This window comes from Streptococcus oralis subsp. tigurinus (assembly GCF_002356415.1).
Classification (GTDB): domain Bacteria; phylum Bacillota; class Bacilli; order Lactobacillales; family Streptococcaceae; genus Streptococcus; species Streptococcus oralis_F.
Window position 1 is genome coordinate 1,209,053 of the sequence record NZ_AP018338.1, and the last position, 230,686, is coordinate 1,439,738.

Annotated in this window: 221 protein-coding genes, 2 tRNA genes, 1 other RNA gene and 2 pseudogenes; 38 read left to right on the forward strand and 188 right to left on the reverse strand. The window is 41.9% G+C overall.

Going from position 1 to position 230,686, the window contains the following annotated elements:
• Positions 1-82: 82 nt before the first annotated feature.
• Positions 83-325 (forward strand): type B 50S ribosomal protein L31, encoded by a 243-nt coding sequence (locus STO1_RS06165; protein WP_000710762.1) that lies wholly within the window; start codon positions 83-85, stop codon positions 323-325.
• 115 nt (positions 326-440) lie between these two features.
• On the opposite strand, the gene STO1_RS06170 is transcribed toward STO1_RS06165, so the two are convergent.
• The 7 genes from STO1_RS06170 to STO1_RS06200 form a co-directional block, all read right to left on the reverse strand.
• Positions 441-1,775, reverse strand: a complete 1,335-nt coding sequence (locus tag STO1_RS06170) for an Nramp family divalent metal transporter (protein WP_096422428.1) — start codon at positions 1,773-1,775, stop codon at positions 441-443.
• Between the two features lie 220 nt (positions 1,776-1,995).
• Positions 1,996-5,172 (reverse strand): carbamoyl-phosphate synthase large subunit, encoded by a 3,177-nt coding sequence (gene carB, locus STO1_RS06175; protein ID WP_096422430.1) that lies wholly within the window; start codon positions 5,170-5,172, stop codon positions 1,996-1,998.
• A gap of 448 nt (positions 5,173-5,620) precedes the next feature.
• Entirely contained in the window at positions 5,621-6,700 is a 1,080-nt protein-coding gene (locus tag STO1_RS06180; RefSeq protein ID WP_000166844.1) for a carbamoyl phosphate synthase small subunit, read from the reverse strand.
• A gap of 49 nt (positions 6,701-6,749) precedes the next feature.
• Positions 6,750-7,673 carry an aspartate carbamoyltransferase catalytic subunit gene (locus tag STO1_RS06185; protein WP_007521513.1) on the reverse strand — a complete coding sequence of 308 codons (924 nt, stop codon included), beginning with the start codon at positions 7,671-7,673 and terminating at the stop codon, positions 6,750-6,752.
• Between the two features lie 18 nt (positions 7,674-7,691).
• Positions 7,692-8,213, reverse strand: coding sequence for a bifunctional pyr operon transcriptional regulator/uracil phosphoribosyltransferase PyrR (gene pyrR / locus STO1_RS06190; protein WP_000850018.1), 522 nt, complete (start codon positions 8,211-8,213; stop codon positions 7,692-7,694).
• Positions 8,214-8,423: 210 nt separating this feature from the next.
• On the reverse strand, positions 8,424-9,053 hold the full coding sequence (gene nth / locus STO1_RS06195) for an endonuclease III (protein ID WP_096422432.1): 630 nt from the start codon (positions 9,051-9,053) through the stop codon (positions 8,424-8,426).
• On the reverse strand, positions 9,054-9,596 hold the full coding sequence (locus STO1_RS06200) for a YceD family protein (protein ID WP_096422434.1): 543 nt from the start codon (positions 9,594-9,596) through the stop codon (positions 9,054-9,056).
• A 168-nt stretch (positions 9,597-9,764) separates the two neighbouring features.
• On the opposite strand from STO1_RS06200, the gene STO1_RS06205 reads away from it, so the two are divergent.
• Positions 9,765-10,094 carry a hypothetical protein gene (locus STO1_RS06205; RefSeq protein WP_007521509.1) on the forward strand — a complete coding sequence of 110 codons (330 nt, stop codon included), beginning with the start codon at positions 9,765-9,767 and terminating at the stop codon, positions 10,092-10,094.
• Positions 10,095-10,585: 491 nt separating this feature from the next.
• Positions 10,586-12,145 carry an ATP-binding cassette domain-containing protein gene (locus tag STO1_RS06210; RefSeq protein ID WP_096422436.1) on the forward strand — a complete coding sequence of 520 codons (1,560 nt, stop codon included), beginning with the start codon at positions 10,586-10,588 and terminating at the stop codon, positions 12,143-12,145.
• Between the two features lie 43 nt (positions 12,146-12,188).
• On the opposite strand, the gene htpX is transcribed toward STO1_RS06210, so the two are convergent.
• Both htpX and STO1_RS06220 read right to left on the reverse strand, forming a co-directional pair.
• The gene (gene htpX, locus STO1_RS06215; RefSeq protein ID WP_096422438.1) at positions 12,189-13,088 is read right to left on the reverse strand and encodes a zinc metalloprotease HtpX; all 900 of its coding nucleotides are present in this window, start codon (positions 13,086-13,088) and stop codon (positions 12,189-12,191) included.
• Position 13,089: 1 nt separating this feature from the next.
• Positions 13,090-13,650, reverse strand: coding sequence for a LemA family protein (locus tag STO1_RS06220; protein WP_000219838.1), 561 nt, complete (start codon positions 13,648-13,650; stop codon positions 13,090-13,092).
• A 93-nt stretch (positions 13,651-13,743) separates the two neighbouring features.
• On the opposite strand from STO1_RS06220, the gene rsmG reads away from it, so the two are divergent.
• Positions 13,744-14,457, forward strand: coding sequence for a 16S rRNA (guanine(527)-N(7))-methyltransferase RsmG (rsmG, locus tag STO1_RS06225; RefSeq protein WP_045616915.1), 714 nt, complete (start codon positions 13,744-13,746; stop codon positions 14,455-14,457).
• A gap of 272 nt (positions 14,458-14,729) precedes the next feature.
• A complete protein-coding gene (locus STO1_RS06230; protein ID WP_172843645.1) occupies positions 14,730-16,013 on the forward strand; it encodes a uracil-xanthine permease family protein in 1,284 nt (427 codons plus the stop codon).
• A 44-nt stretch (positions 16,014-16,057) separates the two neighbouring features.
• Here STO1_RS06230 and STO1_RS06235 read toward each other — a convergent pair whose 3' ends face one another.
• The 9 genes from STO1_RS06235 to STO1_RS06275 form a co-directional block, all read right to left on the reverse strand.
• Positions 16,058-16,963, reverse strand: a complete 906-nt coding sequence (locus tag STO1_RS06235; RefSeq protein ID WP_096422442.1) for a DMT family transporter — start codon at positions 16,961-16,963, stop codon at positions 16,058-16,060.
• A 9-nt stretch (positions 16,964-16,972) separates the two neighbouring features.
• Positions 16,973-17,908 carry a serine hydrolase domain-containing protein gene (locus STO1_RS06240; RefSeq protein WP_061588087.1) on the reverse strand — a complete coding sequence of 312 codons (936 nt, stop codon included), beginning with the start codon at positions 17,906-17,908 and terminating at the stop codon, positions 16,973-16,975.
• A complete protein-coding gene (locus STO1_RS06245; protein ID WP_045616911.1) occupies positions 17,905-18,630 on the reverse strand; it encodes a CppA N-terminal domain-containing protein in 726 nt (241 codons plus the stop codon). The genes STO1_RS06240 and STO1_RS06245 overlap by 4 nt, the downstream gene beginning before the upstream one ends.
• Positions 18,631-18,739: 109 nt before the next feature.
• Positions 18,740-19,609, reverse strand: coding sequence for an aquaglyceroporin Gla (gla, locus tag STO1_RS06250; RefSeq protein ID WP_057488548.1), 870 nt, complete (start codon positions 19,607-19,609; stop codon positions 18,740-18,742).
• 157 nt (positions 19,610-19,766) lie between these two features.
• The gene (locus STO1_RS06255) at positions 19,767-20,933 is read right to left on the reverse strand and encodes an ATP-grasp domain-containing protein (protein ID WP_061588085.1); all 1,167 of its coding nucleotides are present in this window, start codon (positions 20,931-20,933) and stop codon (positions 19,767-19,769) included.
• Positions 20,934-20,945: 12 nt separating this feature from the next.
• Positions 20,946-21,686, reverse strand: coding sequence for an esterase family protein (locus tag STO1_RS06260; protein ID WP_096422444.1), 741 nt, complete (start codon positions 21,684-21,686; stop codon positions 20,946-20,948).
• 20 nt (positions 21,687-21,706) lie between these two features.
• A complete protein-coding gene (locus STO1_RS06265) occupies positions 21,707-22,531 on the reverse strand; it encodes an alpha/beta hydrolase (protein ID WP_042767727.1) in 825 nt (274 codons plus the stop codon).
• 136 nt (positions 22,532-22,667) lie between these two features.
• Positions 22,668-23,882: a tRNA uracil 4-sulfurtransferase ThiI gene (thiI, locus tag STO1_RS06270; protein ID WP_096422446.1), complete on the reverse strand. Its 1,215-nt coding sequence runs from the start codon at positions 23,880-23,882 to the stop codon at positions 22,668-22,670.
• Positions 23,883-23,890: 8 nt separating this feature from the next.
• Entirely contained in the window at positions 23,891-25,033 is a 1,143-nt protein-coding gene (locus STO1_RS06275; protein ID WP_061588081.1) for a cysteine desulfurase family protein, read from the reverse strand.
• Between the two features lie 137 nt (positions 25,034-25,170).
• Between STO1_RS06275 and STO1_RS06280 the strand changes: the two genes are divergently transcribed.
• On the forward strand, positions 25,171-25,596 hold the full coding sequence (locus STO1_RS06280) for a DUF6556 family protein (RefSeq protein ID WP_061588080.1): 426 nt from the start codon (positions 25,171-25,173) through the stop codon (positions 25,594-25,596).
• Positions 25,597-25,639: 43 nt separating this feature from the next.
• Here the strand turns inward: STO1_RS06280 and STO1_RS06285 are convergent, their stop codons facing one another.
• From STO1_RS06285 to STO1_RS06305, 5 genes are all read right to left on the reverse strand, one after another.
• Positions 25,640-27,946 (reverse strand): DNA translocase FtsK, encoded by a 2,307-nt coding sequence (locus STO1_RS06285; protein WP_096422448.1) that lies wholly within the window; start codon positions 27,944-27,946, stop codon positions 25,640-25,642.
• A gap of 131 nt (positions 27,947-28,077) precedes the next feature.
• A complete protein-coding gene (locus STO1_RS06290) occupies positions 28,078-28,866 on the reverse strand; it encodes a HEAT repeat domain-containing protein (protein ID WP_096422449.1) in 789 nt (262 codons plus the stop codon).
• Between the two features lie 160 nt (positions 28,867-29,026).
• On the reverse strand, positions 29,027-30,982 hold the full coding sequence (locus tag STO1_RS06295; protein ID WP_096422451.1) for a PTS fructose transporter subunit IIABC: 1,956 nt from the start codon (positions 30,980-30,982) through the stop codon (positions 29,027-29,029).
• Positions 30,979-31,890 carry a 1-phosphofructokinase gene (pfkB, locus tag STO1_RS06300; RefSeq protein ID WP_000640801.1) on the reverse strand — a complete coding sequence of 304 codons (912 nt, stop codon included), beginning with the start codon at positions 31,888-31,890 and terminating at the stop codon, positions 30,979-30,981. The genes STO1_RS06295 and pfkB overlap by 4 nt, the downstream gene beginning before the upstream one ends.
• A complete protein-coding gene (locus STO1_RS06305) occupies positions 31,887-32,627 on the reverse strand; it encodes a DeoR/GlpR family DNA-binding transcription regulator (RefSeq protein ID WP_061588075.1) in 741 nt (246 codons plus the stop codon). The genes pfkB and STO1_RS06305 overlap by 4 nt, the downstream gene beginning before the upstream one ends.
• Positions 32,628-32,788: 161 nt before the next feature.
• On the opposite strand from STO1_RS06305, the gene STO1_RS06310 reads away from it, so the two are divergent.
• Positions 32,789-32,876, forward strand: a tRNA-Ser gene (locus STO1_RS06310).
• Positions 32,877-33,096: 220 nt separating this feature from the next.
• On the opposite strand, the gene ssrA is transcribed toward STO1_RS06310, so the two are convergent.
• From ssrA to STO1_RS06330, 4 genes are all read right to left on the reverse strand, one after another.
• Positions 33,097-33,444: a transfer-messenger RNA gene (gene ssrA, locus STO1_RS06315) on the reverse strand.
• Between the two features lie 58 nt (positions 33,445-33,502).
• Positions 33,503-34,138 carry an SGNH/GDSL hydrolase family protein gene (locus tag STO1_RS06320; RefSeq protein ID WP_084851652.1) on the reverse strand — a complete coding sequence of 212 codons (636 nt, stop codon included), beginning with the start codon at positions 34,136-34,138 and terminating at the stop codon, positions 33,503-33,505.
• A gap of 1 nt (position 34,139) precedes the next feature.
• Positions 34,140-34,967, reverse strand: coding sequence for a Cof-type HAD-IIB family hydrolase (locus STO1_RS06325; protein ID WP_084851650.1), 828 nt, complete (start codon positions 34,965-34,967; stop codon positions 34,140-34,142).
• A 23-nt stretch (positions 34,968-34,990) separates the two neighbouring features.
• Complete coding sequence (locus STO1_RS06330; protein WP_096422453.1) at positions 34,991-36,310, reverse strand: CapA family protein; 1,320 nt, start codon at positions 36,308-36,310, stop codon at positions 34,991-34,993.
• Between the two features lie 155 nt (positions 36,311-36,465).
• Here STO1_RS06330 and def point away from each other — a divergent pair, with 155 nt between their 5' ends.
• Entirely contained in the window at positions 36,466-37,077 is a 612-nt protein-coding gene (gene def / locus STO1_RS06335; protein WP_001272963.1) for a peptide deformylase, read from the forward strand.
• A 44-nt stretch (positions 37,078-37,121) separates the two neighbouring features.
• Positions 37,122-37,850: a 23S rRNA (guanosine(2251)-2'-O)-methyltransferase RlmB gene (gene rlmB, locus STO1_RS06340; RefSeq protein ID WP_007521462.1), complete on the forward strand. Its 729-nt coding sequence runs from the start codon at positions 37,122-37,124 to the stop codon at positions 37,848-37,850.
• A gap of 182 nt (positions 37,851-38,032) precedes the next feature.
• Here rlmB and trxB read toward each other — a convergent pair whose 3' ends face one another.
• The 7 genes from trxB to STO1_RS06380 form a co-directional block, all read right to left on the reverse strand.
• Complete coding sequence (trxB, locus tag STO1_RS06350) at positions 38,033-38,944, reverse strand: thioredoxin-disulfide reductase (protein WP_007521459.1); 912 nt, start codon at positions 38,942-38,944, stop codon at positions 38,033-38,035.
• A 65-nt stretch (positions 38,945-39,009) separates the two neighbouring features.
• Entirely contained in the window at positions 39,010-39,234 is a 225-nt protein-coding gene (locus STO1_RS06355) for a DUF4059 family protein (RefSeq protein ID WP_007521457.1), read from the reverse strand.
• A gap of 77 nt (positions 39,235-39,311) precedes the next feature.
• Positions 39,312-40,055, reverse strand: a complete 744-nt coding sequence (locus STO1_RS06360; RefSeq protein WP_000590976.1) for an amino acid ABC transporter ATP-binding protein — start codon at positions 40,053-40,055, stop codon at positions 39,312-39,314.
• Positions 40,055-40,855: an amino acid ABC transporter permease gene (locus tag STO1_RS06365; protein ID WP_000219161.1), complete on the reverse strand. Its 801-nt coding sequence runs from the start codon at positions 40,853-40,855 to the stop codon at positions 40,055-40,057. Before STO1_RS06365 ends, STO1_RS06360 begins: the two co-directional genes overlap by 1 nt.
• A 156-nt stretch (positions 40,856-41,011) precedes the next feature.
• A complete protein-coding gene (locus tag STO1_RS06370) occupies positions 41,012-41,368 on the reverse strand; it encodes an arsenate reductase family protein (RefSeq protein ID WP_007521452.1) in 357 nt (118 codons plus the stop codon).
• A gap of 12 nt (positions 41,369-41,380) precedes the next feature.
• The gene (locus tag STO1_RS06375; protein ID WP_096422455.1) at positions 41,381-41,896 is read right to left on the reverse strand and encodes a methylated-DNA--[protein]-cysteine S-methyltransferase; all 516 of its coding nucleotides are present in this window, start codon (positions 41,894-41,896) and stop codon (positions 41,381-41,383) included.
• A complete protein-coding gene (locus STO1_RS06380; RefSeq protein WP_061588074.1) occupies positions 41,893-42,387 on the reverse strand; it encodes a GNAT family N-acetyltransferase in 495 nt (164 codons plus the stop codon). Before STO1_RS06380 ends, STO1_RS06375 begins: the two co-directional genes overlap by 4 nt.
• 134 nt (positions 42,388-42,521) lie before the next feature.
• Between STO1_RS06380 and STO1_RS06385 the strand changes: the two genes are divergently transcribed.
• Both STO1_RS06385 and trhA read left to right on the forward strand, forming a co-directional pair.
• Complete coding sequence (locus tag STO1_RS06385) at positions 42,522-42,968, forward strand: DUF1836 domain-containing protein (protein WP_007521446.1); 447 nt, start codon at positions 42,522-42,524, stop codon at positions 42,966-42,968.
• Positions 42,965-43,612: a PAQR family membrane homeostasis protein TrhA gene (gene trhA, locus STO1_RS06390; RefSeq protein WP_001097972.1), complete on the forward strand. Its 648-nt coding sequence runs from the start codon at positions 42,965-42,967 to the stop codon at positions 43,610-43,612. The genes STO1_RS06385 and trhA overlap by 4 nt, the downstream gene beginning before the upstream one ends.
• A gap of 19 nt (positions 43,613-43,631) precedes the next feature.
• Here the strand turns inward: trhA and pdxT are convergent, their stop codons facing one another.
• From pdxT to nox, 3 genes are all read right to left on the reverse strand, one after another.
• Positions 43,632-44,213, reverse strand: coding sequence for a pyridoxal 5'-phosphate synthase glutaminase subunit PdxT (gene pdxT / locus STO1_RS06395; RefSeq protein ID WP_096422457.1), 582 nt, complete (start codon positions 44,211-44,213; stop codon positions 43,632-43,634).
• Complete coding sequence (gene pdxS / locus STO1_RS06400) at positions 44,214-45,089, reverse strand: pyridoxal 5'-phosphate synthase lyase subunit PdxS (RefSeq protein WP_096422459.1); 876 nt, start codon at positions 45,087-45,089, stop codon at positions 44,214-44,216.
• Between the two features lie 152 nt (positions 45,090-45,241).
• Entirely contained in the window at positions 45,242-46,621 is a 1,380-nt protein-coding gene (gene nox / locus STO1_RS06405) for a H2O-forming NADH oxidase (RefSeq protein WP_000036768.1), read from the reverse strand.
• A 308-nt stretch (positions 46,622-46,929) separates the two neighbouring features.
• Here nox and STO1_RS06410 point away from each other — a divergent pair, with 308 nt between their 5' ends.
• The 3 genes from STO1_RS06410 to STO1_RS06420 are packed head-to-tail and all read left to right on the forward strand — an operon-like array spanning position 46,930 to position 49,745.
• Positions 46,930-47,859, forward strand: coding sequence for an FAD:protein FMN transferase (locus STO1_RS06410; RefSeq protein ID WP_007521439.1), 930 nt, complete (start codon positions 46,930-46,932; stop codon positions 47,857-47,859).
• 18 nt (positions 47,860-47,877) lie between these two features.
• On the forward strand, positions 47,878-48,483 hold the full coding sequence (locus tag STO1_RS06415) for an NADPH-dependent FMN reductase (RefSeq protein ID WP_000915933.1): 606 nt from the start codon (positions 47,878-47,880) through the stop codon (positions 48,481-48,483).
• 17 nt (positions 48,484-48,500) lie between these two features.
• Positions 48,501-49,745, forward strand: a complete 1,245-nt coding sequence (locus STO1_RS06420) for an NAD(P)H-dependent oxidoreductase (RefSeq protein ID WP_007521437.1) — start codon at positions 48,501-48,503, stop codon at positions 49,743-49,745.
• 83 nt (positions 49,746-49,828) lie between these two features.
• Here STO1_RS06420 and STO1_RS06425 read toward each other — a convergent pair whose 3' ends face one another.
• The 13 genes and pseudogenes from STO1_RS06425 to miaA form a co-directional block, all read right to left on the reverse strand.
• Positions 49,829-50,086: a DUF896 family protein gene (locus STO1_RS06425; RefSeq protein ID WP_000377481.1), complete on the reverse strand. Its 258-nt coding sequence runs from the start codon at positions 50,084-50,086 to the stop codon at positions 49,829-49,831.
• A 44-nt stretch (positions 50,087-50,130) separates the two neighbouring features.
• A complete protein-coding gene (gene glyS, locus STO1_RS06430; RefSeq protein WP_061588073.1) occupies positions 50,131-52,167 on the reverse strand; it encodes a glycine--tRNA ligase subunit beta in 2,037 nt (678 codons plus the stop codon).
• Positions 52,168-52,427: 260 nt separating this feature from the next.
• Positions 52,428-53,345: a glycine--tRNA ligase subunit alpha gene (glyQ, locus tag STO1_RS06435; RefSeq protein WP_007521433.1), complete on the reverse strand. Its 918-nt coding sequence runs from the start codon at positions 53,343-53,345 to the stop codon at positions 52,428-52,430.
• Positions 53,346-53,843: 498 nt separating this feature from the next.
• Positions 53,844-58,355, reverse strand: coding sequence for a S8 family serine peptidase (locus tag STO1_RS06445; RefSeq protein ID WP_096422461.1), 4,512 nt, complete (start codon positions 58,353-58,355; stop codon positions 53,844-53,846).
• Positions 58,356-58,644: 289 nt separating this feature from the next.
• The gene (locus STO1_RS06450) at positions 58,645-59,487 is read right to left on the reverse strand and encodes an aldo/keto reductase (protein WP_096422463.1); all 843 of its coding nucleotides are present in this window, start codon (positions 59,485-59,487) and stop codon (positions 58,645-58,647) included.
• 81 nt (positions 59,488-59,568) lie between these two features.
• Positions 59,569-60,957 carry a peptidoglycan-N-acetylglucosamine deacetylase PgdA gene (gene pgdA / locus STO1_RS06455; RefSeq protein ID WP_096422465.1) on the reverse strand — a complete coding sequence of 463 codons (1,389 nt, stop codon included), beginning with the start codon at positions 60,955-60,957 and terminating at the stop codon, positions 59,569-59,571.
• Between the two features lie 245 nt (positions 60,958-61,202).
• Positions 61,203-66,437 (reverse strand): annotated as a pseudogene (locus tag STO1_RS06460) (Ig-like domain-containing protein); the annotation flags it as partial.
• A gap of 249 nt (positions 66,438-66,686) precedes the next feature.
• Complete coding sequence (locus STO1_RS06465) at positions 66,687-67,442, reverse strand: SDR family NAD(P)-dependent oxidoreductase (protein ID WP_096422467.1); 756 nt, start codon at positions 67,440-67,442, stop codon at positions 66,687-66,689.
• Positions 67,443-67,470: 28 nt separating this feature from the next.
• Positions 67,471-67,962: a DUF7832 domain-containing protein gene (locus STO1_RS06470; protein ID WP_096422469.1), complete on the reverse strand. Its 492-nt coding sequence runs from the start codon at positions 67,960-67,962 to the stop codon at positions 67,471-67,473.
• 28 nt (positions 67,963-67,990) lie between these two features.
• Positions 67,991-68,920, reverse strand: a complete 930-nt coding sequence (rnz, locus tag STO1_RS06475) for a ribonuclease Z (RefSeq protein WP_096422471.1) — start codon at positions 68,918-68,920, stop codon at positions 67,991-67,993.
• 14 nt (positions 68,921-68,934) lie between these two features.
• The gene (locus STO1_RS06480; protein ID WP_096422473.1) at positions 68,935-69,558 is read right to left on the reverse strand and encodes a cystathionine beta-lyase; all 624 of its coding nucleotides are present in this window, start codon (positions 69,556-69,558) and stop codon (positions 68,935-68,937) included.
• Complete coding sequence (gene hflX, locus STO1_RS06485; RefSeq protein ID WP_096422475.1) at positions 69,551-70,789, reverse strand: GTPase HflX; 1,239 nt, start codon at positions 70,787-70,789, stop codon at positions 69,551-69,553. The genes STO1_RS06480 and hflX overlap by 8 nt, the downstream gene beginning before the upstream one ends.
• Positions 70,782-71,666 (reverse strand): tRNA (adenosine(37)-N6)-dimethylallyltransferase MiaA, encoded by an 885-nt coding sequence (gene miaA / locus STO1_RS06490; protein ID WP_061588068.1) that lies wholly within the window; start codon positions 71,664-71,666, stop codon positions 70,782-70,784. The genes hflX and miaA overlap by 8 nt, the downstream gene beginning before the upstream one ends.
• Positions 71,667-71,786: 120 nt before the next feature.
• On the opposite strand from miaA, the gene STO1_RS06495 reads away from it, so the two are divergent.
• Positions 71,787-71,957: a DUF3042 family protein gene (locus STO1_RS06495; RefSeq protein ID WP_001051782.1), complete on the forward strand. Its 171-nt coding sequence runs from the start codon at positions 71,787-71,789 to the stop codon at positions 71,955-71,957.
• Between the two features lie 149 nt (positions 71,958-72,106).
• Here the strand turns inward: STO1_RS06495 and STO1_RS06500 are convergent, their stop codons facing one another.
• The 31 genes from STO1_RS06500 to STO1_RS06650 form a co-directional block, all read right to left on the reverse strand.
• A complete protein-coding gene (locus STO1_RS06500) occupies positions 72,107-72,946 on the reverse strand; it encodes a thymidylate synthase (RefSeq protein WP_061588067.1) in 840 nt (279 codons plus the stop codon).
• A gap of 98 nt (positions 72,947-73,044) precedes the next feature.
• Entirely contained in the window at positions 73,045-74,004 is a 960-nt protein-coding gene (locus tag STO1_RS06505) for an ROK family glucokinase (protein WP_061588066.1), read from the reverse strand.
• A gap of 111 nt (positions 74,005-74,115) precedes the next feature.
• Positions 74,116-74,916 carry an excalibur calcium-binding domain-containing protein gene (locus STO1_RS06510; RefSeq protein ID WP_084939028.1) on the reverse strand — a complete coding sequence of 267 codons (801 nt, stop codon included), beginning with the start codon at positions 74,914-74,916 and terminating at the stop codon, positions 74,116-74,118.
• Positions 74,917-75,020: 104 nt separating this feature from the next.
• Positions 75,021-76,742, reverse strand: a complete 1,722-nt coding sequence (gene pabB / locus STO1_RS06515) for an aminodeoxychorismate synthase component I (RefSeq protein ID WP_096422479.1) — start codon at positions 76,740-76,742, stop codon at positions 75,021-75,023.
• A 74-nt stretch (positions 76,743-76,816) separates the two neighbouring features.
• A complete protein-coding gene (locus STO1_RS06520; protein ID WP_096422481.1) occupies positions 76,817-82,675 on the reverse strand; it encodes a ZmpA/ZmpB/ZmpC family metallo-endopeptidase in 5,859 nt (1,952 codons plus the stop codon).
• Between the two features lie 2 nt (positions 82,676-82,677).
• Positions 82,678-83,241, reverse strand: a complete 564-nt coding sequence (locus STO1_RS06525; protein ID WP_049536990.1) for a TIGR01440 family protein — start codon at positions 83,239-83,241, stop codon at positions 82,678-82,680.
• Between the two features lie 109 nt (positions 83,242-83,350).
• The gene (locus STO1_RS06530; protein ID WP_096422483.1) at positions 83,351-85,042 is read right to left on the reverse strand and encodes a cache domain-containing sensor histidine kinase; all 1,692 of its coding nucleotides are present in this window, start codon (positions 85,040-85,042) and stop codon (positions 83,351-83,353) included.
• Positions 85,039-85,776 carry a response regulator transcription factor gene (locus STO1_RS06535; RefSeq protein WP_096422485.1) on the reverse strand — a complete coding sequence of 246 codons (738 nt, stop codon included), beginning with the start codon at positions 85,774-85,776 and terminating at the stop codon, positions 85,039-85,041. Before STO1_RS06535 ends, STO1_RS06530 begins: the two co-directional genes overlap by 4 nt.
• Before the next feature lie 221 nt (positions 85,777-85,997).
• The gene (gene msrB, locus STO1_RS06540) at positions 85,998-87,110 is read right to left on the reverse strand and encodes a peptide-methionine (R)-S-oxide reductase MsrB (protein ID WP_096422487.1); all 1,113 of its coding nucleotides are present in this window, start codon (positions 87,108-87,110) and stop codon (positions 85,998-86,000) included.
• A 9-nt stretch (positions 87,111-87,119) separates the two neighbouring features.
• On the reverse strand, positions 87,120-87,683 hold the full coding sequence (locus STO1_RS06545; protein ID WP_096422489.1) for a redoxin family protein: 564 nt from the start codon (positions 87,681-87,683) through the stop codon (positions 87,120-87,122).
• A gap of 13 nt (positions 87,684-87,696) precedes the next feature.
• Positions 87,697-88,407, reverse strand: coding sequence for a thiol-disulfide oxidoreductase-associated membrane protein CcdA2 (gene ccdA2, locus STO1_RS06550; protein ID WP_096422491.1), 711 nt, complete (start codon positions 88,405-88,407; stop codon positions 87,697-87,699).
• Positions 88,408-88,570: 163 nt separating this feature from the next.
• Positions 88,571-89,122, reverse strand: coding sequence for a GNAT family N-acetyltransferase (locus STO1_RS06555; protein WP_096422493.1), 552 nt, complete (start codon positions 89,120-89,122; stop codon positions 88,571-88,573).
• 155 nt (positions 89,123-89,277) lie between these two features.
• On the reverse strand, positions 89,278-90,102 hold the full coding sequence (nadE, locus tag STO1_RS06560) for an NAD(+) synthase (RefSeq protein WP_096422495.1): 825 nt from the start codon (positions 90,100-90,102) through the stop codon (positions 89,278-89,280).
• Entirely contained in the window at positions 90,099-91,559 is a 1,461-nt protein-coding gene (locus STO1_RS06565) for a nicotinate phosphoribosyltransferase (protein WP_096422497.1), read from the reverse strand. The genes nadE and STO1_RS06565 overlap by 4 nt, the downstream gene beginning before the upstream one ends.
• 117 nt (positions 91,560-91,676) lie before the next feature.
• A complete protein-coding gene (locus STO1_RS06570) occupies positions 91,677-92,165 on the reverse strand; it encodes a DUF6773 family protein (protein ID WP_096422499.1) in 489 nt (162 codons plus the stop codon).
• Entirely contained in the window at positions 92,155-92,628 is a 474-nt protein-coding gene (locus STO1_RS06575; protein ID WP_096422501.1) for a DUF6773 family protein, read from the reverse strand. The genes STO1_RS06570 and STO1_RS06575 overlap by 11 nt, the downstream gene beginning before the upstream one ends.
• Positions 92,618-92,827 (reverse strand): helix-turn-helix transcriptional regulator, encoded by a 210-nt coding sequence (locus STO1_RS06580; protein WP_001107502.1) that lies wholly within the window; start codon positions 92,825-92,827, stop codon positions 92,618-92,620. Before STO1_RS06580 ends, STO1_RS06575 begins: the two co-directional genes overlap by 11 nt.
• A gap of 147 nt (positions 92,828-92,974) precedes the next feature.
• Positions 92,975-93,571 carry an HAD family hydrolase gene (locus STO1_RS06585; protein ID WP_096422503.1) on the reverse strand — a complete coding sequence of 199 codons (597 nt, stop codon included), beginning with the start codon at positions 93,569-93,571 and terminating at the stop codon, positions 92,975-92,977.
• Between the two features lie 59 nt (positions 93,572-93,630).
• Entirely contained in the window at positions 93,631-94,041 is a 411-nt protein-coding gene (locus STO1_RS06590) for a GNAT family N-acetyltransferase (protein WP_096422505.1), read from the reverse strand.
• A gap of 101 nt (positions 94,042-94,142) precedes the next feature.
• The gene (locus STO1_RS06595) at positions 94,143-95,507 is read right to left on the reverse strand and encodes an amino acid permease (protein WP_172843646.1); all 1,365 of its coding nucleotides are present in this window, start codon (positions 95,505-95,507) and stop codon (positions 94,143-94,145) included.
• 76 nt (positions 95,508-95,583) lie between these two features.
• Positions 95,584-96,066, reverse strand: a complete 483-nt coding sequence (gene greA / locus STO1_RS06600; protein WP_007521354.1) for a transcription elongation factor GreA — start codon at positions 96,064-96,066, stop codon at positions 95,584-95,586.
• Between the two features lie 62 nt (positions 96,067-96,128).
• A complete protein-coding gene (gene mltG, locus STO1_RS06605; RefSeq protein ID WP_096422507.1) occupies positions 96,129-97,880 on the reverse strand; it encodes an endolytic transglycosylase MltG in 1,752 nt (583 codons plus the stop codon).
• A gap of 90 nt (positions 97,881-97,970) precedes the next feature.
• Entirely contained in the window at positions 97,971-98,459 is a 489-nt protein-coding gene (locus STO1_RS06610) for a GNAT family N-acetyltransferase (RefSeq protein WP_096422509.1), read from the reverse strand.
• Positions 98,456-98,923, reverse strand: a complete 468-nt coding sequence (locus tag STO1_RS06615) for a GNAT family N-acetyltransferase (protein ID WP_096422511.1) — start codon at positions 98,921-98,923, stop codon at positions 98,456-98,458. The genes STO1_RS06610 and STO1_RS06615 overlap by 4 nt, the downstream gene beginning before the upstream one ends.
• Positions 98,924-98,932: 9 nt before the next feature.
• Entirely contained in the window at positions 98,933-100,267 is a 1,335-nt protein-coding gene (gene murC, locus STO1_RS06620; RefSeq protein WP_000048097.1) for a UDP-N-acetylmuramate--L-alanine ligase, read from the reverse strand.
• 11 nt (positions 100,268-100,278) lie between these two features.
• Positions 100,279-100,890 (reverse strand): divisome accessory protein ZapJ, encoded by a 612-nt coding sequence (locus STO1_RS06625; RefSeq protein WP_096422513.1) that lies wholly within the window; start codon positions 100,888-100,890, stop codon positions 100,279-100,281.
• A gap of 47 nt (positions 100,891-100,937) precedes the next feature.
• Complete coding sequence (locus STO1_RS06630) at positions 100,938-104,033, reverse strand: pilus expression-regulating Snf2 family helicase (RefSeq protein ID WP_096422515.1); 3,096 nt, start codon at positions 104,031-104,033, stop codon at positions 100,938-100,940.
• A gap of 91 nt (positions 104,034-104,124) precedes the next feature.
• Positions 104,125-105,291: a MalY/PatB family protein gene (locus STO1_RS06635; protein WP_096422517.1), complete on the reverse strand. Its 1,167-nt coding sequence runs from the start codon at positions 105,289-105,291 to the stop codon at positions 104,125-104,127.
• A 7-nt stretch (positions 105,292-105,298) separates the two neighbouring features.
• The gene (locus STO1_RS06640) at positions 105,299-106,393 is read right to left on the reverse strand and encodes a cystathionine gamma-synthase (protein WP_061588054.1); all 1,095 of its coding nucleotides are present in this window, start codon (positions 106,391-106,393) and stop codon (positions 105,299-105,301) included.
• A gap of 145 nt (positions 106,394-106,538) precedes the next feature.
• Positions 106,539-108,497: a peptide ABC transporter substrate-binding protein gene (locus tag STO1_RS06645; RefSeq protein WP_033584499.1), complete on the reverse strand. Its 1,959-nt coding sequence runs from the start codon at positions 108,495-108,497 to the stop codon at positions 106,539-106,541.
• Positions 108,498-108,698: 201 nt separating this feature from the next.
• The gene (locus STO1_RS06650) at positions 108,699-110,321 is read right to left on the reverse strand and encodes a putative polysaccharide biosynthesis protein (protein WP_061588053.1); all 1,623 of its coding nucleotides are present in this window, start codon (positions 110,319-110,321) and stop codon (positions 108,699-108,701) included.
• 105 nt (positions 110,322-110,426) lie between these two features.
• Between STO1_RS06650 and STO1_RS06655 the strand changes: the two genes are divergently transcribed.
• On the forward strand, positions 110,427-111,872 hold the full coding sequence (locus STO1_RS06655; RefSeq protein WP_096422519.1) for a UDP-N-acetylmuramoyl-L-alanyl-D-glutamate--L-lysine ligase: 1,446 nt from the start codon (positions 110,427-110,429) through the stop codon (positions 111,870-111,872).
• Between the two features lie 31 nt (positions 111,873-111,903).
• Here the strand turns inward: STO1_RS06655 and STO1_RS06660 are convergent, their stop codons facing one another.
• The 19 genes from STO1_RS06660 to STO1_RS06755 all read right to left on the reverse strand — a co-directional run bounded on the left by STO1_RS06660 (position 111,904) and on the right by STO1_RS06755 (position 127,538).
• Entirely contained in the window at positions 111,904-112,104 is a 201-nt protein-coding gene (locus STO1_RS06660; RefSeq protein ID WP_000051178.1) for a CsbD family protein, read from the reverse strand.
• Positions 112,105-112,205: 101 nt separating this feature from the next.
• Positions 112,206-112,856, reverse strand: coding sequence for a DUF1803 domain-containing protein (locus tag STO1_RS06665; protein WP_096422521.1), 651 nt, complete (start codon positions 112,854-112,856; stop codon positions 112,206-112,208).
• The gene (locus tag STO1_RS06670) at positions 112,840-113,352 is read right to left on the reverse strand and encodes a YiiX/YebB-like N1pC/P60 family cysteine hydrolase (protein WP_096422523.1); all 513 of its coding nucleotides are present in this window, start codon (positions 113,350-113,352) and stop codon (positions 112,840-112,842) included. The genes STO1_RS06665 and STO1_RS06670 overlap by 17 nt, the downstream gene beginning before the upstream one ends.
• Before the next feature lie 85 nt (positions 113,353-113,437).
• Positions 113,438-114,373, reverse strand: a complete 936-nt coding sequence (locus tag STO1_RS06675) for a manganese-dependent inorganic pyrophosphatase (RefSeq protein ID WP_049519060.1) — start codon at positions 114,371-114,373, stop codon at positions 113,438-113,440.
• Positions 114,374-114,458: 85 nt separating this feature from the next.
• Positions 114,459-114,743 (reverse strand): GIY-YIG nuclease family protein, encoded by a 285-nt coding sequence (locus STO1_RS06680; RefSeq protein WP_096422525.1) that lies wholly within the window; start codon positions 114,741-114,743, stop codon positions 114,459-114,461.
• Positions 114,733-115,482 (reverse strand): tRNA1(Val) (adenine(37)-N6)-methyltransferase, encoded by a 750-nt coding sequence (locus STO1_RS06685; RefSeq protein ID WP_096422527.1) that lies wholly within the window; start codon positions 115,480-115,482, stop codon positions 114,733-114,735. Before STO1_RS06685 ends, STO1_RS06680 begins: the two co-directional genes overlap by 11 nt.
• Positions 115,483-115,535: 53 nt before the next feature.
• Positions 115,536-115,895: a S1 RNA-binding domain-containing protein gene (locus STO1_RS06690; protein WP_096422529.1), complete on the reverse strand. Its 360-nt coding sequence runs from the start codon at positions 115,893-115,895 to the stop codon at positions 115,536-115,538.
• 1 nt (position 115,896) lies between these two features.
• Complete coding sequence (locus STO1_RS06695) at positions 115,897-117,297, reverse strand: bifunctional Cof-type HAD-IIB family hydrolase/peptidylprolyl isomerase (RefSeq protein WP_096422531.1); 1,401 nt, start codon at positions 117,295-117,297, stop codon at positions 115,897-115,899.
• 122 nt (positions 117,298-117,419) lie between these two features.
• Entirely contained in the window at positions 117,420-118,523 is a 1,104-nt protein-coding gene (locus STO1_RS06700; RefSeq protein WP_096422533.1) for a family 8 glycosyl hydrolase, read from the reverse strand.
• Between the two features lie 8 nt (positions 118,524-118,531).
• Positions 118,532-119,842, reverse strand: coding sequence for a glycosyltransferase family 2 protein (locus STO1_RS06705; RefSeq protein WP_096422535.1), 1,311 nt, complete (start codon positions 119,840-119,842; stop codon positions 118,532-118,534).
• 142 nt (positions 119,843-119,984) lie between these two features.
• Entirely contained in the window at positions 119,985-120,764 is a 780-nt protein-coding gene (locus STO1_RS06715) for a hypothetical protein (protein WP_084911357.1), read from the reverse strand.
• A gap of 6 nt (positions 120,765-120,770) precedes the next feature.
• Positions 120,771-121,919, reverse strand: coding sequence for a non-hydrolyzing UDP-N-acetylglucosamine 2-epimerase (wecB, locus tag STO1_RS06720; RefSeq protein WP_096422539.1), 1,149 nt, complete (start codon positions 121,917-121,919; stop codon positions 120,771-120,773).
• Between the two features lie 431 nt (positions 121,920-122,350).
• Positions 122,351-122,860 (reverse strand): GNAT family N-acetyltransferase, encoded by a 510-nt coding sequence (locus STO1_RS06725; RefSeq protein WP_096422541.1) that lies wholly within the window; start codon positions 122,858-122,860, stop codon positions 122,351-122,353.
• 329 nt (positions 122,861-123,189) lie between these two features.
• Complete coding sequence (rpsR, locus tag STO1_RS06730; RefSeq protein WP_000068664.1) at positions 123,190-123,429, reverse strand: 30S ribosomal protein S18; 240 nt, start codon at positions 123,427-123,429, stop codon at positions 123,190-123,192.
• A gap of 31 nt (positions 123,430-123,460) precedes the next feature.
• Entirely contained in the window at positions 123,461-123,931 is a 471-nt protein-coding gene (gene ssbA, locus STO1_RS06735) for a single-stranded DNA-binding protein SsbA (protein WP_000609596.1), read from the reverse strand.
• Between the two features lie 11 nt (positions 123,932-123,942).
• On the reverse strand, positions 123,943-124,233 hold the full coding sequence (gene rpsF / locus STO1_RS06740; RefSeq protein ID WP_049505311.1) for a 30S ribosomal protein S6: 291 nt from the start codon (positions 124,231-124,233) through the stop codon (positions 123,943-123,945).
• A gap of 148 nt (positions 124,234-124,381) precedes the next feature.
• Positions 124,382-125,725 (reverse strand): asparagine--tRNA ligase, encoded by a 1,344-nt coding sequence (asnS, locus tag STO1_RS06745; protein ID WP_096422543.1) that lies wholly within the window; start codon positions 125,723-125,725, stop codon positions 124,382-124,384.
• Between the two features lie 148 nt (positions 125,726-125,873).
• Positions 125,874-127,052 carry a pyridoxal phosphate-dependent aminotransferase gene (locus tag STO1_RS06750; RefSeq protein ID WP_096422545.1) on the reverse strand — a complete coding sequence of 393 codons (1,179 nt, stop codon included), beginning with the start codon at positions 127,050-127,052 and terminating at the stop codon, positions 125,874-125,876.
• A gap of 9 nt (positions 127,053-127,061) precedes the next feature.
• Positions 127,062-127,538, reverse strand: coding sequence for a cell wall elongation regulator TseB-like domain-containing protein (locus tag STO1_RS06755; RefSeq protein WP_096422547.1), 477 nt, complete (start codon positions 127,536-127,538; stop codon positions 127,062-127,064).
• A 119-nt stretch (positions 127,539-127,657) separates the two neighbouring features.
• On the opposite strand from STO1_RS06755, the gene STO1_RS06760 reads away from it, so the two are divergent.
• Both STO1_RS06760 and STO1_RS06765 read left to right on the forward strand, forming a co-directional pair.
• The gene (locus tag STO1_RS06760) at positions 127,658-128,104 is read left to right on the forward strand and encodes a MarR family winged helix-turn-helix transcriptional regulator (protein WP_083321209.1); all 447 of its coding nucleotides are present in this window, start codon (positions 127,658-127,660) and stop codon (positions 128,102-128,104) included.
• A gap of 90 nt (positions 128,105-128,194) precedes the next feature.
• Positions 128,195-128,743 (forward strand): NADPH-dependent FMN reductase, encoded by a 549-nt coding sequence (locus tag STO1_RS06765; RefSeq protein ID WP_096422549.1) that lies wholly within the window; start codon positions 128,195-128,197, stop codon positions 128,741-128,743.
• Between the two features lie 31 nt (positions 128,744-128,774).
• On the opposite strand, the gene yaaA is transcribed toward STO1_RS06765, so the two are convergent.
• The 4 genes from yaaA to STO1_RS06785 form a co-directional block, all read right to left on the reverse strand.
• Positions 128,775-129,503: a peroxide stress protein YaaA gene (gene yaaA / locus STO1_RS06770; protein ID WP_096422551.1), complete on the reverse strand. Its 729-nt coding sequence runs from the start codon at positions 129,501-129,503 to the stop codon at positions 128,775-128,777.
• 79 nt (positions 129,504-129,582) lie between these two features.
• Positions 129,583-131,178 (reverse strand): hypothetical protein, encoded by a 1,596-nt coding sequence (locus STO1_RS06775; protein WP_096422553.1) that lies wholly within the window; start codon positions 131,176-131,178, stop codon positions 129,583-129,585.
• A gap of 11 nt (positions 131,179-131,189) precedes the next feature.
• Positions 131,190-131,600 (reverse strand): peptide deformylase, encoded by a 411-nt coding sequence (locus tag STO1_RS06780; protein WP_096422555.1) that lies wholly within the window; start codon positions 131,598-131,600, stop codon positions 131,190-131,192.
• Positions 131,601-131,704: 104 nt separating this feature from the next.
• Positions 131,705-134,401: a cation-translocating P-type ATPase gene (locus tag STO1_RS06785; protein ID WP_096422557.1), complete on the reverse strand. Its 2,697-nt coding sequence runs from the start codon at positions 134,399-134,401 to the stop codon at positions 131,705-131,707.
• Between the two features lie 306 nt (positions 134,402-134,707).
• On the opposite strand from STO1_RS06785, the gene mntE reads away from it, so the two are divergent.
• Positions 134,708-135,892 (forward strand): CDF family manganese efflux transporter MntE, encoded by a 1,185-nt coding sequence (mntE, locus tag STO1_RS06790; protein WP_096422559.1) that lies wholly within the window; start codon positions 134,708-134,710, stop codon positions 135,890-135,892.
• A 36-nt stretch (positions 135,893-135,928) separates the two neighbouring features.
• Here mntE and STO1_RS06795 read toward each other — a convergent pair whose 3' ends face one another.
• From STO1_RS06795 to cdaA, 8 genes are all read right to left on the reverse strand, one after another.
• On the reverse strand, positions 135,929-137,800 hold the full coding sequence (locus STO1_RS06795) for an ABC-F family ATP-binding cassette domain-containing protein (RefSeq protein ID WP_001279089.1): 1,872 nt from the start codon (positions 137,798-137,800) through the stop codon (positions 135,929-135,931).
• On the reverse strand, positions 137,797-138,996 hold the full coding sequence (locus STO1_RS06800) for a CCA tRNA nucleotidyltransferase (protein WP_080566816.1): 1,200 nt from the start codon (positions 138,994-138,996) through the stop codon (positions 137,797-137,799). The genes STO1_RS06795 and STO1_RS06800 overlap by 4 nt, the downstream gene beginning before the upstream one ends.
• Complete coding sequence (dapB, locus tag STO1_RS06805) at positions 138,993-139,760, reverse strand: 4-hydroxy-tetrahydrodipicolinate reductase (protein WP_002875901.1); 768 nt, start codon at positions 139,758-139,760, stop codon at positions 138,993-138,995. Before dapB ends, STO1_RS06800 begins: the two co-directional genes overlap by 4 nt.
• 262 nt (positions 139,761-140,022) lie before the next feature.
• A complete protein-coding gene (locus STO1_RS06810; protein WP_000762154.1) occupies positions 140,023-140,871 on the reverse strand; it encodes a DegV family protein in 849 nt (282 codons plus the stop codon).
• A 2-nt stretch (positions 140,872-140,873) separates the two neighbouring features.
• Positions 140,874-141,248, reverse strand: a complete 375-nt coding sequence (locus STO1_RS06815; RefSeq protein ID WP_001050095.1) for a DUF1149 family protein — start codon at positions 141,246-141,248, stop codon at positions 140,874-140,876.
• A gap of 73 nt (positions 141,249-141,321) precedes the next feature.
• A complete protein-coding gene (gene glmM / locus STO1_RS06820) occupies positions 141,322-142,674 on the reverse strand; it encodes a phosphoglucosamine mutase (protein ID WP_000521438.1) in 1,353 nt (450 codons plus the stop codon).
• Between the two features lie 28 nt (positions 142,675-142,702).
• A complete protein-coding gene (locus tag STO1_RS06825) occupies positions 142,703-143,485 on the reverse strand; it encodes a CdaR family protein (protein WP_001230923.1) in 783 nt (260 codons plus the stop codon).
• Positions 143,472-144,329 carry a diadenylate cyclase CdaA gene (cdaA, locus tag STO1_RS06830; RefSeq protein WP_001011078.1) on the reverse strand — a complete coding sequence of 286 codons (858 nt, stop codon included), beginning with the start codon at positions 144,327-144,329 and terminating at the stop codon, positions 143,472-143,474. The genes STO1_RS06825 and cdaA overlap by 14 nt, the downstream gene beginning before the upstream one ends.
• 136 nt (positions 144,330-144,465) lie before the next feature.
• Here cdaA and STO1_RS06840 point away from each other — a divergent pair, with 136 nt between their 5' ends.
• Positions 144,466-145,434, forward strand: coding sequence for an NAD(P)/FAD-dependent oxidoreductase (locus tag STO1_RS06840; RefSeq protein WP_000081025.1), 969 nt, complete (start codon positions 144,466-144,468; stop codon positions 145,432-145,434).
• A gap of 32 nt (positions 145,435-145,466) precedes the next feature.
• Here the strand turns inward: STO1_RS06840 and whiA are convergent, their stop codons facing one another.
• The 9 genes from whiA to STO1_RS06890 all read right to left on the reverse strand — a co-directional run bounded on the left by whiA (position 145,467) and on the right by STO1_RS06890 (position 152,526).
• Entirely contained in the window at positions 145,467-146,378 is a 912-nt protein-coding gene (gene whiA, locus STO1_RS06845; RefSeq protein ID WP_000011267.1) for a DNA-binding protein WhiA, read from the reverse strand.
• Positions 146,375-147,352 carry a YvcK family protein gene (locus STO1_RS06850; protein WP_001231134.1) on the reverse strand — a complete coding sequence of 326 codons (978 nt, stop codon included), beginning with the start codon at positions 147,350-147,352 and terminating at the stop codon, positions 146,375-146,377. Before STO1_RS06850 ends, whiA begins: the two co-directional genes overlap by 4 nt.
• On the reverse strand, positions 147,349-148,239 hold the full coding sequence (gene rapZ, locus STO1_RS06855; RefSeq protein ID WP_000163047.1) for an RNase adapter RapZ: 891 nt from the start codon (positions 148,237-148,239) through the stop codon (positions 147,349-147,351). Before rapZ ends, STO1_RS06850 begins: the two co-directional genes overlap by 4 nt.
• A 51-nt stretch (positions 148,240-148,290) precedes the next feature.
• Complete coding sequence (locus STO1_RS06860) at positions 148,291-148,671, reverse strand: RidA family protein (protein ID WP_001140421.1); 381 nt, start codon at positions 148,669-148,671, stop codon at positions 148,291-148,293.
• A gap of 9 nt (positions 148,672-148,680) precedes the next feature.
• Positions 148,681-149,268 carry a ribosome biogenesis GTP-binding protein YihA/YsxC gene (gene yihA / locus STO1_RS06865; protein ID WP_000405197.1) on the reverse strand — a complete coding sequence of 196 codons (588 nt, stop codon included), beginning with the start codon at positions 149,266-149,268 and terminating at the stop codon, positions 148,681-148,683.
• Positions 149,269-149,276: 8 nt separating this feature from the next.
• Positions 149,277-150,509, reverse strand: a complete 1,233-nt coding sequence (gene clpX / locus STO1_RS06870; RefSeq protein WP_096422561.1) for an ATP-dependent Clp protease ATP-binding subunit ClpX — start codon at positions 150,507-150,509, stop codon at positions 149,277-149,279.
• 201 nt (positions 150,510-150,710) lie between these two features.
• A complete protein-coding gene (locus STO1_RS06880) occupies positions 150,711-151,217 on the reverse strand; it encodes a dihydrofolate reductase (protein ID WP_000162313.1) in 507 nt (168 codons plus the stop codon).
• A gap of 118 nt (positions 151,218-151,335) precedes the next feature.
• Positions 151,336-152,010 (reverse strand): (d)CMP kinase, encoded by a 675-nt coding sequence (cmk, locus tag STO1_RS06885; protein ID WP_000849409.1) that lies wholly within the window; start codon positions 152,008-152,010, stop codon positions 151,336-151,338.
• A gap of 9 nt (positions 152,011-152,019) precedes the next feature.
• A complete protein-coding gene (locus STO1_RS06890; protein ID WP_001040923.1) occupies positions 152,020-152,526 on the reverse strand; it encodes an SAG1386/EF1546 family surface-associated protein in 507 nt (168 codons plus the stop codon).
• Between the two features lie 45 nt (positions 152,527-152,571).
• Between STO1_RS06890 and STO1_RS06895 the strand changes: the two genes are divergently transcribed.
• Positions 152,572-152,775, forward strand: a complete 204-nt coding sequence (locus STO1_RS06895) for a ferredoxin (protein ID WP_162278922.1) — start codon at positions 152,572-152,574, stop codon at positions 152,773-152,775.
• An 82-nt stretch (positions 152,776-152,857) separates the two neighbouring features.
• On the opposite strand, the gene STO1_RS06900 is transcribed toward STO1_RS06895, so the two are convergent.
• The 5 genes from STO1_RS06900 to STO1_RS06930 form a co-directional block, all read right to left on the reverse strand.
• The gene (locus STO1_RS06900) at positions 152,858-153,820 is read right to left on the reverse strand and encodes a glycosyltransferase family 2 protein (RefSeq protein WP_172843647.1); all 963 of its coding nucleotides are present in this window, start codon (positions 153,818-153,820) and stop codon (positions 152,858-152,860) included.
• A 4-nt stretch (positions 153,821-153,824) separates the two neighbouring features.
• Entirely contained in the window at positions 153,825-154,844 is a 1,020-nt protein-coding gene (gene galE, locus STO1_RS06905) for a UDP-glucose 4-epimerase GalE (protein ID WP_096422563.1), read from the reverse strand.
• Between the two features lie 303 nt (positions 154,845-155,147).
• On the reverse strand, positions 155,148-156,251 hold the full coding sequence (locus STO1_RS06920) for an NAD(P)/FAD-dependent oxidoreductase (protein WP_172843648.1): 1,104 nt from the start codon (positions 156,249-156,251) through the stop codon (positions 155,148-155,150).
• 16 nt (positions 156,252-156,267) lie between these two features.
• Positions 156,268-157,065, reverse strand: coding sequence for a Nif3-like dinuclear metal center hexameric protein (locus tag STO1_RS06925; protein WP_096422571.1), 798 nt, complete (start codon positions 157,063-157,065; stop codon positions 156,268-156,270).
• Entirely contained in the window at positions 157,052-157,729 is a 678-nt protein-coding gene (locus STO1_RS06930) for a tRNA (adenine(22)-N(1))-methyltransferase (protein ID WP_096422573.1), read from the reverse strand. Before STO1_RS06930 ends, STO1_RS06925 begins: the two co-directional genes overlap by 14 nt.
• A gap of 253 nt (positions 157,730-157,982) precedes the next feature.
• Between STO1_RS06930 and tnpA the strand changes: the two genes are divergently transcribed.
• Complete coding sequence (gene tnpA, locus STO1_RS06935) at positions 157,983-158,447, forward strand: IS200/IS605 family transposase (RefSeq protein ID WP_000057440.1); 465 nt, start codon at positions 157,983-157,985, stop codon at positions 158,445-158,447.
• Between the two features lie 135 nt (positions 158,448-158,582).
• On the opposite strand, the gene STO1_RS06940 is transcribed toward tnpA, so the two are convergent.
• Positions 158,583-160,922: a cation-translocating P-type ATPase gene (locus STO1_RS06940; RefSeq protein ID WP_096422575.1), complete on the reverse strand. Its 2,340-nt coding sequence runs from the start codon at positions 160,920-160,922 to the stop codon at positions 158,583-158,585.
• 132 nt (positions 160,923-161,054) lie between these two features.
• On the opposite strand from STO1_RS06940, the gene STO1_RS06945 reads away from it, so the two are divergent.
• Positions 161,055-161,804 (forward strand): lysophospholipid acyltransferase family protein, encoded by a 750-nt coding sequence (locus tag STO1_RS06945; protein ID WP_096422577.1) that lies wholly within the window; start codon positions 161,055-161,057, stop codon positions 161,802-161,804.
• A gap of 42 nt (positions 161,805-161,846) precedes the next feature.
• Here STO1_RS06945 and STO1_RS06950 read toward each other — a convergent pair whose 3' ends face one another.
• The 22 genes from STO1_RS06950 to pbp2b form a co-directional block, all read right to left on the reverse strand.
• A complete protein-coding gene (locus tag STO1_RS06950) occupies positions 161,847-162,539 on the reverse strand; it encodes an alpha/beta hydrolase-fold protein (protein WP_096422579.1) in 693 nt (230 codons plus the stop codon).
• Positions 162,520-163,530: an ABC transporter substrate-binding protein gene (locus STO1_RS06955; protein WP_096422581.1), complete on the reverse strand. Its 1,011-nt coding sequence runs from the start codon at positions 163,528-163,530 to the stop codon at positions 162,520-162,522. Before STO1_RS06955 ends, STO1_RS06950 begins: the two co-directional genes overlap by 20 nt.
• A 19-nt stretch (positions 163,531-163,549) precedes the next feature.
• A complete protein-coding gene (locus STO1_RS06960) occupies positions 163,550-164,305 on the reverse strand; it encodes an ABC transporter ATP-binding protein (RefSeq protein WP_084938985.1) in 756 nt (251 codons plus the stop codon).
• Between the two features lies 1 nt (position 164,306).
• Entirely contained in the window at positions 164,307-165,353 is a 1,047-nt protein-coding gene (locus tag STO1_RS06965; RefSeq protein WP_096422583.1) for a FecCD family ABC transporter permease, read from the reverse strand.
• Between the two features lie 233 nt (positions 165,354-165,586).
• A complete protein-coding gene (locus STO1_RS06970) occupies positions 165,587-166,198 on the reverse strand; it encodes a CadD family cadmium resistance transporter (protein ID WP_096422585.1) in 612 nt (203 codons plus the stop codon).
• A 639-nt stretch (positions 166,199-166,837) separates the two neighbouring features.
• Positions 166,838-167,107, reverse strand: a complete 270-nt coding sequence (gene rpsO, locus STO1_RS06975) for a 30S ribosomal protein S15 (protein ID WP_001018251.1) — start codon at positions 167,105-167,107, stop codon at positions 166,838-166,840.
• Between the two features lie 292 nt (positions 167,108-167,399).
• Positions 167,400-168,092, reverse strand: coding sequence for a phosphoglycerate mutase (locus tag STO1_RS06980; protein ID WP_000240120.1), 693 nt, complete (start codon positions 168,090-168,092; stop codon positions 167,400-167,402).
• A gap of 322 nt (positions 168,093-168,414) precedes the next feature.
• Positions 168,415-171,207 carry an isoleucine--tRNA ligase gene (gene ileS, locus STO1_RS06985; RefSeq protein WP_096422587.1) on the reverse strand — a complete coding sequence of 931 codons (2,793 nt, stop codon included), beginning with the start codon at positions 171,205-171,207 and terminating at the stop codon, positions 168,415-168,417.
• Positions 171,208-171,460: 253 nt separating this feature from the next.
• A complete protein-coding gene (locus tag STO1_RS06990; RefSeq protein ID WP_096422589.1) occupies positions 171,461-172,255 on the reverse strand; it encodes a DivIVA domain-containing protein in 795 nt (264 codons plus the stop codon).
• A 16-nt stretch (positions 172,256-172,271) separates the two neighbouring features.
• A complete protein-coding gene (locus tag STO1_RS06995) occupies positions 172,272-172,526 on the reverse strand; it encodes a DivIVA domain-containing protein (protein ID WP_000028988.1) in 255 nt (84 codons plus the stop codon).
• An 8-nt stretch (positions 172,527-172,534) separates the two neighbouring features.
• Positions 172,535-173,326 (reverse strand): YlmH family RNA-binding protein, encoded by a 792-nt coding sequence (locus tag STO1_RS07000; RefSeq protein WP_096422591.1) that lies wholly within the window; start codon positions 173,324-173,326, stop codon positions 172,535-172,537.
• On the reverse strand, positions 173,323-173,583 hold the full coding sequence (locus STO1_RS07005; protein WP_000576501.1) for a YggT family protein: 261 nt from the start codon (positions 173,581-173,583) through the stop codon (positions 173,323-173,325). Before STO1_RS07005 ends, STO1_RS07000 begins: the two co-directional genes overlap by 4 nt.
• The gene (locus STO1_RS07010) at positions 173,583-174,113 is read right to left on the reverse strand and encodes a cell division protein SepF (RefSeq protein WP_096422593.1); all 531 of its coding nucleotides are present in this window, start codon (positions 174,111-174,113) and stop codon (positions 173,583-173,585) included. The genes STO1_RS07005 and STO1_RS07010 overlap by 1 nt, the downstream gene beginning before the upstream one ends.
• 9 nt (positions 174,114-174,122) lie before the next feature.
• Positions 174,123-174,794 carry a YggS family pyridoxal phosphate-dependent enzyme gene (locus tag STO1_RS07015; RefSeq protein WP_084938981.1) on the reverse strand — a complete coding sequence of 224 codons (672 nt, stop codon included), beginning with the start codon at positions 174,792-174,794 and terminating at the stop codon, positions 174,123-174,125.
• 3 nt (positions 174,795-174,797) lie between these two features.
• The gene (gene ftsZ / locus STO1_RS07020) at positions 174,798-176,054 is read right to left on the reverse strand and encodes a cell division protein FtsZ (RefSeq protein WP_096422595.1); all 1,257 of its coding nucleotides are present in this window, start codon (positions 176,052-176,054) and stop codon (positions 174,798-174,800) included.
• 16 nt (positions 176,055-176,070) lie between these two features.
• Positions 176,071-177,441 carry a cell division protein FtsA gene (gene ftsA, locus STO1_RS07025; RefSeq protein WP_096422598.1) on the reverse strand — a complete coding sequence of 457 codons (1,371 nt, stop codon included), beginning with the start codon at positions 177,439-177,441 and terminating at the stop codon, positions 176,071-176,073.
• Positions 177,442-177,674: 233 nt separating this feature from the next.
• Positions 177,675-178,379 carry a YwaF family protein gene (locus STO1_RS07030; protein ID WP_096422600.1) on the reverse strand — a complete coding sequence of 235 codons (705 nt, stop codon included), beginning with the start codon at positions 178,377-178,379 and terminating at the stop codon, positions 177,675-177,677.
• A gap of 204 nt (positions 178,380-178,583) precedes the next feature.
• Positions 178,584-179,195: an NUDIX hydrolase N-terminal domain-containing protein gene (locus STO1_RS07035; protein WP_096422602.1), complete on the reverse strand. Its 612-nt coding sequence runs from the start codon at positions 179,193-179,195 to the stop codon at positions 178,584-178,586.
• Entirely contained in the window at positions 179,182-180,555 is a 1,374-nt protein-coding gene (locus STO1_RS07040) for a UDP-N-acetylmuramoyl-tripeptide--D-alanyl-D-alanine ligase (protein ID WP_061588646.1), read from the reverse strand. The genes STO1_RS07035 and STO1_RS07040 overlap by 14 nt, the downstream gene beginning before the upstream one ends.
• An 82-nt stretch (positions 180,556-180,637) precedes the next feature.
• Positions 180,638-181,681 carry a D-alanine--D-alanine ligase gene (locus STO1_RS07045; protein WP_061588647.1) on the reverse strand — a complete coding sequence of 348 codons (1,044 nt, stop codon included), beginning with the start codon at positions 181,679-181,681 and terminating at the stop codon, positions 180,638-180,640.
• 173 nt (positions 181,682-181,854) lie between these two features.
• A complete protein-coding gene (gene recR / locus STO1_RS07050; protein WP_000966754.1) occupies positions 181,855-182,451 on the reverse strand; it encodes a recombination mediator RecR in 597 nt (198 codons plus the stop codon).
• Positions 182,452-182,461: 10 nt separating this feature from the next.
• Positions 182,462-184,504, reverse strand: coding sequence for a penicillin-binding protein PBP2B (pbp2b, locus tag STO1_RS07055; protein ID WP_061588648.1), 2,043 nt, complete (start codon positions 184,502-184,504; stop codon positions 182,462-182,464).
• A 256-nt stretch (positions 184,505-184,760) separates the two neighbouring features.
• Here pbp2b and STO1_RS07060 point away from each other — a divergent pair, with 256 nt between their 5' ends.
• The gene (locus tag STO1_RS07060) at positions 184,761-185,612 is read left to right on the forward strand and encodes a MurR/RpiR family transcriptional regulator (protein WP_096422604.1); all 852 of its coding nucleotides are present in this window, start codon (positions 184,761-184,763) and stop codon (positions 185,610-185,612) included.
• A 15-nt stretch (positions 185,613-185,627) separates the two neighbouring features.
• On the opposite strand, the gene STO1_RS07065 is transcribed toward STO1_RS07060, so the two are convergent.
• The 24 genes from STO1_RS07065 to nrdR form a co-directional block, all read right to left on the reverse strand.
• Positions 185,628-186,512 (reverse strand): ROK family protein, encoded by an 885-nt coding sequence (locus tag STO1_RS07065; RefSeq protein WP_061588650.1) that lies wholly within the window; start codon positions 186,510-186,512, stop codon positions 185,628-185,630.
• 17 nt (positions 186,513-186,529) lie between these two features.
• The gene (locus tag STO1_RS07070) at positions 186,530-187,447 is read right to left on the reverse strand and encodes a dihydrodipicolinate synthase family protein (RefSeq protein WP_070568360.1); all 918 of its coding nucleotides are present in this window, start codon (positions 187,445-187,447) and stop codon (positions 186,530-186,532) included.
• Between the two features lie 170 nt (positions 187,448-187,617).
• Complete coding sequence (locus STO1_RS07075; protein ID WP_000057481.1) at positions 187,618-188,262, reverse strand: YesL family protein; 645 nt, start codon at positions 188,260-188,262, stop codon at positions 187,618-187,620.
• Between the two features lie 20 nt (positions 188,263-188,282).
• On the reverse strand, positions 188,283-188,735 hold the full coding sequence (locus tag STO1_RS07080) for a NanQ anomerase/TabA/YiaL family protein (protein WP_096422606.1): 453 nt from the start codon (positions 188,733-188,735) through the stop codon (positions 188,283-188,285).
• Positions 188,736-189,008: 273 nt separating this feature from the next.
• Complete coding sequence (locus tag STO1_RS07085; RefSeq protein ID WP_001183243.1) at positions 189,009-189,848, reverse strand: carbohydrate ABC transporter permease; 840 nt, start codon at positions 189,846-189,848, stop codon at positions 189,009-189,011.
• A gap of 15 nt (positions 189,849-189,863) precedes the next feature.
• Positions 189,864-190,730, reverse strand: coding sequence for a carbohydrate ABC transporter permease (locus STO1_RS07090; RefSeq protein ID WP_161801140.1), 867 nt, complete (start codon positions 190,728-190,730; stop codon positions 189,864-189,866).
• Positions 190,731-190,949: 219 nt separating this feature from the next.
• On the reverse strand, positions 190,950-192,278 hold the full coding sequence (locus tag STO1_RS07095; protein WP_096422608.1) for an ABC transporter substrate-binding protein: 1,329 nt from the start codon (positions 192,276-192,278) through the stop codon (positions 190,950-190,952).
• A 113-nt stretch (positions 192,279-192,391) separates the two neighbouring features.
• On the reverse strand, positions 192,392-193,090 hold the full coding sequence (locus STO1_RS07100; protein WP_061588654.1) for an N-acetylmannosamine-6-phosphate 2-epimerase: 699 nt from the start codon (positions 193,088-193,090) through the stop codon (positions 192,392-192,394).
• A gap of 200 nt (positions 193,091-193,290) precedes the next feature.
• A complete protein-coding gene (locus tag STO1_RS07105; RefSeq protein WP_007521182.1) occupies positions 193,291-194,271 on the reverse strand; it encodes an acetylxylan esterase in 981 nt (326 codons plus the stop codon).
• Between the two features lie 158 nt (positions 194,272-194,429).
• Positions 194,430-194,912 (reverse strand): acyl-CoA thioesterase, encoded by a 483-nt coding sequence (locus STO1_RS07110; RefSeq protein WP_000894828.1) that lies wholly within the window; start codon positions 194,910-194,912, stop codon positions 194,430-194,432.
• Positions 194,913-195,373: 461 nt separating this feature from the next.
• The gene (gene recG, locus STO1_RS07125; protein WP_061588655.1) at positions 195,374-197,389 is read right to left on the reverse strand and encodes an ATP-dependent DNA helicase RecG; all 2,016 of its coding nucleotides are present in this window, start codon (positions 197,387-197,389) and stop codon (positions 195,374-195,376) included.
• A gap of 17 nt (positions 197,390-197,406) precedes the next feature.
• On the reverse strand, positions 197,407-198,510 hold the full coding sequence (gene alr, locus STO1_RS07130; RefSeq protein WP_061588656.1) for an alanine racemase: 1,104 nt from the start codon (positions 198,508-198,510) through the stop codon (positions 197,407-197,409).
• Positions 198,500-198,862: a holo-ACP synthase gene (gene acpS, locus STO1_RS07135; RefSeq protein WP_025171527.1), complete on the reverse strand. Its 363-nt coding sequence runs from the start codon at positions 198,860-198,862 to the stop codon at positions 198,500-198,502. The genes alr and acpS overlap by 11 nt, the downstream gene beginning before the upstream one ends.
• 45 nt (positions 198,863-198,907) lie before the next feature.
• Positions 198,908-199,939 carry a 3-deoxy-7-phosphoheptulonate synthase gene (locus STO1_RS07140; RefSeq protein ID WP_061588657.1) on the reverse strand — a complete coding sequence of 344 codons (1,032 nt, stop codon included), beginning with the start codon at positions 199,937-199,939 and terminating at the stop codon, positions 198,908-198,910.
• Between the two features lies 1 nt (position 199,940).
• On the reverse strand, positions 199,941-200,972 hold the full coding sequence (locus tag STO1_RS07145; protein WP_096422610.1) for a 3-deoxy-7-phosphoheptulonate synthase: 1,032 nt from the start codon (positions 200,970-200,972) through the stop codon (positions 199,941-199,943).
• A gap of 79 nt (positions 200,973-201,051) precedes the next feature.
• Positions 201,052-203,565, reverse strand: coding sequence for a preprotein translocase subunit SecA (secA, locus tag STO1_RS07150; protein WP_001274110.1), 2,514 nt, complete (start codon positions 203,563-203,565; stop codon positions 201,052-201,054).
• A 143-nt stretch (positions 203,566-203,708) separates the two neighbouring features.
• Positions 203,709-203,999 carry a hypothetical protein gene (locus STO1_RS07155; protein ID WP_061588659.1) on the reverse strand — a complete coding sequence of 97 codons (291 nt, stop codon included), beginning with the start codon at positions 203,997-203,999 and terminating at the stop codon, positions 203,709-203,711.
• 131 nt (positions 204,000-204,130) lie between these two features.
• On the reverse strand, positions 204,131-204,727 hold the full coding sequence (locus tag STO1_RS07160) for a LemA family protein (RefSeq protein ID WP_000812473.1): 597 nt from the start codon (positions 204,725-204,727) through the stop codon (positions 204,131-204,133).
• Between the two features lie 150 nt (positions 204,728-204,877).
• Positions 204,878-205,729: a TPM domain-containing protein gene (locus STO1_RS07165; RefSeq protein WP_084938970.1), complete on the reverse strand. Its 852-nt coding sequence runs from the start codon at positions 205,727-205,729 to the stop codon at positions 204,878-204,880.
• Between the two features lie 228 nt (positions 205,730-205,957).
• Positions 205,958-207,268 carry a ribosome biogenesis GTPase Der gene (der, locus tag STO1_RS07170; protein WP_096422612.1) on the reverse strand — a complete coding sequence of 437 codons (1,311 nt, stop codon included), beginning with the start codon at positions 207,266-207,268 and terminating at the stop codon, positions 205,958-205,960.
• Between the two features lie 13 nt (positions 207,269-207,281).
• Positions 207,282-207,995: an NADPH-dependent oxidoreductase gene (locus STO1_RS07175; RefSeq protein ID WP_096422614.1), complete on the reverse strand. Its 714-nt coding sequence runs from the start codon at positions 207,993-207,995 to the stop codon at positions 207,282-207,284.
• Positions 207,992-208,888 (reverse strand): primosomal protein DnaI, encoded by an 897-nt coding sequence (dnaI, locus tag STO1_RS07180; protein WP_096422616.1) that lies wholly within the window; start codon positions 208,886-208,888, stop codon positions 207,992-207,994. The genes STO1_RS07175 and dnaI overlap by 4 nt, the downstream gene beginning before the upstream one ends.
• On the reverse strand, positions 208,889-210,052 hold the full coding sequence (locus STO1_RS07185) for a DnaD domain protein (protein WP_096422618.1): 1,164 nt from the start codon (positions 210,050-210,052) through the stop codon (positions 208,889-208,891).
• Complete coding sequence (gene nrdR, locus STO1_RS07190; protein ID WP_001203678.1) at positions 210,053-210,526, reverse strand: transcriptional regulator NrdR; 474 nt, start codon at positions 210,524-210,526, stop codon at positions 210,053-210,055.
• 139 nt (positions 210,527-210,665) lie between these two features.
• Between nrdR and STO1_RS07195 the strand changes: the two genes are divergently transcribed.
• From STO1_RS07195 to STO1_RS07205, 3 genes are read left to right on the forward strand one after another with little or no spacing between them, the layout of a single operon-like run.
• A complete protein-coding gene (locus STO1_RS07195; RefSeq protein WP_096422620.1) occupies positions 210,666-211,031 on the forward strand; it encodes a GntR family transcriptional regulator in 366 nt (121 codons plus the stop codon).
• Positions 211,032-211,035: 4 nt separating this feature from the next.
• Positions 211,036-211,731: an ABC transporter ATP-binding protein gene (locus STO1_RS07200; protein WP_009730458.1), complete on the forward strand. Its 696-nt coding sequence runs from the start codon at positions 211,036-211,038 to the stop codon at positions 211,729-211,731.
• Positions 211,732-211,746: 15 nt separating this feature from the next.
• A complete protein-coding gene (locus STO1_RS07205; protein ID WP_096422622.1) occupies positions 211,747-212,475 on the forward strand; it encodes a hypothetical protein in 729 nt (242 codons plus the stop codon).
• Positions 212,476-212,508: 33 nt separating this feature from the next.
• Here the strand turns inward: STO1_RS07205 and STO1_RS07210 are convergent, their stop codons facing one another.
• Positions 212,509-213,204, reverse strand: a complete 696-nt coding sequence (locus STO1_RS07210) for an LrgB family protein (protein WP_001288935.1) — start codon at positions 213,202-213,204, stop codon at positions 212,509-212,511.
• Positions 213,201-213,575 carry a CidA/LrgA family protein gene (locus STO1_RS07215; protein ID WP_057517355.1) on the reverse strand — a complete coding sequence of 125 codons (375 nt, stop codon included), beginning with the start codon at positions 213,573-213,575 and terminating at the stop codon, positions 213,201-213,203. The genes STO1_RS07210 and STO1_RS07215 overlap by 4 nt, the downstream gene beginning before the upstream one ends.
• Before the next feature lie 196 nt (positions 213,576-213,771).
• On the opposite strand from STO1_RS07215, the gene STO1_RS07220 reads away from it, so the two are divergent.
• The 5 genes and pseudogenes from STO1_RS07220 (at position 213,772) to STO1_RS10005 (ending at position 215,355) form a co-directional block, all read left to right on the forward strand.
• Entirely contained in the window at positions 213,772-214,152 is a 381-nt protein-coding gene (locus STO1_RS07220) for a MarR family winged helix-turn-helix transcriptional regulator (protein ID WP_045616782.1), read from the forward strand.
• A gap of 98 nt (positions 214,153-214,250) precedes the next feature.
• Positions 214,251-214,472: a DUF4649 family protein gene (locus STO1_RS07225; RefSeq protein WP_007521148.1), complete on the forward strand. Its 222-nt coding sequence runs from the start codon at positions 214,251-214,253 to the stop codon at positions 214,470-214,472.
• A gap of 15 nt (positions 214,473-214,487) precedes the next feature.
• Complete coding sequence (trxA, locus tag STO1_RS07230; RefSeq protein WP_001029581.1) at positions 214,488-214,802, forward strand: thioredoxin; 315 nt, start codon at positions 214,488-214,490, stop codon at positions 214,800-214,802.
• Between the two features lie 202 nt (positions 214,803-215,004).
• Positions 215,005-215,190: pseudogene (locus STO1_RS07235) on the forward strand (7-cyano-7-deazaguanine synthase); the annotation flags it as partial.
• Positions 215,191-215,193: 3 nt separating this feature from the next.
• Positions 215,194-215,355 (forward strand): DUF7687 domain-containing protein, encoded by a 162-nt coding sequence (locus STO1_RS10005; protein WP_419865682.1) that lies wholly within the window; start codon positions 215,194-215,196, stop codon positions 215,353-215,355.
• Positions 215,356-215,883: 528 nt separating this feature from the next.
• Here the strand turns inward: STO1_RS10005 and STO1_RS10010 are convergent.
• The 3 genes from STO1_RS10010 to STO1_RS07250 all read right to left on the reverse strand — a co-directional run bounded on the left by STO1_RS10010 (position 215,884) and on the right by STO1_RS07250 (position 217,901).
• On the reverse strand, positions 215,884-216,057 hold the full coding sequence (locus STO1_RS10010) for a DUF2513 domain-containing protein (protein ID WP_080619118.1): 174 nt from the start codon (positions 216,055-216,057) through the stop codon (positions 215,884-215,886).
• Positions 216,054-216,296: a DUF2513 domain-containing protein gene (locus STO1_RS10015; RefSeq protein ID WP_080619117.1), complete on the reverse strand. Its 243-nt coding sequence runs from the start codon at positions 216,294-216,296 to the stop codon at positions 216,054-216,056. Before STO1_RS10015 ends, STO1_RS10010 begins: the two co-directional genes overlap by 4 nt.
• Before the next feature lie 663 nt (positions 216,297-216,959).
• Positions 216,960-217,901 (reverse strand): cell wall-binding protein, encoded by a 942-nt coding sequence (locus tag STO1_RS07250; RefSeq protein WP_007521142.1) that lies wholly within the window; start codon positions 217,899-217,901, stop codon positions 216,960-216,962.
• Between the two features lie 316 nt (positions 217,902-218,217).
• Here STO1_RS07250 and queC point away from each other — a divergent pair, with 316 nt between their 5' ends.
• From queC to queF, 4 genes are read left to right on the forward strand one after another with little or no spacing between them, the layout of a single operon-like run.
• Positions 218,218-218,871, forward strand: a complete 654-nt coding sequence (gene queC / locus STO1_RS07255; RefSeq protein WP_096422624.1) for a 7-cyano-7-deazaguanine synthase QueC — start codon at positions 218,218-218,220, stop codon at positions 218,869-218,871.
• Positions 218,871-219,314 (forward strand): 6-carboxytetrahydropterin synthase QueD, encoded by a 444-nt coding sequence (gene queD / locus STO1_RS07260; protein WP_007521140.1) that lies wholly within the window; start codon positions 218,871-218,873, stop codon positions 219,312-219,314. Before queC ends, queD begins: the two co-directional genes overlap by 1 nt.
• A complete protein-coding gene (queE, locus tag STO1_RS07265) occupies positions 219,307-220,023 on the forward strand; it encodes a 7-carboxy-7-deazaguanine synthase QueE (RefSeq protein WP_007521137.1) in 717 nt (238 codons plus the stop codon). Before queD ends, queE begins: the two co-directional genes overlap by 8 nt.
• Before the next feature lie 18 nt (positions 220,024-220,041).
• Entirely contained in the window at positions 220,042-220,533 is a 492-nt protein-coding gene (queF, locus tag STO1_RS07270) for a preQ(1) synthase (RefSeq protein ID WP_096422626.1), read from the forward strand.
• 57 nt (positions 220,534-220,590) lie between these two features.
• Here the strand turns inward: queF and STO1_RS07275 are convergent, their stop codons facing one another.
• From STO1_RS07275 to STO1_RS07320, 10 genes are all read right to left on the reverse strand, one after another.
• Positions 220,591-221,259: an MIP/aquaporin family protein gene (locus tag STO1_RS07275; protein ID WP_096422628.1), complete on the reverse strand. Its 669-nt coding sequence runs from the start codon at positions 221,257-221,259 to the stop codon at positions 220,591-220,593.
• A 109-nt stretch (positions 221,260-221,368) separates the two neighbouring features.
• Positions 221,369-222,160, reverse strand: a complete 792-nt coding sequence (locus STO1_RS07280; RefSeq protein WP_096422630.1) for a DUF2785 domain-containing protein — start codon at positions 222,158-222,160, stop codon at positions 221,369-221,371.
• 61 nt (positions 222,161-222,221) lie between these two features.
• Positions 222,222-223,004 carry a deoxyribonuclease gene (locus tag STO1_RS07285; protein WP_096422632.1) on the reverse strand — a complete coding sequence of 261 codons (783 nt, stop codon included), beginning with the start codon at positions 223,002-223,004 and terminating at the stop codon, positions 222,222-222,224.
• A gap of 28 nt (positions 223,005-223,032) precedes the next feature.
• On the reverse strand, positions 223,033-224,829 hold the full coding sequence (gene pepF / locus STO1_RS07290; protein WP_096422634.1) for an oligoendopeptidase F: 1,797 nt from the start codon (positions 224,827-224,829) through the stop codon (positions 223,033-223,035).
• 10 nt (positions 224,830-224,839) lie between these two features.
• Positions 224,840-225,583, reverse strand: a complete 744-nt coding sequence (locus STO1_RS07295) for a 16S rRNA (uracil(1498)-N(3))-methyltransferase (RefSeq protein WP_096422636.1) — start codon at positions 225,581-225,583, stop codon at positions 224,840-224,842.
• A gap of 1 nt (position 225,584) precedes the next feature.
• The gene (prmA, locus tag STO1_RS07300; protein ID WP_096422638.1) at positions 225,585-226,535 is read right to left on the reverse strand and encodes a 50S ribosomal protein L11 methyltransferase; all 951 of its coding nucleotides are present in this window, start codon (positions 226,533-226,535) and stop codon (positions 225,585-225,587) included.
• Complete coding sequence (locus STO1_RS07305; protein ID WP_096422641.1) at positions 226,514-226,915, reverse strand: hypothetical protein; 402 nt, start codon at positions 226,913-226,915, stop codon at positions 226,514-226,516. The genes prmA and STO1_RS07305 overlap by 22 nt, the downstream gene beginning before the upstream one ends.
• Entirely contained in the window at positions 226,912-227,340 is a 429-nt protein-coding gene (locus STO1_RS07310) for an NUDIX hydrolase (RefSeq protein ID WP_038804954.1), read from the reverse strand. Before STO1_RS07310 ends, STO1_RS07305 begins: the two co-directional genes overlap by 4 nt.
• 1 nt (position 227,341) lies before the next feature.
• Entirely contained in the window at positions 227,342-228,403 is a 1,062-nt protein-coding gene (locus STO1_RS07315; RefSeq protein WP_096422643.1) for a site-2 protease family protein, read from the reverse strand.
• A 19-nt stretch (positions 228,404-228,422) separates the two neighbouring features.
• Positions 228,423-228,893 carry a DUF3013 family protein gene (locus STO1_RS07320; RefSeq protein ID WP_096422645.1) on the reverse strand — a complete coding sequence of 157 codons (471 nt, stop codon included), beginning with the start codon at positions 228,891-228,893 and terminating at the stop codon, positions 228,423-228,425.
• A 115-nt stretch (positions 228,894-229,008) separates the two neighbouring features.
• Between STO1_RS07320 and STO1_RS07325 the strand changes: the two genes are divergently transcribed.
• Together STO1_RS07325 and STO1_RS07330 are read left to right on the forward strand one after the other, a co-directional pair.
• Positions 229,009-230,280 (forward strand): replication-associated recombination protein A, encoded by a 1,272-nt coding sequence (locus tag STO1_RS07325; protein WP_096422647.1) that lies wholly within the window; start codon positions 229,009-229,011, stop codon positions 230,278-230,280.
• 264 nt (positions 230,281-230,544) lie between these two features.
• Positions 230,545-230,617 (forward strand) — tRNA-Lys (locus STO1_RS07330).
• Positions 230,618-230,686 lie beyond the last annotated feature (69 nt).

The window sequence follows — 230,686 nt, forward strand, 5'->3', positions numbered from 1 at the left end:
AAACTTTTCATAATCTGATAAACTAGTAAGGTAACAATCTATGGCTCGCAAAGAGACCATGGCAGAAAGGAAATATTGCAAAATGAAAAAAGATATCCATCCAGAATATCGCCCAGTTGTCTTCATGGACACAACTACTGGTTACAAATTCCTTAGCGGTTCAACTAAACGCTCTAACGAAACTGTTGAGTTCGAAGGCGAAACTTACCCATTGATCCGTGTGGAAATTTCATCAGACTCACACCCATTCTACACTGGACGTCAAAAGTTCACTCAAGCAGATGGACGTGTGGATCGTTTCAACAAAAAATACGGTCTCAAATAATGATAAAAAAGAACAGTTTCAACTGTTCTTTTTTTTACTTCTTTTTATGAATCAACTACGACTACCTCCTCTTTACCAATCTTCCCGATACCGAGACTTGACTTCAAAACCACTCTTAAAAAATATCGAAAAGAAGCTTGATGTTAAGAATGGTCAAGATGATTGAAACTGCGTAACCTAGGATTGTGTTCCACTTGGCATTGGTAAATTCACCCATAAGTGACTTCTTAGAGGTCAAATAAATCAAGGGGAAGATTGAAAACGGAAGAGCGATTGAAAGAAAGACCTGTGAATAGACCAATAACTGATCCAAGGTTTTTTCTTGATGTCCAAACAAGACGGCGACTATAATCACAGGGATCAAGGCAAAAATACGTGTACCGATACGGATAATCCACTGAGGTAATCTTAGATGTAAGAAACCTTCCATGACAATCTGTCCTGTCAAAGTGCCTGTAATGGTCGAATTTTGACCACTTGCTAAGAGGGCTAGAGCAAATAAAGTTGACAAGGTTGAGCTGGCTATTGCTCCTGCTATCGTCGAATCCTGTAAAGCATTGTACATTTGGGAGAAAGCTGAAATTTCAGATGCATGACCAAAAAAGAGGGAGGCACCTAAAATGAGAAGCAAGGAATTGACAATAAAGGCTAGGGACAACTGAAGATTTGAATCCCAGGTCATAAAGCGTACTGCTTTTCGAACATCCTTCTTATCTTTGTGATTGATTTTCCTTGTTTGGGATAGAGAGGAATGGAGATAGAGATTATGGGGCATGACTGTCGCACCTACAATCCCTAGAGCCAAGGTCAATTGACTTTCATGACCTGGTAACGGTGTTTCAAATAAAGTTGAAGTTGGTAAATAACCACCAATAATCCCCTGGATACTTGGATTGGATAAGGCCACAAGATAGGCAAAGATGGCTAATATGGTTAAAATAAGAGTCGTAACAATGGCTTCAATTTTTTTGAAACCAAATTTCATCAATAAAAGTAACAAAAATACATCTAAAACGGTTAGAAGGATAGCAATCATAATCGGTATTTTAAACAAAAGATTTAAGGCAATTGCTGAACCTAAAACTTCAGCCAAATCTGTCGCCATTAAAGCTAATTCTAAAATCACCCATAAACTATAGCGAAGCCACTTGGGAGCATGATGAGCCGTTGCCTGCGCTAGGTCCATCCTAGTCACGATACCGAGCTTTCCAGCCATCTGTTGTAACTGCATAGCAATGATGGATGAAATTAAAATAACAAATAAAAGGCTGTACTTGTAGGAGGCGCCACCAACCACGCTGGTGATCCAGTTTCCTGGATCCATGTAGCCAACTGCCACAAGTGCACCAGGTCCTAAAAATGCTTTTAGATTTTGCCAAAAATGATTGTTATTTGGAGTCTCAATAGATTGATTGATCTCAGAAAGAGAGACTTTTTCATAAGAGGACATAGGGATTTCCCACTTTCTAATCTGTCTTTACATATTTCTTAATAGAATATTTTTTGAAAGAATGATGAAAATAGTTTACCTATTTCCAATTCATCCTTATTATATCACATTTTAGAATGATTCCTAATAAAAGAAATGATAATTGAAATAGGCAATATCAGTATTGTAAAAGCCAGCGTTTTTTGACGCTGGCTTTAAAACTGTGAAAAATATTTCTCAACTAGATCGCTTCTGTGACAAAACTACGGCTTTCAAGCACTCTAAGCATGGCATTAGCTGTATCTAAGGCTGTAAAAAGTGGCACACCGTGTTCAATGGCTGAACGACGGATTTGCTCACCATCTTCGTCAGCAGTTCGTTTGGTTCCGACAGTATTGATGATCGCTTGGACTTTTCCTTTACGGACATAGCTTGGGATATCCTGTTCATCGTCACCAATCTTACCAACAGGTTGGGCTTCGAGTCCATGACTGGCAAAGAAGGCTGCTGTCCCTTCTGTCGCGAGGATACCGTAGCCGATATTTTGGAAACGGCGAGCCAAGTCCAAGGCTTCATCTTTGGCATCATCAGCGATGGTGAAGACCACATTCCCAAAGGTTGGCAAGTGTAAGTAAGAAGCTTCAAAAGCTTTATAGAGAGCTTTTTCCAAAGTCGTATCAGAACCCATGACTTCACCTGTTGACTTCATTTCAGGGCCGAGCAAGCTGTCTACCTTAGCTAGTTTGGTAAAGGAGAAGACTGGAGCCTTGATATGAACGCGAGTACTTTCAGGATAAAGTCCATCTTGGTAGCCAAGTTCTTCAAGACTTTGCCCAAGAATCAGCTTAGTCGCTACCTGAGCCATAGGAATATTAGTTACCTTAGAAAGGAATGGCACTGTACGGCTGGCACGTGGATTAACCTCAATCACATAAACTTTTTCATCCTTGATGACAAACTGGATGTTCATCATGCCAAGACAGTTAAGACCAATTGCTAGGCGTTTGGTATAGTCTGCGATGGTTTCCTGAACCTTTTGCGACAAGGTTTGTGGTGGGTAAACGGCCATTGAGTCACCTGAGTGAACACCGGCACGTTCGATATGTTCCATGATACCAGGGATAAGGACATTTTCTCCGTCTGAAATGGCATCAACTTCACACTCTTGCCCAACGATGTAAGAGTCAACAAGTACTGGGTGGTCTGGACTAGCCTTAACAGCGGTACGCATGTAAGAACGAAGGTCTTCTTCGTTTTCTACAATTTCCATAGCACGTCCCCCCAAGACATAAGATGGGCGAACGAGGACTGGGAAACCAATCTTGCGAGCTGCAAGCACTGCTTCTTCTTCATTGGTAGCCGTTTGACCTGGTGGCTGTGGAATATCCAAGTCTTTAAGGGCTTGTTCAAAGAGGTCACGGTCTTCGGCACGGTCCAAGTCAGCTACTTGGGTACCAAGGATGGTCACACCTGCTTTTGCCAAAGGCTCCGCAAGGTTGATGGCTGTTTGACCACCAAACTGAACAATAACACCTTTTGGTTGTTCCAAATCGATAACATTCATGACATCTTCGAATGTCAATGGTTCAAAGTAGAGCTTGTCAGACACAGAGAAGTCTGTAGAAACGGTCTCTGGATTTGAGTTCATGATGATAGCTTCATAGCCAGCAGCCTGGATAGCCTTAACTGAGTGAACAGTTGCGTAGTCAAACTCAACTCCTTGTCCGATACGGATTGGACCTGAACCTAGGACAAGTACAGATTCCTTATCAGATTTGATAGATTCATTTTCCCAACCATATGTTGAATAGAAATATGGTGTTTCAGAGTCAAACTCTGCCGCACAAGTATCAACCATCTTGTAGACTGGGATAATCTTGTTTTCCAAACGAAGTTGGCGAACTTGGTCAGCTGTCGTTTTCCAGAGTTCAGCAATCTTACGGTCTGAAAATCCATTGAGTTTAGCTGTTTTCAAGACTTCTAGATCTTGTGGATGGGCACCCAATTCTTGCTCAATTTCAAAGATGTGCAAGAGCTTATCAAGATAAAAGATATCAATCTTAGTCAATTCAGCAATTTCTTCTGGTGTGTAACCACGGCGAATAGCTTCTGATACGTAGAAGAGACGGTCGTCTTGGGCCTTGACAACCTTTTCAATCAAGGCATCATCAGAAACGGTTGCCAGTTCAGGCATTTCATTGTGGTGAACCCCAATTTCAAGTGAACGACAGGCTTTTAGAAGAGATTCCTCGATGTTACGACCAATGGCCATGACTTCCCCAGTCGCTTTCATCTGAGTTCCAAGACGACGCTCACCTTTTTCAAACTTGTCAAATGGGAAACGTGGAATTTTCGCAACGACGTAGTCAAGGGCTGGCTCAAACATGGCATAAGTTGAACCTGTAACTGGGTTGATGACCTCATCCAGGGTCAAACCGACAGCAATCTTGGCAGCTAATTTGGCAATCGGATAACCCGTCGCCTTAGAAGCAAGGGCTGACGAACGCGATACACGAGGGTTTACTTCGATAACATAGTACTTGAAGCTATGCGGATCAAGGGCCAGCTGAACGTTACACCCACCTTCAATCTTGAGAGCGCGGATAATGCTCAAGCTCGCGTCACGGAGCATTTGGTTTTCATAGTCCGACATGGTTTGCGCAGGAGCAAATACAATAGAATCCCCTGTATGAATCCCAACTGGGTCAAAGTTTTCCATGTTACAAACAACGAGGGCATTGTCAGCTGAATCACGCATGACTTCGTATTCAATTTCCTTGAAACCGGCAATGGAACGTTCAATCAAACATTGGGTAACAGGTGACAATTTCAACCCATTTTCAGCGATTTCACGCAATTCTTCCTCGTTGGCACACATACCGCCACCAGTACCACCAAGGGTAAAGGCTGGACGAACTATAACAGGATAGCCAATTGACGCCGCAAAGGCAATAGCTTCTTCAACTGTGTTGACAATTTCAGATTCAGGGATTGGTTGCTCAAGCTCTTCCATCAATTGTTTAAAGAGGTCACGATCTTCCGCTTGATCAATGGCAGATAATTTAGTTCCCAGAAGTTCAACACCAAGCTCATCAAGGATACCGTTTTTAGACAATTCCATGGCCATGTTGAGACCTGTCTGACCACCAAGTGTTGGTAGCAAGGCATCTGGACGTTCCTTACGAAGAATACGTGTCACAAACTCAAGTGTAATCGGTTCGATGTAAACCTTATCAGCAATCTCCTTGTCCGTCATGATGGTTGCAGGGTTTGAGTTCACCAAAACAACCTCATAGCCCTCCTCTTTCAAAGACAAGCAAGCCTGGGTCCCAGCGTAGTCAAACTCAGCAGCCTGACCAATAATAATCGGACCAGAACCAATCACCATAATTTTTTGAATATCAGTACGTTTAGGCATTTATAAGATATTAAGGGCGTCAAGCGGACAAAGCTAAAATAGGAGTTATGACGAAGAACTGTCAGTTCTAGGAATAACTATCTTTTTAGCACAGTCCGTAGCCCGTATTCAGTTCAGCAAATACGGATCACCCTTCTCCTTTCTATTCGGCAACTCTCTGGTTGCCATTAAATAAATTCTCCGACGATTTTTTAGAGAAACGATATTTTTCGATAAAAAATCTAGTGCAGGGAGTTTTTAGTTCACCCAATAGCGACTAAAAGAAACGACCTGTCTTTCTATTCGTCGCCTCACAGAGCGACATTAAATAAGATACAAAGGACGAATAGAAAGCGATTGAATTTTAGGAAACCAAGGAAGGATTGACAATTCAAGTTGGTTTCTCTAAATTCCGAGCTTTCCGTCCGTGTTCAGTTACATAAATTCTCCGACGAGCTTTTACTCGTTCTTAGTTTGCTTGTTTAAAGGCTTCCATCATCTCGATAAATTCATCAAATAGGTAGCTTGCGTCGTGTGGACCAGGAGCTGCGTCTGGGTGGAATTGTACAGAAAAACCTGGTTGGTATCTGTGGCGAACTCCTTCAACTGATTTGTCATTGATTTCTTCGTGGGTAATGATCAAATGATCTGGCAAATCCTCGCGGCTGACTGCATAACCATGGTTCTGGCTGGTGAAGTCTATACGACCTGTAGCAATTTCACGTACTGCATGGTTAAAGCCACGGTGACCAAACTTCATCTTGTAAGTCTTTGCCCCGTTTGCCATAGCAAAGAGTTGATGACCCATACAGATACCAAAGATTGGAATTTTCCCTTGCACACCACGAATCATGTCCAGTGCTTCTGGAACGTCTTCTGGGTTACCTGGACCATTTGACAACATAACTCCATCAGGATTGAGGTGGAGAATTTCTTCCGCCGTTGTTGAGTACGGAACGACGGTCACATTACAGTTGCGCTTGGAAAGTTCACGTAAGATTGAGTGCTTGAGCCCAAAGTCTACTAAGACCACACTCAAACCAACTCCAGGAGCTGGATATGAAGTTTTAGTAGAAACCTGCTTGATATTATCTGTCGGAAGGACTGTTGCTTGGAGCTGATCCGTCACATGGTCCATACTGTCTCCAACATGAGTCAAGGTTGCACGCATAGTACCATGCTTACGAATAATCTTGGTAAGTGCACGGGTGTCAATTCCTGAAATACCAGGGATTTTCTTAGCTTTCAAAAATTCATCCAAGGTCATTTGGTTGCGCCAGTTACTTGCTCTACGCGCTTCTTCGAAAACGACAACTCCCTTACAAGTCGGAATAATGGATTCGTAATCATCACGGTTAATTCCATAATTTCCCACCAAAGGATAGGTAAAGGTCAAGATTTGTCCATTATAAGACTGGTCTGTAATGGATTCTTGATAGCCGGTCATCCCTGTATTAAAGACGATTTCGCCTGTTACATCAATATCTGCTCCGAAGGCCTTGCCTTCAAAAACTGTGCCATCTTCTAATACTAGAAGTCTTTTTGTCATATTTTCACCTCTCGTGGACGCTCACTGGCGTCTTTTAACGTCTTGTGTTTTAGTTGGCGTTTCTACTCGCCAATACGGATTCTAAGATTGCCATTCGAACAAAGACACCGTTGGTCATTTGTTGGACAATGCGTGATTTTGGCGCTTCAACCAAGTGGTCAGCAATTTCCACATCTCGATTAACTGGAGCAGGATGCATAATGATTGCTGTTTCTTTTAAGCGATTATAGCGCTCTTGGTTCAAGCCGTGTTGAGCATGGTAATCTTCTTTTGAAAAAACGGCTCCACTTTCGTGGCGTTCATGTTGAACTCGGAGTAACATCAAAACATCCACCTGATCAACAATCTCATCAATAGTTACAAACTGTCCATAGTCCGCAAACTCTTGACTTCTCCATTCCTCAGGCCCTGCAAAAAAGAGTTCAGCACCCAAGCGTTTCAAAATCTGCATATTGGATTTGGCAACACGTGAGTGGTCCAAGTCACCTGCAATAGCAACCTTGAGACCCTCAAAGTGACCAAATTCCTCATAAATGGTCATCAAATCAAGCAGGCTCTGGCTAGGGTGTTGACCTGAACCATCTCCACCATTGATAATGGAAGTCGTAATGGTTGGACTCGCAATCAGTTCTTTGTAATAATCGACCTCTGGGTGGCGAATCACGCAGACATCTACACCAAGCGCAGACAAGGTTAAGATGGTATCATAAAGTGTCTCACCCTTGTTTACTGAGCTGGTCTTCACATCAAAGTCAAGTCGCTCCAGCCCTAGCTTAATCTCTGCCACTTCAAAAGATTTATGCGTCCGTGTAGAATCCTCAAAGAAAAGATTGGAAACAATCGGATGGTCTTCATAAGGGAGCTGGGCTCCGTTTTTAAACTCAATCCCTCGTTTGATCAATTTCATCACTTGATCAACAGTGAGGTCTTCCATGGAAACCACATGGTTCAATGCTTGTTGATTTTCTGACATGGCTACTCCTTCAGCTTTCTAAGCTTCTTCAGTAATCAGAACTCTGTCTTGGCCATCAAGTTCTGTCATCTCTACGATGATTTCTTCAGAACGACTGGTTGGGATATTTTTCCCGACGTAATCTGGACGAATTGGCAATTCTCTATGTCCACGATCGACTAGAACTGCTAAACTCACTCGCGCAGGACGACCATGACCAACAATATTATCAATAGCGGCACGGATGGTACGGCCTGTATAGAGTACATCATCCACCAAGATAACTTCACGGTCAGTCACATCAACAGAAATCAAAGAAGTATCTTCTCCGCTTTTAACATCGTCACGGAAAGGTTTAGTGTCCAATTCCACAACAGGAACTGTGATGTTTTCCAACTGCTCCAAGCGCTCTTTGATACGATGAGCGATGAAAACACCACGCGTTTTTATCCCAGCTAAGATAATTTTATTCAAATCTTTATTGCGCTCGATAATCTCATAAGTAATTCGCGTAATCGCTCGTTTGACAGTCAATTCGTCTACAACTTCTTTTGTCTTCATGACAAACCTCCAAAAAGAAAAGTCTCCTTCTGCAAGGAGACTTGAAATGTATAGCCAAGCGAGCCCTACTGTAAACAGTATAGACTTCACCCTTCTACTTTATCGCGCTCCTTGCCTGCCTCACGGGACAGGTTTAAAGGACTATTTAGTTATCATTTACTATAGCACAAAGCACCCTTAAAATCAAGCAAAAACTTTTTCAGAGTCCGCTTAAACATTGCTAAAATCATATAACTGGGGATAGTGGTCACATTCTGGATTTTTAGGATGACAGATAGCTCGTCCAAAGTAAATCATGGCCTGGTGGGCTGCTAACCATTCTTCTGGTGGCAGAACGTCCATGACACGTTTTTCTACTTCAAGTGGCGTAGCTGATTTTTTAACGATATCGTGATGCTTACAGATACGCTCCACATGAGTGTCCACTGCAAAAGCAGGAATTCCAAAGCCCACACTCAATACTACATTTGCTGTTTTACGACCAACACCAGCTAGACTTTCTAATTCCTCTCGAGTCTGAGGCACTTGACCATCAAAATCGTCTAGTAACTGTTGGGCACATTTTTTAAGGAATTTAGCCTTATTTCGATACAGTCCCAGACGAGAAATGTGTGAAGCAATTTCACTTTCAGTCGCGACAGACATGGCATGTGGTGTTGGAAAGGCAGCGAAGAGACCTGGTGTGGCCTTATTTACCGCTGCATCTGTCGTCTGAGCTGACAACATCACCGCAACCAAGAGTTCAAAATGATTGGTAAAATCAAGACTAGGCTTAGCATCTGGAAAAAGGGCAATGATTTCCTCTATGACATGACGGGCACGTTTCTTGGATAAAACCATCTACTCGTCTCCATTAAATAGTCCTTGCAAGCCAGCAAATGGACTGTTTTCTTCTTTCTTGACTGCTTGTTGGGCTTGGTATTCTTCCTCAGTCATGATTTTCCAGTCATTTCCTGACACAAAACCTTGGCCCGCCTCTTCTTCTGCCGTCAAGACTTTGATAGGAATATTGAGCAGAATATTATCTGCTACGCTCTCAGCAAGGTCAATTTCCCCATTTTCGATAGGCAAGACTAAGTCATCGTCTAGAACTTCCTGGTCCAGTTGGTTGGTCTCTCCTTCCATGAAAACTTCTGTGACTGGATAAGATTCATCTAACTCAACTGGCTCCATACTACGACTTGAAGCAAGAACAATGGTATATGACAACTGATAGTCTAAGAAATACAGACGGTCTTCGTACTGCACCTTCCCAACAGCAAGGATATCTTTGACATCTAAAATTTCTTGATTTCGTTTACGCAAGTCTGCTGCCAGGTCTAAAGCTTGTTCAAAGTGTAGACCTTCAGGCTGCTTACTAATTTCTTGAATATGTAACTTCATATTTCCTCCATAAAGATGTACTCACTTGATTATACCATGAAAAGGCTATAAGTCAGCCTCCCAAACTTTGATATTAAAATTTCATTTTTTAACATATTTACTATGGCATATTTTCTGATTAGTGCTATACTATAGGCAAGAATACATCAGAGCAAGGAGGATGCTCATATGGAAGACAAAGCACTCATCACTGAAGCTTACCAACTACTTTCCGAGTTAAATCAAAGTTTCCAAAATTGCAAACAAGGTACAGCCGATGATTTTCGTCTACAAGAACTGCTGAACACCACTCTTAAGAAACTAAAAAAAGCGGAAAAGATTGACAACAGTATCTTAATCGACCTTGAGAAATTTTACCAACGTACCAGTCTACTGATTGGACTGGGTAGCCTAAAACTGAATGATCAAGCTCGTGCTGCTTGGCGCAACTATGACAAGTTCCACTACGAACATGTCAAACACGTACTGACTCTCTATGGACCTGTTTTCGGATTCTGATACTTTTCGAAAATCTCTTCAAACCACGTCAGCTTCGCCTTGCCGTTAGTATGGGTTACTGACTTCGTCAGCTCTATCTGCAACCTCAAAGCTGTGCTTTGAGCAGTCTTTGGGTCGCTTCCTAGTTTGCTCTTTGATTTTCATTGAGTATAAAAACTAGAATTTCCTGTTTTCTATTGACAAAATTTCCTCAAAAGTATAGGATAGAGGGTACTAATACTCGGAGGTAAGGGAGACATGAACAACTAAGTCTATCAAATAAAGAATCTTTATTTAGTAGATCTTGTTTTTGTCTCTTTTTGTGTGCTCTTTTTATACTAGATTTTCTAGTATCTTGTCCCCATTGAAAATCAAAAAACTAGAAAGCTAACCGTCTGCTCCTTTTGGGTTGGGGTAGGCAGCTCCAAGCTAGTTTGACGAGCTTTTTAACGAGGAAAATAGAGTTTTGACAGTGACTTTGAGCTCTACTAGATAAAGTAGAGCTTTTTGTTATGCACTATCGACATTCTAGAAAGGGCAACAATATGATAAAAATCAATCATCTATCCATCACTCAAAACAAAGATCTACGAGATCTTGTATCTGACTTAAGCATGACTATCCAAGACGGGGAAAAGGTTGCTATTATTGGCGAAGAAGGAAATGGCAAATCAACCTTGCTACGAGCTTTAATGGGGGAAAAATTGACTGATTTCACTATCAAGGGAGACATCCAATCTGATCTTCAATCACTGGCCTACATTCCTCAAAAACTCCCTGAAATCCTGAAAAATAGGACTCTACACGACTACTTCTTTTTGGATTCTACTGAATTAGACTACAGCATTCTTTATCGTTTGGCGGAGGAGTTGCACTTTGATAGCGACCGTTTTGCTAGCGACCAAGAAATTGGCAGCCTATCAGGGGGAGAAGCTTTGAAAATTCAGCTCATTCACGAGTTAGCAAAACCTTTTGAGATTCTTTTTTTAGATGAACCTTCAAATGACCTTGACCTTGAGACGGTTGATTGGCTAAAAAGGCAGATTCGAAAGATTAGGCAAACTGTTATTTTCATTTCCCATGATGAAGACTTTCTTTCTCAAACGGCAGATACTATTGTCCACTTGCGACTGGTCAAGCATCGGAAAGAAGCGGAAACGCTAGTCGAGCATTTAGACTATGATCGCTATAGTGAGCAGAGAAAGGCTAATTTTGCAAGACAAAGCCAGCAAGCTGCTAACGACCAGAGAGCCTATGACAAAACCATGGAAAAACATCGCCGCGTCAAGCAAAATGTAGAAACTGCACTTCGAGCTACCAAAGACAGTACTGCCGGTCGCCTATTGGCTAAAAAGATGAAAACTGTTCTCTCTCAAGAAAAACGCTTTGAAAAGGAAGCTCAGTCCATGACCCAAATGCCACTTGAAGAGGAGCAAATCCAACTTTTCTTCTCAGACATCCAACCATTACCGGCTTCTAAAGTCTTAATTCAACTTGAAAAAGAAAATTTGTCCATTGGCGAGCGTATTTTAGCTCAGGAGTTACGACTAACGGTCCGTGGCCAAGATAAAATCGGTATCATCGGGCCAAATGGTGCTGGAAAATCAACTCTGTTAGCCAAGTTGCAGCAACTACTAAGCGCCAAAAGAGAGATTTCCCTTGGTTATATGCCACAAGATTACCACAAAAAACTGCAATTGGATTTATCTCCAGTAGCCTACCTCAGCCACACTGGACAAAAAGAAGAACTACAGAAAATCCAATCTCACCTAGCCAGTCTCAATTTCAGCTATCCAGAGATGCACCACCAAATCCGCTCCCTATCTGGCGGGCAACAAGGTAAACTCCTAATTTTGGATTTAGTGTTGCGCAAACCAAACTTTCTCCTTCTGGATGAGCCTACACGAAACTTTTCTCCAACTTCCCAACCCGAAATCAGAAAACTCTTTGCATCTTATCCCGGCGGTCTGATCACTGTTTCTCATGACAGACGTTTTCTAAAAGAGGTCTGTAGGGCCATCTATCGTTTGACAGAACATGGTTTGGAGGTAGTTAATTTAGACGATTTATAAATGTTGAACATAGCAAAAATCCAGAGACGACCTCTGGATTTTTTTACATTTGTTTCAAGCGTTCGATTCGTTCTGAGATAGGTGGGTGGGTATAAAAGAGTTTTTGAAGTCCCCCACCTTTCTTCGGATCATTGATATAAAGAGCGCTGCTGGCATCATCGACATGGTGATGCATCGGCTCGCTATTTTCCAACTTACGCAAGGCATTGATCATCCCTTGAGGATTACGAGTCAGCTCCACACTGGATGCATCCGCCAGAAATTCCCTCTGACGGGAAATGGCTAATTGCACCAAGGTTGCTGCGAGAGGTGCTAGAACAATGGCTAAGAGAGAGATAACAAGCATGATAATCTCCAAACCATTTCCATCACGATCATTATCACTCCGTCTGCGACCTGCGCCACCCCACCACATCATCCGTCCTGCCATACTAGACAGAAGGGTAATGGCACTGGCGAGGGCGACAGCAATGGTCGAAATGCGGATATCGTAGTTTCGGATATGACTGACCTCATGCCCCATAACAGCTTCCAGTTCCTCGCGATTCATGATAGCTAGAAGACCCGAAGTGGCTGCTACTGCTGCATTCTGCGGGTTTGAACCTGTTGCAAAGGCATTTAAAGAAGAATCCTCAATGATGAAAACACGCGGCATGGGAATCTGAGCCACCATGGCCATATCTTCTACTACATGGTAGAGGTCTGGAGCTGTTTGCTCATCAACCTCACGCGCCCCATTCATAGACATGACAATCTCTGTCGATTGAAAGATCATGGTCAGAGCGTAGATAAGACCAATAATCAAGGCAATAATCATGCCACCAAGACCTGAACGCATGAAGAGATAGCCAACCGCATAACCAACCAAGCCTAAGAGTAGGAAGAAAACCAGCAACAAAATCCAGGTTTTTCGTTTATTGCTCGCAATTTGATCAAACAACATCTTAGTCACCTAATCCGCTAAAGTCAACTTTAGGAACAGCCTTTTCCTCTTCAGGTGTTTGAAGGAAGTCTGCAGCTTTAAAGCCAAATAGCCCTGCGATGATGTTACTTGGGAAGCTTTCAAGTTTTACATTGTAGTTGCTGACAACACTGTTGTAGAGTTGGCGTGAATATGAAATTTTATTTTCTGTATTGGTCAACTCTTCTTGCAATTTGATAAAATTAGCACTAGCTTTCAAGTCTGGGTAATTCTCTGCTACTGCAAAGATACCAGAAATCTGGCGGGTAAGGGCATCACTGGCCTTCATAGCTTCTGCCGGTGAAGTTGCTGCGGCTACTTGTCTACGAAGTTCTGTCACTTTTTCCAAGGTAGAACCTTCATATTTCGCATAGCCTTTGACTGTTTCAATCAAGTTTGGGAGGAGATCATTACGACGCTTCAACTGAACATCGATCTGGCTCCAAGCCTCCTTGGTCTGCATACGATTTTTAACCAAACCGTTATAGCTAACAATCACAAAAATAACAATCAGAGCCAAAACTCCAAGAATAATCCAAGTCATAATCTTATTCCTTTCTGCTTTTAGATTACTACCAGTATATCAAAATTTTAACGAATATGGTAAAATAAGATGATACTAGAGAAGGAAATAACTATGAAACCAGAAACATTTTACGACTTGCTAGCGAAGCAAAACCTTCCACTTTCAGACCAGCAAAAAGAACAATTTGAACGGTATTTTGAACTCTTGGTCGAGTGGAATGAAAAGATTAACCTGACCGCTATCACTGACAAAGAAGAAGTCTACCTTAAACACTTTTATGATTCGATTGCACCTATCCTACAAGGTTTGATTTCAAATGAAACTATCAAACTTCTTGATATCGGCGCTGGAGCAGGATTTCCTAGTCTTCCTATGAAAATCCTCTATCCTCAGTTAGATGTGACCATCATTGATTCGCTAAATAAGCGCATCAACTTCCTCCAACTCTTGGCTCAGGAGCTGAACTTGGACGGAGTTCACTTCTACCATGGTCGTGCAGAAGACTTTGCCCAAGACAAGAACTTCCGTGCTCAATATGATTTTGTAACGGCTCGTGCTGTTGCTCGTATGCAGGTTTTGTCTGAACTGACCATTCCCTATCTTAAAGTCGGTGGAAAACTATTGGCACTCAAGGCCAGCAATGCGCCCGAGGAATTGCTAGAAGCCAAGAACGCCCTCAACCTCCTCTTTAGCAAGGTAGAGAACAACCTCAGCTATGCCCTGCCAAATGGAGATCCGCGCTACATCACTGTCGTCGAAAAGAAAAAGGAAACACCTAACAAGTACCCAAGAAAGGCTGGCATGCCCAACAAACGCCCACTTTAAACAATGGTGAGCCCTTGTTTAAAGTTCAGAAAACAATTTACAAAATCATACCTCGCTCTCGTATTTCTAGGCTCGGGAAAAATTCGTTTACAAAACGAATTTTTTCTGCTATACTATCCTAAGCAAAGGTTTTTAATGTCATCCTGTGAGGTGACGAAGGCGCAGATTTATATAAATTTTTAAAAGATAGCTATTTTTTAAAAAGTCTTACTCTGAGGGCCTATTGCTGTAAAATAATGGGCTCTTTTTTGGTGCCCAAAAGTGAGGTTTTTATGAAACAGGAATCAACTGTTGACTTGTTACTAGACGTTGATCAACGTCCTTCTGCTGGTAAAGGTATTCTTCTAAGTTTCCAGCACGTATTTGCCATGTTTGGTGCAACCATTCTCGTTCCCTTAATTTTGGGAATGCCCGTATCGGTTGCTCTCTTTGCTTCTGGTATTGGAACACTTATCTACATGATTTCTACTGGCTTTAAGGTTCCAGTTTATCTAGGTTCTTCATTTGCCTTTATCACAGCGATGTCTCTAGCCATGAAAGAAATGGGAGGCGATGTCTCTGCCGCTCAAACTGGGGTTATCCTGACTGGTTTAGTCTATGTCCTTGTAGCAGCAAGTGTTCGTTTTGCAGGTACGAAATGGATTGACAAACTCTTGCCACCAATCATTATCGGACCTATGATTATCGTTATCGGTCTTGGTCTTGCTGGTTCTGCTGTAACGAATGCTGGACTTGTAGCAGACGGAAACTGGAGGAACGCTCTTGTAGCTGTCGTGACGTTCTTGATTGCCGCCTTTATCAATACAAAAGGAAAAGGCTTCCTCCGTATCATTCCTTTCCTCTTTGCCATCATCGGTGGTTATATCTTCGCTATGATGCTTGGTTTGGTTGACTTTACCCCAGTCCTTCAAGCCAACTGGTTTGAAATTCCTGGTTTCTACTTGCCATTTAGTACAGGTGGAGCATTTAAAGAGTACAACTTGTACTTCGGTCCTGAAACAATCGCCATCTTGCCAATCGCTATTGTAACAATTTCAGAACACATCGGAGACCACACAGTTTTAAGCCAAATCTGTGGCCGTCAATTCCTGAAAGAACCAGGACTTCACCGTACGCTTCTCGGTGACGGTATCGCGACATCAGTATCTGCTTTCCTCGGTGGACCAGCTAATACGACTTACGGAGAAAATACAGGGGTTATCGGGATGACTCGTATCGCTTCTGTCTCCGTTATCCGTAACGCGGCCTTCATCGCCATTGCTCTTAGCTTCCTAGGTAAATTCACTGCCTTGATTTCAACCATTCCAAATGCTGTGCTTGGTGGCATGTCCATCCTTCTCTACGGAGTTATCGCCAGCAATGGTTTGAAAGTTTTGATTAAGGAACGTGTTGACTTCAGTCAAATGCGTAACCTCATCATTGCCAGTGCCATGTTGGTACTTGGACTTGGTGGAGCCATCCTCAAACTTGGCCCAGTTACACTTTCAGGTACTGCTTTATCAGCCATGACAGGAATTATCTTAAACTTGATTTTGCCACACGAAAATAAAGACTAATCATCTATACACACAAAACCCACTCGATTGAGTGGATTTTTTTATTACTTACTCTTTATTTCCAGCAATAAATCTTTCAATGAAATAATGGTCACGGCTAGTAAAATCATGGCCATACCGACAAAATCAATCGCATAAAACTGTTCCTTCATAATCAGAAAGGCAAAGAAAACAGCAGAAATTGGCTCTATGGAAGCTAATAAACTAGACTTAACAGGGCCTATCAGACTAGCCCCTTTTAGAAAAGCTGTATAGGCAAAGACCGTTCCGATAATGATAATCCCAGCAAATGCAAAGAGAAAATCTAAGCTAGTCGGTATGCTGGCCTGTAAGACTCCTGTAAAGGGAAGAGCCACTACACCAGAAATAACCATCCCAACACCAATCACCGAAATACTGCCCCACTTCTTAATCAAAGCGATGGGAAGGATAATATAGAGAGCATAGGTCAAGGCAGAAAAGAGACCCCAGAAAAGACCAGCAGGTGTGACAGACAACTGGTCAACTTTCCCGTGCGTCGCAATCAGAAAAGTTCCTCCAATTGCTAAACCAATCGAAATAATCTCAGCCAGTGTCGGTGCTACCTTGTCCTTGATACAGGTATAAATCAAGATCCCAACGGGGCATACATACTGGAGAACTGTCGCCGTTCCAGCATTGGTTTCCTGAATGGCAGAAAGATAAGCAAACTGGTTTAAGAAAAGTCCAAACAAGGCAAATAACAGCAGAGATAAAAGGCTTTTTCTGTCTTTAAAAAAAGCATAGAGTTTATCCCTTGCAGTCATATAGGATAAGGCTACCAGTGCCAAGCCTGCAATGATAAGTCGAAAATTGGTCAAGACCAGAGCAGAAACCCCGTGTGCCATCAGGTATTGACCACTAGTTCCAGACAAGCCCCAAGCAATCCCTGCCACTACTGTATACAGAGTTCCTTTTAATGTTTTTGACATGCTTCACCCCTACTTATCTTGACGAATCATTTCCATTACTTGATTTCGATCGACTATCCACTGGGCACGCTCATCCTTCTCATACGTTCGATTGGATAAAAAGATGGCAGCCTCCTGCTTCTCTCGATTCCACATGATAAAGGTACCAGTATAGCCCGTATGGTCGAGCCAAGCTCCTTCCAGATTCCAGGCTAGGGAACGCTCCTTATCATCTAAGGGAGAAAAATTTTGGCTCAAATCTGCTGCAAAATCATCTTTTAAGTAATGTTCCAGAAAGATTTGCAAATCCTTAACAGTTGAAAATAAACCAGCACTTCCAGCATGTTTACCCAAAAGACGAGCTTTGGGATCGTGGATACTACCTGCCGCTACTCCTCTAACTGTTGGTACAGCAAACTCAACGGGACCAAACATTGTTTCTTTCATCCCCCACGGGTTCAAAACTTGTTCTTCTATAATCTGATCCAAGTCTTGATTAAAGATTTTTTCCAAAAGAAAGCCCAAGAGTAAAAAGTGAACGTCCGAGTATAGGAAGGCTGGCTGACTTCGTCTATTGAGGTGAAACATGGCTTCTTTTAATTCTTCAGAATCCAACTGGTCTCTATGAGGAATAAAGGGGTCCAGATCTGTTGCGTGGGTCAAGAGTTGACGAATAGTGATATCTGGGTAATCACATGCAACAAAAAAGTCCGTCACTGGTCGATCAATGTCTAGTTTCCTCTGTTGCCACAAGAAGGTCAAGACTGTCCCTACTCCCACAACCTTACTCACACTGGCTAGGTCATAGACTAGCCCTGACTCTGTTTTCAAACCTTTCTCAGGATCACTTAAGCCTAGGTAAGATTCTTTCCATTTACCATCCTTAAAATACGCAAAAGAGGCCCCGGGATAGACCCCTGCCTCGATTTGATCTTCTATTTTTCTTAGAATTTTTGTCCACTTCATGCTTCTTCAAACCACAATTCGATGTTATTGGTATCTTTACCAAGGAAGAATTTTTCAGACTTTGGAATAAAATAGTCTGTGCCTTCAAATTTCTGACGAAGACTAGTCAACTCTAGATCCTTTACCAAAAATTTCAGCATAGACAAGTCCCAGGTAACATTGTTTTCAACAGCCAAATCTGGACCTTGCCCTTGAGTAAAGGTAATGGCATTGGTCGCCAATTCTGAATCAAGTAAACTCTCCCTGTCCTCAGGCAGACGGAGTTCAACGGAAACTTCAAATTGACTCAAGTATTTTATACTTTTATTTGAATAAAATTCAGGAATCGTATCTAGCGGAACTAAGTCTTCAATATGATTTTCCGCATGAACAAGGATCACATCCTGTTCAGGAGAAACAATCTCAAAAGCATAACCACAGCTTCCTTTAAATAGGCGAGGAAGGGACTTCATCTGTGAAAGAAGGTCCTCGATTTCAGAAGGATTATCAACCTTCACCACGAGTCTAGCGAGTTTCTTAAGCCCTTCAACTCTGCGTGTTCGCATGCTCGGAGCTTCTTCTAGAATCAACCTCTCAGTACCTGTCTGGTCTCCCAAGGAAAGAAAGGCCGACTCTTCTAACAAGGGTTTCATCCCTAGGGTTTCAATGTAAAATTTTTCATTTAATTTTCGGTTATTAACTTTCAAAGTCGGAATGATCCGAACAATCTCATTCACACTCATAAATTCCTCCAACTCTTTTATTTTAAAGGATTTTCGAATATTTTACAAGACATATCTGATTTATTTAGAAATTTTATAACAAAAAACTGGGTTTCCCCAGTTTCGTTTCTTATAGGTAAAGTAGTTTGAATACTGCTACTGCTGCAATACCCGCTGCAATTGGAGCTACAACCGGAACCCAAGCATACCACCATTTTGAATCACCCTTGTGTTGACCAAGAACCGATTTTGGAAGAACAGCGTGAAGGAGACGTGGTCCAAAGTCACGAGCTGGGTTCAAAGCAGGTCCAGTAGGTCCACCGAGTGAAGTTACCAAGGCCATTACTAGGAAACCAAGTCCTAAATGAGCTACTGAAAGACCTGCTGTTGTGTGTGGTGCTATTTGAGCTTTGATAGCTAATTCAGAAAAGTCAACTGTTTGATTAGCCTGCGTTGCCATTTGTTTCATGTATTGCATTACTTCTGCACCAAAAAAGTTTTTAGTCATACCTAGTGCTGCAAAAAAGAGAACGAACGAACCAACAAACTCGTTGATAAACCCGTTAACAGATGCTGCAAAGTGTGATTCTTTTGTTCCTTGGTCAACATTTGAAATCGTTGAGAAAGTTCCCAAGATATTATTTGGATTTTCTGTTTTCAAGTAGTAAGGACGATGAGTTGCAACAACCAAAGCTTGTCCGAAGATTGCTCCCAAAACTTGTGCGATAATGTATGGCACTACTTGAGCCCAAGGGAAAAGTCCGCTAACTGCAAGACCAAGAGTGAAAGCTGGGTTGATGTGGTTACCAGATACATTACCAAACATCAAGGCCGGAATCATAACCCCCATACCATAACCAACAGCGATAACGAGCCAGCCACTTTGGTGACCTTTCGTACCTTTAAGTTCAACGTTAGCAACTGCACCATTACCAAGAATGATCAAAATAGCAGTTCCCAAGAATTCAGTGGCATATTTAATAGCCCATGTAAAATCCATTTGATAGATTCTCCTTCAATTTTTTTAGACAATCCTTATTCTATCAATTTTTAGGCCTTTTAGCAACAGATTTTCTAAAAGAATCTCTGGAAAACGCTTTATTTAATCTATCTTTAAGAAAAGGACAAAAGAAGTCAAACTCCTTTCATCCTTTTCATTAATCTTGACGTTGACCAAAGTCTGCAATCATCTGCTCCATTTCTTGTCGACTCGGAGTTGTCATCATATACAGGTAATCTCCTTGAAGTTCCGCAAAGGCAGCTGGCATGATCTTCTTAACCTTGAACTGATGGCTGTATTTGGCAAGCAAGTCTTCTTCTGAATAAACATAGTTGACATTGGCACGACGTGAAGTTGCCAAGCAATACTGGGGCTCAAACTCTGAACTTGGAAACTCTTCTCCTGCGACAATAGCTGCATAGCCACGATAGAGGTCCAAAGAGTGAGCAAAGTTATAAACATCAATGGTAAAGCCACCTGCAGGACGGTTATTGTACTCAATGGCAATGTAGTCGTCCCCGTCACGAAAGAACTCGATATGGAAAAAGCGTTCTCTCATGCCAAATTCCTTGACAATGGCCTCCCCATACTTGCGCAGTTTGGGATCCATATCCTTAAGCACATAGTAGGAATTGTCCATCTTATAAATCATGAGATCAAGTGGTGTATGGGCGTAGTCAAAAGTCGTTGAAAAGACGATATTACCATCCTTGTCCACTAGTCCATCAAAGGTACAGATTTCGCTGGAAGTGACAAATTTCTCAAAGAAATAAACGGTTGAATGGTCCCATTCTTCCTTGAAGTGATTTACATCGTCTTCTGTCTCAAGCTTAAAGGTTGCTGCCGCTCCCACTCCATTATCCGGTTTGGCAATCATTGGTAGGCCAATCGTCTCGACTGCTTGGTCTACATCTGCTTCTGTCTGGATAACAGTGCCAGGTACAACAGGTACACCTGCCTTTTGGAAGAGTTTCTTCATTTCAGACTTAAACTTGGTTTTTTTAAGGTCTTCGGGTTTGGCACCAAAGACATTGAATTGTTCTCGTAGGGCTGCGTCTAGTTCAAGCCAGTATTCATTGTGCGACTCGATACGGTCGATAGGACCATGCTTGTAGAAAAGAAAGGCAACAGCACGCTTGACTTCGTCTATGTTCTCAAGATTATCTACACGGAAATACTCGGTTAGGCTATTGCGCAAAGGTTCATCTAGTTGTTCGTAAGGCTCCTGACCAATTCCCAAAACGGTGATGCCTTTATTAGCTAGCTCGATGGTAAACTGTTGAAAGTTTTGCGGATAGTAGGGAGAAATAACAAGGTAATTCATAGGCAACTCCTTTTATAGATACAGGTGTCCAAGAAAATAGGGCATTTGTTTACGCCACCATTCCCAGTCGTGGGCGACATCGTGCCCCCATTCAGCAAACCAGGCTGGAATTTGTTTCTGGTCAAAGGCTTCTTTGAGCTTGTAGAAGGATGGCAGACCGTCTTGTTCCCAGGCACCAAGGCCCGTACAAACGACAATCTCCGCCTGACGATAACGATCGATAAACCAGCCGTCGTTTTGATTCCAGATATAATCTACAGGTGAGTTTTGGTAAATAGCATCATCATTGTAGTAATCGCCAACGAAGAAACGTGCATCATAAACACCACTGAGGGCAATCACCTTGGTAAAGACATCTGGATGCTGGAGGAAGAAATTAAGTGCATGGTAGGCCCCCATTGAGCAACCTGTTGTCATCATACCGTCAAACCAACCTGTCTTATGCTTTATAAAAGGAATCGCCTCCTCAATCACATAACGCTCATAGGCACGGTGCATTTCAGCTTGGTCATGACTATTTTTCCAAGTGGCCAACCAGCTCTCACTGTCAACACTGGATAGGGTAAAGAACTGAACACGACCTTCTTCGATAAAGGAAGAACAGGCATCAATCATGCCAAAATCATAGTATTCATTGTGACTACCACCAGATGAAGCAAAAACAACAACTGGAATCCCAGCATGTCCATAACGGTTTAGGTACATTTCACGGTTGAGATTGCCACTCCAGTGGCTAAGGTTTTCAATATGCATTGGCTTTCTCCTTTCCTAACTTACCATTTCTCTGCAAAAAATCGGAGACAGTCTGGTAAATTTTCCGACCAAGGGATTTCACTATGGATGGCACCAGACTGAACTTTCAAGACAAGATTATCCAAGCCTACTCCACCTGCAATCAAATCATGGTAATAGCGAAGCGATGAGTCGATATAGGCTTGCTTAATATTGCCAGCCATCAGGGTCTTGTCCGTATCGTCTGCTTCTTCTGTCCCTACATAGATGAAAATGCGCTGTTCAGGCGACAATTTCTTACGCTCAATGTAGCGGTTAAAGGCTTCTTGGTGAAGCCAGTTAGCAGATGAAAAGACACCTAGACAACCAATTCGATCTTGGTACTCTAGTCCGATAAACTGGGTAATATTGCCTCCTAGAGACGAACCAATCATAGCTGTATGCTGGCGATCAGCTTTGGTTCGGTACGTTTCATCGATAAAAGGCTTGACCACCTCCATGACAAACTCGGCATACTCCACACCCTTACCACCAAACTGCTGGCCTGGGATAGGAGATTCTTGAAACTTCCAAGCCGCATACTCATTCATCCGTCCCATGCCGTCATTATCAATAGCAACAACAATCATGCGACTGATGTCTGGATTTCGTTTAATGGCTGGAATAATTTTCCAAGAGTGTCCGATATAAGACTCCTTGCTGTAAAAGACATTTTGCCCATCATGAAAGTAAACTACAGGATAAAAACGGTCTGTGTCCTTCTCGTAGTCCTTAGGCAGAAGAACACGCACACGACGCTCCTTTCCTGTATAAGGAACCTTGAGTTTGTGTTCTTTCATTTTTAAGTAAAAGTAGGAATGATTCATTGTCAGAAAACTCTCTATATTCAAAATTTTATCTTATTATACCATAAAAATAGAAAAAAAGTCAGCAAATGTCCATTTTAAGGATAAATAACTAACTTTTTTCATTTGTTTTTCTGAATTCTTCTGGGTTTTCTGATTAAAGGAGATTGTCAATCAAGTTATCGACTTCATCTTTTTCAGCTTGAGGTGTAATCTCAGTAATCATGATACCAGCCACTGCTCGCTCAACCAAACCTTCAACATCCATGCGTGCTTCATACTGCTCTGCATTCTTAATTTTAGGATTGGTCTTAGGACGATCAGGCGCAAAAATAGTACAGCAGTCCTCAAAAGGTTGAATTGAAATTTCAAAGGTATCGATTTCCTGCGCGATATCAATGATTTCCAACTTGTCCATGGTAACCACGGGACGAATGATTGGAGTGCTAGTCACAGCGTTGATAGTCTGCATGCTTTCCAAGGTCTGGCTGGCTACTTGACCAAGACTTTCCCCATTGATGATAACTAAACCATTTCTCACCTCACGAATACGGTCGGTAATGCGCATCATAAAACGACGTGTTAAGGTCATAAGGTAGGCTTCTGGCGCCTTAGCCTTGATTTCCTCTTGAATCTCTGTGAAAGGCACCTCGATAAACTGGATATTGCCCCCAAACTTGGTCAATTTACGAGTCAAATCTTGGGCTTTCTTAAGGGCACCAGGACTCGTGTATGGCGGACTGGCAAAGTGAACCGCCTCAATATCTACCCCTCGTTTAAGGGCTAGATAACCTGCTACAGGCGAGTCAATTCCTCCTGACAACATGAGCATCCCCTTACCAGAAGTCCCCACAGGCAAGCCACCTGCTCCACGAATAGTTTCATAGGAAAGATAGGCCGCCTCCTCACGAATCTCCACCTGAAGATTGATATCAGGATTTTTCATTTGAACTTGGACATTTGGAATTGCCTCAAATACAGCTCCACCAAGTGTTTGGTTGAGTTCACGACTATCGAGCTCAAAGTTGTGATCGCTACGCTTACTAGAAATCTTAAAGGTCATGCCTTCCTTGTAGATATCTGTCATAATCTCTTGGACAGAAGACTTCAGAACTTCTACAGATTTTTCAACCTTATATACTGGAGAAAAATTCTGAATCCCGAAGACTTGTTTAAGAGATTCTGCAACTGCTGTGTAGTCGGCTCCATTGAGGTAAACGTGGGCACGGTCGCGATCAGCAGTTACCTTAACTTGGGGATAGATGGACAAAACGCCCGAAATATTATTGCGAAGTTTATTGATGAAACGCATACGGTTTTTGCCCTTAGTTGACAACTCTCCGTAGCGAATCATAATTTCTGAATACTGCATGAATGCTCCTATCTTACTTTTCTAGTTTGATTGTAAATTAATTTTAGCTTGGTCAAAAACTGCTCAACCTGACTCATATCATTTTCAAGGTCTAGGCTAAGACGCACAGCTGACTGGGCCTTATCTTTGTCCACTCCCATGGCAATCAAGGTTCCCGCAGGTTTTCCAGCCTTGGATGAACAAGCAGAGGTTGTGGAGATGAAAATATCATAGTCTTCAAAGGCGTGAACAATGACTTCACCACGAACACCCTTGATTCCAAAAGTCAGGATATGAGGGGCAAAGTCTTCCTCATCTGAAAAGACAAAAATATCTGGATAGTCCAAAAGCGCTTGGCGAATGACTGATTTCATCTGCCCTGCCTTATTAGTAAAGATATCTAACTTTTCCATAGACAAACGGAGGGCCTTGGCTGTCGCTGCAATCCCTGCTACATTTTCAGTTGTCGAACGATAATCACGCTCTTGACCACCACCTGTCAAAAGAGGCGTAATTTTCTTACCAGACTTGATATAGACAAAGCCAACACCTCGGACACCATGAAATTTATGACTTGAGAAGGTCGCAAAATCTACACGATCTGTCAGATATTTTTCAGTCGGAATCTTAGCGAGTGCCTGAACTGCATCAACGTGGAAGGAAATAGTTGGCTTGTCTGCCAACAGTTCTGAGATGGCCTCAATAGGTTGAATAGATCCAATTTCGTTGTTTACTGCCATAATGGAGACGAGGGTCGTATCAGGTCGTATCAAAGCTCCTAGAGCCTCAACATCCACAAACCCTTTCTCATCAACTGGAGCAAAATCCACCTCAAAACCCTGACTTTTCAGCCAGAGGGCTGACTCCTTGACTGCTGGATGTTCAATGGCTGATACGATGATGTGCTTGCCAAACTGGGCTTTTTCAAGGGCCACACCTTTGATGACCCAGTTATCCCCTTCTGTTCCTCCAGAAGTAAAGAAGATTTCATCACTCTTCTTGCCAATCAAATCTGCAATTTGCTGCCGGGAAGCATCTAAAATTCGTGTCGCCTGGTCTCCCAAATGATGGAGGCTAGAAGGATTTCCTACAATTTTCGAAGCGACCTGCGTATAGGTTTCAAGTGCTTCAGGATAAGGCTTGGTCGTTGCCGAATTATCAAAGTAGATCATGTTTTCTCACGCTTTCTAAAATCACTTCTTCTATTGTATCATGAAACAAAGCTTGCGACAAGAAAGGGCAAGTCCTCTTTTTTTAAGATTTTTTTAAAGAAATGAGGTATAATAAATCATAATTAAAGGAGAGTATCATGTCTAACTATCATAGAACTTCAAAACCAAAAACAGAACACATCAAAAAGGGATTTACTGTCTTTCAAAAAACGATTGCTACCATCGGTAGTATCCTTGGCCTAATCACCGCTACTATCACTATCATGAACGCCATGGATAATAGCAAAAACAATAAAAAAGAACCGACGACAACCCAAACAACTGTTGTCAAGGAAATTCAAAAAGAAGCCCCTCAGGAGAATACTACTCCTAACAAGGACAACACTTCCACTAAAGAAAATACCTCGCAGGAAGAAACTCCTCAATCCAATAAAAAGGAAGAGAAAAAAGAAGAGAAGAAAACAACAACTCAGGATTCTTCTACACCTTCCTCAACAAAAGAAACAACTGATAGTGGAAACTCGTCCAAAACGACTAGTTCCGAAAACAAAAGCAATCAATAACTACTAAAATAGCTTCCTTCCAGCTTTGGAAAGAAGCTATTTTTTATTGTTGCAATACTTTTCGTGGTTTGGTTCCCTCAGCTGGACCGATGACACCTGCCATTTCGAGTTCTTCCATAAGGCGGGTCGCACGGTTAAATCCAACCGACAAACGACGCTGAATCATAGAGGCACTAGCTTTCTGCGTCTCGATAACCAGAGCCTTAGCTTCTGCAAAGAGCGGATCGCCACCAGCTTCACCATCTGAAAATTCACCGTCATTTTCAGAAACCTCACCTGGATCAAAACTCTCATCGTAGTCCGCATCCGCCTGAGCCTTGATGAAGTTTACGATGCGTTCAACATCATCATCCGAGATAAAGGATCCTTGCAGACGGACTGGGTGATTTTCATCGATTGGTTTAAAGAGCATGTCTCCTCGACCGAGCAATTTTTCTGCTCCATTCTCATCCAATATGGTTCGTGAATCTGTGCCTGATGAAACTGCAAAAGCCACACGAGATGGGACATTGGCCTTGATGAGACCAGAGATGACATCAACCGATGGACGTTGCGTTGCGAGAATCATGTGAATCCCTGCGGCACGCGCCTTCTGTCCGAGACGAATGATGGCATCTTCCACTTCCTTGCTAGCCACCATCATGAGGTCTGCCAACTCATCAACAATGACAACAATCAAAGGCAGCGGTACTTGTTTGTACTCAGATTGACTATTAAATTCCTCAACCTTGGCATTGTAACCAGCAATATTTCGTACTCCAACCTTAGCAAAGAGTTCGTAACGATTTTCCATCTCATCCACAACCTTTTGCAGGGCCTTGCTGGCCTTGCGTGGATTGGTCACAACTGGAATCAAAAGGTGAGGAATGTCGTTGTAAACGGATAACTCAACCATCTTAGGATCGACCATCATAAACTTGACCTGGTCGGGTCTTGCTTTCATGAGAATGCTCGCGATAATACCGTTAACTGCAACCGACTTCCCTGATCCTGTCGAACCTGCAACGAGTAGGTGGGGCATCTTGGAAAGGTCAAAGGTGCGAGCAGTTCCATTGACCGCCTTACCTAGAGGAATTTCGAGGAGATTTTCTGGTTTAGTTTGAGACTGTTCCCAGAGTTCACGGAAGGAAACGGTCGCAATCTCAGAGTTGGGTACTTCAATTCCGACTAAGGATTTACCAGGGATCGGAGCCTCAATCCGAACATCCTTGGCTGCCAGAGCTAGCGCTAAGTCGTCTGCCAGATTGGAAATGCGGTTAACCCGTACACCAACGGCTGGCTTGACTTCATACTTAGTTACTGATGGGCCGATTTCAGCCCGTTCAACCGTTACCTTGATACCAAAGCTGGCAAAGGTTTCTTCTAAGATTTTGATATTTTCTCGAACAATCTTCTTTTCCTTGGACTGATCTTTGGGTTTATCTGGCGCAAAGAGTTGCAAGCTTGGCAGCTTGTATTCAAGGGCTTCCTTAGCAGAAAAATCAACCTGCACCTCTTCATCCTCAAAATCTTCTTTCTCGTCTGGAACTTCAACGTCAGCTTGAGGGAGGATAATCTCGGGTTCACTCCATTCTTTTTCAGGAATTGGTGGAAGATCATAGTCTGGAACTTCTGGTAAGATTTCTCCAGTTTCAGGATCTACAGAAGGAAGCGGTAGTGCATCCTGTTCTTCTTGTTCTCTCTTGATTCTTGCTGCTTCTTCAGCTTCTTGACGAGCCTTATCTTCTTCTCTCTTGATGAAGCGTTCCTGTTTTCTCTGTTCCTGTTTTTCCATGAAGGATCTGAACTGAGCTCCAATAAAGGCCGCAACATCATAAATAGACCAAGGACTGACCAAGAGAGCCCCAACTAGAATCAAAAGAACTCCAATAAAGTACGATCCGATATTGGAGAAAAGAAAGGATATGGGGATGTAAAGTCCAACACCTAGCAGACCTCCACCAGCAAAGCTAGTCACCCGGATACCAGTCAGATCCGTCATAACTTGAGCCAAGGTCCCTTTTAGAACTGACTGCTCCAAACCAAACTTCCAGACAAGATAGGCCTCAAAAATCAAGAGCAAGCCAGCGAAGATACAGAGAAATCCTGACAGAAGCCCCTCTTGCTTGCGTATCCATTTAAAAAGAAAAAGATAGATGAGGAGGCCGCCTATAGCCACATAGGCTAAACTTCCGACTAACAGTCGAATGAGATTATAAAGGGTGATACCCGCAGCACCAAGCTTGAGAGCTGCAATAATCAACAATAAGGCAATTCCTAAGGAAATCAACATCCTCTGGATAGCCTGTTTTCTTTCGAGTTCTGCTTTAGACGGTCTCCGTCTTGTTTTACTTATATTTTTGTTTGCCATATTTCTATTATACCATATTTCAGAAACATCTAGAGAAATCAAAAAAATGACTGCATCTACTAGACACAATCATCTTTCGTTGATATTTCTGAATTTTCTATTCTATATGATTTTTCAACAACCTTGTCTCACTACTTCTTCAAAAATCTAATTGCTGATTTTCTTGCCTTCTCAATCTTTTCGATTTCCAACTTCTCTACAGCAGATGTAGGAATCCATTTTTTCCCAAATAAAACTTGAGCTGCTTCTATCATCAGAGCACAAGCCAGAAAGTCCTTTTCTTCTGGAATCGCCTCTCGAAACAAATCCTTCGTTTTCTCCATCAAGACTTCTTTTTCAATTTGATGAAAAGATAATTGCATCAAACTACTGGCAGACCAGGCACGACAAAGTGCATCTGGGTCAGTCAAGAGATGTTGCCCTAAGATTTCTATCTCACTTATTGAACCAATCCAACCTAGGGCAATGATTAGCTTTCTACGATTCGAAGCTTCTGAACTAGGTAAAAGAGAGATTAGAACGGGAAGTACTTGCTTGCAAGAAGATGCATAAAAATCTCTATGTCTTACTTTGGAAAGGATTTTCGCTAGGAAATAAACAATTAAAATGCGTTGACTCTCATCTTCCTCTTGATTGAGAGTCCCCAAAAGATAGTCTATTCCCTCCTGCCCATGCTGGTCAAAACTTGCTTCAAAATTTAGGTCAGTTCCTTCCTCCCAATCGTTGCAAATGAGTTCAAAATGAAAGGCAATTTCTGGGCTCCTACCTAAATCAGCTATAAAATGAATTCGTTTAGAATCAGGAAAATCTTCCTCCACCAAGCTGGCATAGGTTCCTTGTAACGCTTCTTTTGTAAGACTTTTGCGACCGAACTGTTCCTTCTCTAGTTTGTCGATTCCTTCTTTTCTAGAATCACTCATGACACTTATCTCCTCTAAGATATTTGTAGAACTTCAGCATTCTATCATTTAAATTCTCTAAGATTTACCTCTATTATATCACTTTGAAGACCGTTCTCCCTAACTCCATCATCAAAAAATGACTGCCCACTTTCGTGTTCAGTCATTTGAGTATTTGTGATTATTTTTCTAATGGTTTACGAAGGTAACCATAAACCACACCACTTACAATTGCGCCTACCAAGACAGAGGCAAGGTAAAGAAGGGCATTTGAAGTTAGGGCGATAACGAAGATTCCTCCGTGTGGTGCCATGAGTTTGATACCTGCAAGACCAACGAGTCCACCTGCTACTGCCGATCCAAGGATGAAACTTGGAATCGCACGAGCTGGGTCAGCTGCACCAAAAGGAATCGCTCCCTCAGTGATGAATGACAAGCCCATGATGATGTTTGTCAAACCAGAGTTGCGTTCTTCTTTGCTAAATTTGTCTTTGAAAAGAAGAGTTGCGACAAAGATTGCAAGTGGAGGCACCATTCCTCCAGCCATAACTGCTGCCATGGCTACAGAACCGCCTGAAGAAACAGTCGCTGCAAGCGTACCTGTACCAAAGACATAGGCTGCTTTATTGACAGGTCCACCCATGTCGACAGCCATCATACCACCAAGAACGATACCGAGAAGGACCGCTGAGCCTCCTCCAAGTCCGCCTAGGAAGTCATTCATAGCAGTGTTAATTGCTGCCATTGGGATGTTAACAGCCAACATGACAAATCCTGTCAAGATTGTTCCAAGAAGTGGCAAGAGAAGAATTGATTTAGCACCCTCAAGTGAACGAGGAACTTTAACGTATTTCTTGATAGCAAGAACTAAAGCACCTGCGATAAATCCACCAACAAGGGCACCTAGGAAACCAGATGAGACACCTGCAAGTGTTGAAGTTGCTTCACCACCAGCTGCATAAGGGATTTTACCAAAAGCAAAACCTTCTTTAGCAATAGCACCAGCCACGAAACCAGCTACCAAACCTGGTTTTTCAGCGATAGAGTAAGCTACATATCCTGCAAAAACTGGAAGCATCAAACCAAAGGCTGCTCCACCAATTTTCATGAACATGGAAGCGAGCTCATGGTAGGATCCGAGATTGCCAAGACTATCCTGTGGCACACCAAAAGCTCCGTCGATCAAGAAAGCAAGGGCAATCATGATACCACCACCGATAACGAATGGCAACATTTGAGATACACCACTCATCAAGTGTTTGTAGAAAGCACCACCAACACTTTGTTTTTCATTAGATGCTGTTGAAGCTTGTGCTCCATTAGCAGCATGATAAACTTCAGCATTTCCAGAAAGGGCCAAGTTGATCAATTCTTCTGTCTTGCGGATACCGTCTGCTACTGGACGATTTACCAATGGTTTGCCATCGAAACGATCCATATCAACTGCTTTATCTGCAGCGATGATAACAGCTTTAGCCTTGCGGATATCCTCCGCTGTCAATTGATTACCGACACCACTAGCACCGTTGGTTTCAACCTTGATACCAACACCCATCTCAGCAGCCACTTTTTGAAGGGCTTCTTGGGCCATATAAGTGTGGGCGATACCTGTTGTACAAGCTGTAACTGCTACGATAAAGTCACCAGATTCATTGGCAGGTGCTTGAACAGGCTCCTCAGCTTTTTCTGAAGCTTGGTTAAAGAGTTCAATAACTTGATCTGCAGATGTTACTTGACGAAGTTTGTCAGCGAAACCGTCTTTCATCAAGTATTGTGACAATTCTGCCAAGGCTGCCAAGTGAGTATCATTGGCACCTTCTGGAGCAGCAATCATGAAGAAGAGGTCTGTTGGTTGCCCATCCAAGCTTTCGTAGTCAACACCCTTATTTGACTTAGCAAAGAGAACCGTTGCTTCTTTGACAGCAGAGTTTTTACTGTGGGGCATAGCAATTCCGTCACCCAGACCAGTAGAAGTCAGAGCTTCACGCGCCAAAATGCCTTCTTTAAAGGTTTCAAAATCCGTCACATAACCGTGATCTACCAAGCTATGAATCATCTCTTCGATGACAGCTGTTTTTTCAGTCGCCTGCAAATCCAGCAACATGACATCTTTTCTCAATAGGTCTTGAATTTTCATCGTTTTTCTACCTCAACTTTTTCATATGTTTCTTTAATAAATTCCGCTGTTGCCAAGTCATCCGAGAAGGTAGTTGCTGTTCCACAAGCTACTCCCCACTTGAAGGCTTCTACTGCATCTTTAGATTTGACAAATTCACCTGTAAATCCAGCAACCATAGAGTCACCAGCTCCCACTGAATTTTTGACTGTTCCCTTGATAGGTTTTGCGAAGTATGCTCCCTCAGATGTGACAAGAAGGGCACCGTCACCAGCCATGGAGATAATGACGTTTTGAGCTCCTTTGGCCAGTAACTGACGAGCATAGTTCTCGATTTCATCTAAACTTTCGAGTTTCACTCCAAAGATAGCTCCAAGCTCGTGATTGTTTGGTTTAACCAAAAGTGGTTGGTAGTCCAAACTATCAATCAAGGTCTGTCCTTCAAAGTCACAAACCACTTGCGCACCAGTCTGGCGTGTCAAGGCAATCAAATCTTTGTAAATAACATTACCTAGGTTCTTAGCACTCGAACCCGCAAACACAACCGTATCATCTGCTGTCAGACTAGACAAAATAGCTTTCAATTCTTCTAGCTGAGCCGGTTCAACATTAGGACCCGTTCCGTTGATTTCTGTTTCTTGGTCTGCTTTGATTTTAACATTAATACGAGTATCTTCTGCTACTTGGACAAAACGAGTCTCGATTTCTTCCTCTGCCAAAGTATCTGTGATAAATTTACCAGTAAATCCTCCGATAAATCCAGTCGCAGTATTAGGAATATCCAAACGTTTCAAAACACGACTGACATTGATTCCTTTCCCACCAGCAAACTTATCATCACTGTCCATACGATTGACACTACCGACTTGAACTTGGTCCAAGCGCACGATATAGTCAATGGATGGATTGAGTGTGACTGTATAAATCATACTTCTATTACCTCCGTTTTCTCCTTAATAGCCTGCAAGAGCTCATGCCCTTGACTTGTGATAACAATAGCGCGTTTGAGAGGTGCTACCTTGGCAAAGCAAGTTTGTCCAATCTTAGACGAATCGACCAAGACATAGGTTTGTTTGGCATTCTCCAAAATGGCACGTTTCACAGCTCCCTCCTCCATGTCAGGAGTCGTATAATAGCCATCGTCTACACCATTCATCCCGATAAAGGCACGGTCAAAGTGCAATTGGTTAATTTGATTAAGAGCAACTCCACCGATACATGCATCTGTTGCCATCTTGACACTTCCTCCAACCATGACAGTTGGAATCTGTTTTTCAACCAACTGAACCGCATGATGAATGGAGTTGGTCACAACTGTGATATTCTTATTAACCAATTCCTTGATTAAAAAAGCAGTTGTCGTTCCAGCATCAATAAAGATAACATCTTGCTCCTTAATAAGAGAGGCTGCTTTTTGAGCCAGTAGCTTCTTCTCTTGAAGGTTTTTGACAGATTTTTCTTGGATGGTTTCTTCTTCCTGCAAGGAGTGGGGCAATTCTGCTCCACCATGCACACGGCGAAGCTTGTTTTCAGCCTCCAACTCATCCAAATCTCTTCGTACTGTCGATTCTGATGTTTCTAATAGATTAACCAATTTTTCTAGGGAAACTACATGATGTTGATTTAACTCCTCTAAAATCAGTTGCTTCCGCTCAGTTTTTAACACCAAATCACCTCCTGTTATCGTTTACACTATTCATTCTAGCACAATTTCTATCAAAGTCAAGCATTTTTTATCATTTTCTTTCAAATTCTATCATTTTTCTTATTTCCAAAATTTTTATTGCAAGATAAGTGGCTTTATGGTAGACTATTTGAGTAAGTATTGGAAGATTACTCAAGAGGCTTAAGAGGCCGTGTTGGAAACGCGGTAGGCGTGTAACAGCGTGCGTGGGTTCGAATCCCATGTCTTCCGTAGAAAAACAAAAACTGCATTTCGGTGCAGTTTTTTTATCACAAGTATTTAAAAATCAAATAATACAAACACTATATGATTTCATAAAACAAAAGGATATAGATTTCTAGGATACGACAAAAATGTTGTATCCTTTTTTAGCAAAAGAATACCAAGGAATACAAAAGGCAAAAACAAAAAACGTTGATTTAACAACGTTTTTCCAAGTTTAGCGAAAGAATAATGGAGCCGGTGGGAGTCGAACCCACGTCCAAACACCTGCCAACATATTTGTCTACAACCATAGGTTATGTATTGTTTTAACAGTCCCTCGACACATAACTCAAGCCTAGGAACTGCGAGTCTATTAATCTCTTATCAAACCACTAGACAAGGCTTGATCGTATCTCGCTAATCATAAGACCTGTCATTGAACACGAGCAATCCAAATCAGGTCACGCCTGCTGGTTTTTAGGCAGCTAGAGCGTAAGAAGTGTTATTTTTTGCAGTTATATTTAACTGAGCGTTTACGTCGCCACACGGGTTGCAAAATATGCCTCATAATGCCTGTCGAATCCGTAACGACCCCAGGATGTTAGAACTATTATAACCTATCTTCAAAAAAAATGCAAAATCAAGCCAATTCTTTAGAACAGATACGTTTTCAAAGCATCTGATAAAGCTTGATAACCGGCTACACTTAGATGGAGGCCATCCGTTGTATAGGCTGATTGAAGTTGTCCTTTTGAATCTGTCAAACTATCATAAATCGGCACAAAATCTACCTGCATATAGGCGGATGCTAGAGCCTCATAGGCTTGATTCCATTCTCTGATCTTTTCATTGGTACGAATATATACTGTCTGCTTGTATTCTTCTCCTTCATTGACTGGCAGAATAGAAAGGAGTTTTATTTGTGACAGCGGATATTCTCGGGCAATCGATTGGATTACACGCTCAAGATTATCCAAAGCATCATTCATGGGAATATCTTTTCCAATATCATTTGTTCCTATTAGGAGAACAATTTGATCGACAGCATCACCATAAAGATGGGCATCCAAATTCTCTAATAACAATCTCGTCTGATAGCCTCGGATGCCACGATTAACAATCGTCTTGGCAGTTCCCAACAACTCTTGAAGAGGGTAATACTCCACTATCGAATCGCCGATAAAGATGATATCTGGCTCTAGAACAGATACTTGATTCAATTCACGATACTTGGTTTGAATTTTTTCCTGCTCCTTTAAGAGCCAATTCTCTAATAACTGTACTGCCACCCTATCCCTCTTTCTCTAACCAATTCTCTAGAACTTGATAAACGCCCGCCTGGCTGTTAGCTGGAGCTAGGGCAGTTGCAACTGCCTTGGCCTCATCATCAGCATTTTCCATCGCATAGGCAATTCCAGCCATCTCCAACATCTCAACATCATTTTCGCTATCACCAAAAGCCATAATTTGTTCTGATGTCAAATCCCAGCGCTTGAGTAATTCTTCCAATCCCCAAGCCTTGTGAACCCCAGCCTGCAGGATATCGATACAGCCATAACCGCTAGAAACAGCCCTTACACGACCATCAAAGAGATCATTGATTTCCTGCAAAACTGAACTAGAACGTTCTTCACCAACGACCATGCTCATCTTTAGAACTCCTCCAAAGAGGTCTGAGTTTAGCTCATCCACAAAATTTGTCCTTTGATAAAGTTTTTCAATCATCTCTGGAGTCATAAATTTTTCCAGGTCTGTAAAAACCGTTCCTTCCTTGACAAAACTCCCATTCATACTGGTAACGACGAACTGATCTCGACACTCTCTCCCTTTAAAATGAAGGAGAGTCTTGTCAACCATAGCATCATCCCAAGTCTGGGCCTGAAGTAGCGTATCATACTCAAATATACGAGCGCCGTTAGCAACAACCAAGATCACTCTACTCGCCAAGTGCTCCAGTAATTGCCTCATACGGTGAACTTCATTCCCTGTCGCAATGACAAAACGGATATCCCTTTGATCCAGCTGATCTAAAATCTTTTCCAAGCGGGGCAGATCTAGCTGCCCCCTCGGGTCTAGCAAGGTTCCATCCATGTCTGTTGCAATTAATTTAATCGTCATCATATCTCCTTTAGAGTGAGCGTCTACCACTTCAACCCTACATGTTCATTCATTTCTTTATAGGCCGTGTCAATTCGTTCCTTGGTCGCCTCGTCCAACTTGTCACGGTGACTGCCTCCCTCAATGAAGTCCTCTAGGATATAGGTCTGATAGAGGAAGAGCGGATAGCCTTCTGGAGAGTAAGTCCCTTTGGGTGTTCGATTGACCCAAGTAGGATGCGCTTTCGCCGTTTCAATCCTAGTCTTGCCATCTTTTTTCTTAATGGTCACATCCATGAGAACACCGCGCTCCGTCCACTTGGCATTTTCCTCATCTTGCATGGTTTCAATGCGCTGATTTGAGAGGAAATTCCCCATGGAGTAGATGATCAGTTTTTTGTCACCATCTTTTTCAACTGTTTCAGCAGGTTCAACGACGTGAGGATGCCCTCCAAAAATAATATCAGCTCCCCAGTCAATCATCTTGTGGTACAGTGTTTTCTGTTCTTCCGTTGGTTCTAGCTGGTACTCAATTCCCATCTGAGGCATGATGACAGTAATATCCGCTTCCTTCTCTGCACGCTCGATTTCTGCCTTCATCTTATCTTCATTCAAATCAGAAAGATAACGATTATAGTCCTCTTGAGAGATATACTGCTCAATGCCATTAAAACCGTAGGAATAGGCCAGGAGAGCTACCTTGATACCATTGACTTCCTTGATGACTATAGGGGCTTGGTCTCGGGATTCATGTGTGTAGACTCCGATGGGTGTCATTCCAGCCTTTTCAATAGCTTCTGCTGTCGAAACCACTCCCTCAATTTGAGAATCCAAAATATGATTATGAGCTAAGTCTAGAACTTGGTAGCCTGCATCCTTGATTGCATCCATGACTTCTCCAGGTGCATTAAAGAGAGGATAACCTGCCAAGTAGTGGTCCTTGTTCACCGTTCCTTCAAAATCACCAAGCACTAAATCCGCTTGTTTGAGCCAGGGTTTTACATACTCAAAATTTTCGTGGAAATCGTAGCTACCGTCTTCTTTCAGAGCTGTTCGGTAGATAGGAATATGGTAGAGAAGGTCACCATTTGCCATGATACGGGCTGTCGTTTCATCAGACTGATTTTCCTTGGATTGACCAGACGTCTGAGCAGAATCAAGAGTTTGACCACTCGGACTTGTTCCCTTGTTCCCTTGTACTGCTTGGCCCAACAAGTTCAGCCCCATAGACAAGGTAACTGCAAGTAGCAACACCGTAATAAACTGAGCATTTGTCCAAGATTTATAATTCCTAAAGAAACCAATACCACTCTTCAACAATCCAAAAATAGGACCATGAGACCGTCTATCTTGTCGCTTTTCCATCTTTATCCCCCCCTTGCTTTTACTGCAAGCCTTTTCTTCTATTATACCACAGACAAAAGAGGAATACCGTTTATTATATTATTTTTTAGGAACTTCTGTGACTTTCTTTCTCGTCTATTTTGTGTTATCATGTAGAGGTAATGAAAGGAGAGAAAATGTCTGCTATAGAACGTATTACAAAAGCTGCTCATTTAATTAATATGAACGATATTATCCGTGAGGGGAACCCAACTTTACGCGCGGTTGCTGAGGAGGTCACTTTCCCACTGTCTGACCAGGAAATCATCCTTGGAGAAAAGATGATGCAATTCCTCAAAAATTCTCAGGATCCTGTTATGGCTGAAAAGATGGGACTCCGCGGTGGGGTTGGATTGGCCGCTCCTCAGTTAGATATCTCAAAACGCATTATCGCTGTTTTAGTGCCAAATATTGTGGAAGAAGGTGAAACTCCTCAGGAAGCCTACGACCTGCAAGCTGTTATGTACAATCCCAAAATCGTCTCTCACTCTGTTCAGGACGCCGCCCTCGGTGAAGGAGAAGGGTGCCTATCTGTCGACCGTGTAGTTCCCGGCTATGTTGTTCGTCATGCTCGCGTCACTGTTGATTACTTTGACAAGGACGGAGAAAAACACCGTATCAAGCTCAAAGGATACAACTCTATCGTTGTCCAACATGAAATTGACCACATCAACGGAATCATGTTCTACGATCGTATCAATGAGAAAGACCCATTTGCTATCAAAGATGGACTCCTCATCCTCGAATAAAGAAAATCCCGTTGCAAGACGGGGTTTTGTGTTATAATAAAGGCATGAAAACAAATGATATTGTCTATGGCGTCCACGCCGTTACCGAAGCCCTCCTTGCAAATACAGGAAACAAACTCTACCTCCAAGATGATCTCCGAGGTAAGAATGTTGAGAAAGTAAAGGAACTGGCTGCTGAGAAAAAGGTCTCCATCTCTTGGACCTCAAAAAAATCCCTCTCTGAAATGACCGAAGGCGCTGTCCATCAAGGATTTGTCCTTCGAGTTTCTGAATTTGCCTATAGCGAGCTGGATCACATCCTTGCAAAAATACGCCAAGAAGAAAATCCTTTGCTATTGATTCTGGACGGGTTAACTGACCCTCACAACTTAGGTTCTATCTTGAGAACTGCTGATGCAACCAACGTTTCAGGAGTCATCATTCCTAAGCACAGAGCTGTCGGTGTAACTCCAGTCGTTGCCAAAACGGCTACTGGAGCTATTGAGCACGTACCGATTGCTCGAGTGACTAACCTTAGTCAAACCTTAGATAAGCTCAAGGACGAAGGCTTCTGGACCTTTGGAACGGATATGAACGGTACCCCTTGCCACAAGTGGAATACAAAAGGGAAAATCGCCCTCATCATCGGAAATGAAGGAAAAGGCATCTCGAGCAACATCAAAAAACAGGTTGATGAGATGATTACCATTCCGATGAATGGACATGTTCAAAGTCTCAATGCCAGTGTTGCTGCAGCCATTCTCATGTACGAAGTTTTCCGAAATCGACTATAAAAAAGTTTCCAATCAGATTGATTGGAAACTTTTTTATGATTATACTCAATGAAAATCAAAGAGCAAACTAGCCGCAAGCTGCTCAAAACACTGTTTTGAGGTTGCAGATAGAACTGACGAAGTCAGTCTCATATATAATCCAAGGCGACGTTGACGTGGTTTGAAGAGATTTTCGAAGAGTATTAACTATGTTCAGTGATAAATTTATAGGCTTCTTGACCTGCGATAGCCCCATCTCCAACTGCTGTTGTGACTTGACGAAGGTCTTTCTGGCGAACATCACCAACTGCAAAGATACCGTCAACGGCAGTCTTCATGTGGTTATCTGTTACAATCCAGCCTGCCTGATCTTGGATGTTCAAATCCTTAACAAAATCGCTAACGGGATCCAAACCAACATAGATAAAGACACCTCCAAAGGCTTGCTCTGTCACTTGACCCGTCTTTACATTTTCAAATACGACAGATTCTACTCGGTTTTCACCTTTAATTTCCTTGACGACAGAGTCCCAGATAAAGTTGACTTTCTCATTTGCAAAGGCACGGTCTTGCAAAACCTTTTGGGCACGAAGTTGGTCACGACGGTGAACGATAGTGACAGACTTGGCAAAGCGAGTCAAGAACAGAGCCTCTTCTACCGCTGAATCTCCGCCACCAACTACCAACAAATCTTGGTCACGGAAGAAAGCTCCATCACAGACTGCACAGTAAGAAACACCTCGACTGTTCAGTTCTTCTTCTCCGGGAACACCCAAGAGACGGTGTTTTGACCCAGTTGCCACGATGACAGTACGGGTTTCGTAAACTTGATCATCAGTGATTACCTTCTTATAGTCCCCCTGGTCTTCAATATTTTCAACATAGCCATAAAGATGCTCCACTCCAAGGTTTTCAAGTGGTTCAAACATTTTTTCAGCCAATTCAGGTCCACTGATGTTGGCATAACCTGGATAGTTTTCAATATCAGATGTGTTGTTCATTTGCCCACCTGGCAGACCACCTTCAATGAGAGCAACTTTCAAATTGCTTCGAGCCGCATATAAGGCAGCTGTCATTCCCGCAGGCCCAGCACCGATAATAATTGTATCGTACATTTCGATTCCTTCTTTCTTGTTGTAACTATCTTTATTCTAACTGTTTGAAGTTTATTTAGCAAGCATTATGCTCTAAAAACTAAAATGAGACTCATGACGGCAAAGGATAACACCGGAACGACCAAAACTCCAATCATAATCATATCATAGAGATGAGCTTGACGAGCCTTGGCTGTCTTGTCCACACCAGACATGGCTCTCAATCCAATCCAAATCCCCAGAAAAATCACGACAAGGATGGTCGTTAAGATCAAACTCTCGAAATATAAAGAAAACAGTTGCAGCAGCATGATCTCTCTCGTTTCTATCTTTTTTAAAGAGTAAACTCAGCTAGTCCAACTAACTGAGTTTTCCTTTTTCTATTATATCAAATATAAGTCCGTTTGTAACTAGCGAAGAATTCTTTTGTCCGTTCTTCTTTTGGATGATTGATGATTTCATCCGGTGTGCCAGACTCGATGATTTTCCCTTTATCTAGGAATAAAACCTTGTCTGCCACTTGGGTTACAAAAGACATATCATGACTGACCAAAATCATGGTCTGACCTGACTTGGCAGCATCTGCAATAGACTTTTCTACTTCACCGACCAACTCCGGGTCAAGGGCTGAAGTGGGCTCGTCCAAGAGCAAGACATCTGGTTTCATAGCAAGCGCACGCGCGAGGGCAACCCGTTGCTTTTGTCCACCTGATAAGTGGCGAGGGTAATGGTTTTCACGGTCAGAAAGACCAACTTTAGCCAACTCTTCCTTGGCGATTTTTGTTGCTTCCTCATCCGATAATTTCTTGACAACAACCAAACCTTCCTTAACATTGTCAAGAGCAGTTCGGCGTTCAAACAAATTAAACTGTTGGAAAACCATAGACAACTTGCGACGAAGGGTTAGGATTTCTTCTTGGCTAATCTGAGAAAAATCAACTTTAAAATTGTCAATCTGAATCGTTCCACTATCTGGAGTTTCAAGATAGTTCAAACTACGAAGAAAGGTTGATTTCCCAGCTCCAGATGAACCAATCAAGGCCACTACCTCCCCTTTTTGGATATCCAAGTCCAGATGATCCAAGACAGTTTGTCCTGAAAAGGATTTGCTTAAATTCGAAATCTTAATCATTAACGAAGGTCTCCTTTCACATCTGTTTGCACTGTATCAGGTGCAGAAATAGCCATTTTTCTCTCGATGAAACGACCGAGGCTTTCAATTCCGATATTGACTACCCAATAAACAAGGGCTACGGAGATGAAACGCTCAAAGTAACGATAATCTGCTCCACCCAAAATCTGAGCTTGAGCAAAAACTTCAACAACACCCGCACTAAAGGCTAGAGAAGTTCCCTTGGTCAAACCGATAAGAGAGTTAATCAAAGTCGGTGTCGCTACCACCGCCGCATTTGGAATAATCACGCGACGATAAACTTGAGCACGAGTCATACCCAGACTACGCGCCGCCTCAATTTCACCTGGATTAACAGAAAGGATGGCTGCACGAATCGTTTCACTTGCATAAGCCGCCTCATTAAAAGCAAAGGCCACAATCGCAAAAAGCGCTGCTGGAATCGCATTGATATTGAAACCAGTGCCCCATTGTTGGTTGATAGCTTTCAGTGCCAAAGGAATTCCGTAGTAGGTCAACATAAGTTGAACTAGGATTGGAGTACCTTTTAAGAAGCTAACGAAAAAGGCCTGCAAGGGATATAAAATCTTAACACGATTGATCTTAACAATGGCAAAAATCAGGGCAAGTAGCAAACCAAAGAGTGCACCTCCAAGCGTCAACATCAAGGTTGTAGGCAGTTGCTGGACAATCCTTGGAATTCCATCAAAGACCGAACGCAAACTAAAGAGCTTGCCATCCGGAATGAGTTGCATCAAACTTTGGTACCAATCTGATGCTAAAAATGTTGTAACAGTCATAAAAACATCCTCTCCTGATAATGATTCATTCTACCATACTTCTGCTCGCAAGCAAATTATTTGCTACGGGAAAAGCAGACTTTGTCTACCTTCTAGTTTATCACACTTTAAAACAGGGAGGCTATATATTTTACCTATCAAGGAGATAAATAAAAACTATCTCAAACCTAAGTCCTCATAGGTTTTTCTATAACCGATTTGTTTAACAGCACCATTCTCCACCAAAATTGGACGTTTCAATAACATACCATCACTGGCTAGAAGCTTGGCTGCTTCTTGTTTTGACAAACTTCCTACCTTATCTTTTAGGCCTAGTTCGCGGTATTTGATCCCGCTAGTATTGAAAAATTGTTTCACTTCAAAACCGGAAGTTTCTAACCAGTTCAAAATCACGTCTTCACTTGGGGTTTCTTCTACGATGTGGACATCTTGGTATTCTAGTCCAAGTTGATCCAATTCATTTTTTGCTTTCTTACAAGTTGAACATTTTGGGTATTCGATAAATTCTAACATCTTCTTTTCTTTCTATTTTTTATTTTCTTGAAATGCTGCACCTTCATGTTGCAAGAGCCAGGCTTTCTTTTCGACTCCCGATGCATAGCCTGTCAGACGATTGCCTGATCCCAGCACACGGTGACAGGGTACGAGGATGGACCAAGGATTACGCCCCACTGCTCCACCAATCGCTTGGGCAGAAGCCACTTGCAGATCTTGAGCTATTTGTCCGTAAGTTACTGTTTGACCATAAGGAATGCTCTGCAAGTAAGCCCAGACTCGCTTTTCAAAATCCGTTCCAATAGGAGCCAAAGGTAAGTCAGATAGGTCCTGAACACTGCCTTCGAAATAGGTATCTAAATAGGAAATAACTTGCTCTAATACAGGATGGCTAGCAACTTCTTCTATCGTTTCATCCCCTAATCCCCTCTCAAAGTGAGTTTGGTCCTGTACCCAAATTCCATACAGATATTGCTCGTCAGCAACTAAGGATAAGGTTCCAATTGGCGACGGGTAGAGCATTTTTGCGTACGTATTCTGCTTCATTTTTTTAATTTCTGATAGGCCAAACGTTCCCCATCAACTGGAACCTTACCAACCTGTTGGAAGCCTAGCTTTTCAAAGATATGCTGCATGGCCTTGTTTTGTACATGCGTATCTGAACGAAAATCTAGATAATCAAAACCTTCAATCAAGCCTTCTAGGAAAGTCTGAGCAACACCTTGTCCTTGGATATCTGCTGCAACAGCGATACGGTGAAAGACCAGATATTCTGATTCTCCCCCCTGCCAACTCCCTTCATAAATGGCTTCATAGGCTTTCTCTGAGCTCTTGGTCACAGCAGCATAGGCTAGTAGTTCTCCTTCTTCCAAGGCCACATAGGCTTGACCAGAGATGATATCATCAATAATGATGTCGGCATTTGGATAGCCATTTTGCCACTGGTCGCTACCGGCATCTGCTAAACATTTCTTGGCTTCCTCCATCACCTGCATAATCGCATCTACTTCGTTTGGAAAAGCTAAACGAATCTCCATCTTTTTCCCTCATTTCTAACTAGTTTCTCTCATCATAGCATAATTTAAAGCTTTCTACAAGCAGTTGAAACTTGACTTTTGTTTTTTATTATTTTATAATCTAGTTATCAAAACTAGATAAAAAGGAGTTGGAAATGAATTCTAACTTTTCCTACCCAAAATGGGAAGACATTCCAAACATTGACCTCTATCTGGATCAAGTTTTACTTTATGTCAATCAGGTCTGTGACCCTGTCTCTCCAGATAAGGACAAGGGGCTAACAGCATCCATGGTCAATAACTATGTCAAACATGGTTACCTGACAAAGCCAGACAAGAAAAAATACCAACGCAAACAGATTGCACGTTTGATTGCCATCACCACTCTCAAGTCTGTCTTTTCGATCCAAGAAATCGCTCAGACACTGAATACTCTACAAACTCAAGCAAGCTCAGACCAGCTCTACGACGCTTTTGTGGACTACATGAACCATGGGATTGATCCAGAAAATCCTATTATCCAAACTAGCTGTCAAACGGTTAAACTCTATCATCAAACTCTAGACTTAATCCTTATCAAAGAAGAGGAGGAAATCCAATGAATACCAGTCTAAAACTCAGTAAAAAACTCAGTTTTGGAGAGGAGATTGCTAATAGCGTGACCCATGCTGTAGGTGCCGTTATCATGCTCATCCTACTCCCTATTTCATCCACCTATAGTTATGAAGCACATGGATTTTTATCATCTTTTGGTGTTTCTATCTTTGTTATCAGTCTCTTTCTCATGTTCCTCTCGTCAACCATTTACCACTCTATGGCCTATGGTTCGACCCACAAATACGTCTTACGAATCATCGACCATTCTATGATTTACGTAGCTATCGCAGGCTCTTATACGCCGGTCGTCTTGACTTTGATGAATAACTGGTTTGGCTATCTGATCATTGCCATTCAGTGGGGAACGACCATCTTTGGCATCCTCTATAAAATCTTTGCTAAAAAGGTCAATGAGAAATTCAGTCTTGCCCTTTACCTGATTATGGGCTGGTTGGTTCTGGCTATCATTCCTGCCATTATCAGTCAAACAACGCCAATTTTCTGGAGTCTCATGGTAACTGGCGGACTCTGTTATACAGTTGGAGCTGGATTTTACGCCAAGAAAAAGCCTTATTTCCACATGATTTGGCATCTCTTTATCCTAGCAGCATCTGCACTCCAATATATCGCGATTGTTTATTACATGTAAAAAAGTTGAGAATCTTTTCTCAACTTTTTTCTTTACACATATTGATAAAATACTGGTGCAAGCGAGCATCATCTGTCAATTCTGGATGAAAAGAGGTTACCAGCATATTTTTTTCTTGCGCAGCAACGATTTGATTATCAACTGTTGCTAGAATTTCTACACCCTCTCCAACACTACTGATAATCGGACCACGGATAAAGGTCATCGAAATCTTGCCAACTCCCTTACATTCTGCCTCTGTATAAAAACTTCCTAGTTGGCGTCCATAGGCATTGCGCTGAACCACTATATTCATAGTTCCAAGATGACTTTCTTCCTGAGAAGTGATTTCCTTAGCCAGCAAAATCAAGCCCGCACAGGTCCCAAAAACGGGTAATCCAGATAGAATGGCTTCTCGGATGGGAAGTAGCATGTTCTGGTCGCGCAAGAGCTTGCCCATGGTTGTAGACTCACCGCCAGGTAATATCAAACCCACCAAGTCACTCTGATGTTGTTGAAAATCCTCTAAATTTCTGATTTCGACACTCTCGACTCCTAATTTATCTAACACTTTTGCATGTTCTGCAAAGGCACCTTGCAAGGCCAATATTCCAATTTTCATCTATTTTCCTCGCTCAGCCATGAGAATTTGGATTTCATTCTCATTGATACCAACCATGGCTTCCCCTAGGTCTTCAGAGATTTGAGCCAAAATTTGAGGATTTTGATAGTTGGTTACCGCTTTGACAATAGCACTTGCTCGTTTAACAGGGTCGCCTGATTTGAAAATACCTGAACCGACAAAGACCCCCTCTGCACCCAGTTGCATCATTAGCGCAGCATCTGCTGGTGTTGCAACACCTCCGGCTGCAAAGTTGACAACTGGTAATTTTCCATGTTCATGAACGTATTGGACCAATTCTACAGGGACTTGGAGTTCTTTTGCTGCCACATAAAGTTCATCTTCGCGTAGATTTTGAATACGGCGAATTTCTTGATTCATCATACGCATATGGCGAACGGCTTGGACGATATCTCCTGTACCCGGTTCTCCTTTTGTCCGAATCATGGAAGCTCCCTCAGCGATACGACGCAAGGCTTCACCCAAATCCTTAGCTCCACAGACAAAAGGAACTTGGAATTCTTTCTTGTCCACATGGAAACGATCGTCTGCTGGAGACAGCACTTCACTCTCATCGATATAGTCAATCTCAATAGCCTCTAAAATCTGAGCTTCAACAAAATGCCCGATTCTGACCTTGGCCATCACTGGAATACTGACCGCTTCTTGGATTTCCTTAATCATCTTTGGATCACTCATACGAGAAACTCCACCAGCTGCACGAATATCAGCTGGCATCCGTTCCAAGGCCATAACAGCTGCCGCACCAGCAGCCTCTGCGATACGAGCCTGTTCAGGGTTCTGAACGTCCATGATAACCCCACCTTTGAGCATCTGTGCCAAGTTTTTATTTAGTTCATAACGATTTTCAGTCATTTCTTAATCCTCATCATTTGTATTGGTAGCTACCATTTCATTTTAGGCCAGATTAGAATGAAGTACAAGATAGAAAAACAATAATTGTCTGGGTACAGATGGATTAAAAAAACTATCTGACCTTAACTTAAGGCCAGATAGCTCAGCTATTGTTATTTTTCAGCTGTAAGTGCAGCCATTGTGATGTAGTTGTATGGTTTGTTGAAGTGTGGCAAGAAGAATAGGTCTGTCAAGGCCAATTTATCGATTGTTACATGCTCTTGGATAGCAAGTGAGAACATATGGATTCCCATACTGATAGCAGCATCATGTGAAACCATTTGTGCACCAAGGATTTCGCGGCTGTCTTTATCAAAGACAATCTTGATGGCAACTTCGTGGTTGTCATGCTTCATAAATTCTGGTTTTTGAAGATCATTAAAGCCAGTTTCAGTTGCATTGTAACCTGCTGCTTTTGCTTTTTCAAGAGTCAAACCAGTTGAAACCATGTGAAGACCATAGATTGAAATACCGTTTGATCCTTGCACACCGATTCCTTCCAATTCATGTCCACAAGCATTGTAAGCACCAACGATACCAGTACGTACAGCGTTAGATGCAAGAGCGATGTAGCTAGTGTCTTTACGAGCATTGTCATAAACAGTCGCACAGTCACCAACAGCGTATACACCTGGGATAGATGTTTCTTGTTTCTTGTCTACAAGGAAGGCACCGTTGCGGAAAAGTTCAATCTTACCGTCAGCAAGAGCTGTGTTTGGACGGAAACCAACTGCAAGAACCACCATATCTACATCAAATGTTTCTTTGTCTGTTACCAAGCGTTCAACTTTACCGTCACCTTGGATGGCTTTAACTGTTTGACCGAGTGCCAAACGGATGTTGTGGTCTTCCAAGTTCTTCGCCATCATTTGGGTAAAGTCTTTGTCATAGTAGCCGTTCAAAACAGTGTCTACGATATCAACAAGCACCACTTCTTTTCCAAGACGTTCGAAAGCTTCAGCCAGCTCAACACCGATGTAACCACCACCAACAACGGCAATGCGCTCAAGGTGTTTGCTCTTGTCAGCAAGTTTTTCGATGACTTCTTCTGCATTTTGGTACAACTTAACAAATTGAACATTTTCAAGAGTCGCTTTGAATTCGCGGTTACCCTTAACGATTTCTACACCTTCGATTGGAGGCAAGATTGGAGTTGAACCAGTTGCAAAGATTAATTTATCATAAGACTCTTTGTGTTCTTTACCTTCAACTTCAGCAGTCACAACTTTGTTATCGTAGTCAATTGAAAGAACTGGTGAGTTCATGTAAATTTTAGCACCTTTTGCTTCCAATTTTTCTTTATCAGAGTAGAAGAGACCTTCTGGGCCATCAATTTGTTTCCCGATCCAAAGCGCCATTCCACAACCAAGGAATGAAATATTTGAGTTTTGGTCAAATACTACGATTTCGTTCTCATGACCAAAGTTATCCAACATTGTATTAATACAAGCTGTACCAGCGTGGTTAGCACCAACTACAACAATTTTACTCATAGAAAAATTCCTACCTTTAAAATTTAATTTACTTCTCTAGTATAACATTTACTGTTAGCGTTTACAAGGTATTTGCTTAGAATTCTCTTTTTTTAAGCAATTTTAAGCTTTATTATATTGATTGTTTTGAGTTTCTATCCTTTTCTTATATTTTTTGAGCATATTTCTTGACTTTTTGTCAAAATCCATTTGTGAAAACGCTGACTTTATGGTATGCTAGTTACATGGAAATAAAATGTAAGGGGTTTAATTTTTCTTTAACCAACTTATATTGAATGATTTCCTATGAAAAGAAAGGAGCTGGTAGCTTGCCTCTTCATTCACGTTCTGAACGGCTAATGGGAACAACTATCACGATTTCATTAGTAGATGAGCGGGCAGAAATCCTGCTTCAGGGCGCTTTTGACTTGCTTAAGGAGCTCGAATACCGCTTCAACGCCAATAGTCAAGAATCCGAACTGATGGAAATCAACTACCAGGCTGGAATCACACCTGTTAAGGTTCATCCTGACCTGTTTGAACTGATTGCTCTTGGACTAGAGCACAGCCTAGCTCCCTCTAGCCATCTAAATATCAGTATCGGTCCCTTGATTCAAACCTGGCGAATCGGATTTGCAGATGCGCGACTTCCAGAGTTAAACGAAATTGAAGCTGTCTTGCCACTAGTTGACCCACATTTTATCAAGTTAGATCCGACTAACTCTACTGTCTTTTTAGAGAAGAAAGGAATGAAGCTTGATTTAGGTTGTTTAGCCAAGGGCTATAGTGCAGATAAGGTTGCCCAGTATTTGAAAGAACACGGTGTCACCTCTGCCCTGATCAATCTCGGAGGAAATATTCTCACCATCGGGAACAATCAAGCCAAAGAAGGGAAAGCCTGGCAGATTGGGATTCAAGATCCGCGAAATCCTCGTGGCAATCATCTCCTGACTATTCCTGTGTCTAACAAATCCGTTGTCACTTCAGGTATCTATGAACGCCACCTGACAGTAGATGGAAAAGACTATCACCATATCTTTGATAGTGAGACAGGATTCCCTGTCGATACCAATCTTGCTAGCCTAACGATTGTCTCTGATAAATCCGTTGATGGTGAGATATGGACAACGCGCCTTTTCGGAGAACGAAGCGCTTCTATCCTCTGGCAAGTCGAAAGTATAGATGGTATTGAAGCCATCCTCATCGACAAAGAGGGACGCCTTGTATGTTCTTCAGGCCTTCAAAATTGTATTATGTAAAAAGAGAAAGGAAATCTCATGCTAAAACTTATTGCCATTGTTGGAACGAACTCTAAACGTTCTACAAACCGCCAATTACTCCAATACATGCAAAAACACTTCGCCGACAAGGCTGAAATTGAACTCGTTGAAATTAAGGACATCCCTGTTTTCAACAAACCAGCAGATAAGCAACTTCCGGCTGAAATTCTTGAGATTGCAGCTAAAATTGAAGCATCTGACGGTGTGATTATCGGTACTCCTGAGTACGACCACTCTATCCCTGCAGTTTTGATGAGCGCTCTTGCTTGGCTATCCTATGGTATCTACCCACTTTTGAACAAACCAATCATGATCACTGGTGCTTCTTACGGTACTCTTGGTTCATCTCGTGCTCAATTGCAACTTCGTCAAATCTTGAACGCTCCTGAAATTAAGGCAAATGTTCTACCAGATGAATTCTTGCTTTCTCACTCTCTTCAAGCATTTAACCCAAGTGGAGACTTGGTTGACCTTGATGTTATCAAGAAATTGGATGCCATCTTTGATGACTTCCGTATCTTTGTGAAGATTACTGAGAAATTGCGCAATGCACAAGAATTGCTTCGCAAAGATGCTGAAGAATTCGACTGGGAAAATTTGTAAGATAGGAGACCGAAAGAATGAAATTTGTTGGACTTGTTGGATCAAACTACGATCAATCATATAACCGCAAACTCTTGGAATTTATCCGTCGCAATTTCAAATTCAAATTTGAATTAGAAGTCCTTGAAATCGACGAAGTTCCAATGTTTAACCAAGACGAAAAATGGGACGAAAGCTTCCAATTGCGTTTCTTGTATAACAAGATTACACGTGCTGATGGTGTCATTATCGCTACTCCTGAGCACAACCACACTATCTCAGCTTCTCTCAAATCTGTACTTGAATGGCTTTCATACGAAGTTCATCCATTTGAAAACAAGCCTGTTATGATTGTGGGTGCATCATACTATGACCAAGGAACATCACGTGCACAAGTTCACCTTCGTAAAATCCTTGATGCTCCAGGTGTTAATGCCTACACGCTTCCAGGAAATGAGTTCCTTCTTGGTAAAGCCAAAGAAGCTTTTGATAACAATGGAAACATCACCAACGAAGGAACTGTTAAATTCCTTGAAACTTGCTTAGATAACTTTGTAAAATACGTAGGAGTCGTTTCGAAATTGAAAAAACCAAAACCAATCGAACCAGAAGACTTGGATTGTGGAAAACCAATTGCTACAACCATTACAGAAGTTGATCCTGACGATCCAGAATGGGTAGAAAAAGTTGCTGCAATCACTGGAGCTGTTTCTGGTGATACCTATGTCAAATTGGACCACGGTATCTTGACAGTTAACCAAATCGATATGTTCTTGAAAGCTATGCCATTTGAATTGACATACGCTGACGACAACAACCAATTCCTCTACTACAACAACGCTCACCAAGATCCAGACACCATGTTTGCTAAACGTGTACCACCTCAATCAGGTAACCGTATGTCGACGGTTCATGGATCTCTTCCACCAGCACGTATGAAAAATGTAGAGTGGGTTATCGGAACCCTTCGTAACGGAAACCAAGAATACGTCCGTACGATCGTTCCAGGTTCTCCTGCAGGTGTCATCAACACCCACAACTACCAAGCAATGTACTATCCTGACGGATCATACGCTGGTATCAATGAAATTGTCTTTAACTTCCAACCATGGCTTGACTGGTACCTAAAAGAGACTGGTCAACGTTTGGTAGGTGGTAGCGGACCATTTGCTCCTGCTGCTGGAGGACATGGAAATGCTGATGCTACTTCTGGCGCTTCTGATTCAGGTGATGCTGGAGGCCACGGTGGTGGCGCAGACGCTACTTCTGGTGCAAGCAACTAAGAAACTCAAAAGGAGCCAAATGGCTCCTTTTTTTGCTAATAACAAAAAAGGGTTTTGTAAATCATCAACAAAACCCTTTCATTTTATGAGTTGGGATCATCTAAACTGCGACCATGTAAACCTTTTTCACGTTGCACTTGGCGTAGTTTTTCTGGCGTTACGTCATTTCCTTCCTCATCCACAATTTTAATTCCTTCAATATGGTGACGAACAGCGCGACGATAGCCTTCGATATATTCCTCACGAAGTTTAGCTTGTTCCACCTTTTCAGCAGAAGTTAAGCCTTCTGTTTTTTTCTTTTTAGCGAGCTCGTTGATACGAGCGATTTTTTTTGAATCCATGTTTATCTCCTTTATAAAAAGATACAGTTCGTTTAATAGAGAGTCTACTTGGTATTGATTTGGTTAAAGCGTGCAAGCTTAGCTGCTTTCTTGGTTAATTGCGATAGGATGGACAATCGATTTTGACGAATATCTTGATCATCGGTCATTACCATAGTATTCTCAAAGAAAGCATCAATAACTGGACTAAGCGCAAAGAGTTGTTCTAATTGCTGACTTGCAGTCCCTGATAAAACGAGTGATTCTACTGCTTCCGCCAAGGCTTTCTCTTCTTCATTCTCAAAGAGAGCAGAATCAACCGTGTCAGTTCCTTCCGCTTTCTCAGCCAAATTGAAAGCACGTGAGAGGGATTCGACAGACGGTTTGAAGTTTTCTTCCTTGCTTGCTTCGACAAGAGCACTTGCTACTTCCAACATATCCGCCACGACAAAGTTCGAACTTGCAAGGACTGCTTCCTTGATGTCTTTTGGAGTTGAACCCATCATCTTATCGACACGAGCCTTGATAAAGTCCATGACCTCTGCTTTATTTTCATAAGTTAAGCTGTCGAATTTCAACGTATAAAGGCTATCAATCAGCTCATCCATAGCAATGTGCCAACCAAAAGCATCCAAGATACGAACTACACCTTGAGTTGCACGACGAAGGGCATAAGGGTCATTAGAACCTGATGGAATCAAGCCTACTGAGAAGAAACTCAAAATCGTATCCAATTTGTCTGCAATGGCTAGAATGGCTCCAATCTTGCTCTCTGGGAGAGCTCCGTCCGCTGATGTAGGCATGTAGTGTTCACGAATGGCAGCCGCAACTGCTGGAGTTTCACCAGCAAGGAGGGCATATTTCTCACCCATAATTCCTTGGAGTTCATCAAACTCACCAACCATCCCTGTCAACAAGTCAAACTTGTAAATGGATGCTGCGCGGGCAAGATCAATCGTTTCATCCACTGATAAACCAGCTTTTTCCGCCAAAAGGACGGCAATCTTACCTGTACGAATCATGTGTTCACGAAGGGAACCAATCTTTTCATGGAAGGTCACATGGTTCAATTTTTCAACAAGATCTGAAATGACCAATTTTTGGTCTTCACGCCAGAAGAATTCACCGTCTTCCAAGCGGGCAACTAAGACTTTTTCATTTCCCTTGATGACATTTTCCAAATGCTCTGCATTTCCATTACGAACTGAAATGAAGTTTGGCAAGAGCTTGCCATCTTGATCACGAACAACGAAGTAACGTTGGTGTTCTTTCATCGAAGTCACCAAAACTTCTTCTGGAACTTCAAGGTATTTGGCATCAAAACTTCCCATAAAGGCAGTTGGGTATTCAACCAAGTTCAAGACTTCATTCAGTAAGTCAGCATCAATTTCGATACGTACACCATGTTCAGCTTCGATTGCCTTGATTTGGTCAACAATCATTTGCTTACGTTCACGTGGATCCGCGATTACAAACTGTTCACGAAGGTCTTCTTCGTAGCTCAATGCTGACTGAATCTTAGTTTCTTGTCCCAAGAAACGATGACCGCGACTCATACGCCCCCCCTTGATATCAAGGAAATCCAAATCAAACTCTTGCTCGTCCAAGAGAACTGTCAAAGTGTGTACAGGGCGGATATATTCAAAAGTATTGTTAGCCCAGTGCATGCTGACAGGGAATGTCAGTGACTTCAAGACATCTACTACACCTGGAACAATGGCTTTAACTGGTTGCCCCACTTCTTCCTTGGTAACATAGACATATTCTTCACCCTTGATTTCACGGAATTCAATATCTTCAACCGTCAAGCCTTTTCCACGGACAAATCCTTGGGCTGCTTTGGTGAAGTTTCCATCACTATCCAAGGCGATTTTCTTTGCTGGTCCCTTGAAATCTTCTGTCAAATCAGATTGCTTGTCTGCAAGCCCAGTCACACGAACAGCCAAACGACGTGGTGTTGAGAAGGTTTGAATGGCTTCAAAAGACAGGCGGTTTTCCTTGAGGAAGGCTGCCATTTTTTCACCTAGTTGTTTTTCGCTTGGAGTTACTACGTAGGCTGGTAACTCTTCAAGACCGAGTTCTACTAATAAGTTTTTTGTCATGTTTTTTCCTTTACATTTTCTTCAATCTTTTTTGATATGCACCTTATGTACTGGGGACGTCGCTAACTAACTTTTGTGAGTCTGTAAGGAAATCTTATACCAAATAAACTAAGATTTCCAACAGTCTCATCAAAGTGGATTTAGCTGACTGATTTTTGAACCCAAGGTTTCAAAAATCCCCACATAACAGTACGGCGGTGCATATCTCTCTAGCAAGTCTTCGACTTGCCTTTAACGATCTTTAGGCACAGTATTACTTACTATTCTGCGTCTTCTGCTAGGAGTTTCGCTCTTGTTTCTTCATCCAAGAGTGGGTAGCCTAGGCGTTTGCGTTCTGCGACAAAGGTTTTGGCTACTACACGGGCTAAGTTACGGATACGGGCGATATAGCCTGCGCGCTCAGTTACAGATACGGCACCACGTGCATCAAGTAGGTTAAAGGTGTGTGAACATTTGAGAACATAGTCATAGGCAGGGTGAACCAATCCTTCTTCCAAGGCACGACCAGCTTCTTTTTCAAACTTATCAAAGTTTTCCAGCAACATCTCTTGGTCCGAAATTTCAAATGAATATTTTGAGTGCTCGTACTCAGGCTGGATAAAAATTTCTCCATATTTTACGCCATCGGCCCACTCGATATCATAGACAGAGTCCACTTCTTGAATGTAAGAAGCCAAACGTTCCAAACCATAGGTAACTTCCGAAGTCACAGGGCCAGTTGCCAATCCACCAACTTGTTGGAAATAAGTGAACTGAGTGATTTCCATCCCATCAAGCCAAACTTCCCATCCAAGACCAGCTGAACCAGTAGAAGGGTTTTCCCAGTTGTCCTCAACGAAACGAATATCGTGTTCCAAAGGGTTGATTCCCAATTTTTCTAAAGACTCAAGGTAAAGTTCTTGGATATTTGATGGAGAAGGCTTCATGACCACTTGGAATTGGTGGTGTTGGTAGAGACGGTTAGGATTTTCTCCATAACGACCGTCAGCAGGACGACGTGATGGTTCTACATACGCTGCATTCCATGGCTCAGGCCCAATAGCACGAAGGAAAGTGTAAGGACTCATCGTCCCCGCACCTTTTTCATTATCATAAGCCTGCATGAGCATACAACCTTGGTCATTCCAAAATTGTTGCAAAGTCAAAATAATTTCTTGAAATGTTAATTTCTTAGACATTGAATACTCCTTAATAAAAAATGATTTTTTGCGACACGAGTCTGCCTTGTCGATTATACGAGGCAAGACGAGTTAGTACTGCGTCTAGCTCAGGGACTCTAGTGCTGAGCGTGGGGCAGTCCGACTGTAAGGAGGTCTCTGCCACTGACGCAGTGGAAAGTCAATTTCTTAGACATTGTTTACTCCTTTTTTATAAATTCTTATGACTTTGGATGCAAAAAGAACCGTGTCTTTGCTCCTAAGTCTGTGACCTAGGGGCGTCAGAAACGCGGTTCCACCCTAATTTATTACTTCATTGTTTTTAAAAATACGACAGAAAGTGCCAGTTTCTTACCTTGTTCTACTTGGCTCCCACTACCCCAAGCTCGCTTGAAGAACGCCATAAGACTTTCTTTCCTAGCTAGTATTATAGCAGATTTTCTAGTTAGTGTAAACCAAAAATGAGTCTGAAAACAAAGTTCCAGACTCATTTAATAGTAAAGCTTCAGAAACTCCTGTTTAAGGATGTCTTTTCGCTTTTGGTTTTTTGCCATGTAGATTTCTCTTGGCTTGTTTCAATGCTGTAATGGCATCTTTGACATCTTCTTGGCTCGCTCCTGGATCATTAAGGAGTTCCTGTGCCTCTTTAAAAGTTAGAAGATAGGCTGCTTTTTCTTTCTTGTCTGCATAGATAAATCTCGCATTCTTTTCTTGGAAAAGGCGTTCATTCTTGACCAGTTTCTTCAGACTAGAGAAGTCAGTAGCTTTGCCATTTAATTTGCTTTTAGCCGTCGCTAGGGCAATGAGAGATTGGTCAATTTGATCCTGTTTGACTTTAGGATCCACAGCTAGTAAGGCAATTTCTTGGAAGGCACGATCATAAGCTCGACGTACTTTTTCCTTGGCATTAGCATATCGTCCAGTTTTAGTCGTTGCATAGTAAGCTTTCATAGCTTCTTTCAAGGCTGTAACGTTCGAATCTTTTCCATCCAAAGCTTTACCAGCAGCTTCAAGACTAGCGAGAACGCCATCAATCAATTCTTGTTTCAACTTGCTTGACAAGGCTGACTGCGCAACTTGGAAAGCTTGGTCATAAGTTTTTCTCTTATCTGCACTACTATTAAAGTAGCGAGACGTTTCTACCAGTTCTTTTTGTTGATTTACCGCAGCAATCAAGGCCAACTTAGACACAACAGATAGACGCAAAGCATTATTTCGACCTGGCTGAACGAGCAAGGAAACGAGATCTTCAAGGAGTTCATATCCAGTTGGCAAGGTGACTTGTACAGTATAACGACCTGTAGCAACTTTCTTACCGAAGGCGTATTGACCGTATTTTTCAGCAGGAAGAGTGATACTTGTCCCATCTTTTCCTTTCAAAACTACTGTAGTCGTCTTTGGAACTACTCGATTGAAGGAAACAGACACAGGTGCATATTCTAGGAGATTTGCTAGGAAGGTAATGGTTTGGAAACTATTTTCTTCCGTCAAGTCAAACTCTTGGGACAAGGCACTGATAAATTTCAATTCTGTTCGGTCATAACTGAAAATTTCTGCTGTATAATGACCAAACTGTAAGAAATGAATCGCTTTTGTCTTGTCAACATCAACATATTGCCCCTTGCTATTTTTGATTCGATAGACGTAGAGGGTATCAATATCCTGATTTGTTTTTGCATTCTTCAAGGCAATTTTCACTCGACCACTATTTTGATCGCGGACAAGTTCAGCAAGTGAGATATAGTCTACATTTCCTGCATAGTCCTCTACAAGATAGTAAATATTAGCCTTGTCAACATTCTTAGGAAGTGTATAACTACCGTCAGCATTGGCCTTAATCAGATGGGTGTTCTCAAGCGCACGAGTTCCAGACTGGTCTTTCTCAGATAGAACCATGGTCCCTTTCTGGTCAAATGGGGTGAGGTAGAAGACTTTTTCTGAAAGGATACCGCCTTGACCCACATCTTTTGGTTTGCGAGCTACGAATTCTTGATTTCCATCTTTAAAGCGAATATAACCACTTGTGATGACAGGTTTTTGAGTATCAATTTGAATTTTAAAGGTCGTGTATTGTTCTTTGGCTCCTGGAACGTCTGGTGTGTAACTAATAACATAGTCATATAAACCATCCGCAACAGTATTGCCATCAAAATCCTGGCCTCTCCAAGCAGTATTATCTAGAATATAACTCTTCAGATTTCTACTGTCACCATCAAAATAATTTTTACGCAGATCCTTTGCATCGCCCTCCCAAATAGGATGTTCATGCTTGGTATCCGTAGCCGCATAAACTGTAGCACGAAGATTTACAAGATTTCTCAAAGCAACCGTTTTGTATTCAACCAGGTCTTTGTTTCCATCATCATTTGGAGAAATGGCAATACGGACATTCCCTTTTTCGTCCAACTGAAGAACATGCTTACCTTCAGCATTTTGTTCAATCCCAAGAACGGTAATTCGGCGTCCTTGGCGTTGACCTTTAGAAACAAGAAGGTCATTTTGCAAGGTTGCGAGATAGGTGGCATCATTAGAGTAGTTAACGGCAGGATTTTCCTTGTCTATTTCCGTGTAAAATCCATTTTTCCCTTCTCGAACAAGATTGTAAATTGGTTTTTCGACAGCGGGGAGATTTTGGAATTCACCTCGGAAGCCCATAAATGCAAGACTCACAATATCTCCATCATCTGCTGGATCTACAAAGCGAACAAACCCTTCAAGGAAATAGCCATTTGGCATTTGTTTGCTGAGTTCAGCAGCAAATTTTCGAGCATCCACTTTGACAGTGACTGTTTGACTGCTGTGGGCTTTGACAGTCACTTCAGGCCAGACTGTCTCCGTTAGTTTTCGAGGTCGAAGGGTGAATTTTCCATCTTGGACCTCATCTGTATTGGTATTCACAACCATCTTGAGAGTACGGTCAGTATCTGAAATATTGTGTACAGTGACCTTGAAAGTAAATTGATCTCCAACATTTCCCAAAGTCACACTTGGATAACCATTTTCACCCGTTACATAGAGGTCAGTTGACACTGCAGCAGCTGTATCCACAATACCAGAACCTTGCTGACGAGGAGAGGTATAAGTGCCTGTGTCCTTATTAACATGTGGTTTTGCAGTTGACATGATCAAGGCCTTGACAGTCTCTGATACTTGCTCAGGAGTCAATTCTGGATGGTGTTTTTGAAGGTATTCCTTAACCAGAACTGCAACACCCGTAACGTGAGGAGCCGCCATACTGGTTCCGCTGATACTACCATAGGTATTGTCATTAAAAGATGAGTAGATATTGCCGCCAGGAGCTGTCACGTCTGGTTTCAATTGTCCATCGGTGGTCACTCCCCAACTTGAAAAGTCAGATAGCTGATTGGCTACATCAGAAGGACGATTATCCATCTTACCATTAAAAACAATCTTGTAGTTTCCTGATTTTAAGGCTTCACCATACTGTTTAGAAATAAATACAGAAGGAATTTTCTTTGCTTCATCATCAATAGACATATTGATGTTTGCACCTTCTACATTATTGTAGATCAAAGCACCAACTGCACCGTGTTTTCGTGCATTTTTGATCTTCTCTGAAAAATTCATAGATCCACGCTGAATGAGGGCAAGTTTCCCAGTTAAATCCAACTTCGCAAAGTCTTCTTCACGACCTAACCCTGCTTCGACGTATTCGTACTCTTTTCCTTTTTCAAAGTCCTTATCTGCTTCAGGTTGATTATAATCAAATTTTCCGTTATGAAGGCCGGCATTTCCCTCTAGACCTTTAACTTCAAAAACGGCTGTTGTCAATGTTTTATTGTTGACAGAAGCAACTGAAATCGAATCCTCAACAGTGGATGGATTTCCAACCAAGCCATAGTCTGGGTTTTCGGCTAGTGGTTTTGAATAACCATTTCCAAATGTATTGCTATTTCCTGCTGAGATAAGAACAGATACTCCCTTGGCACGAGCGCGTTTGATGGCATCCACAATATCAGAACCAGCATCCACCATAGAACCTGTGCTAGATCCCAAACTCATATTAATGGCATCTGCTCCTAAGGCAACTGCGTCATCAATCGCCTTTACATAAAGGGCAGAACTAGTCGTCTTTTGGCTATCTGAAAAGACACGCATAAACATGACTTGGGCTTCTGGCGCCACACCATAGACCTTTTCACCATTTGGTGCTTCTTTATCAGGGTTTCCAGCCGCAATCCCTGTTACGTGCATCCCATGAGAAGTTCTTTCTGCTTCTTTGATCTTATCCGTTCCGTCAAAGTAGTCATAGGCATAGACAACCTTATCGCTATACCATTTACCGTAATCGATTCCAGCAGCCTTTTTAGCTGCTTCGATGGCTTCCTTGTTTTTAAATTTTGCTTTTGACGGGTCTGAAATTCGAAGAACCTCATGATTCAAATCAAGCCCAGAGTCAATAATGGCAACAACGGTCCCCGTCCCCTTGTAACCAGCCTTCCAAGTTTTTGGTACTGTGATGATATCATTGCTTGAAAGACTATTGGGTTTTGCAGACTCAGCTTTTTCTTGTTCTTTTTCAGTAGTTGCCGTTTCTCCAGTAGTTTTAGGAGCTGTCGTTGCTTGAGCCTCTTTTTTCTCCAACTCAGAAGCCTTCTCTGTGGCAGGCGCCGGACTGGTAGCGACTGTTGTTTCTTTTTGGACGACAACTTGATTTTCTTCTTTTGCAACTGCGCTATCTTTTCCTGATTCTTGAGCTTCAGCAGTTTTATCAACCGGAGCTTCCACCTTAGCTTCTTGTTTACTAGCATCCTCTTTAGAAGTTTCAGCTTCTTGTTTCTCTCCAACTACTGGAGCTATCACATTAGTATTGGTTTGGTCAGTTGAAAAGTTTGAGCGCTTATCGTCTTTCAGCTCTGTCTTGATTGCCTGAGTTTGGGCTTGATTTTCACCTGTACTCTGCTCATTGGCACTGACTTGACTTGCTCCAAAAACCAATGCAGTTCCCAATAAAACTGAAGCAAGACCAAATTTGTATTTCCGTAATGAAAAACGTTGTCGTCTATTCATAAATAATCTCCTTTTTCTTTAAAGTATACCTATTATAACGCAAATAATCATAAATTTTCATAAAAATCTGAATTGTCACAAAAATGTAATATTTACGTATATATTTTGCTTATTTAATTTTATCATTCGTGTTATTTGCTCCATCAAACCAATATTTTCTAAATTCGTTCCTATATTTCAATCCATAAAATTATTTTATTATACAAACAATTTAGATTTTTTATACACAAAAAGACTAGGATTTAAAAATCCTAGTCTTTGTTATTTCGGTATAAATAGATTTCACAAACTAAAAATCCATCTCATCCACACGAGGTGCGCCCGAAGTCACTGAAATTGTCTTTAAGATTTCTCGCTCGTCTTTGCTGAGTTCAATTCCAAAACAGTCAAGATTGCTCTGGATACGAGAGGCTGTCACTGACTTAGGTAGGGGTAAAAAGCCTTCTGCCAAACTCCAAGCCAAGGCGATTTGAGCCACTGATTTCCCATGCTTAGCAGCAATTTCTTGGACTTCTTTCTGTTCAAACAACTCTCCTTGGCCAAAAGGTCCCCAAGCCTCTAAGAGAATTCCTTTCTCTCTACAGTAGTCAACCACTTCCTCTTGATAAACTCCTGGTGCCAAGCGCACCTGATTGACCGCTGGAATGACTCTTGCTGTCTCAAGCAAGGCATCCAAATGATGGGGAAGGAAATTACTAACGCCGATAGCACGGATTTTGCCTTCTTGGTAAAGGTCCTCCATCGCTCTCCAGACTTCAGCATTGCGAGTTTTCCATTCGTCATTTTCTCTTAAAGGTTTTGGATTTGGCCAATGGATAAGGTACAAATCTAGATAATCCAATCCCAGTTTTTCCATTGATTCTTCAAATGCTTGGCGTGCTTCATCATAGCTGTGATTGATATTCCAGAGTTTGGTCGTTACAAAGATTTCTTGTCGTGGAAGACCGCTATCTCGAATAGCGCGACCAACACTTTCCTCATTTTTATAGATAGCTGCAGTATCGATATGTCGATAACCATCCTTTAAGGCTTCTAAAACGGCTTGGTAGGCTACCTCACCATTTTCAGCTTTCCATGTTCCAAATCCTAGTACAGGAATTGAAACTCCATTATTAAGGGTGTAAGATTTCATCGTTTTTCCTTTCTATGTGAAGAAAATCTAAAGAAACAAAATCCTGATTATCAGAACACTTGCCCCTTTAGATTTTAACAATTATTGATCACGATCGTAATAGATCTCGTGAGCTTTTAAGCGAGAATTGAGCAATTCAGGAACGGTCACAAATGTATAACCTTGTTCTTTCAGATATTCTATAATCTTTGGAAGAGCATTAACCGTAGCGCCATGAATATCATGCATAAGAACAATCGATCCATTACGAACCTGATGCTGAATCTCTGTCAAAATGGCTGTCTCATTCTTACTCTTCCAGTCCAAACTATCCACATCCCACATGATAAAGCTCAAGTCCAGACTGTTACGGATATCATCTGTAATGGCACCATAAGGCGGACGCATGAGTTTAGAACTTGATCCTAAAACTTTAGTTAACAAATCTTCTGTATCCGTGATTTGCTTTTTAGCATCTTCGAGGGATAATTTAGAAAGGACAGGATGATCCCAGCTATGATTTCCCACAACATGGCCTTCCGATTTCATTCGTTTCAGAAGATTTTCATTTCCTGCTATGTTTTTTCCAAGTACAAAGAAGGTCGCCTTTACACCGTACTTAGCCAAGGTATCCAAAGCTTGTGGAGTTGTAGTCGAATTTGGACCATCATCAAAGGTCAGGGCTACAACTTTTTTATTTTTCTGAGCAAAGTAAGCTTGATAGAGTTCAGCATCCTTTTCTAATAGATAAGAGGACTCAATGACATCAAAGAAACTGGATATTGGTAAAGCAATTTCTTCAACAGTCTCTTCAGAATTAGCAGGATAAAGGATGATTTGACTATCTTTATAATCAAAACTCCAAGATGATAAGTCCTGATCTGTGAAGTTTTTTACAACTTGATCAATTTTTGCCTGGTCAAGTTTCTTATCTTCTAGAGTTGATTTGACCTGACTCAGTAAGAGTTCCTTAGCCTTGCTTGCATCTTTGAAGAGTTTGCTGAGGTCAAAATCTTTCCCATCTTCAGTCAAGAAAATTTTTCCTAAAGAAGTCTTTTCTTTTTCTTCAACCTTAGATGCAGACAAATCGTAGACTTGCTTACTGATATTACGAGCAACAACTCCCTTTAGGACGGGATCCAGCTGCTCAGTATAATAAAAGACCAAATCCTCTTTATCTTCTAGCTTTTCTTTGATATCCTGGTTGATTTTTTCTCTAATAGACGCAATGACTTCCTCTCCTTGCAGAGGGTAGTAGGCAATCACCTCAGCTTGCCCTTTTCGGAAATGGTCCTTCTGACTACCTGAGTTGAATTGCTGGTCCTTTTCGCTTTTTAACGCTTCAATTTTTTGTTCATAAGATTGCTTTTGTAGAACCTTGTAGCCAATGGCACTTCCCAAAAGAATCATAGCGATTCCTAAGATCCCAACAAAGGAAAGCAATAACCTTCTCTTTTTATCGTGAGAAACACGGTTCATATTTTTCTTCATATTTCCATCATATCAAATCAAGGCTATTATTTCAATGATAAACAAGAATTCTGACTTCTTTTTAGAAAGTTCCCTAAGATTCTATAATGAAAAGTAACACGATAATCAGCAGCAAGAATCTTATTGATTAATTATCCCAATTTGTAAAATTAAGCTAGACAGAAAAAGCCATCTATGTTAGGCTCAGATAAACACCACATTTGTCTGAAAGGAACTAACATAAATGACCTATACACATCTTATCACAAACGAGCTTGTTTAACCGCAGCAAGAGGTTTACGAGAGAGTAGGTCTTTATCGTTTGTGAAGTGTAGACGGTATTCACCTAAGATGTCGCCATTTTCAGCTTTCGCGATGACACGAACCGGCTCACCTTCACGAACGCTTGGAACAACTGTCGCGAGACCATTGTTGCTAACACTTGCTGTTACTGCAGGAACTTTGCCATCTACAGACTCAAGATAGTAGTCTGTCAAATCAGGATTGAAGTTTGCTAAGTCTTTACCGTCAACTTGGATTCTTGTTTGTCCTTGTTTGGCTGCCGCAACTTGTTTCGCAAAGATTTGTACCTCTGTGATAGATGTTCCTTTCTTGCTATCAAGTCGAACCATACGAATACGGACAGCATAGGTTTCAACTTTATCAAAGCTAAAGTGATTCATTTCTCCAGCTTTTAATTGAGCTGGTGCTTTGAGATTGGTAACTGGTTTCCAGTTGGCTGGATCGTTAAATACATGGTTTTCCTCACCTACAAAGCTAGGGTTTTTAGGAGCTGTTGGAACGGTCTTACCGACATAATACTCGATCACATAAGACTTCGGTGCACCAACTCCATGGTCTTCGTGGAATCCGACACTTAGATTATCAACTGAACGTTTGCTCAAGATACCTGAATCTCCGAATAGGACACCGACTGAAGCTTCTAGATTACTACGATTCCAGTTTGTCCAACGGTTAGCTGGGCGGTCATTAAAGGAAATCAATTTATCGTTGACGTTTGAAACAGGATCAGTTGGATTTGAGTCTGAAGCAAAGGCAAGTGGCAATTCTGAACCGGTCCATTGGTCAGAAATATTTGCACCTTGCTCAGTTTGAGCAGATACGCGAACATGGAGTTTAGTTGTTAATTGCGTACCTTCTAGGTGACCATTAACTGTAAAGACACCTTCCTTGGCGTATTGCTCTGGACGAATCGTATCCCAAGTAACCTTATCTGATGAAACGTGACCATTTGAATCATAGGTACGAACGCTTTCTGGTAATTGCGGTGCTTCTGCGATTTGGGTTGTCACACTAACTTCTTCAACTGAAACGATACCTTCTACAGATACTTTAGCACGCGCTTCAAGATCAATTCCTTCAACTTTACCTAGAACTTCAAAGGTTTGATAGTGATCGAGTTTTTCTTTTGGAATGGCTTGCCAAGTGACTTTGTGGGCTTTAGGGAAACCTTTGTCATACTCAACTGTTACTGTTACTGGAAGACTTGGTTCCTGATGCAAATCTGTGACTACATTTACTGGACGGATAGATTGCGCAACCTTCGTCTCAGTATTAGCCTGGATCGTAAGATCGATTTGACCTGTAGTCCCCTCATATTCTGCTTTGAGAGTGACTGTTCCTGGCTTATGTAACTCAAGCATTCCTTTACGAACTGCGGCTTCACCTTCACCACTTGTAGAGAAGCTTACTTTATCAGCTGGTAAAACTGCTTGTGTTCCGTCTTGATAATGAGCTCGAACCGACAATTTTACTGTCTTGTCTTCTTTGAGATCGTCAGCTTGCTCTACTTGTAGGCTCAAATGGTCAATTTTCGGTGCTTCTTCAAGGAATTGAATTGCATAGGTTTGAAGAGGGCCACCATCTTTTGGTTGAACATAGATGCTTGCACGCATGCCGTTTGCTACACTTGCTTGGACTACGGTAACATCCGCATTTTCAGCACTGGCTACGACTTCTGGCAATTGGGCACCATAAGCAAGAGTTCGGTATTGCATTGGATTTTGGCTAGTAAGACCAGTGACTGCTTCACCGCCAACAGTAACAGTTGGCACTACAGGTGCTGTAGCACTTCCTTCTTCAACCACAAGAGTTGCGTGAATAGTCTCACCACCCAGTTGGCCAGTCATTTGAATACGTGATCCTGCAACTGACAGTTTAGCTTTATCTGCTTCCGCAATCTCCCACTTATCAACTTCGTATTCTTGAACGCTTCCATCCGTTACAGAGATAGAAACATATTTATCAACAGCACTCAAGTCTGTTCCTGGAGCAACACGTTTAACAGTTGGTAGTTCTTTCGCAATTGCTAGAATTTCGACACGGGCCTCAACTTCACGTCCGTCTGCCATACCTTTAACAGTCACAACTCCTGCTTGGCTCACATCAACTGAAGACCAAGTTACTGGACGTTTTTCACGACTGCCATCACTGTAGATAAAACCGACTGTCTTCGGCATTTTCGGTTCTTTCTCAATAACAGTACGTACTTTTGGTACCTCTGTTCCGAGAACGGTCTTTTCTTGGTTTTCTTTTTTACCAGTAAAGACAGTGACTTGGTCCGATTTCAAGAGATTTGAATGGGCTGTTAGTGTGAATTTACCTGCTTGTTCAGTTGATTTGACAATGGCAACACCTTTACCGTTAAAGGCTCTGCGGATCCAAGAACCGTCTGGTTGCGCCTTGTAGCGTTCACGGCTGGCTTGTTCCCCATTATCAACACCGACCAGTTGACCTTGTCCATGCAATTGGAAACGAACCAAATTATTGGCAGTTGGTACCACATTTCCTTCACTGTCTACGATTTCGTAGTAGATGTAAGTCAAGTCTTTTCCATCTGATGCGATTGCGTGTCCTTCCTTGACGAGGCGAACACCCGCTGGTTGGCCTGCAGTCGTAATCTTATCACGTGCAATTTCTTTTCCAGCTTCATCGCGAGCTACAGCTTCCAAGGTACCTGGTTGGTACGCAACCTTCCACTCAAGATAGAGTTCCTTAGCATTGGCGCCTTCTTGGTAGGTACGGCCATCACTGGTTTGTTTTTTGTTAAACTTCTTAACTCCGAGAGATTGACCGTTCAAGAACAATTCAACACTTGCAGCGTTTGAGTAAGCACGAACTGGGATTTTTCCGTCTGAATCTTCAACTTTCGATGCCAATTCTCTATTTTCCCAGTTCCAGTGAGGTAGAAGGTGAACCATTGGTTTCTTCTTGACAGAAACCCATTGGCTTTGGTAGAGATAGAAGTCATGTTTTGGAATACCGGCTGTATCTACGATTCCAAAATAAGAGCTCTTAACGGGAGTTTGGTTTTGGTTGTGCCATGGTGTAGGTTCACCGATATAGTCCGTACCTGTCCAGATAAACTGTCCAGCATAGCCAGCATTGTCACGGTCAAAAGTCCATGAATCTGTTGCCGTTTTACCCCAGTTAACTCGGTCATTACCATAGTCAGACTGTTCGTAATGACGTTCAGGTCCGTTGCTATGTTTCAATTCACGTTCAGGACGATAATAGCTGCCACGCGTACGGGTTGCTGAAGATGTTTCTGAACCATAAATCAACCAGTTTGGATGTTTCGCACGAAGTTTCTTGTAGTTGTCTTCTGAGTAGTTGAAACCAACCGCATCCAGTTCATTAGCAATCTTCTCATGATCACCACTACCATCACCAAAGCGGAACTTATCTGCTCCCATAGTAACATAACGTGTAGTATCAACATCTTTAATCACTTTTACTAAGCGTTTAACCGTTGCAAGAGAGTGAGCATTACCATTGGCTTCACCGATTTCGTTACCAATAGACCACATAACAACAGCAGGATTGTTTTTATCTCTTTCTACCATTGTTCGAAGATCGTAATCAGACCATTTTTCACCTTTTCTTGCTTCAGGGTGAGTAGCATCTTTTTCAAAGAAACGTCCGTAGTCATAAGGTTTCTTACCACCATACCAAGTATCGAAGGCCTCTTCCTGAACCAGCAAACCAAGTTCTGCTGCGATTTGCAAGGTCTGTGGACTTGCAGGGTTATGAGTTGTACGGATGGCGTTAACGCCCATCTCCTTCATTTGTTTGAGACGACGGTATTCTGCCTTATAGTTTTCTTCTGCTCCAAGCGCTCCGTGGTCATGGTGCAAGGAAACACCATGGAATTTAATGCGTTCACCATTCAAAGAGAAACCTTCATTTGGAGTCCAATGATAGTAACGGTAACCAAACAAATCTTTCTTAGCATCAACCAATTGACCGTCACGGTAAACACGCGTAATCAATTCGTACAAGGCAGGTTTATCATTTAAAACTGTCCAGAGTTTTGGTCTTTCAACTTCTAGAATCGCATCAAGGCTTGTTGATTCATGTGCTTTCAAGGTACGGCTCGCTGTACGAACCAAACCTGTCACAGCCTGACCACCACGTTCAACGATTTGATACTCTGCAACCAATTCATGGTCTTTATCATCTGTATTGACGATTTTGCTGGCTACATGAGTTTCAACCTTGCCATGTTGCTGTTGTTCAAGTTTTGGTGTTAAGATGGTTGTTCCATTTTTCTCAACATGAACCTTATCTGTCACTTGCAAGGTCACATCACGGTAGATACCACTACCTGAGTACCAACGGCTACTTGGTTGTTTATTGACAGCATGGACAGCAATCACATTCTCACGACCATCTTTGTGAAGGTATTTGGTGATATCGTATGAGAACTGGTTATAACCATTTGGATAATGCCCCACTAACTGGCCATTGACATAGACTTGAGAGTCCATGTAGACACCATCAAAGGTCACTCGAACATTTTTCTTGAGATCTTTTTCATCAAGTTTAAAGGTCTTGCGATACCAAGCTTCACCACCATTGAGCTGTCCACCCTCGTTTTGGGCAGGTGACTGATGGTCAAAATCGTTAAAGATACTCCAGTCGTGTGGGAGATCCAATTTTTGCCATGGTGATACGTCAGCATCTGATTTCACAGCTTCTTTAGGATTCGCATTGAGTTTAAAGTGCCAATTTTGATTAAAATTCACTTTTCTGTCTTCAATCATTTGATTTACTTCTTCATTTGTCGCAGCTTTCAAATCTTCCTTAACAGGCTTTTCTTGACTTGAAGCTTGTGATTCTACCTTTGGATCATTTTCCTCAGGTTTAGAAGATGCTTTTTCCTCTTTCAGAGTTATAGCTTCATCTTCTTTCACCTCTGGTTTACTTGCTTCAATGGGAGCTGCTTGGCTTTGATCCACACTTGCAGCCACGTTCTTCTCTGCTACTGCTTGATCCTGTTTTTCCTCCACTGCTGGACTTTCTTCCTTTGCTTGTTCTACAGTGTGCGCAATAGGAGTTTCATCCGCAAAAACAGGTGATGCTCCAACGACACTTCCTCAAAATAGAACAGTGCAGGTTCCAATCATGACAGAGCAAGCTCCTACAGCAAACTTACGAATACTGTAGACTCTTTTACGATTCCAAAAGCCTTTTTCCATAAAATCCTCCTTTAGTAACCGCTTCCATTTCTTTGTAAGCTTATTACTTTTTTCATAGCCTTTTATCCTTATTTTATAAAATAATATAGGAAATTTCAATACCCTAAACACAAAAATCATATTTTTGATTGTTTTTTCTAAAATTTGTAGAAGATTCAAAAAATGTGAATGTAGATTTAGGACAAAAACAAACATTTTTTTGGCACTCAGTTAGATATTATAAAAAAGTTCCGTACAAAAGGAACTTTTTTACTTATAATTAAAAGTTTCTCCTGCCAACTTATCAGCTAGCTTTGGAAAGAAAGTATAAAACTTATGAGCTAGATTCAACAAAACTGGGAGATTGAGTTCCCGTTTGTTTTTTCCTATGATTTTGACAATCTTTCTAGCAACCGCATCTGGTTCTAAGAGAAATCGGTCAACCGACTTGAGGTAGCTACCATCTGGGTCTGCCTGGTCAAAAAAGGAAGTACGAATCGGTCCTGGATTGACTGTTGTCACATAGACTCCATAAGGCATGAGTTCGAGGCGCAGAGCGTTGGAAAAACCAATAGCTGCAAACTTGGTCGCTGAGTAGAGACTGGACTTGCTAGTCGCTATCAAACCTGCCATGCTGACGATATTGATGATATGGCCTTTTCGGCTTTCTTTCATTCGAGCCGCAAGACGACGAGACAGATTCATCAGAGCAAAGGTATTGACCTCAAACATCTGGTGAATGTCTTGATCAGAGATCCGGTCGAAATCTTCAAAAATTCCATATCCAGCATTGTTAATCAAGACATCAATCTTGCCATAACGGAGATAGAGGTCAGCTACCAAAGCTTCTATGGCTGAGTCATCAGTAATGTCGATTTCAATCCATTCCACATTAGGATGATTTCCGTAGAGTTGTGCTAGTTTTTCCTTGTTTCTACCTAGTAAGATCAGTTGGTCATTTGGCAAGAGTTTGACCATTTCTTGGGCTAAGCCACCGCTTGCCCCCGTGATGATGAAGGTTCGCATCTCTATTCCTTTCAAAGTATTGGTCAATTTAATGAAATCTTTTTCCAGCTAAATAATGAGCATAAGCTTGATCAATGGCAGGTGCAGACAGATGATAATCCTCCCAGCTACCTAAAAATTCTAAAGGCAAGTCATATAAGTCATTGACTACAAATTCGGAATAATCAGCCATATACTGATGTTCATAATAGTCATTTACAAAAGCCTGAAAATCCTTTTTGATATCCATTGTTCCCAATTTACCATCGCACCAGTCTAAAAGATAATCAACACCCAAAGTTTGCTCGTCTTTTACACTTTGGAATATCGTTTCTTCATCAGTAGACATCATTTCTTTGGCATCATGCTGGGTGAGCCAAGTAACGAAAAAACCGATATGGTTCGCAGCCCAACGATAAATCTCCCGATAATCTTTTTGAGTTAGCTCTTCTTTGTGTAATTGATAGCTGTGCAAGTAATTGGTTAATGCATTTTCAAAATACCAATCCGCTTTATCTAATAAACGATTTTCAACAGTCATCTTATTTCTCTCTCAACGAACTATAACATTATAACTCAACTTCTTCCAAGTCTTTGACGACATGAACATTTTCAAAGACACTAGCAGCATCTTTCTTAAGCTGACTAATATCCTTTGATAGGAAGCGGGCACTGATATGGTTGAGCAAGAGGCGTTTGACTCCTGCTTCTTCCGCTACTTGTGCAGCCTGCATATTGGTTGAGTGACCGTGATTGCGGGCAATTTTCTCATCGTCCTTGCCATATGTGGACTCATGGACTAGGACATCGGCGTTAACAGCCAGACGCACACTAGCATTGGTTTTGCGGGTGTCACCAAGTATGGTGATAATCTTACCAGGACGGGGAGCTGAGATATAGTCAGCTGCCTTGATTTCAGTCCCATCTTCTAGAACAACATCCTGACCGTTTTTGATTTTTCCAAAAAGTGGGCCAAATGGAACACCAGCAGCCTTAAGTTTTTCAGCATTCAAGGTACCTTCAAGATCCTTTTGCATGACACGATAACCAACACAGAAAATAGTGTGGTCCAGTTCCTCTGCATACACAGTGAATTTATCGGTTTCAAGGATTTTCCCAAGAGAATTTTGGTCAAACTCATGGAAATGAATGCGGTAAGGCAGACGAGAACCGGACACACGAAGGCTAGTTAAGACAAATGACTTGATCCCTTGAGGTCCATAGATTTCCAAATCTGTCTGCTCTTCATTGGCCTGAAATGCACGGCTAGAGAGAAATCCTGGCAATCCAAAGATATGGTCTCCGTGCAAGTGAGTGATAAAGATCTTGCTGACCTTACGGGGTCGAATCGTGGTTTCTAAAATACGATTTTGCGTACCTTCGCCACAGTCAAAGAGCCAGACTTCGTTAATCTCATCCAAGAGTTTGAGGGCGAGGCTTGAAACGTTGCGGGCTTTAGAGGGCTGACCAGCCCCCGTTCCTAAAAATTGAATATCCATTCGATACTTTCTAATTAATCAATATATAACATAGCTGTGCGGTTTTCCGATCGGAAATAGCGCTTGCCAGAAAAAGATCTAGCTTTTTGTAGTAAATCCTCTTGGCTATAGCCTTTGAGACGCTTGCGACCATCAGCCAAGCTTTCCAAATCCGTTAAAGGAGTCAAACTCTCCACAGAGACGACTTTTTCCTCTCCAAGCTCCTTCATATGAATCTTTCCAGACTCTTCAAAGACGAGTTGATGGGGGAAAATTTGCGCAATTTCAAAGAGCAAGTCAGCAGTGATTGCTTCCTCAGCTTCTGAGAAAATCCGACCTAGTTCTTGACTCTCATAGCAAAAACCAAAGGATTTTCCTGATAGATTGAGGCGAATAAAGGGCTTGTTTTCTATAATGAAACTTGGCTCAGCGTTGTAGAGATTCAGTTCCTGAGAAAGTTCTGCAAAATAATCAGTCGCAGCTTGAGGACTCTTTTTCTGGTAGAGCTCAGCAAAGTAGGCATTCACTACGCTGGGGGGAGGTATGATGAGAGCCAACTGCTCTTGCTCTGTTTTGCCAGCTAGAAGTTGATCTAGATAGACCTTATCCAGACTTGTATAACCTCCATACTTTAGAGCCAAAGTTTTAATATCAGTCATAAAATTCCTCTAACCTCCATTTATTTTTCTCAGAAATGTAGCCTGTAATCACTTCACCGTCATCTTGATAGTCGCGCTCTTCCAGGATTGCCACACTTTCTAAATCATGAATCTTGTAGGACTTGGAAAAAGGCACGCGCAGGGTAAAGGGTTGAAAAATATCCTTGATTTTTTCTAAAAATAAAGCTTGCAGCTGCTCACGACTATCCTTCGACTTGGCAGAAATGAGGGCATAAGGTGTCTGGGTAGGCGTGAAATCCTCCACCAAATCCGCTTTATTATAAAGGGTCAAGCGAGGAATATCCTCCATGTCCAAGTCTTTCATGATAGACAGAACCGTTTTTTCATGCTCCTCATGATAAGGATTGCTAGCATCAATGACATGAACTAGAAGGTCTACATGCTTGCTTTCTTCCAAGGTTGACTTAAAACTTGACACCAATTCAGTTGGCAAATCTTGGATAAAGCCAACCGTATCAGTCAAGGTAACCTGAAGATTGCCCCCCAGATGGATGTTCTTTGTCGTCGCATCCAGGGTCGCAAACAGCTCATCAGCCTCATACTGGGTCTTGCTGGTCAAGGTGTTCATGATGGTTGATTTCCCAGCATTGGTGTAACCAATCAAACCAATCTTAAAGGTGCTGGACTCCAGACGTTTTTCTCTGACAGTCGCCCGATTTTTCTCAACCACCTTGAGTTGGCGCTCGATATCTGTGATTTGATTGCGAACGCTACGACGGTTCAGCTCCAGCTGGCTTTCACCAGGTCCACGGGAACCAATTCCACCTGCCTGACGACTAAGCATAATCCCTTGACCAACCAAGCGAGGCAAGAGATACTTAAGCTGGGCCAAATGAACTTGGAGTTTTCCTTCATGGCTTCGAGCCCGCATGGCAAAGATATCCAAAATCAACTGCATACGGTCAATGACCTTGACACCGAGAACTTCCTCCAAATTGACATTTTGCCGTGGAGTCAAGCGATTATTGACGATGACAGTGCTAATTTCTTCCGCATCTACCATCAGTGCAATTTCTTCCAACTTACCCGAGCCAACAAAAGTCTTGGAATCATATTTTTCACGTTTTTGTCTGTAACTATCTACTACGACTGCCCCAGCAGTCTTAGCCAGACTAGCCAACTCTTCCATGGAGAGGTCAAAATTGTCCATGCCCTGCAGTTCAACACCAATGAGCAGGACCCGTTCCTCTTTTTTCTCCGTTTCAATCATTTAAAAACTCCTCAATCTGGCTTAGAATACGCTCTTTCACGCCAGACTCACCTATCTGATAAAAGGTCACCTGCATGCGATTACGGAACCAGGTCAGCTGGCGCTTAGCAAAACGACGCGTCGCCTGTTTGAGACTCTCGCTAGCTTCATCCAAAGTCTGCTCCCCACGAAAATAAGGAAAGAGTTCCTTGTAGCCAATGCCTTTGGCAGCTTGAACATATGGATAGTGGTCAAAAAGCCACTTAGCCTCATCCAAAAGCCCAACCTCAAACATCAGATCCACTCGGTTATTGATACGTTCATAAAGCTGACTACGCTCATCATCTAAGCAGATAATCAGAGGTTCATACAAAGTCTCTTGATTTTCCAAATCCTGACCAAAATGGGCAATTTCCAAGGCTCGCATAGCTCGACGACGGTTAAACTGAGGAATTTCAAGACCTGCTTGCTCCACAAGATGGGCTAATTCCTCATCTGAATAAGACTCTAAACTAGCTCGATAGGCTAAAATCTCCTCATGAGGTGTCTCCCCACCTAGATGGTAACCTTCCAGCAAACTCTGGATATAAAGGCCTGTGCCTCCAGCGATAATGGCTAGCTTGCCACGGTTTTGAATATCCTCAATAGCCTTCTTAGCTTCTGAAACAAAATCAAAAGCCGAGTAAGACTCGGTCACCTCTCTGACATCAATCAAATGATGAGGAACAGCTACTTGCTCCTCTGGGCTAGCCTTGGCCGTCCCAATATCTAGTCTTCTGTATACTTGCTGACTGTCACCACTGACCACCTCTCCACCAAAGCGCTTGGCTACTTCAATAGCAAGGGCTGTCTTCCCAACAGCAGTCGGTCCAACAATCACAATTATTTTTGTTTTCATCTTTTTTCCTTGAAAAATTTCCATTTTTTCGTTACTATTATTATATCACAAAAAGGTCAGTCAGAAAAATGCTACCACTTAAGGAGTCTGGCTGATCGGGAAGGTAAAGGAGGAAGACTCATGGCTAAAGGATTCGCTAAAGGTCTTGTAACAGGTGTCGCAGGAACTGTCGCTGCCGTTGCAGGTGCAGTATACGCAATTAAAAAGAAAGTGATTGAGCCAGAAGAGCAAAAAGCAGCTTTCATCGAAGAAAACCGCAAAAAAGCAGCTCGCCGCCGCGTATCACATTAAGCAACAAAAGAAGTTGAGAAATCTCAACTTCTTTTTATTTTCTTTTATACTCAATGAAAATCAAAGAGCAAACTAGGAAGCTAGCCGCAGGCTGTACTTGAGTACGGTAAGGCGACGCTGACGTGGTTTGAGGAGATTTTCGAAGAGTATTAAATAGCTAAGTCAAACTTCAGCTGTGGCTTGACTGGATCATAGTCAACCAACTCAAAGTCTTCGGCTTTGATATCAAAGAAATTAGTCCCATCAGGAACATTTAAAACCAAGCGTGGTTGGCAGTTTGACGGCTCACGACGGAGCAATTCCTCTGCTTGTTCAAACTGATTATCATAGATATGAAGGTTGTTGATAAAGTAGAAGAATTTTCCAACCTTCCAGCCGAAATGCTTGGCAATCATCATCTGAAGAGCCACATACTGCATAGCATTGATGTGGTGGGCCACCAACATATCATTCGAACGCTGGGTCAAAGTCGCATCCAGATAGATGTCTCCATCAACCCGACGGACATCAAACATGGTCTGAAAGGCGCATGGAAGAAGACCATCTGTCTCCTCAAATGCTTGGTAATCCCAGAGTGAGATGATATTGCGACGGTTCCAGGGATTGGCTTCCAACTGCTTGAGAATCTTATTAATGATATCGTGTTTCTTAACGACCGCACCGTAGCGTTCACCAATGGTTCCCGTATCTCCCACTTCCCAGTCATTCCAGTAGTGAACATTGTACTTGCTATTCAGCACTTCTAGGCTATTAGACTGATCTTGGTAGATCCAGAGTACTTCCTTGATAGCAGATTTGATTGCAATCGGACGCAAGGTTGTGATGGGAAATTCCCCTTTGGCCAAATCATACTCCGCAAAGGCACCCGTTACGTACTTGGAGTTGGCAACAGTCCCATCCTTGTACTTAGGACGTGCTTGTTCAGAAAAGACGCCGTCTTTGAGGATTCGTTCAATATTTTCTTTAAAAATCGTATCTGCTTTTGTCATTTACTCTCACCTCATTTATTGTCCTAACTAGTATAGCATAAAAAAAGAAAGGAGGAAAATCACTAGTTTTAAAATAGTGTTTTTCCCCTTTTATTATCTTATTGCAATACAAGCGACGCTGCTCCGATAACTCCAGCGTCATTTCCTAGAGTTGCAAGAGCCAATTTAGTGGATGTGCGTACTTGTGGGAAGGTATTTTCATCATAAACCTTTTGCACGCCTTGTAGAAGGAATTCTCCCGCAGCTGATACTCCACCACCGATAACGATTGTTGAAGGGTTGAGGATGGAGCCGATATTGGCACAAGCGATTCCCAAGTAACGTGAGAAGTTACGGTAAACGATTAAGGCAAGGTCGTCTCCTTCTTTTGCAAGATCAAAGACAGTTTTAGCAGTTACTTCTTCTCCGTCATCAATCAAGCGTTTCAAAGCTGCATCGCCTTCGTATTCATCTGCATAACGACGAGTCAAGTTGACAATCCCTGTTGCTGAAGCAACTGTCTCAAGACAGCCTTTTTTACCACAGGTACATGCGATTGGTTGGTCAAAGTCAACAGTGATGTGACCAAGCTCACCAGCAGCACCAGCAACACCGTGAAGCAATTTGCCTTCTGCCACGATACCGCCACCAACACCTGTACCAAGTGTCATAAAGACAACGTCTGGTTGGTTGTCACCAGCGCCCATCCAGCGCTCACCAAGAGCAGCTACGTTGGCATCATTGTCGATGAAGAACGGAATACCCAATGCTTTTTCAATCTTTTCTTTAATCGGTTGAAGGGTTTTCCAGTTCAAATTATAGGCACCAATAACAGTCCCTTTTTCACGGTCAACCACACCAGGTGATCCCATTCCAATGCCTCGGAAATCCTTAGCTGACAATCCAAGTAAGTCCAAACGATGCTGAATAGACTCAATCATATCATCTACGATATGGCTTCCTTCATCCAAAATATTGGTCTTGATAGACCATTTTTCTTGGATTTCTCCTTCTTGAGTTAAAATTGCAAACTTAATAGATGTCCCACCAAGGTCAATCCCAATAATCTTTTGACTCATCATATTCTCCTTTTTCATTATGAATTAATTGAAAATGCTTACAGATATAGTATAACAAAATCGTCAACTTTGTGCAAAGGTTTGCATTAACTTCCTAGAAATTATTCTGATTTATGGTTTCCAAAGGCCAGAACCATCTACATAGTATCTGCCTCCATCAACTCGCTCATTCTTAGCCATTTTACCATCTGATTTCAAATAGTAATTCCCTTGCCAAGTATTACGAGCGTATGAACCATCTGATTTCAAATAGTACCAGGATTGATAAGAAGAGTCATAAATCCATTCACTTTGAGCCATTTTACCGTTCACTTTGAGATAAAAAGCGCCTTGCCAAGCATTTTTGGCATAGGATCCATCTGATTTCAAATAATACCAAGCTTGGTATGATGAATCATAAATCCATTCACTTTGAGCCATCTTTCCGTTTGCTTTAAGGTAGTAACTTCCTATCCATGTGTTTCGTGCATATGAACCATCCGATTTGAGATAATACCATCCTTTGTAATATGAGTCATATATCCACTCACTCTGAGCCATTGTTCCATCTGATTTGAGATAGTAATCTCCTTTCCAAGAATTGGTTACTGGATTACCATTGTCAGAATAATAATACCAATATCCATCCTGCTTAACCCATCCACTAGAAGAAACTCTATTCTGTAGACTAGATTGGCGTGGTTTAAAAACACCTCGAGGAGCTTTTGAGCGTTCACAGGCAACTCCATCACCATCTTTGTCTAGTCTTGAAGAATATCCAGGCTCTCCTCTATGGATATCAGAATAGCCATTTTCCCACGCTTCTGTACAATTTGAAAAGTGAATTGTATCATTAGCAAAAGTCGGTTGAGCGAGCATCATCAACGCAGAAAAGCTAGCTAGACCAGCTTTAAAAAGAACTGTTTTTTTCATCATTTCCTCCCATAAAATGATATCGTTTTCCTCTTATTTTATCAAACTTAATCCAACAATTCAAACAATTCAACATATCCATTATGTTTTTTAGTTTATGAAGTTTATTTAGAATTCACTTCCAACTCATACAAACCTCTGACTGCGTTACAGCCATAGACAGCTTCTGCTTGGTTCAAGTCTGCCAAAGTCATAATTTTCTCTTTTACCTGTCCTGTTTCCAACAAATGCTGACGGTAAATTCCTGGCAAAATTCCAAGTCTGATAGGCGGTGTGTAGAGTTTACCATTAATTTTTAAGACCAGATTTCCAATAGAGGTTTCAAGCAATTCTCCTGCTGCATTATGGTAAATGATTTCCCGTTCCCCTAGACTTAAGTGTGGTCTATGAGTTGTTTTAAAGTAAGTAAATGATTGATTCAAATCTGCTTCTTGCAGGAAGAGTTTAGCTTTGTAGAAGCTTGGACTAAGGGGGCTTAAGATTTGGCGACTGACTTCCATCTCTCCAGACTTGCTGAGACTAATTCGCAAGCGGTAGTCTTGGTGGGAATCACAAGCTTGACACTCTTCCTCTATCTTTTGTCTCAGTTCTTCTGGATCAAAAGGAAAGGCAAAATAACGACTCGCCTTTGTCAGTCTTTCCAGATGTTGATCTTCAAACAGCAATTGTTTTTGGCTGATTTTACCAGTTGTAATCAATTGGAAACGTGCTTGTTTACGATAGAGAACAGCCGCCTTTTGATGAACCTCTCGGTATTCAGATTCCCAAGTACTATCCCAAGTAATGCCACCACCCACTCCATATATGGCTTTCCCTCGATGCAGTTGAATGGTCCGAATGGCGACATTGAAAATTCGTCGCCCATTTGGAAGTAAGAGACCAATCGTTCCGCAGTAGACTCCACGCGGTTGAGGCTCCAAGTCCTTGATGATTTCCATGGTCGCAATTTTCGGTGCTCCTGTGATAGATCCACAAGGAAAGAGAGAGCGAAAAATGGCAACCAAGTCCACATCCTCTCGCAACTGACTCTTGATGGTCGAAGTCATCTGCCAAACAGTCGAATACTGCTCCACTTGGCACAGACGCTCCACATGCTCACTACCCACTTCAGAAATACGGTTCATATCATTGCGCAAGAGATCCACAATCATCATATTTTCAGAGCGATTTTTAGGATCTTGCTCCAACCAGCTAGCTTGGGCAAGGTCTTCTTGGTCAGTCAGTCCCCGCTGGGTTGTTCCCTTCATTGGGCGAGTCGTTAATTCCCGGTCATTTTGCTCAAAAAAGAGTTCTGGACTCATGGAAATCATTGCCATCTCATCATGTTCAACATAGGCATTGTAACCCGCCTCCTGTTCTACCACCATGCGATTGTAGATAGCAAAAGGATTGGCACTTAAGTCTTGCTTGAGTTGGACAGTGTAATTTACCTGATAGGTGTCTCCCTGTCGCAAATGATGGTGGATCTGGGAAATAGCTTTTTCATAGTTCTCTGCAGATGTTTGTTCTCGCCACTTTGAAGGCAGATTTACTTCCTCATAAGTCAGAGGAATAGGGGATGTTTCCACCCTATCGTGAACGGTAAAGTAAAGCAGGTACTCTGCCAGTAAAGGAGCTTTATGAACTGCTAATTTCTCCTCAAAAGCAGGTGCAGCCTCATAGCTGACGTAGCCCACCACATAATAACCTTGCTCTTGGTAGCTTTCCACTTGTGCCAGCAGGTCCGTCACTTCTGCTAAATCTCTCGTTTTTAACTCTTTGATCGGCTGGGTAAAGATGTATCTCTCGCCCAAAGCTTTAAAATCAATCACTGTTTTTCTATGCATATCTTAAGTATAGCACAAAAAGGCAGATACAGACAAAGCTGATCTACCTTTTTTCATTTTACTAGTCCTATCTACTATTTAGTGAATAAATCTCCAGTAAATCCGTCTGATTTCTGCAAGAGTTGTTTGTAAACTTTCCATTTAAGATTCACTGTATTATCAAATTTATTACCTTGAAGGTCTTTTTCAACTGCAGCATCGAATAGCTCTTGAAGTTTTTCATATGTTGAAATCTTTTGACCATCAATTTCAATTTCTACAAAACCTTTCTCAGCTTTAGCTCTGACTTCTTTATACCATTCTTTCTTCCACTCTTCTAATGTATTAAATCTACCTTTAGAAACTTTTTGGATGATAAAGTTATCACCTAGACCTACGTTACCGGCTGCTTTAGATTCTTGTTTATACTTGTTAGATGCATACCCTAAGAATCCATCAAGGTAACCGTAGTAGCCCCACATACGGAATGTATTGTGTTTGAATGAGATTGAGCCAGCCGTACTCTTACTTGTGTTACCACCGTAAATACCAGTCATCATATTCACAACAGTATAAGCAGAATCGAATCCTTCAGTACGGTAATGACCATTACCTGGTAGCCCGTGTTTAGTAGCGAAGTTGTTATCTACAAGTTGATCAATAGCTGTCAGTTTCATACTCTTCTCATCATCATTTAAATCACGAACTAAATCCCATTGGTGTGGTGCACCTTCTAACTTATTATAGCTCGCTTTTTCGCGATATTTCTTATCGATTTTCTTGAACCACTTATCGTTAGTTCCAGTATTTTTCTTGATGACAGATTCTGCTTCTAAGTAATCAAGCATCATCATTGATTCGTTATAGTTCTTCATGTAGTGATCAATCTTCTCACGACTACTTAACATATTAGGATCATAGTTATAAATTTGTGTACCATCATTTTTACGTTCGTACGCCATATTTAATCCAAGTGAACCATATTCACCATTATAGTTTGTAAGAGATGGTGATTGTAGCATACCTTGAGCAAATGATTCAATATCTGTCCCTTCACGGTGACGCCATGTTCCTAAGTAGGCCATACGGTCATTGATATGAGTCGTTTCGTGAGTGAATGCAGATGTACCATAATCACTAATTATACTAGAAATGATGTAGTATACAGCTTCTGAATTTTGTGGGTTAGAAAAGATATAAGCATACGCACCCATACCGTTATATCCGTGCCATTTACCTGTAGGTCCATAGAACTCACGAACTGGAGCATAGTCACCATTCTTATTATGACCCATTCGGTCAGCCCATCCATTACCTGGAACATCTTGGTTATCCCAAATTGCTGATGGAACCATATTTTCAGATTTCAACAATTGATTACGTACATTATCAGCAGCAAGTCTTGACCAGAAGTCTAAGTAATTAATTTGCTCTTGTGCACGTAAATTGATTTCTTTCTTAAACGCTTCACGTTCAGATTCTGTATTCTTACCATATTTCTCAAATGCACTAAACGCTAGCGTATTGTACGTTGAAATTAAGAACATGTGAGCCTTCTTCGTATTAAGAAGTGGTAAAATGTATCGACCATGTTCACCGTTATTTAAGTTTTCATATAAGTGATATTTCTTATTAGCAAAATCAGGGTTAGATGATTGTTTCTCAACTACATAGTTAGTATGAGAAATAGCTTTCTTATACCATACATTCATATCAGTATCTTCTGTAAAGAGTTTCATGTTATATGTTAAGAAGTCATTTAAATTACCTTTACCTGTTGCTCCCGCAATCACATCACGATAAGCATCTTGAGTTCGATCCCCTTTCAAGAAATGTTCACGTGAACCAATTTGAATCAATCTATCGATAACGCTAACGTTCTTACCATAAAAATCAGGCTTGAACATCATAAGGTCTTTAATGCTCATATCATTGTATTTAAATCCATAATAACGATTTAAATAAGTAAGACCCATCATAATCTTAGCTTTATTGTCTTCCACTTTTTTAAGAAGAACTTTCATAGCCGCATCATCACTATTCAATTGATGGTCTTCGTTTTCAACTAAAGCTTTGACTAATTTATCTAAATTAGCTTTCGTTTCTTCAAAGCTTTCTTCAAGGAACAAGTTACGAATGTAATTGTTCTTATGATTGTCACTATTCTCAGCTGGTTTGTTACGTTTGTCCATTAACGCACGCACTTCAGGTGAAATCAATTCAACACCTGCTAATTTTGCTTTAATATCGTTGATTAATTGTGTTCTATCTTTAACAACCATATTCGGTGTATAAACGACGTCACCAAGACCTTCGATACTATATTCACGAACTTGTTGGACTTGAGAATCAGCTTTACGTGTGACAACTTTTTCTTCCTTAGTACCATCAGCATAATGAATCATAATATGATCAACATCTGACAAGTCAGTTACAAATTGCCCATCTTTCATACCTGTCACAGATAATACTTCTGTAGTTAATAATTTAGATCCTTCAGGAGTCTTATTACCTTGATTCACAATCCACTCTTTATTGTAGAACGGTTGAAGTTTTTCAACATTTCGGTAAGCAAGTTCACGTTCTGCATTATAATCTTGAGTAGTTTTGTACGTGTCTTCTTTATACGCTACGTGATTTAATTTATCAGTCAAATATGGTGTGATTTCATATTTATCGGCTGTGATATTGAACGAAGCAATACGTTTATCCGCTTCTGCTTGGTCGACACCCTTAATCTGTTTTGAACGGTTATAAGAAACGTTACCTGATGCAACATCGTTCACATACACATTGTTCTTGAAGTAATCAAATCCGAAGTATGGGTCACCTGAGTCAACTGACCCTGAACCATACATCATTTCACCATTTGTCACTTTCATCATGCTGACGTTATTTTCAACCCAACCCCAGTCATAGTTTTCGTGAATTAAACCACCGCTTTGATTATTGGTTTTGAGTGTCAATGTCCCTTTGACCACAGATTTAGTTAAACGACCTTTTTGTTTAACATCATTTGGATTTCCACCATGGTTGACTTTGGCAATCAATCCACCAAATTTAGCATTGTTGGCTTTAATGTCAGCTTCAACATAAGAACTATCTACATTGCTTCTCCAGCTTTCACTTACAAGTCCACCAGACCACCAACCTTTGTTACCCACGCTTTCGATTTTACCGATAAAGGCTACATTACGCATATTGGATTCATCTAGTTTGTTGACCATACCTGTAACGTCGTTATTACCAACCACATTACCCGTAACCTTAATATTCTCAATCGTTGAGTTCTTAAACATATCTCCAAGTGGAGCGGTTTTATCAGCCCACGGCATATTGATATTCACATTACCAAAGTTGATGTCATGAATATGAGCATTTTCAACACGGTTGAACAATGGTCGAGCTAGATTGTGAATGGTATAACGTTTATCACCTTCACTATACAACTTACCTTTAAAAATGTTCGTCACGTATTGTTTATTCGGAGTCGGAACATTTGCAGCATTAAGATCCGCACCAAGTTTAAACTCACCCGTTGGGTTAGCTTGCATATCTTTTACAAGCTCATTGAAGTTGTAATATACATTACCTTCTTTTAATTTTTGTTTTTCAAAGTAATGAACATACTCTTCACTGAAAGTATCATCTGCTCTACGTTGAACTAAGTTTGGAGCTTTTGCTACCACTTTGTACAATGTTTTTCCATCGACAACCACTTCTTCAACAGAACTTACCGTAAGTCTTGTTGTCTTATTATCATGAGTTGTCACTCGTAAGTAAAGTGGAGCAACGTCTGTCGGTTTTTCAGTAAGTAAGCTCTTATCTGTTTCAACACCAGCATCATCCACACTCATTAAGCTTGTTTCTTTGATGTTTTTGATTTCAACTTTTTTAAGATCAAGTCTTAGCGGTTCTTCTTTCAGAACCTCTTCCTCATCACCCTCACCACGGTCATAAACCATCTTCGTTTCAAGTTTATAATCCTTGTAGTACTGTAAATCTGTCAGGGTAGTTGTCAAGTCGTCTGGTGAAACATTCAAGGTTTTGACAATCTCATCACCTTTTTTCAGAGTTAAGGTAATAGATTTAATGGCTGCCTTACTTGGATTTTCTAGACTATATTTAACATCTGAAATACGCTTCAAATCCTTAGGCTCAACTGCTGTGATGGTCAATACTGGTTTTTCAAAGGTCTTGGTACCACGTTTCAAAATTTTGTCTTGAGGTGCCTCAAGGATTTCCTCTGTAACTTTTGGAGCGTCCTCTGTTTTAACTCCCTTAATGGTATTAAAGGTCTTGGTGATTTTTTTCTGGCCTTCTTTTCCTTCTTGAGCTACAACTTCTAAGCCTTTTTTCAGTTGGTCATCTTCTTTAACAACTTCCTTAAATGGAATCTTTTCAAGACTTTCTTCTACAAGAGTTCCTTCAATTGGTTTTGTCCCACGACTTACCTGTTGGTTTACAGGCTCCTTGGTAACTTCTGTGCTAGTTGAAAGAACTTGGTCAGTTTTAACACCTTCTACTGTTTTATAAGTTGTTTTAGTAACTTGACTTCCTTTTTCACCATTTCTTACAACAGTTTCTTCGTCCGTATACTTGGTTGGATCCTCAGTCGTTTCAGTTTTGTAGTCTAGGTCTGTAGTCGATGTTTCAACAAGGGTTCCCTCAGTTACTTTGTACTCAGGTAACTGTTCTTGTACAAGAGCTTGACCTTCCTTGCCTTCCTCTTGAGTGCCTTTAACTGCGACCGTAGCTTCTGGTAAGGATGGTTGCGTTAAGGATTGACCTTCTTTACCTGCCTCTTGAGTTCCTTTAGACTCTACTGTAACCTCTGGTAATTCGGGTTGCGTTAAAAATTGACCTTCTTTGCCTTCTTCTTGCGTACCTTTAGCTACTTGGTGAGTTGGTTCAGCTTGTGGTGCTGGAGCTGGGGCAGGTTGCACCTCTTTCTTAGTTCCGACCACAATCACTTGAGACACAGGATTTTGAACCACTTGATCTTCGATAACTTCTCTAACTTCTTGACCATTAACCATCGATACTTTGGTTACAAGACGACGCTTACCATTTACTCCAGCTGTTACGATACGAGTCTGTCCTTCTGCTAGATTCGCATCTGGACTTGTGACTGTTTCAAAAGGAATCTCTACCAAGCTCTCTTCCTGCTTAGTCTGAGGCTTCTCAGAAACTGGTTTTTCTTCAACAGCAGGAGCAACTGGAGTTTGTACTAGAGGTTTCTCGACAACAGTTTCAGGAGTGACAGTCGGTGTCTCTTGAACTACTTCTGTCTTCTCGATTTCTTTTGAACTTTGCTTTTCTACTGGCAACTGAGAGTTCTCAGCTGAAGCTGGTTTTGATGGGTGGAGTTCTGCTTCCTTGAAGTAACCAATGTATTCATAGCCATCAATATGGATAATCCCTTCAGCCAAACCTTCATGTGTAGAGGCCGAAATAGTTTGGTTATAAGAAAGCAATTCTTTATTTTCAAATGCAAATGTCCCATAAGGTACAAAAGTGCTGGCTCCCAAAGAACCAATCAAGAGAACACCTAGGACCTCTTTGCGACCTTTTTTGGATACCAAAAAGACTGCTAGTGAGGCTGTTGCCAAGCCAAGACCAGCCAAGGCTAGTTCTTTACTTCCTGTGTAAGGAAGTTGTTGACTGTTAGTTGCTTTCTTGCGATAAACTACATAGAGAATATCTTCATCTTGAAATTCTGTAGGAACCTCATGGCGAATCAAGGCTTTTTCAGACTCGGTCAATTCCTGCTCCGCCAAATAACGGTAATGAACACTATGAGCACCGCCAGCTTCATTGGCATGCACTTTATCTACTGAAAGGGTACTGACACCAAAAAGGAAGGCCCCGATGGCTACAGGACCTACCCCAACAGTGAGCTTACGAATCGAATATTTGGTGATTTTTTCTAGTTGTTGTTTTGTTTTTCTCATTCTCACGACTTTCTGATAGAATCTTCTGGATACTGCGCACGCGCACCTCCAATTAATTTTGGACGACTTGCGAGAGCCGTTACATGGGCATGCCCAATCTCTCGTAGTACAGGACGAATCGGTACCTGCACATGCTTGACATGCATGCCAATTGCAGTATCTCCGATATCAATCCCTGCATGAGCCTTGATAAATTCAACCTCAACTGGATCCTGCATAAACTTGAAGGCTGCCAATTGACCCGAACCTCCTGCATGAAGTGTAGGAAGGACACTGACGATTTCAAGACCAAACTGCTCTGCCACCTGACGTTCAACGACGAGGGCTCGATTGACATGTTCACAACCTTGAACGGCTAGATGAATTCCTTTCCCTCCCAGGATATCTAGGATCGTCTTCACAATGATTTCCCCAATTTCTTGGCTGGATTCCTTGCCAATCTGGCCACCTATCACCTCACTAGAAGAAAGGCCCAAAACAAAGATAGCTCCTTGCTTCAAATCAGCCTTTTCTAATACATCTTCAACAATCTGGCTTGTTGCTCTTTGAATGTCTTTTTCCGTCATACTTGATACCTCTTTTGTTACTATCTATCATATCTTTTTTTACTGATTTTATCAAGGCCAACTAATCATTCTGATTTTTAATAGCAAAACTCCCAGAATTGACTGGGAGTTAGCTAGTTGCTAATTTATTGATGTATATTTCAACTGTCGTCCCTTTTTCGGGTGCAGAATTAATCTTCATCTGGTAATTGTCTCCAAAATGAAGTTTGAGTCGTTGGTCGACATTTTGAAGACCAACTCCCCCACGTTTGAGCTGACTTTGACTACTATCGTCAGGATTTTGGAAACCAACGCCATCATCCTCAATGCGGATGATTAGTCCTGAATCCTTTTTATGGACGGAAACTTTAATATGTCCCTGTCCATCTTTCTCCTTGATGCCGTGATAAAGAGCATTTTCTACTAGGGGTTGTAGCACCAGTTTAGGCAAGACTAAATTATCAAAGTCAGGATCTTCAGCAATTTCATACTCCAGCTTATCCCCATAACGTTGTTTCTGGATAAAGAGGTACTGGCGGACATGATTGATTTCATCAGAAAGAGAAATCAAGTCCTTTCCTTGATTGAGCGCCAAGCGGAAATAGGTTGCCAAGGACTTAGTCACCTGAACCACTCGCTGACTATCCTGAAACTCAGCCATCCAGATGATAGTGTCCAAAGTATTATAGAGGAAATGGGGGTTAATCTGGCTTGACAAGGCTTGAAGTTCATACTGCCGGGTCGCTTCTTCCTGCCTGCGCACATCTGCCATCAGCTGATCAATCTGATCCAACATGGCATTAAACTGGCGAGTCACTTCTCTCAGTTCATAGGCGCCAGCTTCCTTAGCACGAAGATTTTGTGTACCAGAAGCAATTTTCAGCATGGTTTCTCTCAGGTCCTTCAAAGGGGCAATCCAGCGTTTGAGACTGAACCACACCAAGCAGATACAGGCAAGAAGAGATAAGGCACTAGCAGCAAGAAAGGTCCACATGAGTTGACTCCGAACCTGGTCTAACTTCTCCAACGAAGACACGCCTATAACCGTCCAATCAGTTCCTGCAATCTGTTCCTGACTGACATAGGATTGATGATTCAGCGTATAGCCCTGTCTCGTCTCGATGTAGGGTTTCATTGCCTTCATTTCACTAGACGAGCTATAAACTGTGTGTTGCGGATGGTAGACAAATTCATGGTTTTCATTGATGATAAAGGCAAAGCCCTGCTGGCCCAACTGGAGTTGGTTGAGATAGGCTTCCAGAGTTTCATAAGAAATGTCCAAGCGAAGCACACCAAGATTGGCTCCCTTTGCATCAACCAGTTCTTGAGTGACAGAAATAACCCACTGACTATCCGATTTACGAGCTGGGGTTAAAACTGGCTTAGCTCCCTGATGAATAGCCTTTTGGTACCAATCCTCAGCCATCATATCAGAGGAGGTTTTCATCTGCACACTGTCATCTGTAGAAATAACCTGACCGGATTTGGTGACCAGTACCACCGTTTTCAAGTCCTGGTCTGCCTTTAGGATAGTCAAAAACAGATCTCGGATTTCCTTGACCTTATCTTGACTAGGATTCTCAGCATAGGCTAACACATCCTTCTGCTGGGTCAAACTGGTAGAGGTGGTTTCTAATTTTTTGATATAAGACTGAATAAAGTGGCTAGTTTGGCTGATGGTCGTTTGGCTATTGCCTTCAATGGTAGCCTCAATGGCTGATGAACTAGATTGATAGTAGAAGGTCCCAACCACAGCTAGGAGAATGAGAAAGACCAGAAAGATGGAAATGACCATTCTGACCAGGAGAGAAGAACGCTTCATCGGCCTTCTCCCTTCTTAAACTGACGAGGTGTCACACCTGCAATCTGTTTAAAACGTTGGGTAAAGTAGTTCATATCCTCAAAACCAACTTTCTCTGCGATCTCATAAATCTTCAGATCTGTGGTCAGAAGCAAGAGCTTGGCTTGTTTGACACGTTCTCGCACTAAATAATCCTGAAAGGGTATGCCCAACTCTTTCTTAATCAAGGAGCTCAGATAAGTCGGACTAAAGCCCAAGTCACTGGCCAAAGACTTCAAACTAAACTGGCTATCAGCCAGGTGGGACTGGATTTTCTGGGCCATGTTTCCTTCAAACTTATCGGTTAATAAATCTTGTAACTGCTCTTCTTTCTCTTCCTTATCCAACTTTTGCTTGATTTTCCCCAACATTTCCTCAATATCCTGACGAGAAAAGGGCTTGAGCAGATAGTCATCGACACCTAGTTTGACAGCAGACAAGGCATAATCAAAATCATCGTAACCTGTCAAAAAAACTAGGTGAACCTGTGGATAGGTTTCTCGGACCAGATTGGCCAACTGGATGCCATTTAGCTGAGGCATGTTGATATCGGTTAAAATGATATCCGGCACTTGTTGTTGTATCAATTCCCAAGCCTGTCTTCCATTTTCAGCCTGACCGATGATTTCCATATCGTAGGCTGCTACATTGACCAGCTTGGTCAAGCCTTGTCTTACCAGATATTCATCTTCTACGATTAAGATTGTGTAGGTCATGCTCTGCTCCTTTGTCACTTACTAGTATCAGTATAGCAAAATTCTCCTCTACCTGCTTAGGAAATACTTCTTATACTCAATGAAAATCAAAGAGCAAACTAGGAAACTAGCAGCAGGTTGCTCAAAGTACAGTTTTGAGGTTGTAGATAAAACTGACAAAGTCCGTCACATATATAATCCAAGGCGACGTTGACGTGGTTTGAAGAGATTTTCGAAGAGTACTAATCGACATAATCTAGTAAATAAGCGTAGCCTTTTTCTGCCATTTGGTCTTTGGGAATAAAGCGGATAGAAAGACTATTGATACAGTAGCGCAAGCCACCCTTGTCCTGAGGCCCATCTGTAAAGACATGGCCAAGGTGAGAATCTCCAACTCGACTTCTCACTTCCATGCGCGTCATATTGTAAGACTTATCTTCCTTGTAGGTGGCAACATCTGGGCTGATGGGTTGGGTGAAACTAGGCCAGCCACAACCAGACTCAAACTTGTCTTTTGATGAAAAGAGGGGTTCGCCAGTTGCCACATCCACATAGATACCAGATTCGAATTTATCCCAGTAGCGGTTTGAAAAAGCTCGTTCTGTTTGATTTTTCTGGGTAACTGCATACTCCTCAGGTGACAAGGTCTTTTTCAATTCCTCATCACTTGGTTTAGGATATTTGCTGGCATCGATGACAGGATAGGCAGCCTGATTAACATTGATATGGCAGTAGCCATTTGGATTTTTCTTGAGGTAGTCTTGGTGATAATCTTCCGCCACCACAAAATTCTTCAAGTTTTCCTTTTCAACTGCCAGAGGTTGATCGTATTTCTTAGCCACCTCATCAAAGACTTGGTTAATCACCTCTAAATCCTTGTCATCTGTGTAATAAACGCCAGTACGGTACTGGGTCCCCACATCATTTCCTTGTTTATTTTTGCTGGTTGGATTGATAATGCGGAAGTAATGTAGCAAGATTTCCTTGAGGGAAATTTGGTTGGCGTCGTAAGTGACATGGACAGTCTCCGCATGTCCTGTTTGGTTAATCAATTCGTACTTGGTTGTTTCCCCTCTACCATTTGCATAGCCTGAAACGGCATCTGTCACTCCAGGCACGCGTGAGAAGTATTCCTCCACTCCCCAGAAACATCCCCCAGCTAGATAAATTTCGTGCAAGTCTGCGTCTTTACTCACTTCTGTTTTTTTCACTGCTTTTCCTCCTTGGCTAACGGATGCTTTCTCAATTTGCGAGCTATCTGTCTGCCCTGCATTTCGCATCAATAGAAAATAGAAACCGGTTATGGCTAGAAGAATGACCCCTGCCAAGACAAAAAGTTTTACTTTATCATTCATAGCCTTTCTCTACCCCATTTCTTTTAATTCTTTTAAAATCATATCCTTATCCATAAAACCTGGTTGCGTTTTGACCAGCTTGCCTTCCTTGTCTATAAAGGCTTGAGTGGGGTAAGAACGGACACCATAACTTTCCAAAAGTTTGCCTGATGGATCAATTAGAACTGGAAAATTTTTATAATCCAAGCCCTTGTACCAGTTCTTAAAGTCTGCTTCAGATTGCTCCCCCTTGTGTCCAGGAGACACCACTGTCAAGACCACATAGTCATCACCAGCTTCTTTAGCGATTTCGTCCGTATCTGGAAGGCTGGCTAGACAGATGGAACACCAAGAAGCCCAGAATTTGAGATAGACTTTCTTGCCCTTATAATCAGACAAACGATAGGTCTTGCCATCTACACCTGTCAGTTCAAAATCAGCAACCGCCTGACCTTTAGTGGCAGTTTGTGAACTAACTTGTTCTGTTTTGGATTGCTCCTTCATAGTAGACTCGTCTGACATGTTTTTAGCCGAACAGGCTGCCAAGCAACAAATTGAGCCTACTCCAAGGAGACATGTTTGCCATTTTTTCATTTCTTTTTCCTCTCTATTCAAATAATGTAGTCAAAATGGAAGCATTTCCCAAAAGCACCAAGATTCCCATCAGGATAATGAGGAAACCACCCACTTTTTTGAGGATTCCGAGGTAAGGATGCAGTTTTCGGAAATGTTTCAAAACATAGCTGGAGGCGAGAGCTAGAACTAAAAATGGTAGCGCCAATCCCAGCGTATAGACTAACATGAGACCAGCTCCCTGCCAAGCTCCTGAACCACCTGAAGCCGCCAAAGCCAAAACAGAGCCCAAAACCGGCCCTACACACGGTGTCCAAGCAAAACTAAAGGTCAACCCCAGTAAAAATGCCTGACTATAGCCGTTAGCATTTTGACCCTGTCTCTTTAATTGTAGCCTTCTTTCCTTGTAGAGTCCCTGCAAATGTAAAACATCCATCTGGTGCAAGCCCAAGAGAATGATAATCGCACCCGTCACATACTGAAACCAAGAAGCATACAGCAAATTGCCTAAAAAACCAGCTCCATAACCCAGTAAGATAAAAACAAAGGAAATCCCCGCTATAAAGGCCAGAGTTCGCAATAAACTTACAACTGAGATTGAAAATTTTCCGCTAGAAGCCTGAGCATCATTCTTATCATCCAATAAGACTCCTGCATAGACTGGCAACAAGGGTAAAATACAAGGAGAAAAGAAGGAAAGAATTCCAGCAAGAAAAACACTAATAAAAAAGATTACATTGTCCATTGCCTTCCTCCATTCTTTGATTTGATAGGTCTATTATATCCCCAAAACTCCAGAAAAAACAGGGACAATGATAGGCAAAAATAGGAATTTAATCAGTTTATTTAGAAATTTTGCACAAAAAAAGCCAGACAAGGTCTGACTTTGATAGAAACAGAAAAGAAAATCACCTATCTTCCCTGCTTATCTGGTAATAAATAAGGTCCGCAACGTAGTCTTTTCTCTCCACACCATTGGCAATGGTTTTTAGATAAGACATTCCCGCTTTTTCCATGACACGGCCTGAAGCTGGGTTGAGACTGGCGTAACGAGCTCTGACTTTTTGAAAGCCTGCTTGAGTAAAACAGAAGTCTAGCACAGCTTTCAAGGCCTCTGTCATCATACCTCGGCCCCAAAAGTTTTTTCCTAAAACATACCCAATCTCACAGCTAGAGTCAAGCTCATCCATTTCAACAATACTGATATCTCCTATCACATGCTCAGGGTTTTCTTTGAGACAAATAGCCCATTTGTAATAGTTGGGATTAGTATAGGATGCAACCCAATTTCGAATCGAGTTCCGAGTCACCTCAACATCAGGATGAGGATCCCAGGTGACATAGGTCAGATTCTTAGCAGACGAAGCCCAATTTTGAAACATGGCTTCCGCATCACTCTCCACAAATCTTCTCAAGATTAAACGTTCAGTCTGTAACATTTGCGTACCGATTGCTTTCATAATGTTACCTCGCTTTCTGATAGGTGATTCTTTGTTCAATCTCCATTGAAACTTGTTTTGCTTTCGAATCTCAAGATAATAAGCTAAAAAGGTCCCCCGGACCTGCCTCGTTTTCTTATTTTTAGACTCGGGCTGAAAACCTCCACTGGAGGTTTTCACTCCCAAAAGTCATCAAAGACGGTGATGGGTAAGTGGCGTTTGTGTTGGCCTTTATGCCACCAGTTTTCGATCCTTGCTTGAGCTTCTGGGCTGATTGTTTTGCCTTCTAGGTAGTCATCAATCTCTGCATAAGTGACTCCAAGAGCGACTTCGTCAGCCAAACCCGGCTTGTCTTCTTCTAGGTCTGCTGTTGGGATTTTTTCATAAAGGGCTGGGTCTGCACCAAGTTCCTGCAAGAGTTGTTTTCCTTGGCGTTTATTGAGTCGGTAAAGAGGAAGAATATCCGCACCGCCGTCACCAAACTTAGTAAAGAAACCTGTGATATTTTCCGCAGCATGGTCTGTTCCAATGACCGCTCCGCTATGGGCACCCGCAAGGGCATATTGGGCAATCATACGACTACGAGCTTTAATATTGCCCTTGTTAAAGTCTGAAACAGGACTTCCTGTCGCTTCGACTGCAGCTGTCATAGCATCAGCTGATTCCTTGATATTTACAACTAGACTGACATCTGGTTGGATGAAATCAAGGGCTTTTTGAGCATCTGCTTCATCAGCTTGCACGCCATAGGGCAGGCGGACAGCGATAAATTGGTAGCTGTCATCTCCTGTCTCTGCTCGCATTTCTTTCATAGCTAATTGCGCCAAGCGTCCCGCTAAAGTCGAGTCCTGTCCTCCAGAAATTCCTAGAACAAAACTTTTAAGGAAGGGGTGTTTTTTCAAGTATCTCTTTAAGAAATCAATCGAACGACGGATTTCTTCCTGAGCGTCAATCACTGGCTTGACACCCAGTTGCTGGATAATGGTCTCTTGCAAACTCATTCTTCTTCTCCTTCACCAAGGGCTTCTTTGCGCATCTTATCAATCAAATCCATCTTATCTTGCCAAATATCACGCGCCAAGTCTACTGGATAGTGCTGTGGATTCAATACGCGCTTGTATTCATCCCATAGCTTGTCGAATTCCTTACGGGCATAATCCTGAATGTCAGTCAAACTAGGCAAGCTGTAAACTAATGTTCCTTCTTTAAAAATATCCACCAAGAGAGGGACAGCATCAAAATTTCGAACGGTCTTTTTGATGTAGGTATAAGTTGGATGGAACATCTTGATTTCAGTCATGCCGCTCACATCAACACCATCATAGGTGATGTAGTCACCTTCTGACTTACCTTTTTCACGACTAGTAATGCGCCATACCTGCTTCTTACCTGGCGTTGACACTTTTTCAGCATTATTAGATAGTTTGATGGTATTGCGCATACGACCATTCTCATCTTCGATAGCTACAATCTTATAAACTGCCCCAAGAGCTGGCTGATCATAGGCTGTAATCAGCTTGGTACCCACCCCCCAAACGTCAATCTTAGCGTGTTGCATTTTGAGGTTAAGGATGGTATTTTCATCTAGGTCATTGGAAGCGTAAATTTTGGCATCTGGGTATCCAGCCTCATCCAGTTGCTGACGGACTTTCTTGGAAATGTAGGCAATATCCCCAGAGTCGATACGAACACCTTTAAAATTGATCTTATCACCTAACTCACGCGCCACCTGAATAGCAGCCGGCACACCGATTCGCAACGTATCATAAGTATCCACTAGAAAGACACAATCACGATGGGTCGCCGCATAAGCCTTGAAGGCTTCATAGTCGTTTCCATAAACCTGTACCAAGGCATGGGCATGAGTCCCCAATACTGTAATACCAAAGAGTTTCCCTGCACGCACATTGCTGGTTCCATTGGCGCCACCAATCACGGCTGCGCGTGTTCCCCAGATAGCTGCATCCATTTCTTGCGCACGACGTGTCCCAAACTCCATCAAGGGTTCATCTTCAATAACCGAACGAATACGTGCCGCCTTAGTCGCTATCAAGGTTTGAAAGTTAACGATGTTTAAGAGAGCTGTTTCGACCAATTGGCATTGGGCTAGAGGGCCTTCAACTTGAACAATTGGCTCATTAGCAAAAACCAAGTCCCCTTCCTGGGCAGAACGAACCGTCAACTCCAACTCGAGATTGCGGAGGTAGTCTAAGAACGCCCCATGATAGCCAAGCGACTCCAAGTAGGCGATATCACTGTCTGAAAAACGCAAGTCTTTAAGATAGTTCACAATTCTTTCCAAACCAGCAAAAACTGCATAACCATTCTGAAAAGGTTGCTGGCGGAAATAAACTTCAAAGACCGCCTTTTTATTGTGAATCCCTTGGTCAAAGTAAACTTGCATCATATTGATCTGGTACAAGTCCGTGTGCAATGTCAAACTATCATCTGGATACATCTGTTTTCCTTCTTCCTTCTTTATAAAGGTATGAACGTATTCTACCACTTTCACACCATCCGATAAATTTAGTACTATTATAACACATTTTACCGAGATTGATAAAAAGCTAACAAGCTATTCTCCATTCTCCAGTTCATCCATATCTTGCTCAAACTTTTTCTGAGCCCATTCTCCATAGCTCTTAAGACCAAGATTGCCGATAAAAACCCAAGGAATGTAAATCAGATAAGTAATCACCCAAGCAGACAAGTATCTAAAGTTCAAAGGATTGTGCTGATAAATTTCTATGTTGAATTGATAATTCTGCAACATCAAGAGAGTCGTAATAGCGAGAGTTACCAGCAAACACCCTATAATTGTAAAATGAAAACGACTATAGTAGGTCACTCCAAGATGTCGTGCATGATTGAAAAAGAATAAAATTCCTAAAAGAAGGGTAACCAGAAGAATATCAGGATTAAAAAGAGCAGGTGCTAATACTGCCACCAAATAACTTAGTAGAATGAGCCCGATAAACACATAAAAAGACTCTGTCCCAGCTTTGTTAATCAGTTGTTCTTCTCTTTCGTCTAGTAAATGATAATAAAAAAATCTATTTTTCATCTTCTTCCTCCCAAACTTGCTGATTTCTGCGATTCAAGTATAGGATAACTCTATCCATAGAATAACTCCCAACGAGATAGATGATAACTGCTAGAACCACTTTTAGGGAGTACTTCCAAGTCAATAGACTGACCAGTTCCTCGCGATTACCTACCATATCAATCAGTAAAATCACTATAGAAAATCCCAAAGCAGATAAAATTCTTTCTTTTCCAGTATTCTCAACAATATCTCGAATGTCAATTCCTACATACATGCGGCGAATAATGGCATACAAACCGACTCCAATCAATAAAAGTAATTCTGGTAAATAGGACAGAAGCGTTAAATTGAAGATATAAAGTTTGGCAAAAATTTCCAGTGCCAAAAATAGGCACATTCCCAGAAGAATTTCTCCTGAAATCTTTCCATCCAATTTTTCCGTACGTTCATCTTTGATCACAAGTTTTTTTCTATTTTTCATCTTCTTCCTCCCAAAATAGTTGGTCTAATGTTTTTCCTAAGCATCTGCAAATGGACTGGCAGAGGGAGAGACTAGGATTGTATTTCCCAGCTTCAATCAAGCCTATAGTCTGCCTAGTAACGCCCACAGCTTCTGCCAAATCCCCTTGTGTTAAATCACGCTCCACCCGAGCTAATTTTAACTTTAAATTTTTAGCCACTAGCGTCCTCCTTCACATTCTTAAAAAGTTGCGCTTCTTTTAAAAACATTATACCATATATCTAACTTAATGCAATATATAAATGTCATTTTGTAAGATTTTATTAATAAAAAAACTCTCTATCACAAAAAATAGAGAGAGTTGCCTTTAAATATAAGATTTCAAAATATCGACGACATCACTTCTTTTCTTGACCTGATAGGCCCTGATGCCCAATTTCTGAGCTGCCATTGTATTGTCCTCAATATCGTCTAGAAAGACACAATTTGCGGGATCTAGCTGGTATTTGTCAAGAATCTCCTTAAACATTGCCAAATCCGGCTTTATAGCTTTTATATCACAGGATAGGACAAAGCCATCTAAAAGTTCTTTTAAGGGAGATAGTTGGTCTTCTAGCAAGTCATAAAATACTTTTGAGGTATTGGACAAGACAAAGATGTGATGCCCCTTTTTCTTTAGTTCTGACAAAACAGGAAAGACTTCCCTATAAATATCAATGTAGCTAGGCCAATTCCAGATAACTTCTTCGACCTTCTTTTGATAGACCCTTCCAATCATCGACACAACTTTAAGCACCAACTCTTCTCTCGTCATAGTCCCAAGATCTAATCTTTCCCAAAGTCCTGACTGGAAAATGGTCTTATCTAAAACCAAATATTCTTCCTTCGTATCCGAAATACTTTGTAAAATCTTATCCTTGTTCCATTCTAATAAGACGTTGCCCATATCTAGTATGATATCCATTAGCCCACCTTCATAGTGATGTGAAGATTTCCTCTTTGATTTATACTTTCATATTCAGCTTACAAATCCTTTTGGTAATAGTATCTTTGTCCTGTGTAGGGATAGTTTTGCAAGGTAAAGACTTCCTTGTAGCCATGGCTTTTATAAAAATCTGGCGCTTGAAACTGGTAAGTATTGACGAAAGCAAAACGACAGTTTCGATTCTTAGCTTCACTTTCAGCTTGCTCCAATAGTTTTGAACCGATTCCCTGTCCTCGCAATTCCTCTCTCACAAACAAATATTCGATTTCCAGCCAATTTCCGAAAGTCTCTGCTACTAAGCCCGCCATGAGATTGCCCTTTTCATCTTCAACATAAAGGTTCAGGGGCTCGCTTTCAGCCTCTTCTCTTTTGGAACGATTATAAGCACGAATCAAATTCCCTATTTCTTGCGCTTTCTGGGACGCTTTATTTTCCAATCTAACGTGCATCCAAACCTCCTAATAAACTACTACAGCTTGATTATAATCCTATTTCAATAGACTGTCAAACTAGAAAAAAACTCACCAAGCTGAGTTGATGAGTTCATGAGTTATTTTCTAAATTTCCACTGGCTATAAATTCCGAAACCGATAATCCAGATAGCTGAACCAATTGCTCCCATAAAGGTAGATTCTTGTAAAAAGAGGGTTACAAAGACAAAGATAAAGAAGAGCATGGTTAAAGGATTTAGAAAACGATAATGGGGCATGAGGTAGCCATCCGCCATGAAGTCTTGTGACTTGCGGTATTTGAGATGGGCCACCATAATTAAGATATAAATCGCGATGTAAACACCTGATGAAGATGCCGTGATCAAAGCAAAGGCATCTGAAACACCTGGCAACACATTGATAAAGGCAGCCAGAGCAATTAAGATTGCTGAAGCAATAATAGCATTTTGTGGAACATTATGGCGAGAGAGAGTATCTGCCTTGATTGCTTTTAAGAAGCGATTGGGTGAATCATGGGCAATCTGGTAGAGGTGTCGTCCTGTTGAATAAAGGGTTGAGTTAAGCGCAGACGCTGCTGAGGTCAAGACAACAAAGTTGATTAGAGCCGCTGCCCACTTGATACCTGCTAGCTCAAAAACCGTTACAAATGGTGAATCTGAAGAAGCAAGTTCTCTCCAGGGAATAATAGACATAATGGCTAATAGAGCTCCACCATAGAAGAAGACAATCCGGAGAGGAATTTCTTTAACTGCTTTTGGCAAAACCTGACGAGGATTCTTCGTTTCAGAGGTTGTCACTCCGATAAATTCAATCATCAGATAGGCAAAAAATACCATTTGAAAGGCCATAACAAAGTTCATGACTCCATTTGGGAAAAGAGAGAATTGATTGCTGATATTTGCCAGACTTGCAGCACCATATGGTGTTTCAAATCCTGTCAAGACCATAAAGACCCCTGTTGCAATCATAGCTAAAATAGCCACAATCTTAACCATAGCAAACCAAAACTCGACTTCTCCAAAGAGCTTAACCGCAATCAGATTGACCAAGGACAAAATAGTTAAAAAAACAATCTGAATCAGCCAACTAGGCCAAGAAGGAAACCAAAACTGAACATAATGCGAAATCGCAGTGATTTCTGCCATACCGATAAAGACAACAGACAACCAATAAGACCAAACCGAGAAATACCCCCAGCCTTTCCCCAAATGACGGGTGATAAAGTTGATAAAAGTATGTTGTTCTGGATCCTGATATAGCATCTCCCCAACAGCCCTCATCATCAAAAACATAAAGGCTCCTGTAATCATGTAAATCAGGATGATAGAAGGTCCAGTAAGGCTGATAGAACGACCAGCACCTAGGAAAAGTCCTGTTCCGATTGTCCCCGCAATGGCCATCACCTGAACATGGCGATTGGTTAAACCACGTTCCATTTTATTTTTTTTCTTATTTGAACTCATATAGTCTCCTATTTATTCAAAAAATCAAAAAGGAGTTGAGCAAGTCAAGACCTCCACTACTCCATTTTCATGCTATTTAGGCTGTTTTTTCAACCTTTAAAATTTTGACATCGTAACTACCAACAGGTGTCTCAATCGTAACAATATCGCCTGTTTTTTTGCCGATCAAAGCTTGTCCAATCGGACTTTCATTTGATACCTTCCCAGCGAAAGCATCCGCACCTGCAGAACCGACGATGATGTAGACTTCCTCTTCCTCTTCACCGATTTCTTGGATGGTTACGGTCTTACCGATAGCTACCTCATCTTGGGCAACTGCATCGCTATTAACAATTTCAGCATAGCGAATTTTGGTTTCTAGACTTGAAATTTGTCCTTCAACAAAAGCTTGTTCATCCTTAGCTGCTTCGTACTCGCTGTTTTCTGAAAGATCCCCGTACGAACGAGCAATTTTGATACGCTCTACTACTTCAGGACGACGAACGAGTTTCAATTCTTCTAATTCTTTTTCTAGTTTTTCCTTTTCTTCAAGGGTCATTGGGTAAGTTTTTTCTGCCATTTTTTCAACTTTCTTTTCTATTACTTTTTTTAAAACAAAATTATGTGGAAAACCACATAATTTTAGTTTGAACTACTTGATTGTGTTAATTTACTATTGATATGTTCTGCAACGTTTTGGTCATGCTCTTCTTTTGTCGTTGCAAAGTATACTTTACCGTCTTCAACATTAGCTACAAAGTACAAGTACTCACTCTTTGTCTGATTTACACTTGCCTCAATCGCATCGAGGCTTGGACTATCAACTGGTCCGGGCATGAGGCCAAGATGTGTATAAACATTATAAGGTGAATCAATCGTAGTATCAATTGCAGTATCATCAGCCAAGCTAATCTTTTGGCCAAGTTTTCCTTCAGCATACAAAATAGCAATGTTGCTTTGAAGTGGCATACCAAGATTCAAGCGGTTATAGAAGACTCCCGCAATCAATTTACGATCTTCGGTCTTAGCACCTTCTTTTTCGACAAGAGAAGCAATACTGAGCAATTCATTAACTGTCAGATTCTTTTCTTTGATCGTAGTGTAATACGGTGACATGGCCTTGTCCATAGCTGCTAACATATCATCAATCAAGCTTTCAACTGTGGTGCTGTCTTTGATAGTGTAGGTTGCTGGGAAAAGGTAACCTTCAAGGCGATAACGAACGCCACTGTCTTTTGTTGGAAGACTTCCAAGAAGGTTTGGATACTTGGCTACTAGTTGGGAGATGAAGGTCTCATCTTGAGCTTTTGCCAAGAAAGCATCCGCAGTAAGAGGTTCTTTAAAATCACCTTGGAGTTGACCTACTGTCTGAGCAATTTGCTCTAAGGTATAACCTTCCGGAATAGTTAAGTTCGCAAGCACTGGTTCTTGAGGTTCAGGAGTTCCACCTTTTTGCAATTCTTGAATCAAGTCATCCGTACTCATGCTCTTCTTCAAATTGTAATAACCTGACTTCAAATCTGAACCCTTATACTTAGCATAAATACTAAAGATAAGTCCATGTTTGACCAAACCAGATTTTTCCAAAGTGCTCCCAATTTGTTGCACATTTGATCCTTCTGGAATTTGAACTGTCACATACTCCTTAGAGCTCGCATCAACAGGTTTCAAAGAGTTTTGAACGTAACCGTATCCAAAGTATCCACCAGCAGCCACAAGCACCAAGAGGACTAAAAAGGTTACTAGGAAACCTTTGGCCTTTGATTTCTTCTTTTTCTTGGTTGGTTTTTTACCTTTACGGCGACGGTTACGACGTGGTTCCTCCGTTAATCTGTCTGAGGATTCAGTCGAAACTAGCGCTTCAGCTTTATTCTCAGAAGAAGGAACTGATGTATTGGCCTCTTCTGTCTTATAAGTCACATCTATCTTGGTCGGAGTATCGTTAAATTCTTTTTCTTCAGGTTCAAGTTCAACTGGTTCCACCTTAGGTTGAACGGACTCCACTACAGGTTCTTCAGCTGGATGAATCGGTTCTACTAGAGGTTCTTCAGATTCTACAACTTCAATCTTGTCAATGACAGGCTGTCTAATCTCTTTCTCTTCTTTTTCATCCGTTTCATCAGTTTCAGCACTCGAAAGTGGGGGAACGCTCGGCGCATTCTTTAGAATTTTATCGACAACAGATAGGGAATCAGCCATCAACTCTTCTGTTGAAGCATCCGATTCAGGATTTGCAGGAGTTACTGAACTAGCTTGAGATGATGAAGCTGTCAGATTTGGAATGTCTACTTCTTTCTCTCTTCTATCTTGTTCTTTTACTCTCTCTAAATCACGTAGAATCTGCTCTTTAAAGCTTAATTTTTCTTCTTCTCTTGATTTTTCAGTCAAAAGCATTACCTCCTTGTTGACAATCCATAATATTATATCTTAAAAGTTACAGAAAAGCAACAAAACATCCCTTTCTATAGCTATGATTCTCATTTTTTAAGGTTGCCAAACCATATCATACCAACTTTCACCCGCAAAGCTTGACTGGGATATTCCCTCGTTAACAAAGCCATGTTTTTCATAATAAGGGATGAGATAGTCATGACAGGTCAAGTTGATACCTTCTCGTTCATGTTCTAAAGCGACTTCTTTCAGAGCCCTTAAAAGTCTTTTCCCCACGCCCAAGGCTTGTGCCTCCTTAGCTATGGAGAGACAAGTCACAGAGATATAGCCACCAGGTCGATGGCTATAGTCTTTTATCTCTTCTGTAAAGGACTGATCTTGTAGATGACGATGTGGGACGACTGGACCTTCAATGTAGCCAAGGACACGTCCCTCTTTTTCAGCGACGAGAAAGCTAGTTTGGATTTCTTGTAAATGCGCCTCAAAGACCGAACGAGGAATTGCTTCTTCAAGGGAGAAATTCTCCAGCTCTATCTCTAAAATTTGATCTAAATCCGAAAATCTTGCGTGTCTGATTTTCATACTTCCTCCTGATCAAAAGGATTGGCCCAAATCAGATTCCATCCCAAAAATCTTGCGCATGAAGCTTCTGTCACTTCTTTCTCAACAAAGCCATTCATCTCAAAATAAGAGAGCAAGTCATCAGGACAAGTCAAGCGAAGATACTCATACCCTCCTTCCACCGCCACTTGTTTCAAGCTAGCAAGAAGAAGGGTCCCCAAGCCTTGCCCGCGATGGTCAGGATGAATAGCTAATGATCTTATTTCTATCCATGTGGGATGAAGAGACTGAGACTCTCCTAAAACATAGCCTACGAGCTGGTTTTCATCTCTAGCTACAAGAAAGGTATCCGCAATCTTACGGATACTCTCTTCTAAAAACTCGTAGCTCACTATTTCTTCTGAGGATAAACAAGATTCTTCAATTGCTACAATTTCTTCTAAATCCGATAAAGTAACCCGTCCTATGGTGATTGGAATTTCCATTCTTTTTTCTTATTGGACGTTGCTTGTCAAATTAGACAAAAGACGTTCAAATGAGTACTCATAGGTTTGGATATCTCCTGCTCCCATAAAGACATAGACTGCATTATCATGCTCAAGGAGTGGTGATACATTTTCAACTGTGATGACTTGGCTTTTCTTCTTAATTTTATCTGCTAGGTCTTCTACCTTGACGTCACCATGATCCACCTCACGGGCTGATCCATAGATTTTCGCCAAGTAAACAGCATCTGCCTGGCTCAAAGCTTTAGCAAAGTCGTCCAATAGGGCAATGGTTCTAGTGAAAGTGTGTGGTTGGAAGATTGCAACAATTTCCTTGCTTGGGTATTTCTGGCGAGCCGCATCTAAGGTCGCAATGATTTCCGTTGGATGATGGGCAAAATCATCGATAATAATAGTACCATTGACAACCTTTTCAGTGAAACGACGCTTGACACCAGCAAATGTTTTCAAGTGTTCACGTACCAAGTTCAAGTCAAACCCTGCTGTATAAAGTAAACCAATAACGGCTGTCGCATTCATAATATTATGACGACCAAAGGTTGGAATGTGGAATTGACCCAACTCTTGTCCGCGGAAATGAACTGTGAAGGTCGAACCAGTTGTAGAACGTAGAAGGTCGCTAGCTACAAAGTCATTTCCCTCAGCATCAAAGCCATAGTAATAGATTGGAGCATTGGCTGTAATCTTACGCAACTCAGCATCCTCACCGTAGACAAACAAACCTTTAGTAATTTGTTTGGCATAGTCATTAAAGGCGTTGAAAACATCCTCTAGACTTGTAAAGTAGTCTGGATGGTCAAAGTCAATATTGGTGATGATAGAGTATTCTGGGTGGTAAGGCATGAAATGACGCTCATATTCGTCAGATTCAAAAACAAAATACTTAGCATTTTCAGAACCTCGACCCGTTCCATCCCCAATCAAGAAGCTAGTGTCTGTGATGTGAGACAAAACGTGAGACAGCATCCCAGTCGTTGATGTCTTTCCATGCGCTCCTGCAACCCCCATGCTGACAAAGTCACGCATAAAGCTGCCTAGGAATTCATGGTAACGTTTGTAGCTGATACCATTTTTGTCAGCATAGGCGATTTCAACATTGTTATCTGGACGAAAGGCATTTCCAGCAATAATTTCAAGATCCCCTTGCAGGTTCTTTTCATCAAAAGGAAGAATCGTAATCCCTGCCTGCTCTAGTCCACGTTGAGTAAAGTAGTATTTTTCAACGTCTGAACCTTGAACCTTGTGTCCCATTTGGTGCAACATCAAGGCCAAGGCACTCATCCCTGATCCCTTGATTCCAATAAAATGATATGTTTTTGACATGTTTTTCTCCCTTACTCAGTAATTCTTGTCAGATTCAACTCTTGGGCAACCTGACGTTCCTGTTCCGTTTGCTTATTCTTTTTATTATATATTTGACTCTTCTTTAGAAAATCATAGTTGTTCTTTTTAGCCTTTCCCGTCTGGGATTTCGGAGTTGGAGTCACTACCTGGCCAGCTTCCTCGGCTAGAATATAGTGGGACTGGCTCAAGTTTTTACTAAACTTGGCAAACTCACCTGGATTTTCCTTTTGAAATGGTGCTGTTGGTTGGTTTCCTTGACGAACAAGTGTTGAACCATTGTGTCGTCTAGTATGACTAACATCCTGAGTCAAATACTTGGCCGAACGTTTCTTCTTCAGATCCGCACGCGCCTCTTCTCTAGCCAATTCAGCATACGTTTTTTCAACTTTTTTAGGTTCTGGGTTTGGTTCTGACTCCTTGCTAGCTGCCGAGGGAGTTACAGCCTGTTCCTCATTGATAGGAGACCATTCCAAATAGTTTTTATCGCGGTAATCACCCTTAATATTGCTAATAAAGTCTGACTCATCGTACAAGTCCATGACTGGCATTTTAGTCAGCATAATCTCATCATCTGACACCAATGGAAATCGATCTTGTTTCATTTTGTATTTCCTTTCAACACTTCATTATAGCGTATTGTCTTGATTTTTCAAGTGCTGGCTTCAGAAATCCCTAAAATTTCTCGAATTTCTGCCAGACTAAGACTCGCACGCGATTCCGTCCCATCTAAAACTTGGGAAACCAGGTGTTTCTTCTGTTCTTGGAGTTCTTGAATCTTTTCTTCAATGGTTCCTCTAGTAATCAAACGGTAAACCTCTACCTTCCGCTCCTGTCCCATTCGGTGAGCGCGTCCGATAGCCTGAGCCTCGACAGCAGGATTCCACCAGAGGTCCACTAGGATGACGGTGTCAGCTCCTGTCAGATTGAGACCGACACCCCCCGCCTTAAGGGAGATGAGAAAGATATCCCTTTCCCCTTGATTAAATATTTTGCTCATCTCTTGTCGGTCTTGAGCAGGAGTTGAGCCCGTAATTTTGAAGGAAGTCAAGCCCAAATTTGGGAGCTCTTGCTCGATTTTTTCCAACATTCCTTTAAATTGAGAGAAAATCAAGACCCGATGCCCACCATCTGCCACTTGTAGCAATAAATCTCGAAGGCTATCGAGTTTACCACTGGCTCCCTGGTAATCGTCCATGAAGAGAGCTGGCGTATCGCAAATCTGGCGCAATCGCATGAGGCCAGATAAGATTTCTACCCGACTTCTCTGGAATTCTTGATCTGTCACTTGCGCTAGGCGGTCTCGCATCTGTTGCAACTGGGCTAGATAGATGGCCTTCTGCTGGTCTTCCAGTTCATTTTTATAGACGACTTCGATCAGGTCAGGCAGCTCTGTTAGGACTTCTTCTTTCTTACGCCTCATGACGAAGGGCTTGATAAACTGCGCGACTCGGTCAGCCGGTAATTTCATAAACTCCTTTTTACTTGGCAAGAGCCCCGGAAGCACAATTTGAAAGATAGACCACAACTCTCCTAAGTGGTTTTCGATGGGCGTACCTGACAAAGCAAAGACTGCTGGTACCACAAACTGGCGCAAACTCTGAGCAATCTTGGTTTGAGCATTTTTCATGACCTGGGCTTCATCTAAGAAGAGAAAATCAAAAGCCATCTCTTGATAAAGCTCGCTGTCTTGACGAAAGGTAGCATAGCTAGTTACATAGATTTGGTGATTTTCAGAAAGAATCGCTTCTCGATTCGCTTTCAAACCATGAACGACAGCCAAATCTAACTGTGGGACAAATTTTCTGAATTCATCTGCCCAATTGTAGATCAAACCTGACGGCGCTAAAATCAAGACCCGACTATCTTTGGTCACCTGACTAGTTAAAAAAGCAATAGTTTGCAGTGTTTTTCCCAGTCCCATATCATCTGCCAGAATGCCACCAAAGCCATAGTGATGAAGCATCTGAAGCCAACGGACACCCTTTTCCTGATAGTCTCTCAAACTCGCCTGCACCCGTATATCTCCCAAAGAAAAATCCTCTGGATGGGTCAAATCATGAGCTAAATGCTGAAATTCCTCTGAGAAGGAGATCCTGTCTCGACCTTCAAAAAGCTGAGAAAGGCTATAAGCCAGAGATTTTCGCGCTTGAAAAGAACCATCTTTTAGCTCAACCCCCAGTTCCTGTAAATTTTGACGAATCTGCTTGGTTTCCTCATCAAAAAAGTATACTTGGTCAGAAGAACTGATATAGAAATCCTGATTGCTAGTCAGTGCTTTGAGAGCTTGATCAATCTCTTCTTGGGCAATCCCTTGGAAATCAAACTGAATCTCCAACAGTCCTCCCTTGGACTTAATCTGAACCTGAGGAGCTTGGACACTATAGAGCTGATTCATCTCATCAGACAAGAAAACCTGACCCAATTTCTCAAAAGCTGGAATCGTATGGTGAAAGAAAGAATAAACTGCCTCTGGCTTCAAAGCCTGTCTCCAAGACTGAAAATCAGCCTCAAAACCAGCTCCTAAACAGACTTGAAATAGCTGGTTTTCCAAGACGGCATCGCTTGAAAATGGTAATTGTTCCAGCTGTTGCTGACTAGTCACCTTAAGATCTCCATAGTCAAACTGGATATCCAAACGAATGCGACCGTCATCCTCCCTATCAAAGTAAAAGATTGGTGAAAAGGATCTGATTTGCAAGCGCTCAGGAGCAGAAACTGTGCCCAGCTGTCCAAACAAAGGCAAACAGGCTGCCAAGCGGTCACGATCACTGTTATCAAATTGGAGGCATTTCCTCCCTCTTTCCTCCTGAGGGAGCTCCTTGAGTTCCTTTAGTAGGCTGATTTGTTTAGGGTTTAATAGATAAAGATTCCCCTTATGAAAGAGAACCGCTCCCCCATAAAATACGTTGACTCGCTCACTTTCAGAAATCTCCATCTCAAAATAATCGGGATACTCCTGAACAGAAAAAGAGAACAGTTTCGCATCGGGATCTAAATCATGAAAGAGAAGATTTTCATAACTAGTAATCTGGTGCTCAAAATGAAAATCCTCCAAGGTCATCAGCAACTCCACTCCCTGTTCAAAAAAGGTCAGAGGGAAAAAGAGGTGACGACCTTGATTGGGGAAAAAGAGGTCTTGACTCAGTCCCTCCTCAATCAAGCCACATAAAAAAGTAAGAACTTCTTGACTAGCTGTATCAAAAGCATCCCAAGACAAGTCATTTTCATAGTGTTTTCCAATCATATATGGCTTTCGATGGACTAAGACCTTCAAAAAGAGTGGGATGTCACGAATGACATAATATTTTTGACTATCAACTAAACCGATTCGGAGAGTCCAAAGGAGGCGATTGGTTCCAGCCTCTACCTGACCTTGAGCCGACAAAGTGTAGATTTTTCCTCTCTTCTGAGGTTGGATACGCTCCAAAAAACTACCGCCAAAACTAACCTTGGTTTCGACCTCTTCTTGCTCTTCATGTCCTTTTTCTAAGGCTCGTAAAATCACCTGGCCTTCTTCATCATTCTTCAGATAATGCTCGAGCGCTGCGAGGTGAACACAGTAACCTCTTTTTTGGAAAAAATCGCAAGCACAAAAAACCAGATCATCCTCTAAACTGTAGCGCAAGTCTTCTCCCGCCACACGAGTATAGAGGCGATTCCCTTTTTCCTTGATAATCTCAATGTTGCCTGTTTCATAGAGTGTAACCCCCTCCATGCGCAACTTTCCCGGAATCAATTTAGCCATAGTTACCCCTTTATCTTATCTTTTCATTATACCACATTTTCCCCTACAAAAATAGCCTTCTAGGAAGACTTTTCTCCTAGAAGGCTTGATTTTAAAGTGTAGAAAAAGTGGTCACGATGCGTTGGCAAACTTCTTCCAGTACTGACTTCGGCATAGCTACATTGAGGCGGGCATGAAGAGTTCCCTCCTTTCCAAAGTCCAAACCTCGATTTAAGATAACCTTGGCTTCATTCTTCAAAAGCTCTTGCAAGCGGTCATCCGTTAGGTCATAGGCTGAAAAATCAAGCCAAATCAAGTAGGTACCTTGCGGTTTCAGGACCTTAATCTTGGTTTCGTTGCCCAAAACATCCACTACATAGTTAATGTGGTCCTCGATGACTTCCTTTAACTCTCCTAACCAATCCTTGCCATAACGGTAGGCAGCTTCTGTCGCCAAATACCCCAAGCCTGAGATCTCATGCTGGTTATTGGCCAACTGGCGTTTTTGGAAAGCAACACGAAGCTTTGGATTTTCAATAACTGCATAGGAATTCTTAGTCCCAGCAATATTAAAGGTTTTAGTGGCACTGCTCAAGATAAGGGCAAAGTTTTTAAAGTCTGGATCAATGGTATTAAAAGACTGGTGTTTGTGACCAAAGAGAGCCAAATCTTGGTGAATCTCATCTGAAACAAGCAAGACACCGTGTTTTTGGCAGAGATGACCAATCTTTTCTAACACTTCCTTTTCCCAAACACGTCCACCAGGATTGTGAGGATTGCAAAGGATATAAAGCTTCACATCCTCTTCCACCATATCCTTCTCCAACTGGTCAAAGTCAATCTCAAACAACCCATCCTTTTCCACCAAAGGATTGGTAATCAATCGGCGATTGTTGAGTTTGACACTGCGAGCAAAAGGTGGATAGACCGGTGTGTTAATTAGAACAGCCTCCCCCTCTTTTGTAAAGGCTTGAATGGCTGTTGAAATAGCTGGCACCACTCCCTCGATAAAGACGAGGGCATCCTTGTCAAAGTGATACCCGTGTTGGCTGGCTTCCCAGTCCTGAACCGATTCAATCAAAGCATCGCTAGCATAAGTATAGCCATAGACCAACTGATTTGCGTAGGCTTGTACAGCTTGTCGAACTTCAGGCAAAACTACAAAGTCCATATCCGCTATCCAGGCTGGTAGAACTTCTCGATCAGCTTCGGCTTCTTTCCATTTATAGGTATGGTGTCCAAAACGATTGGGCAGGCTTGTAAAATCATATTTTCCCATATCTGTCTTATCCTTCCAAAGCTTGTCGCAAGTCCGCAATCAAATCCCTAGCATCTTCAATCCCGATTGACAAGCGCAGGAGGTCATCTGTTAAGCCATAGGAATGGCGCACTTCTGCTGGAATATCCGCATGAGTCTGAGTTGTCGGATAGGTAATCAGACTCTCTACCCCACCCAAACTTTCTGCAAATGAGAAGACCCTTAAGCTATTTAAAATATGAGGAATACGCTTTTCATCCACTACTTTAAAGGAAATCATACCCCCACGTCCAGTATAGAGCACTTCCTTGACAGCAGGTGAAGCCTTCAAAAAAGCAACCACTTCTTGGGCATTTGCTGTAGAACGCTCCATACGAAGAGGTAGAGTTTTAAGACCACGAATCAACTGATAACTATCAAATGGTGACAAGACCGCACCAGTCGTATTCAAATTGTAGAACAGTTGCTCATATAGTTCTAAACTATTAGTCACAACCACCCCAGCCAAGACATCATTATGCCCTGCTAAATACTTGGTGGCAGAATGAAGAACGATATCCGCACCATCTTCAATCGGACGTTGGTAAATCGGACTGTAAAAGGTATTGTCCACCACTACCTTGGAACCCTTGGCATGAGCTAGTTTGGCTAGTTTGGCAATATCAAATTCCAACATCAAGGGATTGGTTGGCGTTTCGATATAGAGAACATCCACATCTTTCTCTAACTCAGCAATCAACTCTTCTTCTGTATTAGCATAGGTAAAATGGAAGCGGCCTTCTTGCTCCACTTGGTTGAACCAACGGAAAGAACCCCCATACAGATCGCGCACAGCCAAGACTTTACTTCCTACTGGAAAAACACTAAAAGCCAGTACAATCGCAGCCATTCCTGAGCTCGTTGCTAGGGCATAGTCTGCTGATTCGATTGCCGCCAAGACCTCCTCCGCCTTACTGCGAGTTGGGTTTTTAGTACGCGTATAGTCAAATCCCGTAGACTGACCAAACTCTGGATGCTGATAAGTTGTTGAAAAATGAAGCGGCGTCACCAAAGCACCTGTTGCCTCATCTGACTTGATCCCTGCCTGGGCTAAAATTGTGTTGATGTGTAGTTCTTTGCTCATACAATACCTCCAAATCTATAGTAACTATTGTATCATTTATTTTTGCCAACTCATTTTCTTGTTTTCAAGAGCTAGTTATAGTTTCAAACTATATAAAAACGATAGTTCCTTGAGAAACTATCGTTTTTCCTGTTGAATAGACTGGTTATTTAACGTGTTTTGCCAGTTCTTCTTGCGCTTTTTTATTTGATTCTTCTTTTTCTTTCTGCCATTTTTCTTTAGCTTTTTCATACTCATCAGTCGTTACAGTCTTATCTTGCAACTTGAGGTACTTGTATGATTCGACACCCTTATTTCCAGCTTGTGAGAATGGCGCTGAGAATGGAACTGTCTTTCTCAAGCCAGGTGTTCCACCTTGGGAAACGTTTGGAATTGCAAGGGCGCTATCAACGAGCCAAGCTTGAATTTCAGCATATTTTTCATAACGTTTCGCTGGGTCTTGCTCCTTGTTCGCTTCTTCTAACATTTGAGTGTAAGTATCCAGACCAACTGCCTTAGCCTTGTCATTGACCTCACCTGGTTCTAGACCAAGGTTTTGCAACATACCACCGTTATTGACATTTAGGATATCTAGATAGCTTGATGGATCCAAGTAGTCAGCACTCCAACCGCCATTATAGATATCAAAGTCTTTTTGAGCTGCCGTTTGAGCGAGGTAGCTAGAATTATCGTAGTCATCTGTTGATAATTGTTGGATATCGATAACCACATTCTCAGCTCCTAGAACAGATTCGATGGATTGTTTCAAAGAGCTCGCTTCAAGTACACCTTTTTTAGCTGATTGGTCAACTGATACGTCCAAGTGGATTGGGAATTGTACACCCTTAGCTTCCAATTCTTTCTTAGCTTCTGCAAATTTAGCTTTAGCCTTGTCAGGATTGTAGTATGGGTCTTGCGCATCTGCAAAGTTGATTCCTTGCCATTCTTGGCCATAGTTGACCATCTTTTCTGAAACAACATCGCCAAAGTCTTTTCCGTTAATACTTACAAATGTTGGAGGTACAACCAAGTTACGAATAATCTTTGTTGCTCCTTCTTCCCCTTGAGATTGTGCTCCATAGGCTGTACGGTTATAAGCATAGTTGAAGGCTTGACGGAAGTTTTTATTCAGAACTGCTTCTTGAGTTGATTTCTTTTCGATATCTGATGTTTTAGACGTGAAGTTATAAGATTTTCTGTCCAAGTTGAAGTTCAAGTAATAAGAAGTTGCGTTTTGCATACTATAGATGATGTTATCCTTGTTCTTCTCTTTAATTCCTTCAAAGCTTGAGCTATTTGGATAGAGACGCGCGTAGCTGTAGACTCCTTCTACAAAGTTACGAGCTAGGGCATCTTGGTCACTACCATCATAGTAAGTCAATTTCACATCATCCACAAAGACATTTTTAGCATCCCAGTAATTTGGATTCTTCTTGTATTCGATAACAGATTTTGAAACAAACGATTTCATCAAGAAAGGTCCACTGTACAAAATGCTAGAAGGATCTACCTTACCAAAATCATCCCCTTTTGATTTCAGGAAGTCTGCATTGACAGGGAAGAGAATGGTTGAAGTTGTTTTAGAATTCCAATAAGGTTCTGGACGTGTCAAAGTATACTGAACTGTTTGGTCGTCAATCGCCTTAACACCGACAGTTGAAAAGTCAGTTGTTTTCCCGTTGATATAGTCATCCAAACCTGCTACAGAGTCTTGAACCAGGTACAAGGCTTCGGATTTTTTATCAGCAGCATATTTCAACCCAGTGACAAAATCTTGCGCCGTTACAGGGGCGTATTCTTCACCCTCATAGGTATACCATTTTGCATCCTTACGCAATTTGTAAGTATAGGTCAAACCGTCCTGAGAAACAGTCCAATCCTCTGCCAACGATGGAACATAGTTACCGTATTGGTCATTTTCCATCAATCCATCTACCAAATTAGTAACGATGTCGTTGGTTGTTGCACGGTTTTCTGCAAGATAGTTCAAACTAGATGGATCGCTCGAATAAACATAGTTATATGTTTTAGAAGAACTAGTTGAGTTTCCACATGCGCTCAGTAAGATACCTGCGCTTAACACGACACTTGCAAGTGTCAGATACTTGGCCTTAGACTTTTTCATCTCCAGAACCTCCTGTTTAAAAGTTTTGTCTTATTATACAGCTTTGGTTTTATTTAGTCAAGTAATTTCTGAAGAAAAACTTAAAAAACATATTTTTCTACTCTTAATTTTAGAAAAAGTTCTCCTTTTTTAAGAAAAATGTACTATAAAAACCTTTCTATTAAAGAAAGGTTAATTCATTGCTTTTATTTATAAATCTTCTTACGATATTTTCAATCGTGTCCGTAGTCGGTCCGCTTGGGCTTTACCTATTATCTTGTCTAAGAGTCGTGTTCGTAGGCTCATCAAACCATAGAGACATCCTCCAAGCCCTCCGATGAGAGCCACATAAAGGAAACTCCAGAAACGTCCACTTGGTTGGAAGACAAAACCGAGTAGCCACTGCAAGAAGCCAACTAGGATAAACATGACAAGAGTCAAGATGGTGATCAAAATAGTCCGTTTCAAGATTATCTTTCGACGAGCACCCGTTACCTGGCAGATGTCTCGGTACATCAAGACATTCGGAATAATCAAGCCGATAGTCGTTGAGATCAAGGGACCGTAGCTGTGAAAAATGGCAATGGTTGGCAATTGCAAGACGATCTTAGCAATAGAACCATAGACAAAATAAAGAACTGCCTTGCGATTTCGGAACATGGCCTGAAGCATAGGGGACAAGACCATATACAAACCTAGGATAGTAGACTGCAAAACTGCAAAGACAAACAAGCCCATGGCCAGACTATCTGGCTTACCGTAAAAGACTGTGTAGAGCGGTTCTCCTACCATAACAACCCCAACCGTTGCTGGTAGCAAGAATAAGAAGAGCATGGTGAGGCTATCTTGGACTAAGCGAGCCGCTGCCCGCAAGTCGCCTTTTACATAGTTCTCCGTCAACAGCGGCAAACCAACACTCCCAATTGAAACTCCCACAGAGATTAAAATCATGGTAATTTTATTAGGATTGGCAGAGAAATAAGAAAACATGACAACCAAGTCTTCATTGCTGTAGTTGGTAAACCACTTCATACTATTGATAAAGGTCATCTGGTCTAAAATCTGGAAGAGCTGGATGGCTGATCCCGTCAGGATAAAGGGAATGGCTTCCTTGATGGTATCAACCAAAAGTCGCTTACTATTGATCTTATCCCGTGTTTCAAAGACTTTCTTAAGCAAACCTTCTTGGGCAAGGAAATAAATCAAAACTACAAAACTGGCCACCATCCCCACAAAGGCCGCAAAGGTCGATTGGGTAACGGCTGATAAGTAGTCACCAGACCCCATCTTCATAATGAAGAAGGTCGCCAACAACATCCAGATAACACGAATTACCTGCTCGGCGATTTGGCTCATAGCATAGGGTTTCAGGTTGTTCATCCCTTGGAAGAAGCCTCGGATAACACTCATAGATGGGAAAATCAAGACTGCCCAAGCCAAACTCTGCATGATGGGAATCAGGTCTTTCCCCACACCTGACAAATCTGCTAGCCAAGGAGAAAAGAGATACAAAACCAAGGCAAAGACTAGACCCAAGCCCGTCATAAAGCTTAGGAAACTCCGAATCAAGGCAAAGCTATGCTCTTCTTCTCGCATGGTATTGTACTTAGCTACTTGTTTGGCGACCGCAACTGGGATACCCGCCGTCGAAATCAGTAAGAACCAGGCGTAAATATTGTAGCCCATGGTAAAGAGACCATTTGCCTTGGCTGCATAGGTTCCCATCCAAATATACCAGGGAATAATGTAGATAGCCCCAAGAAGGCGACTAATAAAGTTACTGGCTGTTAGCCAAGCAGTCCCTCGCAACATCTGGGCCTGCTGGTGATTGTTTTCGTTAGACATAGCTTCCTCATTCAATTTTGATAACTAGGAAATTTTCCTCATCTTCCATTATAAACTTTTCCTTGTTACTTGTAAAATTCAGACTTTCGGTTTACAATAGAAAGTATGATAAAGATTGAAACCGTATTAGATATATTAAAGAAAGATGATCTCTTCCGCGAGATTATCGACCAAGGGCACTACCACTACAACTACAACGCAGTTGTTTTTGATAGCATCAGTTACGACAGCCGAAAAGTAAAAGAAGGCACTCTTTTTTTTGCAAAAGGCGCTGCCTTTAAAAAAGAATACCTTCTTTCTGCTATAAGTCAGGGCTTAGCCTGGTACGTCGCAGAAAAGGACTACGAAGTCGGTATCCCTGTCATCGTTGTGAACGATATCAAGAAAGCCATGAGTTTGATTGCGATGGAATTTTATGGTAATCCGCAAGCGAAACTAAAAATTCTCGCTTTCACAGGGACAAAAGGAAAGACAACATCTGCTTACTTTGCTTACCACATTCTATCTCAACGCTACCCAACAGCTCTCTTGTCAACTATGAATACAACTCTAGATGGCAAAACCTTCTTTAAATCTTCCTTCTCAACGCCTGAAAACATCGATCTTTTCGACATGATGGCCCAGGCTGTTAAGAATGGAAGAACCCATCTTGTAATGGAAGTATCTAGCCAAGCCTATCTTGTTCATCGAGTCTATGGTCTGACCTTTGATGTAGGTGTCTTTCTTAACATTACTCCTGACCATATCGGTCCGATTGAGCATCCTAGCTTTGAAGATTACTTCTACCACAAACGTCTCTTGATGAAAAATAGCCGAGCAGTTGTCATTAATAGCGACATGGACCACTTTTCTGTATTGAAAGAACAAGTGGAACATCAAGAACATGACTTCTATGGTAGCCATTCGAGCAACCAAATCGAGAACTCCAAAGCCTTTAGCTTTTCAGCTACTGGTAAACTCGCTGGTGATTATGATATTCAACTCATTGGCCACTTCAATCAAGAAAATGCTGTTGCTGCAGGACTTGCCTGTCTTCGTCTAGGTGCTAGTCTTGAAGATATCAAAAAAGGAATCGCTGCAACCCGCGTTCCTGGACGTATGGAAGTCCTGACTCAGAAAAATGGAGCCAAGGTCTTCATCGACTACGCCCATAATGGTGACAGCCTGAAGAAACTGATCTCTGTTGTTGAAACTCATCAAACTGGAAAAATTGCTCTGGTTCTCGGTTCGACTGGAAACAAGGGAGAAAGTCGACGCAAAGACTTTGGCCTCCTCCTTAATCAACATCCTGAGATTCAAGTCTTTCTCACCGCTGATGACCCCAACTATGAAGATCCAATGGTGATTGCGGATGAAATTAGTAGCTATATCAGTCATCCTGTTGAAAAGATTGCCGATCGTGAACAAGCCATCAAGGCAGCTATGGCCATCACAAATCAAGAACTTGATGCCGTGATTATTGCTGGTAAGGGAGCTGATTGCTACCAGATCGTCCAAGGAAAGAAAGAAGACTATCCTGGAGATGCGGCTATCGCAGAACGTTATCTATAAAAAATCAAGGGAAACATTCCCTTGATTTTTTTTAGTCTTCTTTTTTAAATGAATTTTTAAGACCTTCAACGGCACCTTCTACAGCACCTTTAGCATCTTCTACAACTTCTTTTGCTTTCGCAACTGTTTTTTCTACAGCACCTTCTGCTTCTGTCTTGCTATCGCCAGTAACTTTACCAAATCCTTCTTTGATAGCACCAGTTGCTTGATCCAATTTATTTTCAAGTGACATAGCTCTGTCTCCTTTGCTTTTAATACGATAATCGTTATCGCTTACATTCAGTTTATGCTTATTCTTTAGTAAAGTCAAACAATCTGCTCAAAAGCTACCAATTAAGACAAATAGAAAGACAAGCGTTCCTTGTCAAAATCAACAGCCAACTCATACTTCCCTTCTTCGTTTTGAACAATATAACCCAAGACGACCAAACTATCCACAAAGATATCACGGCGTTTCTGCATCAGTTGATCTTTTTTGAGGAATTTTAACAAAAAAGTCGTCATATATTTGAGGGCATACTCAGGGTTAACATCTCCTAAAATAGCATAGAGTTTCTGCTGTTTTTCTGTCAAAGGATATTGGTGCTTGACCTTGTAGAAATAGTTGGATAGGGTCATCTTTTCTCTTGCAAAATCCGTAGATTCGACTAAAATGGCTGCATTGGTTTGATTGCGCAATTCTGTCTCAAAAGTCTTCTCTAGCAAAGTTTGATATACTGGACTATCCTCTCTGATAAAAATTTCTTGGTCAAGGGCTAAATCATCCGTAGATTCTAGAAAAGGAAGATTGAGCGAATAGTGTTTGTTTTCCCTTAGGATCAAGCCTGCCTTTATATACTCTTCTATAAGCTTATCAACTGATACATCTGGAAATTGAGCCTTTATCTCCCGAAGGATAACATCATCATGCTGGTCCAGATAGTCAACCAAATCTATAAAAAATGGCTGTCGAGTCAAACGAGAAGGATTAAAAATCTGAATCATGAAGATTCCTTTCTTTACATTCTAAAAGAGGGGATGCTGCCAACTGACTGGGATTGGTCCCTGGCTGATTCAGAGGCACAGGAAGTTCGAGTTTCCTGTAATATTCCCTCCAGAAATCACTAATCTCCTGCTCCCCATCTCCAAATTGCATCGGAACGCTTTCAAAAATAGGGAGGATTTCAGCGATGTACTGAGAGCAGTAAAAGCCAGATCCATCTGGATAAAAAGAGGCATTATAGGGTGCACCTAAATGTTTGCTAGCTCTTTCCTTCACCAAGTCAGCTTCCAGCTCTGGATAGACATAAAGGTCATAGAGATGAGTCGGTTCAAAAAATTCTACTGGTTCTTGACAGATAACACCTGCTTGCCCACTAGCATGATAAATCAAACCGTCCAAAAAGATAGCAACATGACTATAGTTCCCAGTAGAAATCTGGATGGCCTGCCCCATATCTGAAAGATCCTTCACAAAAATCAAATCGCCATTTTCTAACATCTTTCTCTCCTAGAAAAAAAGGAGCCGAGACCCCTTTAGATATAAGGAAACTAAGGTTTCCTCATTTCAATTATCACTCAGACTATTAGCCATTAAAGCTTTCTGTCAACTGAGGCACCACTTGTTTCTTACGTGAAACGGCACCTGGAAGGAAGGCATGGTTGTTTTCAAGTTTAAAGTTGAAAGCTGCTTCCACCTTGTCCATATTTGATCCAAGAGCAAGGATTTCTGAGTTTGAGTTGACGATATCTGTAATCATCAAGACAAAGTCAGAGTAACCGTTTGCTGTATTAGCCGCTTGCATTGCAGCTTCAATTTCTGCTTGGCGTTCCAAGACTTCAGCAATATCAACTGTATTAACCTGAGCTACACGAACCTTATTTCCGTTGAGTTCAAAGGTCTTAGCATCAATGTCAATCAATTCTTCAGCAGATTTGCTTGCCAAGTTTGTCCCAGCCTTGAGCATAGCTAGACCGTATTCTTCCAAGTTAACTCCAGCCAATTCAGCCAATTCAGGAGCAATGACCTTGTCACTTGGGTGTGTGGTTGGTGATTTCAAAAGAAGAGTATCTGAAATCAAACCTGACAGCATCAAACCTGCAATTTCTTTAGGAACTGCTACACCGTGTTCTTTGAACATGCGGTAAACGATTGAAGACGCAGATCCAACTGGTTCCAAACGCATGTAGAGTGGGCTTGCAGTTTCAAAGTTAGCTACACGGTGGTGGTCTACAACACCATAAACTTCTACTTCAGCGATATCTGATACAGACTGTTGGAATTCATTGTGGTCGGTCAAAATAACTTGCTCTGCACCTTCTGCTTTAGCAGATGTGATGACGCGTGGTGCTTCTACACCAAAATAGTTCAAAACAAAGGCTGTTTCTTCATTTGGAGTTCCAAGTGCTACTGCTTCTGTGTCCAATCCATAAGCTTCTTTTGCAAGATAAGCAAAGGCTACAGATGACCCGATGGCATCTGAGTCTGGATTTTGGTGACCAAATACTAGAATCTTAGACATGATAATACCTCATTTAATTTATTCATCTTATTTTAGCATTTTTTTCCTCTTTTGACAAAAGTAAGAGGAGCCAAAGGACTCCTCGTTAGACATCAATATGATTGATTAGATTTTTCTCTTGATTTTCGGATAAAAATCGTTCTTTCTGTGGGCGTTTCTTTCGTTTGAGAAGAACCTCTGCTGACATGGCTTCTTCCTTGCTAGCAAAACCCTCTACATAGATGAGTTTAACTGGCAAGCGAGCCCGGGTATACTTGGCTCCCTTACCACTATTATGAACGGCAAGGCGCCTCTTCACATCCGTTGTATAGCCCGTATAGTAAGACCCGTCGCGACACTCAACCACATACATATAAGCCTTATGATCCATAATAAATCTCTTGAATTTCTGGCGTGTAGGAACCATCATCATTGTGAACAATGAGTGGTGGCAAGACCTTGAAGCCACTCGTCGATCCATCCTTAATAGCTTCGATTAAAAGCATATTGGCTTCCTTTTCTCGTTTAGGATAGACAAATTGCAGGCGCTTGGGAGCCAGGTTATGGCGTTGAAGCATATCTAGAATATCCAAAAGTCGATCTGGACGATGAACCATAACCAAACGCCCATTAGACTTGAGAATACTCTGAGCACTTCGACAGATTTCCTTAAGATTAGTCGCAATTTCATGTCTAGCTAAAAGGTAGTGTTCACTCTCATTCAAATTGGAATGTGGATCCACCTTGAAATAAGGGGGATTGCACAAAATCATATCCACCTTACTTCCTTGGATGTGAGCAGGCATATTTTTCAAATCATCGCAGATAACCTGCATCTGCTCTTCCAAGCCATTCAACTGAACCGAACGCTCTGCCATATCCGCCAAGCGCTCTTGAATTTCTACAGAGAGAATTTTTGCCTTGGTACGACTACTTGCAAAAAGTCCAACTGCACCATTTCCAGCACAAAAGTCCACAATTAAACCCCGTTTAGGGAAGCGAGGAAAGCGTGACAAGAGAACACTATCCACCGAATAACTAAACACTTCTCTATTTTGAATGATCTTGATATCTGTCGAAAAGAGCTGGTTGATTCGCTCTCCTGATTTTAATAATTGTTCTTCTTTCATACTTTCATTATATCAAATTATGTTAATAGCACAAATAATTTAGATAATCGTATTTACGGCTTCTTTTTTAAATGCTCCAATGCTTCACGCGTCCAAACAGGCATCATTCGTCCAAGTGGTGCAAAACCGTGCTTGATTCGATCATTTGAAAAACGTCTCCGTCTTGGCAATTGATGTTTTTCCTCTTCTAAGGTACGGATAGAAAGGCTGGCCTTTCCAGTGTATTCGTCAAAATCCACTACCTGTACTTGAACCTCATCGCCAATTTTTAAAATGTCATATATATTTTCAATAAATCCCGTCCGAATCTCCGAGATGTGAATCAGCCCTGTTACCCCTGTATCTAACTCAACAAAGGCACCATAGGGCTGAATTCCTGTAATACGCCCAGTTAGCTTATCACCAATTTTCATTCTAGTCCTCAATTTCAATCGTTTCAATTACCACATCTTCAACTGGTTTGTCCATTGCACCAGTCTCAACAGCTGCAATGGCATCCAAGACTGCAAAAGATTCAGCATCTACTAACTGCCCAAAAACAGTATGGCGGCGGTCAAGGTGAGGTGTTCCACCTTGTTCTGCATAAATCTCAGCGATTGGTTCAGGCCAACCACCACGCGCAATCTCTTTCTTAGAGTATGGCAAGTGTTGGTTTTGGACGATAAAGAACTGGCTTCCATTGGTATTTGGACCCGCATTGGCCATAGAAAGGGCACCACGAACATTATAGAGTTCTTCTGAAAATTCATCTTCAAAAGAGTCGCCGTAGATTGACTCACCACCCATACCAGTACCAGTTGGGTCTCCACCTTGGATCATAAAGTCCTTGATAATTCGGTGGAAAATCACACCATCATAGTAACCGTCTTTTGACAGAGCAACAAAGTTAGCCACTGTTTTAGGAGCGTGATCAGGGAAAAGTTTGATGCGCATATCACCATGATTTGTTTTAATAGTCGCTATCGGACCTTCTACTGTTTCAATTTCTACTTGTGGAAAATGCAATTCTTTTTCTACCATACCAAATCCTTCTAAGGCATTAAAAATGCCATCTTCTTCTACTGTTTTTGTTATATAATCTGCTTTTTCTTTGATTTTATCATGGGAAACACCCATAGCAACGCTGATTCCAGCATAATCAAAGAGTTCCAAGTCATTGAGACCGTCACCAAAGACCATGACATTCTCTGGTTTCAAGCCTAAATGCTCCACCACCTTGGCTACACCTGTGGCTTTTGAACCTGAAATAGGCACAATATCAGATGAATGTTTATGCCAACGCACCATGCGAAGTTTACCAGAGAGACTATCTGGTAGGTGCAAGTCATCTCCTTTATCTTCAAAGGTCCACATCTGGTATATATCTGCTTTTTCATGGAAGTCAGGATCCACATCCAAGTTCGGATAAATCGGATCAATAGCCTCACTGATCAGTTCTGTTCGAGTAGAGAGCTTGGCGTCATGACTGCCAACCAAGCCATATTCAATTCCCTCTCGCTTAGTCCAAGAGATATACTCCTCAACATCTGACTTGTCAATCTGATGCAGATAAATGACCTGACTTTTTTTATCTTCAATATAGGCCCCATTTAGGGTTACAAAAAAGTCCGGCTTGAGCTCACGAATCTCTGGAACAACTCCAAAAATACCACGTCCAGAAGCAATACCTGTTAAAATTCCTTTTTCACGCAACTGCTTAAAGACAGTGGGAATTGTAGCTGGAATAAAACCCGTCTTTGACGTACGCAGGGTATCATCAATATCAAAAAAAACGATTTTAATCTTCTTTGCCTTGTATTTTAATTTCGCATCCATCTCTCTACCTCTTTTCCATCACTCTTTCCATTATACCATAAAGCTGATGAAATTCCTTTTTTGAAAAAAGATGAAAATCCTATCAAAAAGAGAGCCAGTATAACTAGCCCTCTCTTTTCATTCTAGAACATCTCTAGAGCAATCATGGTAATCATTGTTGCATCATAGTAGTTGTCCAAAGATAAATCTTGTGTAAAAATGTATTTATTTTGCTGAAGAAGTTTCAGATAACCTTCTCCCTTGTCAGATGCATAGGTAATCGGTGCCAAAAAACTACCTGCCTGGTATTGATTGAGGGCCGTTCCATTCAAGTCATAACCAGCATAAATACGTTGCTCTTTCATAAAGAAATCCATCATCTTTTGAACGAGTTTTTGGCTTCTTTCATCCTGACTCTGTGACAAGTGATATGGCAAACGACAAGCGTTATAAGAATACGCTCCATCATACTGAGATTCGATAGTGTTGGCATCAACAAGACGTACCCCTGACTTCTCAGCCCAGATAAAGTCTGGCAAGAGACCCGTATCAGAATGAGAACTGATTTGCTCCAATTGCCCAAGCATCTTATCCTTAACATCTAACCACTGTTTGTTTCCAGTCAGGTCATAAAAAGACTGGAAATAGTGAGGAAGAGTATCAGACGTTCGCATCAAGTAATAGTAATCGGAATCCTTGTTGGCCCAGTTCCCTACTGTCAGAACACCTGTCTCTTCGTTGTAATTGTATTGAAGGATATCAGCCAAGATCTTTTTAGCTTGCTCTTGGTATTCCTGTGCTTTATCTGGCCACTGTTTGGCAGCTTCAATTAAAGAATAAGCGATATAGAGATCTCCATCAGTTGCGTTTTGCTTCTCAACCGTTTCACTCTCATTTTTGATCACTTGCTTCCAAGACATCAACTGCGTCCCCTCAATACGATGATTTTGGTAATAACTATAAAGACTATCAAAATCTGCTTGACTTGCTTGCCCTTTTTGGGCAGCTAAAACTGTTATGAGCATGCCGTAACTTTGAGCTTCTGATAGAACTGTTGTCTCCTCAGAATCATTCGTCGTACGGACATAGGACTGATTTCCCTTAGTCACAAGAAACTGTTGGCTCCATTGGTGGTAAATACGATTGCGCATCTCGACTTTACTCCTTCCTCTTGCCAAAAACAAGGTTAAACAAAAGATAGAAAGGATGAGCACAAACCATACATATTTTAATTTATTCGTTTTCATAAATCCTCCTATCCTGCAAATCGCTTGGTTTTAACCCACTTGGTTTCTTTTCGTCGGAGTACCTTGTCCAGAACGATTGAAGAAATGGAATCAATGGATACAACGATAAACATCTGTGCGTAAGAGAAATAGGCTACCAAGGCTAACCAGATTTGTTTTGTCGTCGCTTGTCCAAACTGACTTGCTAATGCCGTCATAATTTGCATCAAATAGAGACCAATCATGAGAATCCAGTTGAAGAGCATGAGCTGGGCGATGTAGATATTATCCGCATCAAAAGCAAATGGAATTCTGACATCTGGGAAGAAAAGATTAAGACAGATCGCTAGCACATTCGCTAGGAAAATCAAATCCGATAGGACAATGGCAAAGTTAAACCAAAAGAAAACACAAGAATAGTTAAAGACTTCTAGTTTAACGCGCCAGTTTGCTCTGCCAAATAAATGCTTAAAATTTGAGAGAACAACTTCGTAGTTTCCTTTAGCCCAACGTTTTCGTTGCATATAGTAACTCTTTAAGGTTTCAGGTTCTTGTTGGAAAGCCTCTGAGTTATAAGCAAGGGCGATCAATTTACCACTCTGCATGATTTTAAAAGAAATATCGGTATCCTCAGTCAAGGCACCATTTTTCCAACCACCGATACTCTTTACAAAGTCGGTTTGAATGATAAAGTTGGTTCCTGGGATACGACCAATTTTAAAGAGATGCCACATCCCAACATGGTGCACCCGCTGGGTAACAACGATTTCTTGGTTGATACAACGAGTCAAAAAATTTTGATTGGCATTTCGAGTCTTGTTGCGACCGAAAGATGCCACGTGGCGTTCTGGGTCCTTTATCACTTCTTTGACAAGGAAATAAAGGGCATTTTTTTCAGGCATGGCATCTGCATCATAAACACAGATATATTCACCCGTTGCCATCTCTAAGGCATCGTTTAGAACGCCTGCTTTTCCTCCCGTACCAGTACGGTCGATAATAGTCAGATTTCTTCCTACATATTCAGGCAGAGCTTGTACAGACAAACACTCTGCATAGGTGTTGTCCGAACAGTTATCCGCAAATAGAAGCAACTCCACACGATCGTGAGGGTAATTCATATCCAAGATAGCTTTTGCCGTCTGGGCAATAACCACATCCTCATTATGAGCAGGAACAACAATAGTAACCTTAGGGTAATAAGGTAGTGGCGAGGTATCCACACGAAAATCACTGTGTTTAAACCAAAAGTGAACAGCTGAAAAGAGAATTACCAAGCCCCAAGCTAGAGAAATCCAAATTGTAAGCAAGGTAAAAATCATTAACATTTGACTAATCATGATTCACCGCCTTAAAATTTTTGTTCACTCGATGGTAGAGAATATTGTATGCAATAAATAGTATAATAAAACAAATGCCAAAGGTGAGACTGAGTCCCAAAGCAATGCCAAAAAATATATTGGTTAGAGTCATGTTTCCCTCCTAATATTCTACAATTACATCTGTCTCTAATTGACGCTTGAGATTACTGGCAACATCCGAGTAGTTTTGGTATTTATCTTTATTATCAGAGTTAATCATCAAGTAACCTGTTTGGAATTGAATTCCTTGGTTTCCATCTTCTCCATGAAAAACTAAACTGCCTAGTTTCTCCTGCAAACCATTCAAATAGAGTTGCTTCAAAGAATCTTGACTACTATTAGATAAAACAAGAAAATTCCCATTTGAAACGTAATAGAGTTTATCGTTGTAACTCAATTCCTGAGAAATTACCTCTTGAATGCGACTGAGCATCAGATTATGTTCTTTCGGTTTAATCTGGAAGAACAAATCTTCATGCGCCCAATGAATCAATAAGGACTGTACCGTCACATCACTTTGTTCAGTTACCATAGCATGGTAATCTGCTCGAGCTGCGTCCTCCTGTTCTTGTACCTTTGAGGCCACCTTGAAGAAATAATAACGAACCTTAAGTAGAATCCCAATCAAAAGAGGAAAACTGATTAATAAGAAGACCAGTTGAATGATTGGGATATAAACCACACCCGCCACCAAAACGATAAGTCCAAGCCCAAATGTTAAGATAAGGGTCCAAGTAAGCAAAAGGTCAGATAATACCAACACTGCAAACAAGGCTAAAGCTAAAAACAAGATTTGTTCTAAAATGATTGCTCGAGCATACAAAAAACAAAGCACCAAAAGAATGGCCTCACAAGCAAGCAAAGCCATAAGCCAGTTTTTAAATTGACTCCAATTTTTCATGTTATCTTATTTCCCCCCTTTGAATTCAGATACAGAAGTCGCTGCACCAAAGTACTGTTGAATGGATTGGACGATTCGTTCAGAGGCTCTTCCATCTCCATAAGGATTCGGTGCCTGGGACATTTGTATATAAAGAGCTCCATCTGTTAAGAGAGCTGTCATTGCTTCTTTCACACGTACTGGATCCGTACCAACTAGCTTCAAAGTACCTGCTCTTACTCCTTCTGGACGTTCCGTCGTGTCACGAAGGACAAGGACAGGTTTGCCGAGAGAAGGCGCCTCTTCCTGAACACCTCCAGAGTCAGTCATGATAAAATAGCTTCTTGAAGCCAAATTATGAAAATCAAGTACATCTAAAGGCTCAATCAAGTGAATACGATCATGACCAGCTAAGATATCGTTTGCTGTTTCTTGCACAGCAGGGCTAAGGTGAACAGGATAAACAACTTCAATTTCCTGATGAAGATCGACCATCTCACGTAAAGCTGTAAAGACATTTCTCATTGGTTGACCTTGATTCTCACGACGGTGCATGGTTACCAATACAAGTTTCTTATCTGTATCCAATTGATCTAGAACTTCATGATAGTAATCCGATTGAACGGTTAGTTTCAAGGCATCAATGGCTGTATTTCCCGTAATGACAATAGCAGACTCAGGATGATTTTCCTTGAGTAGATTTTCTTTACTCTCACTAGTTGGAGCAAAATAGAGATCCGCAAGGTTATCTGTCATCTGACGATTCATTTCTTCTGGGAAGGGAGAATACTTATCAAAGGTCCTTAGACCAGCTTCAACGTGGCCGATACGTACCTGATTATAGAAAGCAACTAAACTTGCTACAAAAGTTGTCGTTGTATCTCCATGAACAAGAATCATATCTGGACGTTCTTGCTTAACAATTGGATCAAACTTTTCTAAAATTTTTCCAGTAATATCTAAGAGGGATTGATTTTGCCCCATAATATCCAGGTCATAATGTGGCTCGATGCTAAACGTTTCAAGAACTTGATCTAGCATTTGACGATGCTGAGCTGTCACAACTGTAATCGTCTCAATACTATCACTATGTTTTTGCAATTCTAACACTAAAGGGGCCATTTTAATAGCTTCTGGTCGTGTTCCAAAAACAACCATCACTTTCAATTTCTTCATTATGGTATCCTTCTACTATAATAAAATTTGACACATCAGATTAATCTTTATATCGAATTATTGCGCAAATCAATTAATTTGATTATCTTAATTATTTTACCGCTAATTAATTTATATGTCAAATTTTTCCAAGTATATTATTGCATTTAATTTAATTTTAAATAATCGTAATATTTTTGTAACGCTGTGATTTATAGCTTGTAAACCTTATACCTTAAAGTTTCCTTAAAATTTTTTTTGAGTGAAGTATTTTTTAAACATTCTAAAACTTACCATTATCTAAATATTTATTTTTTCTTAATAATTCAGATAATTATATTTTAGCGTTTCATAGAATATATCTCTTTTTCTAATACGAAAAAATCCCTCTCTAATGAAAAAGGGATTTACGACTTCTTGCTATTTTAAAGTTAAACCTTATAAGATCTATCTTAAATCAAATCTTTTGACAGATATAAAACAAGGTCACCGATATCTTCACAAATAGCATCCATAGCCGGTCTGTGATTTTGATACCAAACACCCGTCCCATCTGGAATATAGCCTCGTTTGATGTACAATCTCTGGGCAGGTCCATACCCTGAATGGAGCCCAACACCAAGGGTCACCTTATCCGATATGAGCCTAACTCGTTTTTCTGCTTCTTCCAGCAAGAGATTTCCAATACCTTGATTTTGAAAGGGCTCAAAAACATTGAAATCTGAAAGTTCTGGAGCCATTCCAGCAAAGGGACCCTGCTTAGCATCGGGTAAAATCGTAATGTAACCCGCTACAGCACCCTCAACCTCTGCAACTAAGACTTCTCTCTCCCCACTTTCTTGTTCAAGAAAATATCTATCCAAAATTTCTTCTCTACCCGGCCAACCTTGGCTGATAAATCCTCGAGATAGATCTTGTATGTCAGATTCTTGCATTTTTCTAATTGAACATGTCGTCTTCATAAGCTGCTCCTTTATAGCTTTCTCCTACCATTATAGCACGATAATAAAGATTAAAAGAAAAACCTAGTAAGACAAAAGAATCTTACTAGGTCAACAGGGAATCCTTTCTAACAAAATCCTATAAAAATCTGAAAAAGAGGTCCCCCGGACCGAACTCGCCTTCTCATTTCAAGGCTCGTAAAAAAAAGACCCGTAAGGGTCTTATTCGCTTTCTTATTTCCGAGCTCATGAAAAAGAGGTCCACTGGACCTCAACTCGCTCTCTCATTTCAAAGCTCATGAAAAAAAGACCCGTAAGGGTCTGAAAAAGAGGTCCCCCGGACCTCTTTTTTAATCTTCGTTTACGAAAGGCATCAAAGCCATTACGCGAGCGCGTTTGATAGCTGTTGTTACTTTACGTTGGTTTTTAGCTGAAGTTCCTGTTACACGACGAGGAAGGATTTTCCCACGTTCTGAAACGAAACGGCTAAGAAGCTCAGTATCTTTGTAATCAACATATTCAATTTTGTTTGCTGCGATGTAATCAACTTTTTTACGGCGTTTGAATCCGCCACGACGTTGTTGAGCCATGTTTTTTCTCCTTTATAGTATTAATTGTCCATTAGAATGGTAAATCATCATCTGAAATGTCCAATGGATTGGTTGCTCCGAATGGATTTTCAGAACGTGAAAAGTCTGGTACTGGGTTTGCAGGTGCTGATTGACCAGCAGTTGGTGCAGAATAAGCCCCACCTGTATGTCCTTCGCGCACTCCGCGGCTTTCCAACATTTGGAAATTCTCAGCCACGACTTCTGTTACGTAGACACGTTGTCCTTGCTGGTTATCGTAACTACGAGTCTGGATACGGCCTGTGATCCCGATAAGAGAGCCTTTTTTAGCCCAGTTGGCAAGATTTTCAGCCTGTTGGCGCCACATAACGACATTGATGAAATCAGCCTCACGTTCGCCATTTTGACTCTTAAATGTACGGTTTACTGCAAGAGTAAAAGTCGCAACTGCTACATTTGATGGGGTATAACGCAACTCAGCGTCACGTGTCATACGCCCTACAAGTACAACATTGTTAATCATAATTTACCTTCTTACGCGTCAAGTTTGACGATCATGTGACGAAGAATGTCAGTGTTGATTTTTGAAAGACGGTCAAACTCTTTAAGAGCTGCGTCGTCGTTTGCTTCAACGTTAACGATGTGGTAAAGTCCTTCACGGAAATCTTGGATTTCGTATGCAAGACGACGTTTTTCCCATGATTTTGATTCAACAACAGTTGCACCGTTGTCAGTCAAGATAGAGTCAAAACGTGCTACCAAAGCGTTTTTCGCTTCTTCTTCAATGTTTGGACGAATGATATAAAGAATTTCGTATTTAGCCATTGATATGTTCCTCCTTTTGGTCTAATGACCCCTAGTCTTTGCAAGGGGTAAGTGAGGTTTGCTCACAATAAACTATTATACTAGAAAAACTGATAGATAGCAAGATAAAAGTGAAAAAAGAAGATGAAATTATCTTCTTTTTACTAGTTTATGGTTTGATACGGTGTAGCATACGTGGGAATGGAATAGCTTCACGGATGTGTTTTGTACCTGCTGCGAAAGTGACCATACGCTCGATACCGATACCAAAGCCACCGTGTGGTACAGTACCGTATTTACGAAGGTCAAGGTAGAATTCATACTCTGTACGATCCATGCCAAGTTCATCCATCTTAGCAACTAATGCATCGTAGTCTTCCTCACGCATAGATCCACCGATGATTTCTCCGTAACCTTCTGGAGCAAGCAAGTCTGCACAAAGCACGCGCTCTGGATTTCCAGGAACTGGTTTCATGTAGAAGGCCTTGATAGCAGCTGGGTAGTTCATAACAAATGTTGGCACACCAAAGTGGTTTGAAATCCATGTTTCGTGTGGTGAACCAAAGTCATCTCCATGCTCAAGATGCTCGTAGTCAGCATCTTCATCATTTTCATGCTCTTGCAAAAGGTCAATGGCTTGATCGTAAGTGATGCGTTTAAATGGCTCTGCAATGTAGCGTTTCAAGAGCTCTATATCACGTTCCAAGGTTTCCAAGGCTTGAGGTGCACGATCAAGTACACCTTGAAGAAGGGCTTTTACGTAAGCTTCTTGCAAGTCAAGTGATTCATCGTGTGTCAGGTAGGAGTACTCAGCATCCATCATCCAGAACTCAGTCAAGTGACGGCGTGTTTTTGATTTTTCAGCACGGAATACTGGACCAAAGTCAAAGACACGACCAAGAGCCATAGCTCCTGCTTCTAGGTAAAGCTGACCTGATTGGCTCAAGTAGGCTGGCGTTCCAAAGTAGTCTGTTTCAAAGAGTTCAGTTGAATCCTCTGCCGCATTTCCTGAAAGAATTGGGCTATCAAATTTCATGAAGCCGTTCTTGTCGAAAAACTCATAAGTCGCATAGATAATCGCGTTACGGATTTGCATAACCGCTACTTGCTTACGAGAGCGGAGCCATAAGTGACGGTTGTCCATCAAGAAGTCAGTTCCGTGTTCTTTTGGTGTGATTGGGTAGTCTTGAGATTCACCGATGACTTCGATGTCTGTAATATCCAACTCATAGCCAAACTTAGAACGTTCGTCTTCTTTGACAATTCCTGTCACATAAACAGAAGTTTCTTGGCTCAAGCGTTTGATGGTGTCAAATTTTTCAAGACCTACCTCTTCACCAAATTTTTCAATAAAGTTTGGTTTGAAGGCAACTCCTTGGAAAAAGGCTGTTCCATCACGCAATTGCAAGAAGGCAATTTTTCCTTTTCCTGATTTGTTGGCAACCCAGGCCCCAATGGTCACTTCTTGACCAACGTAGTCTTTTACTTCGATAATTGTTACACGTTTTGTCATGTTTTATCTTCCTTTTCTTTACCTTGTCCGAAGACGTCATTACTCATTATTTTACCACAAATAGACTCTGATAGCTAGGTTCTACTGGAGAAAATTCGAGAGAATTTCATTACAAAAATCTTCGCCAAGATGACGAAGATTTTGAGTTTTAGTTTTCCATAAATTGATGCAAACGGCGAATCGCTTCTTTCAAGGTGTCCAAGTCAGTTGCATAACTGAGACGGACATTTTCTGGCGCCCCAAACCCTGCTCCTGTAATCAAGGCCAGACCGACTTCCTCAAGAATAGCCGTTGTAAAGTCCGTCACATCGGTATAGCCCTTCATCTCCATCGCTTTTTTAACATTTGGGAAGAGATAGAAAGCTCCTTGGGGCTTGACAACTTCAAATCCTGGCACTTGGCACAAGAGAGGATAAATGGTATTCAAACGCTCTTCAAAGGCTTGGCGCATGATTTCGACAGAGTCTTGTGGTCCAGTCAGGGCTTCAATGGTAGCATATTGTGATACAGCAGTCAGGTTTGAGGTTGTTTGTCCTGTTAGTTTGCTCATAGCAGCGATAATTTCAGGATTTCCCACAGCATAACCTACCCGCCAACCAGTCATGGCATAAGCCTTAGATACACCGTTAATCACGATGCTTTGCTTGCGAATGGCTTCTGACAGACTAGAGATTGGAACAAATTCGTTCCCGTTATAAACCAAACGACCATAAATATCATCTGCTAGGATAAGGACATCATGCGTAACAGCCCAATTTCCGATAGCCATGAGTTCCTCACGAGAGTAAATCATACCAGTCGGATTCGATGGCGAATTGAGAACCAAGACCTTAGTCTTGTCTGTTCGAGCCGCTTCTAGCTGCTCGACTGTCACCTTAAAGTGATTGTCTTCCTTGGCTTGTACAAAGACTGGCACACCTTCTGCCATCTTGACTTGGTCTCCATAACTGACCCAGTATGGTGTAGGGATAATGACCTCATCACCTGGATTGACCACGGCCATAAAAAAGGTATAGAGAGAGAACTTAGCACCTGTGGCAAAGGTAACCTCATTGGCTGCGACAGAATAGCCATAATAGCGTTCAAAATAGGTATTAACCGCAGCCTTTAAGTCTGGTAGACCTGAAGCTACTGTATAAAAGGAAGCACGGCCATCACGAATCGCTTCCACCGCCGCATCCTGAATATTTTCAGGAGTATGAAAATCTGGCTGTCCCAAGGTTAAGAAAAGAACATCTTTTCCTTGAGCTTTTAATGCTTTGGCTCTTGCATCACTGGCTAGAGTGACGCTTTCTTCCATTTCTAGTACACGCTTGGATAGTTTCATATGCCCTCCTTATTGGATCACTGCTCCTGTTTCAAAGTCCACCAGATAGTACTGGTTCCCAGACTTAACTTCCCAAATCGGCTTGTCCTGATAACGACCAAAGGTGACTTTGTCAATGTCGCTAGCTCCTTTTTCCTTCGAAATCGTCACCGCCTTGTCTTGAGAAATCCCCTTATCTAGCTGATAAACATAAATCTTGTGGTCATTCTTTTCAATCAGTACGGCAATGGCCTCTTGCTTTTTATTATGCCCCAAAACGCTGTAATAACCTTCTAGTCCATTATAAAAATCAACCTGATCTGCCTGTTCCAATTCTGCATACTGCTTGGCTAGTTTTTCTCCCTCAACTCTAGCATCTTGATAAGGTTTCATACTGAGGAAAATCAGGTAAAGAAAGGATCCAGTCAGCACTAGTAGCACCAGAGAAATACCGATTCCATACTGTATAAGTAGCTTGTTTTTTGCTTTTTTCTGTCTTAGTTTCACTCGTCTATTTTACCATCTCTCAACCTTTATTACAAGAGAATATGGGAACTTTCTTAGATAATTTTCCTATAAAATCCATGCCTCTTGTATTTTTATTTATTTATTGATAGAATACCCTTATGAAACAATATTTGAAAGAAAAAATTTCCCAAAATCAATTAGACTTAAAAACAGCTATCATCCTCAACAAAGCAATGCGAAGTTTCAAACCATATGAAGCCAAGGCTGCTAAAGAACACGGGCTAACACCCACCCAATTTTCAGTTTTGGAAACCCTCTATAGCAAGGGAGAACTACGCATTCAGGATTTGATTGAAAAAATGCTAGCCACTTCTGGAAACATGACTGTTGTCATTCGAAATATGGTTCGAGATGGTTGGATTTCTAGAACTTGTGACCCAAAAGACCGTCGTTCTTTTTTCCTGAAACTAACACCTGCAGGACGTAGAAAAATCGAAGAGGTTCTTCCTGACCATATCGATTCTATCGTAGAAGTACTCAGCATCTTGGAAGATGGCGAAAAGGAAGACTTAATCCAGATTTTAAAAAAATTTAAAAATTTGTGAGCAAAATTATTGCTAATTAGTATTATTTGTTGTAACATATATGGTAACAAAAGGGTTCACTCTTTAAATTTTAACTAAAGGAGACACATCATGTCTAAAAAAGTACTATTTATCGTCGGTTCACTTCGCCAAGGTTCTTTCAACCACCAAATGGCCCTCGAAGCTGAAAAAGCACTTGCTGGCAAAGTGGAAGTTAGCTATCTTGATTACTCAGCTGTTCCCCTCTTCAGCCAAGATCTTGAAGTTCCAACTCATCCAGCTGTAGCTGCCGCTCGCGAAGCTGTCCTTGCTGCCGATGCCATCTGGATCTTCTCTCCAGTCTACAACTTCTCTATCCCTGGAACAGTGAAGAACTTGCTTGACTGGCTTTCTCGCGCCCTTGACTTGACAGATACACGTAGCGCTTCTGCCCTCCAAGACAAGTTTGTTACTGTCTCATCTGTAGCCAATGCCGGTCACGAACAACTCTTTGCGATTTATAAAGATCTCTTGCCATTTATCCGTACACAAGTCGTTGGTGACTTTACTGCCGCGCGTGTCAATGACTCTGCTTGGGCAGACGGAAAATTGGTGTTAGAAGAAACAACTGCTTCATCACTTGCCAAACAAGCTGAAGACCTTCTTGTAGCAATCAACTAATCCAGCAAAAACCAGCTCGAATGAGCTGGTTTTATGCTTGTTTCACAAAGACGAGTTCTGAGTCGCTTGATAAATCAGGTCGGTAGTCAAAGCCTGCAAAACTGAGCTTGCGAGCTTGTTCGACTGTTTTGACCTGCCCCTCTATCAAGGCGGTCAAAAAGGCGCCACGGGCTTTTTTTGAAATGGTTGAGTGGATTTTCAACTGACCTACCTTGTCCTCCATAAATTTGAAGGTCACCATCTTTTCTCTGATTTCCTTAGAAAATACAGTTTCAAACTCTGATGACAAAAGAGAAAATATCAAGTCCTCATCCTGTAGCGCCTCATCGTAGGCTGACTTCCAATGAGTCTTGAGTGTTTTACCAGCTACTTTTAATTTCATCAAAAAGTCCAAACGGTGAGGAGCCATGGGAGATAGGGCTGGAACTACGCCATACAAAGCTGATGTAATTAAAACATGATCTTCAAGATAGGTTTGTTCAGCCTCGGTTAACCCATCTCGTTTGATGTAGCGATACATGAGACCGTCAAAGAGTTTCAGGGCTGGATAATTCTTAGCCCTCTGATCTTTTAGAGCTTGAATATTAGTGTACTCTTCTTCTGCTTTCTCGTCAGATACCTTATAAAAAGTCTCTAATTCACTAGCTGAGTAATTCGCCAGTGAGTCAAGGACTGCCTGACTTTCTTCCCTCAAAGGGAGCGCTTCGATACAAGGATGGTCTGTGTTCATTTCTTTTGCTGTTGGGATTAAAATTTTCATATTGTTAGTGTAGCATATTTTTCAATCACGACCAAGAATTTCATCTTAAAAACCTCGGTTCACACCGAGGTCTCTTTGTTTACTTCACTTTGAAGGTCTTGAGGTAATTATCTTTTCCAACCTGACCTTCGAAGGATTGGCCATTTTCAAGGTAAGGAAGGTCGTCTGATACGGAAGCCTTGACCTTATAAATCTTGCCATCAACTTTAAAGAAATAGACGGTATCCCCCTTGATAACAGCGGATTTAAGATCTGAAACCACTCCATTGATACTTTCTACCGTTTCATTATCCAGGTCGAGGTCGTTTTTATTGGCATATTTACTGAGGAGTTCATCTACTGTAGCTGCTACGATGACGTTTTGGTACTCCACTGCATCAACCAAAGCATACTCCTTGACCAAGCCTGCATTGTCCTTCAAGCCCATGATGTAGAGCGGTTTGTCGTTGAGATTGACAAGGATAGGGAAGGTCGCCTTGTAGGCTTTCTCCTGCACGGCTCCTTCTGCGGACGCACGGGCAGATTCTTCGGTTGCTGATGCTAGATTGTACTTGGTGATTTCACCAGTACGCATGTTTTCAAGGATAAATCCTAAATTACTTTCGTCAGCATTTGCTGAAGTCACACCCGTGTAGAGATAAATGTCATTTCCGATAGAAAGATAGTTATAGCCCTCGGTCGTTTGGGTAACGTTTTTCTTAGAAATCAAGGCATTCCAGAAGCCGTCTTTATACTTGCCGTTGTAGTTGATTTGCTCGATAGTTTCTTCAGCTGGATAGACACGATCCACCCATTCTGGGACTTCATCCAAGCTGTATTCCTTGGTTTCTCCATTGGTGGCGTCTAAGATAATAACAGATGAAGGACGAGGTACTCCTAGACCAAACTGCTTTTGATAAACGGTTGCTACATAGAAAGGATTGCCTTCATCATCCACCTCAAAGGAGGGCGTTTTAAAAATCTTGGTTGGGTACTTGATCCGAAGATGACGTTTGACATCGCGGTTAAAATATTCAGAGTCTGAATACTTCATTGGCGTTTTTAAATCCACCAATTCCGCATTTCCCGTCACCATATCAACCTTGATATACTCGCCAATTCCTTTGGACTGATTATTAAACCATTTGATCGGGTCGGCATACTCCAAAGGAGTCACCCGATAGGGTTTGCCATCAACTGTCAGCTGGGTATAAGTATCTGCTGCTACGTACTGGGAGACCTTATCCGTCAGAGAGCCTAGATAACGGTCCCCAATCTTTTCTGCAGTGCTCCGATCTAGGATTGGAACCTTACTGGTATCACTCTTAGGAAAATCTTTAAAGTCTTTTTCTGTGATAGACACCACATTAGCATAATTTTTTGCTTGGAAAAAGCTTGATGTCACTAAGGCAACCAGACCAGCAAGGGCAAAGATAAGTCCTGCGGCCAGCAACAATCCTCCACCTAATTTATTAAAATGAAATCCTTCTAGATTGAGATCTTTGGCAGCCTTGCCATGACGTACATGAACAGTTTTAAGGAGATTGGTATCCTTGCGGAAACTAAACAAAATCCCCATCACCACCAAATGCCCACAGAGAAAGAAGATGAATTCCCAGCTAGTTAAATTGAAGGGCGGCAAAAAGATATACCAAGTCGTTGCGATAAAAACAAGTTCAAAAAGTATGCGTTTCATCTGAGTTCCTCCTAAATAATCCGTCCTTCCAAATGATCCAGTTCATGTTGACAGATTTGAGCTGGAAAACCTGTTAGCGTAATGGTCTGCTCCTGCCACTTACTATCACGATAGGAAACCGTAATCGTTTCATAACGAGTTGTTGGTCGCACCCCAGTCAAGGACAAACAACCTTCCTCTGTCTCGTAAGGTCCTTTATAGGAAAGGAGAATGGGGTTAAACATGACCATGGGAACTAGGCCAAGATTAAAGATAATCACGCGCTTCTGCACCCCAATCATATTGGCCGCTAGACCGACACAGGTCTCGCGATTGGCCAGCAGGGTATCCTGCAAATCTCTAGCTAGATAAAGGTCTTCCTGACTTGCAGGTTTCGAGACCTGCGACAAGAATAAGACATCTCGGACAATTTTCTTTTCCATTCTCTTTCACTCCTTGCTATTTTACTTTATTATAGCACAAAAGGGAGCAACTCCTAGTCCTTTCTCTCAAATGCAAAAAAAGCCATCCGAAGATGACTTTCTTTTTAAATCGCGTTCTTATCAAGACCAAGTTTACGTTGAACAAACTTAACGATTTCGACGATAAGTATCATTGAGAAGCTTCCAGCTAGAACAATAGCCCATTGTGACAAGTCTAGTTTGGTTACGTGGAAGATACCTTCAAGTGGTTCTACAACGATTGTTGCCATCAAGAGGATGAAGGATACCAAGATAGACCAGTTGAAGGTCTTAGACTTGAATGGTCCGACTGTCAAGATGGATTGGTAAACAGACTTGACGTTGTAGGCATGGAAGAGTTGGATCAAACCAAGTGTTGCAAAGGCCATGGTGAGGGCATCCGCATGAATGGCTTGGTTGTCTCCTACATGGACTGGATAGGCAAGAGCAAGACCATAAACAGTCAAGACGAGAGCCCCTTGGAGTACACCTTGATAGATGATAGAACTCATGACCCCACCTGAGAAGAAGCTTGATTTGCGTCCACGTGGTTTGTGGGTCATAACACCTGGCTCAGCTGGTTCAACACCAAGGGCGATAGCTGGGAAGGTATCGGTTACCAAGTTAATCCACAAAAGATGAACTGGCTGTAGGACATCCCAACCAAACAAGGTTGATAGGAAGATGGTTAATACTTCAGCCGTATTGGCAGAAAGCAAGTACTGAATAGTCTTTTGAATATTTGAGAAGACCTTACGTCCTTCTTCAACTGCGACGATAATAGTCGCAAAGTTATCATCCGCAAGAATCATATCAGAAGCTCCCTTAGAAACCTCTGTACCAGTGATTCCCATACCGATACCGATATCGGCTGTTTTCAGAGCTGGGGCGTCATTAACACCGTCACCTGTCATGGCAACAACCTTACCTTGGTTTTGCCAAGCTTTCACGATACGAACCTTGTGTTCTGGAGATACACGCGCATAAACAGAGTATTGACCAACTACTTTTTCAAATTCTTCATCTGAAAGTTCGTTGAGCTCAGCACCTGTCAAGACATGGTCTTCTGAGTCATTTTCATCAATAATTCCCAAACGTTTGGCAATGGCTTCCGCTGTGTCTTGGTGGTCACCAGTGATCATGATTGGACGGATTCCTGCTTCCTTAGCAACACGAACCGCTTCTGCTGCTTCGGCACGCTCAGGGTCAATCATCCCAATTAAACCAGTAAAGATCAAGTTGTTTTCAAGCTCTTCAGAAGTAAGATTTTCTGGAATACTATCGATAATCTTATAAGCACCTGCAAGGACACGCAAGGCTTGGTGAGCCATTTCCGAGTTGTTTGTATGGATTAATTCAGTGACTTTCTCATCAATCGGAGCAACATCTCCAGCTTTATCACGAGCAACACAGCGTTTCAAAAGTTGATCTGGAGCCCCCTTGACTGCCACGAGGAATTTGCCATCTGGCAATGGATGAACCGTTGACATGAGTTTACGATCTGAGTCAAATGGCAACTCAGCAACACGCGGATATTTCTCTAAGAACCCTTTAACATCATAGCCTTTGTCCAAGGCATACTGGATGAAGGCTGTTTCCGTTGGATCCCCAATCAGGTTTCCTTCAGCATCAATCTTAGTATCGTTGGCCAAGACAACAGAACGAAGAAGAGGCATTTCAAGACCTAGTTCAATGTCATCAGCAGAATCATGTAGAACTGCGTCATAGAAGACTTTCTCGACTGTCATCTTGTTCATGGTAAGCGTACCAGTCTTATCAGAAGCGATGATTTCTGTTGAACCAAGTGTTTCGACTGCTGGCAACTTACGAACGATAGAGTTTCGTTTGGCCAAAACTTGAGTACCAAGGGCAAGAACGATCGTCACGATAGCAGGAAGTCCTTCTGGAATGGCTGCAACAGCAAGCGCAACAGAGGTCATCAACTCACCAAGTGGATTTTTACCTTGAATGAAGACTCCAACTACAAAAGTAACAAGGGCAATAACCAAAATTGCATAGGTCAAAACCTTAGAAAGGTTGTTCAAGTTTTGTTTGAGTGGCGTGTCTGTCTCGTCAGCATCTTGGAGCATGCCAGCGATATGACCCACTTCAGTGTACATACCTGTATTGACAACAACACCAAGACCACGACCATAGGTCACGTTTGAGTTTTGGAAGGCCATATTGACACGGTCACCAATACCAGCATCTGCAGCGAGCTCGACGGTCAAATCTTTTTCAACTGGAACAGACTCACCTGTCAATGCTGCTTCTTCGATTTTAAGAGAATTAGCTTCTAGCAATCGTAGGTCTGCTGGAACTACATCACCAGCTTCAAGAGCAACGATATCACCTGGTACCAATTCTTTGGAATCAATCTCAGCCATGTGCCCATCACGAATAACGCGAGCAGCTGGACTAGACATAGACTTGAGGGCTTCGATGGCTTCTTCTGCTTTTCCTTCTTGGTAAACACCAAAGGCAGCGTTGATGATAACCACGGCTAGGATAATGATGGCATCTGCGATATCTTCCCCACCAGAAGTTACGACTGACAAGATAGCCGCAGCAACTAGGATGATAATCATCAAATCCTTAAATTGCTCGATAAACTTGACTAGGAGAGATTTTTTCTCACCCTCTTCCAGTTCATTGCGTCCATATTCAGCTAGACGTTTCTGCGCTTCGCTTGACGAAAGACCTTGCTCAGTTGCTTCAACTGACTTCAAGACCTCTTCAGGACTTTGAGTGTAAAACGCTTGGCGTTTTTGTTCTTTTGACATGTGTCTCCTCCTTGACATTGTGTGCAAAACAAGTTCTCTTTTAGTTTTATGACAAACAAAAAGAGACCTGTTAATCATAACAAGTCTCGCTGTTTAAGATAGTGCCGGAAAACATACTTTTCAGTATACAATTCGGAATGACGACACTATCACAGGTTTCTGCCAGCTACTCCCTTGAGTAGTACTATTATATCAAAATTTGAAAAGTTTTCAAGGGTTTAAATCCGATGAAACAAGACTAAATTTGAATTTTCCCTTGAAAACCAGTATAATGGTAGAATACTATATGACTAGAAAGGAAGCCCGATGAACCAATCCATGTCAAATCTCAAATTGGCAGAACGTGGAGCCATTATCAGTATTTCAACCTACCTCCTCTTGTCTGCGGCAAAATTGGCAACTGGTCACCTCCTGCATTCTTCCAGTTTGGTGGCAGATGGTTTCAACAACGTATCCGATATTATCGGAAACGTTGCCCTCTTGATTGGGATTCGGATGGCCCGCCAACCTGCAGACCGTGACCATCGCTTTGGTCACTGGAAGATTGAAGATTTGGCTAGCTTGATTACTTCCATCATCATGTTCTATGTTGGTTTTGATGTGCTTCGGGACACCATTCAGAAAATCCTCAGTCGGGAACAAACACCTATTGATCCTTTGGGAGCGATTCTAGGAATCATTTCTGCGGCGGTTATGTTTGTCGTTTATCTCTATAACACAGGCCTCAGTAAGAAATCCAAATCCAAAGCTCTAAAGGCAGCTGCTAAGGATAATCTTTCTGATGCTGTTACCTCACTTGGAACCGCCATTGCCATACTAGCTAGCAGTTTCAATTATCCAATTGTGGATAAACTGGTTGCTATCATCATCACTTTCTTTATCTTAAAGACAGCCTATGATATCTTTATCGAATCTTCCTTCAGTCTTTCAGATGGTTTTGATGACCGGCTACTAGAAGACTACCAAAAGGCTATCATGGAGATTCCAAAGATTAGTAAGGTCAAGTCCCAAAGAGGGCGTACCTACGGTAGCAACATCTACCTTGATATTACCTTAGAAATGAATCCCGATTTATCAGTCTATGAGAGTCACGAAATTGCAGATCAGGTCGAGTCTATGCTAGAAGAGCGATTTGGAGTCTTTGATACCGATGTCCATATCGAACCAGCTCCCATACCTGAGGACGAAATTTTAGACAATGTCTACAAAAAACTGCTCATGCGTGAACAATTGATTGACCAAGGAAATCAGCTAGAAGAACTCCTTGCTGAGGACTTTATCTATATCCGTCAAGATGGGGAGCAGATGGATAAAGAGGCTTATAAGGCTGAAAAAGAACTTAAAGCTACAATTAAGGACATTCAGATTACCTCCATTAGTCAGAAAACCAAACTCATTTGCTATGAGATGGACGGTATCGTCCACACCAGTATCTGGCGCCGTCACGAAACTTGGCAAAAAATCTTTCATCAAGAAACCAAAAAAGAATAGAGAAATCCTGTCATAAGACGGGATTTTTCTATCCTCCTAATTATCAAACTCACTTAAATATTCATAGCGTTCGTATTTTTCAAGGAGTTCTTCGTTTTTTTCATCGAGCTCTTTCTGAAGTGTCGCAAGTTTACCAAAATCAGAACCATTTGCCTGCATCTCCTCTTCAATAGCAGCGATACGATTTTCCAAGGCTTCAATATCACCTTCAATGCTTGCCCACTCCTGCTTTTCTTGGTAGGTCATGCGTTTCTTGTCTTCTCGAACCTTGACCACTCTTTCCTTTTCGGCCTTTTGCACTTGATTGGCCATCTCTGTTTCAAAGGCTTTTTCGTCAAGGTAGTCAGTGTAATGACCAAAGAAAGGACGAATCTTGCCATCTTCAAAAGCGAGAATCTTGGTCGCTACCTTATCCAGGAAATAACGGTCGTGGCTAACTGTCAAGACAGGACCCGCAAAGCCCTGCAAGAAATTTTCCAAGACTGTCAAGGTCGCAATATCTAGGTCATTTGTCGGTTCGTCCAAGAGAAGTACATTGGGTTTTTCCAAGAGCAATTTGAGCAGATAAAGGCGTTTTTTCTCTCCACCAGACAATTTCTCAATCAAGGTTCCATGCGTCGAACGTGGGAAGAGGAACTGCTCCAGCAACTCTGCAATGGAAGTCCTAGAACCACCACTGGTCTTAACCTCTTCTGCCACTTCCTGCAGGTAATTGATCACTCGCTTGCTTTCATCCAAGCCTTCGATTTGCTGAGAGAAATAGGCGATGCGAACAGTTTCCCCAATCACAACTTGACCTGCTGTCGGCTCAAGACTTCCTGCAATCAAGTTGAGGAGGGTTGATTTCCCCACACCATTGTCCCCAACAATTCCAATACGGTCTTTGGCCTGCACCAAGAGATTAAAATCTTGCAAAATCGGCTTGTTCTCATAAGCGAAGGAAACATCTTTAAACTCGATGATTTTCTTACCAATCCGACTGGTCTCAAAGTTCATGGTTAAGTCTGTCTCAGTAGGATTATCTGAAACTTCCTTTTTCAAGTCATGGAAACGATTGATACGAGCCTGCTGCTTGGTCGCACGCGCTTGCGGTTGTCTGCGCATCCAGGCTAATTCTTGCTTATAGAGTTGTTCTTTTTTGTGGAGCATAGCTACGTCACGCTCATCCTGCTCTGCTTTGAGGCGAACATAGTCCTGATAATTTCCCTGATACTCGGTCAAGCCTGCTCGGTCCAGCTCGAAAATTCGCGTTGACAGCGCATCTAGGAAATAACGATCGTGGGTGATAAAAAGGACGGTTTTCTTGGAATTTTTCAAAAAGAGGGTCAGCCACTCAATGGTTGAAATGTCCAGGTGGTTGGTCGGCTCATCCAATAGCAAGAGATCGTGGTCTCCAAGAAGAACTTGCGCCAACTGAACCCGTCTTCTCAGACCACCTGACAATTCACCAACTGGAGTCGACAAGTCCTGAATACCCAACTTACTGAGAACGGTCTTGACCTGACTCTCGATTTCCCAAGCTTGGAGAGAGTCCATCTCAGCCATGACGCGTTCCAAACGAGCCTGCTTGTCCTCGCTGTAGTTGAGCATGATCAACTCATACTCACGAATGAGCTGAATTTCCTTGAGGTCGCTGGAAAGAACCGTATCCAAGACCGTCTTGCTATCATCAAAATCTGGATTCTGAGTCAAGTAGCCAATCTGATAATCATTCTTAGCTGAAAAGGGGCTAACGTCCCCATCAAAGCCAGAAGTGCCAGAAAGGACGTCCAAAAGGGTTGTCTTACCCGTTCCATTAACACCAATCAGACCAATTCTATCCAAATCATGGATAATAAAGGAAATATCCTTAAAAACGGTCTTGTCACCAACGGATTTGCTTAGTTTTTCAACGATAAAATCACTCATTTTTTCTCCCTCAGGTAAGCATGGATTGCTTGACGATCATTTTCCAACTCTCCATCGACAATGGCAAACTCAATCTCCGTTAAAATCTCTCCCAAGTCTGGTCCTGGCTGGTAACCATATTCCTTAATCAGAACTCCTCCGTTAATCTGGATTTCTTTCTTATCATGAATGGTCAAACTCTGGTAAGTTTCTGTGATGGCTTGTGGGTTGACTTCTTTCCCTTGAGCCTGACGAAGACTTTCAGCTTGTAGAAGGGAATCCAAGTCAAAGCGGTAACAATCGCGCTTGCTCAGCTCTCCTTCTTCTCGCAAAACCAAAATAGTCAGCAAATCCTGTACTTGCTTGGCAAACTGGCGTGAGGTTTTCCAAGCTTTCAAAAATGGCTGTGCATCTTTAATCTCCAAAGCCCACAACAGAGCTGCCCAGGCTTGTTCAGAAGATTCAAAAGTGAAATCAGTCTCCAAAACAAACAGTCTGTTGAGCTTGCCCTGGCTTCCTGCCATGTCTGGAAGATAGTCATAAGCTCGACTCTCAATCATGGAAGACAGACCAACTCGCCAAAAAGGAGCCAGCAAGAGTTTATCAAACTCAACGAAGGTGCGCTCCACAGAAATTTTCTCCAAGAGTGGCGTCAAAGTCTTCATCGCCACAAAAGTTTCTGGTTCAAGTTTAAAACCGAGACTGGCCTGAAAGCGGAAACCACGCATAATACGCAGAGCATCTTCGTTGAAACGCTCACTAGCCACTCCAACTGCTCGCAAGACTTGGTTTTTCAAATCTTCTAAACCATGGAACAAGTCAATAATTTCGCCTGTTTCATCCAAAGCGAAGGCATTGACTGTGAAATCACGGCGCTTGAGGTCTTCTTCTAGCGAACGCACAAAGGAAACCGCACTGGGTCTACGATAGTCCACATAGACATCCTCTGTTCGAAAGGTTGTTACCTCATACTCCTCGTCCCCATCTAGGACCAAGACGGTTCCGTGCTCGATTCCGATGTCAGCTGTGCGAGGGAAAATCTGCTTGGTTTCTTCTGGATAAGAAGACGTCGCGATGTCCACATCATGGATGGGGCGATTGAGTAGGGCATCTCTGACGGAGCCCCCAACAAAATAGGCCTCAAAGCCTGCTTCTTTAATTTTTTCTAATACTGGTAAAGCCTTCTGAAATTCAGAAGGCATTTGTGTTAATCTCATAATAAGTGTTCTAATCCATAGACAAGCTCATGACGCTTGACAACTTCTTTGATTCCCAAATTGACCCCTGTCATGAAGGAGCTGCGATCATAGGAGTCATGACGAAGGGTCAATCCTTCTCCCTGATTGCCAAAGATGACTTCCTGATGGGCTACCAAGCCTGGTAGGCGGACTGAGTGTATGCGCATGCCATCAAAGTCAGCACCACGAGCACCTGCAATCAATTCTTCCTCATCAGGCGCACCTTGCTGAATAGACTCTCGAACTTCCGCCATTAACTCGGCAGTTTTAATAGCTGTTCCACTCGGAGCATCTTTTTTCTTGTCATGATGGAGCTCGATAATCTCCACATTTGGGAAATATTTGGCAGCCTGCGCCGCAAATTGCATCAGCAAGACAGCTCCCAAGGCAAAGTTAGGGGCAATCAAGCCACCCAAATCTTGTTCACGGGAAAACGCTTTGAGTTCTGCAATTTCTTCACTAGTGAATCCTGTTGTTCCTACGACTGGGGCAAAGCCATTTTCAAGAGCAAAGCGTGTATTTTCGTAGGCAACAGCTGGAGTTGTAAAATCTACCCAGACATCCGCTTCAAAACCAGCCAAGTCAGCCTTATCATTGAAGACAGGAATTCCCTGCCATTCTGACGCAGACTCAAAGGGATCCAAAACCGCGACCAAGTCCAAGTCCGGATCAGCAAAGACCATCTGACAGGCAGCTTGGCCCATCTTTCCCCTAAACCCGGCGATAATTACTCGAATACTCATCTCTACTCCTGTCTAAGATACAAAGCCTGTAAGAACATAAAGTGAAAATAGGAGTTCTGATCAAGGAGTGTCTACTCCTTGGAAGAACTATCTTTTTCACACAGGGTTCTAGGCATGTTCAATTATCAAGATACAAAGGACGTTAGTTGCCCATGAAAAATAGGGAATGACGCTGACTTTCCACGAAAGGCAAGACAGGCATCTTTTTCAAGAGGCAATAGTCCGTGTTCAATTACTAAGATACAAAACTTGTAAGAACAATCTAGACGACTGGTGTATAGCTTAAAGCGATACTACCTTCTCCAAGGTGGGTTCCAATGACACTACCAAAGGTATCAATTGGAATTTCAGCAGTCACACCACTCTCCATCAAAAGCTGACGTAAATCCGCTGCCTTTTGAGGAGCATTGCCATGGATGACTGTTATACGGTAGTCCCCATCTTTTGTCAACTCCTTGATGATTTCCACCAAACGTTTGATTGCTTTCTTTTCTGTACGAACTTTTTCGTAAACTTCAATCACTCCTTGGTCATTAAAGTAAAGGATAGGCTTGATACTGAGGAGATTCCCTAAGATAGCTGCCCCATTTGACAAACGTCCTCCCTTAACCAAATGATCAAGGTCATCTACTATGATAAAGGCTGAATTATCAGCAATTTGGATAGCCAACTTCTCCTGAATCTGGGCAAAATCATCGCCTTGTTCTGCCCATTCAAAGGCACTCTCTACCATAAATCCTAGAGGGGAACTTGTGATATGGGTATCTGGAAAGGCAATGGTCAAGCCATCATACTCATCCAACATGTATTGGATGTTCTGATAAAAGCCTGAAATTCCTGACGAAAGAAAGAGTCCCAAGACATGGGTATAGCCTTCATCTTTCAAGGAACTTAGAATCTCATCCAATTTGGCAATACTTGGTTGACTAGTTTTAGGCAATTCTGCAGACTGAGCCATTTTTTGATAAAATTCCTCAGCAGTCAGATTGACACCTTCAACATACTCCTCCCCATCAATATTGACAGGAATATCCAAGATAAATAGATTCTCTCTTTGCAGCGTCTTCTCCTCTAAATAGGCTGAAGAATCTGTAATGACAGCTAATTTCATGACTAAAACTCCAAATTGATCCCTGGAAGATCCAAGGCGATTTCTGTTACTTCATACGTCAAACGATTGAGCATGTTCAAACATGGACGTGCCAGAGTTTCAACTTCTTCTTGGTTAAATTCGCTTGGTTCGTTGACAATGCGACCTTCCACATGGTTAACTTGGGAAATCGTTCCGCTGATGACAAATTTGTCAAAGACAATCATGAAACTCAAGATAACAACTAGCGAGGTTACTTGGTTTTCTTGGTCGTATTGGAGCAACTGGAAATTCACGTCTACCTTGGTTTCAGGAGCCCCATTTTCATTTTCCCATTCAAAGTTACGAGCATCAAAGTGATACTGGCTAACAAATTCTTGTTCTCGTTTAAGATTCATTTCTCTCTCCCATTGCTACAATTTACTATGCAATTGTACCACATTTTTATCATTTCATCTAGTTTTCTAGGCTTTAGTCAATACCGATCTCATCTTTAACAACAGTAGCAATCGTATCTACATAGTAATTGACTTCTTCTGTTGTAGGTGCCTCTGCCATAACTCGCAAGAGAGGTTCGGTACCACTTGGGCGAACAAGGATACGGCCGTTTCCTGCCATTTCTCCTTCCATCTTTTCGATGATTGCCTTGATGGCTGGTACTTCCATGGCTTTTTCTTTCATGGCATTTTCCACTCGGATATTGACCAGTTTTTGTGGGTAAATCGTTACTTCTGATGCCAGTTGAGACAAGGTTTTACCGGTTTCCCGTATAACTTTTGTTAGTTGAACGGCAGTTAACTGTCCATCACCTGTCGTATTGTAATCCATCAAGATAACGTGACCAGACTGTTCACCACCAAGGTTATAGCCTGATTTTCTCATTTCTTCGACGACATAGCGGTCACCAACCGCAGTGACTGCCTTATTGATGCCTTCACGATCCAAGGCCTTATGGAACCCAAGGTTAGACATAACCGTTGTCACGATGGTGTTTTGAGCTAACTGGCCTTTTTCAGAAAGGTATTTCCCGATGATGTACATGATCTTATCACCATCAACGATGTCACCATTTTCATCAACAGCAATCAAACGGTCACTGTCTCCGTCGAAGGCTAAACCAATAGCTGACTGGCTTTCTTTGACTACTTCTTGAAGAGCTTCTGGGTGAGTTGAACCAACATTCAAGTTGATATTAAGACCATCTGGTGTCTCACCGATAACTGTCAACTGAGCACCAAGATCAGCGAAAATCTGGCGAGCACTTGTAAACGCTGCACCGTTCGCTGTGTCCAAGGACACTTTCATTCCCTCAAGAGGCGTTCCAGTTGAAACAAGGTAGCCTTCATACTTACGCAAACCTTCTGGATAGTCCACTAAGGTTCCCAAGCCTTCGGCACTTGGACGAGGAAGAGTGTCTTCGGTAGCATCTAGCAAGGCTTCAATTTCTGCCTCTTTTTCATCATCAAGTTTGAAACCATCCCCACCAAAGAACTTAATCCCATTATCGAGGGCTGGGTTGTGGCTGGCAGAAATCATAACACCTGCACTGGCTCCCTCAGTTTTGACCAAGTAAGCTACTGCTGGTGTTGCAAGGACACCAAGTTTGTAGACGTGAATCCCTGCAGAGAGAAGACCTGCCACCAAGGCTGATTCTAACATTTCTCCTGAGATACGTGTATCACGTCCTACAAAGACTTTAGGGGCTTCTGTTTCGTGTTGACTGAGGACATATCCACCAAAACGGCCTAGTTTAAAAGCCAATTCTGGTGTCAGTTCTACGTTTGCTTCTCCACGGACTCCATCGGTCCCAAAATATTTACCCATTTTATTTATCATCCTTTTCTATTATTTATTATTGTTTAGACGAATCTGATTTTGTTTCTGAACTCGTTGAAGACGAACTGCCTTCTGAGGAACTTGTTGACGAGTTACTTGAACTAGACGTTGCTGTTTTTGTTGTAATTTTCATAGTTGTGTCAAACGGCATAATGACGCTTGGTAAGACATTTCCATTTTTATCGACTGCTTGTAGAGGAACAGAGGACGAGTAGTTTCTAGTTATCCGTTCACTCGTCGGTAAGATAGCAATGACACGATCTACTTTGGAGAGGGTTTCCTCATCACTAATAACCGTTACTTTTTCATCTGATACAGTAACTGTATCGATTTTCACGCGAGAATCAATCTGACTAGGGTCAATCTCCGGCACAACAATGACATTGTCTCGTTTTGCTTTTTTACCAACCTTCACTGTTATCTTTTGCGGAGTTGCAACAGCCGTCAAACCACTCGGTAAATTTTCAATAGTCAGAGGAACTTCGATGGTTCCTACACTGGCATCAGAAAGATCAGCCGTCACCTTAAATTTGCGGGTACTTTCCTGCATCTCACTCGCCAAAGCAACTCTGTTTGACCCTGTTAGAAAGACCGTCACCTCAGATGTAAAACCACTGATAAAATACTGATCACTGTCATACTGAATATCAATTGGGACATTAAGAACTGTGTTTGTATAAGTCTCCGTCCGCACCTGTCTGGCACTGTTGCTATTCTGATAGTTTGTCAATGTTGCATAGATAAAGAGAATGCAAGCGAAAAAGAAGGAAGAAATGATGTATAGACTATTTTTTCTCATGTTTCAATCCTCCTAGCAAGCGCTCTTTCAGACCTTGCTTTTTCTCTGATTTTGGAAGTAAGATTCTTCTCAATTCAGATTCAAACTCTTCCAAGGTCAAATCGTGCTTAAAGACTCCATTATAGGTGATTGAGATTCCACCAGTTTCTTCCGAAACCACAAAGGTAAGAGCATCTGATACTTCCGACAAACCAATCGCCGCCCTGTGACGCGTTCCAAACTCCTTGGAAATCCCGGTATCTTCAGTCAAGGGTAGATAGGCTGAAGTTACAGCAATCCGGTCTTCCTTGATAATGACAGCACCATCATGCAAGGGAGTATTGGGAATGAAAATATTGATAAGCAATTCAGCCGAAATTTTAGCATCTAAAGGGATCCCTGTCGAGATGTATTCCTGCAAGGTTCTCACTCTCTGAACCACTACAAGCGCCCCAATCTTACGAGGGCTCATGTATTCAACTGATTTCACAAATGCACGGACCATCTGCTCTTCCGCACTAATAGGGGCATTGGAGAAGAAATCAGTAGCCCGGCCCAATCGCTCCAAACCAGTCCGAATCTCTGGTGAAAAGATAACCACCGCTGCAATCACCCCGTAGGTGATGATCTGATTGATCAACCAGGAAATAGTCGTTAAACCAATCATATTGGAAAGAATCTGGGCTAGAATAAAAACTAAGACTCCACGGACCAATATCATAATCTTGGTGCCTGCAATAGCTTTAGTAAAATGATATAAAATATAAGTCACAATGAGAATATCAATCAGATTGGTGACTATACTCCAAGGACTTGAAAACAAACTCGTCCAGTATTGTAAATTGGATAATTGTTGAAAATTCATCCTTGGCCTCCTCCCTGTCAAAACACTTTACTCATCATTATACCATTTTTTGCCCATTTTTTCCCTATCCTACCTCATTTTAAATTAAGCAAAAATATGATAAAATAAACTGACTAGAAAAAACAAAGGAGAAATCATGTCTCAACTCTATGATATTACCATTGTAGGTGGCGGTCCTGTCGGGCTCTTTGCTGCCTTTTACGCCCACCTACGCCAAGCCAAAGTCCAAATCATCGACTCTCTTCCCCAGCTCGGTGGTCAACCAGCTATCCTCTACCCTGAAAAGCAAATCCTTGATGTTCCAGGTTTTCCAAACTTAACCGGAGAAGAGTTGACCAATCGCTTGATTGAACAGCTAAACGGCTTTGATACCCCTATTCATCTCAATGAAACAGTTCTTGAGATTGAAAAACAAGAAGAAGGCTTTGCCATTACAACCTCTAAAGGTAGCCACCTGACTAAAACAGTTATCATTGCCATGGGGGGTGGTGCCTTCAAACCACGTCCGCTCGAATTAGATGGAGTTGAAAACTATGAAAATATCCACTACCACGTTTCCAATATCCAACAATACGCTGGGAAGAAAGTAACCATCCTTGGTGGGGGAGACTCAGCTGTGGACTGGGCTCTAGCTTTTGAAAAAATTGCGCCAACTACCCTTGTTCACCGCAGAGATAATTTCCGCGCCTTGGAACACAGTGTGCAAGCCCTGCAAGAATCATCTGTAACCATCAAGACACCGTTCGTCCCTAGCCAACTTCTCGGAGATGGAAAAACACTCGACAAACTAGAAATCACCAAAGTCAAATCAGATGAAACCGAAACTATCGAGGTAGACCACCTCTTTGTCAACTATGGTTTCAAATCATCTGTCGGCAATCTTAAAAATTGGGGTCTGGACCTCAACCGTCATAAGATTATCGTCAATAGCAAGCAAGAATCCAGCCAAACGGGTATTTACGCTATTGGAGACTGCTGCTACTACGAAGGAAAGATTGATTTGATTGCCACAGGACTGGGTGAAGCACCAACCGCCGTCAATAATGCCATCAACTACATCGACCCAGAACAAAAAGTGCAACCAAAACACTCAACAAGTTTATAAGAAAAGAACCACGGATTCAACAATCCGTGGTTTCATAGTTCCTCTGCAATCTTGTTTATTTTTCGGAGTCTGTGGTTGACGCCACTTTTGGTTAGGGGATTGCTCAGGCTATCTGCCAACTGCTGGATAGAGTAATCTGGGTGCTGAATTCGCAACTGAGCCACCTCTTGCAAATCCACGGGTAAATTTTCCAAACCCATTCTATCTTTGATTTTACTGATATTATTAATGGTCTTCATACTAGCAGAAACCGTTCGAGCGATATTGGCTGTTTCAGCGTTATTGGCTCGATTGAGATCGTTACGAGTTTCACGCAAAATCTTGACACGCTCAAAATTATCACGCGCCTGCATGGCCCCAATCACGATCAAGAAATCCATGATGTCTTCTGCACGCTGGAGATAGGTAACTGCACCTTTCTTGCGTTCAATAACCTTGGCGTCCAATAAAAACTGCTGAAGGAGAGAGGCCAATCCTTGGGCATGGTCCAGATAAACAGAACTAATCTCCAACTGGTACTTGCCAGACTCAGGATCTCGGATGCTACCATTTGCCAGAAAGGCCCCACATAAGTAAGCACGACCAGCCTCCTCATCCGCTAAGATATCGGGATCAATGCCTGTCTCCAAACCAAAGAAGGAATCCGCAAGTCGCAAATCAGCTAAAAGCTCCTGCACCCTCTCATCGGTATAGACCGTGTAGACACGATTCTTACGAAGATTGCTCCTCTGATGATGTCGAATTTCTGACTTAATATCATAAAAATGGAGAAAGGACTCATAAAGGTGACGAGCCAACTTGGCATTTTCAGTCACAACAGACAAGGTCAAGCCCGAAGTCGAGAGACCGATACTGCCAGACATCTTGATGATAGCTGATAGTTCATGACGACTGAGATGGTGCTGACCAAGAATTTCTTCTTTTACTGCAACTGTAAAACTCATTTTCTCACCTGTATAATTCGCATCAATTCATCCACAATCAAATCCCCATCGTGGAAGGCTCCTCCATTTTCCAAACGAAGGAAGTTGGATGAAATCACACGAGGAACCTGTTTACAGAGACCAGCAAAATCATGCTCTACCTGTACCAAATATTCATCGAAACGGTTGGTATCCATGTATTCTCTAGGAACCTTTTCAATATTGACCAAGACCGTATCAATAAAAGGCCGACCTAGATGGCGATGGAGGACTTCCACGTGGTCACTGTCTGAAAAGTGCTCTGTTTCCCCACGCTGGGTCATGATATTGCAGACATAGGCGATCTCCGCCTTGGTCTCCAAGAGAGCCTGCCCAATCTCCTCAATGACAATATTTGGCAAAATCGATGTAAAGAGAGAACCAGGCCCCAAGACGATCATGTCACTCTCGAGAATAGTATTGACCACTCGACGGCTGGCTTGAGGTGTTTCATCATCCAGAGTATTGGTCACATAGACATGGTCAATCATACCTGGATGATCAGCAATGTGGCTCTCACCTGCCACCTCAGAACCATCTTTAAAGACTGCATGCAGTGTCAAAGGCTGATCGCTTGAGGGGTAGATTTTTCCTGTTGTGTGGAAAAAGAGACTTAGCAGCTGCATGGCATTATAAGTGGACCCTTGCATTTCAGAGAGCCCAGCTATGATGATATTCCCCAGTGGATGACCCGCAAAAGCACCAGCGTCTTCTGAAAAACGGTACTGAAAAACCTTCTCATAAAACTTAGGCATATCCGACATAGCCACCAGAACATTACGAAGATCACCTGGTGGTGTCAGCTGTTGGATATTCTTTCTTAGTTCACCAGAAGATCCACCATCATCAGCTACCGTTACGATGGCTGCGATATCAACATCCTTTTCTCGCAAACTTTTCAAAATGACGGGGATACCCGTTCCTCCACCAATCACCGTTATCCTTGGTTTTCTCATGAACGGTTTACCGTTTCCTTTCTTCTGTCTTTGTCACGATGGCTTTCATTGACAGGCCAATTTTTAGCAAGATCCTTTGCGATTCGTTTGGCAAAGGCAACACTACGGTGCTGCCCACCTGTACATCCTACTGCAATGGTCAAAACAGACTTGCCTTCTTTCTTGTAACTTGGCAAGATTGGTTCAATCAAGGCGAGTAAGTGCTGATAGAAACTTTCAGACTCTTCATGATTCATCACATAGTCATAAACTGCTTGATCCTCACCTGTCTGATTACGGAGCTTCGGAAGGTAGTATGGATTTGGCAAGAAACGGACATCAAAAACCAAGTCTGCATCAATAGGGATACCATACTTGAATCCAAAAGACATGACTTCGATACGAAAAGACTGGGCTTGTTCTTGGTCTGAAAATTGCTCTGCAATGGTTTTACGAAGTTCACGCGGAGTGAGTTCGGTCGTATCCACCACATTTTGACTCATATTTTTCAAAGGTGCCAAAAGTTCACGTTCCAGCTTAATGCCATCTAAAATCCGACCATCCGCTGCTAGAGGGTGACTTCTTCTCGTTTCCTTATAGCGTGCCACCAATTCCTTATCTTTTGCATCCAAAAAGAGAATTTTGAAATCCAATTCATCTTGGTTTTCCAATTCATCCAAAACAGCCTGAATCTCTGAAAAGAAGGAACGGCTCCGCATATCCACCACTAGGGCCAACTTATGGTCATCATCCTTGGTCTCGACCAACTGTAAAAACTTTGGCAAGAGGGCTGGCGGCATATTGTCAATAGTGAAATATCCCAAATCTTCGAAAGACTGAATGGCTACTGTTTTCCCTGCGCCACTCATCCCTGTCACAATCACAAGGTGAAGTTGTTTCTTTGTCATCTATCTCTCCTTATATCAAAAAAAGTTTGGCAGAGCCAAACTTCAACTAGCTTATCCAATCTCTGCGATCACTTCAATTTCGACTTTTACATCACGAGGAAGACGTGAAACCTCTACAGCTGAACGAGCTGGGAATTCCTCTTTAAAGGCCGTTTGGTAAACCTCGTTAAAAGGAACAAAGTCATTCATATCGCTCAAGAAGCAAGTTGTTTTGACAACGTGGTCAAAGTCCGTTCCCGCTTCTGCCAAAATAGCACCGATATTTTTCAAAACTTGTTCTGTCTGTTCTTGGATAGTCTCTCCTACAATTTCACCAGTTTCAGGAGATAGGGGAACTTGACCGCTAGCAAACAAAAGATTGCCAACGATTTTCCCTTGAACATAAGGTCCGATAGCCTTTGGAGCCTTGTCTGTATGAATTGTTTTTGCCATTTCTTTCCCTCACAATTTTTCTAATATTGCATTCCAAGCCTGATCCATCCCTGCCTTGCTGACAGATGAAAAGAGGATGAAGTCGTCACTTGGGTCAAAGTTTAATTTCTTTTTGATTGCAGATTCGTGCTTGTTCCATTTACCACGAGGAATCTTGTCCGCCTTGGTCGCAACGATGATAACCGGAATCTCATAATACTTGAGAAATTCGTACATCTGCACATCATCTGCTGACGGGTCATGACGAAGGTCAACTAAACTGACCACGGCACGGAGATTTTCACGAGTTGTCAGGTACTCCTCAATCATGCGGCCCCACTTTTCACGTTCCTTTTTGGAAACGCGGGCATAGCCATACCCAGGCACATCCACAAAGCGCATCTTGTCATCAATGTTAAAAAAGTTAAGGAGCTGGGTTTTCCCAGGTTTCCCTGATGTACGGGCAAGATTTTTGCGGTTGAGCATGGTGTTGATAAAGCTAGACTTGCCAACATTTGAACGCCCTGCAAGGGCAATCTCTGGCAGGTCATCCTGCGGATAATGAGATTTATTGGCCGCACTGAGCAAGATTTCAGCATTGTGTGTATTGATTTCCATAGTCACCTCTAGGCTGTTTCCAGGATCGGTTTATCCGTTCCATCAACAGCTTCTTTAGTGATGCGGACCAATTTCACATTTTCCTGACTCGGTACTTCAAACATAACATCTAGCATGGTTTCTTCGATGATGGAGCGAAGACCACGCGCACCCGTTTTGCGTTCGATGGCTTTATTAGCGATTTCTCGCAGGGCTTCGTCGTCAAATTCCAACTCAACGTCATCATAAGAAAGCAAGGTTTGGTATTGTTTCACCAAGGCGTTTCTTGGTTCTTTCAAGATGCGAACCAAGTCATCGGCCGTCAATTGTTCAAGAGCAGCAAAGACAGGCAAGCGTCCAATCAACTCAGGGATAATCCCGAATTTTTGAATGTCTTCTGCGATGATTTCTTGCATGTATGAGCTGTTTTCGTCAATCGCCTTGTTGTTTTGACCAAAGCCGATGACTTTTTCTCCCAAACGCTGTTTAACAATTTCTTCGATGCCATCAAAGGCACCACCCACAATGAAGAGGATATTCTTGGTATCTACCTGAATCATCTCTTGTTGTGGATGTTTACGTCCGCCTTGAGGCGGTACGCTGGCAACAGTTCCCTCGATAATCTTGAGAAGGGCTTGTTGCACCCCTTCACCCGAAACATCACGTGTGATAGACACATTCTCGCTCTTTTTGGCAATCTTGTCTATTTCATCAACGTAGATAATCCCACGTTCTGCACGTTCGATGTTAAAGTCAGCAGCCTGCAAGAGTTTGAGGAGGATATTTTCCACGTCCTCACCCACATACCCAGCCTCAGTAAGAGCTGTCGCATCTGCAATAGCAAAAGGTACGTTCAAGCTCTTAGCCAAGGTCTGGGCCAAAAAAGTTTTCCCAGAACCAGTTGGGCCAATCATCAAGATGTTTGACTTCTGCAAATCCACATCTTCTGACTCTTCACGCGTATCGTGGAAATTGATGCGTTTATAGTGATTGTATACAGCCACTGCCAAGGCACGTTTGGCACGATCCTGACCAATCACATAGTGGTTCAAGATATTGAGGAGCTCGATTGGTTTTGGCACTTCAGACAAGTCTGCCAAAACTTCTTCGGCCAACTCCTCCCGAATGATTTCCTGGGCCAACTCCACACATTCATTACAGATAAAAGCGTTGTTCCCAGCTATTATTTTCTTTACTTCTTCTTGGCTTTTGCCACAAAATGAGCAATAAACCATCATATCATTTTTCCTATTTGTAGGCATGATTTCCTTCCATTCTAATTTATCATTCTATCTAAAATAAGTTCATGTAAAAAGCATGAATACTGTTTACCAGATTGGTAAAAGCATTCAGCCAGAGTAAGGCAGACAGTCCATAGCGCTTCTTACGAAAAGCCTGTGCTCCAGTCAAAATACAGATTACACACAAAAAAGCTGTGAAAAATCCAAATATACTGCGCTCCATTAGACTTCCTTTCTATCTCGGTATTCGATGGTAAAATCATAGTCATTTTTCTCATCTCGGGTGTAAGATTTGCTTGCGACTGTCTCAAAACGAGACAAGTCAAACTCCTCAGGAAAATAGGTATCTCCCTCCACCTGAGCATGAATCTGCGTCACGATGATTTCATCTAAATAAGGCTCAAAAGTCTGAAAAATCTGCTTTCCGCCAATGATATAGAGATTTTTTTCCTGACTCTGATACCACGCTAAAACAGACTCCACATCTTGAAATACGAGCGCCCCATCTATGACTTCTTCGCTATTGCGCGTTAAAATCAGGGTTTGCCGTTTTGGAAGCAGACGACGTCCCATGCCATCAAAGGTCACTCGCCCCATCAGTATAGCATGATTTAAAGTTGTTTCCTTAAAATGTTGCAACTCTGCCGGCAAATGCCAAGGGAGACGATTTTCCTTCCCAATCACACCTTTTTCATCCTGGGCCCAAATGGCTATGATTTTCTTTGTCATGCTTCCGTCCTTTTTATTGATATTACTATTTTATCAAAATTCTCCCAAAAAGACTGTTTTGAAACGCGCACAAAAGAGAGAAAAGGAGCAGGCATCATCTAGCCTGCTCCTCTCGTCCCTAGGACATATATTTTTTTGCTTCTGATTCAATTTTTTCGACCACTTCTTGGATACTTAGTCCAGTTGTGTCGAGGTAAACTGCATCCTCAGCCTGTTTGAGAGGCGAGGTTTCACGATGACTATCTTTGTAGTCACGTGCCGCAATTTCCTCTTTCAAAGTTTCCAAGTCAGTTTCAATCCCTTTAGCAATATTTTCCTTGTAACGACGCTCTGCTCTTTCTTCAACAGAAGCCACTAGGAAAATCTTGAGTTCAGCTTGTGGTAAAACAACCGTCCCGATATCACGTCCATCCATGACGATACCACCTTGCTGAGCGATCTCTTGCTGTAGCGAAACCAACTTCTCACGCACCTCAGGAATTGCAGCAATGCTTGAAACCTTGTTGGTCACTTCATTTTCACGAATCGGATGCGTAATCTCAACATCCCCTACAAAAACAAGTTGCTCACCTGTTTCTGAACGACCAAAACTAATGGGGTGTTGGTTAAGAAGCTCAAGAAGTTGGTCTACATTTCCCGCATCCAACTGGTGCTTGAGCGCTATATAAGTCGCAGCACGATACATAGCACCTGTATCGAGATAAGTGTAACCAAAATCTTTAGCGACAATCTTTGCGACCGTACTCTTACCACTCGAAGCTGGACCATCGATAGCAATTTGAATTGTCTTCATGACCGACTCCTATCTTGTCTTGATCACATCACCTGGGTTGGCAAACCAAGATCCAGATGACATGTGAGAAGGATTTAGGGCTTCTAGCTGGGCAATGGAAATCCCTGCACGTTGAGCAAGAGCTGCCTCACCCTCTCCAGGATGCACTGTGATTGTTCCCTCTCCTTCTGTGTGTTCTTCTGAACTGCTCTCTGAAGGAGTTGTTTCAGAAGAAGATGTTTCTTCTACCTTGCTACTTGAAGATGACGATGCTTCTACTTTAGAACTTGAACTTGTAGAAGGAGACGATGTATCATAGAAGTCCTTCAAAGATGAAGTACGATTGCTTCCTCCGGTTGATAAGTAAATCAATACAACTACCATCGCTACAACGATCACAAAGAAGAGGCTAGCTAGAACTGTTAAGACACGATTGGCAACAGCCCCTTTTCCTTTTTGTTTACGGCGACGACGCTCTGACCTTGATTCTTCCTCACTATTTTCATAGATATCTTCTTGCCATGGTTCCTTTGCCATACCTTACTCCTTGTATTTTTTAAACTTTCTTATTACAATATAAATATGAAACTCACACTTATACCTGAACGGTGCATTGCCTGCGGGCTTTGCCAAACCTATTCTGAACTCTTTGATTACCATGATAATGGAATCGTTCGATTTTGCGATGATCCAGTTGAATTGCAAAGAGAAATCGCTGAGAGCAGCGATGTTCTAGAGGCCATCAAAAATTGTCCTACACATGCACTTCTAAAAGATCCATCATAGTTTAAAAGGGAGATTGATTTTGTAGATTCTCTTTATCACTTTAATCCCTTCACCTACTAGTTTAGCATATTTCTAGGTAAAATTATAGTCTTTTCCGGTTATTTTTTCCTTCAACAATAGAAAGATCACTTTTTTCTTTGATGAGGTAGAGTGGTCTTTTTTTGGTCTCTAAATAAATCTTACTGATATACTTGCCCAGAATCCCAATGGTCAGGAGTTGAATCCCTCCAAGAAAGAGAATGACAGCCATCAGAGAGGTCCAGCCAGATGTCGGATTTCCCAAGATAAGGGTCCGAAACACCACAAAAACAGTCATCACAAAAGAAATAAAACAAGATAGAAGTCCCGCTACAAAGGCTATACTCAAGGGAAAATCTGAAAAATTGAGAATCCCTTCAATCGAGTAGAAAAAGAGCTGTCTAAAACTCCAACTGGTCTTGCCAGCCTGTCGTTCAACGTTCGGATAATCAAGATAGTGCGTTTTAAAACCCACCCAGGCAAAGAGTCCTTTAGAAAAACGATTGAACTCGGTCAGGGTTAAAATAGCATCTACCACAGACCTTCTCATCATGCGAAAATCACGGACACCCGAGGGCAGAGCTACTGGGCTGATTTTTTGCATGAGGCGGTAAAAGAGATCAGCACAGAAGCTACGAAAGAAGGGTTCTCCCTCCCGACTGGTTCTCCGTGTACCAACACAGTCTAAGTCTGCATTCTGGTCTAGTAAGGCTTTCATCTCAAGTAGCATACCGGGAGGGTCCTGGAGGTCTGCATCCATCACGACCACCAGGTCCCCAGTTGCATGCTGCAAGCCTGCATACAGAGCTGCCTCCTTCCCAAAATTTCTCGAGAAAGAGATATAATGCACCGCAGGATTTTGCTCCCGATAAGCCTTCAAAAGAGCTAAGGTCCCATCGCTTGAGCCATCGTCTATAAAGACATACTCGACCTCTGCTCCCAGGTCAGGAAGCAAATCTTCAACAGACTGATAAAAAAGAGGAAATACTTCCTCTTCATTTAAACAGGGGACAATGATCGAAATCATTATCTTAATCTTCAAATCCGTTTGGATGCTTACTTTGCCAACGCCATGCGTCTTCACACATTTTCGTGATATCAAATTCTGCTTCCCAGCCGAGTTCTGCTTTGGCTTTTGCAGGATCTGAATAGCAGGCAGCGATGTCTCCTGGGCGGCGTTCTACGATGCGGTAAGGAATTGGATGTCCCACTGCTTTTTCCATATTTTGAATAATTTCAAGAACAGAGTAGCCCTTGCCTGTTCCAAGGTTATAAATGTTAAGGCCAGACCCTTTTTGGATTTTTTGAAGAGCTGCAACGTGACCTTTAGCCAAGTCAACAACGTGGATATAGTCACGAACACCAGTTCCATCTTCCGTATCGTAATCGTCTCCGAAGACTTGCACTTGCTCTAATTTTCCAACAGCTACCTGAGTCACATATGGTAAGAGATTGTTTGGAATACCGTTTGGATTTTCTCCTAAATCTCCACTCTCATGTGCTCCAATTGGGTTAAAGTAACGAAGCAAGACCACATTCCATTCTGAGTCTGCTTTGTAGATATCGGTCAAGATTTCTTCTAGCATGAGTTTGGTACGACCGTAAGGATTGGTCACTGAAAGTGGGAAATCTTCTAAGATTGGAACCGTGTGAGGATCTCCATATACTGTCGCAGAAGAACTGAAGATGATATTCTTACAGTTTGCTTCTTCCATAACTTTTAAAAGACTAAGAGTTCCAGCGATATTGTTGTCATAGTAGGCAAGAGGGATACGGGTTGATTCGCCAACAGCCTTCAAGCCCGCAAAGTGAATGACACCAGTCGGTTCTTCCTGCTTGAAAATATCTCTGAGAGTATCTGTATCACGGATATCCGCCTCATAGAAAGGCACTTCAACCCCTGTAATTCTCTCAACAACTTCTATACTTTTACGATTGCTATTGACAAGATTATCCACTACAACCACTTGATGACCTGCTTGGATTAACTCAATAACAGTGTGGGTTCCGATAAAACCTGCTCCACCTGTTACCAAAATTTTTTCTTGCATCTTTTTTCCTCGATTCTCGAATTATTTTTTCTTATTTTACCATTTTTGATAGGGAATGTCATTTGCCATCCTAGAGGGGAGACTAAAATTTCAGTAAAATGCTTATACTCTTCGAAAATCTCTTCAAACCATGTTAGATTCGCCTTGCCGTGGATTGGTATGGTTACTGGCTTCATCAGTTCGATCCACAACCTCAAAACAGTGTTTTGAGCTGACTTCGTCAGTTCTATCTACAACCTCAAAGCCGTGCTTTGAGCAGCCTGCGGCTAGCTTCCTAGTTTGCTCTTTGATTTTCATTGAGTATTATTCGCTTTTTACTCGTTTGACATAGTTTTCAATTGGATAGTTTACTGGGTCCAGAGTCAATTCCTTGTCTTGGATCAGTTGAGCTAAATGATAACCAATGATAGGGCCGGTTGTGAGGCCTGATGAACCTAGACCACTAGCCGCATAGACACCTGCTAAACCAGGTACTTGCCCAAAGAAAGGTGAGAAATCACGAGTATAGGCACGGATTCCCACACGCTCAGCTCTGGAAGTCGCTTTAGCTAAGGCTGGATAGTGAGGCAAGGCCGCATCCTCCATTTGTTGGAGCAAGGTTTCATCTACCGTCAAATCAAATCCCATGTCATTTTCATGAGTAGCGCCTAAGGACAATTTCCCACCTGCAAAAGGAATCAAATCCCACTCCCCTTCTGGCATGACAACAGGGTATGATTCTAGATCTTCGGAGAGTTGATAATCTCGGAGTTGCCCCTTTTGGGGACGAACATCTACCTCATATCCTAAAGGCTCCAAAATGTCCCCCAACCAAGCTCCTGTCGCCAAAATAACCCGTTCAAACACCTCTTCGCCAATCTGATAGCCGGATGCTAAAGGTATCAGACTCACTTTTTCTTTGACCAACTTGACCTGACTGGCTTCTAGCAAACGAGTCACTAAGAGGTGGCCATCTACTCTCGCCCCACCAGAAGCATAGAGCAGGTGGTCAAATCCCTGCAAACCAGGAAATAATTCATTAGCTGAGGCTTGGTCCAGAATAGCTAACTGGCCTATCAAGGGAGATTCTTCTCTGCGCTGGAGGGCTAGTTCATAGAGTTCTTCCAACTTGGATTCGTCCTTTTTCAAGAGAAAAACTCCTGAGCGTTGGTAAAAGTCGATTTCCTGACCAGACTTTTCTAAATCAGCCAACAAATCCATATAAAAGTCAGCCCCCAAGCGTGCCATCTTGTACCAAGCTTTATTGCGGCGTTTTGAAAACCAAGGACTGATAATTCCTGCTGCAGCCTTGGTTGCCTGACCTTGACCATGGTCAAAAACGGTCACCTCTAGGTCGCTTTCTTTTGAGAGATAGTAGGCAGCTGTTGCTCCCACAATCCCTGCTCCAATAATGGCAACTTTTTTCATTGTCTTCACCTTCTAACTAGATATGGTGGAAAGGATTAGTTGATGCCTGACTAGGCAAGATATCAATAGTCCAGCCCTTTTCTGACTTCCATTGAGTAAGTAGTGCTGCGATTCTTTCCACAAAGAGAACTTCAATATAGTGGCCTGGGTCCAATGCCAACAAGCCATCAGACAGCATATCCTGAGCAGTGTGGTAGTAGATATCACCAGTGATGTAGACATCTGCCCCCTTTGCCAAAGCATCAGGATAGAAAGACTTACCACTACCACCGCAAATGGCAACTCTTGAAATTTCCTTCTTCAAATCACTCTCTTGATAATGTACCATTCGAAGACTATCTAGACCAAAGACTTGCTTAACATGCTGGGCCAATTCCCCAAATATCTGAGGCCGAATATTTCCAATACGACCAATTCCACGTTCAGGGCCTGTTTCCTGCAGATAAGTCGTCTCCTCAATGCCTAGCATCTGGCAGAACCAGTCATTGAGACCATTTTCAACGATGTCAATATTGGTATGGCTGACATAAACTGCGATGTCATGCTTGATGAGATCAATGTAAATCTGATTTTGCGGACGGCTAGCAACCAAGTCTTTGATGGGACGAAAAATCGGCGCGTGCTTGGCGATAATCAAATCCACACCCTTCTCAATGGCTTCAGCCACCGTCTCTTCACGAATATCCAGAGCAACCATGACCCTTTGGATATCCTTGTCTAGAGTCCCGATTTGCAGACCACGACTGTCTCCCTCCATAGAAAATTCTTGCGGACAAAAGGCTTCATAACGTTTAATCACTTCACTTGCTAGCATGGAGAACCTCCTTGATGGCTTGAATTTTATCTGCTAGGACTTGACGTTCCTCCAGATTTTTTTCTGGGATTTGGTTAAGGGCAAATTCTAGCTTAGTAGCTTCTTTTTGCCATTTTTTGATAAAGACTGGGCTGACTTCTTTGGACAAGAAGGGACCAAAGCGAACATCACTTGCTGATAGCTTCATTTGTCCCGCTTCCACCACCAAAATCTCGTAGAATTTGCCTGCTTCTTCTAGGATGCTTTCTGCTACGATTTGAAAACCGTGGTCTTGTAGCCAGATGCGCAAGTCGTCTTCACGATTATTTGGCTGGAGGATTAAACGTTCTACACTCGCAAGCTTATCCAATCCTTCTTCCAATATCCTAGCAATCAAACGGCCACCCATACCTGCAATGGTGATAACCGATACTTGGTCGACATCTTCAAAGGCTGCTAAGCCATTGGCTAAACGAACTTGGATTTTCTCCTTTAGACCGTGAGCCTCAACATTTTTGACCGCAGACTGATAGGGTCCTTCCACAACCTCACCTGCAATGGCACTTTTAATTTGGCCTCTTTCGACCAAATCGATAGGTAGATAAGCATGGTCACTCCCCACATCTAGTAAAATCGCCCCCTGTGGCACAAAGGAAGCCACCAATTCTAATCTCTTTGAAATCATCTTCTCTCACTTTCCAAAACTCTATTACCTCTTATTATACCACATTTCAGCTAGCAATCTTGCACCTAAAAAGACCGCAATCCACAGATTGCAGTCTTTCTTTATTATGTGACTACTAGTCCGTCTCGCTCCGCAAGGTGCGAGACAAATAAACCACCCGCTATGCGGGTGCGCATCGAAGGTTATACCAAAAAACTCCAAACGCGATACAATAAAGGTGTTCAAGCCAATTGTAAAGCGAAAGGAGAAAAATATGGCACAAAAGGCACATAGTTTATCACACACAAAGTGGATGTGTAAATATCACATTGTGTTCACCCCTAAGTATAGACGAAAAGTAATTTATAATCAATATCGAAGCAGTTTGGGAGAAATATTCCATCGATTATGTAGTTATAAAGGTGTTGAGATTATCGAAGGTCACTTAATGCCAGACCATGTACATATGTTAGTCAGTATTCCACCGAGGATAAGTGTTTCAAGTTTCATGGGGTATTTAAAAGGTAAAAGTGCACTCATGATGTTTGACAAACACGCCAACCTCAAGTACAAGTTTGGGAATCGGCATTTCTGGGCAGAAGGTTATTATGTAAGTACAGTAGGGCTTAATGAAGCCACAATTAAGAAATATATTCAAGAACAGGAAAAGCATGATATAGCACTAGATAAATTAAGTGTAAAAGAATATGAGGATCCCTTTAGGGATAGTGGTAAGTAGTACCAAGGTCTCTTTAAGAGGCAAGTGACGAGTCAAGAGCAATGAGGCTTGAACAACGTGAAAGCCAGCGTCTTTAGGCGCTGGCTGGTGATTTGGGCTTATAGCCCTGGTGCAAACCACCCGTTAGACGGGTGGTTATGATTTTCTGGCTTGGTAACGACTGGTTAGAATGAAAATCACTGTAAATACCAGCATCATGGCCCCATAAACAGGCAACGTTTGTCCAGTCAAGGTTGAAATCTCAAGCAGTTTTTGAATCCGTGGGAAGAGAGCTGTTGCTAGGAAACCTCCTACAGACCAAACAACCAAGAGAACACGCCAGAGGGTAAATGGCATGCAGGCTCTAAATACGGATAAGAAACCAATTGATCCAAGTAGATAATAGAGTAGGGTTGAGATTTCTATCTCAGACCAACCTTGACTACTTCCAAATATTTTCACAAAAAGAACGCTGAAGACGACCATAAGAGCACTTGGTAGGGCACGAAGCATGGATTTTCTGAGGAAGTTTGGTTCAACAGGCTTGATATTTCGCTCAAAAGTCAGAACGAATGGTGGGAAACCTTCCACAAACTGGTCAATCATGGTAATCTGGATCGGAATGAAAGGGAAAATCAAAATCCACTCAGACCGCCCTAGTAAAACACTAGCAATACAAATCACCGCAAGCAAGAAGGAATAAATCGTCTTAATCAAGAAAATCGGTGCGATGTGGGCGATGTTATTGACCACACGACGACCTTCAAAGAGAATCTCAGGAACATCATTAAAGTCTGAGTTCAAAAGAACCAGATTGGCAATCTGACGAGTCGCCGGATCTCCCTCCGCCATTACAATCGAACAATCTGCTTCACGAAGAGCCAGAATATCATTGACTCCGTCCCCTGTCATGGCCGTTGTATGCCCTGCTTTTTTCAGCGTTTGGATGATGAGTTTCTTTTGATGAGGGGAAACACGTCCGAAAATAGCTGTCTCTTCAGCCATGGCAATCAATTCCTCATCCGTGATTTTTGAACAATCTACATAGCTGTGATAGTCTGCAAAACCAGCCTTCTGGGCAATGCTGGAAACCGTGACTGGATTATCACCAGAGATAATCTTGAGGCCTACTTCCTGGGAACGAAGATAGTCTAGGGTCTCAGCCGCTCCTTCTCGAATCGGATCCAAGATCTCCAGCAGTGCCAAGGCTTGAATATCAGATGGTTTCTGGGGCTTGTGATGGTCTAGTTTTTCCTGACTGAGAGCCAAGACTAAGACACGTGACCCTCTCTCCAAGGCCTCTCTGGCTTCAGGGACTTCAGAGTCCAACAACATCTCAGGTGCCCCTAAAAAAACCGTCCCCAAACCTTCTAACTCCATAGCTCCCCACTTACGGTCGCTTGAGAAAGGAAGATTCGAAATCATAGGGTAAGCAACCTTTCCTTGGAAACGCTGGCGAATAGCCTGAGCTGTTGGATTTTTATCCTCACTATGAGCTATGTAGCTGGTCAGAATGTTAGTAATAGCCTCATCACCATAAGTTTCCGTCAGAGGAAGAACCGCCTCCACCTGCATCTTTCCTTGGGTGATGGTGCCCGTTTTGTCCAGACAGAGCATATCCACGCGCGCCAAGGTCTCGACAGAGTACATCTCCTGCACCAAGACCTTTTTCAAGCCCAGCTTAATCACCGCAGTCAAGAGCGAAGTAATGGTCAAAAGGGCGATTCCCTTAGGCAACATTCCCAAAAGGGCAGTCGATGAATTTACAACAGATGACTTGAGGGGCAAACCCTTTAAAATCAAGGCTTCTAACAAGAGAGCTAGACCAAAGGGAATGATAATCTTCCCAGTAAAACCGGCTAGCTTGTCTAGCGATTTCATGATACGGGAGTTGATTGGTTTCACTGTCTTAGCTTCCAGCATGAGTTTGGCAGCATAGTTTTCTGTCCCGACATGGTGGACTTGAGCCAAAACTGCGCCACTGGCTAGGAAACTCCCTGATAAAAGCAAGGCATCCACTTCCTTTTGCACCAAATCACTCTCACCCGTCAACATGGCTTCATTGACTTCCGCAAAGCCTTCCAGAACCAAGGCATCACTAGGAATCTGCTCCCCAGCAGACAAACGAATAACGTCTCCTAGCACCAATTCTTCCGGATTAAGAGCGACTTCTTGACCATCACGAATGGTTTTGACCTTTTCCTTGGTCATGAGATTGAGCTTGTCCACCATGTGTTTGGCCCGTAGCTCGGTCACAATTCCAGAAAAAGCATTAAAGCAGATAACAGCAAAGAAGACCAGATTGCTCCAAGCCTGCACAAAGGCCAGCGCTAGGGCAATAACAAAGTTCAACGCGTTAAAAAGTGTAAAAACATTTCGTTTGATGATTTGCCAAGTACTGGTACTGGCCGAAGCGGTAAAGTCATTGACCAAACCTTGAGCCTGTCTTTCCTTGACTTCTCTTTGGGTTAATCCCATTATCTTATTTTTATCCATAAATTCTATCATATCATTTTTTTAAAAAGAATTCTAATCTAATCTAAAACTGTTGGCTGACAACTGAAAAAGTTTGCCAGTAATCTTTTGATAAGGTATAATAATAAAAGCAATACAATCGAAGGAGATCTCATGTTTTATACTTATTTGCGTGGACTAGTCATGCTAATCTTGTGGTCTATCAATGGCAATGCCCACTATCACAATACTGATAAAATTCCTAGTCGAGACGAAAACTATATCCTCGTTGCACCTCACCGTACCTGGTGGGATCCTGTTTACATGGCCTTTGCAACCAAACCAAAACAGTTCATCTTTATGGCAAAAAAAGAACTGTTTAACAACCGCATCTTTGGCTGGTGGATCCGTATGTGTGGTGCCTTTCCTATCGACCGGGAAAAACCTAATGCCTCTGCCATCAAGTACCCTATCAACGTCCTCAAAAAAAGCGACCGCTCTCTCATCATGTTCCCAAGCGGGAGCCGTCACTCAAACGATGTCAAAGGGGGCGTAGCCTTGATTGCCAAAATGGCCAAGGTCCGTATCATGCCTGTCACCTACACAGGGCCCATGACCTTGAAAGGCTTGGTTAGCCGTGAACGTGTCGATATGAACTTTGGAAATCCTATCGATATCTCAGACATCAAGAAGATGAATGATGAAGGAATCGAAATGGTTGCAGATCGTATCCAAGCAGAATTCCAACGTTTGGATGAAGAAACCAAACAATGGCACAACGATAAAAAACCAAACCCACTCTGGTGGTTTGTCCGAATCCCAGCCCTCATCCTTGCTGTGATTGTTGGTATCCTAACGATTATCTTTACCTTCATCGCAAGCTTTATCTGGAATCCAGATAAGAAGAGAGAGAAACTTGGTTAAAAAATACAATTATCCCTTGGAAAAAGCCAAGGGATAATTCTTTTATTTGATTTTCCATTTTGGGGACAACCAGTTGGAAAAGGCTAGAAATCGCTCAGCCACTTGCTCATGATGCCCATAGGTATCAAAGACAAACTGACCAGTCGGATAACGTTTCTGAAGACTGGTATGGATCTGCTCAGCATAGACTGGTGCTTGAGCCAAGCGATTGGTATGATGGGCTCCTTCTGTTTGACCATTCTGTAAATACAACAAACAGTCCAGATTCTTCAACTGTTGTTCCTTGCAGTAAGTCGTAAAATCAGGATACCAAAAGGAACCGCAGATAGAGAAGATACAGGAGACCTTGTCAAAGCTGAATAGACTGTAGACTGCCGCCAGTCCACCTAATGAGTATCCTCCATAGGCAAGGCGATTTTTGTCCAGGCGATAAAGCGACTGCAACTTGTCTAAAAGACCTCCAAATAAATGACTATGATAGGCATTTGCCTGACCGCCAAAATCTGGAGCTCCCTCTCTCAGAGCAGCTGCCTTCCATGGAGTGTAGTCGTTTAGGCGATTTTCAGAAGTCAAACCCACTAAAATCACAGATTCTGAAAGGGAAGATAGAAAATCCAAGTTTCCATCATTCAAGAGAATAGCTGGATAGGTTTGATTGGGGTCATAGGTCGAAGGAAGACTGACCTTGACTTGGATCCCTTCCCAATCAAACTCATTATTTATTGATAAAGTCATTGATTTTCTCAAGGGAATCAATCACTGCTGGACCATAATCCATCAACTCATCGTAAGAGATGGTCATGATTTTTTGATTCTTAATTGCAGGAACGTTTTCCAAAACTTCATTTGCTTTCATCAACTCTACTGCGTTGGCATCCAATTTTTTATTACGGTCGCTGGTTACATAGATAATCAACTCAGGATCCATTGACACGAGATTTTCCAAGGTCAAGCCTGATGTTCCCGTTGCAACGTTGGTATAACCAAGTTGATTCAACAAGCTCTCTTGCAAAGCAGACTTGTAAGCACCGAAGGTTTCGTCATTATAAGCAACCATAATCAAAGCCTTTTTCTTTTCACCTTGGCTTGCTGGGTTTGATTTCTTAACAGCATCAATTTTAGCTTGTAATTGAGCTGCATATTCATTGGCCTTGTCCTGCACATTAAAAATCATTCCAAGATTTTTGACATCTTCTACAATATTTCCCAAATCTTGCTGAATCGTTGAGAGAGAGGCTTTTTGTGTATAGACTGGGATTTTGTTTTCATTCCAAGTGCTAACTGTCCCCAAAGATTTTTCAGAAAACATCATGTTTCGACCCATCACAGCATCTGGCTCATATGAAAGGACTGTCTCTTGAGAGACTGTTTTTTTATCCCCAATTTGAGGAATCGTCGCAATCGCGTCCTTGTATTTGTCCGTCACAGCATTATCAGGGTTAAGCATGCCAACAATTTTATCCTTCAAGCCTAGCTCCAATAAGATTTCAGTGGTTGACAGATTGTTGGTGATAACTTTTTCAGGTGCCTTCTCAAAAACTTGTTCGACTTCGTTTCCCTTAGCATCATAGGTCTTGACCGTGAGTGGATAAGTCGTCTCTGCGCTTGCCTTTTGACTTGTTTCTGTGCTAGATTGTGTGGTTGCTTTTTCTGTAGTAGTATTGCCACAAGCTGCCATGGTTAGGGTAGCTACTGTTACGAGTAAAATGCTTAGTGTTTTTTTCATCTTGTTTTCCTTTTCATTCTTATAAATAGTGAATCATAGCTTGCTGATCCTCGGTCCAAGTAACCTGACTTTGAACTCCGTATACAGTTTGCAATGACTCAGGGGTGATGGTCTCCTTTGGAGTTCCCTGATAAAGGATTTCCCCCTCTTTCATCAGATAGAGATAATCCGAATAGCGACAAGCAAGTTGAATATCATGTAGGACAGCTAAAACATTGATATTGAGATTTTTCACAATAGCTAACAAGTCTAGCTGATACTTGATATCCAAGTGATTGGTAGGTTCATCCAGGAGCAAGAGAGTCGGTTCTTGCGCCAAGGCGCGTGCTAATAAGGCTCGTTGTTTCTCCCCCCCTGACAGAGACGAATAGAGACGAGTTTTCTTCTCAAGCATATCCACCTTGACGAGAGCATCTTGAACGAGGGCATAATCCCTTTCCTTTTCCTTCTGTAAAAAAGAGAGGTGAGGCGTTCTTCCCAGCAAGACGATTTCCTCAACTGTACAATCAAACTGCAATTGATTAAACTGGGTAACAACTGCCATTTGCTTGGCTGTTTCTTTGAGTGACCAATGCTCCAGTGGCTTTCCATCTAGGCTTATCAAGCCTTTGTCTGCCTTTTCCTGACGATAGAGGAGTTTAAGCAGGCTAGTTTTTCCACTTCCATTTGGTCCTAGTATCGTGTGAAATTGATGCCCCTCAACCTTAAGAGAAACTCCTTTGAGAATTTTTTTCTCTCCTATTCCAAAATGGATATCCTGACAAATCAAGTCCATATCAGGCCCTCACCTCCCTTCGCCTACCTCCAACAATGTAGATAAAGAAGGGAGCACCTACTAAGGCTGTAAAAATACCAATAGGCAACTCTGCGTTTGGAATGATGATACGAGAGAGTACATCTGCCCAGACCACAAAGAGGGCACCCAGTATGGTCGCAACAGGAAAAAGTCTCCTGTAATTCGTTCCTACTAAGCCTCGAGCTAAGTGAGGAGTAATGAGACCAACAAATCCAATAATCCCACAAGTTGCCACCAAGACTGCTGTCAGCACAGCCACCATGGTCACATAAAGATACCAATAGAAGCTTAAGGGAATCCCCAAAGTTAAAGCAGCCTCATCTCCCATCATCATCGCATTGAAAACACGATACTGGGTAGCGAAAAATAGAAAGGCCATTCCTACTACTATAGTTGGCAGGACTAAGTCAGACCAAGTAGTCCCGGCAAGTGAGCCCATAGTCCAAAACTTAATGGTCATCACACTGTCCGCATTAGCGCCGACTGAGATAATAAAGTTGGAAAAAGCCAAAAAGAGAGCATTGACCACCGTTCCTGATAAGATCAGACTAGATGTTGTCATCCTGCCCTGCATAGAGGCAATGATAAGGACAGCGATTGTTGCCAAAATAGCTCCAAGGAAAGCTCCAAGGCTAATCACCAATTTTAAACCAAGAATGATACTTAGGGTTGCACCCAGAGTTGCACCCGCAGAGATTCCTAAGACATAGGGCTCAGCAATGGGGTTGTTTACTGTGGACTGCATCACGCTACCACACATGGAAAGACCAGCCCCTACTATCAGACCGAGTAATACTCGGGGGAATCTCATATTCCATACAATGGCAAGAGTGGACTTGGAAACCTCTCCTATCTCAAGCGGAAAACCCAACCTACTCAAAATAATCCGATAGGTATCTCCTAGATCAATCGCAACGGATCCCATAGAAACTGCCAGAAAGAGGGAAATCCCTAAAACAGCTAGCAAAACACCTAAAAGTAACACAAATTGCAGGTCCCGTCGGCTTCCAGAAAATTTGGAAAGCATGCAATCCTCCTTTGATAGAATCTTAAAAATTTAGAAAATTCTCATAAAAAGTATACCATATTTTTAACTATGGAACAAGCTGAGAAAAATAAATATAGTTGGTCTTACAGTGCTAATAATCGTAACCGAAGATTATACTTGGGTATATCGAGGTAAAGTGACAACATAAAAAGCCCTCTAAAATTAGAGAGCTGATTTGAACCCGGGCTAAAATCCTAGTGAAACAAAAAAATCTACACGATCAGAAAAGTCTCTATCGTGCCATTTTCATACATGATATATAGTCCAAGTAGAATGAATACTATGGGCACAATGATTCGCTCGTATTTTTCAATTGTCTCGAATATTAACGGAATAGAGGATAACATCCGACTAATCTCGCAAAAGATAATTATGCCGATTACAAACACAAGCAACGCCACGAGGGTCTGTGACCAATCTAACGAAGCAAAATAAGGTATATAGATACCTAAATTATCTCCGCCAGACGCAATTGTCAGCAATGTAACTGTCCAAAACAGTTGATTTGCCTTGCTTTGTTCTAATCTTTCAATAATTTCTTCCTCTTCTTCCTCACCTTCTCCAACAATTGCAAAGCGAATCCCTAAATAGATAGGGATTAAACCAAGCAATCCAACCATCCATTCTTCAGGCACGAAATTAACGACATAAGCAGCAACTAAACTCGCCCCTACAAGTAAGCCTGTGCCTAGATATTGCCCCGCATAAATATGCCATTTCTGTTTATTCTGTGATAGCTGTGCAAATAAAATAATTAAAATAATTAAATAATCGATACTGGTGGAAATATAAACACCAATAGCAGATAGGATTGTCTGTCCCATAAAAACCTCCTGTATTAGTCAGTAATAAATCAGCAGATTTTAGGAGAGCACAGACACATTAATTTAGCTATCGCTAGTGGGTAATGTCGAACGTAGGAAAGCATTTTACTCCTCCTCAAAACGTAGTTACAAAGTAATTTCTAACTGGAATTCGGTGACTACTTCCATGTAAAGTATAACATACTATACTTTACTTCGTAAAGTGTGGGCTCTCCGAGGGGGCTTGCAGACAGTTACTCGGCTTGAAAAGCCGAGTAACTGCGCACCTTCATGGTGTCATTAGCTGATACCATTTGAGGTTTTTGTAGTCTCCAAAATTGTGACCGATAAAACCTCAATAAAAAAGCCCTCTGATAACAGAGAGCTGATTTGAACTAGAGCCAGAATCCTAGTGAAACAAAAAATCTCCCCAAAGGGAGATGATTTGGTTTATTTTACCTTACAGTGCTAGAAACCGTAACCGAAGATAATACTTTAGTATATCGAGGTAGGGTGACAAAAGTAAAAAAGCTCTCTGAATATCAGAGAGCTCAAGTCTTGCTGGATAAAACGTTTATAGACTAGGCGACGAGGCGAAGATTGTACTAATGGTACATCGAGCTGAAGCCAACGAAGTATAGAAACGTTTTAGACGCAAGATTAGCGACGAAGTCCAAGAGAGTTGATTAACTCACGGTAACGGTTAACGTCGTTTTTACGCAAGTATGCAAGCAAGTTACGACGGCGACCGATTTTCTTCATCAATCCACGGTAAGTAGCGTGGTCTTTTTTGTGTTGTTTGATGTGTTCGTTAAGATGGTTGATTTCCCAAGTAAGGACAGCAACTTGAACCTCTACTGAACCTGTATCACCTTCGTGACGTGCATATTGTGCGATGATTTCATTTTTTTTCTCTTTTGAGATTGCCATGATGTTTCTCCTTTTTATTTGGCTTCATCCGAGTGGCAGGTTGGCATGCCTGCAACCAAGAAGAAGTTATTTGTCTTTCCGACAGTTCTTATTCTACCAAGAAGCAGATACTTTGTCAACTGATTTACTTTTTAAAAACTTGACTTACTCTACTGATTTCAGAACTTCGAGCATATCCACCTTTCTTACAATCAAGTCACTCTTTACTATCATTATAACGCTTTTTCAACTAGTTGGAAACCAGAAGCAAAAACAAAAAAGCCTAGGAATTCCTAGGCTTTCTGTTTATAGATTATTTTCCAAGGTAGTATTCTTTTACGACGTTCAATTTTTCGTCGAATTCGAATACCAATGGTGGGAAGTTAGGGATTTCTACACCCATGATTTCATCATCTGACAAGTGTTTGATATGTTTTACAAGGGCACGGATTGAGTTACCGTGAGCTCCTACGAATACGTTTTTACCATCTTTAAGTGCTGGAGCGATTTTGTCTTCCCAGAATGGAAGGGCACGTTCCAAAGTCACTTTCAAGTTTTCAGCATCTGGAATGACTGAGTCGTCAAGTGAAGCGTAACGACGGTCAGTGTGAGCTGAGTATTCATCATCATGAGGCATTGCAGGAGGCAATACATCGTATGAACGACGCCAGATGTGAACTTGCTCATCACCAAATTGTTCAGCGGCTTCAGCTTTGTTTTTACCAGTCAAACCACCATAGTGACGTTCGTTCAAGCGCCATGATTTTTCAACTGGAACCCAGAGTTGGTCAGCAGCTTCAAGAGCCAAGTTTGTTGTTTTGATCGCACGTTTCAATACTGAAGTGTAAGCTTGGTCAAATTCGATACCAGCTTCCTTGATCAATTTACCAGCGTCAATCGCTTGTTGTGTTCCTTTATCAGACAAATCAACATCAGCCCAACCAGTGAAAAGGTTAGCTTTGTTCCATTCAGACTCACCGTGGCGAGCAAAAACCAATTTTACCATTAGATGGATTCTCCTTTTATTTTTCGAGGTTTCCCTCGTTTATCTATTCTATTTTACACAATTTTTCACAAAAAAGCTAGTTAAAATCAACTAAAAAGAGAAGAGCTTATCAGTCTTCTCTATAATTAGTAGAAATATAAAATTATGAGAAAACTGAATAGTTGATTATGTTAATTATCTACACGGACAGGCTAGAAAGAACTTCATTTGAGGAAATGGACTAGTAAATTTTCCCATGATAAAACGCATAATATCAAAGCACTTGAACTCTTGATATTATGCGTTTTTATGATTTTAGCGACCTTTCTCAGTCTCTTTCTGATTATTTCGCTTCAAATCCTTCTGCAACTGCATCCGCAAAGTTTTCTTCTACGATGCTTGCACAGTGGTCACAGATAACTGCGTGGTAGCTGCGTTCTGCAGTAGTTGGGTCGATACGACGGCAACGGTCACAAACTTCACCTGCAGCGCGTTCAACTGTAAAGGCAACATCCTCAAAGCTAACTGCGCCTTCTGGAGCTGTACCTTCAGCGATGTTCAATTCTGACACGATCAAAAGTTGAGCTACATTGCTATCCACTGCTCCAAGAAGAGTTTTCACCACTTCATTTGGATAAACTGTCAAGTGTGCTTCGAGTGATTTACCGATAACTTTTGCATTACGCGCTTCTTCCAAGGCTTTTTGAGCTTGTCCACGGAAATCCATGAAGGCTGACCATGTATCCAAGATTTCTTCTTGGTTGGCAAAAGTTTCTGCTTCTGGCAATTCTGACAATTGAACAAATTCTTCAGCTTCAAACTCAAGATATGACCAGATTTCTTCTGCAGTGTGAGGAAGGATTGGTGTCAAGAGTTTGGTGATTTTGACAAGAACGTCATAGAAGACTGTCTGCATTTGACGGCGTTCGAGTGATTTGGCACCTTCGATGTAAACAACGTCTTTAGCGAAGTCAAGGTAGAAGGCTGACAAATCAACGTTGATGAAGTTCACCAAGGCCTTGTAAATTGTCAAGAATTCAAAGTTGGCATAAGCATCACGAATCGTTTTCACAAGCTGGTTAAAGCGAATGGTCATGTACTTGTCAACAGAACGAAGCTCATCGTAAGCTACTGCGTCTTGAGCTGGGTTAAAGTCAGATGTATTGGCAATCAAGAAGCGAAGTGTGTTCCGGATCTTACGGTAAGTTTCAGAGACTTGGCTCAAGATATCCATAGAGATACGCACGTCGTTGCTTGAGTCCACACTTGTTACCCAGAGACGCAAGATTTCCGCACCAAATTGTTTTTCAACATCACTTGGAGCAATGGTATTTCCAAGAGATTTAGACATCTTCTCACCTTTACCATCAAGCGCAAATCCTTGTGACAAGATTTGTTTGTAAGGAGCAACGCCATGGTTAGCAACAGATGTGATAAGTGATGAGTTGAACCAACCACGGTACTGGTCAGAACCTTCAAGGTAAAGATCTGCTGGGTAAGTCAACTCTGGACGGTTTACTACAACACCATTCCATGACGAACCTGAGTCAAACCAAACGTCCATGATGTCTGTTTCTTTTTTGAACTCGCCATTTGGTGAACCTGGATGCGTAAATCCTTCTGGCAAGAGATCCTTTGCATCACGTTCCCACCAGATGATAGAACCGTGTTCCTCAAAGAGTTGAGCCACGTGCTCAATCGTTTCAGCTGTCATGATTGGTGTTCCGTCTTCTGCATAGAAGATAGGAAGTGGAACTCCCCAAGCACGTTGACGAGAGATGACCCAGTCGCCACGGTCGCGAATCATGTTGTAAAGACGCACTTTCCCCCATTCTGAGTGGAACTTCACTTTTTCAATTTCGTCCAAGATTTCTTGGCGGAATTTAGATACAGAGGCAAACCATTGTGGAACTGCACGCCAGATGATTGGTTTTTTCGTACGCCAGTCAAATGGGTACGAGTGAGAGATTTCTTCTTGAGCAAGGAGCAAATCGCCCAGTTTTTCGATAACAGTCGGCACAACCTTGTCATAGAACTGACCCGCAAATTCAGGACCAGCATTTTCCATCATAATACCGCGTTCGTTAACTGTTACAGCAACTTCAAGGCCATTGGCAACACCAACATTGTAGTCGTCCTCACCAAAACCAGGGGCTGTATGGACGATACCTGTACCAGAGTCAGTCGTAACGTGGTCACCAAGGATTACCAACTCATCTACAGCTGTATCCCATGGGTGAGCTGTCACAATTTTATTCAATTCTTGACCACGGTAGGTCGCCAAGACCTGAACATCAGTCCAACCAAACTTTTCAGACAAACTAGTCAACAATTCTGCAGCAACCACAAACTTACGAGATTCGCCAGCTGGTTGTACCAATACATAATCAATATCTGCTCCAACTGTCAAACCACGAGATGCTGTGATAGTGAATGGAGTTGTTGTCCAGACGACGATATAAGTATCTGTATCTAGGACACCTTTGCCATCTTTGACGCGGTTAGCATAGTAAAGGGAAGTTGAAAGCAAGTCATGGTATTCAATTTCCGCTTCTGCAAGAGCTGACTCAGATGACCATGACCAGTAAACCGGCTTGGCGCCACGGTAGATGTAGCCTTTCTTAGCCATTTCACCAAAGACACGGATTTGAGCCGCTTCATAGTCCGGAGTCAAGGTCACATAAGGGTTTTCCCAGTCACCAGAAACACCCAAACGTTTAAAGTCTTCGCGTTGTTTATCTACCTGAGAAAGAGCATACTCGCGGCAAAGTTTCAAGTACTCAACCAAGTCCATTTCTTTACGTTTCACGCCTTGTTTTGCCAAGACTTGCTCGATTGGCAGACCATGAGTATCCCAACCAGGAATATAAGGTGCGTAAAATCCTGACATAGACTTAGAACGAACAATAATATCTTTGGAAATCTTGTTCATGGCATGTCCAACGTGGATATTTCCGTTTGCATACGGAGGTCCATCATGCAAGGTGAAATGCGGTTTTCCTTGGTTCAATTCTTGACGACGTTGGTAAAGTTTTGCATCTTCCCATTCCTTTTGCCAAAGTGGCTCTTTGGTAGGAAGTCCTGCACGCATTGGGAAAGCTGTTTTCCCAAGGTTAAGGGTATCTTTGAGTTTCATGGTATCTCCTTAATAAATATTAACAAATTAAAAACCACGACTTCCAAAAAGGACGAAAATCGTGGTACCACCTTTGTTCGAAAAAAGACAGGGTCTCTTTTCCTCTTTTCCCGTAACGTGGGGAACGTCCAGTCTTACTGTTTTCAGACTGGATTCGTTGAGAGGATAATCTAACGACTAGGGATTGCAGGGCTCACACCATCTCCCGCTCGCTGAAAATATAGTTGGTTAGATTTTGTTCTCACATTTACTTTTATAGGATAAGAACAGATTCTTTGTTTACATCTTCCTCAGTTGCTGCAGTAGTTTCTACGTCAACTGACTCTTTATGTTGTTCACTTTCATCTGTCTGTTGATTTTGTTGAGCCTCAAACTCAGCCAATTCTTTATTTCCAGCCTCGATACGAGCTTGCAACTCAGCAACCTCTTCTGGTGTGAATTGACGAGTCATATCAATTGGCTCTTCCTCTGGTTGAGAAGGAATAGTTTCACCAAGAACTTCACCCACCACTTCTTTAAAGGCTTCATCGCTTGTTTGAAGATACGTTGCTGTTGGGCGAAGAATGTCTTCCCAATCAGATGACTCAACAATAGCCAATTGACTTTCAATCGTAGACTTGAGGCGTTGATGGAATACACGACTCTTGTTCTTCAACTCTTCTGTCTCAACAGCCACTTTCTTAGCGTTATCTGTTGCCTGACGGAGAATTTCATTTGCCTTGTATTTTGCTTCTTCTAGCAAACGCTGAGCGTCCTGTTCAGCTTGTTGAATAATATTGTTCGAACGTTCTTGAGCAGCCTGTTTGACACGCTCCGCAGTATCTTGAGCAATCAAAACTGACTGACTCAAGGAATCTTTCATCTCATCAAAGTAAGACAAACGTTCTTCCAAACTCTTGATGTGTGTTTCTTTGTCGTGATTACTACGAACCAAATCTTCATAGTCACGAACAACGATATCAAGAAATTCATCTACTTCTTCTGGGTCAAAACCTCTAAATCTTGTACCAAAGGTTTTATCTTTAATTTCTAACGATGTAATTGGCATACTTTTCCTCACTTACTTAATAAAAAATAGAATCATTAATTGCTTCTGGTTCTTGCTCGCTTGTTACTGTTCTCTTAGGAATATCATTCGTATAATAGGAAAGACGTTCTTCTAGTTTTTTGATATAGAGTTCAGTTTCATCTTTGTATCGAATCATCTCCTCTAATTCAAAGTAAATCTTATCAAGAAAGAGGTCAACTTCTTCCTGATTGTAGCCTCTGAATGTTCTTGAGAAAGCTTTATCACTTATTTCTTGTGGTGTAATCGACATATTTTTTCTCACTTGCTTAAAAGTAGCCGAACTGTTAGTTTTTTCTTATCCTTTTTGGTCTGACCATTGTCTTTGACAACTTTCAAACGACCAAACTTTCTCACACTGATCAAATCTCCAACTGCAACCTGGTAATCAGATTTTTCAACCACATGATAATTTATCTGGACAGATTTTTTCTCAATCAGTTGACTAGTTTGATTTCTAGATAATTTCAGGGCACTTGATAAGAGGGCATCCAATCGAAAACTTGAAACTAAAATTTCTCGTTCTCTAAAGTCAATTTTAGATATAATCCTATCGGTAAAAGGACGTTCCTCCAGCGATACAGGAAGTCTGCCAATCTTTCTTATTCCATCCTGAAAAAGAGGAATAAAATCACGATTGACAAAAATCTGTGCTCTCTTTTCATCTACCAAGATATCACCAAATAATTTACGGTCAATTCCTAGCTGATTGATGATTGTTCCCAATATTTTTCCATGACTCAGTTGTTCAAACTTACTCGGATAGCAAATCTCTAACAAGGTTATTTCAAAATCTGATATCTCCGGTTCAAAGTAATCTGGATAGAGAAGAACACGAACTGACTCAGTCGGAAGAAAATCACCACTACTTTGGTAACCCAGTCCATATGTTCCAGCTAGCACCCTCAAAATCTGTTCCTGATGGGGATTGATAAAAGGAGTAAGTACCGGTGCGTAGGTATCTTCTACCCGCTTGATCCACTCTAAACCCTTATCAATAAAGGGAATATCATCTTGGGAAAAATGCTGATAAATGGCTCGATTTACTGTCATAATAATAGGACTAGTCGTGTTAAGAGATTTCCAACAAACTGAATCAGAATCAGCGCTGCCCAAACCGTAAAATCAAGGCCAGCAAATTGTAGATTGAGCTTACGAAGGGGCTCAATAACTGGACGAGCAAGTCTGATAACTAGGCGACCTAGCTGGCTTTCATAGGCATTTGGAAACCATGAAAGAAGAGCAAATGCAACGAGAATGATGGAGTAAATGCTAACCGCATTTTGGATTAAACGGATTAAGAAAATCATTATCTTGCTCTATTTCGTTTAATATCAAAACCAAACTCAGCGCTTTGTGATTCATCTGGAAGTTTGATATCTTCAATGTTCACGATAACGTTGACAGGAGTCAATAGATACATCGTACTCGCGACTTTTTTCATATTTCCAGCCAAGACATGACGGGCTCCATCCAAGTAATCAAGGCAACGACGGGCTTGAACCTCTGTCATATATTGGAAATCAATCAAAATACTTTCATTTCCAGCCAACAAATCTACAATCTCAGTTGCATCTTCATATTTTCTTGGATAGCGAACGTCGATTGTTACTTTCTCATCAGAACGATGGCTTTGCATCGCCAATTCTTGCTGACGCGCATGAAGACGAGTAATATTTGCATCTTTTGCTGATCCTGACTGAGCAGGTGCTGGTAATTCTTTAGAAGATGAGACGGCTGGACGAACTGTTTCCTCTTGTTGAGGCTGGTAGTTAGTTGTTTCCTCTCCATCTTCTGTGAAATAATCTATAAATTTATCGAATTTATCTTTTAAAGACATAGCTCTCTCCTATTTAAAAAATGCTGTACCGATTCGAACAAAGGTTGAGCCGAACTGAATGGCTTCTTTGAAATCACGACTCATTCCCATACTGAGTTCTGTCATCGGCATATTAGGGATTTGTTTTTCTCTAATTTCTGCCTGCAGAGCTTGTGTTTCTTTGAAAATTTCTTTCAAGTTCTCACTGTCTGCCTCAAAAGGAGCCATGGTCATTAAACCAACATACTCAATCTGATCTAACTTAGCCAATTCTGGCAAAAGTTCTAGCAATTCTTCTTTCGAAAACCCATGCTTGCTTTCTTCCCCGGAAATATTGACCTGTAAGAAACACTTGATAACATGATCTGTTCTCTTTTGAATTTCCTGGGCTAACTTTAGGGAGTCTAAAGCATGAAAGTAATCCACATATGGGATTACTTCTTTTACTTTCCGTCTCTGTAGTGTTCCTATTAAATGCCAAGTGACTGGGTAATCTTTCAGGGCCTGATATTTTTCTAAAAATTTATCAACCCGATTTTCACCGATATGATGGATGCCAAGCGGAAGCAAGGCTTCCGCTGTTTGTACATCTACATATTTTGTCACTGCGATTACTGAAACAGCATCTAGATTACGGTTGGCTTTTTGACTAGCATCAGCAATTTGCTGAAAAACTAATTCAGTATTTTTTTTCAAATTCATTGATTAACGATTTTTGAAGAATGGAGGTGTATCCAATTCATCCTCATCTTGTGAAACTGGTGTTTCAAAGCGTTCAACTGGTGAAACAACGGGATCTGTTTGGCGAACAATTGACTCACGGCGCAAGTCCCAATCTCCAAAAGCAGATGCTTGGTTGGTTTCAAAGTGACGCGGACTTGATTTAGGTAGCTCTGCTGTCTCTTCTAAGTCGAATTGACGGTCAAATGTGTGTGCTTGTGAAGTTTTAGTTGATGGTCTACCGGCTGGTTGGTTAGTAGCAGAACCGACTACTTTTTCTAGTCGTTCTTGGCGAACACCTGTCGCTACAACAGTCACACGGATTTCATCCTTCATGCTTTCGTCGATAGATGTTCCAAGCCAGATGTTTACACCTTTACCAGCTGCTTGGTTGACAATTTCTGAAGCTTCTTCTGCTTCAATCAACGTTAAATCAAGACCACCAGTAACGTTGACAATCACATCCTCGGCACCATCGATAGTTGTTTCAAGAAGTGGAGAGTAGATTGCTTTACGAGCTGCTTCAACAACGCGCTCTTCACCACTACCAATACCGATACCCATAAGGGCATTCCCTTTATTTGCCATTACAGTTTTCACGTCAGCAAAGTCAAGGTTAATCAATCCTGGGTTCGTGATCAAGTCAGTAATCCCTTGAACACCTTGGCGAAGAACGTTATCTGCTTCACTAAGAGCTTCCAGAAGCGGTGTTTTCTTGTCAACAATTTCAAGCAAGTTGTTGTTAGAGATAATCAACAAAGTATCAACATGCTCGCGAAGTTCATTGATTCCTTCTACAGCGTACTGACCACGTTTGCTTCCCTCAAATCCGAAAGGACGTGTCACGACACCAACTGTAAGAGCACCAAGATCTTTAGCGATACGTGCAATAACAGGGGCAGCACCTGTACCAGATCCACCACCCATACCAGCAGTGATGAAGACCATGTCTGCACCGCTGATTGCTTCCGTCAAAGCTTCTTCGCTTTCTTCTGCAGCTTTGCGTCCAACTTCTGGACGACCTCCAGCACCCAAACCACGAGTCAATTTTGGACCAAGTTGGATAACGGTTTCTGCTTTCGTACTGCTAAGTGCTTGTACATCAGTGTTGGCTGCGATAAATTCTACACCAGCAACACCTTCGTCAACCATGCGGTTGATGGCGTTGCCACCACCACCACCGACACCAATTACCTTAATAACTGCGCCTTGAGCTGCTGCTGTATCAAATGAAAATGTCATAATTTCTTATCCTCTTTTATTCATCAAACATGCTTCCGATTAAACCACGGAAACGTTCTGTTAGCTTCGGTTTACTTTGAGAACTTGCTTGGAATTCTTCCTTGGGAGCAACTGGAGCTTCCTGTACAGTTTCAACTGGAGTTGTCTGTGTTGGGCTTGGTTGCGCCCCAGGATTCAAACGTTGATTTGGAATGCCAAAGTTAATTGGTTTTTGACGAAGGAATTCATCTCCTTTAACTGCTTTTTGAGCAAGAAGATTGACTTCAGTCAATTTACCAGCAAACTCAGATAAACTAATTACGTGAGCAAATGCAGGGTTGCGAATTCCAACCTGATTTGGTACATAGAGTTTTACACGAACACCAAATACTTCTTGAGCTAATTCAACAACGCCCGGCAAAATTGCATTTCCACCGATAAGGACGATACCTCCTGGCAAATCTAACAAGTGTCTTCTTTCCAACTCTTGTTTGATTTGGTCAAAGATATGTTTGATGCGTGCTGAGATAATTTCTGCTAAGTAGCTCTCTGTCACTTCAACAGGCTCTACTTCACCAATTACTTCAACTTGGAAAGTTTCGTTACTTGCTAGTGGAACATAAGCTTCACCATAGTTCAGTTTCAAACTTTCTGCAATCTTTTGAGATGTTTTCAAGACTTTAGAAATGTCTTTAGTAACGTAATCTCCACCTTCTTGGTAGATGTTGGTGAATTGCAATTCTTGATTGCGGATAGTCGCTACAGTAGTCTGACCTCCACCCATGTCAATGACAGTCGCACCAAATTCACGTTCGCCTTCATTGAGAACTGAGTTTACAATCGCCAAAGGTGAAATAATCACATTATCAACCTGGATACCTACACGTTCGACTGTCTTGCGAAGATTATGTAGAATCGTACGAGGACCTGTGTAAAGCAGACCACGCATTTCCAAGCGAACACCCATCATACCACGAGGGTCACGGATTCCTTGGAAACCATCCACGATGAATTCTTCTGGAATAAAAGTAATCACTTCACGATCAGGAGTCATGCTCTTTGTCAAAGCTGATTTAACAACATCTTCAACATCCTGATCTGTGATTTCTTTTGTATCTGATGTAACAGGAATCATTCCTTGTGTTGGTTCGACCTGCAGAAGATTTGCTGGAAGACCAACGTTGACAGACTTGATAGAAATGCCTGCTTTCTCTTCTGCCTGTGTGATTGCGGATTTGATTGCTGAAGCAGCTGCTTCAATATCAACAATAATTCCGTCTTTTACACCTTTACTTTTGGCATTACTAACACCAATTACATTTACTTCGCCATCTCTATGCTCAGCAACTAACACCTTAATGGAGCTAGTTCCGATATCTAAGCCTGTAAAAAAACCATCTCTAGTCATTACATCGCATCCTCTCTATCTTCCAAGTTTCTCACTTCTATTTAATAACTATGTTTGGGCATAGCTATTCAAAGAATATTATAACACAAAAAAACTAATCATGCTTAGTTTTTCGTAAATTTCCTGCATGTTTTTTGAGAAAATATTAGAAACTTTTTCTTCTGGAAAAAGTTTTTGATGTTCTTGTCAACAATTCGATAATATTTATAACCCATCAAAAAAAGAAGGTCTATTTAGACCTTCTCTTGAATAAATTCTTCCGATTTTTGCTGTAAAAAAATCTCTAGCAATTTTGCTGTTACGCAAATTGCTATCACGATAACGCTCGAAACAATAAGGTAATTCAAAAGTTGTCCTTGATTCCCAACAAGTGGCGGTCTTGTTAAGAAACCATAATCCCCACTGACAACTAAATTAACAACCCATATCAAAGCGTTCAAGGTGAAGGTAATCACCGCTACATTTTTGAAGTTGAGCAAGGAAGCTTCATAGTTTTTAAACAAGTATAAGAGGGCATTTCCCAAAAGTGCCACATGTCCGATAATGAAGGACAGGATGGTCACGTGTGGAAACGGATAAGGATCAAATAGTGGATAAGTCAGAGCCGCTGTTGCCCCAAAGGTTCCTAGAAGGGCAAAGTATTGCTTGTACTTAGAGGTTCCCGGGATCAGGAGCAAGACAAACATGGCGATACGACAATGATAGAAAGGTAAACTTTCTGACAGGGGCAGATGGTTTCCCCAATACCAGCCATACAGAACAATCAGTTGAACAGATTGAAGAATCTGAATAAATCGTTGGTAAGCCACTTTGTCGCGAAAACGATAAGAAGCGTAGAAAGTAAAGGCCAGTAAACATAACAAACCAATATACCAGTGGAGTTCAAACTGGGGCGGTTCTGATATCTGCGTGGTAAATAATTTATCCCACAAATTCATATTCTATTCCTCATTCATCTAGCTAAGTGAAAATAGAGGATCCACTCTCTCCTAGCTTTCTTTGTTCTCATTTTTATCAGATTTGATTCCAGAACATGTCTTAGAATCTTAAGGTGTTCATTTCTCAACCTATTATATCATTTGTATTGCAGAAATGCACCTTGCAGATACCCTTTTTTGATTTGTCAACTTCTCTAGCATAAACTAATCAACATATTGGTCTCTTTGTCCTTTATAAACCTGCCAAATAATCTCCATTTGCTCCTTGGTGATGCGTTTTTCAGATAAGACTGGCAATTGGTCAATGGCAAAAAATTGAAGCTCAGCAATTTCTTGATTCTCTTGAAATTGTCCATCAAGAAGCTTACATTCAAAGACAAACTTTGCATATTGTTTGCTCTGCAGTTGGAAACGATTAGTATCAAAAACTGCAAGTAACCTTTCAGCTTTTGCTGTAAAGCCGGTTTCTTCTTCAATTTCTTTAAGAATATTTTCGGTTGGAGAGTAGCCGACTTCACCAAAACCACCTGGCAAAGCCCAACTATCCTCCCCTTTTCCTCTAACTAAACAGACTTTTTCATCCTCAACAATCCAAGCACGGACGTCCATCAGAGGAGTTGCATAAGCGGACGTTGGTTTCAAGACTTCTGCCACTTCTTCTGCATCGAGGTCTGATACCTGATTCAACATTTCAGATAACAGACTTCGCAAGTCCTCGTAGCGCTCACGGTCGAAAGGATCTTTTGTAAAGGTTAATCCAGTATCCGTAATGGCTAGCATTCTTTGCAGATACTTGGTAAAATCACTTGCATTCATTTTCTAAACTTTCTACCAGCTTGGCTAGATTCATGGAGTTAGAGCCTTTGAGCAAAATTTGGTCATTGGCACCGAGTCTTTCCTTAACTTGCTTGACAAGGTCTTCAAATTGATCTTCGCTCGCAGTTTTCTTAAAGTAGAATACATGACCGATTGGGAACATTTGACTAGCCAGTTGTGCCAATTCGGCAATGTCTTCTCCGTAGAAAATAACGGTATCCAGCACATCTGGCGAGAGGCTCAAAATCATCTGGTTATGGAGTTGAACAGACTGGTCACCAAGTTCCTTCATGTCCGCTAAGACAGCGATTTTCTTGCCCCCTTCATTAGCTGGGATGGCAGAGAATGTCTCCAAAATCAACTTCATAGCAGTTGGATTGGCATTGTAGACATCTGACAGGATATCTGCTCCATTGGCTGCTTTCTTCCACTCAGTACGATTACGGGTCAATTCTAGGTTCTGAAAGGCCTGATGAATCTGTTCCTCTGAAACTCCTTCTTGTAGGGCAACATAAGATGCAATCATAGCATTGGTGGCATTGTACTTACCTGTCACTGGCAAATCGAGGGTTTGTTCCAAAAAATTAGCCTTAAAGGTCAGACTATCCTTGCGCTCAATCAAGTCTGTAATTTCCAGCTCTGCTCCTTGCCCAAAACGAACCACCTTTTTATCAGTTGGCAAGTAGTCCTCTACGATAGGGTCAGCTGGAGCCAAGAGCAAGGAACCAGGTGCCATACCGTCTGCAATTTGCATCTTCCCTTTAGCGATTTCCGAACGGTCTTTGAAAAAGGCCAAATGGGCTTCTCCAACCAAGGTCACGATGGCTGTCTTTGGATGAGCCAATTCAGACAAGAGATGAATATCCCCCAAGTGATCCTGCCCCATCTCCAAGACCAACTTTTCTGTCCCTTCAGGCATGTGGAGAACTGTGTAGGGAAGTCCAATCTCGTTATTGTAATTGCCTTGAGTTTTGTAGGTCTTGTAGGTTGTTGATAGCAAGTGCGCCAACATATCCTTGGTCGTTGTTTTACCATTTGAACCCGTTACCGCAAAGACATCAACTGCTGTTTTTTCAAGATAGTAGGCAGCTAGGGTTTGAAAGGCAGACAAAACGTCATCTACTAAAATGTAGGGATGATTTGCAACCTCTTTCTCAGACAAGGTTACTGCTGCACCATTTTCAAAAGCTGTTTCGATAAAGTCATGACCATCACGTGCACCTTTGAGGGGCACAAACAAATTTCCCGTCCCAATCAAACGACTGTCAAACTCAGCCTTTTCTAACTGGGCATCCTCAAAGATACTGACATCATTTTTAGCTCCAACAGCTTGGGCGACTTCATGGATTGTTAGTTTCATTTCTACTCCTTTAAAAAGGGTTGAAGTCCGAGAACTCTAATCACCTACAGTGACGATTCTGGCTTCTACCCCTTCTTTCATTTTATAGCAAATGCGCTTCGTGCTTGTTAAAGCTCTCCTTAGCAAGGTCAACCAAACGCTCGATTAGTTCTGGATAGCTGATTCCCATATTGTCCCAAAGTAGTGGGTACATAGACCACTGGGTAAAACCTGGCATGGTATTGAGCTCGTTTAGGAAAACCTCGCCCTTATCTGTATAGAAGAAATCACAACGAGATAGACCAAGGCCACCGATCGCACGGAAGGCAGTTTCTGCATTTTGACGCATGACAGCTACTACATCATCACTAATCTTGGCTGGGATGTCCATGGTAATCTTGTTGTCAATATACTTGGCATCGTAGTCGTAGAAAGCAACGTCCTTGACCACTTCACCAGGAAGCGTGCTCTTAACATCGTAGTTTCCCAAGAGACCAACCTCGATTTCACGGGCATTCACTCCTTGCTCAACCAAGACACGGCTGTCATATTGGAAGGCAAGTTCCAAAGCTTGACGGAGTTCTTCTTGGTTTTCAGACTTAGAAATACCGACACTTGAACCCATGTTTGACGGTTTCGTGAAGACTGGATAAGTCAATTTTTCTTCAACTTCAGCGATTTTAGCAGTCACATCATCACCTTCAACGATGGCCACATAAGGAACTTGGGCAATCCCTACAGATTCTAAAACTCGCTTGGTCGTGATTTTATCCATGGCAAGGCTTGATGACAAGATATTGCAGCCGACATAGGGCATTTTCAAAACTTCAAGAAATCCTTGAACAGAACCATCTTCTCCCATCGGACCATGAAGGACTGGGAAGACCACTGCACCTTCTTCGTAGATGGCACTTGGCGCTATTTTCTTGCCCCAGTCAATAGTCGCATTTGTCATGAGACGATCCTCTTGACCTGGAGTCCGGCTAAATTCCTGTGTTTTGATAAAGTCACCTGACTGGCTGATAAAGAAAGTCTTGACTGTGAAACGGTCGTAGTTGACCGCACGCATAACACTTTCAGCTGACAATACAGACACTTCACGTTCTGCACTGCGTCCGCCGTATAAAAGAATAATTGTTTGTTTCATATTGTTTGTCCTAATTCTAATAGAATATTCGTTCTTTAGTATATCATATTTGCTTCTTTTTTAAAACTTGAAGCTAATACTGATCTTCAAAAAACATAAAAAGAGACCGATAAAAACAAAGTCGGTCTCCTCGATTTTTGTATAATGAATTGAGTTTGTAAACTGGTCTTCACCTACAACTCTGTCCGATTTTCAATGGCTCGTAAAAGTGTGACCTCATCCGCATACTCGATATCTGCTCCCACGGCTAGGCCTCGTGCTAGGCGAGTGACCTTGATACCAGCTGGTTTGAGCAAACGAGAGAGGTACATAGACGTCGCTTCCCCATCTGCTGTCGCATTGGTTGCCACGATTACCTCTGAAACCTCACTATCCATGAGACGGGTCATGAGGCTCTTGAGATTGATATCGTCTGGACTGATACCATTCATAGGAGAAATGAGACCGTGCAAGACATGATAGAGTCCGTGGTATTCTTGGATATTTTCCATAGCAGCCACATCGCGACTATCCTCTAGCACTAAGATCGTTGTCTGGTCTCGAGTCGGATCTGTGCAGATAGAGCAGGGATCATCATCGGTCAAGCGACCACAGATGGAACAATAGGTCAATTCCCGCTTGGCAGATAGGAGATTTTTTGCAAATTCATTGACATCGTCATCAGACATTCCAATGGTATAGAAGGCGAGACGAGTAGCCGTTTTGATCCCGATACCTGGAAGCTTCGAATAGCTATCAATTAACTTGGCAATAGGTGTTGGATACAGCATAAGTTCCTTTCTAATTCATTGGATGTTGTTGGTTATAAAGATTGATGATATCACGCGCAATTGAAGGTCCGACACCATTTGTTAGGTTGGTGTTATGAGGAAAGACGACTGCGACCGCGATTTGAGGATTATCGGACGGAGCATAAGCAACTGCGTTGGTATTATTGGCCTTTTGACCGCCATTAACATAACTTTCGGCCGTCCCCGTTTTCCCGCTGATGGAAACGGCTGCGCCATTTGAAAAGGCACGACCAGTTGTCAGAGCGCTCGTTCCATGCGAAACTTGATAGAAACCTTGGTGCAAGAGGGCCATATCCGCTTCTGAGATATTGATCTTGTTCAGTTCCTTGGTGGCTGTTTCTTGAACTAGATTACCTAAGCCACCTTGTTCATTGTTTCCATAAACTCCCTCAACGATGTGAGGAGCCAATCGTACGCCATTGTTTGCAATGGTTGCGACATACTGGGCTAACTGCATAGGTGTGTAGTTATCAAACTGGCCAAAGGCGTTATTAATATAGTTGGCCAAATCAAATTCTTTTGGTGTAAATCCTGTAGATTCATCTGGGAGGTCAATCTCTGTTGAAGCTCCAAGTCCATATTCCCCAAAGGTTGATCGCAACTTGCCCATTGCAGTTTCTAACTGATCAGTTGCGACTATCATATTTGGCTGGTAGGACTGCCCCATGATCCCTAGCGCAGTCTGAACCATGTAGGTATTAGAAGAGTACTCTAGAGCCTCAACTGCTGTGATAGGGAAGGAGCCATAGGACAAGGTATACCATGAATTGATCGGAGCCGAACCTTGGAAAACAATCGGCTGATCTGTCAAAGTTTGATTTCCTGACAAGACCCCATTTTCCCAACCAGAGCTAAGGGTTGCTGCCTTAACGACAGATCCTGGAACAAAGACATTGGTTATCGTTCCTAGCGAATCTGAACTTAATTCACCGGATTCGACATCATGCTTGACACCCGACATCGCTAGAACTGCACCGGTTTTAGGATTGAGGGCTACAGCGTAGACTCCTTCAGAGTATTTGGCTCCACCGTTACCCAACTCTGAGTTGAAGTAGCTCTTGAGTAGATCATCTACACCATTCTGAAAAGTTAGGTCAATCGTTAGTTTGATGTTGTTTCCTTTGCTTCCTTCTTCGACATTTTCTACACTTTCCATATTCCCGTGTTTGTCGAGGTGGATTTCCTTGACGGAGCGTTTGCCTTGAAGAACATCTTCATATTGCTTTTCAAGATAGGAAGTTCCCACTCGGTCATTGAGAGAATACCCTTTTTTCAAATAAGCGTCCACTTCCTCCGCTGGAAGACCTGATTTTTCACTTGATACACTACCTACAATTGAAGACAAAGAAGTGTCTAGGACTTTCCGATCCCATGAAGTTGAAATACTAATCCCTGGTAATTCCTTGGATGCTGATGCAACGAGAGCAACTTGGGTATCATTCAAGGCATCCGTAGAAATGGTGCCCGTCGCAAAATTTTCAACGGCATTGAGCTGACTAAAGAGATAGATTTCCTTTTTCTGGTCATCTGTATAATTGAGTTGACTCACGTCAATACTTTCAACTGCATTATTGTAGAGAGTCGCTTCAGATAAGCGGTTCCCATCTGAATCTAGGCGTTTATCACTTGGCAAGGATTCGACTGTTGTTTTGTAAACGTCCTGGTCCGCCAAGTAGTAGTCTGCAATCTGACGGTCTGTCAAATTAGGGGAGGTCACATTCACATATGTGAGAAGTTTCTTGGCTGTCTCCTTCAATTCTGCTGCTGTCATTTTATTGTTTCGTGTGAAAGAAACAACCTGCTTGACAGTGTTTTCTACCAAGGGTTTCCCTGCCGCATCATAGATCTGTCCACGAGCTGAACTGGTTGTTACCCTTGTCTGGCTGGCTGAGGCCAATTTTGTTTCATAGAAATCTTTATTGAGCACCTGCATGTATAACAATCGACCAATAATGGCCATAAACAAGAGGATAACAATGGCAAACAGTAAATTAAGCCGAATAGGAATCGAATGGCTATTGAATTTTCTCATACAACTAAGACTCTTTTCTAGAAAAATTTCCGATTTTCACCTTTATTTACATATAAAATAATAGAGCAAACAGGTGAAGCTCAGTACTTTTCATTGTACCATATTTTACGGAGAAACTCTTGGAAAAGTCGAAGCATTTTTTGACTTTCAACTGAAAATGCCTTTTTATTTGGTTATCCTAACTTCTATGATATAATGATAGTAATAGTTAGGAAAGCGTTAACCTTTAAGACTTTGACTCATAAAAAGGAGCCTCATGAACAAGCCAGATATCGCAACCATAATCGACCTCCATTTTGAAGAATTAACCGAGCTCGAGCAAGAAATCGCTCGCTATTTTTTACAACCTGAAACGAGTCAAGATGATCTTTCTTCTCAGCAAGTTACCCAGAAATTACATATCTCCCAAGCAGCATTGACCCGCTTTGCCAAAAAGTGTGGTTTTACAGGTTACCGAGAATTCGTCTTTCAATACCAGCATCAGGCTAGTAAACCGGACACTCATTTCCACAAACATAGTCCTTTGACCAAACGTGTTTTGCGAAGCTACAGTATCATGCGAGAACAAACGCAGGATTTGATTGACGAAGAACAACTGGAACGCGTTGCCCAGTTAATCGAAGATGCTGAGCGTGTCTACTTCTTTGGAACAGGTAGTTCCGGTCTTGTCGCTCGTGAAATGAAACTGCGTTTCATGCGTCTGGGTGTAGTCTGTGAAGCCTTAACCGATCAGGACGGCTTTGCATGGACGACCAGCATCATGGATGAAAATTGTCTAGTACTCGGTTTCTCACTTTCTGGTACAACTCCTTCTATTTTAGACAGTCTATTAGACGCAAAAGAGATGGGGGCCAAGACCATCCTCTTTACCAGCGCTCCAAACAAAAATAGTCAGGCCTATACAGAGACCGTTCTTGTTGCTAGCCACAGCCAGCCTTCCTACATTCAACGGATATCCGCTCAGCTCCCCATGCTCTTCCTTATAGATTTGGTTTATGCCTACTTTTTGGAAATCAATCGTGAAAGCAAGGAGAAAATCTTTAATAGCTATTGGGAAAATAAAAAACTCAATGGCTATCGTAGACAAAAACGCGTTAGAAAATCCTAGTTTGGTTGAACCAAACTAGGATTGTTTTGTTTTGAAATGATAATAGGCACCCAACATACCTGCTGTGTTTTGGTGATGGGCAAATTCTAATCGTGTTTTTTCAGCTAGGCTTGGCACCAAGGCCGCCTTCAAGGCTGTGCGGATCTTCGGTTTGAGGATAGCCTCTTGCCCCATGATCCCGCCACCGAGAATGACCACTTCTGGATTGGCAACGTAGCAAATATTTGCCAGACCTTTCCCAAGGTAGTCTACCATGCGGTCAATACCAGCCATACAAATCTTGTTTCCTTCAGTAGCTTCCTTGAAAATGCGTCGGCCATTCCACTGATCAACTGGATCGCCATGACCTGTTGCTACATATTCTACCAAGGCTGTCGTAGAAGCCAAGTCTTGGAAAGCTCCATCCTGCATGTGCATATAACCAACTTCGCAAGCTGAGTTGCTAAATCCATGGAAAACTTTCCCATCCATAATCAAGCAACCACCGATACCTGTTCCAATGGTCAAACAAAGTGTCACACTCGCTCCCTTGCCTGAACCAGATACTGCCTCAGCAAGACCTGCACAGTTGACATCATTTTCAATTTCGCAAGGAATCGCAAAGCTAGTCTCGATTTCCTTCTTGAACTGGGTTCCTGCATAGTTGGGAATCTGAGGACCAGCATAGAAGATTTCACCCTTATCAGGATCCACCATCCCTGCAGAAGAAATGGCAACACCTGCTACTGGGCCCTTTTCTAAATAGCTGGCTACGATATCTTTTGTCTTTTGTAAGATATGGGGTCCACCCTTATGCGCCTCAGTTGGCATTTCATGCGATTCAACAAGTTGGCCTTCTTGGTCGATCAAACCATATTTGATGTTGGTTCCGCCAATATCAATTGCAACGTAGTGTGTCATAAATACCTCCTTATGGATTAGAGGAAGCGCTCCTTGGTTTCACGAATCAAGGCTGCAGCTGCTTCTACAACTGGTCGATCTTCTTCAGTCACTGGTGTCAATGGTGAACGAACTGATCCAATGTTAAGTCCCTCATTGATTTTCAAGACTTCTTTGATCACACCGTACATATTTCCATGTGCAGCAGTCAATTTACCAATGATTGCGTTGATAGCATACTGCAATTCACGCGCTGTTTCCAAGTCTTTTTCAGCAATCAACTGATTTAGTTTCAAGAAGAGTTCTGGCATCGCACCATAAGTACCACCGATACCAGCTTTGGCACCCATGAGGCGACCACCTAGGAACTGTTCATCTGGACCATTAAAGACGATATGGTCTTCCCCACCAAGGCTAACAAAAGTTTGGATATCTTGAACTGGCATAGAAGAGTTCTTCACACCGATAACACGAGGATTTTTCAACATTTCAGTGTAGAGACTTGGAGTTAAAGCAACTCCTGCCAATTGAGGAATGTTATAAATCACGTAGTCTGTATTTGGAGCTGCAGAACTGATATCGTTCCAGTATTTAGCAACTGAGTATTCTGGCAAGCGGAAGTAAATCGGTGGAATCGTTGCAATGGCATCTACACCCAAGCTTTCTGCGTGGCGAGCAAGTTCCATACTGTCTTTGGTATTGTTGCAAGCTACGTGAGCGATGATGGTCAATTTGCCCTTGGCAACTGCCATGACTTCTTCCAAAATCAACTTGCGGTCTGCCACACTTTGGTAGATACATTCACCAGAAGAACCATTGACATAGAGACCTTGAACTCCCTTATCAATGAAGTATTGAACCAAGGCGCGCGTACGCTCTGGACTGACTTCTCCTTGATCATCATAACATGCGTAGAAGGCTGGAATGACACCTTCGTATTTTTTTAAATCTGACATAGATTTTCTCCTAAGATTTCTTTTTTCTGCTGAGAGCAGTTCTATTCTTTACAAGTTTAGTATACACCTTGTGAAAATCGCTTTCAATATCTTGTATACACTTAGATTTTAGTTTCTACTTGTATTTTAGAAACTGTAACGATTGAAAGTAGTTTCAGAAACAAGCCATCCTACTGGTATTTAGCGAAAATTTTCTCCATCAATCCTGCTTGGAGAAAGACTAGCAAACCAAAACCAAAGAGGATAAAAGCTGATCCTCCCAAGAGGAGAGTGAAGGCGGATAGATAAAGAACCATCACAATGAGAAAGAGAATGGCTAACATGAGGAAGAACCACGGAAAGTTAAAACTTGCCAAGATAAGCCCTTTTTGCAGCACTTCTTTCCAAGACAAATCATAGCGCGCAGCGATGGGATAACTAGCCAGCATCACGAGAGTGAGGAAGATGAGAATCCCCAAACAAATAGCTTTCACAATCTGGAAAGGCAAAGCTGTCTGGCCCCAGAAAAGATAGAGATCTAAAAGGCTCAGCAAAACAATGCCCAATTCTAGCAAACCTAACTGGAAACCCAGTTTCAGATTTTGCTTGAAGGCCCTTATATAAGTTCTAAAGACTGGTACCCGTCTGCTTCTCTTAATCTCAAACATAGTCTCATAGAGGCTGATTTTTGCCACTCCAATCGTCACGATAGGCAAACAAGAGACAACAAAAAGAAGATTGGCTGTCACGATATCCAAGACCTTCTCACTGAAACGCATGAGAAAATTATCTGTATCAAATGCTGCCTTGATCAGGCTTACTCCTTTTTGTGCCATGTTTGCTCCTCCTGATTCTTTTAATCAATCAAAATTTTAAAGAGATATTTGCGAACCTTCTCTTCCATACCTGCATAGCCATTTGGCTGATGCGGTTCTCCTGGGAAGAAAATCGCAAAATTGTGATAGCCCAACAAGAGTGGGTAGCGTTCATGACAATGAACAAAACCAATGTCACTCGCTTCATCGAATGCTACCGCTTCGTCTTTGATACGTGAACCGTAGCTCGAATATTCATGTCCTTCTACCAGCAAATGCAAATCTGCATAGTGTTTATGGTGCTCAAACTGATCATTTTCAGCTTGATTGAGGACATTTTCCTGAACAACTAGAAAGACCTTGTCCCCGTCAATCTCATACTTACCGAGTTCGAAAGAATCTTTACGGTGCTGATAGAGATAGTCGATAACCTTGTCAAGATTGGGATGGATTCCCTTGTAAAAGGCGATGTTTTTCAAATCGTCAAAAATCATTCTGTTTCCTTCGTTTCTGATAGTTAACTAAAATCATAAATTAAGTTGATAAGTGTCTGACAAAACTTCACGAAGTAACTGCATACTCTCCATTTTGTAGACACTTATGAAACTATATTTCTCTTAGTCTATAACATATTCTTCTGAATTTTGATAGACAGTTTTTCCTATACTCAATGAAAATCGAAGAACAAACTAGGAAGCTAACCGCAGGCAATACTTAAGTATGGCAAGGTGATGCTGACGTAGTTTGAATTCGATTTTCGCAGAGTATTATCCTTTAACAGCTCCCATAGTAATACCCTGAGTGAAGGATTTTTGGAAGACAAGGAAGACTGTTACGATTGGCACTGCTGCAAGAGCTGCACCCGCCATGATCAAACCGTAGTTGGTTGCCATTTCGGCCTGCATGGTCGCAACCCCGAGTGAGATAGTCAAATTTTGACGTGAAGTCAACATAACCAACTGCATAAAGTAGTCGTTCCAAGTATTGATGAAGGTAAAGATTGCAAGAGCTGCAAATCCTGGTTTCACGATAGGGAAGGCTACGCTCCAGAAGGTACGAATCTCACCACAACCGTCGATTTTAGCTGATTCAAGCAATTCTGTAGGGATGTTTTCGCTGAACTGTTTCATGAGGAAGACCCCAAATGGCCATCCAATCAAAGGCAAGATAACTGCCCAAAGAGTATCGTGAATTCCCATGAAGTTGACGATACGTACCAATGGTACAAGGACAACTTGTTTTGGAAGTGCCATGGCAGCGATAAAGACTGCAAAGAGAATGCGTTGACCATAGAAACGTTTTTTAGCCAAGACATAACCTGCTAGAGAAGAGGTTGCACAGACTAGGAACATAGTTACTAGTGAGATAAATACAGAGTTCCACATCCACTGCATAGCAGGGTTTTGCACCATGAGTTGTTGGAAGTTTTCCATGGTTGGCATTTTAGGGAACCACTGTGGCGGAATCATAATGGTATCAGGCTGTGATTTGAAGGCCCCTGTCAAGATCCAGTAGAATGGAAAGATGAACAGTACGGTCAACAAGAGCAAGATAATCGTTGAAATAACAGTGAAAGCTGTTAAAGGTTTCTTTTGTGTAGGTTGCATAACTGTCTCCTTTCTTTAGTATTCTACGTCGTTTCCGAGGATCTTGAATTGAGCAAAGCTGACAATGGCAATCATCACTGCTAAGAAGACACCGATGGTATTGGCATAGCCGTACTCTGTCAATTGGAAGGCTTTTTCGTAAAGGTAGTACATCAAGGTACTTGTTGAGTAGTTTGGACCACCAGATGTCAACAACTGAATCAAGGCGAAACATTGGAATGAGTTGATGGTTGTGATGATTGCGATGTAAAGAGTTGTTGGAAGAAGGCTAGGCCATTTGATCTTCCAGAAGACTTGAAATTCAGTCGCACCGTCAACACGCGCTGCTTCAACAAGTGAGTTATCAATATTCCCCATAGCAGCGATATAAAGGATAATCGGTTGACCAACAGATGTTGTCAAAAGGATAATCATAATCGCTAGCAAAGCCCAGTTTTTGTCACCCAGCCAAGAAATGTTTTGGCTGATGATGTGGCTTGACTTAAGGACAAAGTTTAAAATCCCTGATAGTGGATCATAGATCCATTTCCATACAACCGTTACGGCAACACTACCTGTAACTACAGGAAGGAAGAAGACGAAACGATAAAAAGAACGGGCAATGGCATTTTGATGATAGGTTTGAGATGCTACAAAGAGAGAGAAGAGAACCACAATCGGAACAGATCCAATAACCAGGATAACGGTATTGATCAAAGACTTCACAAAGACAGGGTCTTTAAACATGCGAATGTAGTTGTCCAAGCCCACAAACTCAAATTTAGTCATGGAGTAGTTAAAGAAACTTGTAATGAATCCCATAATCATAGGAGCCAAGACAAAGATGACAAAGAAGAATAACACTGGTGCTAGGAAAGCGTAGGAAATCACTGTTTCCCGCATACGAATTTTATTGACTTTCACAGTCGGCACCTCTCTTTCAAATAGAATAGTTTTTGATTTTCTTGAACTGTTTTAAAACCAAAATGAAATTTTTTAAGATTCGCTTATGTAAGAACTTCATTTTAATTTCGTGACAGTTCCTTACATTTCAAACAAAAGTCCCCCTTTTCTTACACCGTGGTGCTCAGGGAAAAGGGGGGAATCAATCTGACTTAGTGCTTATTGTTTTGTAGCTTTTTTGATGGTTTCATTAGCTTTTTCAGTGAAGGCTTTCAAAGCATCCGCTGGTTTTTCATCACCATTTGATACAGATTGCAACATTGGGAACCAAAGTGTTCTCATTTCAGCAAATCCATCGATAGTGTTGTAGTATGGTGAGTAGTATTTAGTCCAGCTGCTGATTGTTTCCATACGTTTGTCATCATAAAGTTTGCCAAATGATGTACGAACTGGGAAGGCACCTGTACGAACAACGTCTTTAGGACCCCATTCTTTGTCATCTGCGATGAATTGAACGAATTTCTTAGCAGCAGCGATTTTCTTATCGTCTTTGTTGTTAAATACTGCAAATCCGTTTACAAGGTATTCAAGAGATGGTTTACCAGAGTCTGATGGGAATGGTACTTCTACCACGTCTACCTTACTTGCTTCCAAGAGCTTCGCTTGGATACCGTTTTGAGCTGGTGCCCAAAGGATTGTGTATGAAGTTTGACCGTTGGCAAAGTTTTGGATGTCTGCTCCACCGTCAAATTGTGAACCGTTGTTCAACAAACCGTCTTTAATCCAGCTAGCAGCTTTTTCAAGACCTTTGACGAATTTAGGATCGTCTGTTGTATATTTGGTTACGTCTTTGTCTGTTACAGAACCGCCATAAAGGTTTGCGATGAAGGCACGTGTTCCTTGGTCTCCCCCTTGACCAGAACTGAACAATGAACCTGGTGTATAGCCTTTATCTTTAAGCGCTTTCAAAACTTTTTCAAAGTCATCAGTTGTCCAACCTTCTTTTACAAGGTTTGCAACTCCAGCATCTTCCAACATTTTCTTGTTCATAGCCATGTAGAATGGAGCTGAACTGATTGGATACATGTAAGCTTTGTCTCCAGCCTTACTTGCTTGTACGATGTTTTCGTTGTTGACATCTTTGATGAATTCGTCTGTGAAGAGGTCGTTCAACTCAGCCAATTTACCATTTTTACCGTATTGGATGATACGCCCTGGTGCGTCAAAGAGTACGTCTGGCGCTGTCCCTGCTTCGATGGCTGTTGTGATCTTTTCAGGACCTGACTTGAAGTCGATGGTTTCCAATTTCACTTTTACATCTGGATTTGCTTTTTCAAAAGCTTCGATGATTGATTTTTCATAAGTTCCAACACCGTCACTCGTTTTTTCTTGTGTGAAGACTGGGAATGCCCACCAAGTGATTTCTGTTTTTCCGCTATCGCTACCAGAATTTCCCGCATCTTTACTTCCACCAGAGTTACCACAAGCTGCAAGGCCAAGAATCGCAGCACCCGCAAGTACTGTACAAGCTAGTTTTCTAAATTTCATTTGTATTCTCCTAATTGATAAGCGTATCCATATTGGATAATGAGTTCTTTGTATTTGTATACGTTTTTATTTTGTTCGACGCATCGACCACTCTCCTCTGTTTTGAGATTATGTTATTTAAGACCGGCAACAAAGCGTTCCGTAATCTCTTTTGGTCTAGTAATCGCTCCACCAACAACGATACCTCGCACCCCATATTCAAGGATTTGCTTAGCTTGTTCTGGTGTATGAATTTTCCCTTCAGCGATGACATCCACACCGGCTTCACACAGCTTTTTGATCAGTTCAAAGTCTGGACCATCCACTTTCGGACTATAAGAGGTGTAACCTGACAGGGTTGTTCCAACAAAATCAATTCCGGCTTCAACTGCTGCTATTCCCTCTTCAAACGTGCTGGTATCAGCCATTAAGAGTTGATGCGGATATTTTTTTTTGACTTGTCGGATGAAGTCTTGGATTTCCAAACCGTCGTAACGTTCACGTTTGGTACAATCCAGAGCAATGACCTCAATGTCTAGTTCAGCCAGTTCATCAACTTCTCTCATCGTAGCTGTAATGAAAGGCTCCTGTGGCGGATAGTCACGTTTGATAATACCGATAATCGGAAGTTTCGTAACCTCCTTAATCTCCTTGATATCGCGAACACTGTTTGCTCGGATACCGACTGCTCCACCTTGCTCAGCCGCTTTGACTAGCAAGGGAATGACTCCTCCCGCTTCTGTATAAAGCGGTTCGTGAGGAAGTGCCTGGCAAGAGACAATGATTCCATCTTTGATTTGTTCAATCAAGGCTTCTTTGCTGATCTGTGGCATCCTCTTTCCTCCCTTTCTTGTTCTTATGGGCTTATTATATATCATTTGTTAAGCGCTTTCAATAGGTTGTGATAGAATAGATTTCAGTTTCAAAACTATTTTATAGAACAGACTATCCTGAAAGTAGTTTCAGAGAGCCATCTATTTTAAATAATTTTTATTAAAAAACAAAAAAGAGAGCTCCTGGGCTCTCTCATTCATTATCTTGCGTACTTAAAAGGAATCTCACTACCACAGAGCCAGTTATAAACTTGGTCATTGACAAAAACATTCATGGCTTCGTGGGCATACTCAGGCATGATGCGATAGGCCTTTTCGCAAATTAGACGATTGTAAATTGCAAACTGGGTAATAGGATAGCAAACATCGTCATCCAAGCCCGTAATCATCTTGACCTCACCTTGAATGCGATGGGCAAGATTTTTCACATCGATGTAGGCAAGGGTCGCCATGATTTCCTCCTCTGTTTCATGGAAAGGATCGTGGAACTTGAAATAACGGAAGAGTTCATCATAGGCTTCACTGGTATTGCCAATCTCAATCACTCGTCTAAAGTCAGACAAGAAAGGATAGATGGCAACTGTTTTCTGAATCCTAGGATTGAGCGCCGCTGCAACCAGGGCTAAAGCCCCTCCCTGTGAGGCGCCATAGCTAGAAAGTCTTTCCTCATCTACCTGAGGTAGACTAGCAACAATTTCGATCAACTGGTAAATATCCAGATAGACATCCTTATAAAAGAGATGTTCCCGACCTTCCACAGCACCACGGATGATATGCCCCTTCACCGTATTTCCTAGTGGAGAGCGCAAGCCGTCTTGCGAATAGCCCGACTGGCCCCGCACATCCATGGAAACAACACCGTAACCAGCCACCGTATAGGCCAGCATGTCAGCCCAGTCCCAACCACGCCCCATGTATCCATGGAAATGGAAGATTAGCGGAACCTTCTCCTCAGTCTTTGGAAGGACGACGCGTGCATAGACCTTGCCTTCATTAGTTCCCTCAAAGGTCAGTTCATAGCACCTTACTTGAGGAATATGGAAATCCTTTTCCTCCCACTGGTAGGCAGGAAGGACTGAAACTTTTTTGACTTCCTCATTCCAAAAAGCATCAAAATCTTCTGGGACCTCATCCCTTCCTTTATAAGTCTTGATTTCTTCTAGCAAAGCTGGGTTTTTCATAGCATGCTCCTTTTAATTTGTAATCGTTATCATAACTGTAGCATATCTAGAAAAGCAATGCAAGAAAGAATGGTAAACAGAAAGTGATTTTAAATTCTCCTCCCTCAAACGCATCGTTTGAAAGTAGTTTTAAAATCTTAAACTTCTAATCCTCCGTTTTACATATGATCCTTCACAGCAACTGCTACCATTTTGGCTTTGGCACGGACTTTAGTAGCCACTGTCATCTCCATAGCAATAATTGCTTTTCTTTCCCCTAATTCCTCCAGAGTAGAAGTGACCACAATTTCATCTTCAATTGGACTAGGACTAAGGTAATCAATCTCCAAGCGAGCTGTAATAAAACGTCCTATCACAGTTGATTCCGTCAGTTCCAACCCTTTTTGATGATGGGCAAACCAAGCTGCTGAGGCCGTGCCATGGCAATCAAAAATAGTCGCTATCATTCCTCCAAAGACATTTGAAGGAACTCCACCAGTATAAGCATTCTCAAGCTTTATACGACTAATACAACTACTCCCATCTACACTTGGATAGGTTTTTAAATGTAAACCTAAATCATTCTTTGGACCACATCCCCAACAATGCTGGAATCGTTCTCCATACCTATCCTGGATAGCAATCGTTCTGGTTTCTAACATTCTTTTCACTCCTCCTTATTCAGATGGAGTCATTATATCAAGCTTCAGTCAAAGAGTAAATAGGCTTGGAGACTAATATCTTTTTATCACTTGACTAAGTTTGATTTATAGCCGACCATTTTATAAAAATAAAAGAGCGTTTCCGCTCTTTGTGTATCAATAGGTGCTAGCTCCTTTCTCTAGTTTGAAAGTCTGAAATTTCTTTTGGTAGGTCACTTTAATCGTCATATGAGAGTCCTCGTTTCTTTTTGATGACTCTAGTATAAGACCCAAACCTAAAAGCTAGCTTAAGTTTTCCTTAGAGAAAGCTTATACTCAATGAAAATCAAAGAGCAAACTAGGAAACTAGCCGCAGGTTGCTCAAAGCACTGCTTTGAGGTTGTAGATAGAACTGACGAAGTCAGGAACCATATATACGCCAAGGCGACGTTGACGTGGTTTGAAGAGATTTTCGAAGAGTATTAATCTAGATGTTCTTTCTTTTCCAGATGGAGAGCAATCATACGCCATTCTGGATCCTCTTGCCAACCTTCTATCGAACTAATGTAGCTGGCAACCTTCCTAGCTTCTTCTAAAATCGGAAAATCTTCGATGATATCCGCCACTTGAAATTCTGGTAGTCCTGATTGTCTGGTTCCAAAAATCTCACCAGAACCACGCATTTTCAAATCTTCCTCCGCAAGGACAAATCCATTGGTCGTTTCTGTCATGATACGCATGCGATCCTTCCCAGACTCCGTCTTGGGATTAGCAACGAGAACAGTATAGGACTGCTTGTCCCCTCGACCAACACGGCCTCTGAGCTGGTGAAGCTGGCTGAGACCGAACCGATCGGCATCCATGATGATCATGACTGTCGCATTGGGAACATTGACCCCAACCTCGATAACAGTTGTAGATACTAGAATATCTGTTTTTCTCTCTTTGAAATCCTGCATAATCTGGTCTTTTTCGTCACTCCTTATCTTACCATGTAAAAGAGCCACTTCAGCCTTACCTGCAAAATGAGCTGTCAACTCCTCTGATAAAGCAATAGCATTTTTCAAATCCAGAGCTTCCGATTCTTCAATCAAGGGAGAGATGACGTAGGCTTGAGAACCTTTTTGAATTTCTCCCTCTAACCAAGTCAGCACCTGAGGTAGTTGCTCATGCTTGATCCAACGTGTCACAATGGGTTTCCGACCCGCGGGCATCTGGTCGATAATGGAAACATCCATATCACCAAAGGCTGTGATGGCCAAAGTTCGTGGAATGGGAGTTGCCGTCATCATGAGGACATCAGGATTGTCCCCTTTTTCACGTAAAATACGCCTTTGCCCCACACCAAAACGATGCTGCTCATCGATGATAATCAAACCAAGACGAGCATAATCTACCCCATCCTGAATCAGTGCATGGGTTCCGATAATCAAATCAGCCTCACCCTTTGCTATGGTCTCCAAGACTTCTCTTTTTTCTGCAGCTTTCAAGGATCCAGTCAAGAGAGCGAGTTTCAAGTCTGGAAAGAGACCCTGTAGACTTTCAAAGTGTTGCTCTGCTAGGATTTCTGTTGGCACCATGAGAGCTGCCTGATAGCCAGACGTCACCGCCGCAAACATGGCCAAACCAGCAACCACCGTTTTTCCGCTCCCCACATCTCCTTGCAGGAGACGATTCATGTGATGGTCCGACTTCATGTCGGTCAAGATTTCCTGCAAACTTTTTTCCTGAGCTTGAGTCAGGGAAAATGGCAGATTTTCTTTAGCAGCTGTCACCTTTTCCTTAGACCAATTCAGAACCAGACCGCTTCCCTGAACTCTATTTTCAGACTTGAGTGACTGCAACTGCATCTGAAAATAAAAGAGTTCCTCAAATTTGATCCGACGAAGGGCCTGCTTGTATTCTGCCAAATCCTTAGGAAAATGCATGGCACGGACAGCCTGACAACGGGACATGAGTTTGTATTTATCAAGTAAAGACTGGGGAAGATTTTCCTCTATCAAGAGGTCCAACCCCTGATCAAAGGCTGTCTTAATGACCTTGACCAGACTGGCCTGACTGATTCCTTGAGCCAGACGATAAACCGGTTGGAGGTCATCTTCCACTTGAGCTAGAACCTTCATCCCAGTCAAACTGGCCTTGGCACGGTCCCATTTCCCAAAGACAGCAAGAGTTGCACCTAACTCTATCTTATCAGCCAGATAGGGTTGGTTAAAAAAATTCACCGCAAAAACGACCTCTCCCTGCTTGAGGCTAAAACGCAGGCGATTGCGCTTGAAACCATAATACTGGACACTGGCAGGAGTCACTACCTGACCAGACAGAACAGCCTTTTCTCCATCTTCCAACTCTAGCACCTGCTTGGTCTTGAAATCTTCATAACGGAAAGGAAAGTAGAGCAAGAGGTCTTGCAAGTTTTCAATTCCTAGTTTGGCGTATTTCTCTGCTGACTTTGGTCCCACACCAGGTAAGACATGCAAGGGTTGGTGTAAATTCATGCTCCACTCCTTTCTTTTTAATAATATTCTCTCGGAATGCGGTCGCTGAGGAGACAAACCACCTCATAGTTAATAGTTCCACGATAGGTCGCTACCTGAGTAGCTGTGATTTCCTGGTCACCGTTGGAGCCAATTAAGGTTACTTTTGTTCCTAGAGGGTAAACCTTAGGTAATAGAATGGTGATTTGATCCATTGAAACCCGACCGACGATTGGGCACGCTTGTCCATCTACCAAGACGGAGAAATTCTGCATGTCTCGTGTCCAACCATCCGCATAACCGATTGGCACCGTCGCAATGACTTGCTCACTATCCGCCTGATAGGTCGCCCCATAGCCCATGCAAGCTCCAGCCGGAACTGTCTTGACATGAACAAGGGCAGACTCCAAGGTCAAGGCTGGAGTCAAATCATAGGGCAAGTCCAAGACCTCTCCACTAGGATTCAGGCCATACATGGCATCTCCCATACGAACCGCATTGAAAATAGTCTCTGCATGCCAGAGGGTCGTTGCTGAGTTGCTGGCATGAATCAGCTCTGGAACATCCTTCATACTTGCCAAAATAGTTTTAAATCGTTCTAACTGGGTATTAAAATAAGTGTCTGATTCTTCATCTGCAGTCGCAAAGTGGGTAAAAATTCCCTCAACACGAGCGCCGTGTTGTTGGAGCAAGGCATGAGCCTGATCCGCTTCACTGGCTTCTCTAAAACCAATTCGTCCCATTCCTGAATCAATCTTGAGGTGGACAGTTAAGCCAGATAAATCTGTCTCCCTAGCTAAGAGCGCTTGAATCCACTCCAGCCCAGCCACTGTCATGGTGATGTCGTATTCTTTAGCTAGGTCAACGGCTTCTAGCTCAGAAACTCCTAAGATGAGAATTTTCTTGTTAAGTCCAGCCTGACGAAGTTCAATAGCTTCATCAATATTGGAAACACAAAATCCATCAACATCATTTTGAATAGCCTTGGCAACAGCAACTGCTCCATGACCATAGGCATTGGCCTTGACCACTGCCCACTTGAGCGTTCCTTCAGGGATATGATCACTCATTTGCTGGATATTTTGTCGAATGGCTCCCAGATATATCAGAGCCTTGGTCGGTCTATGTGGACTAGCTTTCATGATTTTCCTCCAAAATGACACTGGCTGTCACAAACTGATCTGTGTGGCTGATAGATAGCCAAATCTTTCCTGAAAATGGTGCCTGACTAAAATAAGGCGCGCCTCGTTCATTGTTCAAAACTTCCAAATCCTGAAAGGTCAGTTTGCCAATTCCTGTCCCCATAGCCTTGGAAAAAGCCTCCTTAGCCGACCAACGACCTGCCAAGTATTCGATTTGTCTGCGCCCTTTGAGACTGGCAAAACGCTCCATTTCTTTAGGGGTCAGCACGCGCTTAGCAAAGCCCTCACGTCGTGTAACTGCGTTTTCTATCGAAGCCAATTCTTCGATGTCAATTCCGTGTCCAACTATCATACTCATCAAAAGGAGCTGAGATTCCCCCAACTCCATCCTTTTCACTTATTTTGTTAAGGTAGTATAAATTTCTTCTACCAAGGCTACTGTATTTTCCCAACCTAGACAAGGGTCAGTTATGGAGCAGCCAAAGACCTCTGGTTGGTTTTGACGACCATCTGCTAGGTAAGATTCGATCATAAAGCCTCGAACCGTCTTTTTAATCTTTTCATTCCAGTCACGATTCAGCAAGGATTGGCGAACAATGCGGATTTGTTCCATATACTGCTTGCCAGAATTGTCATGATTGGTATCGATGATGATAAAGGGCTTTTCAAGTCCCATGGTCTCATAACGGTTGATAGCGTTTAAGAGGGTTTCATAGTAGAAGTTGGGTTCATTTTTACCATATTCGTTCATGGCGCCACGAAGAATAACGTGGGCCAAGGGATTTCCTGAAGTCTCCACTTCTTGGCCATGGTAAAGGAAGGTTTGCTTGTTTTGAGCTGCATAGATAGCATTAAACATAACCCCAAGGTTTCCGGATGTCGGATTTTTCATCCCAACTGGAGCATCAATCCCAGAGGCTACAAAGCGGTGTTCCTGGTCTTCCACTGAACGAGCTCCTACAGCATGGTAGCTGACCAGATCATCGACCAAAAGGAGATTAGACGGATAAAGCATCTCGTCAGCCGTAGTCAATCCCGTCTCCGTAATCACACGGTAGTGGAGCTGACGAACAGCCTGCAAACCATTGATGAGACTAGGAGCCTCACTAGCATTTGGCTGATGAATCAAACCCTTATAGCCATCTCCATTGGTACGAGGTTTAGCTGTATAGACACGCATGACGATAAAGATTTTATCCGCAACTTTTTTCTGCAAGTCAGCTAAACGGCGGGCATATTCCAAAACAGCCTCTTCATTGTCAGAAGAGCAAGGTCCCATTACCAAAAGAATTCGGTCGTCCTCACCCGAGATGATGGCTGCCAACTCTTGATCTCGCACTTCCTTATAACGCAAGACTTCAGGTGACAACTGGGTCGCAGCCTTGATTGCTTCAATATCAATTTCTTGACCTTTTTCGATAAATGCCATCTTACTCTCCTAGCGTTTGGTAAATTTCGCGAACAAGTGCTTCTGTGTTGTCCCATCCTAGACACGGATCTGTAATGGACTTACCAAAAACTTCTGGCTCATTTTGACGTCCATCTTCTAGATAGGACTCAATCATAAAACCACGAACATATTTTTTGATCTTCTCATTCCAGTCACGGTTAATCAAGGTCTGACGAACGATACGGATTTGATCCATGTACTGCTTGCCCGAATTATCATGATTGGTATCGATGATGATAAAGGGATTTTCCAAGCCCATCTTTTCATACTGATCAATGGTATCCATCAAATTGTCATAGTAGTAGTTAGGAATATTTTTCCCGTATTCATTCAAGGCACCGCGAAGAATGGCGTGGGACAATGGATTCCCTGTTGTTTCCACCTCTTTACCGAGGAAAAGGAAACTCTGTTTATTTTGCGCTGCGTAAATCCCGTTAAACATAACATTGAGATTTCCAGATGTTGGATTTTTAAATCCTGTTGAAAAGTCTGCTCCACTCGCTACAAAACGGTGCTGTTGATCCTCTACAGAACGAGCTCCAACAGCCATATAAGAAATCAAATCATCCACCAGCGGAAGATTTTCAGGATAAAGCATCTCATCCGCTGTTGTCATACCAGTCTCGGTAATCACACGGTAGTGCAGTTGGCGAACAGCCTTGATTCCATTGATCAAGCTAGGTGCTTCTTTAGCATTTGGTTGATGAATCAAGCCCTTATAGCCATCTCCATTGGTACGAGGTTTAGCTGTATAGACACGCATGACCATAAAGATACGGTCTTTGACCTCTTCTTGCAAGGCAGACAGGCGCTTAGCATACTCGAGGACTGCCTCTTCATTATCAGATGAACATGGTCCAATCACCAAAAGAATACGCTGGTCTTCTCCACGGATGATAGCTTCCAATTCCTGATCACGTTGTTTTTTTCTCGCAAGAGCCGCCCCCTCTAATTTAGACAAGGCGCGAACTTCTTCAATGTTAATTTTAGGACTTTTAGCTTTAAATACCATGATTCATCTCCTTATAAAGCAAACGGACACCAAGCAAAAAATGATTTTTACCAGGTATCCGCCTGTATCTTATCTCATATTATTGTCTCTTACCATGACAGTTCTTGAATTTCTTACCTGATCCACATGGGCATTGGTCGTTTCGTCCGATTTGGCTCAAGTCCACATCTTTTGGAAGCTGAGTCTGCTGCGCTGCGATATTACGAGTCGCAGTTGTACTGATATTGTGTTCAGTTTGAGGACGTTCCTGTTCGTGGATTTGTGCTTTCATCATCAAGCGGGTCACATCGAATTCAATCGATCCAATCATGTCGTTAAACATACGGAAACCTTCTGCTTGATATTCTACGACAGGATTGTTTTGCGCATATCCACGAAGACCAACAGCATTTCGCAACTGATCAAGAGCATCGATATGGTCTGTCCACTTGTTGTCTACAACACGTAGGATCAAGACCTTCTGGAACTCTTTCACTGCTTCTTCATCACGAAGTTTGGCAACTTGGCTATCATAAACTTTCAAGGCACGTTGGAAAAGTTCATCTTTGATGGCCTGATCTGACAGACCTGCAAGATCTGAACGGCTGATTGAATCTTCTGGAAGCAAGTTATACTTAGCAAAGTTCAGGATTGCTTCCAGTTTTTCATCTTCTTTCGAACGAGCATGTGCATCTACGATTCGGCCAATGGTACGACGGATCATAGCATGGATTTCAGGTGCCAAGTCACGATCTGCTGTAATGACATCATAACGTTGTGCATAGATGATTTCACGTTGTTCACGCATAACGTCATCGTATTGAAGGACTTGTTTACGAGTATCGTAGTTGTTTCCTTCAACACGTTTTTGAGCTGCTTCAACTTGACGCGTTAACATGCGAGATTCGATGGCTTCGTCAGACATGTTGAGACGTTCAAAGACACCTTTCAAACGTTCTGAACCGAAACGTTTCATCAAATCATCTTCAAGAGACAAGTAGAATTGTGACTCACCTGGGTCTCCTTGACGCCCTGAACGTCCACGAAGCTGATTATCAATACGGCGACTTTCATGGCGTTCTGTACCAATGACACAAAGTCCACCAAGTTCACGAACCCCTTCGCCAAGCTTGATGTCGGTACCACGACCGGCCATGTTGGTTGCGATAGTAACTGCACCACGCTGACCAGCGTTCATGATGATTTGCGCTTCTCTGTAGTGGTTCTTCGCATTCAAGACTTCGTGAGGAACACCTGCCTCTACCAGTTTTTTAGAAAGAAAGTCACTCGTTTCAACTGCAACTGTACCTACCAAGACCGGCTGACCTTTTTGGTGACGAGCTTTTACATCTTCAACTACAGCCTTAAACTTCGCATCAAGACTGGCATAGAGAAGGTCTGAGTGGTCGATACGTTGGATTGGACGGTTGGTTGGGATTGGGATAACACGAATGTTGTATATTTCGCGGAATTCTTCTTCTTCTGTCTTACCAGTACCCGTCATACCTGCCAATTTCTTATACATACGAAAGAGGTTTTGGTAGGTGATAGAAGCTGAAGTCTTGGTCTCGTCTTGGATTGGAACACCTTCTTTAGCTTCAATCGCTTGATGCAAGCCGTCAGAATAACGACGACCTTCCATGGTACGACCTGTAAATTGGTCGACAATCAAGATTTCTTGCTCTTCACTTACCACATAGTCGATATCGAGAATCATGATATAGTTGGCACGGAGGGCATTGTCGATAAAGTGGGTAAGAGCCACGTTTTCGACATCATAGAGATTCTCCAGTTTGAAATAGCTCTCAGCCTTGTCAATCCCAGAATCAGACAAACCAATCGTCTTAGACTGAATGTCAATAATATAGTCATCCTTGTCCAAAGACTTCACAAAGTGATCCGCCATATGGTAGAGCTGACTCGTTTCAACTGCATTGGCACCTGAAACAATCAAAGGAGTACGGGCTTCGTCGATCAAGATCGAGTCAACCTCATCGACCAAGGCATAGTTGAGCGGACGTTGTACCATGTTTTCTGCACGAACGACCATGTTGTCGCGAAGGTAGTCAAAACCAATCTCTGAGTTGGTTGAGTAGGTGATATCACAGAGGTACGCTTCTTTTTTCTCCATTGGAGATTTGGCTGCCAAGTTGATCCCTACTGATAGACCGAGCCATGAGTACAACTCACCCATCTCAGTCGCGTCACGTTCTGTTAGGTATTCGTTGACTGTAACTACGTGAACCCCTTTACCTGCAAGGGCATTGAGGTACACCGGCATGGTCGCCGTCAAGGTCTTCCCTTCACCGGTACGCATCTCTGGAACGTCACCATGGTGAAGAACAATCCCACCCATGACCTGAACCTTATAAGGGAAAAGCCCGAGGACACGTTTTGCTGCTTCACGAACTACCGCAAAAGCTTCATATAGTAGTGAATCAAGTGATTCACCCTTGTTGTAACGTTCTTTAAATTCGTCAGTTTTTGCTTTTAGCTCTTCGTCTGACATCGCAGCCATTTGGCTCTCATAATTAAGAACCTTATCAGCCATCTTTTCTAGACGGCGAAGTTCTCCTTTATCATTTTCAATAATCGTTTTTAAAATATTAGCCATGATTTTCCTTACTTTTTATTCTGAATATTTTAGAATGTTCTTTTCATTTTAGCATATTTACTGTTATTTTTCAAGAAAGAATCCTTGTTTTACAAAGGGGAAAAAAGGACTAGCTACTAGTCTAGTCCTTCATTTTTTAATGTTTAATTTCCCAAGAATACAGGCAGTATCCCAAAATACCAAAAGAGATTGATCCAGAAGGCCAAGCAAAAGATAATTCCAAAGATGAGAAGACTGATTTTTTTAATCAGCACGGAGTATAGGATGGATAAAACGCCAAAGACCACGAAGAGTTTTTTCATAACGAAATAATATACTGAAATTCCTCCTATTTGCCAATCCCAAGGAAGGAAAAACATGAGGAACCAGAGAAGGCAAATCGTAAGGATATATCTCTTGTAGTGCGCTTCAAGAAAGGCTTTTGTTTTCTCCATAGCAAACCTCCATTTGAGTCACTGTCTCTTCCCTTTTATTATACCAAAAAAACCTAGAAAAAGCTTTCCAGGTTCGGTTTGAAATCACTAGTCATACTAGAGAAATTCCTTTATTCATAGGCTGATTCACTTTATTGACTGGATGAAGAGGTTCCAAAATCGACCTTAGGAACTGTCTTGGCTTCTTCTGTTTCTTTAAAGGTTTCAGCTTCTTTGAAGTTCATCATATTCGCAAAAAGCACGGTTGGAAAACTTCTCAACTTTTGATTGTACTCAGCTGCAACCTTATTATAGTCCTTGCGTGCTACAAAAATACGATTTTCACTGCCTGAAAGTTCGACCATTAGTTGCTCAACATTTTGATTGCTCTTGAGTTCTGGATAATTCTCCGTCAAGGAAATCAAGCGGGAAAGAGCTGAGCTCAACTCTCCCTGAGCCTTTTGGTTTTCTTCCGATGTCACTGAGCTACTACCGATTTTAGCTCTAGCATCAGCAATCTTGGTAAAGACTTCGGTTTCATGATTCATTTGTCCTTTAACGGACTCCACCAAGTTACCAATCAAGTCCGAACGACGTTGGAGGGCTGTCGAGACATCGGCCTGAGCCTGCTCCACTTTAGTCTGTTCACCAACCAGACCATTATAGGTCGTCACTGCGGAACAACTTCCCAGAACTAGTAGTCCAAAAAAGATCGCCACTATTGAGAGAATTACTTTATTTTGTTTCATATCAAAACCTTAACACTTTCTTTTATCAACTTTTCTGAGAAAATACTCAGATTTTAAATCAATTTCCCAAACTTTGTTTTTATTTTTAATTAAGGAGTGAACTGTTGCAAAGGAATCACCTTACTGTATGGAGAAGCAATATATGATCACTCACCAGTCATCAGACGAACCACCGCCATCAAAGCCACCGCCGTCCCAGCCTCCAGATGAGTCGGAGCCTGAGTCAGACCAAGAAGATCCTGAATCTGATGAGTCACCGCCCCACCAGCCACCGCCAGAATCATCTCCATGTGAACCGCCACCACGGCCTCCAGATATAAATCCGATAATCATAACGATGAAGTAAATGAGAATTCCAAATCCGATAACTCCGTCGCTCGAACTGCTTTTTCGGTTCCGTTTTGAAGATTGACTCTCAGCTGTATACTTTTCAATTTCTCTTAGACGACTAGAATTAGTAGCATAGTCGTAACTACTTCTAGAACTTGAAGAAGTCGTACTCGATCCACTATAAAACATGTAGTTGAGATTGTTTGCTATAGAAAGAACTCCATTGCTGTAGTCTCCCTTTTGAAAGTAAGGTCGTGCTGTTTTCAAAAATCTATTGGTCTGATAGTCTGTGATTTTACTGGCCACATTATTGCTTGTTTCAATCCGTGATTTTCTATCCTCAACAGCGACCACAATCAAGGCGCCGTTGTTGTCTCCCGAGTAGCCAATCTTCCAAGCTCTAGCTGTTTCGTTGGCTACAGTTTCGATTGTTTCTCCATCCAGGCTTTTCACAACGTAAACGCCCATCTGGAATTTTTCTGCTTTTTGACTATTTACCTTATTCAAGCCTTGGATCAGTCTGATTGTATCATCAGTCAGATAGTGATTGGGATCATAGATTCCGTACTCAGGTTTTTCAGGTGCTGTGAATGCTGACAAGAAGAGAAAGACCATCAGCAACCCAAGCAAGCGAACCAACAAACTATGTTTAAATAATCTGCCTTTTTTCATAATAACCTCCCTGATAAAGGAAAATTGATTTAAGGAATTATAGCATTTTGATTTTTACAAAAAAAGTGCATTTTCATTACAAATAGATTACAAAAGCTAGGAAAATGATTGAAATTTGATGACAGATTCTCCTCCAATTTGATAGGTTCTTTTCTCCCTTTTTAGATAGAAAAAAAGAAGACTATGAAGTCTTCTTTTAAGTTATTCTTATTGGAAAATAAGCAAGGGTTACTTGCGTTTTCTTGCAATCAAGTGAATCGGTGTTCCCTCAAAGACAAAGGCCTTTCGGATTTGATTTTCTAAGAAACGCAAGTAAGAGAAGTGCATGAGTTCTTCTTCATTGACAAAGATGACAAAGGTTGGTGGCTTGGTTGCCACTTGGGTTGCGTAGAAAATCTTGAGGCGTTTTCCTTTGTCTGTCGGTGTTGGATTGATAGCAATGGCATCCATAATCACATCGTTCAAGACTGCTGATGAGATACGGGTGTTTTGACTTTCACTGATTTGCTTGATCATCTCAGGCAGTTTATGGAGACGTTGCTTGGTAAGAGCGGATACAAAGACAATCGGTGCATAAGGCAGATATTGGAACTGCTCACGGATATCCTCTTCCCATTTCTTCATGGTGTGGTTGTCTTTCTCAAGGGTATCCCACTTATTGACCACGATGATCATCCCTTTACCGGCTTCATGAGCAAAACCTGCGATACGCTTGTCGTACTCACGAATACCTTCTTCGGCATTGAGGACCATCAAGACCACGTCAGAACGGTCAATAGCACGCATGGCACGCATGACAGAGTATTTCTCCGTATTTTCATAGACTTTACCAGACTTGCGCATACCAGCTGTATCAATCATGGTAAACTCTTGTCCATCCGTATCTGTAAAGTGGGTATCAATGGCATCACGCGTTGTTCCAGCTACTGGACTAGCAATGACACGATCTTCCCCCAAAATAGCGTTGATCAAACTTGATTTTCCAACGTTTGGACGGCCAATCAAGCTGAATTTGATCACGTCTGGATTTTCTTCTTCAACTTCATTTGGTAGATTTTCCACGATGGCATCAAGCACATCCCCTGTTCCGATACCGTGGACAGACGAAATTGGCAGGGGTTCGCCTAATCCTAGCGCATAGAAATCAAAGATATCATTTCGCATTTCTGGGTTGTCAACCTTGTTAACGGCAAGGATAACAGGTTTATGGGTTTTATAGAGTTTACGGGCAACGTATTCATCCGCATCCGTAATTCCTTCTTTCCCAGACACCACAAAGACGATGACATCAGCTTCTTCCATAGCAATTTCTGCTTGGTGCTTGATTTGCTCCATAAAGGGAGCATCGACATCGTCAATCCCTCCCGTATCAATCATACTAAAGGAACGATTGAGCCACTCACCCGTTGCATAGATACGGTCACGTGTCACGCCCTCGACATCTTCTACGATTGAAATTCGCTCACCAGCGATCCGATTAAATAGGGTTGATTTCCCAACATTGGGACGTCCCACAATGGCAATAGTTGGTAAGGCCATGTTTTCTCACTTTCTACAATAACTTTTTCTGTTCTAGATTCTTCCGAGTTGAACGAGGTTCGGCTTGGCCAAACTGCTCTGCCAAACGTTGACTCCAAGAGGTCGTCGCACGCGCACCAGCATAGTCTGCCTGAACTTGATCATAGTCCAAAATCGCTGCTACGGGCTGTTCTTGGTATTCTTCTTCAAATACCACTTGGTTCAAAGGTAGTCTTGGTTTGACCTCATGTTGTTGATTTGGCACGCCAAGGGCAATCCCAAAAACAGGGTAGGTATAGTCAGGCAGGTTAAAAAGCGCTGCCACTTCTTCTGACTTGTAACGGACCAAACCGATGATAACACCACCATATCCCAGACTCTCTGCTGCAAGCAAGGTGTTTTGGCCAGCAAGAGCCGCGTCCACAGACGTGATAAGGAGACCTTCCACTCCTTGAGGTTGGAAAGTGTCCGTATGAAGGCTTGCTCCCTTTTCCGCTCGATTCAAGTCACCGACAAAGAGCAAAAAGGCTGCTGACTGGCGAATGGCTTCCTGGGGAACTAATTCATAAAGAGCATCTTTCTTCTCTTGACTGCGCACAAGAATCACAGAATAGGATTGGAAATTTTTCCAAGATGACGCCATTTGCCCAGCAGTCAAAATCTCGTCCAAGTCTGCTTGAGGAATTTCTTGCTCCTTAAAGCGACGAACTGAAGTATGAGATTTCATCAGTTTAATGGTTTCTGTCATCGGCGATTTTCTCCTTCTAGTCTCGTTTCCTCTGCTAAATAACGGATTCGTTCCATGACCCGTCTAGCTTCCCAAGTCTCATCATTTCCATTCTTTCCTTTGGCAAAATGTTTTTCCAAATCTTGGAAATTAAAGTTGGAAGTAAAGAAGGTCGGCAAATCTTCCTGCATACGATACTGGAGAATAACTTGGAGAATCTCATCACGCACCCAAGGGGTAGACTGTTCTGCACCAATATCATCCAAGACCAAGACTTCTGCTAACTTGATTTCATCCACCAAGGTCTTCACAGATCCTTCACCGATGGCATTTTTTACATCAATGACAAAGCTGGGATAGTGGAGAATGGTTGTTGAAGCACCACGTTTTTCAGATAGGTCATGAGCAAGAGCCGCCATCATGAAACTCTTACCGACACCAAAATCTCCATAAAGATAGAGACCTTTTCGGATACTAGGGTAAAGGTCAACAAAGGCATAGAGTCTCTCAAAGATCGGCAAACGGCCTAGATCATCCAGGTCAATCTGAGCCAATTTCGCTTTCTTGAGACTTGCTGGTAGATTGATCAACTTGAGACGACTCTTGATTGCCGCCTCTTTTTCAGCCGCGATTAGTTCTGGTGTTTCTTCATAAGATACATCTGCATAGCCGTGATTCATAACCAAGATAGGCTTGTAGCCACGCGCTATATAGTCAGCATCCCCACGAAGAAACTTATCCCGTTCTGTGATATATTGGTTGAACTTGGAAATGCTGCGATTTAACTCCTCTGGACTGAGGGATTCTTTCTGGATAAAAGCCGCTACATCAGGGTCCTTCATGATCTGCTGGACCAAGTCTTGATACTGAAAACGACTTGTCTGACGTTTGATTACATCACCAACACTTTCCATCTAGTCTCCTCCTTCTTCTAATCGGGCTAACATTTCTTGTTTTTTGCGTTCTAGTTCCAGACGAGTTTCCTCACTGGTTTGATTCTTGTATTCTGGATTGCTCCACTTGGGAACATTGGTCTTAGTCGAGCTAGTTTTCGATTTTTGGTCTTCCTGACCTTTTTGCTGACGCTCTCGAATCCGAAGCACGGCTTCCTCTGCTGTCCGAATTTTTTGATAAGCATAGTCATTTGCGACCTTCATGGCATATTTTTCATTAACATTAGCCGAATCAACCTTGTTAAAGGTTAGAAGCAAGACGATATTGATGACTTCGTCCAACAAGCCTAAAGATGCCATCTGGTGAAGGAGTTCTCTTTCACTTTGGGTGATGTTTCCCTTACGTGTTTGCTTGATTTCGGCTAAAAATTCCAGGGGAGTTTTATTTTTGGCTTCCCTGATAATGGTCATTTCTTTGGGGCTAAAGTCAGAAGATGCTGGCTTTTGCGCAATCTTTTCACGCATGCGTTTGACTGAAATAACCTGAGCCACCGCTGTCGCCTTAGCTAATTGATAGGTTTCAAACCAGGTCCATTTTTTTTCATCTGCGATGGCAAACAATTCCAAAACATCCGCCTGCTCGTCTTTAAAACGCAAGCCATCTCGAGCCATCAGCCGCTGAAAATGTTCCAAGTCAAAATCATTTTTTAACTTGCTTTTAGACTCGATTGGTGTCACTTCTTCAGTCAGGGTTGGAAAGACTTGACTCAAAGCAACCGAGAGTGCTTCTCCCTCACTTGGAGCCTGCTGCATAGCAGAAACAGCTGTATCCCCAATCTTTTTCTCTAATAATCTGCTATAGACAGAATGACTTAGAAATTCCTGACTGGAGAGGGGAGGATGAAGCTGTAATTCATAGGTTTCTCCCTTTTGATAAAGGGTCAACAAATCCAAGGCAGACAAGACTTTGAAGGATTGGAGCAAGGTCGGCATGCCAAAGTTCAAATGGTTGAGGATATGAGAAAAGAGGTGTTCCTTCTGCCCACCATCCCAAAAGGTAATGGCATATAGATAGAGGCTCAGTGCCTCCTGACCGATAATCGGGAGGTAGCACTGCACCAGAGAAGAGGTATCTTGTGACACCCGATTATTCTTTAGAAAAGAAAAACGGTCATTTGGCTTCATTTACTTTTCCTTTTTCTTTTTTGAGGACTGGGTGATCTGCTGGAGCAGACTCTCCAACTCACTCACATCCTTAAAGCTACGATAAACACTGGCAAAACGAACATAGGTAATCTCATCCAGCTCTGCCAATTCTTCCATGACTAAAGATCCAATATATTCACTTTGGATCTCATTCTCACTGCGACTACGGAGTTTTTGCTCGATACGATTGACCACCATGTTGATTTCATCACTTGACACAGGACGCTTCTGGGCTGAACGGATAATCCCATTAAAGATTTTATCTCTCGAAAACTGTTCTCGCGTACCGTCTTTTTTGACGACAACTAGCGTTCTTTCTTCTACTCGTTCATAGGTTGTAAAACGATGCTGACACTCGTCGCACTCACGTCTTCGACGGATGGTATTTCCTTCTTCGGCTTGTCGACTATCAACAACACTAGACTTGGTAGCCCCACATTTTGGACAACGCATGCATTTCCCTCCTTGTCGTTTTCTTTTCATTATACCATTTTTTGAGCAATTCCCAAAACAATTCTTATTTTTACTTGACAAGTTTTTTGTTTTATTGTATTATTTGATTAGAACAAAAAGACATAGAAAGGAGACTATGATGTCCTGGTCATTTGATAATACAAAACCCATTTATTTACAGATTATGGAAAAAATTAAACTACAGATTGTTTCCCATGAACTGGAACCCAACCAACAGCTCCCAACCGTAAGAGATTTGGCGAGCGAGGCTGGGGTCAATCCCAATACCATCCAGCGCGCCTTGTCTGACCTTGAACGTGAAGGATTTGTATACAGCAAGCGAACAACTGGTCGTTTTGTCACCGAGGATTTGGACCTCATCGTTCAGTCCCGCAAACAACTTTCCGAAGAGCAACAGCAACACTTCGTCTCTTGCATGCTTCAATTTGGCTACAAAAAAGAAGAACTGCCAAATGTATTAAGCGACTATATTAAAGGAGTTTAAGACTATGACACTACTAGCACTTGAAAATGTATCAAAATCATATGGAGTAACTGCGGCACTTGACAATATCTCACTAGAGATCTCAGCTGGAAAGATTGTCGGGCTCCTCGGACCAAACGGATCCGGAAAAACAACCCTGATCAAACTGATCAATGGCCTCCTTCAGCCAGATAAAGGACGTGTTCTCATTAACGGACAGGATCCAAGTCCTGCTACCAAGGCGATTGTCTCTTATCTACCAGACACAACTTATCTCAATGAGCAAATGAAGGTTAAAGAAGCCCTTACTTACTTTAAAACCTTCTATCAGGATTTCAATCTTGAACGCGCCCAACATCTGCTTGCAGACCTTGGCATTGATGAAAATAGTCGCTTAAAGAAATTATCAAAAGGAAACAAGGAGAAGGTCCAACTAATCCTCGTTATGAGCCGTGAAGCCCGCCTCTATGTTCTTGACGAACCAATCGGAGGTGTGGATCCAGCTGCCCGTGATTATATCCTCAACACCATCATCAACAACTATTCCCCAACTTCTACAGTCCTGATTTCAACCCACTTGATTTCAGATATTGAGCCAATCTTAGATGAGATTATCTTCCTCAAAGATGGAAAAGTCGTTCGCCAAGGAAATGTTGATGATATTCGTTACGAGTCAGGTGAATCAATTGACCAGCTCTTCCGCCAGGAATTTAAAGCCTAAGCAAAGGAGATTATTATGTTTTGGAATCTAGTTCGTTATGAATTTAAGAATGTCAATAAATGGTATTTAGCGCTCTATGGAGCTGTGCTTGCAATTTCAGTTTTAATTGGAGCTTTTCTTGGTAGTCTTAGCCAGAGTTACAATTCTAACAATGCTGTTTATTTCATCTTCTTTTTGGTACTAGTCTTTGGAGGACTCAGCGTCACTCTTTGGATTGCAACAATCTTTTTAATCATCCGAAGATTCAAGGGGAGTGTTTATGACCGCCAAGGGTACTTGACCCTGACTTTACCTGTCTCTGAGCATCAAATCATCATCGCAAAACTTTTAGGTGGTCTTGTCTGGTCCATCTTAAGCTATATCGTCTTTATCTTGAGTGTAATGATTATCTTCTTCTTAACACCAATAGAAAAAGACTTCACTGTCCTCTATAACTTCATTTCCCCTTACCTCAGCTACGGCTGGCTGTATGCCCTATCACTATTTGTCAGTTCGATTACATGGATTTTATCCATTTACCTCTCCATCTCAATCGGACAACTCTTTAATGAGTATCGAACAGCTATGGGAATTCTAGCCTATATCGTCATTGCCATCGTCATTGGTTATGTTTCTCTCTTCTTCCGAATTGAAAATGACTTTAACATGATGATTGGTACAGAAATCTTGCGCGATCTCTTTTTATCGGCTATCTACTATCTCGGTACCTACTATATTTTGAAAAACAAGGTTAATTTGCAATAAAAAACGCCCAGCTTACAAGAGCTGGGTTTTGCTTTAACTCAATATCAAACTGGCTACAATAGGGCTAACAAAAACATAGAGAATACCGGTGACACCGATGGCCAAGCCACCCATGGCTCCTGCTACCGAGCCGTATCGAAAGGCTGTTCCTGTTCCGACTGCATGACCTGTTCCACCGAGGGAAAGACCAACTGCCACTGGGTCGTCAATTTTCAACCACTTCAAAAGGGTTGGACCGATGACACTGGTTAAAATCCCAGTCGCCACTACAACCACCAAGGTCACGGTCGTCAGACCTTGCAATTTTTCTGTTATTCCCACTGCCATAGCAGTTGTTACTGACTTGGGAAAGAGAGAAATGGCTAGGAAAAAGTCCATGCCAAATATTTTCGCCACTATGGCGGTGAAGCTAGTATTGACAACTACTGCTAGCAGACTACCAAAGAGAATACTCCGAGCATGGTGCTTCATCAAGTGAAAACTCTTATAAAGCGGAATCCCTAGAGCCACTGTCGATGGGACAATCAAATTATTCAGATAAACCCCACCTTGGTAATAATCTTGATAAGAAATCCCCGTCGCCTTAAGGAAAATAATGATAAAAATAGCCGACAACAGCAAGGGTGTTGTCAATGGATGTGGAAAACGTCTGTAAATCAGCATTCCCACTAGATAAGCTAGGATAGATAATGCAATCCCAAACAGAGGATTCGATACAAATTCACTCATTTGGCATCTCCTTTCTCATAATCTCCCTCAAATCGTCTCTTGATAAACTGAACCACTAGGGCGATGAGGATAATGTTGATGACAGCCGCAAAAAAAACAATCAAAACGATGGGCAAGAGATAAGGAGCAATCACATCGAACTTTTCCATGATTCCCACTGCTGGCGGCAAAAAGAGAATGGTCATATTGGCCAGCAGAAAATTCCCCACCATGTTGACATGCCTGGTCCTTAACCACTTGAACTGCAGGGCTAGAAAGAGAATCATCAAGCCGATAATACTGCCTGGGATGGGCAGATGAAAGAAACTGGAGATTCCCTCACCGATCAATGAAATCACAAAGAGAATCATTAATTGAACATATAATTTCATTCTAAACTCCACGAAATAGACTTCTTGCATACCAGTTTACTCTTTTTTCAGAAAATTTCAAGGAAATATCGAAATTCTTCTTTCTTGCAAGGATTAGTTAAAAGTAGTATAATCATTGCATGCGCAATCATCTTGTGTTACAAAGATAATCAGTAATGACTTTGTGATTTTTACTTTTAAAAGAAAGGAGAAAGCAATGACCTATTTGGAAAAGTGGTTTGACTACAACCACCGTCAAAAAGAAATGGAAGCCTTGTTGGAAGAAACTATTGCCCAGCAGAGTGAACAAAGGTTGACCTTGAAAGAGTTTTACCTGCTCTACTATCTGGACCTAGCTGATGAAAAATCTTTACGACAGATTGACCTGCCAGATAAACTCCATCTCAGCCCGAGCGCTGTTTCTCGAATGGTGGCACGATTAGAAGAGAAAAACTGTGGCTTGCTTAGTCGCAGATGTTGCGATCAGGATAGACGAGCAAGTTTTATCTGTCTGACTGACGAGGGACAAACCACCCTAGCTTACCTGCAAAAAGCCGTCGAAGAAAGACTGGAAATGAGTCTTGATTTCATTTCTTAATCAGATTTTTTAAAAAAGTTGCGTGCGCAATCATTTTTCTTGACATTCTTTTTTACAAGGAGTAAAATAAAGTCATCATTAAACAAAGGAGTTATAAAATGATTGAAATTACCTATCTAGATGCCAGCAAGAATGAAAGAACTGTTACCTTCGATTCTTATGAAGACTTTGATCGTTCACAACAGGCTTGCCTTATCGGTATCGCAGACTACTACCCTGTCCAAAAATTAACTTACAACGGTCATGATTTGGACTACCATGGGACTTACGGAGATATCTTCTTCTATCTCAAGAAACAAGATTTAAGCCAATATAACTAAAAAAGGAGAAATACAATGGCAAAAGCAATTACAGATGCAACATTTGAACAAGAAACAAAAGACGGTTTGGTTTTGGTAGATTTCTGGGCAACTTGGTGTGGTCCATGTCGTATGCAAGGTCCAATCTTGGACAAATTGTCTGAGGAACTTTCAGAAGATGTCTTGAAAATCGTTAAAATGGATGTTGATGAAAATCCAAACACGGCTCGTGCTTTTGGAATCATGTCTATCCCAACCCTTCTCTTCAAAAAAGACGGCCAAGTGGTGAAACAAGTTGCAGGTGTTCATACTGCAGAACAAATCAAGGCCATCGTTGCTGAATTGAGCTAATCACACTAGAGACCAAGTGCTTCATTTGGTCTCTTTTTTCTTGCCCTTTGCCATTTTTCAAAAAATATGCTAGACTGTAGGTAGAATATTACGATGTTTGGGACATGCCATCGCTAAAAAAAACCTCTACTTGGTATTTTTTAGCTCCCCTCAAGGGAGCTTTTTGCGTGCTCTGAACATTTCCCATTTTAGAAGGAGTACTATGAAACGTCATTCAGCCTTGGTCGTCTTTAGCGGCGGTCAAGATTCCACAACCTGCCTCTTTTGGGCCAAAAAACACTATGAAACAGTCGAAGCCGTCACCTTTGCCTACGGCCAACGCCATCATCTCGAAATCCAAGTTGCTAGAGAAATCGCTAAGGAACAAGGAATTCGTCATCATGTATTATTTATAGACTCATACCATACGTGGTGGAAACAAGGTAAATCTTATTTATGTAGGCTTGTTGACGTATTAAATATTGGCCTTGTGGATGAAGTAATAATAGGTAAAGAAGTACTACAAAGATGGCCGGAATTGTTGAGTGAAATAATTCAAGATACTCCTACTTGAAAATTATAATTCTGACTTTTCCATTGATTTTACATTTTAATTTAAAATAAAAAGAGATAAGAATTTGAACTGCATCCCAAAAGTTAGACAAAAAATCTAACTTTTGGGGTGTTTTTTTTGTTACACTATATTTTACAATTTATCCAAAAAAGGTAGAGTTTGAATTGAAATACAGTGCAATATATTGCATTTGGCAAAAAGAAAAAACGCTTGAAATCAGCGTTTTTCTTATGTATTGATTCGTATTGAATGCTTACTTCACTTCTGTAAAAATTAACTTATACTCTTACAAAGCTTATTCTGATAGACTTTATAAGCGTCTGCGGAAAAAAGGTAGAGAAAAAGGTAGAGATTCATACAGTGTCTAGATTTTCCAAAAATACTTTATTAAACTTAAAACCTGGTTTGACACGGTTTGATTTCAAGTAATCTATAAATAACTTTACATCAAAATTTAGCAGACTAGTACTGCTTTTTTATTTCAAAAAAATTGAATAAATTTGTTTGGAATAGGGAAATTTATTATTCCTATAAAGAGCCATCTAAATATTTACTTAGCTGAGAATTTATAAAACTGGTTGCTACACTTTTAATTACTTCCAAAGTCATAGGTAGAGCATTTTCTTTGATATTAGTCTTAGTCCTATTCCACATAGTGTTTTCTCTTATTTTATCTAGAAAATCATGCCCCTCCCAAGTCAAAGCACCGACACTAAAAAATAGATTCCATCATTAGCATACGTTGGTTTATAACTTTTTATTAATCCTGCTTCAAACAACAAGTCGCAATGATAGGCTATTGTCTCTATATCATATCCGTCAATTTGTAAATTAGACAACCCAGTTGATCTATATTCATCCTCAATTTTAAAAAGTATCAAACGATATAAATCCATATCTCTCTTCATCTTAATAATCTCTACACAGTAACATATATTCATAGTGTACAACTTATTAATAGAAGGGTCAAGTGGTAAATCAGTGGATTTTATCCAAATATATACAGTTCTTTTTTCCGAAAAAATTTATATTTTTCGGAAAGTTAATAAAACCTTTGAACTTGAACATAAATAATGACTCTATAAGAGGAGGTTTTTATATTTTTTATGATCAAAATCAGTTAGTTCAAAGAAGTTGATCGTTTCATTATTGTTTACCTAATTTGGACTATTAAGTTGTATAACATGATTAATCTGAGGATTAGTTGATTTTTAAAACGATGATTTTATGACATAGAGTAGCTAGATATGAATTAAGGATGACGGTTTTAAGTGGAAAAAGAAACGAGTATATTTCAGAGTGATGAGTTTGATGATTATTATAGAAGTGTATTAAATGGTGGTAAATATGTTAATCCCGATTGTAGGGAAGACATTGATACACCCTACTATAATTTTTTAGCAGAATAAAGAAGAAATTGAAATCCTATATTTCTTGATATAAAGCGACTCTAAAGGATTTAGTTTCACCTTAATTTGTCAGTGACCTTTAAAATTTTTTTAATCCATATACTTACTTCCTAAAATCATAGATCGTACCATTATTCTCAAAGTAAAAAAGACCCCAAAAGTTAGAAATAATCCAACTTTTGAGGCGTTAATCAATTAAGGCTCATTATTGATAACAGAGCCACCACTACTGAATGTATAAGAAACACCGTCTATAATTAGAGTTTTATTACTTGCAAATGCACCACCATCGTTAGGATCTGCATAATATCTACTTCCGTTAAACTCAAGCCAACCCGTTTTCATCTCAAAAGTAACTGGGTCGAAATAATATTGTTTTCCATCTAATAATATCCACCGACCTACAAATGCCTTACCAAATTCGTCAAAGCAATACGTTTTCCCATCTATCGTTTGCCAACCTGACAATCGTTCTCCACTTTCTGGGTCGTAATAATACCATATTGATTTACCATTTGAATCTTCTAATAACACCCAACCCGTTTTCATATCACAATTAACTGGGTCAAAATAATAAAATTTTCCGTCTATTTTGTGTGAGCCTTTAAGTGCAGAATATTTAAAGTAATACCATTTCCCATCTATATTTTTCCAACCTTCTGGTAGTGCTCCGCTGACAGGATCGAAATAATACCAACTTGGATCAGGAGTTTCTAATAACATCCAACCCGTTTTCATCTCGTAAGTAACTGAGTCAAAATAATATTGTTTTCCACCTATATTATGCATACCCCCGCGTAGACCATCTGAATAAAGGTAATACCATTTCCCATCTACATTTTGCCAGCCTGTTTTTAAATCACCATTCACTGGATCGTAATAACTCCATTGTTTTACTAGTTTGCCTCCACTAGTATACTCATCTAATTGCCAGCCAGTTACCATATATCCTCTGTTATCAAACCTATACCATTTTCCGTCAATTTCAGTTCGAGCACCTCTGATATAATACGAACCATTAGGGTATGTATACCACCAACCAATATTATCTCTATGCCAATCAGCCTTTACTTGAGACATTGGAATTAAAAGCGATATCACAATCGCACTAGCAAGCAATAGCTTATTTTTTTTCATTTTCTTTCCCTCCTTGCGCAATCTTTATATCCGCTTTCATTGTACCATGTTTATCACTATTAATCAACTGATGTCAAGATATAGGAAGCTCACTATCAATGAATTCAAGAAATAACTTAAAATTAATAAAAGAGGCACTTAGGTCTCTTTTTTCTTGCCCTTTGCCATTTTTCAAAAAATATGCTAGACTGTAGGTAGAATATTACGATGTTTGGGACATGCCATCGCTAAAAAAAACCTCTACTTGGTATTTTTTAGCTCCCCTAAAGGGAGCTTTTTGCGTGCTCTGAACATTTCCCATTTTGGAAGGAGTACTATGAAACGTCAATCAGCCTTGGTCGTCTTTAGTGGCGGTCAAGATTCCACAACCTGCCTTTTTTGGGCTAAAGAACACTATGAAGCAGTCGAAGCTGTCACCTTTGCCTACGGCCAACGCCATCATCTCGAAATCCAAGTTGCCAAAGAAATCGCTAAGGAACAGGGTATTCGTCATCACATCCTAGATATGTCTCTGCTGGGACAAATCACTGAAAATGCGCTGACCTCTGATATGGAAATCGAGCAAAAAGAGGGAGAGGTTCCCAATACCTTTGTTGACGGTCGCAACCACCTCTTTCTTTCCTTTGCAGCAGTTCTTGCCAAACAACTTGGTATTAAAGACATCGTGACAGGTGTCTGCGAGACAGATTTCTCAGGCTACCCTGACTGCCGGGATATCTTTGTCAAATCCCTTAATGTTACTCTCAACCTTGCCATGGATTATGACTTTGTTATCCAAACACCTCTCATGTGGCTTGACAAGGCTGAAACTTGGGAATTAGCCGACCAACTCGGTGCCTTTGACTATGTTCGTGAAAAGACCTTGACCTGCTACAACGGAATTATCGGAAGTGGCTGTGGAGATTGCCCAGCCTGCCACCTACGTCAGCATGGTTTAGATGTTTATCTTTCACAGAAAGGAGAGGGCTAATGTTTTTCGCACCTAAAGAAATCAAACAGGAAACTGGGGAGTCTCTCGTCTACAATCCTCACAGAACCTTAGTTTCAAAAGAATTCACTTTCGACGCTGCCCACCACCTCTTTCACTATGAAGGAAAATGCAAATCCCTGCACGGACACACTTATCGTCTGCAGATTGCTATTAGTGGATTTTTAGATGAACGTGGCATGACCTACGATTTTGGAGACATCAAAGCTATCTACAAGGACTACTTAGAGCCCCATTTGGATCATCGCTATCTCAATGAAACCCTGCCTTATATGAACACGACTGCTGAAAATATGGTTTACTGGATTTTCCAAACTATGAGTCAAGAGTTGCCAGACGAGCGCGGTCTCCGTTTGGAATACGTTCGCCTCTATGAGACTCCGACCGCCTTTGCAGAGTTTAGACGGGAGTGGTTAGATGACTAGGGAACGTGTCCTCAAACTACCAGTTCTGGAAATTTTTGGTCCAACCTTTCAAGGTGAAGGCCGTGCTATTGGGCAGAAAACCATGTTTGTCCGCACTGCAGGTTGCGACTACCACTGCGACTGGTGCGACTCTGCCTTTACTTGGGATGGTTCTGAAAAACCAACTCGTATGACAGCTGACGAGGTCATTGCTGCCTTGGATAAATTGGGGACCTACGACTATGTAACTCTATCTGGGGGAAATCCTGCTATCCTAGCAGCCAACATGGCCGAGCTGGTCACCAAACTCAAGGAACGTGGTGTCACTCTGGCTGTTGAGACCCAAGGCTCCCGCTGGCAAAATTGGTTAAAAGATATCGACCAAGTCACTCTGAGTCCCAAACCTCCTTCATCCAAGATGGAAGTCAACTTCGAAACCTTAGACTTTATCGTTTCCCAACTAGATCCAGACAAGGTCACCTTTAAAATCCCTGTCTTTGATGATGCCGATTTAGCCTTTGCCAAAGGGATCCAAGAACGTTACCAGCCAGATGTCCTCTTCTTATCAGCAGGAAATCCTGAGCCCAAGGCTACGGGTAATATTGTCCAAGACCAACTAGATCGCCTCAAAGAACTCTGGGAACGTGTCGCTGCTGACGATAGCTGGGGCAATGTCCGCGTCCTTCCTCAACTCCATACCCTCCTCTACGACAACCAACGTGGTGTTTAAAATTAGAAAGAAAAAATCATGTCACAACAAGAAGAAATGAAAAACCTAAGCCTACTGGGCAACAAAGAAACTACCTACATTTTTGACTATCAACCAGAAGTCCTCGAATCCTTTGACAATCGTCATGTGGAAAATGACTATTTCATCAAATTCAACTTTCCTGAATTTACTTCCCTGTGCCCAATCACCGCTCAGCCAGACTTTGCGACCATTTATATTTCCTACATTCCTGACAAGCTCTGCGTCGAGTCAAAATCCCTCAAACTCTATCTCTTTAGCTATCGAAATCATGGGGATTTTCACGAAAACTGTATCAACACTATCGGGAAAGACTTGGTTAACTTGCTCGACCCTCGCTATTTAGAAGTCTGGGGAAAATTCACTCCGCGCGGGGGCATTTCAATCGACCCTTACTACAATTACGGTAGACCTGGAACTAAGTATGAAGGATTGGCAGAACAACGCCTCTTTCAACACGACCTTTATCCAGAGAAAATTGACAACCGCTAAACAGATACGAAAAAGCCCTGTTCCTCAAACTGAGGAGCAAGGCTTTTTGAATTTCAATTATTCTTCTGTTCCAAGGAAGTTTTTAGCAACAAGGGCTGCAAGAATACCACCAACGATTGGGGCAAGGATGAAAATCCATACTTGTTGAAGGGCTGCGCCACCTACCAAGACAGCAGGAGCCAAGCTACGAGCTGGGTTTACTGAAAGTCCAGTGATGTTCAATCCCACAAGGATCAAGGCTGTCAATGACAAACCGATTACCAAACCAGCGATTGCGCCATTACCTTTGCTTGCTGAAGTGACAGTCATAATAACTAGGACAAACAAGAAAGTTGCGATGACTTCAAACAAGAATCCACCAAAGACAGTGACACCGTTTGCCAAGGCATTTTCACCAAGACTAGCAGTTGACATGCCTGAGTTAGACAAGAGGAAGAATACTGCAGCTGACGCAAGGAAAGCTCCAACTACTTGTCCAAGTATGTAGTTTACAAGCTCAGAAGATGACAAACGTTTGTTTACAAACATAGCGATCGAAACCGCTGGGTTCAAGTGAGCACCTGAAATCGTCCCAATTGAGTAAGCTGCAACTACGATTGCCAAACCAAAAGCAAGAGCAATCCCAAGGTGCCCAACACCTTCAACACCATTCCCAAAAACAACAGCTCCTGTTCCGATGAACACAAGCATAAATGTACCGATTAATTCAGCAACAAATTTTTTCATGATAAGTCTCCTTTTTTCAAACTAAGTATTAGTCTATCAAAAGAAGCAAAGGGTTTCAAGAAAATTGACTGGAAAGTTATTTAAAAATCATGAAACGACTCGCTTGGACTTAGTATTGAAAGGATTGAATCGCTTCTTTCAAGGCATCTTGTAAACTATTTTTCTGATCAAGTTGGATATACACTTCCAACAGACTGGATCTGAAATTGGAAAATTTATAAAAATCTTCCCTCTCTTCTATTGGAAAATCAACCGTTTTTATCCAAGAAGCTACTTGTTCTTGCCCTAATTTCACTTGCAAAATGGGTTCATAAAGTACTCTCGCTAACCGCCAATCCTCATCATTTGTAAAACGAATGGTAATTCTTTTAAATAGTTGACCCAGTACATCAAATGCTTCAGAAACTCTGTTACTAGGAGAATCTGGATGACAAACGACTTCAGTCAAGAGATCCGCTCCATGTGCAAAAGCGTGAACCCAACCATACTGACTTGAAAAACCTGTCGTATCCTTTTCTTTTTTAAGGTAATACAAACCTTGAGATAGCATAGCATTTCTTATATCAGTTTTTAAACCTTTATAGAAAAGAGAGTGTTCGTTACCATCTGCAGACAAAAGATTGGCATAAATAAGCGCCCTAAAAGAACGTTTAAGAGTCGAAACTCCTCTACTATCAATCTCTTTGTATAGACCTTCATCAGAGGAGACCTCTTCTGAGATAAACTGAAACTGCTCAAGGGAAAACAACTCTTCTTGAATCCCCCTAGCCAAACTCGTAAAAACAAGTTCATCTCGAATTTCTGGAGAGGGATCTCCCAAGTGCTCAAGCAGCCACTGAATTTCTTCTCGACTATAGCTTGGTTTTTCTTCTATCACTTTTCTTTGTAATTTTTTACGCATCTCTAGCACCTCTACATTTCTAGTAACTTATCAAAAAGTCATCCGAAGATGACTTTCTTTCTTATTCTGTTTTTGATGGACGTTTTCCTGCAGCAATTGCATCTGCCTCTGTCATCTCAACAACGTTGGCTTTATTCGTTTTTGAAGGCATTCTATCCTTACTATACCAATAAACTTTTGATTTCCCATGGTCTGCAACATAGACAATTCTATCTTGCTGTTGAGCTTTGGTTTCAACTTCACGCGCAGCTCTTTTTTCTTCTTCTTTTTGAGAAATTAACGACTCAACTGCACCTATTCTATCAAGCAACTCTGTCTTTTTGTCGTTATTTTCAATCTGATTAACTGTCTCTTTAGCAGACTTCACTTGACTCGCATCTTGACTTTCCTCCAATTGTTTGACTAAGGTTTCACCTTTTTCTTGCAACTCCTTTGCAGCTTTTTCTTTAGCAATTCTCTCTTCTTCTGCTTTTTCTTTAGCTTTTTTCTCTTCTTCGATTCGTTTTGCTTCCTCTATACTAGATGAAGTATCCGTGGTTGAAGCTGTCGAAGTAGTAGATGTCGCAGTCTGCATAGTTTCTGATTGAGAAGATGAAATTTTCTTTGTGACTGTTGGAGTTTGAAGAGCAACTGCAACAAAACTGACAATGAAAATCCCGATCATTAGATTTCTTTTTCGAATATCTGGTGCTTTCTTTACAAAATACCAAATACCAACTCCGCTCAAAACAAGATAGAGAGTAGGCAAAGCAAGCAATAAAATGATTCCCAACAAAACTAGACCAATTTTGATAAAATGCATTCTTTGGGGATCTTGCTCTAGCCATTCTTTGATTCTATTCATATTTTTCTCCTAAAACTCTGTCCAACCTTTACTCTCCCAACTCAGCACTGTAAGCGATAATCTGGTCAACTGTGTCAGACAAGAATTGGATGGTATCACGGAGTGGTTTATCTGTTGAAATATCCGCTCCGATAATCATGGCTGACTCAAGTGGTGTCTTGCTACCACCTGATTTAAGGAGATTGAGCCAATCTTCAGCTCCAGTTTCTGAATGTTTCAAATGAAGGTACCCCGCAGTCGAGATAACAAGTCCAGCTGAGTAGGTGTAACTATACAATCCCATGTAATAGTGAGCTTGGCGCATCCAAGTCAGAGCTGCATCATCATCAATCTCAATGGCATCTCCCCAGAAATCCGTCAAGACTTCCTTCATAATGCTGTTAAGTTTGCTTGCTCCGAAGGTTTCTCCTTCTTCAATCAATGTATAAACCTTACGCTGGAAGGCTGCTTCCAAGAGGTGGGTGATAAAATTATGGAAGTAGGTGTCTGTCAAGCGATGAGCAAGAGCGAAGCGTTTTTGACGTGGATCATCAGACTGGTGCTCCAAGTAGTCACTGAGAAGCAATTCATTGAAGGTTGATGGCGCTTCGACATAGTAAGTAGACATGTGGGCATTGAAGTAACTTTGGTGATTATCTGAAAAGATGAATTGACCAGAATGCCCGATTTCATGAATCAAGGTATAAACATCGCTCAAACGACCAGTCCAGCTCATGAGGACATAAGGGTGCACGCGATATGGATCCGCCGCATAACCACCAGAATCCTTGCCACTATTAGCAGCGAAGTCCACCCAGCGTTCTTCTTGATAGCGCGCAACTTCCTGACAATATTCTTGTCCCAAAGGTTCTACTGACTTCATGACCAAATCATAGGCGTCATCAATAGTCACTTCAGGATTCAGGGCGCTGTCCAAGTCCAATTTCCAGTCTGCAAAGGTCATCTTTTCAAGACCATTCACCTTGGCAACATGCTTGAGGTATCTCTGAGCAACTGGCGCAAAATCCTTCATGATGAGGTCAATCTGGCGGTCAAACATGGCACGGTCAACTTCTTGCTCAGCTAGGAGATAATCAAAGACTGAGTCATAGCCCTTCATATCAGCCAATAGTTTTTCAGACTTAACTTGGGCTAAATAGGCTGCAGCTGCCGTATTTTGATGCTTACGGAGTCCCTCTGAGAAGGAGCGGAAAGATTTCTCACGAACCTCAGCGTCCTCGTGGTTTTGGTAGAAATTCTCATAGGTAACAAAGCTGTTTTTATAGGTCTTGCCATGGGCTTCAAAGTCAGCCATTTCAAAGTCCCCAGCTCGCATCTTAGTGTAAATGTCCTGTGGACTGTAGAAAACTTCTCCCAGATTTGTCAAAGCCTTCTCCACATCAGCCCCTAGGTAGTGGGCTTTTTTGATTTTGGCCTGACGAATGGCTGCCGTCAAGTGAGGCAATTTACCCAAACGGTCCAAGACCTCCTCGTCTGCAGCCACCAAGGCGTCGTCAAAGAAGGTCAAGGCTACGCTGGCATCAGTTTCAAATTCCATCCCAGCCTGGGCAATATTGGCAAATTCTTCATTGCTATAATCTGTCGTCTGAGGCATAAAGGCGTAATTGCCGATATGGCTCATCTGGATATAGATTTGTTCCAATTCCGTAAAGGCCTTCTCAAAATCCTCAAAAGTATGAAGATTGCCCTTGTAATCACGGCTAAATTGATTGATGTCTTCGCGCGTTTTCTCGATTGCACGCAAGAAATCCTCACGGTCTTGGTATAGGGCTGTTAAGTCCCAAAGTTCCTTTTCTGGAAATTCTGAACGGTGTTTTTGTTCCATTTTCTTCCTCTTATTTCTCTAATTCTACTAAAACACTAAGGACTGATAAGGCGTAAAGTGGTGCTGTTTCAGCTCGCAAGATGCGAGGACCAAGCCCTGCCAAGACTGCTCCTTTAGCTTCAAAACTTTCAATTTCTACTGGTGAGAGACCGCCTTCTGGACCAAAGATAAAGAGCAATTTAGCTCCTTTTTCAAGGCCAGTGACTGCTTGTAAGAGCGCAGCGGCTTCTCCCTCTTTTGCTGATTCTTCATAGGCCACTACAATAGAGTCAAACTGGTCAAACTGAGCTAGAAAATCTGCTTTTTTCTCGAAAAGCTGAATACTTGGAACGATATTACGCTTGCTTTGTTCGGCTGCTCCAAGGGCGATTTTTTCTAGTTTTTCGACTTTCTTGCCTAGTTTCTTGCCATCCCACTTGGCAACGGACCAGTCGGCAGGGAAGGCCCAGATTTGACTGGCTCCCAGCTCCGTCACTTTTTGAGTGATGAACTCTAGCTTGTCTCCCTTGGGAAATCCTGATGCGATGGTCACTTGGATTGGCAGTTCCACATTATCAACTAATTCTTCAACCAACTCAAACTGACGCGCTTCCACATCTATCACGCGCGCCAAACGCTTGACGCCATCATCAAAGACCAAGGTAACTTCATCATTTTCTTTTAAGCGCATGACCTGAAACATATGCTTGCTGGTTTCCTTGTCCCCGATAGTCACTGGAGAGATAGCACTGCCTTTTACAAAATACTGTTGCATGCTAGCCTCCAATCACACCTGAAATATCCTTAGTCTTCTTGAAGACACAGGCATTCCATTCCCCTTGAATCATGTGGGTTTCAAGGAAAAAACCAGCTGACTCAGCCGACTCGCGCACCATGTCCCACTTGTCCTTGATAATCCCACTCATGATCAGGTAGCCTTCATCCTTGACCAAACGATAAGCATCCTCTGTCAGATGAATGAGAATATCCGCTAAGATATTAGCCACAATGACATCTGCTTCAATCTCCACACCCTTGAGCAAATCTCCAGCAGCAACATGGATATTTTCCATGCTAGGGTTGAGCTCAATATTTTCCTGAGCCACACTAACTGCCACATCATCCAGGTCGTAAGCGAAAATTTCCTTAGCACCAAGTAGCGAGCTGGCGATAGAGAGGACACCTGAACCAGTCCCCACATCTAGCACCGTTTCGCCACCACGAAGAACCTGCTCCAAGGCAAAGAGGCTCATCTTGGTGGTTGGATGCGTCCCAGTCCCAAAGGCCATGCCTGGATCCAGTTTGATAATCTTTTCTCCAGCAGTCGCCTCATAGTCTGTCCAAGATGGCACGATGGTCAAATCATGAGTGATGCGAGCTGGCTCATAGTATTTCTTCCAGTTGTCTGCCCAGTCTTCCTCAGCCAAGTCAGTCGTGCCCATCTTGACCTCTCCTAGATCCATAAAATCAGTTAATTCTGCTAGGCGAGCCTGCAAGTCCGCCTCAACTACAGCTACATCAACCGTATCAGGGTAGTAGGCTGTCACCACGATTTCTTCTTGCTGCTCGACTTCAGGGAATATTTCACCAAAACGGTCGACATTCCCCACATAGTCCATACTGTCTTCGATCGCAACACCTTGCGCTCCTAGCTCAATCAAGAGATTGGAAACCAATTCCTCCCCCTCACGCTTCACTGTAACTTTTAACTCTTGCCATGTTTCCATTTTGAATCTTCCTTATTTTTCTTAAATTCTTCAATCACATCTGTATAGTGTTCTTTCATTGCACTATGAATCTGCTGTTTAAAAATACCAAACGTAAGATAATAAACAAATAGAACAATTCCTTCAAACAGTATCAGAAACAAAAAATATTCTGAAAATGAAAGTGTTTGATTATTCTCACCTTGTAAAGACAGAACATACAGCAACCCCCAGATAAGGGCCATAGAAATCCCAGCTACTTTCGTACCACCTTCTCTCTGCTTCTTTAACTTTAAATATTCCAAATAGATGAATGTAGCTTCTTCTCTAGAATATTGTCCAGTTTTTAGTTTGCGTTTAACTTCCTTATTTAACGTCGTTGTTGCAATTGCAAAAATCATTTTACTTCCTCCATATAATCCCTCACTCTATCCTGCAACTGGGGTACAACCTTATCTGAGCCAAGAAATTCCTCAATGCTCATCAACTTGTAGCCCTGCCCTTCGTTACCAAAGACGATACTGTCAAACTGTTCCTGAGCCAACTTCCCAACTAGAAAGACGGATTCCTTCCCCTCAAAAAGCATACTTGGATACACCTTACTCCAAAGCAGGCAATCTTCAGTCAGATGAATTCCCAGTTCTTCATAAACTTCACGCGCCGCGCACTCAAAAGGACTTTCATCGCCTTCTCGCCCGCCACCTGGCAATTCCCATGTATTAGGGTATGGAATGTTTTCCTTATCATCACGCAAGATAGTTAAAATCCTATCCTCACAAAACAGGGCAATTTTGCAACCTGTAAAATCAGAAATTTCTATTTCCATATCAGACTCCTTCGGATAATTCTTTCTCCAACTCTGCTAACCAGTTTTCATAATAACGTTTCTCATCCCGCACCAAACGGCTAGTCACCATGTTTTTTCTAGCAATTTTTATAGCCTTGTCAGTCTGATCCCTATCTTTCTTTACCAGAAATTGATACCATGCTTGCATTATCTGCGTATCTGCCATTTTTAGAGACAAAAAGGATTTAACTCCTCGATTACTTGCATACTCCTCTGCTTTTTCATGATCTCCTTCTAGCAAGGCAATTTGAAGAAGGTATAATTTGGAAAGAGTTTGAGACATCGGATTGTCTGTTTTATCTAATAAAGACTGAAAATGTTTTTGGGCAGTCTCTATCTGACCATCGAATATGAAATCTAGTCCCTGAAAGATCTGAATGCTTTCTGCAAAACTCCCTCTCGCATACTCAGCAACAGGCATGATAAAGTCTTTCAAATCATATTCTTGAGGAGCTAGTAAGGTCTGGGCAGAATGCCTCAATACCATATAGGCGTATTTGGTATTTTCAGGCTGTTGTAGCAATTCCCAGATTTTTGCTCCATCGGTAATCCCAACTGGCTTAGCATTGATGAGAAGAAAAGATAGATTTAGACAAATCCAAGTAGCTGCAAAATACCAGTTAGCTGTCAAAAAACCATACAATATCGCCAATAAAATCAAGACAAGATGAACCATCAAGCCTCCTGCAAGCATCAGGATGATTCTTTGGTCGCTTTCATCTTCTTTCAATCCAATATACTGAGCACCAACATTTTTCAGAACGGCTGTTCGGCTAAGATGAAACTTGCCTGACTTTTTGGTCAAAAGAAAGTTTCCTAATCCAAAAGCCACCAGGCGATAGCCTGTCAGGTAACCACAAAATGCATGACCTAGCTCATGAAGGATAAATATCAGATAAATGCTGAAAAAAGTAAATAGATAGCCTGGAACAAAGACTAAAGAAAAATCTAACTCTTTAAAGGCAATCGTCCCAAAAACAAATCCCAGCATTAAAAAAACAAAGGACAGACCGGAAATACAAGACAAGACTATTTTCTTCATATACTTTCTCCGCTAGTCTCTAGTATCTCGGATAAGGATAAAACTCTCCCTCTTCCAAGCCGACTTTCCCCTCTTCAAAGACTTCTTGGTTCCATTCCATGACGAACTCTTCTGCTTCTGGGTCTTCCAAAAAGTCCATGAGGGCATCCAGCCCAACCTCTGCAGTGTCTTTGAGGAATAGCGCAAAATAAGCTAAAAATTCGCGAGAAAAACCTTTTTTTAGAAGATAAGGAATGACAGCCAAATAATCGTCCGCATTGACTGTTGACTTGGCAGGATTGTAGAAAAGGACTGCTTCTTCAAAGAGAATGTCGTCTGATGACACCTCTCCGTCCTCGTCCAGCATCTCTACTCCCGCAGCGTTTTGCGCTTCCAAGAGAAAACTCACTTCTACCGCATGATTGCGCTTGTCCCAACTAATCTCAAAGTCAAAGGGAAAGTTCTTCTCCAACTCTTCCTCTAAAACATCTAAAAATCCGTATGTTGCCATTTTGTCCTCTTTCTATGCGATTCTTTAATTGCCCCGATTACTCAGAAATATGCTAAAATAGATACTACCATCTTACCACATATACATCAGAAAATCCATGTTAGAAAGGACTGCTATGCCAGACAACCTCGCGCTTCGCATGCGCCCAAAAACCATCGACCAGGTCATCGGTCAGGAGCATCTGGTCGGACCTGGAAAAATTATCCGTCGCATGGTGGAAGCCAATCGTCTGTCCTCCATGATTCTCTACGGACCTCCAGGAATCGGAAAGACCAGTATAGCCTCTGCCATTGCTGGAACGACCAAGTATGCCTTTCGGACCTTTAATGCGACTGTTGATAGTAAAAAGCGACTGCAAGAAATCGCCGAAGAAGCTAAATTTTCTGGAGGATTGGTCCTACTACTGGACGAGATCCATCGACTTGACAAAACCAAGCAAGATTTTCTACTTCCCCTCTTGGAAAGTGGTCTGGTCATCATGATTGGCGCTACGACTGAAAATCCTTTCTTTTCTGTCACTCCAGCCATTCGTAGTCGTGTTCAGATTTTTGAGTTAGAACCCTTGGCCAATCAAGATGTTAAAGAGGCGATTCAAATCGCTCTAACTGACCCTGAGCGTGGTTTTGACTTCCCAGTTGAGCTAGATGAGGATGCGCTGGATTTCATCGCAACCTCTACCAATGGAGACCTTCGTTCTGCCTTTAATTCACTAGATTTGGCTGTTCTCTCTACCCCTGAAAATGACAAGGGCATCCGCCATATCACGCTTGATATTATGGAAAATAGCCTCCAGCGAAGCTATATTACTATGGACAAGGATGGAGACGGGCACTACGATGTCCTCTCTGCCCTGCAAAAATCCATCCGTGGCTCGGATGTGGATGCCAGTCTCCACTACGCAGCCCGCTTGATTGAAGCTGGGGATCTGCCTAGTCTAGCTCGTCGTTTGACTGTTATCGCTTATGAAGATATCGGCTTGGCCAATCCTGAAGCCCAGATTCATACCGTGACTGCTCTAGATGCTGCACAAAGGATTGGTTTCCCAGAAGCTCGCATTCTCATTGCTAATGTTGTGATTGATTTAGCCCTTTCTCCCAAGTCCAACTCAGCCTATGTGGCTATGGATAAGGCTCTTGCTGATCTCAAAACTTCTGGTCACCTACCAATCCCTCGTCACTTACGTGATGGACATTATAGCGGTAGCAAGGAATTGGGGAACGCCCAAGATTATCTCTATCCACACAACTATCCTGGACACTGGGTCAAACAAGACTACTTGCCAGAAAAGATTCGCAATCATAGCTACTTTTCACCAGAGGAAACTGGCAAGTACGAACGGGCCTTAGCCCAACGTAAGGAAACCATTGATAAATTAAGAAACTTGTGAAATCCTTTTCAAAAAAAATAAATTTTCCTCTTGAATTTTTTAAAAAAAGTGGTATCATATAAATATAGAAACGCTGTGGTGTACGACTTCACACTTAAGTGTTGACCGACTATTTTTTGTATTATTAGGGAAACAAAAGTCTTCTAACAGCATGTAGGCCGTCTCACACGGAAACAGCTTCAGTTAGAGCGAGTTGCCCACCTGCTTAATTGTGCGGGTTCAATACAAACCGTGAAGTTTCGGCACCAATACAGCTTTTTATTTGCCTTCTTAGCTCAGTTGGTAGAGCAGTAGACTCTTAATCTATGGGTCGCAGGTTCGAGCCCTGCAGGGGGCATCTAAATACAACAGGAAAAGCCTTGGAACCAAGGCTTTTTTGCTTGTCTATAACTGATTTGCCCCACAT

What these genes read in the sequence shown, in the direction of transcription:
- STO1_RS06165 (WP_000710762.1), top strand. Translation starts at nt 83, where the DNA reads ATGAAAAAAGATATCCATCCAGAATATCGCCCAGTTGTCTTCATGGAC.
- STO1_RS06170 (WP_096422428.1), bottom strand. Translation starts at nt 1,775, where the DNA reads ATGTCCTCTTATGAAAAAGTCTCTCTTTCTGAGATCAATCAATCTATT.
- carB (WP_096422430.1), bottom strand. Translation starts at nt 5,172, where the DNA reads ATGCCTAAACGTACTGATATTCAAAAAATTATGGTGATTGGTTCTGGT.
- STO1_RS06180 (WP_000166844.1), bottom strand. Translation starts at nt 6,700, where the DNA reads ATGACAAAAAGACTTCTAGTATTAGAAGATGGCACAGTTTTTGAAGGC.
- STO1_RS06185 (WP_007521513.1), bottom strand. Translation starts at nt 7,673, where the DNA reads ATGTCAGAAAATCAACAAGCATTGAACCATGTGGTTTCCATGGAAGAC.
- pyrR (WP_000850018.1), bottom strand. Translation starts at nt 8,213, where the DNA reads ATGAAGACAAAAGAAGTTGTAGACGAATTGACTGTCAAACGAGCGATT.
- nth (WP_096422432.1), bottom strand. Translation starts at nt 9,053, where the DNA reads ATGGTTTTATCCAAGAAACGTGCCCGTCATGTCATAGAGGAAATCATT.
- STO1_RS06200 (WP_096422434.1), bottom strand. Translation starts at nt 9,596, where the DNA reads ATGAAGTTACATATTCAAGAAATTAGTAAGCAGCCTGAAGGTCTACAC.
- STO1_RS06205 (WP_007521509.1), top strand. Translation starts at nt 9,765, where the DNA reads ATGGAAGACAAAGCACTCATCACTGAAGCTTACCAACTACTTTCCGAG.
- STO1_RS06210 (WP_096422436.1), top strand. Translation starts at nt 10,586, where the DNA reads ATGCACTATCGACATTCTAGAAAGGGCAACAATATGATAAAAATCAAT.
- htpX (WP_096422438.1), bottom strand. Translation starts at nt 13,088, where the DNA reads ATGTTGTTTGATCAAATTGCGAGCAATAAACGAAAAACCTGGATTTTG.
- STO1_RS06220 (WP_000219838.1), bottom strand. Translation starts at nt 13,650, where the DNA reads ATGACTTGGATTATTCTTGGAGTTTTGGCTCTGATTGTTATTTTTGTG.
- rsmG (WP_045616915.1), top strand. Translation starts at nt 13,744, where the DNA reads ATGAAACCAGAAACATTTTACGACTTGCTAGCGAAGCAAAACCTTCCA.
- STO1_RS06230 (WP_172843645.1), top strand. Translation starts at nt 14,730, where the DNA reads ATGAAACAGGAATCAACTGTTGACTTGTTACTAGACGTTGATCAACGT.
- STO1_RS06235 (WP_096422442.1), bottom strand. Translation starts at nt 16,963, where the DNA reads ATGTCAAAAACATTAAAAGGAACTCTGTATACAGTAGTGGCAGGGATT.
- STO1_RS06240 (WP_061588087.1), bottom strand. Translation starts at nt 17,908, where the DNA reads ATGAAGTGGACAAAAATTCTAAGAAAAATAGAAGATCAAATCGAGGCA.
- STO1_RS06245 (WP_045616911.1), bottom strand. Translation starts at nt 18,630, where the DNA reads ATGAGTGTGAATGAGATTGTTCGGATCATTCCGACTTTGAAAGTTAAT.
- gla (WP_057488548.1), bottom strand. Translation starts at nt 19,609, where the DNA reads ATGGATTTTACATGGGCTATTAAATATGCCACTGAATTCTTGGGAACT.
- STO1_RS06255 (WP_061588085.1), bottom strand. Translation starts at nt 20,933, where the DNA reads ATGAATTACCTTGTTATTTCTCCCTACTATCCGCAAAACTTTCAACAG.
- STO1_RS06260 (WP_096422444.1), bottom strand. Translation starts at nt 21,686, where the DNA reads ATGCATATTGAAAACCTTAGCCACTGGAGTGGCAATCTCAACCGTGAA.
- STO1_RS06265 (WP_042767727.1), bottom strand. Translation starts at nt 22,531, where the DNA reads ATGAATCATTCCTACTTTTACTTAAAAATGAAAGAACACAAACTCAAG.
- thiI (WP_096422446.1), bottom strand. Translation starts at nt 23,882, where the DNA reads ATGCAGTATTCAGAAATTATGATTCGCTACGGAGAGTTGTCAACTAAG.
- STO1_RS06275 (WP_061588081.1), bottom strand. Translation starts at nt 25,033, where the DNA reads ATGATCTACTTTGATAATTCGGCAACGACCAAGCCTTATCCTGAAGCA.
- STO1_RS06280 (WP_061588080.1), top strand. Translation starts at nt 25,171, where the DNA reads ATGTCTAACTATCATAGAACTTCAAAACCAAAAACAGAACACATCAAA.
- STO1_RS06285 (WP_096422448.1), bottom strand. Translation starts at nt 27,946, where the DNA reads ATGGCAAACAAAAATATAAGTAAAACAAGACGGAGACCGTCTAAAGCA.
- STO1_RS06290 (WP_096422449.1), bottom strand. Translation starts at nt 28,866, where the DNA reads ATGAGTGATTCTAGAAAAGAAGGAATCGACAAACTAGAGAAGGAACAG.
- STO1_RS06295 (WP_096422451.1), bottom strand. Translation starts at nt 30,982, where the DNA reads ATGAAAATTCAAGACCTATTGAGAAAAGATGTCATGTTGCTGGATTTG.
- pfkB (WP_000640801.1), bottom strand. Translation starts at nt 31,890, where the DNA reads ATGATTTATACAGTCACACTCAATCCATCCATTGACTATATCGTGCGC.
- STO1_RS06325 (WP_084851650.1), bottom strand. Translation starts at nt 34,967, where the DNA reads ATGACGATTAAATTAATTGCAACAGACATGGATGGAACCTTGCTAGAC.
- STO1_RS06330 (WP_096422453.1), bottom strand. Translation starts at nt 36,310, where the DNA reads ATGGAAAAGCGACAAGATAGACGGTCTCATGGTCCTATTTTTGGATTG.
- def (WP_001272963.1), top strand. Translation starts at nt 36,466, where the DNA reads ATGTCTGCTATAGAACGTATTACAAAAGCTGCTCATTTAATTAATATG.
- rlmB (WP_007521462.1), top strand. Translation starts at nt 37,122, where the DNA reads ATGAAAACAAATGATATTGTCTATGGCGTCCACGCCGTTACCGAAGCC.
- trxB (WP_007521459.1), bottom strand. Translation starts at nt 38,944, where the DNA reads ATGTACGATACAATTATTATCGGTGCTGGGCCTGCGGGAATGACAGCT.
- STO1_RS06355 (WP_007521457.1), bottom strand. Translation starts at nt 39,234, where the DNA reads ATGCTGCTGCAACTGTTTTCTTTATATTTCGAGAGTTTGATCTTAACG.
- STO1_RS06360 (WP_000590976.1), bottom strand. Translation starts at nt 40,055, where the DNA reads ATGATTAAGATTTCGAATTTAAGCAAATCCTTTTCAGGACAAACTGTC.
- STO1_RS06365 (WP_000219161.1), bottom strand. Translation starts at nt 40,855, where the DNA reads ATGACTGTTACAACATTTTTAGCATCAGATTGGTACCAAAGTTTGATG.
- STO1_RS06370 (WP_007521452.1), bottom strand. Translation starts at nt 41,368, where the DNA reads ATGTTAGAATTTATCGAATACCCAAAATGTTCAACTTGTAAGAAAGCA.
- STO1_RS06375 (WP_096422455.1), bottom strand. Translation starts at nt 41,896, where the DNA reads ATGAAGCAGAATACGTACGCAAAAATGCTCTACCCGTCGCCAATTGGA.
- STO1_RS06380 (WP_061588074.1), bottom strand. Translation starts at nt 42,387, where the DNA reads ATGGAGATTCGTTTAGCTTTTCCAAACGAAGTAGATGCGATTATGCAG.
- STO1_RS06385 (WP_007521446.1), top strand. Translation starts at nt 42,522, where the DNA reads ATGAATTCTAACTTTTCCTACCCAAAATGGGAAGACATTCCAAACATT.
- trhA (WP_001097972.1), top strand. Translation starts at nt 42,965, where the DNA reads ATGAATACCAGTCTAAAACTCAGTAAAAAACTCAGTTTTGGAGAGGAG.
- pdxT (WP_096422457.1), bottom strand. Translation starts at nt 44,213, where the DNA reads ATGAAAATTGGAATATTGGCCTTGCAAGGTGCCTTTGCAGAACATGCA.
- pdxS (WP_096422459.1), bottom strand. Translation starts at nt 45,089, where the DNA reads ATGACTGAAAATCGTTATGAACTAAATAAAAACTTGGCACAGATGCTC.
- nox (WP_000036768.1), bottom strand. Translation starts at nt 46,621, where the DNA reads ATGAGTAAAATTGTTGTAGTTGGTGCTAACCACGCTGGTACAGCTTGT.
- STO1_RS06415 (WP_000915933.1), top strand. Translation starts at nt 47,878, where the DNA reads ATGCTAAAACTTATTGCCATTGTTGGAACGAACTCTAAACGTTCTACA.
- STO1_RS06420 (WP_007521437.1), top strand. Translation starts at nt 48,501, where the DNA reads ATGAAATTTGTTGGACTTGTTGGATCAAACTACGATCAATCATATAAC.
- STO1_RS06425 (WP_000377481.1), bottom strand. Translation starts at nt 50,086, where the DNA reads ATGGATTCAAAAAAAATCGCTCGTATCAACGAGCTCGCTAAAAAGAAA.
- glyS (WP_061588073.1), bottom strand. Translation starts at nt 52,167, where the DNA reads ATGACAAAAAACTTATTAGTAGAACTCGGTCTTGAAGAGTTACCAGCC.
- glyQ (WP_007521433.1), bottom strand. Translation starts at nt 53,345, where the DNA reads ATGTCTAAGAAATTAACATTTCAAGAAATTATTTTGACTTTGCAACAA.
- STO1_RS06445 (WP_096422461.1), bottom strand. Translation starts at nt 58,355, where the DNA reads ATGAATAGACGACAACGTTTTTCATTACGGAAATACAAATTTGGTCTT.
- STO1_RS06450 (WP_096422463.1), bottom strand. Translation starts at nt 59,487, where the DNA reads ATGAAATCTTACACCCTTAATAATGGAGTTTCAATTCCTGTACTAGGA.
- pgdA (WP_096422465.1), bottom strand. Translation starts at nt 60,957, where the DNA reads ATGAAGAAAAATATGAACCGTGTTTCTCACGATAAAAAGAGAAGGTTA.
- STO1_RS06465 (WP_096422467.1), bottom strand. Translation starts at nt 67,442, where the DNA reads ATGCGAACCTTCATCATCACGGGGGCAAGCGGTGGCTTAGCCCAAGAA.
- STO1_RS06470 (WP_096422469.1), bottom strand. Translation starts at nt 67,962, where the DNA reads ATGACTGTTGAAAATCGTTTATTAGATAAAGCGGATTGGTATTTTGAA.
- rnz (WP_096422471.1), bottom strand. Translation starts at nt 68,920, where the DNA reads ATGGATATTCAATTTTTAGGAACGGGGGCTGGTCAGCCCTCTAAAGCC.
- STO1_RS06480 (WP_096422473.1), bottom strand. Translation starts at nt 69,558, where the DNA reads ATGACTGATATTAAAACTTTGGCTCTAAAGTATGGAGGTTATACAAGT.
- hflX (WP_096422475.1), bottom strand. Translation starts at nt 70,789, where the DNA reads ATGATTGAAACGGAGAAAAAAGAGGAACGGGTCCTGCTCATTGGTGTT.
- miaA (WP_061588068.1), bottom strand. Translation starts at nt 71,666, where the DNA reads ATGAAAACAAAAATAATTGTGATTGTTGGACCGACTGCTGTTGGGAAG.
- STO1_RS06495 (WP_001051782.1), top strand. Translation starts at nt 71,787, where the DNA reads ATGGCTAAAGGATTCGCTAAAGGTCTTGTAACAGGTGTCGCAGGAACT.
- STO1_RS06500 (WP_061588067.1), bottom strand. Translation starts at nt 72,946, where the DNA reads ATGACAAAAGCAGATACGATTTTTAAAGAAAATATTGAACGAATCCTC.
- STO1_RS06505 (WP_061588066.1), bottom strand. Translation starts at nt 74,004, where the DNA reads ATGAGTCAAAAGATTATTGGGATTGACCTTGGTGGGACATCTATTAAG.
- STO1_RS06510 (WP_084939028.1), bottom strand. Translation starts at nt 74,916, where the DNA reads ATGAAAAAAACAGTTCTTTTTAAAGCTGGTCTAGCTAGCTTTTCTGCG.
- pabB (WP_096422479.1), bottom strand. Translation starts at nt 76,742, where the DNA reads ATGCATAGAAAAACAGTGATTGATTTTAAAGCTTTGGGCGAGAGATAC.
- STO1_RS06520 (WP_096422481.1), bottom strand. Translation starts at nt 82,675, where the DNA reads ATGAGAAAAACAAAACAACAACTAGAAAAAATCACCAAATATTCGATT.
- STO1_RS06525 (WP_049536990.1), bottom strand. Translation starts at nt 83,241, where the DNA reads ATGACGGAAAAAGACATTCAAAGAGCAACAAGCCAGATTGTTGAAGAT.
- STO1_RS06530 (WP_096422483.1), bottom strand. Translation starts at nt 85,042, where the DNA reads ATGAAGCGTTCTTCTCTCCTGGTCAGAATGGTCATTTCCATCTTTCTG.
- STO1_RS06535 (WP_096422485.1), bottom strand. Translation starts at nt 85,776, where the DNA reads ATGACCTACACAATCTTAATCGTAGAAGATGAATATCTGGTAAGACAA.
- msrB (WP_096422487.1), bottom strand. Translation starts at nt 87,110, where the DNA reads ATGAATGATAAAGTAAAACTTTTTGTCTTGGCAGGGGTCATTCTTCTA.
- STO1_RS06545 (WP_096422489.1), bottom strand. Translation starts at nt 87,683, where the DNA reads ATGAAAAAATGGCAAACATGTCTCCTTGGAGTAGGCTCAATTTGTTGC.
- ccdA2 (WP_096422491.1), bottom strand. Translation starts at nt 88,407, where the DNA reads ATGGACAATGTAATCTTTTTTATTAGTGTTTTTCTTGCTGGAATTCTT.
- STO1_RS06555 (WP_096422493.1), bottom strand. Translation starts at nt 89,122, where the DNA reads ATGAAAGCAATCGGTACGCAAATGTTACAGACTGAACGTTTAATCTTG.
- nadE (WP_096422495.1), bottom strand. Translation starts at nt 90,102, where the DNA reads ATGAGTTTGCAAGAGACCATTATCCAGCAACTGGGTGTCAAGCCAGTG.
- STO1_RS06565 (WP_096422497.1), bottom strand. Translation starts at nt 91,559, where the DNA reads ATGTATCCAGATGATAGTTTGACATTGCACACGGACTTGTACCAGATC.
- STO1_RS06570 (WP_096422499.1), bottom strand. Translation starts at nt 92,165, where the DNA reads ATGAAAAATAGATTTTTTTATTATCATTTACTAGACGAAAGAGAAGAA.
- STO1_RS06575 (WP_096422501.1), bottom strand. Translation starts at nt 92,628, where the DNA reads ATGAAAAATAGAAAAAAACTTGTGATCAAAGATGAACGTACGGAAAAA.
- STO1_RS06585 (WP_096422503.1), bottom strand. Translation starts at nt 93,571, where the DNA reads ATGGATATCATACTAGATATGGGCAACGTCTTATTAGAATGGAACAAG.
- STO1_RS06590 (WP_096422505.1), bottom strand. Translation starts at nt 94,041, where the DNA reads ATGCACGTTAGATTGGAAAATAAAGCGTCCCAGAAAGCGCAAGAAATA.
- STO1_RS06595 (WP_172843646.1), bottom strand. Translation starts at nt 95,507, where the DNA reads ATGAGTTCAAATAAGAAAAAAAATAAAATGGAACGTGGTTTAACCAAT.
- greA (WP_007521354.1), bottom strand. Translation starts at nt 96,066, where the DNA reads ATGGCAGAAAAAACTTACCCAATGACCCTTGAAGAAAAGGAAAAACTA.
- mltG (WP_096422507.1), bottom strand. Translation starts at nt 97,880, where the DNA reads ATGCTTTTGACTGAAAAATCAAGAGAAGAAGAAAAATTAAGCTTTAAA.
- STO1_RS06610 (WP_096422509.1), bottom strand. Translation starts at nt 98,459, where the DNA reads ATGAAAATCAGACACGCAAGATTTTCGGATTTAGATCAAATTTTAGAG.
- STO1_RS06615 (WP_096422511.1), bottom strand. Translation starts at nt 98,923, where the DNA reads ATGGAAATTCCAATCACCATAGGACGGGTTACTTTATCGGATTTAGAA.
- murC (WP_000048097.1), bottom strand. Translation starts at nt 100,267, where the DNA reads ATGTCAAAAACATATCATTTTATTGGAATCAAGGGATCAGGGATGAGT.
- STO1_RS06625 (WP_096422513.1), bottom strand. Translation starts at nt 100,890, where the DNA reads ATGAAACAAGATCGATTTCCATTGGTGTCAGATGATGAGATTATGCTG.
- STO1_RS06630 (WP_096422515.1), bottom strand. Translation starts at nt 104,033, where the DNA reads ATGGCTAAATTGATTCCGGGAAAGTTGCGCATGGAGGGGGTTACACTC.
- STO1_RS06635 (WP_096422517.1), bottom strand. Translation starts at nt 105,291, where the DNA reads ATGGGAAAATATGATTTTACAAGCCTGCCCAATCGTTTTGGACACCAT.
- STO1_RS06640 (WP_061588054.1), bottom strand. Translation starts at nt 106,393, where the DNA reads ATGAGCAAAGAACTACACATCAACACAATTTTAGCCCAGGCAGGGATC.
- STO1_RS06645 (WP_033584499.1), bottom strand. Translation starts at nt 108,497, where the DNA reads ATGAAAAAGTCTAAGGCCAAGTATCTGACACTTGCAAGTGTCGTGTTA.
- STO1_RS06650 (WP_061588053.1), bottom strand. Translation starts at nt 110,321, where the DNA reads ATGTCTAACGAAAACAATCACCAGCAGGCCCAGATGTTGCGAGGGACT.
- STO1_RS06655 (WP_096422519.1), top strand. Translation starts at nt 110,427, where the DNA reads ATGATAAAGATTGAAACCGTATTAGATATATTAAAGAAAGATGATCTC.
- STO1_RS06660 (WP_000051178.1), bottom strand. Translation starts at nt 112,104, where the DNA reads ATGTCACTTGAAAATAAATTGGATCAAGCAACTGGTGCTATCAAAGAA.
- STO1_RS06665 (WP_096422521.1), bottom strand. Translation starts at nt 112,856, where the DNA reads ATGATTCAGATTTTTAATCCTTCTCGTTTGACTCGACAGCCATTTTTT.
- STO1_RS06670 (WP_096422523.1), bottom strand. Translation starts at nt 113,352, where the DNA reads ATGTTAGAAAATGGCGATTTGATTTTTGTGAAGGATCTTTCAGATATG.
- STO1_RS06675 (WP_049519060.1), bottom strand. Translation starts at nt 114,373, where the DNA reads ATGTCTAAGATTCTAGTATTTGGTCACCAAAATCCAGACTCAGATGCC.
- STO1_RS06680 (WP_096422525.1), bottom strand. Translation starts at nt 114,743, where the DNA reads ATGGATCATAAGGCTTATATGTATGTGGTTGAGTGTCGCGACGGGTCT.
- STO1_RS06685 (WP_096422527.1), bottom strand. Translation starts at nt 115,482, where the DNA reads ATGAAAGAAGAACAATTATTAAAATCAGGAGAGCGAATCAACCAGCTC.
- STO1_RS06690 (WP_096422529.1), bottom strand. Translation starts at nt 115,895, where the DNA reads ATGAAAATTGGTGATAAGCTAACTGGGCGTATTACAGGAATTCAGCCC.
- STO1_RS06695 (WP_096422531.1), bottom strand. Translation starts at nt 117,297, where the DNA reads ATGGATGCGAAATTAAAATACAAGGCAAAGAAGATTAAAATCGTTTTT.
- STO1_RS06700 (WP_096422533.1), bottom strand. Translation starts at nt 118,523, where the DNA reads ATGAAAACGAATAAATTAAAATATGTATGGTTTGTGCTCATCCTTTCT.
- STO1_RS06705 (WP_096422535.1), bottom strand. Translation starts at nt 119,842, where the DNA reads ATGATTAGTCAAATGTTAATGATTTTTACCTTGCTTACAATTTGGATT.
- STO1_RS06715 (WP_084911357.1), bottom strand. Translation starts at nt 120,764, where the DNA reads ATGAAAAATTGGAGTCAATTTAAAAACTGGCTTATGGCTTTGCTTGCT.
- wecB (WP_096422539.1), bottom strand. Translation starts at nt 121,919, where the DNA reads ATGAAGAAATTGAAAGTGATGGTTGTTTTTGGAACACGACCAGAAGCT.
- STO1_RS06725 (WP_096422541.1), bottom strand. Translation starts at nt 122,860, where the DNA reads ATGAAGACGACATGTTCAATTAGAAAAATGCAAGAATCTGACATACAA.
- rpsR (WP_000068664.1), bottom strand. Translation starts at nt 123,429, where the DNA reads ATGGCTCAACAACGTCGTGGCGGATTCAAACGCCGTAAAAAAGTTGAT.
- ssbA (WP_000609596.1), bottom strand. Translation starts at nt 123,931, where the DNA reads ATGATTAACAATGTTGTACTTGTAGGGCGTATGACACGTGACGCTGAG.
- rpsF (WP_049505311.1), bottom strand. Translation starts at nt 124,233, where the DNA reads ATGGCTAAATACGAAATTCTTTATATCATTCGTCCAAACATTGAAGAA.
- asnS (WP_096422543.1), bottom strand. Translation starts at nt 125,725, where the DNA reads ATGACAAAACGTGTAACAATTATCGAAGTAAAAGACTACGTTGGTCAA.
- STO1_RS06750 (WP_096422545.1), bottom strand. Translation starts at nt 127,052, where the DNA reads ATGAAACTATCCAAGCGTGTACTAGAAATGGAAGAAAGCGTCACTCTA.
- STO1_RS06760 (WP_083321209.1), top strand. Translation starts at nt 127,658, where the DNA reads ATGAAACAATATTTGAAAGAAAAAATTTCCCAAAATCAATTAGACTTA.
- STO1_RS06765 (WP_096422549.1), top strand. Translation starts at nt 128,195, where the DNA reads ATGTCTAAAAAAGTACTATTTATCGTCGGTTCACTTCGCCAAGGTTCT.
- yaaA (WP_096422551.1), bottom strand. Translation starts at nt 129,503, where the DNA reads ATGAAAATTTTAATCCCAACAGCAAAAGAAATGAACACAGACCATCCT.
- STO1_RS06775 (WP_096422553.1), bottom strand. Translation starts at nt 131,178, where the DNA reads ATGAAACGCATACTTTTTGAACTTGTTTTTATCGCAACGACTTGGTAT.
- STO1_RS06780 (WP_096422555.1), bottom strand. Translation starts at nt 131,600, where the DNA reads ATGGAAAAGAAAATTGTCCGAGATGTCTTATTCTTGTCGCAGGTCTCG.
- STO1_RS06785 (WP_096422557.1), bottom strand. Translation starts at nt 134,401, where the DNA reads ATGTCAAAAGAACAAAAACGCCAAGCGTTTTACACTCAAAGTCCTGAA.
- mntE (WP_096422559.1), top strand. Translation starts at nt 134,708, where the DNA reads ATGAACCAATCCATGTCAAATCTCAAATTGGCAGAACGTGGAGCCATT.
- STO1_RS06795 (WP_001279089.1), bottom strand. Translation starts at nt 137,800, where the DNA reads ATGAGTGATTTTATCGTTGAAAAACTAAGCAAATCCGTTGGTGACAAG.
- STO1_RS06800 (WP_080566816.1), bottom strand. Translation starts at nt 138,996, where the DNA reads ATGAGATTAACACAAATGCCTTCTGAATTTCAGAAGGCTTTACCAGTA.
- dapB (WP_002875901.1), bottom strand. Translation starts at nt 139,760, where the DNA reads ATGAGTATTCGAGTAATTATCGCCGGGTTTAGGGGAAAGATGGGCCAA.
- STO1_RS06810 (WP_000762154.1), bottom strand. Translation starts at nt 140,871, where the DNA reads ATGAAATTAGCTGTCATTACAGATTCTTCAGCCTATTTAGAGGAGAAG.
- STO1_RS06815 (WP_001050095.1), bottom strand. Translation starts at nt 141,248, where the DNA reads ATGAATCTTAAACGAGAACAAGAATTTGTTAGCCAGTATCACTTTGAT.
- glmM (WP_000521438.1), bottom strand. Translation starts at nt 142,674, where the DNA reads ATGGGTAAATATTTTGGGACCGATGGAGTCCGTGGAGAAGCAAACGTA.
- STO1_RS06825 (WP_001230923.1), bottom strand. Translation starts at nt 143,485, where the DNA reads ATGAGAAAAAATAGTCTATACATCATTTCTTCCTTCTTTTTCGCTTGC.
- cdaA (WP_001011078.1), bottom strand. Translation starts at nt 144,329, where the DNA reads ATGAATTTTCAACAATTATCCAATTTACAATACTGGACGAGTTTGTTT.
- STO1_RS06840 (WP_000081025.1), top strand. Translation starts at nt 144,466, where the DNA reads ATGTCTCAACTCTATGATATTACCATTGTAGGTGGCGGTCCTGTCGGG.
- whiA (WP_000011267.1), bottom strand. Translation starts at nt 146,378, where the DNA reads ATGAGTTTTACAGTTGCAGTAAAAGAAGAAATTCTTGGTCAGCACCAT.
- STO1_RS06850 (WP_001231134.1), bottom strand. Translation starts at nt 147,352, where the DNA reads ATGAGAAAACCAAGGATAACGGTGATTGGTGGAGGAACGGGTATCCCC.
- rapZ (WP_000163047.1), bottom strand. Translation starts at nt 148,239, where the DNA reads ATGACAAAGAAACAACTTCACCTTGTGATTGTGACAGGGATGAGTGGC.
- STO1_RS06860 (WP_001140421.1), bottom strand. Translation starts at nt 148,671, where the DNA reads ATGGCAAAAACAATTCATACAGACAAGGCTCCAAAGGCTATCGGACCT.
- yihA (WP_000405197.1), bottom strand. Translation starts at nt 149,268, where the DNA reads ATGGAAATCAATACACACAATGCTGAAATCTTGCTCAGTGCGGCCAAT.
- clpX (WP_096422561.1), bottom strand. Translation starts at nt 150,509, where the DNA reads ATGCCTACAAATAGGAAAAATGATATGATGGTTTATTGCTCATTTTGT.
- STO1_RS06880 (WP_000162313.1), bottom strand. Translation starts at nt 151,217, where the DNA reads ATGACAAAGAAAATCATAGCCATTTGGGCCCAGGATGAAAAAGGTGTG.
- cmk (WP_000849409.1), bottom strand. Translation starts at nt 152,010, where the DNA reads ATGAAGACAATTCAAATTGCTATCGATGGTCCAGCTTCGAGTGGTAAG.
- STO1_RS06890 (WP_001040923.1), bottom strand. Translation starts at nt 152,526, where the DNA reads ATGGCAAAGGAACCATGGCAAGAAGATATCTATGAAAATAGTGAGGAA.
- STO1_RS06895 (WP_162278922.1), top strand. Translation starts at nt 152,572, where the DNA reads ATGAAACTCACACTTATACCTGAACGGTGCATTGCCTGCGGGCTTTGC.
- STO1_RS06900 (WP_172843647.1), bottom strand. Translation starts at nt 153,820, where the DNA reads ATGATTTCGATCATTGTCCCCTGTTTAAATGAAGAGGAAGTATTTCCT.
- galE (WP_096422563.1), bottom strand. Translation starts at nt 154,844, where the DNA reads ATGCAAGAAAAAATTTTGGTAACAGGTGGAGCAGGTTTTATCGGAACC.
- STO1_RS06920 (WP_172843648.1), bottom strand. Translation starts at nt 156,251, where the DNA reads ATGAAAAAAGTTGCCATTATTGGAGCAGGGATTGTGGGAGCAACAGCT.
- STO1_RS06925 (WP_096422571.1), bottom strand. Translation starts at nt 157,065, where the DNA reads ATGCTAGCAAGTGAAGTGATTAAACGTTATGAAGCCTTTTGTCCGCAA.
- STO1_RS06930 (WP_096422573.1), bottom strand. Translation starts at nt 157,729, where the DNA reads ATGATTTCAAAGAGATTAGAATTGGTGGCTTCCTTTGTGCCACAGGGG.
- tnpA (WP_000057440.1), top strand. Translation starts at nt 157,983, where the DNA reads ATGGCACAAAAGGCACATAGTTTATCACACACAAAGTGGATGTGTAAA.
- STO1_RS06940 (WP_096422575.1), bottom strand. Translation starts at nt 160,922, where the DNA reads ATGGATAAAAATAAGATAATGGGATTAACCCAAAGAGAAGTCAAGGAA.
- STO1_RS06945 (WP_096422577.1), top strand. Translation starts at nt 161,055, where the DNA reads ATGTTTTATACTTATTTGCGTGGACTAGTCATGCTAATCTTGTGGTCT.
- STO1_RS06950 (WP_096422579.1), bottom strand. Translation starts at nt 162,539, where the DNA reads ATGACTTTATCAATAAATAATGAGTTTGATTGGGAAGGGATCCAAGTC.
- STO1_RS06955 (WP_096422581.1), bottom strand. Translation starts at nt 163,530, where the DNA reads ATGAAAAAAACACTAAGCATTTTACTCGTAACAGTAGCTACCCTAACC.
- STO1_RS06960 (WP_084938985.1), bottom strand. Translation starts at nt 164,305, where the DNA reads ATGGACTTGATTTGTCAGGATATCCATTTTGGAATAGGAGAGAAAAAA.
- STO1_RS06965 (WP_096422583.1), bottom strand. Translation starts at nt 165,353, where the DNA reads ATGCTTTCCAAATTTTCTGGAAGCCGACGGGACCTGCAATTTGTGTTA.
- STO1_RS06970 (WP_096422585.1), bottom strand. Translation starts at nt 166,198, where the DNA reads ATGGGACAGACAATCCTATCTGCTATTGGTGTTTATATTTCCACCAGT.
- rpsO (WP_001018251.1), bottom strand. Translation starts at nt 167,107, where the DNA reads ATGGCAATCTCAAAAGAGAAAAAAAATGAAATCATCGCACAATATGCA.
- STO1_RS06980 (WP_000240120.1), bottom strand. Translation starts at nt 168,092, where the DNA reads ATGGTAAAATTGGTTTTTGCTCGCCACGGTGAGTCTGAATGGAACAAA.
- ileS (WP_096422587.1), bottom strand. Translation starts at nt 171,207, where the DNA reads ATGAAACTCAAAGATACCCTTAACCTTGGGAAAACAGCTTTCCCAATG.
- STO1_RS06990 (WP_096422589.1), bottom strand. Translation starts at nt 172,255, where the DNA reads ATGCCAATTACATCGTTAGAAATTAAAGATAAAACCTTTGGTACAAGA.
- STO1_RS06995 (WP_000028988.1), bottom strand. Translation starts at nt 172,526, where the DNA reads ATGTCGATTACACCACAAGAAATAAGTGATAAAGCTTTCTCAAGAACA.
- STO1_RS07000 (WP_096422591.1), bottom strand. Translation starts at nt 173,326, where the DNA reads ATGACAGTAAATCGAGCCATTTATCAGCATTTTTCCCAAGATGATATT.
- STO1_RS07005 (WP_000576501.1), bottom strand. Translation starts at nt 173,583, where the DNA reads ATGATTTTCTTAATCCGTTTAATCCAAAATGCGGTTAGCATTTACTCC.
- STO1_RS07010 (WP_096422593.1), bottom strand. Translation starts at nt 174,113, where the DNA reads ATGTCTTTAAAAGATAAATTCGATAAATTTATAGATTATTTCACAGAA.
- STO1_RS07015 (WP_084938981.1), bottom strand. Translation starts at nt 174,794, where the DNA reads ATGAATTTGAAAAAAAATACTGAATTAGTTTTTCAGCAAATTGCTGAT.
- ftsZ (WP_096422595.1), bottom strand. Translation starts at nt 176,054, where the DNA reads ATGACATTTTCATTTGATACAGCAGCAGCTCAAGGCGCAGTTATTAAG.
- ftsA (WP_096422598.1), bottom strand. Translation starts at nt 177,441, where the DNA reads ATGACTAGAGATGGTTTTTTTACAGGCTTAGATATCGGAACTAGCTCC.
- STO1_RS07030 (WP_096422600.1), bottom strand. Translation starts at nt 178,379, where the DNA reads ATGAATTTGTGGGATAAATTATTTACCACGCAGATATCAGAACCGCCC.
- STO1_RS07035 (WP_096422602.1), bottom strand. Translation starts at nt 179,195, where the DNA reads ATGAATGCAAGTGATTTTACCAAGTATCTGCAAAGAATGCTAGCCATT.
- STO1_RS07040 (WP_061588646.1), bottom strand. Translation starts at nt 180,555, where the DNA reads ATGAAACTAACAATCCATGAAGTCGCCCAAGCTGTTGGAGCTAAAAAT.
- STO1_RS07045 (WP_061588647.1), bottom strand. Translation starts at nt 181,681, where the DNA reads ATGAAACAAACAATTATTCTTTTATACGGCGGACGCAGTGCAGAACGT.
- recR (WP_000966754.1), bottom strand. Translation starts at nt 182,451, where the DNA reads ATGCTGTATCCAACACCTATTGCCAAGTTAATTGATAGCTATTCGAAG.
- pbp2b (WP_061588648.1), bottom strand. Translation starts at nt 184,504, where the DNA reads ATGAGAAAATTCAATAGCCATTCGATTCCTATTCGGCTTAATTTACTG.
- STO1_RS07060 (WP_096422604.1), top strand. Translation starts at nt 184,761, where the DNA reads ATGAACAAGCCAGATATCGCAACCATAATCGACCTCCATTTTGAAGAA.
- STO1_RS07065 (WP_061588650.1), bottom strand. Translation starts at nt 186,512, where the DNA reads ATGACACACTACGTTGCAATTGATATTGGCGGAACCAACATCAAATAT.
- STO1_RS07070 (WP_070568360.1), bottom strand. Translation starts at nt 187,447, where the DNA reads ATGTCAGATTTAAAAAAATACGAAGGTGTCATTCCAGCCTTCTACGCA.
- STO1_RS07075 (WP_000057481.1), bottom strand. Translation starts at nt 188,262, where the DNA reads ATGGCACAAAAAGGAGTAAGCCTGATCAAGGCAGCATTTGATACAGAT.
- STO1_RS07080 (WP_096422606.1), bottom strand. Translation starts at nt 188,735, where the DNA reads ATGATTTTTGACGATTTGAAAAACATCGCCTTTTACAAGGGAATCCAT.
- STO1_RS07085 (WP_001183243.1), bottom strand. Translation starts at nt 189,848, where the DNA reads ATGCAACCTACACAAAAGAAACCTTTAACAGCTTTCACTGTTATTTCA.
- STO1_RS07090 (WP_161801140.1), bottom strand. Translation starts at nt 190,730, where the DNA reads ATGCGGGAAACAGTGATTTCCTACGCTTTCCTAGCACCAGTGTTATTC.
- STO1_RS07095 (WP_096422608.1), bottom strand. Translation starts at nt 192,278, where the DNA reads ATGAAATTTAGAAAACTAGCTTGTACAGTACTTGCGGGTGCTGCGATT.
- STO1_RS07100 (WP_061588654.1), bottom strand. Translation starts at nt 193,090, where the DNA reads ATGCCACAGATCAGCAAAGAAGCCTTGATTGAACAAATCAAAGATGGA.
- STO1_RS07105 (WP_007521182.1), bottom strand. Translation starts at nt 194,271, where the DNA reads ATGAAAAACCCAGCTTTGCTAGAAGAAATCAAGACTTATAAAGGAAGG.
- STO1_RS07110 (WP_000894828.1), bottom strand. Translation starts at nt 194,912, where the DNA reads ATGTTAGAAACCAGAACGATTGCTATCCAGGATAGGTATGGAGAACGA.
- recG (WP_061588655.1), bottom strand. Translation starts at nt 197,389, where the DNA reads ATGAATTTACACCAACCCTTGCATGTCTTACCTGGTGTGGGACCAAAG.
- alr (WP_061588656.1), bottom strand. Translation starts at nt 198,510, where the DNA reads ATGAAAGCTAGTCCACATAGACCGACCAAGGCTCTGATATATCTGGGA.
- acpS (WP_025171527.1), bottom strand. Translation starts at nt 198,862, where the DNA reads ATGATAGTTGGACACGGAATTGACATCGAAGAATTGGCTTCGATAGAA.
- STO1_RS07140 (WP_061588657.1), bottom strand. Translation starts at nt 199,939, where the DNA reads ATGGCATTTATCGAAAAAGGTCAAGAAATTGATATTGAAGCAATCAAG.
- STO1_RS07145 (WP_096422610.1), bottom strand. Translation starts at nt 200,972, where the DNA reads ATGGTATTTAAAGCTAAAAGTCCTAAAATTAACATTGAAGAAGTTCGC.
- secA (WP_001274110.1), bottom strand. Translation starts at nt 203,565, where the DNA reads ATGGCTAATATTTTAAAAACGATTATTGAAAATGATAAAGGAGAACTT.
- STO1_RS07155 (WP_061588659.1), bottom strand. Translation starts at nt 203,999, where the DNA reads ATGGAGAAAACAAAAGCCTTTCTTGAAGCGCACTACAAGAGATATATC.
- STO1_RS07160 (WP_000812473.1), bottom strand. Translation starts at nt 204,727, where the DNA reads ATGAAACAAAATAAAGTAATTCTCTCAATAGTGGCGATCTTTTTTGGA.
- STO1_RS07165 (WP_084938970.1), bottom strand. Translation starts at nt 205,729, where the DNA reads ATGAAAAAAGGCAGATTATTTAAACATAGTTTGTTGGTTCGCTTGCTT.
- der (WP_096422612.1), bottom strand. Translation starts at nt 207,268, where the DNA reads ATGGCCTTACCAACTATTGCCATTGTGGGACGTCCCAATGTTGGGAAA.
- STO1_RS07175 (WP_096422614.1), bottom strand. Translation starts at nt 207,995, where the DNA reads ATGACAGAAACCATTAAACTGATGAAATCTCATACTTCAGTTCGTCGC.
- dnaI (WP_096422616.1), bottom strand. Translation starts at nt 208,888, where the DNA reads ATGGAAAGTGTTGGTGATGTAATCAAACGTCAGACAAGTCGTTTTCAG.
- STO1_RS07185 (WP_096422618.1), bottom strand. Translation starts at nt 210,052, where the DNA reads ATGAAGCCAAATGACCGTTTTTCTTTTCTAAAGAATAATCGGGTGTCA.
- nrdR (WP_001203678.1), bottom strand. Translation starts at nt 210,526, where the DNA reads ATGCGTTGTCCAAAATGTGGGGCTACCAAGTCTAGTGTTGTTGATAGT.
- STO1_RS07195 (WP_096422620.1), top strand. Translation starts at nt 210,666, where the DNA reads ATGTCCTGGTCATTTGATAATACAAAACCCATTTATTTACAGATTATG.
- STO1_RS07200 (WP_009730458.1), top strand. Translation starts at nt 211,036, where the DNA reads ATGACACTACTAGCACTTGAAAATGTATCAAAATCATATGGAGTAACT.
- STO1_RS07205 (WP_096422622.1), top strand. Translation starts at nt 211,747, where the DNA reads ATGTTTTGGAATCTAGTTCGTTATGAATTTAAGAATGTCAATAAATGG.
- STO1_RS07210 (WP_001288935.1), bottom strand. Translation starts at nt 213,204, where the DNA reads ATGAGTGAATTTGTATCGAATCCTCTGTTTGGGATTGCATTATCTATC.
- STO1_RS07215 (WP_057517355.1), bottom strand. Translation starts at nt 213,575, where the DNA reads ATGAAATTATATGTTCAATTAATGATTCTCTTTGTGATTTCATTGATC.
- STO1_RS07220 (WP_045616782.1), top strand. Translation starts at nt 213,772, where the DNA reads ATGACCTATTTGGAAAAGTGGTTTGACTACAACCACCGTCAAAAAGAA.
- STO1_RS07225 (WP_007521148.1), top strand. Translation starts at nt 214,251, where the DNA reads ATGATTGAAATTACCTATCTAGATGCCAGCAAGAATGAAAGAACTGTT.
- trxA (WP_001029581.1), top strand. Translation starts at nt 214,488, where the DNA reads ATGGCAAAAGCAATTACAGATGCAACATTTGAACAAGAAACAAAAGAC.
- STO1_RS10015 (WP_080619117.1), bottom strand. Translation starts at nt 216,296, where the DNA reads ATGAATATATGTTACTGTGTAGAGATTATTAAGATGAAGAGAGATATG.
- STO1_RS07250 (WP_007521142.1), bottom strand. Translation starts at nt 217,901, where the DNA reads ATGAAAAAAAATAAGCTATTGCTTGCTAGTGCGATTGTGATATCGCTT.
- queC (WP_096422624.1), top strand. Translation starts at nt 218,218, where the DNA reads ATGAAACGTCAATCAGCCTTGGTCGTCTTTAGTGGCGGTCAAGATTCC.
- queD (WP_007521140.1), top strand. Translation starts at nt 218,871, where the DNA reads ATGTTTTTCGCACCTAAAGAAATCAAACAGGAAACTGGGGAGTCTCTC.
- queE (WP_007521137.1), top strand. Translation starts at nt 219,307, where the DNA reads ATGACTAGGGAACGTGTCCTCAAACTACCAGTTCTGGAAATTTTTGGT.
- queF (WP_096422626.1), top strand. Translation starts at nt 220,042, where the DNA reads ATGTCACAACAAGAAGAAATGAAAAACCTAAGCCTACTGGGCAACAAA.
- STO1_RS07275 (WP_096422628.1), bottom strand. Translation starts at nt 221,259, where the DNA reads ATGAAAAAATTTGTTGCTGAATTAATCGGTACATTTATGCTTGTGTTC.
- STO1_RS07280 (WP_096422630.1), bottom strand. Translation starts at nt 222,160, where the DNA reads ATGCGTAAAAAATTACAAAGAAAAGTGATAGAAGAAAAACCAAGCTAT.
- STO1_RS07285 (WP_096422632.1), bottom strand. Translation starts at nt 223,004, where the DNA reads ATGAATAGAATCAAAGAATGGCTAGAGCAAGATCCCCAAAGAATGCAT.
- pepF (WP_096422634.1), bottom strand. Translation starts at nt 224,829, where the DNA reads ATGGAACAAAAACACCGTTCAGAATTTCCAGAAAAGGAACTTTGGGAC.
- STO1_RS07295 (WP_096422636.1), bottom strand. Translation starts at nt 225,583, where the DNA reads ATGCAACAGTATTTTGTAAAAGGCAGTGCTATCTCTCCAGTGACTATC.
- prmA (WP_096422638.1), bottom strand. Translation starts at nt 226,535, where the DNA reads ATGGAAACATGGCAAGAGTTAAAAGTTACAGTGAAGCGTGAGGGGGAG.
- STO1_RS07305 (WP_096422641.1), bottom strand. Translation starts at nt 226,915, where the DNA reads ATGATTTTTGCAATTGCAACAACGACGTTAAATAAGGAAGTTAAACGC.
- STO1_RS07310 (WP_038804954.1), bottom strand. Translation starts at nt 227,340, where the DNA reads ATGGAAATAGAAATTTCTGATTTTACAGGTTGCAAAATTGCCCTGTTT.
- STO1_RS07315 (WP_096422643.1), bottom strand. Translation starts at nt 228,403, where the DNA reads ATGAAGAAAATAGTCTTGTCTTGTATTTCCGGTCTGTCCTTTGTTTTT.
- STO1_RS07320 (WP_096422645.1), bottom strand. Translation starts at nt 228,893, where the DNA reads ATGGCAACATACGGATTTTTAGATGTTTTAGAGGAAGAGTTGGAGAAG.
- STO1_RS07325 (WP_096422647.1), top strand. Translation starts at nt 229,009, where the DNA reads ATGCCAGACAACCTCGCGCTTCGCATGCGCCCAAAAACCATCGACCAG.